Source organism: Pseudomonas faucium, from assembly GCF_021602585.1.
GTDB lineage: Bacteria > Pseudomonadota > Gammaproteobacteria > Pseudomonadales > Pseudomonadaceae > Aquipseudomonas > Aquipseudomonas faucium.
In genome coordinates this window covers 168898-395496 of record NZ_BQIP01000001.1, presented here as the reverse complement: position 1 = coordinate 395496, position 226599 = coordinate 168898, and the positions used below count along the sequence as shown (strand labels likewise).

214 protein-coding genes, 9 pseudogenes and 1 riboswitch (2 of these 224 cut by a window edge) are annotated in these 226599 nt (G+C 61.9%); of the genes and pseudogenes, 128 read left to right on the top strand and 95 right to left on the bottom strand.

Annotated elements, in window-relative coordinates; genetic code table 11:
- On the top strand, positions 1 to 555 hold the 3' portion of the coding sequence (locus L6D75_RS01880; protein WP_176511246.1) for a hypothetical protein. It extends 234 nt beyond the left edge of the window; 555 of the gene's 789 nt are visible here — the last part of the coding sequence; the start codon falls outside the window, past its left edge; its stop codon occupies positions 553 to 555.
- Here the strand turns inward: L6D75_RS01880 and L6D75_RS01875 are convergent.
- From L6D75_RS01875 to L6D75_RS01860, 4 genes are all read right to left on the bottom strand, one after another.
- Positions 545 to 961 carry a DNA-binding protein gene (locus L6D75_RS01875; protein WP_176511245.1) on the bottom strand — a complete coding sequence of 139 codons (417 nt, stop codon included), beginning with the start codon at positions 959 to 961 and terminating at the stop codon, positions 545 to 547. The two genes, L6D75_RS01880 and L6D75_RS01875, sit on opposite strands and share 11 nt — an antisense overlap.
- Before the next feature lie 367 nt (positions 962 to 1328).
- A complete protein-coding gene (locus tag L6D75_RS01870) occupies positions 1329 to 1826 on the bottom strand; it encodes an antitoxin Xre/MbcA/ParS toxin-binding domain-containing protein (protein WP_236193370.1) in 498 nt (165 codons plus the stop codon).
- Positions 1827 to 2424: 598 nt separating this feature from the next.
- Positions 2425 to 3300, bottom strand: a complete 876-nt coding sequence (locus tag L6D75_RS01865; protein WP_176511244.1) for a TIR domain-containing protein — start codon at positions 3298 to 3300, stop codon at positions 2425 to 2427.
- A gap of 208 nt (positions 3301 to 3508) precedes the next feature.
- Positions 3509 to 4612, bottom strand: coding sequence for a tyrosine-type recombinase/integrase (locus L6D75_RS01860; protein WP_371871920.1), 1104 nt, complete (start codon positions 4610 to 4612; stop codon positions 3509 to 3511).
- 235 nt (positions 4613 to 4847) lie between these two features.
- Between L6D75_RS01860 and L6D75_RS27400 the strand changes: the two are divergent.
- Positions 4848 to 5278 (top strand): annotated as a pseudogene (locus L6D75_RS27400) (hypothetical protein); the annotation flags it as partial.
- Between the two features lie 11 nt (positions 5279 to 5289).
- Here L6D75_RS27400 and mobH read toward each other — a convergent pair.
- The 4 genes and pseudogenes from mobH to L6D75_RS01835 all read right to left on the bottom strand — a co-directional run.
- Positions 5290 to 5992: pseudogene (mobH, locus tag L6D75_RS01850) on the bottom strand (MobH family relaxase); the annotation flags it as partial.
- Between the two features lie 102 nt (positions 5993 to 6094).
- Positions 6095 to 6166 (bottom strand): annotated as a pseudogene (locus L6D75_RS27680) (hypothetical protein); the annotation flags it as partial.
- Positions 6167 to 6554: 388 nt separating this feature from the next.
- Positions 6555 to 6788 (bottom strand): biotin/lipoyl-binding protein, encoded by a 234-nt coding sequence (locus L6D75_RS01840; RefSeq protein ID WP_236193369.1) that lies wholly within the window; start codon positions 6786 to 6788, stop codon positions 6555 to 6557.
- A gap of 212 nt (positions 6789 to 7000) precedes the next feature.
- Positions 7001 to 7477, bottom strand: a complete 477-nt coding sequence (locus tag L6D75_RS01835) for a MarR family winged helix-turn-helix transcriptional regulator (RefSeq protein ID WP_176511242.1) — start codon at positions 7475 to 7477, stop codon at positions 7001 to 7003.
- Between the two features lie 297 nt (positions 7478 to 7774).
- Between L6D75_RS01835 and L6D75_RS01830 the strand changes: the two genes are divergently transcribed.
- The 3 genes from L6D75_RS01830 to L6D75_RS01820 are packed head-to-tail and all read left to right on the top strand — an operon-like array spanning position 7775 to position 10564.
- Positions 7775 to 8716 carry a Rieske 2Fe-2S domain-containing protein gene (locus L6D75_RS01830; protein WP_176511241.1) on the top strand — a complete coding sequence of 314 codons (942 nt, stop codon included), beginning with the start codon at positions 7775 to 7777 and terminating at the stop codon, positions 8714 to 8716.
- A 17-nt stretch (positions 8717 to 8733) separates the two neighbouring features.
- Positions 8734 to 9762 (top strand): oxygenase, encoded by a 1029-nt coding sequence (locus L6D75_RS01825; RefSeq protein ID WP_176511240.1) that lies wholly within the window; start codon positions 8734 to 8736, stop codon positions 9760 to 9762.
- Positions 9763 to 9784: 22 nt separating this feature from the next.
- Positions 9785 to 10564 carry an SDR family oxidoreductase gene (locus tag L6D75_RS01820; RefSeq protein WP_176511239.1) on the top strand — a complete coding sequence of 260 codons (780 nt, stop codon included), beginning with the start codon at positions 9785 to 9787 and terminating at the stop codon, positions 10562 to 10564.
- Here L6D75_RS01820 and L6D75_RS01815 read toward each other — a convergent pair.
- Entirely contained in the window at positions 10546 to 10968 is a 423-nt protein-coding gene (locus tag L6D75_RS01815) for a VOC family protein (RefSeq protein ID WP_176511238.1), read from the bottom strand. The genes L6D75_RS01820 and L6D75_RS01815 overlap by 19 nt on opposite strands.
- Positions 10969 to 11160: 192 nt before the next feature.
- Here L6D75_RS01815 and L6D75_RS01810 point away from each other — a divergent pair, with 192 nt between their 5' ends.
- From L6D75_RS01810 to L6D75_RS01790, 5 genes are read left to right on the top strand one after another with little or no spacing between them, the layout of a single operon-like run.
- Entirely contained in the window at positions 11161 to 13398 is a 2238-nt protein-coding gene (locus L6D75_RS01810) for a CoA transferase (protein WP_176511237.1), read from the top strand.
- 50 nt (positions 13399 to 13448) lie between these two features.
- Complete coding sequence (locus tag L6D75_RS01805) at positions 13449 to 14186, top strand: SDR family NAD(P)-dependent oxidoreductase (RefSeq protein ID WP_176511236.1); 738 nt, start codon at positions 13449 to 13451, stop codon at positions 14184 to 14186.
- A 24-nt stretch (positions 14187 to 14210) separates the two neighbouring features.
- Positions 14211 to 15506, top strand: coding sequence for an acyl-CoA dehydrogenase family protein (locus tag L6D75_RS01800; RefSeq protein WP_176511235.1), 1296 nt, complete (start codon positions 14211 to 14213; stop codon positions 15504 to 15506).
- Positions 15503 to 16558, top strand: a complete 1056-nt coding sequence (locus L6D75_RS01795) for a phosphotransferase family protein (RefSeq protein ID WP_176511234.1) — start codon at positions 15503 to 15505, stop codon at positions 16556 to 16558. Before L6D75_RS01800 ends, L6D75_RS01795 begins: the two co-directional genes overlap by 4 nt.
- On the top strand, positions 16485 to 17336 hold the full coding sequence (locus L6D75_RS01790; protein ID WP_236193368.1) for an SDR family NAD(P)-dependent oxidoreductase: 852 nt from the start codon (positions 16485 to 16487) through the stop codon (positions 17334 to 17336). Before L6D75_RS01795 ends, L6D75_RS01790 begins: the two co-directional genes overlap by 74 nt.
- Before the next feature lie 32 nt (positions 17337 to 17368).
- On the opposite strand, the gene folE is transcribed toward L6D75_RS01790, so the two are convergent.
- The 3 genes from folE to L6D75_RS01775 form a co-directional block, all read right to left on the bottom strand.
- Positions 17369 to 17935 carry a GTP cyclohydrolase I FolE gene (gene folE, locus L6D75_RS01785; RefSeq protein WP_176511232.1) on the bottom strand — a complete coding sequence of 189 codons (567 nt, stop codon included), beginning with the start codon at positions 17933 to 17935 and terminating at the stop codon, positions 17369 to 17371.
- A gap of 60 nt (positions 17936 to 17995) precedes the next feature.
- Positions 17996 to 21556, bottom strand: coding sequence for an indolepyruvate ferredoxin oxidoreductase family protein (locus L6D75_RS01780; protein WP_176511231.1), 3561 nt, complete (start codon positions 21554 to 21556; stop codon positions 17996 to 17998).
- A gap of 197 nt (positions 21557 to 21753) precedes the next feature.
- On the bottom strand, positions 21754 to 22203 hold the full coding sequence (locus tag L6D75_RS01775) for a hypothetical protein (RefSeq protein ID WP_176511230.1): 450 nt from the start codon (positions 22201 to 22203) through the stop codon (positions 21754 to 21756).
- A gap of 239 nt (positions 22204 to 22442) precedes the next feature.
- On the opposite strand from L6D75_RS01775, the gene L6D75_RS01770 reads away from it, so the two are divergent.
- Together L6D75_RS01770 and L6D75_RS01765 are read left to right on the top strand one after the other, a co-directional pair.
- Positions 22443 to 23369, top strand: coding sequence for a quinone oxidoreductase family protein (locus tag L6D75_RS01770; protein WP_176511229.1), 927 nt, complete (start codon positions 22443 to 22445; stop codon positions 23367 to 23369).
- Between the two features lie 82 nt (positions 23370 to 23451).
- Positions 23452 to 24363 (top strand): LysR family transcriptional regulator, encoded by a 912-nt coding sequence (locus tag L6D75_RS01765; RefSeq protein WP_176511228.1) that lies wholly within the window; start codon positions 23452 to 23454, stop codon positions 24361 to 24363.
- A 5-nt stretch (positions 24364 to 24368) separates the two neighbouring features.
- Here the strand turns inward: L6D75_RS01765 and L6D75_RS01760 are convergent, their stop codons facing one another.
- Positions 24369 to 24602, bottom strand: coding sequence for a hypothetical protein (locus L6D75_RS01760; protein ID WP_236193366.1), 234 nt, complete (start codon positions 24600 to 24602; stop codon positions 24369 to 24371).
- Positions 24603 to 24820: 218 nt separating this feature from the next.
- Between L6D75_RS01760 and L6D75_RS01755 the strand changes: the two genes are divergently transcribed.
- The 3 genes from L6D75_RS01755 to L6D75_RS01745 are packed head-to-tail and all read left to right on the top strand — an operon-like array spanning position 24821 to position 27842.
- On the top strand, positions 24821 to 25858 hold the full coding sequence (locus L6D75_RS01755; protein WP_176511227.1) for an amidohydrolase family protein: 1038 nt from the start codon (positions 24821 to 24823) through the stop codon (positions 25856 to 25858).
- On the top strand, positions 25855 to 27054 hold the full coding sequence (locus L6D75_RS01750) for a phosphotransferase family protein (protein ID WP_176511226.1): 1200 nt from the start codon (positions 25855 to 25857) through the stop codon (positions 27052 to 27054). Before L6D75_RS01755 ends, L6D75_RS01750 begins: the two co-directional genes overlap by 4 nt.
- Positions 27055 to 27056: 2 nt before the next feature.
- The gene (locus L6D75_RS01745) at positions 27057 to 27842 is read left to right on the top strand and encodes a tyrosine-protein phosphatase (protein ID WP_176511225.1); all 786 of its coding nucleotides are present in this window, start codon (positions 27057 to 27059) and stop codon (positions 27840 to 27842) included.
- Here L6D75_RS01745 and L6D75_RS01740 read toward each other — a convergent pair.
- Positions 27809 to 28723, bottom strand: coding sequence for a DMT family transporter (locus L6D75_RS01740; protein WP_176511224.1), 915 nt, complete (start codon positions 28721 to 28723; stop codon positions 27809 to 27811). The genes L6D75_RS01745 and L6D75_RS01740 overlap by 34 nt on opposite strands.
- Positions 28724 to 28814: 91 nt before the next feature.
- Positions 28815 to 29660 carry an SDR family oxidoreductase gene (locus L6D75_RS01735; protein WP_176511223.1) on the bottom strand — a complete coding sequence of 282 codons (846 nt, stop codon included), beginning with the start codon at positions 29658 to 29660 and terminating at the stop codon, positions 28815 to 28817.
- 420 nt (positions 29661 to 30080) lie between these two features.
- Here L6D75_RS01735 and L6D75_RS01730 point away from each other — a divergent pair, with 420 nt between their 5' ends.
- From L6D75_RS01730 to L6D75_RS01695, 8 genes are all read left to right on the top strand, one after another.
- A complete protein-coding gene (locus tag L6D75_RS01730; RefSeq protein WP_176511222.1) occupies positions 30081 to 31742 on the top strand; it encodes a DUF1302 domain-containing protein in 1662 nt (553 codons plus the stop codon).
- Positions 31743 to 31772: 30 nt separating this feature from the next.
- Positions 31773 to 33131, top strand: a complete 1359-nt coding sequence (locus L6D75_RS01725) for a DUF1329 domain-containing protein (RefSeq protein WP_176511221.1) — start codon at positions 31773 to 31775, stop codon at positions 33129 to 33131.
- 94 nt (positions 33132 to 33225) lie between these two features.
- Positions 33226 to 34359 (top strand): YCF48-related protein, encoded by a 1134-nt coding sequence (locus tag L6D75_RS01720; RefSeq protein ID WP_176511220.1) that lies wholly within the window; start codon positions 33226 to 33228, stop codon positions 34357 to 34359.
- A gap of 35 nt (positions 34360 to 34394) precedes the next feature.
- Complete coding sequence (locus L6D75_RS01715; RefSeq protein ID WP_176511219.1) at positions 34395 to 36926, top strand: efflux RND transporter permease subunit; 2532 nt, start codon at positions 34395 to 34397, stop codon at positions 36924 to 36926.
- A 51-nt stretch (positions 36927 to 36977) separates the two neighbouring features.
- Positions 36978 to 37949 carry a VOC family protein gene (locus L6D75_RS01710; RefSeq protein WP_176511218.1) on the top strand — a complete coding sequence of 324 codons (972 nt, stop codon included), beginning with the start codon at positions 36978 to 36980 and terminating at the stop codon, positions 37947 to 37949.
- Positions 37946 to 38764 (top strand): enoyl-CoA hydratase/isomerase family protein, encoded by an 819-nt coding sequence (locus tag L6D75_RS01705; protein ID WP_176511217.1) that lies wholly within the window; start codon positions 37946 to 37948, stop codon positions 38762 to 38764. Before L6D75_RS01710 ends, L6D75_RS01705 begins: the two co-directional genes overlap by 4 nt.
- A gap of 30 nt (positions 38765 to 38794) precedes the next feature.
- Positions 38795 to 39616, top strand: a complete 822-nt coding sequence (locus tag L6D75_RS01700; protein WP_176511216.1) for an SDR family NAD(P)-dependent oxidoreductase — start codon at positions 38795 to 38797, stop codon at positions 39614 to 39616.
- A gap of 99 nt (positions 39617 to 39715) precedes the next feature.
- Complete coding sequence (locus L6D75_RS01695) at positions 39716 to 41320, top strand: phytoene desaturase family protein (protein ID WP_176511215.1); 1605 nt, start codon at positions 39716 to 39718, stop codon at positions 41318 to 41320.
- Between the two features lie 48 nt (positions 41321 to 41368).
- Here L6D75_RS01695 and L6D75_RS01690 read toward each other — a convergent pair whose 3' ends face one another.
- Entirely contained in the window at positions 41369 to 42034 is a 666-nt protein-coding gene (locus tag L6D75_RS01690) for a TetR/AcrR family transcriptional regulator (RefSeq protein WP_176511214.1), read from the bottom strand.
- A gap of 182 nt (positions 42035 to 42216) precedes the next feature.
- On the opposite strand from L6D75_RS01690, the gene L6D75_RS01685 reads away from it, so the two are divergent.
- From L6D75_RS01685 to L6D75_RS01665, 5 genes are all read left to right on the top strand, one after another.
- Positions 42217 to 43494 carry a cytochrome P450 gene (locus L6D75_RS01685; protein WP_176511213.1) on the top strand — a complete coding sequence of 426 codons (1278 nt, stop codon included), beginning with the start codon at positions 42217 to 42219 and terminating at the stop codon, positions 43492 to 43494.
- A 51-nt stretch (positions 43495 to 43545) separates the two neighbouring features.
- Complete coding sequence (locus tag L6D75_RS01680) at positions 43546 to 44577, top strand: hypothetical protein (RefSeq protein WP_176511212.1); 1032 nt, start codon at positions 43546 to 43548, stop codon at positions 44575 to 44577.
- Between the two features lie 167 nt (positions 44578 to 44744).
- The gene (locus L6D75_RS01675; protein WP_176511211.1) at positions 44745 to 45533 is read left to right on the top strand and encodes an SDR family NAD(P)-dependent oxidoreductase; all 789 of its coding nucleotides are present in this window, start codon (positions 44745 to 44747) and stop codon (positions 45531 to 45533) included.
- A gap of 45 nt (positions 45534 to 45578) precedes the next feature.
- On the top strand, positions 45579 to 46880 hold the full coding sequence (locus tag L6D75_RS01670) for an MFS transporter (RefSeq protein ID WP_176511210.1): 1302 nt from the start codon (positions 45579 to 45581) through the stop codon (positions 46878 to 46880).
- 24 nt (positions 46881 to 46904) lie between these two features.
- On the top strand, positions 46905 to 47255 hold the full coding sequence (locus L6D75_RS01665) for a nuclear transport factor 2 family protein (RefSeq protein ID WP_176511209.1): 351 nt from the start codon (positions 46905 to 46907) through the stop codon (positions 47253 to 47255).
- A 59-nt stretch (positions 47256 to 47314) separates the two neighbouring features.
- Here the strand turns inward: L6D75_RS01665 and L6D75_RS01660 are convergent, their stop codons facing one another.
- The 4 genes from L6D75_RS01660 to L6D75_RS01645 all read right to left on the bottom strand — a co-directional run bounded on the left by L6D75_RS01660 (position 47315) and on the right by L6D75_RS01645 (position 51091).
- Positions 47315 to 48148: an oxidoreductase gene (locus L6D75_RS01660; protein WP_176511208.1), complete on the bottom strand. Its 834-nt coding sequence runs from the start codon at positions 48146 to 48148 to the stop codon at positions 47315 to 47317.
- 77 nt (positions 48149 to 48225) lie between these two features.
- Positions 48226 to 49461, bottom strand: a complete 1236-nt coding sequence (locus L6D75_RS01655; RefSeq protein WP_176511207.1) for an NAD(P)/FAD-dependent oxidoreductase — start codon at positions 49459 to 49461, stop codon at positions 48226 to 48228.
- A 20-nt stretch (positions 49462 to 49481) separates the two neighbouring features.
- Positions 49482 to 49802, bottom strand: coding sequence for a 2Fe-2S iron-sulfur cluster-binding protein (locus L6D75_RS01650; protein WP_176511206.1), 321 nt, complete (start codon positions 49800 to 49802; stop codon positions 49482 to 49484).
- Positions 49803 to 49828: 26 nt separating this feature from the next.
- Complete coding sequence (locus L6D75_RS01645) at positions 49829 to 51091, bottom strand: MFS transporter (protein WP_176511289.1); 1263 nt, start codon at positions 51089 to 51091, stop codon at positions 49829 to 49831.
- A 338-nt stretch (positions 51092 to 51429) separates the two neighbouring features.
- Here L6D75_RS01645 and L6D75_RS01640 point away from each other — a divergent pair, with 338 nt between their 5' ends.
- The 6 genes from L6D75_RS01640 to L6D75_RS01615 all read left to right on the top strand — a co-directional run bounded on the left by L6D75_RS01640 (position 51430) and on the right by L6D75_RS01615 (position 56878).
- Positions 51430 to 51666, top strand: coding sequence for a ferredoxin (locus L6D75_RS01640; protein WP_176511205.1), 237 nt, complete (start codon positions 51430 to 51432; stop codon positions 51664 to 51666).
- A gap of 50 nt (positions 51667 to 51716) precedes the next feature.
- A complete protein-coding gene (locus L6D75_RS01635; protein ID WP_176511204.1) occupies positions 51717 to 52475 on the top strand; it encodes an SDR family NAD(P)-dependent oxidoreductase in 759 nt (252 codons plus the stop codon).
- 67 nt (positions 52476 to 52542) lie between these two features.
- Positions 52543 to 53493 (top strand): VOC family protein, encoded by a 951-nt coding sequence (locus L6D75_RS01630; RefSeq protein WP_176511203.1) that lies wholly within the window; start codon positions 52543 to 52545, stop codon positions 53491 to 53493.
- Between the two features lies 1 nt (position 53494).
- Positions 53495 to 54379 (top strand): fumarylacetoacetate hydrolase family protein, encoded by an 885-nt coding sequence (locus L6D75_RS01625; RefSeq protein WP_176511202.1) that lies wholly within the window; start codon positions 53495 to 53497, stop codon positions 54377 to 54379.
- A gap of 38 nt (positions 54380 to 54417) precedes the next feature.
- The gene (locus L6D75_RS01620; RefSeq protein ID WP_176511201.1) at positions 54418 to 56004 is read left to right on the top strand and encodes an MFS transporter; all 1587 of its coding nucleotides are present in this window, start codon (positions 54418 to 54420) and stop codon (positions 56002 to 56004) included.
- 88 nt (positions 56005 to 56092) lie between these two features.
- Complete coding sequence (locus L6D75_RS01615; RefSeq protein ID WP_176511200.1) at positions 56093 to 56878, top strand: IclR family transcriptional regulator; 786 nt, start codon at positions 56093 to 56095, stop codon at positions 56876 to 56878.
- Between the two features lie 9 nt (positions 56879 to 56887).
- Here the strand turns inward: L6D75_RS01615 and L6D75_RS01610 are convergent, their stop codons facing one another.
- Both L6D75_RS01610 and L6D75_RS01605 read right to left on the bottom strand, forming a co-directional pair.
- Positions 56888 to 58078 carry a thiolase family protein gene (locus tag L6D75_RS01610; protein ID WP_176511199.1) on the bottom strand — a complete coding sequence of 397 codons (1191 nt, stop codon included), beginning with the start codon at positions 58076 to 58078 and terminating at the stop codon, positions 56888 to 56890.
- On the bottom strand, positions 58078 to 58476 hold the full coding sequence (locus tag L6D75_RS01605; RefSeq protein ID WP_176511198.1) for a Zn-ribbon domain-containing OB-fold protein: 399 nt from the start codon (positions 58474 to 58476) through the stop codon (positions 58078 to 58080). Before L6D75_RS01605 ends, L6D75_RS01610 begins: the two co-directional genes overlap by 1 nt.
- A 136-nt stretch (positions 58477 to 58612) precedes the next feature.
- Here L6D75_RS01605 and L6D75_RS01600 point away from each other — a divergent pair, with 136 nt between their 5' ends.
- From L6D75_RS01600 to L6D75_RS01585, 4 genes are all read left to right on the top strand, one after another.
- Positions 58613 to 59314 (top strand): SDR family NAD(P)-dependent oxidoreductase, encoded by a 702-nt coding sequence (locus L6D75_RS01600; RefSeq protein ID WP_176511197.1) that lies wholly within the window; start codon positions 58613 to 58615, stop codon positions 59312 to 59314.
- Positions 59311 to 60309: a fumarylacetoacetate hydrolase family protein gene (locus L6D75_RS01595; protein WP_176511196.1), complete on the top strand. Its 999-nt coding sequence runs from the start codon at positions 59311 to 59313 to the stop codon at positions 60307 to 60309. The genes L6D75_RS01600 and L6D75_RS01595 overlap by 4 nt, the downstream gene beginning before the upstream one ends.
- 122 nt (positions 60310 to 60431) lie before the next feature.
- Entirely contained in the window at positions 60432 to 61832 is a 1401-nt protein-coding gene (locus tag L6D75_RS01590) for an aromatic ring-hydroxylating dioxygenase subunit alpha (RefSeq protein WP_176511195.1), read from the top strand.
- Between the two features lie 95 nt (positions 61833 to 61927).
- On the top strand, positions 61928 to 62503 hold the full coding sequence (locus tag L6D75_RS01585; protein ID WP_176511194.1) for an aromatic-ring-hydroxylating dioxygenase subunit beta: 576 nt from the start codon (positions 61928 to 61930) through the stop codon (positions 62501 to 62503).
- A gap of 84 nt (positions 62504 to 62587) precedes the next feature.
- On the opposite strand, the gene L6D75_RS01580 is transcribed toward L6D75_RS01585, so the two are convergent.
- Positions 62588 to 63328 (bottom strand): DUF2889 domain-containing protein, encoded by a 741-nt coding sequence (locus L6D75_RS01580; RefSeq protein ID WP_176511193.1) that lies wholly within the window; start codon positions 63326 to 63328, stop codon positions 62588 to 62590.
- Between the two features lie 101 nt (positions 63329 to 63429).
- On the opposite strand from L6D75_RS01580, the gene L6D75_RS01575 reads away from it, so the two are divergent.
- Complete coding sequence (locus tag L6D75_RS01575) at positions 63430 to 64230, top strand: SDR family NAD(P)-dependent oxidoreductase (RefSeq protein ID WP_176511192.1); 801 nt, start codon at positions 63430 to 63432, stop codon at positions 64228 to 64230.
- A 113-nt stretch (positions 64231 to 64343) separates the two neighbouring features.
- Here the strand turns inward: L6D75_RS01575 and L6D75_RS01570 are convergent, their stop codons facing one another.
- Entirely contained in the window at positions 64344 to 65975 is a 1632-nt protein-coding gene (locus L6D75_RS01570; protein WP_176511191.1) for an ATP-dependent acyl-CoA ligase, read from the bottom strand.
- A 183-nt stretch (positions 65976 to 66158) separates the two neighbouring features.
- Here L6D75_RS01570 and L6D75_RS01565 point away from each other — a divergent pair, with 183 nt between their 5' ends.
- From L6D75_RS01565 to L6D75_RS01485, 17 genes are all read left to right on the top strand, one after another.
- Positions 66159 to 66890 carry a TetR/AcrR family transcriptional regulator gene (locus L6D75_RS01565; RefSeq protein WP_176511190.1) on the top strand — a complete coding sequence of 244 codons (732 nt, stop codon included), beginning with the start codon at positions 66159 to 66161 and terminating at the stop codon, positions 66888 to 66890.
- A 345-nt stretch (positions 66891 to 67235) separates the two neighbouring features.
- Positions 67236 to 68300 (top strand): amidohydrolase family protein, encoded by a 1065-nt coding sequence (locus L6D75_RS01560; protein ID WP_176511189.1) that lies wholly within the window; start codon positions 67236 to 67238, stop codon positions 68298 to 68300.
- Entirely contained in the window at positions 68300 to 69151 is an 852-nt protein-coding gene (locus tag L6D75_RS01555) for a fumarylacetoacetate hydrolase family protein (protein WP_176511188.1), read from the top strand. Before L6D75_RS01560 ends, L6D75_RS01555 begins: the two co-directional genes overlap by 1 nt.
- A gap of 14 nt (positions 69152 to 69165) precedes the next feature.
- Positions 69166 to 70068 (top strand): 3-hydroxyacyl-CoA dehydrogenase, encoded by a 903-nt coding sequence (locus tag L6D75_RS01550; protein WP_176511187.1) that lies wholly within the window; start codon positions 69166 to 69168, stop codon positions 70066 to 70068.
- Positions 70065 to 71252 (top strand): thiolase family protein, encoded by a 1188-nt coding sequence (locus L6D75_RS01545; RefSeq protein WP_176511186.1) that lies wholly within the window; start codon positions 70065 to 70067, stop codon positions 71250 to 71252. The genes L6D75_RS01550 and L6D75_RS01545 overlap by 4 nt, the downstream gene beginning before the upstream one ends.
- 34 nt (positions 71253 to 71286) lie before the next feature.
- A complete protein-coding gene (locus L6D75_RS01540) occupies positions 71287 to 71757 on the top strand; it encodes a carboxymuconolactone decarboxylase family protein (protein WP_236193364.1) in 471 nt (156 codons plus the stop codon).
- 140 nt (positions 71758 to 71897) lie between these two features.
- On the top strand, positions 71898 to 73175 hold the full coding sequence (locus L6D75_RS01535; protein WP_176511184.1) for a cytochrome P450: 1278 nt from the start codon (positions 71898 to 71900) through the stop codon (positions 73173 to 73175).
- 201 nt (positions 73176 to 73376) lie between these two features.
- Positions 73377 to 74684, top strand: coding sequence for an amidohydrolase family protein (locus L6D75_RS01530; RefSeq protein WP_176511183.1), 1308 nt, complete (start codon positions 73377 to 73379; stop codon positions 74682 to 74684).
- Between the two features lie 113 nt (positions 74685 to 74797).
- Entirely contained in the window at positions 74798 to 75946 is a 1149-nt protein-coding gene (locus L6D75_RS01525) for an acyl-CoA dehydrogenase family protein (protein WP_176511182.1), read from the top strand.
- Complete coding sequence (locus L6D75_RS01520; protein ID WP_176511181.1) at positions 75946 to 77019, top strand: acyl-CoA dehydrogenase family protein; 1074 nt, start codon at positions 75946 to 75948, stop codon at positions 77017 to 77019. Before L6D75_RS01525 ends, L6D75_RS01520 begins: the two co-directional genes overlap by 1 nt.
- Positions 77016 to 77816 (top strand): crotonase/enoyl-CoA hydratase family protein, encoded by an 801-nt coding sequence (locus tag L6D75_RS01515; protein WP_176511180.1) that lies wholly within the window; start codon positions 77016 to 77018, stop codon positions 77814 to 77816. Before L6D75_RS01520 ends, L6D75_RS01515 begins: the two co-directional genes overlap by 4 nt.
- A 42-nt stretch (positions 77817 to 77858) precedes the next feature.
- Complete coding sequence (locus L6D75_RS01510) at positions 77859 to 78983, top strand: acyl-CoA dehydrogenase family protein (RefSeq protein WP_176511179.1); 1125 nt, start codon at positions 77859 to 77861, stop codon at positions 78981 to 78983.
- Between the two features lie 24 nt (positions 78984 to 79007).
- Positions 79008 to 79559: a glutathione peroxidase gene (locus L6D75_RS01505; RefSeq protein ID WP_176511178.1), complete on the top strand. Its 552-nt coding sequence runs from the start codon at positions 79008 to 79010 to the stop codon at positions 79557 to 79559.
- 4 nt (positions 79560 to 79563) lie between these two features.
- Complete coding sequence (panC, locus tag L6D75_RS01500; RefSeq protein WP_176511177.1) at positions 79564 to 80424, top strand: pantoate--beta-alanine ligase; 861 nt, start codon at positions 79564 to 79566, stop codon at positions 80422 to 80424.
- Between the two features lie 87 nt (positions 80425 to 80511).
- The gene (locus tag L6D75_RS01495) at positions 80512 to 81369 is read left to right on the top strand and encodes a cache domain-containing protein (RefSeq protein WP_176511176.1); all 858 of its coding nucleotides are present in this window, start codon (positions 80512 to 80514) and stop codon (positions 81367 to 81369) included.
- Positions 81370 to 81445: 76 nt separating this feature from the next.
- Positions 81446 to 81778: a hypothetical protein gene (locus tag L6D75_RS01490; protein ID WP_236193362.1), complete on the top strand. Its 333-nt coding sequence runs from the start codon at positions 81446 to 81448 to the stop codon at positions 81776 to 81778.
- Complete coding sequence (locus L6D75_RS01485) at positions 81778 to 82974, top strand: MFS transporter (RefSeq protein WP_176511175.1); 1197 nt, start codon at positions 81778 to 81780, stop codon at positions 82972 to 82974. The genes L6D75_RS01490 and L6D75_RS01485 overlap by 1 nt, the downstream gene beginning before the upstream one ends.
- A 149-nt stretch (positions 82975 to 83123) precedes the next feature.
- Here the strand turns inward: L6D75_RS01485 and L6D75_RS01480 are convergent.
- Both L6D75_RS01480 and L6D75_RS01475 read right to left on the bottom strand, forming a co-directional pair.
- Positions 83124 to 83306 (bottom strand): annotated as a pseudogene (locus L6D75_RS01480) (transposase); the annotation flags it as partial.
- Positions 83305 to 83412, bottom strand: a complete 108-nt coding sequence (locus tag L6D75_RS01475; protein WP_236193360.1) for a hypothetical protein — start codon at positions 83410 to 83412, stop codon at positions 83305 to 83307. The gene L6D75_RS01475 and the pseudogene L6D75_RS01480, both read right to left, overlap by 2 nt.
- Before the next feature lie 1145 nt (positions 83413 to 84557).
- Between L6D75_RS01475 and L6D75_RS01470 the strand changes: the two genes are divergently transcribed.
- Both L6D75_RS01470 and L6D75_RS01465 read left to right on the top strand, forming a co-directional pair.
- Positions 84558 to 85550, top strand: a complete 993-nt coding sequence (locus L6D75_RS01470) for a DNA-binding protein (RefSeq protein WP_176511174.1) — start codon at positions 84558 to 84560, stop codon at positions 85548 to 85550.
- A gap of 69 nt (positions 85551 to 85619) precedes the next feature.
- Positions 85620 to 87893 carry a KAP family P-loop NTPase fold protein gene (locus L6D75_RS01465; protein WP_176511173.1) on the top strand — a complete coding sequence of 758 codons (2274 nt, stop codon included), beginning with the start codon at positions 85620 to 85622 and terminating at the stop codon, positions 87891 to 87893.
- A gap of 188 nt (positions 87894 to 88081) precedes the next feature.
- Here the strand turns inward: L6D75_RS01465 and L6D75_RS01460 are convergent, their stop codons facing one another.
- The gene (locus tag L6D75_RS01460; RefSeq protein WP_176511172.1) at positions 88082 to 91597 is read right to left on the bottom strand and encodes an SIR2 family NAD-dependent protein deacylase; all 3516 of its coding nucleotides are present in this window, start codon (positions 91595 to 91597) and stop codon (positions 88082 to 88084) included.
- Between the two features lie 669 nt (positions 91598 to 92266).
- On the opposite strand from L6D75_RS01460, the gene L6D75_RS01455 reads away from it, so the two are divergent.
- The 3 genes from L6D75_RS01455 (at position 92267) to L6D75_RS01445 (ending at position 95942) form a co-directional block, all read left to right on the top strand.
- A complete protein-coding gene (locus L6D75_RS01455; protein WP_174369651.1) occupies positions 92267 to 92917 on the top strand; it encodes a hypothetical protein in 651 nt (216 codons plus the stop codon).
- Positions 92918 to 92925: 8 nt separating this feature from the next.
- Positions 92926 to 94065 (top strand): helix-turn-helix domain-containing protein, encoded by a 1140-nt coding sequence (locus L6D75_RS01450; protein WP_176511171.1) that lies wholly within the window; start codon positions 92926 to 92928, stop codon positions 94063 to 94065.
- 125 nt (positions 94066 to 94190) lie between these two features.
- The gene (locus L6D75_RS01445; protein WP_176511170.1) at positions 94191 to 95942 is read left to right on the top strand and encodes a hypothetical protein; all 1752 of its coding nucleotides are present in this window, start codon (positions 94191 to 94193) and stop codon (positions 95940 to 95942) included.
- Positions 95943 to 96076: 134 nt separating this feature from the next.
- Here the strand turns inward: L6D75_RS01445 and L6D75_RS01440 are convergent, their stop codons facing one another.
- Together L6D75_RS01440 and L6D75_RS01435 are read right to left on the bottom strand one after the other, a co-directional pair.
- Positions 96077 to 96679 carry a DUF6088 family protein gene (locus L6D75_RS01440; RefSeq protein ID WP_219824843.1) on the bottom strand — a complete coding sequence of 201 codons (603 nt, stop codon included), beginning with the start codon at positions 96677 to 96679 and terminating at the stop codon, positions 96077 to 96079.
- 419 nt (positions 96680 to 97098) lie between these two features.
- Positions 97099 to 97551: a hypothetical protein gene (locus L6D75_RS01435; RefSeq protein WP_176511169.1), complete on the bottom strand. Its 453-nt coding sequence runs from the start codon at positions 97549 to 97551 to the stop codon at positions 97099 to 97101.
- Between the two features lie 85 nt (positions 97552 to 97636).
- On the opposite strand from L6D75_RS01435, the gene L6D75_RS01430 reads away from it, so the two are divergent.
- Entirely contained in the window at positions 97637 to 97936 is a 300-nt protein-coding gene (locus L6D75_RS01430) for a helix-turn-helix domain-containing protein (RefSeq protein ID WP_174369656.1), read from the top strand.
- 525 nt (positions 97937 to 98461) lie between these two features.
- On the opposite strand, the gene L6D75_RS01425 is transcribed toward L6D75_RS01430, so the two are convergent.
- A complete protein-coding gene (locus L6D75_RS01425) occupies positions 98462 to 99775 on the bottom strand; it encodes a tyrosine-type recombinase/integrase (RefSeq protein ID WP_174369702.1) in 1314 nt (437 codons plus the stop codon).
- Between the two features lie 1829 nt (positions 99776 to 101604).
- Here L6D75_RS01425 and L6D75_RS01420 point away from each other — a divergent pair.
- A complete protein-coding gene (locus L6D75_RS01420; protein WP_176511168.1) occupies positions 101605 to 102216 on the top strand; it encodes a class I SAM-dependent DNA methyltransferase in 612 nt (203 codons plus the stop codon).
- A gap of 24 nt (positions 102217 to 102240) precedes the next feature.
- Here the strand turns inward: L6D75_RS01420 and L6D75_RS01415 are convergent, their stop codons facing one another.
- On the bottom strand, positions 102241 to 103269 hold the full coding sequence (locus L6D75_RS01415) for a transporter (RefSeq protein ID WP_176511288.1): 1029 nt from the start codon (positions 103267 to 103269) through the stop codon (positions 102241 to 102243).
- A 172-nt stretch (positions 103270 to 103441) separates the two neighbouring features.
- On the opposite strand from L6D75_RS01415, the gene rfaD reads away from it, so the two are divergent.
- On the top strand, positions 103442 to 104473 hold the full coding sequence (gene rfaD, locus L6D75_RS01410) for an ADP-glyceromanno-heptose 6-epimerase (protein WP_176511167.1): 1032 nt from the start codon (positions 103442 to 103444) through the stop codon (positions 104471 to 104473).
- A 7-nt stretch (positions 104474 to 104480) separates the two neighbouring features.
- On the opposite strand, the gene paaX is transcribed toward rfaD, so the two are convergent.
- Together paaX and paaY are read right to left on the bottom strand one after the other, a co-directional pair.
- Complete coding sequence (gene paaX, locus L6D75_RS01405; protein WP_176511166.1) at positions 104481 to 105404, bottom strand: phenylacetic acid degradation operon negative regulatory protein PaaX; 924 nt, start codon at positions 105402 to 105404, stop codon at positions 104481 to 104483.
- Between the two features lie 74 nt (positions 105405 to 105478).
- Positions 105479 to 106078 (bottom strand): phenylacetic acid degradation protein PaaY, encoded by a 600-nt coding sequence (gene paaY, locus L6D75_RS01400; RefSeq protein ID WP_176511165.1) that lies wholly within the window; start codon positions 106076 to 106078, stop codon positions 105479 to 105481.
- Positions 106079 to 106359: 281 nt separating this feature from the next.
- On the opposite strand from paaY, the gene paaF reads away from it, so the two are divergent.
- The 16 genes and pseudogenes from paaF to L6D75_RS01320 all read left to right on the top strand — a co-directional run bounded on the left by paaF (position 106360) and on the right by L6D75_RS01320 (position 122236).
- Positions 106360 to 107133, top strand: a complete 774-nt coding sequence (paaF, locus tag L6D75_RS01395; protein ID WP_176511164.1) for a 2,3-dehydroadipyl-CoA hydratase PaaF — start codon at positions 106360 to 106362, stop codon at positions 107131 to 107133.
- Between the two features lie 36 nt (positions 107134 to 107169).
- Positions 107170 to 107961, top strand: a complete 792-nt coding sequence (gene paaG / locus L6D75_RS01390) for a 2-(1,2-epoxy-1,2-dihydrophenyl)acetyl-CoA isomerase PaaG (protein WP_176511163.1) — start codon at positions 107170 to 107172, stop codon at positions 107959 to 107961.
- A gap of 2 nt (positions 107962 to 107963) precedes the next feature.
- Positions 107964 to 109481, top strand: coding sequence for a 3-hydroxyacyl-CoA dehydrogenase PaaH (gene paaH, locus L6D75_RS01385; RefSeq protein WP_176511162.1), 1518 nt, complete (start codon positions 107964 to 107966; stop codon positions 109479 to 109481).
- Positions 109474 to 109929: a hydroxyphenylacetyl-CoA thioesterase PaaI gene (gene paaI / locus L6D75_RS01380; protein ID WP_176511161.1), complete on the top strand. Its 456-nt coding sequence runs from the start codon at positions 109474 to 109476 to the stop codon at positions 109927 to 109929. Before paaH ends, paaI begins: the two co-directional genes overlap by 8 nt.
- Positions 109922 to 111142: a 3-oxoadipyl-CoA thiolase gene (gene pcaF, locus L6D75_RS01375; protein WP_176511160.1), complete on the top strand. Its 1221-nt coding sequence runs from the start codon at positions 109922 to 109924 to the stop codon at positions 111140 to 111142. The genes paaI and pcaF overlap by 8 nt, the downstream gene beginning before the upstream one ends.
- A gap of 112 nt (positions 111143 to 111254) precedes the next feature.
- The gene (paaK, locus tag L6D75_RS01370; RefSeq protein ID WP_176511287.1) at positions 111255 to 112574 is read left to right on the top strand and encodes a phenylacetate--CoA ligase PaaK; all 1320 of its coding nucleotides are present in this window, start codon (positions 111255 to 111257) and stop codon (positions 112572 to 112574) included.
- A 272-nt stretch (positions 112575 to 112846) separates the two neighbouring features.
- A complete protein-coding gene (gene paaA / locus L6D75_RS01365; protein WP_176511159.1) occupies positions 112847 to 113836 on the top strand; it encodes a 1,2-phenylacetyl-CoA epoxidase subunit PaaA in 990 nt (329 codons plus the stop codon).
- Positions 113837 to 113861: 25 nt separating this feature from the next.
- Positions 113862 to 114143: a 1,2-phenylacetyl-CoA epoxidase subunit PaaB gene (gene paaB, locus L6D75_RS01360; RefSeq protein WP_004374528.1), complete on the top strand. Its 282-nt coding sequence runs from the start codon at positions 113862 to 113864 to the stop codon at positions 114141 to 114143.
- Between the two features lie 8 nt (positions 114144 to 114151).
- Positions 114152 to 114910, top strand: a complete 759-nt coding sequence (gene paaC, locus L6D75_RS01355) for a 1,2-phenylacetyl-CoA epoxidase subunit PaaC (protein ID WP_176511158.1) — start codon at positions 114152 to 114154, stop codon at positions 114908 to 114910.
- Positions 114897 to 115430 (top strand): 1,2-phenylacetyl-CoA epoxidase subunit PaaD, encoded by a 534-nt coding sequence (gene paaD, locus L6D75_RS01350; RefSeq protein WP_176511157.1) that lies wholly within the window; start codon positions 114897 to 114899, stop codon positions 115428 to 115430. Before paaC ends, paaD begins: the two co-directional genes overlap by 14 nt.
- Positions 115431 to 115445: 15 nt before the next feature.
- On the top strand, positions 115446 to 116522 hold the full coding sequence (paaE, locus tag L6D75_RS01345; RefSeq protein ID WP_176511156.1) for a 1,2-phenylacetyl-CoA epoxidase subunit PaaE: 1077 nt from the start codon (positions 115446 to 115448) through the stop codon (positions 116520 to 116522).
- A gap of 150 nt (positions 116523 to 116672) precedes the next feature.
- Positions 116673 to 116981 carry a DUF485 domain-containing protein gene (locus L6D75_RS01340; RefSeq protein WP_176511155.1) on the top strand — a complete coding sequence of 103 codons (309 nt, stop codon included), beginning with the start codon at positions 116673 to 116675 and terminating at the stop codon, positions 116979 to 116981.
- Positions 116972 to 118540 (top strand): annotated as a pseudogene (locus tag L6D75_RS01335) (cation acetate symporter); the annotation flags it as partial. The gene L6D75_RS01340 and the pseudogene L6D75_RS01335, both read left to right, overlap by 10 nt.
- Before the next feature lie 27 nt (positions 118541 to 118567).
- On the top strand, positions 118568 to 119800 hold the full coding sequence (locus tag L6D75_RS01330; RefSeq protein ID WP_176511153.1) for an OprD family porin: 1233 nt from the start codon (positions 118568 to 118570) through the stop codon (positions 119798 to 119800).
- A 40-nt stretch (positions 119801 to 119840) separates the two neighbouring features.
- Entirely contained in the window at positions 119841 to 121895 is a 2055-nt protein-coding gene (paaZ, locus tag L6D75_RS01325; RefSeq protein WP_176511152.1) for a phenylacetic acid degradation bifunctional protein PaaZ, read from the top strand.
- A gap of 170 nt (positions 121896 to 122065) precedes the next feature.
- Positions 122066 to 122236 carry a hypothetical protein gene (locus tag L6D75_RS01320; RefSeq protein WP_176511151.1) on the top strand — a complete coding sequence of 57 codons (171 nt, stop codon included), beginning with the start codon at positions 122066 to 122068 and terminating at the stop codon, positions 122234 to 122236.
- On the opposite strand, the gene L6D75_RS01315 is transcribed toward L6D75_RS01320, so the two are convergent.
- From L6D75_RS01315 to L6D75_RS01300, 4 genes and pseudogenes are all read right to left on the bottom strand, one after another.
- Positions 122194 to 122481: a DUF6555 family protein gene (locus L6D75_RS01315; RefSeq protein ID WP_176511286.1), complete on the bottom strand. Its 288-nt coding sequence runs from the start codon at positions 122479 to 122481 to the stop codon at positions 122194 to 122196. The two genes, L6D75_RS01320 and L6D75_RS01315, sit on opposite strands and share 43 nt — an antisense overlap.
- A gap of 121 nt (positions 122482 to 122602) precedes the next feature.
- A pseudogene (locus L6D75_RS01310) lies at positions 122603 to 122812 on the bottom strand (con-10 family general stress protein); the annotation flags it as partial.
- Positions 122813 to 122973: 161 nt separating this feature from the next.
- Entirely contained in the window at positions 122974 to 123525 is a 552-nt protein-coding gene (locus tag L6D75_RS01305) for an ATP-dependent Clp protease proteolytic subunit (protein WP_176511149.1), read from the bottom strand.
- Between the two features lie 22 nt (positions 123526 to 123547).
- Positions 123548 to 123949: a low affinity iron permease family protein gene (locus L6D75_RS01300; protein WP_176511148.1), complete on the bottom strand. Its 402-nt coding sequence runs from the start codon at positions 123947 to 123949 to the stop codon at positions 123548 to 123550.
- 154 nt (positions 123950 to 124103) lie between these two features.
- Here L6D75_RS01300 and L6D75_RS01295 point away from each other — a divergent pair, with 154 nt between their 5' ends.
- The 5 genes from L6D75_RS01295 to L6D75_RS01275 are packed head-to-tail and all read left to right on the top strand — an operon-like array spanning position 124104 to position 128420.
- The gene (locus L6D75_RS01295) at positions 124104 to 125021 is read left to right on the top strand and encodes a DUF72 domain-containing protein (RefSeq protein ID WP_176511147.1); all 918 of its coding nucleotides are present in this window, start codon (positions 124104 to 124106) and stop codon (positions 125019 to 125021) included.
- Positions 125018 to 125803 (top strand): endonuclease/exonuclease/phosphatase family protein, encoded by a 786-nt coding sequence (locus L6D75_RS01290; RefSeq protein ID WP_176511146.1) that lies wholly within the window; start codon positions 125018 to 125020, stop codon positions 125801 to 125803. The genes L6D75_RS01295 and L6D75_RS01290 overlap by 4 nt, the downstream gene beginning before the upstream one ends.
- Entirely contained in the window at positions 125800 to 127002 is a 1203-nt protein-coding gene (clsB, locus tag L6D75_RS01285) for a cardiolipin synthase ClsB (protein ID WP_176511145.1), read from the top strand. The genes L6D75_RS01290 and clsB overlap by 4 nt, the downstream gene beginning before the upstream one ends.
- Positions 127002 to 127961 carry a lysylphosphatidylglycerol synthase domain-containing protein gene (locus L6D75_RS01280; RefSeq protein WP_176511144.1) on the top strand — a complete coding sequence of 320 codons (960 nt, stop codon included), beginning with the start codon at positions 127002 to 127004 and terminating at the stop codon, positions 127959 to 127961. The genes clsB and L6D75_RS01280 overlap by 1 nt, the downstream gene beginning before the upstream one ends.
- A gap of 30 nt (positions 127962 to 127991) precedes the next feature.
- A complete protein-coding gene (locus L6D75_RS01275; RefSeq protein ID WP_176511143.1) occupies positions 127992 to 128420 on the top strand; it encodes a hypothetical protein in 429 nt (142 codons plus the stop codon).
- A gap of 138 nt (positions 128421 to 128558) precedes the next feature.
- Here L6D75_RS01275 and L6D75_RS01270 read toward each other — a convergent pair whose 3' ends face one another.
- Positions 128559 to 128738, bottom strand: a complete 180-nt coding sequence (locus L6D75_RS01270; RefSeq protein ID WP_176511142.1) for a metallothionein — start codon at positions 128736 to 128738, stop codon at positions 128559 to 128561.
- Positions 128739 to 128740: 2 nt separating this feature from the next.
- Positions 128741 to 129202 carry a phosphotransferase system, HPr-related protein gene (locus L6D75_RS01265; protein ID WP_176511141.1) on the bottom strand — a complete coding sequence of 154 codons (462 nt, stop codon included), beginning with the start codon at positions 129200 to 129202 and terminating at the stop codon, positions 128741 to 128743.
- Between the two features lie 159 nt (positions 129203 to 129361).
- Here L6D75_RS01265 and ligD point away from each other — a divergent pair, with 159 nt between their 5' ends.
- From ligD to L6D75_RS01240, 5 genes are read left to right on the top strand one after another with little or no spacing between them, the layout of a single operon-like run.
- Complete coding sequence (ligD, locus tag L6D75_RS01260) at positions 129362 to 131830, top strand: DNA ligase D (protein ID WP_176511140.1); 2469 nt, start codon at positions 129362 to 129364, stop codon at positions 131828 to 131830.
- Complete coding sequence (locus L6D75_RS01255) at positions 131827 to 132870, top strand: acyl-CoA dehydrogenase family protein (protein ID WP_176511139.1); 1044 nt, start codon at positions 131827 to 131829, stop codon at positions 132868 to 132870. The genes ligD and L6D75_RS01255 overlap by 4 nt, the downstream gene beginning before the upstream one ends.
- On the top strand, positions 132867 to 133622 hold the full coding sequence (locus L6D75_RS01250; RefSeq protein ID WP_176511138.1) for a PIG-L deacetylase family protein: 756 nt from the start codon (positions 132867 to 132869) through the stop codon (positions 133620 to 133622). The genes L6D75_RS01255 and L6D75_RS01250 overlap by 4 nt, the downstream gene beginning before the upstream one ends.
- Before the next feature lie 13 nt (positions 133623 to 133635).
- On the top strand, positions 133636 to 134235 hold the full coding sequence (locus L6D75_RS01245) for a class I SAM-dependent methyltransferase (RefSeq protein WP_176511137.1): 600 nt from the start codon (positions 133636 to 133638) through the stop codon (positions 134233 to 134235).
- Entirely contained in the window at positions 134232 to 134894 is a 663-nt protein-coding gene (locus L6D75_RS01240) for a glycosyltransferase family 2 protein (protein ID WP_176511136.1), read from the top strand. The genes L6D75_RS01245 and L6D75_RS01240 overlap by 4 nt, the downstream gene beginning before the upstream one ends.
- 1 nt (position 134895) lies before the next feature.
- Here L6D75_RS01240 and ku read toward each other — a convergent pair whose 3' ends face one another.
- From ku to L6D75_RS01210, 7 genes are all read right to left on the bottom strand, one after another.
- Complete coding sequence (gene ku / locus L6D75_RS01235; protein WP_176511135.1) at positions 134896 to 135741, bottom strand: non-homologous end joining protein Ku; 846 nt, start codon at positions 135739 to 135741, stop codon at positions 134896 to 134898.
- A gap of 10 nt (positions 135742 to 135751) precedes the next feature.
- The gene (locus tag L6D75_RS27290; RefSeq protein ID WP_275094612.1) at positions 135752 to 135877 is read right to left on the bottom strand and encodes a PSPA7_2676 family Cys-rich small protein; all 126 of its coding nucleotides are present in this window, start codon (positions 135875 to 135877) and stop codon (positions 135752 to 135754) included.
- 66 nt (positions 135878 to 135943) lie between these two features.
- The gene (locus L6D75_RS01230; protein WP_176511134.1) at positions 135944 to 136543 is read right to left on the bottom strand and encodes a phosphorylase family protein; all 600 of its coding nucleotides are present in this window, start codon (positions 136541 to 136543) and stop codon (positions 135944 to 135946) included.
- Between the two features lie 124 nt (positions 136544 to 136667).
- Complete coding sequence (locus L6D75_RS01225; RefSeq protein ID WP_176511133.1) at positions 136668 to 136886, bottom strand: con-10 family general stress protein; 219 nt, start codon at positions 136884 to 136886, stop codon at positions 136668 to 136670.
- A 151-nt stretch (positions 136887 to 137037) separates the two neighbouring features.
- Positions 137038 to 138315 carry an NTP/NDP exchange transporter gene (locus L6D75_RS01220; RefSeq protein ID WP_176511132.1) on the bottom strand — a complete coding sequence of 426 codons (1278 nt, stop codon included), beginning with the start codon at positions 138313 to 138315 and terminating at the stop codon, positions 137038 to 137040.
- A gap of 3 nt (positions 138316 to 138318) precedes the next feature.
- Positions 138319 to 139227 carry an aldo/keto reductase gene (locus tag L6D75_RS01215; protein WP_176511131.1) on the bottom strand — a complete coding sequence of 303 codons (909 nt, stop codon included), beginning with the start codon at positions 139225 to 139227 and terminating at the stop codon, positions 138319 to 138321.
- Between the two features lie 89 nt (positions 139228 to 139316).
- Entirely contained in the window at positions 139317 to 140198 is an 882-nt protein-coding gene (locus tag L6D75_RS01210; protein ID WP_176511130.1) for a Dyp-type peroxidase, read from the bottom strand.
- A 153-nt stretch (positions 140199 to 140351) separates the two neighbouring features.
- Between L6D75_RS01210 and L6D75_RS01205 the strand changes: the two genes are divergently transcribed.
- The 3 genes from L6D75_RS01205 (at position 140352) to L6D75_RS01195 (ending at position 142693) form a co-directional block, all read left to right on the top strand.
- The gene (locus L6D75_RS01205) at positions 140352 to 141038 is read left to right on the top strand and encodes a hypothetical protein (RefSeq protein ID WP_176511129.1); all 687 of its coding nucleotides are present in this window, start codon (positions 140352 to 140354) and stop codon (positions 141036 to 141038) included.
- Entirely contained in the window at positions 141031 to 141687 is a 657-nt protein-coding gene (locus tag L6D75_RS01200) for an RES family NAD+ phosphorylase (protein ID WP_176511128.1), read from the top strand. Before L6D75_RS01205 ends, L6D75_RS01200 begins: the two co-directional genes overlap by 8 nt.
- Before the next feature lie 112 nt (positions 141688 to 141799).
- Positions 141800 to 142693 (top strand): bile acid:sodium symporter family protein, encoded by an 894-nt coding sequence (locus tag L6D75_RS01195; protein ID WP_176511127.1) that lies wholly within the window; start codon positions 141800 to 141802, stop codon positions 142691 to 142693.
- A gap of 3 nt (positions 142694 to 142696) precedes the next feature.
- Here the strand turns inward: L6D75_RS01195 and L6D75_RS01190 are convergent, their stop codons facing one another.
- Entirely contained in the window at positions 142697 to 143164 is a 468-nt protein-coding gene (locus L6D75_RS01190; protein ID WP_176511285.1) for a sterol desaturase family protein, read from the bottom strand.
- Positions 143165 to 143573: 409 nt separating this feature from the next.
- Between L6D75_RS01190 and L6D75_RS01185 the strand changes: the two genes are divergently transcribed.
- Together L6D75_RS01185 and L6D75_RS01180 are read left to right on the top strand one after the other, a co-directional pair.
- The gene (locus tag L6D75_RS01185) at positions 143574 to 144287 is read left to right on the top strand and encodes an MgtC/SapB family protein (RefSeq protein WP_176511126.1); all 714 of its coding nucleotides are present in this window, start codon (positions 143574 to 143576) and stop codon (positions 144285 to 144287) included.
- Positions 144288 to 144297: 10 nt separating this feature from the next.
- Positions 144298 to 144804 carry a GNAT family N-acetyltransferase gene (locus L6D75_RS01180; protein WP_176511125.1) on the top strand — a complete coding sequence of 169 codons (507 nt, stop codon included), beginning with the start codon at positions 144298 to 144300 and terminating at the stop codon, positions 144802 to 144804.
- A gap of 9 nt (positions 144805 to 144813) precedes the next feature.
- Here the strand turns inward: L6D75_RS01180 and xth are convergent, their stop codons facing one another.
- The 3 genes from xth to L6D75_RS01165 all read right to left on the bottom strand — a co-directional run bounded on the left by xth (position 144814) and on the right by L6D75_RS01165 (position 146923).
- Positions 144814 to 145608: an exodeoxyribonuclease III gene (gene xth / locus L6D75_RS01175; RefSeq protein ID WP_176511124.1), complete on the bottom strand. Its 795-nt coding sequence runs from the start codon at positions 145606 to 145608 to the stop codon at positions 144814 to 144816.
- Positions 145605 to 145847, bottom strand: coding sequence for a hypothetical protein (locus L6D75_RS01170; protein ID WP_176511123.1), 243 nt, complete (start codon positions 145845 to 145847; stop codon positions 145605 to 145607). The genes xth and L6D75_RS01170 overlap by 4 nt, the downstream gene beginning before the upstream one ends.
- A 74-nt stretch (positions 145848 to 145921) precedes the next feature.
- Positions 145922 to 146923: a DNA-binding protein gene (locus L6D75_RS01165; RefSeq protein WP_176511122.1), complete on the bottom strand. Its 1002-nt coding sequence runs from the start codon at positions 146921 to 146923 to the stop codon at positions 145922 to 145924.
- Positions 146924 to 147147: 224 nt separating this feature from the next.
- Here L6D75_RS01165 and L6D75_RS01160 point away from each other — a divergent pair, with 224 nt between their 5' ends.
- Positions 147148 to 148266, top strand: a complete 1119-nt coding sequence (locus L6D75_RS01160; protein WP_176511121.1) for an FUSC family protein — start codon at positions 147148 to 147150, stop codon at positions 148264 to 148266.
- A 4-nt stretch (positions 148267 to 148270) separates the two neighbouring features.
- Here L6D75_RS01160 and L6D75_RS01155 read toward each other — a convergent pair whose 3' ends face one another.
- The 4 genes and pseudogenes from L6D75_RS01155 to L6D75_RS01140 all read right to left on the bottom strand — a co-directional run bounded on the left by L6D75_RS01155 (position 148271) and on the right by L6D75_RS01140 (position 150102).
- Positions 148271 to 148429, bottom strand: coding sequence for a YadA C-terminal domain-containing protein (locus tag L6D75_RS01155; protein WP_276574722.1), 159 nt, complete (start codon positions 148427 to 148429; stop codon positions 148271 to 148273).
- A 65-nt stretch (positions 148430 to 148494) separates the two neighbouring features.
- Positions 148495 to 148734 (bottom strand): annotated as a pseudogene (locus tag L6D75_RS27285) (response regulator); the annotation flags it as partial.
- 61 nt (positions 148735 to 148795) lie between these two features.
- Entirely contained in the window at positions 148796 to 149452 is a 657-nt protein-coding gene (tenA, locus tag L6D75_RS01145) for a thiaminase II (protein ID WP_176511119.1), read from the bottom strand.
- A 2-nt stretch (positions 149453 to 149454) separates the two neighbouring features.
- On the bottom strand, positions 149455 to 150102 hold the full coding sequence (locus tag L6D75_RS01140; RefSeq protein WP_176511118.1) for a TenA family protein: 648 nt from the start codon (positions 150100 to 150102) through the stop codon (positions 149455 to 149457).
- A 79-nt stretch (positions 150103 to 150181) separates the two neighbouring features.
- A riboswitch (TPP riboswitch) is annotated at positions 150182 to 150291 on the bottom strand.
- A gap of 285 nt (positions 150292 to 150576) precedes the next feature.
- On the opposite strand from L6D75_RS01140, the gene L6D75_RS01135 reads away from it, so the two are divergent.
- The 5 genes from L6D75_RS01135 (at position 150577) to L6D75_RS01115 (ending at position 159463) form a co-directional block, all read left to right on the top strand.
- Positions 150577 to 153969 carry an Ig-like domain-containing protein gene (locus L6D75_RS01135; RefSeq protein ID WP_176511117.1) on the top strand — a complete coding sequence of 1131 codons (3393 nt, stop codon included), beginning with the start codon at positions 150577 to 150579 and terminating at the stop codon, positions 153967 to 153969.
- Between the two features lie 126 nt (positions 153970 to 154095).
- The gene (locus L6D75_RS01130) at positions 154096 to 155091 is read left to right on the top strand and encodes an SCO family protein (RefSeq protein ID WP_176511116.1); all 996 of its coding nucleotides are present in this window, start codon (positions 154096 to 154098) and stop codon (positions 155089 to 155091) included.
- Between the two features lie 81 nt (positions 155092 to 155172).
- The gene (locus tag L6D75_RS01125) at positions 155173 to 157500 is read left to right on the top strand and encodes a putative bifunctional diguanylate cyclase/phosphodiesterase (protein ID WP_176511115.1); all 2328 of its coding nucleotides are present in this window, start codon (positions 155173 to 155175) and stop codon (positions 157498 to 157500) included.
- Positions 157488 to 158360, top strand: a complete 873-nt coding sequence (locus L6D75_RS01120) for a phosphate/phosphite/phosphonate ABC transporter substrate-binding protein (protein WP_176511114.1) — start codon at positions 157488 to 157490, stop codon at positions 158358 to 158360. Before L6D75_RS01125 ends, L6D75_RS01120 begins: the two co-directional genes overlap by 13 nt.
- A 122-nt stretch (positions 158361 to 158482) precedes the next feature.
- On the top strand, positions 158483 to 159463 hold the full coding sequence (locus tag L6D75_RS01115) for a site-specific integrase (protein WP_176511113.1): 981 nt from the start codon (positions 158483 to 158485) through the stop codon (positions 159461 to 159463).
- On the opposite strand, the gene L6D75_RS01110 is transcribed toward L6D75_RS01115, so the two are convergent.
- On the bottom strand, positions 159453 to 160562 hold the full coding sequence (locus L6D75_RS01110) for an SMP-30/gluconolactonase/LRE family protein (RefSeq protein WP_371871919.1): 1110 nt from the start codon (positions 160560 to 160562) through the stop codon (positions 159453 to 159455). The two genes, L6D75_RS01115 and L6D75_RS01110, sit on opposite strands and share 11 nt — an antisense overlap.
- A gap of 9 nt (positions 160563 to 160571) precedes the next feature.
- A pseudogene (locus tag L6D75_RS01105) lies at positions 160572 to 161177 on the bottom strand (SDR family NAD(P)-dependent oxidoreductase); the annotation flags it as partial.
- A gap of 268 nt (positions 161178 to 161445) precedes the next feature.
- Between L6D75_RS01105 and L6D75_RS01100 the strand changes: the two are divergent.
- Positions 161446 to 162417 carry a LysR family transcriptional regulator gene (locus L6D75_RS01100; RefSeq protein WP_176511111.1) on the top strand — a complete coding sequence of 324 codons (972 nt, stop codon included), beginning with the start codon at positions 161446 to 161448 and terminating at the stop codon, positions 162415 to 162417.
- Here L6D75_RS01100 and asnB read toward each other — a convergent pair.
- From asnB to L6D75_RS01065, 7 genes are read right to left on the bottom strand one after another with little or no spacing between them, the layout of a single operon-like run.
- Entirely contained in the window at positions 162406 to 164241 is a 1836-nt protein-coding gene (gene asnB, locus L6D75_RS01095; protein ID WP_176511110.1) for an asparagine synthase (glutamine-hydrolyzing), read from the bottom strand. The genes L6D75_RS01100 and asnB overlap by 12 nt on opposite strands.
- Positions 164242 to 164251: 10 nt before the next feature.
- Positions 164252 to 165637 carry an amidase gene (locus tag L6D75_RS01090; RefSeq protein WP_176511109.1) on the bottom strand — a complete coding sequence of 462 codons (1386 nt, stop codon included), beginning with the start codon at positions 165635 to 165637 and terminating at the stop codon, positions 164252 to 164254.
- The gene (locus L6D75_RS01085) at positions 165624 to 166619 is read right to left on the bottom strand and encodes a class I adenylate-forming enzyme family protein (protein WP_176511108.1); all 996 of its coding nucleotides are present in this window, start codon (positions 166617 to 166619) and stop codon (positions 165624 to 165626) included. Before L6D75_RS01085 ends, L6D75_RS01090 begins: the two co-directional genes overlap by 14 nt.
- Entirely contained in the window at positions 166616 to 166900 is a 285-nt protein-coding gene (locus L6D75_RS01080; protein WP_176511107.1) for an acyl carrier protein, read from the bottom strand. The genes L6D75_RS01085 and L6D75_RS01080 overlap by 4 nt, the downstream gene beginning before the upstream one ends.
- Positions 166897 to 167304 carry a hypothetical protein gene (locus L6D75_RS01075; RefSeq protein ID WP_176511106.1) on the bottom strand — a complete coding sequence of 136 codons (408 nt, stop codon included), beginning with the start codon at positions 167302 to 167304 and terminating at the stop codon, positions 166897 to 166899. Before L6D75_RS01075 ends, L6D75_RS01080 begins: the two co-directional genes overlap by 4 nt.
- 9 nt (positions 167305 to 167313) lie before the next feature.
- Positions 167314 to 169029: a prenyltransferase/squalene oxidase repeat-containing protein gene (locus L6D75_RS01070; protein WP_176511105.1), complete on the bottom strand. Its 1716-nt coding sequence runs from the start codon at positions 169027 to 169029 to the stop codon at positions 167314 to 167316.
- Positions 169026 to 170342: a phenylacetate--CoA ligase family protein gene (locus L6D75_RS01065; protein WP_176511104.1), complete on the bottom strand. Its 1317-nt coding sequence runs from the start codon at positions 170340 to 170342 to the stop codon at positions 169026 to 169028. The genes L6D75_RS01070 and L6D75_RS01065 overlap by 4 nt, the downstream gene beginning before the upstream one ends.
- Positions 170343 to 170635: 293 nt before the next feature.
- Between L6D75_RS01065 and L6D75_RS01060 the strand changes: the two genes are divergently transcribed.
- A complete protein-coding gene (locus L6D75_RS01060; RefSeq protein WP_176511103.1) occupies positions 170636 to 172015 on the top strand; it encodes a 3-deoxy-7-phosphoheptulonate synthase class II in 1380 nt (459 codons plus the stop codon).
- A gap of 29 nt (positions 172016 to 172044) precedes the next feature.
- Positions 172045 to 173232, top strand: a complete 1188-nt coding sequence (locus L6D75_RS01055) for an MFS transporter (protein WP_176511102.1) — start codon at positions 172045 to 172047, stop codon at positions 173230 to 173232.
- A gap of 17 nt (positions 173233 to 173249) precedes the next feature.
- Here L6D75_RS01055 and L6D75_RS01050 read toward each other — a convergent pair whose 3' ends face one another.
- From L6D75_RS01050 to L6D75_RS01025, 6 genes are all read right to left on the bottom strand, one after another.
- A complete protein-coding gene (locus L6D75_RS01050) occupies positions 173250 to 173795 on the bottom strand; it encodes a Tli1a family immunity protein (RefSeq protein WP_176511284.1) in 546 nt (181 codons plus the stop codon).
- Between the two features lie 146 nt (positions 173796 to 173941).
- A complete protein-coding gene (locus tag L6D75_RS01045) occupies positions 173942 to 174466 on the bottom strand; it encodes a Tli1a family immunity protein (RefSeq protein ID WP_176511283.1) in 525 nt (174 codons plus the stop codon).
- Between the two features lie 58 nt (positions 174467 to 174524).
- Complete coding sequence (locus L6D75_RS01040; RefSeq protein ID WP_178128738.1) at positions 174525 to 175622, bottom strand: T6SS phospholipase effector Tle1-like catalytic domain-containing protein; 1098 nt, start codon at positions 175620 to 175622, stop codon at positions 174525 to 174527.
- Between the two features lie 260 nt (positions 175623 to 175882).
- A complete protein-coding gene (locus L6D75_RS01035; RefSeq protein ID WP_176511101.1) occupies positions 175883 to 176068 on the bottom strand; it encodes a hypothetical protein in 186 nt (61 codons plus the stop codon).
- 145 nt (positions 176069 to 176213) lie between these two features.
- Positions 176214 to 177353 (bottom strand): glycerate kinase, encoded by a 1140-nt coding sequence (locus tag L6D75_RS01030; RefSeq protein ID WP_176511100.1) that lies wholly within the window; start codon positions 177351 to 177353, stop codon positions 176214 to 176216.
- 112 nt (positions 177354 to 177465) lie between these two features.
- Positions 177466 to 178563, bottom strand: a complete 1098-nt coding sequence (locus L6D75_RS01025; protein ID WP_176511099.1) for a sugar diacid recognition domain-containing protein — start codon at positions 178561 to 178563, stop codon at positions 177466 to 177468.
- 163 nt (positions 178564 to 178726) lie between these two features.
- On the opposite strand from L6D75_RS01025, the gene L6D75_RS01020 reads away from it, so the two are divergent.
- The 3 genes from L6D75_RS01020 to L6D75_RS01010 all read left to right on the top strand — a co-directional run bounded on the left by L6D75_RS01020 (position 178727) and on the right by L6D75_RS01010 (position 182770).
- Positions 178727 to 180055 (top strand): MFS transporter, encoded by a 1329-nt coding sequence (locus L6D75_RS01020; protein WP_176511098.1) that lies wholly within the window; start codon positions 178727 to 178729, stop codon positions 180053 to 180055.
- 104 nt (positions 180056 to 180159) lie between these two features.
- Positions 180160 to 181680, top strand: coding sequence for an FAD-dependent oxidoreductase (locus L6D75_RS01015; protein WP_176511097.1), 1521 nt, complete (start codon positions 180160 to 180162; stop codon positions 181678 to 181680).
- A 79-nt stretch (positions 181681 to 181759) separates the two neighbouring features.
- Positions 181760 to 182770 (top strand): aldo/keto reductase, encoded by a 1011-nt coding sequence (locus tag L6D75_RS01010; RefSeq protein WP_176511096.1) that lies wholly within the window; start codon positions 181760 to 181762, stop codon positions 182768 to 182770.
- Positions 182771 to 182781: 11 nt separating this feature from the next.
- Here L6D75_RS01010 and L6D75_RS01005 read toward each other — a convergent pair whose 3' ends face one another.
- The 14 genes from L6D75_RS01005 to benA form a co-directional block, all read right to left on the bottom strand.
- Complete coding sequence (locus tag L6D75_RS01005) at positions 182782 to 183006, bottom strand: cold-shock protein (RefSeq protein WP_176511095.1); 225 nt, start codon at positions 183004 to 183006, stop codon at positions 182782 to 182784.
- Between the two features lie 176 nt (positions 183007 to 183182).
- Positions 183183 to 183395, bottom strand: coding sequence for a cold-shock protein (locus L6D75_RS01000; protein ID WP_176511094.1), 213 nt, complete (start codon positions 183393 to 183395; stop codon positions 183183 to 183185).
- Positions 183396 to 183536: 141 nt separating this feature from the next.
- Positions 183537 to 184238: a TraX family protein gene (locus L6D75_RS00995; RefSeq protein WP_176511093.1), complete on the bottom strand. Its 702-nt coding sequence runs from the start codon at positions 184236 to 184238 to the stop codon at positions 183537 to 183539.
- A gap of 3 nt (positions 184239 to 184241) precedes the next feature.
- Positions 184242 to 185327 (bottom strand): metal-dependent hydrolase, encoded by a 1086-nt coding sequence (locus L6D75_RS00990; RefSeq protein ID WP_176511092.1) that lies wholly within the window; start codon positions 185325 to 185327, stop codon positions 184242 to 184244.
- A gap of 159 nt (positions 185328 to 185486) precedes the next feature.
- Positions 185487 to 186737, bottom strand: a complete 1251-nt coding sequence (locus L6D75_RS00985; protein WP_176511091.1) for an OprD family porin — start codon at positions 186735 to 186737, stop codon at positions 185487 to 185489.
- Between the two features lie 54 nt (positions 186738 to 186791).
- On the bottom strand, positions 186792 to 187991 hold the full coding sequence (locus tag L6D75_RS00980) for a benzoate/H(+) symporter BenE family transporter (protein ID WP_176511090.1): 1200 nt from the start codon (positions 187989 to 187991) through the stop codon (positions 186792 to 186794).
- A gap of 115 nt (positions 187992 to 188106) precedes the next feature.
- A complete protein-coding gene (gene catA, locus L6D75_RS00975) occupies positions 188107 to 189021 on the bottom strand; it encodes a catechol 1,2-dioxygenase (RefSeq protein WP_176511089.1) in 915 nt (304 codons plus the stop codon).
- Positions 189022 to 189054: 33 nt separating this feature from the next.
- Positions 189055 to 189345, bottom strand: coding sequence for a muconolactone Delta-isomerase (gene catC / locus L6D75_RS00970; protein ID WP_042127247.1), 291 nt, complete (start codon positions 189343 to 189345; stop codon positions 189055 to 189057).
- 17 nt (positions 189346 to 189362) lie between these two features.
- Positions 189363 to 190484, bottom strand: coding sequence for a muconate cycloisomerase family protein (locus tag L6D75_RS00965; RefSeq protein WP_236193356.1), 1122 nt, complete (start codon positions 190482 to 190484; stop codon positions 189363 to 189365).
- Positions 190485 to 190513: 29 nt separating this feature from the next.
- Positions 190514 to 191857: an MFS transporter gene (locus L6D75_RS00960; RefSeq protein ID WP_176512084.1), complete on the bottom strand. Its 1344-nt coding sequence runs from the start codon at positions 191855 to 191857 to the stop codon at positions 190514 to 190516.
- 52 nt (positions 191858 to 191909) lie between these two features.
- Complete coding sequence (locus L6D75_RS00955) at positions 191910 to 192671, bottom strand: 1,6-dihydroxycyclohexa-2,4-diene-1-carboxylate dehydrogenase (protein ID WP_176512083.1); 762 nt, start codon at positions 192669 to 192671, stop codon at positions 191910 to 191912.
- A gap of 193 nt (positions 192672 to 192864) precedes the next feature.
- Positions 192865 to 193875, bottom strand: coding sequence for a benzoate 1,2-dioxygenase electron transfer component BenC (benC, locus tag L6D75_RS00950; protein ID WP_176512082.1), 1011 nt, complete (start codon positions 193873 to 193875; stop codon positions 192865 to 192867).
- A gap of 71 nt (positions 193876 to 193946) precedes the next feature.
- Positions 193947 to 194432, bottom strand: a complete 486-nt coding sequence (gene benB, locus L6D75_RS00945) for a benzoate 1,2-dioxygenase small subunit (protein ID WP_176512081.1) — start codon at positions 194430 to 194432, stop codon at positions 193947 to 193949.
- The gene (benA, locus tag L6D75_RS00940) at positions 194429 to 195787 is read right to left on the bottom strand and encodes a benzoate 1,2-dioxygenase large subunit (protein ID WP_176512080.1); all 1359 of its coding nucleotides are present in this window, start codon (positions 195785 to 195787) and stop codon (positions 194429 to 194431) included. The genes benB and benA overlap by 4 nt, the downstream gene beginning before the upstream one ends.
- A gap of 644 nt (positions 195788 to 196431) precedes the next feature.
- On the opposite strand from benA, the gene L6D75_RS00935 reads away from it, so the two are divergent.
- From L6D75_RS00935 to L6D75_RS00895, 9 genes are all read left to right on the top strand, one after another.
- Entirely contained in the window at positions 196432 to 197493 is a 1062-nt protein-coding gene (locus L6D75_RS00935) for a 3-deoxy-7-phosphoheptulonate synthase (RefSeq protein ID WP_176512079.1), read from the top strand.
- 80 nt (positions 197494 to 197573) lie between these two features.
- Positions 197574 to 197855 (top strand): peptidylprolyl isomerase, encoded by a 282-nt coding sequence (locus tag L6D75_RS00930; RefSeq protein ID WP_144173004.1) that lies wholly within the window; start codon positions 197574 to 197576, stop codon positions 197853 to 197855.
- Positions 197856 to 197871: 16 nt separating this feature from the next.
- Positions 197872 to 199797 carry an extracellular solute-binding protein gene (locus tag L6D75_RS00925; RefSeq protein WP_236193354.1) on the top strand — a complete coding sequence of 642 codons (1926 nt, stop codon included), beginning with the start codon at positions 197872 to 197874 and terminating at the stop codon, positions 199795 to 199797.
- Positions 199794 to 200852, top strand: a complete 1059-nt coding sequence (locus L6D75_RS00920; RefSeq protein WP_176512078.1) for a microcin C ABC transporter permease YejB — start codon at positions 199794 to 199796, stop codon at positions 200850 to 200852. The genes L6D75_RS00925 and L6D75_RS00920 overlap by 4 nt, the downstream gene beginning before the upstream one ends.
- Positions 200852 to 201868 (top strand): ABC transporter permease, encoded by a 1017-nt coding sequence (locus tag L6D75_RS00915; protein ID WP_176512077.1) that lies wholly within the window; start codon positions 200852 to 200854, stop codon positions 201866 to 201868. The genes L6D75_RS00920 and L6D75_RS00915 overlap by 1 nt, the downstream gene beginning before the upstream one ends.
- A 17-nt stretch (positions 201869 to 201885) precedes the next feature.
- Positions 201886 to 202656, top strand: coding sequence for a 3-hydroxybutyrate dehydrogenase (hbdH, locus tag L6D75_RS00910; RefSeq protein ID WP_176512076.1), 771 nt, complete (start codon positions 201886 to 201888; stop codon positions 202654 to 202656).
- A 55-nt stretch (positions 202657 to 202711) separates the two neighbouring features.
- Positions 202712 to 203191 (top strand): serine protease inhibitor ecotin, encoded by a 480-nt coding sequence (gene eco / locus L6D75_RS00905; RefSeq protein WP_176512075.1) that lies wholly within the window; start codon positions 202712 to 202714, stop codon positions 203189 to 203191.
- Positions 203192 to 203277: 86 nt separating this feature from the next.
- Positions 203278 to 203553, top strand: a complete 276-nt coding sequence (locus L6D75_RS00900) for a peptidylprolyl isomerase (RefSeq protein WP_008095636.1) — start codon at positions 203278 to 203280, stop codon at positions 203551 to 203553.
- Between the two features lie 137 nt (positions 203554 to 203690).
- Positions 203691 to 206015 (top strand): autotransporter family protein, encoded by a 2325-nt coding sequence (locus L6D75_RS00895; RefSeq protein WP_236193352.1) that lies wholly within the window; start codon positions 203691 to 203693, stop codon positions 206013 to 206015.
- Here the strand turns inward: L6D75_RS00895 and L6D75_RS00890 are convergent.
- Entirely contained in the window at positions 206012 to 206635 is a 624-nt protein-coding gene (locus L6D75_RS00890) for a LysE family translocator (protein ID WP_236193350.1), read from the bottom strand. The two genes, L6D75_RS00895 and L6D75_RS00890, sit on opposite strands and share 4 nt — an antisense overlap.
- Positions 206636 to 206789: 154 nt before the next feature.
- Between L6D75_RS00890 and L6D75_RS00885 the strand changes: the two genes are divergently transcribed.
- Both L6D75_RS00885 and L6D75_RS00880 read left to right on the top strand, forming a co-directional pair.
- Positions 206790 to 207605, top strand: coding sequence for an AraC family transcriptional regulator (locus L6D75_RS00885; protein ID WP_236193392.1), 816 nt, complete (start codon positions 206790 to 206792; stop codon positions 207603 to 207605).
- A gap of 81 nt (positions 207606 to 207686) precedes the next feature.
- Positions 207687 to 208301 carry a LysE family translocator gene (locus L6D75_RS00880; RefSeq protein WP_236193349.1) on the top strand — a complete coding sequence of 205 codons (615 nt, stop codon included), beginning with the start codon at positions 207687 to 207689 and terminating at the stop codon, positions 208299 to 208301.
- Here the strand turns inward: L6D75_RS00880 and L6D75_RS00875 are convergent.
- Positions 208279 to 208974 (bottom strand): metallophosphoesterase, encoded by a 696-nt coding sequence (locus L6D75_RS00875; RefSeq protein ID WP_236193347.1) that lies wholly within the window; start codon positions 208972 to 208974, stop codon positions 208279 to 208281. The genes L6D75_RS00880 and L6D75_RS00875 overlap by 23 nt on opposite strands.
- A 214-nt stretch (positions 208975 to 209188) precedes the next feature.
- Between L6D75_RS00875 and L6D75_RS00870 the strand changes: the two genes are divergently transcribed.
- Positions 209189 to 209431 (top strand): hypothetical protein, encoded by a 243-nt coding sequence (locus L6D75_RS00870; RefSeq protein ID WP_236193346.1) that lies wholly within the window; start codon positions 209189 to 209191, stop codon positions 209429 to 209431.
- Here L6D75_RS00870 and L6D75_RS00865 read toward each other — a convergent pair.
- Positions 209428 to 209928 (bottom strand): methylated-DNA--[protein]-cysteine S-methyltransferase, encoded by a 501-nt coding sequence (locus L6D75_RS00865; RefSeq protein ID WP_236193345.1) that lies wholly within the window; start codon positions 209926 to 209928, stop codon positions 209428 to 209430. The genes L6D75_RS00870 and L6D75_RS00865 overlap by 4 nt on opposite strands.
- 85 nt (positions 209929 to 210013) lie before the next feature.
- Positions 210014 to 210808, bottom strand: a complete 795-nt coding sequence (locus tag L6D75_RS00860; protein ID WP_176518201.1) for a lipopolysaccharide biosynthesis protein — start codon at positions 210806 to 210808, stop codon at positions 210014 to 210016.
- 216 nt (positions 210809 to 211024) lie between these two features.
- Between L6D75_RS00860 and L6D75_RS00855 the strand changes: the two genes are divergently transcribed.
- The gene (locus L6D75_RS00855; RefSeq protein ID WP_176518199.1) at positions 211025 to 211225 is read left to right on the top strand and encodes a hypothetical protein; all 201 of its coding nucleotides are present in this window, start codon (positions 211025 to 211027) and stop codon (positions 211223 to 211225) included.
- Positions 211226 to 211243: 18 nt separating this feature from the next.
- Here L6D75_RS00855 and L6D75_RS00850 read toward each other — a convergent pair whose 3' ends face one another.
- Complete coding sequence (locus L6D75_RS00850; protein ID WP_236193344.1) at positions 211244 to 211678, bottom strand: MerR family transcriptional regulator; 435 nt, start codon at positions 211676 to 211678, stop codon at positions 211244 to 211246.
- 110 nt (positions 211679 to 211788) lie between these two features.
- Between L6D75_RS00850 and L6D75_RS00845 the strand changes: the two genes are divergently transcribed.
- On the top strand, positions 211789 to 213027 hold the full coding sequence (locus L6D75_RS00845) for an NADH:flavin oxidoreductase/NADH oxidase family protein (RefSeq protein WP_176518316.1): 1239 nt from the start codon (positions 211789 to 211791) through the stop codon (positions 213025 to 213027).
- Positions 213028 to 213041: 14 nt separating this feature from the next.
- Here L6D75_RS00845 and L6D75_RS00840 read toward each other — a convergent pair whose 3' ends face one another.
- On the bottom strand, positions 213042 to 213371 hold the full coding sequence (locus L6D75_RS00840) for a hypothetical protein (protein ID WP_236193343.1): 330 nt from the start codon (positions 213369 to 213371) through the stop codon (positions 213042 to 213044).
- 218 nt (positions 213372 to 213589) lie between these two features.
- Positions 213590 to 213958 carry a hypothetical protein gene (locus tag L6D75_RS00835; protein WP_176518042.1) on the bottom strand — a complete coding sequence of 123 codons (369 nt, stop codon included), beginning with the start codon at positions 213956 to 213958 and terminating at the stop codon, positions 213590 to 213592.
- Positions 213959 to 214250: 292 nt separating this feature from the next.
- Here L6D75_RS00835 and L6D75_RS00830 point away from each other — a divergent pair, with 292 nt between their 5' ends.
- Genes L6D75_RS00830 through L6D75_RS00820 form a run of 3 tightly spaced genes read left to right on the top strand, consistent with a single transcriptional unit; the run spans position 214251 to position 219201 of the window.
- On the top strand, positions 214251 to 215333 hold the full coding sequence (locus L6D75_RS00830) for an HlyD family secretion protein (RefSeq protein ID WP_236193342.1): 1083 nt from the start codon (positions 214251 to 214253) through the stop codon (positions 215331 to 215333).
- A 3-nt stretch (positions 215334 to 215336) separates the two neighbouring features.
- Complete coding sequence (gene rbbA, locus L6D75_RS00825) at positions 215337 to 218075, top strand: ribosome-associated ATPase/putative transporter RbbA (RefSeq protein WP_236193341.1); 2739 nt, start codon at positions 215337 to 215339, stop codon at positions 218073 to 218075.
- Position 218076: 1 nt separating this feature from the next.
- Positions 218077 to 219201: an ABC transporter permease gene (locus L6D75_RS00820; RefSeq protein WP_236193340.1), complete on the top strand. Its 1125-nt coding sequence runs from the start codon at positions 218077 to 218079 to the stop codon at positions 219199 to 219201.
- A 7-nt stretch (positions 219202 to 219208) separates the two neighbouring features.
- Here the strand turns inward: L6D75_RS00820 and L6D75_RS00815 are convergent, their stop codons facing one another.
- The 3 genes from L6D75_RS00815 to L6D75_RS00805 all read right to left on the bottom strand — a co-directional run bounded on the left by L6D75_RS00815 (position 219209) and on the right by L6D75_RS00805 (position 220659).
- Positions 219209 to 219346 (bottom strand): hypothetical protein, encoded by a 138-nt coding sequence (locus tag L6D75_RS00815; protein WP_176518347.1) that lies wholly within the window; start codon positions 219344 to 219346, stop codon positions 219209 to 219211.
- 108 nt (positions 219347 to 219454) lie between these two features.
- Positions 219455 to 220159: a lipopolysaccharide kinase InaA family protein gene (locus L6D75_RS00810; protein ID WP_373876235.1), complete on the bottom strand. Its 705-nt coding sequence runs from the start codon at positions 220157 to 220159 to the stop codon at positions 219455 to 219457.
- A 137-nt stretch (positions 220160 to 220296) separates the two neighbouring features.
- On the bottom strand, positions 220297 to 220659 hold the full coding sequence (locus tag L6D75_RS00805) for a VOC family protein (RefSeq protein WP_176518381.1): 363 nt from the start codon (positions 220657 to 220659) through the stop codon (positions 220297 to 220299).
- A gap of 394 nt (positions 220660 to 221053) precedes the next feature.
- Here L6D75_RS00805 and L6D75_RS00800 point away from each other — a divergent pair.
- The 3 genes and pseudogenes from L6D75_RS00800 to L6D75_RS00790 all read left to right on the top strand — a co-directional run.
- Positions 221054 to 221248 (top strand): annotated as a pseudogene (locus L6D75_RS00800) (site-specific integrase); the annotation flags it as partial.
- Between the two features lie 50 nt (positions 221249 to 221298).
- Positions 221299 to 222885 carry an ABC-F family ATPase gene (locus L6D75_RS00795; protein WP_236193337.1) on the top strand — a complete coding sequence of 529 codons (1587 nt, stop codon included), beginning with the start codon at positions 221299 to 221301 and terminating at the stop codon, positions 222883 to 222885.
- Positions 222886 to 223088: 203 nt separating this feature from the next.
- Positions 223089 to 224282 (top strand): MFS transporter, encoded by a 1194-nt coding sequence (locus L6D75_RS00790; RefSeq protein WP_236193335.1) that lies wholly within the window; start codon positions 223089 to 223091, stop codon positions 224280 to 224282.
- Here L6D75_RS00790 and L6D75_RS00785 read toward each other — a convergent pair.
- Positions 224253 to 225302 (bottom strand): alpha/beta hydrolase family protein, encoded by a 1050-nt coding sequence (locus tag L6D75_RS00785; RefSeq protein ID WP_236193333.1) that lies wholly within the window; start codon positions 225300 to 225302, stop codon positions 224253 to 224255. The genes L6D75_RS00790 and L6D75_RS00785 overlap by 30 nt on opposite strands.
- Before the next feature lie 137 nt (positions 225303 to 225439).
- A complete protein-coding gene (locus L6D75_RS00780; RefSeq protein ID WP_236193331.1) occupies positions 225440 to 226051 on the bottom strand; it encodes an FMN-dependent NADH-azoreductase in 612 nt (203 codons plus the stop codon).
- A 131-nt stretch (positions 226052 to 226182) separates the two neighbouring features.
- Here L6D75_RS00780 and L6D75_RS00775 point away from each other — a divergent pair, with 131 nt between their 5' ends.
- On the top strand, positions 226183 to 226599 hold the start of the coding sequence (locus tag L6D75_RS00775) for a LysR substrate-binding domain-containing protein (RefSeq protein WP_236193329.1). It continues 486 nt past the right edge of the window; the window shows 417 of its 903 coding nt (coding positions 1-417); it begins with the start codon at positions 226183 to 226185; its stop codon lies beyond the right edge, outside the window.

Below are 226599 nucleotides of genomic sequence, written 5' to 3'. Positions count from 1 at the left end.
GACTACCCGACACGAATTGATGTGCTCAATCGCTACGGAGCGGCATCTCGGTCGAGTGGCTATTACTCGCTTAAGGAACTGCAAAAACATAAAAGCTTCGATAGGCTAGCGATAATTATTGCTAGCACTTGTACTGCGATTGACTTACAAGGTGGGCAAGTTTATCAGGATTTTTTAGATGTGTTTGCTCAACTACTGATTGAGCGAAAGTGGACTATCCTGCAGGAGGAGTTCTCAAGCGTGGTGTTCGGCGCTGTAGGGGGAGCAGGGGGTGTTTTTTTTGATTCCGCATGCTATGAAGTGCGTGGGGTAATCAAATTTTGGGAGGCTGTTTATGAAGGGTATTACAGTCCCGGTGGGAGAGATTATTCAGATGTATGGCTAACGTGGCGTTGCGTCATTAGAGAAATGAACTGGCTAGAGCGAATAAATCTGGCAAAGTATTTAAGGGCGAGAGCGGAGGAAGGGAGCGCCGAGAATATCGATGGGGAGAAACAGCTAAAACGTATACAGAGAAAGGTGTACAGATGTTGCCCGCGAACCATTACAGTTTAATGGATGCGCGCAGTGCCTCTAACGCTTGCTTTTGAGATGTGCGTAAAGCTTCGTTATTGGATTGACATATGGCCAGTTCGGTTTTTAAATGCTGTATAGTTAAGCACAGCTTGTTGACTATCAGTCGGGCCTCTCCCAGTGATTCTATACTTTCAACGATTGCAGAAGGCTCGTCTAATGAAAGGCTGGCAGTTGCTAATGAGCCATCAGTACCTGCAGGTAGAATATTTGAAAAATTGGCAGATTCATTTTGCTCGCTAAGTGTTCGCACCATCCGTAAGATGGTCGTCTTAGATCCTTGATTTCCCAGTTCGGCTCTAATGGAATTGAGGGTTGGTTTCATCCCTTTGGTCTTTAAACGCTGAATTGCTCGTGCGACATCCATTTCGGTTATTTTGCTTTTCATCACTTGAAGCTCCGAAGCCTGCGACCCAAAATATTATGCCCAAACGTCTTTTTTAAGTCAATGCCAGAAGATTTAATAAAGCTTCGTTACTTTATGAAGACGCAGTGCTTGTCAGTTACTCTAGCTAGTCACAAGTGCAAGTGCGGTTCGCTATAGTATTTCTTGATCAAAGCTTGCTCACATATTGATGTTAATGCAGGTGCTTTTTTTTGACTTCTTGTGGCGTCTTGCAGGGATCGCCCGAATTACTCATTTAAATGCTACGCATAATGCAACTTGTGCTGGCATTACACAGTTAGCACTCGGGATGTCTCATTAGAATATTTGCTTGGGCAGTACGCGAGATAGGATGTTTATGTCCAAAATGCTATTGGTAAACCCCGAACTTTACGCGCTGTAGATATGTTTCGATCAAGCGGTATGCATAGGGATTATGTATCACATCAAGTGGCACATCGCCGCCTAGGAAGCGGCACGGTAATCTCATCCATCGTTCAGCGAGTTCGCGCGTACCAAAAACATTAAGGGATAACTCAAAAATCTTGGCGTACATAAAGGCCACAGCACTCTGCTGGGAATTCAGACGTACTGGGAGACGTCCTGCGCGGAGCTTGGCAGAAGTAGGCTTGCCTAATATTCGGCGCAATGTTGAGCCGCACGAGCGTGGTGTAACGTCCAACAACATCTGTTGAACATCCAACAATGTGAATCCGGCGTTAATATGGTGATAAATCAGCACGGGGCTAAGTTCACCAATATTGGCATGGATCAAATATTCCGTTGCCCTGCGTGTGCCACTTTCACGAATCGGAACCATTGAATGTACTCCATTGGCATTCCACCAGCGTTTTGCGCTGTCGCTCAAGGGTACATCTTACACGTGGCCCTGAGGGTTGCCACCTGTTGACCATTGCCAACGTATGAAGACCGAGTCTGACGTTGCCGATACGCGTGATCGCCGGCGGATCGATCAGCATTTTGAGCGTCGTCTGCCGCCTGACGCTTTGCCACGTTACTTGAGGACCGCAACTGGCTAGTGCATAGCTCCAACGCAGATGGCAAAATGACGTCACCACCTACCTTGCTCTGCACAAAAAGCTGGAATTCATCTCGGGGGAGGCCGGGCGGTTATTAAAGAAATTTCGGCGTTCTCGAAAAAACTCGTGCGGCGTCGCGGTGTGTCGCTAGAAGCCCTGGAGGCCAAAATCGCTGAAAGCCTCAAAGAACGGCAGAGCTAGTTGAGGGTGACCGGGGGCAGAGCACACCTGGGCCGAAGACTGAGCTTGTGAGCGCCCGATCGGTGGAAATGCTGGCGGATACGAAAAAGCCCGCTTTTAGGGCGGGCTTTCAGGCGTCTCCAAGGGGAGGCGATTTGCCAACAAAGTCTCGGAGCCAATCTTCGTAGACTACACCCCATCGCAACCTTTGTCAGCTCGGTTGAGGGCAGGGCTTCAGACTTCTGCCTAGCTGCGCATTACTTTATTCCAATCAATTTCGTAGCCGGCGTCCTGTAGCTCCCGGCTCAAGGCTTGCTTCCAACCCTCGTCGCTCATCGAAGTCCAGACTACGCCTGCGAAGTCGCTGGGTATTTCCACCTGGTCACGCTTGAGTGCACAGACCCTGTCACGCCCCAGGTAGCCCAGGAAATAACCAAGTTCCAACAGGACGTTCTGTCTGGCGCGCGGCTCTAATTCTCCGCCCTTTACGCAGCCTTGGTCGTCAGGCGTGAGCAGCACCACCGCAAATCCTACGTCTCGGTGTCCTTCAATCTTCTCGATTACGGTCCGACCGCGATTGGCCTGTTCATGGAGAATGATGGGCTCGAGTCCAAGCTTTTCAAGGAATCGAGCCACCGACTCACGAGCTCCCTCGTCATGGCCGTGGACAACAAATACGCGATCTGAATGGACAACCTTATTCTCACGGCCCGAGGCGCTTTGCGTATCCTCCGCTGCTGGGAGATCAGCCAAATCCTCCTTCAAGCTTTTCTGTGCCTGTTCAAGCAGCGCGATGGAGTTCAGCACCCTGCGTTGAATTGGTCCGTGATAGTCGACCGTCTGCCCGGTGGTGAAAACCATCGGGTAATACGTGAGGTCGGTGGCGGCCGCATAGGTGCGGTAGGTACTGGTGTCCTCGCCGAAACAGCGGGTCAGACTGTCCTTGATGGCAACCTCCATAGCCTTTAGCTCGGGTGTATTGCCATTCCGGACGGTACCGAGGTCAAAGGCGTGAAGCTCTGCAATTCTTTCGGATAACCGGGCAATACCACGGTCGATCTCTTGCGACGTCAGTTTTAACTTCGGCTGTGGAGGCACAACAGGGGAGGATTTTCGGGCCATGGTCTGCGCGTTCTTTGGTGGCGGTAGGCCATTATTACTGATTTGAGATGCCGCTTCATCCACTGCTACTTACTTCGGGCGATCGCTCCGGACTGGCTTTGCCGAGCTGCACCTTGATGCTTAGGAGGCGATGTCTAAAGCGGTTGGTGGCGTGGTGTGGGCTGCACACCGTATTTGTTCACGTATCTAGCGGGCGCTTCCCTGCGCGCTAGGAGGGATTCGCTGTAGGCTGAAGGTCACTTGGCGCGTTCTCGTTGGACGATTCCATCGTATGGAGTTGGCTGGCACGACTGCCCAGTAAGGACCCCGCCTGGAAATAGCCCATTACGGTGCTGACGCTACGGTGCTCGGTCATCGCCATTACCTCGCCGAGAGGCACCCCCTGGCGTCCTGCCTCGGTGACGAAGCCCGAACGCAGGCTGTGCGCTGCCCAGTCGCCGTCGAGGCCGGCCAGTGCCGCACGGCGTTTGACTATGCGCGCGACCTGGTCACCGGACAGACCAACAGTCGCGACCCGCCCCCCTTTGTACAAGCGGCGAAACAGAGGGCCGTTGCTGGCCGGTGCTACAGCGAGCCAGGCGTTAAGTGCCTGTGCCGCCGGTCCCTGCAGCGGCTTTTCCCGCCGCACGCCGCTACTGTCGGTTTTGGTCGTCCCGAGTGCATACAGCCAGGTGTCGGCGTCCAGACGGCGCAGGTCTCCGATCTGCAAACCCACGATTTCCGAGCGGCGCCGGCCACCTCCGCTCCAGGCCAGCAACAGCAGGGCGCGATCGCGCGTGCCGCGCACGCCGTCAGTGCAGGTGGCGAGCATCGCCTGCAGAGGCTCCAACACCACTGCGGTTTTCTTCCGCACGGATACGCCTTGGCGCGCCTGGGCCTTACGTGCCTCTCGAAGAAGCGTCTTCACCGCAGGAGCCTCACTTGGGTTATCCCAGTTTCGCAGGCGATGCCATTTAGCCAAAACTGCCAAGCGATGGCTAACTGTGTTGAATGACAGTGGCCCGGGCTTACCCTTGATCTTGGCTCCCACCAACGCGGTATCGACGGCCGGCGGCAGCAAGTGTGTCCAGTTACCAGCAGTATCGGGCCTGGCCAAGTGGTCGACGATGAATTGCACGGCGACCTCGGGTGGCAACGCGCCGTCGCCGAGCGAGCGGCGATAACGCAACCGCAACCACGCGGACCAGTAGGTGAGGGCGCTCTGGTAGCTACGCACGGTATTGGCCGCAGTGCCTGCCGCGATGAATGCCTCAGCAGCGGCGCGGGTGCTGTCGGCCAACTCTGCTAGCACCAGCGGCTGGGAGGAGGGCATCTGTACCGGCTCTGTCAATTTCATCTCGGCTCAAGGCTGCAATAGGTTCGGATAACCTGTGCTTATCAGACCTAATATAATCCTGTACAGATTACGAAGGTAGGGGTTAGCAGTTTGTAAGCTTCGGAGTTTTGATGGAGATGATCAGGCTGTACGAGCAGGGGTACCGGTTGAGATTAGGCCGTCTTCTCCACCACCCATTCCAGGCAAACACTGCCAGCAAGCCACGGCTTTTCAGCTGCTTCGGCACCTTCTGGCCAGACGGACCAACGCCTCAGGGATGATGTTGGCCCATGCTCAGCTATCCCGGGCGCTCGAGTGCGTTCACCACGAACCTCAGCGCAACTGGGCCGTGACGGAACTCGCCGATCGTTTCGGCATGTCGCTCGGGTGAGCTTTACTACGCACTATCGCGAGACGGTCGATATCACGCCGGCAGATCACCTGGCGAACTGGCGCATCAGCCTGACCCAGAAGCGCCTGCGCGTAGGCCGCACGGTCGCAACCATCCATTCGGGATTCGCATGTATATCACGCTCCGCACTCCCAGGTTGCAAGCAATTCAGGCTTCCGATACCCGCAATTTCATTACAACCAGATCAGCAAGAGTGCAAGTACAAGCACCTGTTGTTCAAGATCGACGAACTCATGCTGGATGCCACATGACCGGGGGGCTATACCCGGTCCGCTTGCAGCACCAGCTCTCCGAGGGTACCGGCGTGCTCGTATTGATTGGCCAGCAGAAACAGTAGGTGGCCCCACAGGATTGGATGGTTGCTGAGCCAGTCAAGTTGACGGGATGTCGAAACTTGCGTGTACAGCAGCCCCGTAGCGGCGCCGTGCAGCTTGTAGTCGCGGTCGGCCACGTAGCGAAAGCGGTAGGGCACGGTCCAAAGGGCCGTGCCAGGGGGGCCACACCTCGCCATTCTGATACTCCACCTGCAGGTCGACGGCAATCTTGCCAATGTCATGGAGCAGGGCGCCATAGGCAATCGCCGCGCTCCATGCGTCGGCCTGCGCGGCCTGGTCTTCCGGCGCGGCGCCGCTGGGAACCAGGGACGACTGGCGCAACTTAAGACTGCAGGCCACCAGTTCTAGGCCATGGTCCAGCATCCCGCCTGCATAGGCATGGTGGTGGCTTTCGCTGGCGGGGAGTTGCTGTACATAGTCGGCGTAGCGTCGGATCGGATCAAGGTAGAGCTGATCGAACTGAGACTCGGAGAGCGCTGTGTATTGCCAGATGCGCTCCAGCAGCTTTTTCCTGTGGTCGGCACAGAGCAGGGATTCAGAGGGCTGCGGGAGCAGGAAGCCCTCGGGCGTTGGAGCGAGCGTGGGCGCCGCAGCATTGCCTTTTTGATGTTTGAACCACCAGCGCTTCATCGCGTTGCCCGTCGTGTTCTGTGCTGGCAGCAGCGAGAAGCTGGCGCTGGAAGCCGGGCTGATGCTGTCGACGGTGCCATGCCAAATCACACCGGGGTAAGTGTCCACCTCGATGGTGACACCTTGGCCAACTTGGATGTTGGTCAGTTCAGTCTCCTTGGGTGAGGCGGTCACCCACAAGCGCTCACTGGAGACCTGGCTGAAACCTGATTGTGGAGGTTGCAGATAGGCACCCACTTGCAGCGAGTCAACGTTGGTCACGATGCCGTCGAATGGCGCCGTAATCACAGAGTTGTGCAGATTGCGCTTGGCTTCATCCAGTGCCGCTAACGCTTGAAGATAGGAAGGGTGTTGTTCGCGAGGCCGGTCCAGTCGTCCGCCCAATTGGGCCAGGGCGGCGGCAGCCTGGGCCTTGGTTACGGAAATCTGCTGGCGGATATTGTCGAGGTCACGATGAGCGTCGTCGTAGAGGGTCTTAGAGACTGCAGCTACGCTGACCAGTTTTTCCAGTCGTTGAAAATTGGTTTGGAAATACGGCAGTCGGGCTTGCGCCTGTGCGATCTCAGCAAGCGACTGGTTGTAGCTGGCTTTTAGATACAGGCCCTGGTTGCGCGTTTTCCAGTTGTGTCTGGGCGCTGGCCAAGGCGATCTCGAAGGGCTCGGGTTTAAGTCGGAATAACACCTGGCCCTTGCTCACAGCTTGATTATCACCCACTTCAATCGACGAAATGATTCCCGACACGTCGGTGGAAACACCCACTCGGTCCGCCTGGATGTAAGCATTGTCGATGCTCACCGTTTGACCTCCAAATACGTACCAGGCGGCACAGGTCACAACGGTAATGGGTGCGATTAGAAACAAGCCGGTACGCCAGCGTTGGCGACCCAGTTCAGGCGATAGTTGAGCGTGACGATTACGGGCTGTGGATTCAGGATGCCAGCGATGGTTTTTCCAAATGCTCGAGCGCTCGGGACTCGATATGTACGTCAGGACGCTGGAGTGTGGGCTCAGCCATGTTTCACCTCACGTGCACAACCTGGAAGTTCATCCGCCGGCTGGTGACAGGCGATCAGCAAGTGTTCACGCATGCGTTCGAGGTAGTGCAGCAATTGGTCGTGCTCCTGGGGGGAGAAATCAGCCAGGGTTTCGCGCCGGGTCTGCTCACCGAGGGTGCGCATGAGTTTCAGCAGCGGATGCGCGGCCGGGGTGAGATACAACAAACAGCAATGGCGATCCGTGGGGTGGTTGCGACGTTCGACCAAGCCGCGCTCCTGCATTTTGTCCAGCAACCGCACCAGGGTGACCGACTCGATTTCCAGCAGGTCGGCCAAGCCTTTCTGATGTAGGCCTTCATGGATGGACAGCTTGGCCAGCACTTGCCATTGCGATCGCGTGAGCTCAGCTGCGCGTGCCCATTGATCGAAGCGTTTGCGCATCAAGCGAGCGACGTCATGGAGGACAAAGCCAAGTGTGGATTGGGACATTGTTCCGTTCGCCTTGAGGTCTATGAGCTAACTCATGGTAGTCAGGCTTATGGGTGGTTTGCTAGCAGCTTCAAAAAAGATAATCATAAAATCAATAAGTGTTCATTTTACGCCAGAAAAAGACAGATTTTCAGTAGGATTCTTGATTTTTCGCTTTTTTTATCTGGTTTTTATCAATTTATTTTATGTGAACACAAAATAAAAAAATGTCTATTTATGTTTGATCTATCACCCTCGAAGCGCTACCGTTGACTGGGTTCAACGCATTCCCAATAACAACAAAAATGAGGCTGCTCGATGATGACCCTTGGCTGGTGGGCCATGGCGCTTTCCGAGGCCGTGAATGATCAAACGCCTTTGGCCGTCGACTTCGCTGGCGAGGAACTGGTCCTGTTCAGAAATGCCGCTGGCCAGGCTTTTGCGTTGGAAGACCGTTGCCCGCACCGGCGCGTGCCGCTGGCCCTGGGGCGAGTGGTGGGTTCCGGTTTGCAATGTGGCTATCACGGGTGGACCTTCGACGGCGCCACCGGCAGTTGCACGCAGATTCCCAACCTGCACGCGGATGAGCGTGTACCTGCCCGCTATGGTGCGCGTGCTTATGCGGTCAGCGAGGCGAATGGTTTTGTCCACGTGTGGATGGGCGAGGGTACACCGCAAGGTGAATTGCCCAGCAGCGACTATCAACCGAGCGGGCGCGAATTTACCGGCGCCACCGTCGTCAGCATGAACCATGACCAGTACCTGGCGGCGATGCTCGACGGTCCGCAGTGTTTGCTGGGGTTTTCCCATGTGCGCATGACTGACTTCTTCCTGGGTGATCTGCGCCATGAGCAGGGGCGCATGGTGTTGGAACGCGGCGCGGTGTGGAGCACTCAGTTTCTGCCATCGCAGTTTGTGGTGGATTACCCCTTGATTGTGCGCACTGCGGTGGCGTTACAGGGCGGCATGATTCGGGTGGATCTGCTCAGCGAGGACGAGTTGCCGCTGATCACTTTGATGATCTCAACGGGCGCAAATCGTCGTGGTACCACCAGCGTCTGTTGGCGTGGATACGTGCATCAACAGGTACCAGCCACAGCACCCTTGCGCTGGCGTCTGGCACTTCTGCGCAAACGGCCACCGTTGAGCGTGAATAGCCTGATTGACGGTGCGGCCATTGCGGCCTTGCTTGAAGCGCCGTCTCACGAGCTGCGCACCTTGCGCCAGCCGCATTTGATTCCCGTCAGCGCCGTCGTCTGAGATCAGGAAAACCGACTATGCATGAGGTGCCTTCTACCAATGACACCGCACCAGGCAAAGTGCGCGGCGACTGGACGCCGATCAACTATGACCTTCGCGATACCTGGTTCCCAGTGGCCCATAGCCGTGACCTGAGTGCACGGCCAATCCGGCGCATTATTCACGCACAGCCCTACTACCTTTGGCGGGACAACGGGCAGCCGGTGGCCGCTGAGTTTCATCCTCATCGACCTGACAAGGCACCGCAATTGACCGCATTTACGGGAGGGCGGGGGTTTTATCCGTTAATCGAACGTTATGGCTACATCTGGGTCTGGTACGGCAACCCGGACGGGGCTGATGCGCTGTTGCTGCCACACATTCCTTTTCTGCCGCTGGATGGCAGTCTCCCTGGATACACCCAACGCACCGTGCGTTTTGATGCGACGTCGGCGCTGTCGGTAGAAAACCTGATTGACCTGACCCATGCCGATTTCCTCCACGCCAATACCATTGGCGACGGCATCAGCGAGTCGGATGTGGTGGAGGTGCAATGGACCTCCGAAACGGTCACTCGTACCCGTACCGTTGCACAAAAGTCCGTCGCGCCGATCATGCGCTGGGTCGGCGGTGTGCGCGCGAAGTACCAGGACTTTCGAGCCGTGCTGCACATTCATCTGCGCAGCAACGTGTGTATTTCTTATCCGCGCTTTCGCCCCGGCTATGACGTGCCAAACCTGCAACCTTTCCTGCCGGTGGGTAAACATCGCTCGCGCTGCGACGTTACGTTCAATACCACCGCTGCACCCGCACCCTTTCGTTATGTGATGCCGCGTATCAACTACATCATTCAGCCTCAGGACAACTCGGTTGTACGTCCGCAGAATCAACGTTACTTCGAGGCAGGCGAGCGCCGAGATCTGCATTCGCGTTTCGATACGCCAGGTACACGTTATCGTTACCAGATGGAGCAACTGGCCGAGCGCCAACGCGCGGGTCAGTTTGCCTACGGCAGCGATGCCGAACCGGGCCGCAATATCAGTGCTTTGTTGGGCATGGACGACTGACGCGCAATCTGAGGAGTAGCCAATGGATCTGGGGATCGGCGGACGTACGGCAGTGGTGTGCGCATCTTCCCGAGGGTTGGGCAAGGCGTGTGCGCTGGCATTGGCGCAGGAGGGCTGTGAAGTGCTGATCAATGGTCGCGATGGAGCGACCCTGGCGCAAACCGCTCAAGACATCCTGCGCAGCACCGGTCGACTGCCCCGCACAGTGGTAGCCGATCTGTCCACGTCCGTTGGCCGTGCGGCTCTGCTTGCCGCGTGCCCACAAGTCGACATTCTGGTGACCAACAACGGTGGGCCCGAACCTGGGCGCTTTGAAGATTGGGATCAAGAGGCCTGGCAGGCCGCGATCGAGGCCAACATGCTCTCCGGAATTCTGCTGATTCAGGCGGTAGTGGGCGGCATGCGTGCGCGAGGTTTTGGCCGCATCGTCAACATCACCTCGGCCATGGTTAAGTCGCCACGTTTGCCCTTGGGGCTGTCCACCGCTGCGCGTGCCGGCTTGACTGCTTTTAGCAAAGCCTTGTCCGTGGAGGTGGTGCGCGACAACGTGACCATCAACAATCTGCTGCCCGAGCGAATTGAAACCGATCGCCTGCGCTACATGACCGAACAGGTGGCCAGACACCGCCAGCTCAGCATGGAGCAGGCAAGAGCAGAAATGTTGAAGCCGATTGCGGCGCGACGATTCGGCCAGCCGAGTGAATTGGCCGCAGCGTGCGCTTTTCTCTGTTCGGTTCAGGCCAGCTATATCACCGGGCAGAATCTGCAGGTCGACGGTGGCAGTTACTCAGCCTTGATGTAACCGCCTGCTCGGTCCCTCCAAACGGTGGGCGGTACTTCGCTGGCGTCGAAATCCAGTTCGACTTCTACTCCGTTGGGGTCCTGCATGAACAACTGCCAGGTGCGCTGGGGGCCAGGTGCTCTGATCACCTTGAAGTGCACGCCATGGTGTTCAAGGTGTCGCCACATCGCCTGCAAGCCTTGGGCATGGAACGCCATGTGATCGAGCACGCCACGCCGTGGGTCCGGCATCTGAGTGACGCCCACCACATGCAGAACCGCTTGATCGCTTGCGTATAGCCAGAAACCGGGAACCGGAAACGGTGGGCGTGACCCTTCGATCAAACCCAGTACTCGGACATAAAAATCACGTGTTGCCTCCAATCGATCGGAGACGATTGTGAAGTGGTCCATGCGCAGAATCATCTCGAGGTCCTGGTTGGTGGAAGTGGATATGTGAACAGATGATTAATAAGTGTTCATTACTATTATGATTCTATATTCGGAATAGTAATCTAGCTATGGAATTGATCCGTGATGACTTAGGGTGACGCCATGGATGCGTTCTGCAGCTTTGCTGCAGAACGCGATGGGCAAACAGACACTCGAAGGTGCTGCATGAGCCAGGCAATCCTTGAAGGTATCCGCGTCATCAGTCTGTGTTCCGGCATTGCCGGTTCTGCAGCCGGGCTCCAACTGAGCGAAGCTGGCGCTGAAGTGGTGATGGTTGAGCCACAGAACAACCCAGCAAGGGATCAGCAGGCACTGTTTGCGGTGCTCAATCGCGGCAAGCGCAGTGTCACGCTCAACCTGGAGAACGCCACGGATCGCCAGCAGTTGCAGAGACTGCTGGGCAGTGCCGATGTGTTGCTGCACGATTTCACGCCTGCGCAGGCACGAGTCCATGGGCTGGCGGACGAACAGCTCGCTGCAGGCTTTCCTCGACTGATCATCTCCGCTATCGGCGGCTGGCCACAACGTCATGCGCTGGCCAATTCCGTACCCCACGAAACATTGATCCTGGCGCGCTTGGGCCTGCTGGACGAGCAACCGGCGCATCGTTCTGGTCCGGCATTCGTACGTATGCCTTTTGCAAATTGGCTAGCCTGTTGGCTGTGTGTGATTGGTGTGCTGGCGCGACTGCTGGCACGCCAGCGTGATGGCAGTGGTGGCATAGCTCATACGAGTCTGGCCCAAGCCGCCCTGGTTCCCATGACCATGCATTGGAACCGCGCCCAAGCACCGACACCGGCCTTCGCCAAGGGTCTGGATAAACACATTCCGATCCCGTTGCACCAATGTGCCGATGGGCGCTGGTTGCACGTGCACTATTCTCCGGACAAAACTCCCTGGATGGCCGCAGCGCTGAGTGAACTCGGAGAATCCGAAGTTACTCGTCTTAACGCCTTATGGCCTCCCAGTCATGTGGCGCCAAACTTCGGTGCCAATAAGGCGATCATTGCCACTCGGCCAGCAAAGGATTGGGTCGAGCATTTCTGGCAGCACGATGTTGCCGCACAAATAGCGGCGCCGTTTGGCGATATCTACTTTGACGAACAAGCTCGCGCGAATGGTTATGTGGTTGAAGTCGACGATGTGCAGTTGGGCAAGACCCTTCAACCGGGGGCGGCCTGGCGAGTACAACCACCTGCGCGAATTGGCGCCAGTGCGCCGCTGATGGGGGAAGGGAACGCTGGGCTGCTCGAAGCCGTTGTCGAGATTCAGGTTCCGCAGGTGGGTCCTGCCCTCGGGCCCCTGCCACCCTTGCACGGGCTGAAGGTGCTGGACCTGGGCGCCTACCTGGCTGGACCGTTTGCTTGCATGTTGCTCGCGGACCTCGGGGCTGAAGTCATCAAGGTCGAAGCGCCCAAAGGTGATGCGATGCGACGCCTTGAACGAATTTTCAGCGGCACCCAGCGCGGCAAGCTGGGCGTGGCGTTGCAGTTGGGTGATCGGCAAACCGAGCCCACTGTGGAAGCACTGGTGCGGTGGGCCGATGTGGTGCATCACAACATGCGTCTGCCGGCGGCGCGCAAGCTCAAGGTCGATTACGACAGCCTCAAAGCGCTTAACCCGAAATTGATTTATTGCCATGTCAGTGCTTATGGGCCGTCCGGCCCGCGTGCGGATTGGCCTGGCTTCGACCAACTGATGCAAGCCGCTTGTGGATGGGAGGTGGAGCAGGGGGGGGAGAGCCAGGCACCGATGTGGCTGCGCTTTGGTGTGGGTGATTTTTTTGCCGGTCTGTCTTCACTCTATGCCTTGCTGCTTGGATTGTACGAGCGCGACCGCAGTGGCATCGGGCAAATGGTCAGCTCGTCATTGTTGGGCGCCACATTGCTGTCGATGAGCGAAGCCGTAGTGCTGGAGGATGGCAGCCTCACGCCGGTCGCTCACATGAACGCTAATCAGACCGGGTTGAGTGATACCCACTGCATGTACCTGTGCAGCGATGCCTGGCTCGTGGTGGTCGCGCTGCAACTAGATGAAATCCAGCGATTCCAGGCGCTGACTGGCGATCAGCCTCATGCCTACTTTGCAGGTCTCACCCGGGAGGCGGCGCTCGCTGAATTAGCGGCGAGGCAAATTCCAGCACAGCCGGTGCTGGAAGCACAAATGGATGCCTTTCTCGACAGCCCTGAACATGCTGCCGCAGGCCTGCACGCTCATTACAGGCACGCAGTCTATGGCGACTTGCAGCAGATCGGCGCGTTCTGGGACTTCGGTAATTTGCCGTTATCGCTGCGCCGTCCACCGCCGGCCCTAGGCCAACATACAAAGCAAGTGCTGGAAAGCCTCGGCTTTGCCAGCAGTGAACTTGATCGCCTGGCTTCGGCAGGGCTGGTGGCGTTGTAGTCACAGAGATGTTGACCGCCAGCATTCATTGATACGCACAAGGAATACCTATGTACGAGTTAGATTTCAGTGGGAAAACCGTGCTGGTCATCGGCGGTTCCAGCGGTATCGGCAACGGCATTGCTCAGAACTTTCGCCAGCGTGGCGCCGAGGTACACGTGTGGGGCACTCGTACCACTGCAGCGGCGTATCAGGATTCGGCCGACTCCAACCTCGAAGGGTTGCATTACGCTCAGGTCGATGTAGCAGATGCGGCGCTGATCGAGGCTGTCAGTGTGCCTTTCAGGCGACTGGACGTCTTGGTGCAAGCACAAGGTACGGTGCTCTATGACCGGCAGGAGTTTCTCACTGACGGCTTCAAGCGCGTGCTCGACGTTAACCTCACCAGCGTGATGGTGTGTGCGCAGAAGTTTCATCCGCTGCTGATGGAGGCCAAGGGTTCGATGATCACGGTGAGCTCGGCAGCCGCGTTCCACTCAACCCGTGGCAATCCTGCCTATAACGCCTCGAAGACCGGAGCTTTCGGGCTTACTCGCACCCTGGCCGAGGCTTGGGCCCGCGACGGTATCCGGGTAAACGGCATTGCCCCGGGCCTGGTTGAAACCAAGCTGACGCGGGTGACCACGAGCAACCCCAAACGCTTGGAAGGGGCGCTTCGCGCCATCCCGCAAGGACGTCTCGGAACTCCCCAGGACATGGCCAACGTTGCCTTGTTTCTTGCTTCACCGTTGGCCAGCTACGTGCTCGGTCAAACCCTGTTGGTCGACGGCGGCATGCTGTTGGCCTGATCGTTATTTACTCGGAGAATCACTGTGGCCTGGGACTTTCAGACTGACCCTGAGTTTCAAGCGGAGCTAGATTGGATTGAGCGGTTCGTACGTACTGAAGTCGAGCCCCTCGATCATGTGCTGGGTAGCCCGTGGAATATCCACGATCCGCTGTTCAAGCAGTTGGTCAAACCACTTCAGGCGCAGGTTAAGGCGCGCAAACTGTGGGCGTGTCACTTGCGGCCGGAACTGGGGGGCACCGGTTATGGCCAGGTGCGCCTGGCATTGATCAATGAAATTCTTGGGCGCTCATTGTTCGGTCCGATTGTATTTGGCTGCCAGGCGCCGGACTCGGGAAACGCCGAAATCCTCGCGCACTATGGCACGCCCGCACAGAAGCAGCGTTACCTGCAACCTTTGCTCGATGGTGACATCGTTTCCTGCTTCGCCATGACTGAACCGCAGGGAGGAGCGGATCCCGCGGTATTGACCACCCAAGCGGTGCGTGAGGGGGATGACTGGTTGCTCAGCGGTGAAAAATGGTTTGCCTCCAATGCTCGGTATGCATCGTTCTTTATCGTCATGGCAGTGACGGATAAGACGGTCCCGGTATACGAAGGCATGTCGATGTTCATCGTTCCCGCCGACGCACCAGGTGTCCACATTATCCGAAACGTCGGTATCGCTGATGATCCGGCGGCCACCCACGGCTATCTGTCATTTGATAACGTGCGAATACCTGCAACAGATATGCTAGGTGCGCCGGGACAGGCATTCGTTGTGGCTCAGGTGCGTCTGGGAGGAGGTCGCGTACACCATGCCATGCGGGTGATCGGGCAAGCACAGAAAGCCCTGGATGCGTTGTGCGAGCGGTCCCTTTCGCGTAGTACAAAGGGTACCCGCTTGGCGGACAAGCAAATGGTCCAGGAAAAGATTGCTGACTCGTGGATCGAGCTGGAGCAGTTTCGTCTATTAGTGATGCGCACGGCCTGGCGAATCGACCACTATCAGGATTACAAGCAGGTGCGCAAAGACATCTCGGCGGTGAAGGCCGTCATGCCCAAGGTTCTGCATGACATTGCTGCACGCGCCCTGCATGTGCATGGCTCGCTCGGGGTTAGCGAAGAAATGCCATTTGCCGGCTACATCCTGCGCTCTTTCCAGATGGGCCTGGCCGACGGGCCGACCGAGGTGCATAAAGTCACGGTGGCGGACCAGTTACTGCGCAACTATCTGCCCTGCGACGAACTCTTCCCCGACTATCACCGACCTACAGCGGCGGCCCGTGCCCGGGAAAAGTATGCCGACGTAATGGCCAGCCTGAGTGAGCTGGAGCCATGAGTCGCTGTCAGGAACTGGTCGATTTTGAGCGTCTGGCCCATTGGATGGACACGATGGGCCTGGAAAGCGGGCCCATCGAGGCGCCACAACGCTTAACTGGAGGCACGCAAAATTTGCTGCTGCGCTTTCGCCGGGGTGAGCGTGACTTTGTATTGCGCCGGCCTTCCGCAGAGCTGCGTGAAGTCGGCAGCAAAACCATTGCCCGCGAAGCTCGTTTGCTCAAGGCTTTGGCCGGTTCCCAAGTGCCCCATGCTGGGCTGATTGCCGATTGTGCCGACCAGAGCGTTTTAGGGGCGAATTTCTATCTGATGGAGCCGGTGCAGGGCTTCAATCCCAATAATGCTGCTGGTCTTCCTGCACCACATGCCAATCAACCGGCACTGCGCCGCCGTATGGGGCTAGCCATGGTGGATGCGCTGTTGCGATTGGGTGAGGTTGATTTCGAGGCGGTTGGTTTGGCGGGCTTCGGGCGACCGGAGGGTTTTCATCAGCGTCAGGTGTCACGTTGGCTGGCTCAACTGAACAGCGTCAAGGACTACTCGGGTTGGCCTGGTGCGGCCGGTCTGCCAGGCCTCGAACGCTTGGCTAGCTGGTTGAACGAGCATTGCCCGCAACAGTTTCAGGCCGGTATCCAGCACGGCGATTTTCACCTGTCCAACGTGATGTTCCAACCCAACAGTGGAGAGCTTGCGGCCATCGTCGATTGGGAGCTGGCAACCATCGGCGACCCTTTACTCGACCTGGCCTGGCTGGTGGTCACCTGGCCCGGTGCCGATGGTCGAGGCGCCGGCACGATCGAAGTGCACCCATGGGATGGTTTTTGCAGCGGCGAAGAGCTAATCGCCCACTACCGCGGCGGAAGTTCGCGTTCGTTGGCGGACTTCAATTGGTACCTGGTATTAGCCGGCTTCAAGCTCGGAATCTTCCTTGAGGTCAGCTACGCGCGCGCTTGCGCCGGTAAAGCCTCGAAGATCACCGGTGAAAAGCATCATGCCTCCGCTCTGCGTCTTTTTGCTTCGGCGTTGCGCCGTATCGAACAACCTGGTTTTTAAAACAACCGAAGAGGGATCGTCCATGCAGCTGGTAGGTAAACGAATCATCGTCACGGGCGGCGCCCGTGGTATTGGCGCGGCTGTGGTCAATGCGTTTGTCGAGGAGGGCGCTCATGTCGTCAGTCTGGACCTTGGCGAAGCATCCCCAATGGTAGGCGTCGGAGGTGGCTGGGCCGAGACGAGAGTCTGCGATATTTCTGACCACCAATCAGTGGACGCGGCCTTTGCATGGGCCTTCGATCGGCTCAATGGTTTGGATGTCTTGGTGCACGCCGCCGGGATTGCACCCAATGCTACGGCCGATGCAATTACACTGGAAGAGTGGGAAAAGGTATTCGCGGTGAATACCCGTGGCACGTTCCTGACCAATCGTGCGGCCTATGAGCGGCTGAAAGGCAGTGGTGGGCGTATTATCAATTTCGCCTCCGCAGCCGGTGTGCTAGGGCAACCTGGCAAGGCGCACTACGCGGCCAGTAAGGGCGCAGTACTGGCCTGGACGCGCACCGTTGCCCGGGAATGGGGGCCTTTGGGCATTACCGTCAACGCCATCGCCCCGGCGATGTGGACGCCGATGTACGAGGCCACTCGCGCAAGTATGAGCCCCGAGCAATTACAGCAGCATGATGCGTACATGGCTGGACAAGTTCCTATTGGCGGACGTCTGGGTGAAGCCGCCCGCGATCTGGCGCCGGTGCTGGTGTTTCTTGCTGGAGACGGTTCGCGCTTTGTCACCGGACAAACCTTGATGATCGATGGCGGGATGTTGATGCTCAGCTGAATAGAATGCAGTATGCATCAAGCCCGCCAGGCTCACCGCCCTTGGCCGTTGCGGATAATCTGCAGGAACTCCTGGCGGGTGTTGTACGACTCACGGAACGCGCCCAGCATCACCGATGTGCTCATGACCGAGTTCTGTTTCTCCACCCCGCGCATCATCATGCACATGTGTTTTGCCTCGATCACCACAGCTACGCCGGCTGCGCCGGTTACTCGCGCAACTGCGTCGGCCACCTGTCGGGTCAGGTTTTCCTGAATCTGTAGGCGGCGGGCGAACATATCTACGATCCGCGCGATCTTTGAAAGCCCTAGCACTTTGCCGGTCGGTATGTAGGCAACGTGGGCCTTGCCAATAAACGGTAGCAAGTGATGCTCGCACAACGAGTAAAGCTCAATATCACGGACAATGACCATCTCATCGTTATCCGATTCAAAAAGCGCTCCGTTGACGATTTGCTCGAGACTTTCCTGGTAGCCGTGACACAGATACTGCATGGCTTTTGCAGCGCGTTTAGGCGTGTCCAGCAAGCCTTCACGTTCTGGATTCTCACCTACACCCTGGAGAATTTCGCGGTAATTTCTGATCAGTTCTTCGTTCATGGGTAACCTTGTTGGATTAACAACCATCCCGGGCGGCACACTGTACAGCCCAGGAAAGGTTTACAGTTGAGTGACCGCGATTTTACGGCTGCCCTGGTTGGCATCATGGAACTGGCCGGGGCCGTTTCGCCATTGCTCCAGCAACTGAGTCCGTCGTTGTTGCGCATGGGCGAGAAAACGCTCCTTGACCGGTCCGTACCCGCGAACGCTTTCGGGTAGCTCCACCAACTCCTGAGCCAGACCAAGGTTGTCGACATTCAAGCCGTTAAGTACTTCGTCGAGAATGCTTTCGTAGTCGGCTAACCAATTACGTTCCACTTTGCGTTCATAGGTGTGGCCGAATGGATCGAGCCAGGTGTTGCGCAGAAATTTGAGCTTCGCCAACAGCTTGAAGCCTTGCAGCATCCAAGGTCCGAAACTGCGCTTTCTCGGTTCACTACCCTGGTTGCTTGCGTTCAACACAGGCGGTGCCAGGTGGAAGCGCAAGCGGTAGTCGCCTTCGAAATTGGCCTGAATTTTTTCCAAGAACTGACCATCGGTAAACAGGCGGGCTACTTCGTATTCATCTTTGATGGCCAACACTTTGAAGTAGTAACGAGCAACGCTCGCTGACAGCTTTCCGGGTTGTCCCTGCAGTGCTTTTTCCGACTCGATGAATTGCTCGACACGTAACCGGTAGCGTTGGGCATAGGCGTAGTCGTGGTAAGCAGTGAGAAATTCCACGCGTCGTGCGAGTGTTTCTTCCAGATTTTGTGAAAGTTGGCGATCTGCGCTCTTCACATTGGCCGCTTCCAGTTTGCGCAGTACCCGTGGCAAGTCATGGGCGCTGCGCTGGCCCCAGGCAAAGGCCGAAAGGTTGAAGGGCACCGCAGTACCATTCAATTCTATGGCCTGTATCAGCGCCGCTTTACCCACCGGCAACCAACCTTTCTGGTAGGCATAGCCCAGCATGAAGGTATTGGTGGCAATGGAATCGCCCATCAAGGCCGTAGCGATTTTGCTCGCGTTGACAAAATCAGCTTGAGCCGAACCCGCCGCTTCGACGATTTGCGCCGACATGTTGCTGGTCTGGAATGTCGGGTCGGGGTGTTTCAGCAAATCACCACTTTCCGCCTGCTGGGCGAAGGTACGCACAAAGGCGCTGGTGATGGTTTCTTCACTGTTGATCAAGGCATGAGTCACGCCATGACGCAGCTTGGAGAGGGTTTCGGTATTGGCACTGACCACCAGGTCGCAACCCAGCAGCAACGCGGCTTCACCTTCAGCAATACGAGGTGCGAAGAGTTGCTCCTGGCACTCGGCAATACGGATATGCGACCACACCGCCCCCCCTTTTTGCGCCATGCCGGCCATGTCCAGGTTGAGTGTGCCTTTGCCTTCGATGAATGCCGCCATCCCTAACAAGGCGCCGATGGTCACTACACCTGTGCCACCCACACCGGTCACCAGAATGCTGTATGGCTCTTCAAGTGAAACCGTCGAAGGCGTTGGTAATTCCCACTCTTCCTCCGCCGAGGCTGCAAGGGCCTTGGGTTTGCGCAGAGAACCACCTTCGACCGTTACGAAACTGGGGCAAAAACCGTTGAGGCAGGTGAAATCCTTGTTGCAGGAGGACTGGTCGATTTCACGTTTGCGACCGTACTCGGTTTCCACTGCCACCACCGACATGCAGTTGGACTTGCTGCTGCAATCGCCGCAGCCTTCACACACAGCTTCGTTGATTACCACTCGGCGTGCCGGGTCCGGGAATTTTCCACGTTTACGCCGCCGGCGTTTCTCGGCGGCGCATGTCTGGTCATAGATGATTGCAGACACACCCTTGTACTGGCGTAACTCTTCCTGCACTTCCTCCATTTTGTCGCGGCGCAGTACCGGCACACCGTCGGCCAGATCATGGATATGCTGATATTTCTCGACGTCGTCACTGACCACCACCAGACGCTGCACGCCCTCGGCAGCAAGCTGTCGGCTGATTTGCGCCACGCTGAGACTGCCGTCTACCGGTTGTCCACCGGTCATGGCTACGGCATCGTTGTAGAGAATCTTGTAAGTGATTTGCACCTTCGCAGCGATGGCAGCACGGATCGCGAGAATGCCGGAATGAAAGTAAGTACCGTCACCTAGGTTGGCAAAAACATGTTCGGTCTTGGTGAACGGGGCCTGTCCGATCCATGCGACACCTTCGCCACCCATCTGGCTGAACGTCTGGGTCTGCGGATAGATCCATGCCGCCATGTAGTGGCAGCCAATGCCAGCCAACGCTCGGCTGCCCGCCGGCACTTTGGTCGAGGTGTTGTGTGGGCAGCCCGAGCAGTAGTGCGGCACGCGATCCATCAGATTACCGAACTGGTGCTTGCTGGCCAGTTGCGCATCCAGGACGGCCAGACGTACTTGCAGCGGACCATCCTGATGCAAGCGCAAAACGCGCTTGGCCAGCGCGCGGGCAATCATGGCCGGCGTCAGGTCGTTGACCGCGGGCAGCAGCCAGCCGGTGTGGGGCAGGCTCCACTCACCCTTGTCGTCAAACTTGCCGACGATGCGTGGGCGGACGTCTTCTCGCCAGTTGTAGAGTTCTTCCTTCAACTGGTACTCGATCATGTGGCGTTTTTCTTCCACCACCACAATCTCCTCCAGGCCTTCGGCGAATTGCCGAACACCTTCAGCCTCCAGCGGCCAGACCATACCGACCTTGTACACGCGCAGGCCGATTTGCTGTGCCAGGACTTCGTCGATGCCGAGAATTTTCAGCGCCTGACAGACGTCGAGGTAGGATTTTCCGGATGTGATAATGCCGATTCGCGCTTTCGGTGAATCCATCACGATACGGTCGAGGCGATTGGCGCGGGCGTAGGCGAGGGCGGCGTACAACTTGTGTTCCAGCAGCCTTTGCTCCTGTGCCAGGGGAGGGTCTGGCCAACGGATATTCAAGCCGCCTTCCGGCAGTGGGATATCCGGAATAACGGGCTGAACGCGGTGGATGTCGATATCGACAACGGCCGCGCTTTCTACGGTGTCCGCCACCGCCTTGAGTGCTACCCAACAGCCGGAGTAGCGCGACATGGCCCAGCCGTGCATGCCGTAGTCGAGGTATTCCTGCACGCCTGAGGGAGCGAGGACCGGCATCATCACCGCTTTGAAAATATGCTCTGTCTGATGCGGCAGCGAAGAAGAACGAGCACCGTGGTCATCACCGGCAATGGCCAGCACACCGCCAAACTGCGAGGTGCCCGCAGCGTTGGCGTGACGGAACACATCGCCGCAGCGATCGACGCCGGGGCCTTTGCCGTACCACATGCCGAATACACCGTCGTAGGTGGCGCCTTCAAAGATATTGACCTGTTGGGTGCCCCAGATCGATGTGGCGGCAAGATCCTCGTTCATGCCCGGATGGAACACCGTGTGGTGCTCCTTGAGATAGTCGCGGGCTTTCCACAATGCCTGGTCGAAACCACCCAGTGGCGAGCCACGATAGCCGGAAATGAATCCGGCGGTATTCAGACCATTGGCCAGATCGCGTTGGCGCTGCATCAGGGGCAGGCGCACCAGCGCCTGGATCCCAGTGAGCAAAACTTTTCCGCTGTGCTGGATGTATTTGTCATCCAGAGACGGGGACGCACTCATGTTCATCCTCCAGGCTTTATTGTCATGGCGGCGCCAGGAGAGCGGCGATGCCTAGTTATTGGCCGGAGTCTAGGGAGAGGGGAGGTGGATCGTAAAATCACAAAAACAGGCAGGTGGTATTGGATACTCAGATACCGGAACGCAGGGCGTTTTTTGGCGATTTTGTACAGGGTGTTACTTATGGTGAAACGTCAATTTCATTGTGCTGCCTTTTTGATATCCCCGCAGAAAATATCGACGCTGCCATCGGCCGGCGTGGTGGTGACGACCACGGAATAATCGCCGGTAAACAGCTCCGACATGGCGATGGGCGCGTTTCTTGAATAGGTCCAGCCGCGAGTCGAGGTAATGCGGTTGGTGTTGATCCGGTCATTCATTGCGTAGGTAACCGGGCCGGGCTGTTTGCAGGTGCCTTTATGAATGGACGTATAGAGGTTCAAGGGTCGAAGTGTCCCACTGGGGACGCCACTGATGACGAAGGTAAAGCCGGTCCCATTACCCTGGCTGACCAAGGTTGTATTGGCAATCTGGCCTAGGTTCTGTGGTGTGGCAAGCAGGGGAATAGTCACTGTCTGGCTTGATGAATGCGTACAACCGAAGATTACCAAAGTGGCCACCAGAGCCGCCGTTGGGGTTCTCACGTTCATGATCAACCTCCTGTGCTCAAAAAAGTGCAATGCGGAGATTTTGGGTATAGCTCATTGAGCGTTTACTTGTGGGAGAGGTGGACAGAGGGCGGTAGCACCTGGGGCGGGGTTTCAAGCCGCACGCGCGGGGTGGCAGGCAAAAACTCAGTTGAGCTCAGTAAATATATGGACAAATATCTTGAATATGTTCAATTATCTCTCCAGCGCAGACTGAAAACAAAACAGAAAAGGAGAACCCCATGCGTGCAGCAGTCATTTCCGAGCGCAACGCGCTGCCGGTAGTCGGTGAGTTTCGCGAGCCAGAACCGCAAGATGGTTCGGTGCTGATTGATGTCGATACCGCTGGCCTTGGCGGCTGGGATGTATTGGGAGCCTATCGTCTGGGCGTTGAGTATCCTTGTGTCATTCGGGGGGAGGGCGTGGGCCGTGCGCCGGATGGCCGCCGGGTGTACTTCGGTGAACGTTCGGTGTTGCCATTCGGCGCTTGGGCTGAACGCACGTTGGTGCCGCAGGCTGAAGTTTGGAATGTGCCTGACGATGTCGACGATAAAACTGCAATCAGCATGGGCATCGCCGCGACCGGCGCCATTGTGCCGCTGGAGAAAGCGGCAATTCAAAAGGGCGAGAAGGTCTTGATCCTCGGTGCCACCGGCACCTTGGGTCAGATTGCTTTGCAACTGGCGCGCGGCATGGGCGCGGGCAAAGTGGTTGGCGCGGCGCGCTCGGCTCAAGCATTGGGCCGCTTGAAGTCGCAAGGCATCGCAGACGAAGTGGTCACCCTGGGTGGCAGCGATGATGTGGGTGCGCTCAAAGAGGCAGCAGGTGGCGGCTTTGATGTGGTCCTCGACCTAGTATGCGGTCAGCCGATGCTGACATCCCTGAAAGCCACCAACTGGGGGGCTCGGATAATGACCATCGGCACTGGTGCCGGGCGTCAACTCAATCTGGATATCGCCGATCTGTTGTTCCGCAATTTGTCGTGCATCGGCACGGGCCAGCGTCCACCGGCTGACCGCGAGCAAATCTGGCTGCGTCTGCTGAAGATCGCCAAAGAGCAGCAGATCCAGGTGGATTATGTGGATTACACCCTCGACCAGGCAGCTGAAGCCTGGGCTGCACAGATCAGCGGACCGCACGCCAAGATCACGGCCACCGTTCGTCGCTGAGCTTCCACGGCGCCCCTGAGCGGGCGCTGGGCACACTCGTGTCTGTGGTGTCTTGCTTCATTGTCAGGTATCGGAAGTAGGGATGATCAAGGGCAAAGATATTTCGATGCGCCACCTGCGCTACTTCGTCGCGGCTGCCGACGCCGGGCAGTTCTCTCAGGCGGCGCTGAAAGTTCACGTCTCGCAGTCGGCAATCACCGCTGCAGTGCTGCATCTGGAAGAGTCCATGGGCGTCAGCCTGTTCGACCGTCTGCCTCATGGTGTGACGCTGACCGCTGAAGGCAACAAGTTCGCGCAACACGCGCGGCACATTCTCGACACGCTGCAGGATGCCCTCAGTGAGCCACTGTTTCTGGGGCACACCATGCGAGGCACTGTTCGTGTGGGTGCGTCCTATACGGTGCTGGGCTATTTCCTGCCTGCTTTGTTGGCACGCTTCAAACGCAGCTATCCGCAGGTGGAAATCGATCTGGTCGACATGGACCGCCACAGCATTGAAACGGCTGTGAACAATGGCGATCTCGACCTCGGGCTGGCCATTGTCTCCAATACACCCAGCCTGAGCGGTTTTGAGCATCAGGTACTGATTCGTTCCCGTCGGCAACTCTGGCTGGCCAGCCAGCACCCACTCATGGGGAAGACTTCCATCAACCTGGAAGACATTGCCGAACACGCCTACATCCTCGCCACGCTGGATGAAGGGGATGTGTCGACGTTGCGTTACTGGGAGTCCCGCGGGCTGGTACCCAAGGTGGCGTTTCGTACGTCCTCGATGGAGGCGCTACGAGGCTTGGTGGCCCATGGTTTTGGCGTGACTATTCTGTCGGACATGCTCTACCGCGCGTGGTCCCTGGAAGGTAAAAAGATTGAGGTTCGCCCACTGGCGGATGTCATTCCTCCCATGGAACTGGGGTTGATCTGGCTGCCGGATCACCGTTTGTCCGAACCGGCTCAAGCGTTCCGGCAGTTTCTGATCATGGCCTGCGCTTCATAACGCGGCTATTCCCGATCGCCGCAGGCCGGCGGCCAGGTCCCGTTGTTCATCAAGCTATCGAAGGTCTCGGTCATTTCCTGCACCAAGTTCGGGTAGTCATGGCGCACCCACCACAGCCACAGATCTATCAGCGCTCCGACAAAGCAGCGCACGGCGGCCTCACCACGCATGTGTTCGACCTGATAAAGGCTCTGCTTTCGATAGTGCTCACTTACCTGACGACGGCGTATCCACGGCATGTACATTTCCTAGCGCCCCACCAGCTTGCTTTTTGTTTGCCCATTTTTGCCAACCGCGTGGTTTTCACATCTTTGAAATTCCACTTTCCATTGCCAAATAAATGAACAGATATCAAAAATGTGTTTATATTGGTAGCGAGCAACTCAGACCTCAATTCGAGCCAATCATCTGCCCAACGGTGATTCGCTGCGCTGGCTAATACAACAAGGAGAACGCCATGCTGATCGATGTCCACGCCCATCTGCTGACGGAAGGCATGCTGAACCGCCACGAGTTCTGGGGGCCCTTCATGAAGGTGCAGGGGTTGACCGTGGGGCACTTTTCCCTCGGGACCAAACAACCGGCCAAGGCCGCGACGGATGCTGAAGCGCAGGCCAACATCCTGGCGCGCATGAGCCATGCCAGCCGGCGCAAACTGATGGCAGAGCGAGGCGTGGATAAACTGGTCATGTCCACGCCGTCGCACTGCTTCATGTATTGGGCAGGTGATTTCGCCAATGAATATGCACGCATCTGCAATGAGGAGTTGTCGGCGTTCTGCCGTGCTGATCCGGATCACTTCGACTTCTGGTGCCACGCCAACCTGGCGGACCCTCAGAATGCCGCCAGGGAAATCGAACGTGCCGTGACCCAACTTGGCGCCAAGGGTGTGTGTGTGGGTGGGGCAAACTTCAATGGTCTGGAAGCTCACGACGAGCGCTTGTTCCCTGTCTGGGAAACGCTCACGCAACTCGATGTGCCGATCATGGTGCACGGCTTCAACCAGTCGATTTACTGGGGTGAAAAACACACCGACGACAAGTTTGAAACCACCTCGATCGTGGGGGATTGCGTCGATGAAACCCTGTTCTTCTGGTACCTGATCTGCGGCGGCGCCCTGGACGTTTTCCCGACCCTGAAGACCTACATCACCCATGCCGGTGGCATGGCGGTTTTCCAACTGGGGCGTTTGAGTGAACTCAACCGGGCCATGGCACCGGACTCACGAAACAAACGACCACTGCTGGAATACATGCAGAACTTCTATTTCGACCTCGATGTGCATGCCCCTGGACTGCGCCGCGGTGTGGCGGAGGTGGTCGGGGCAGATCGCCTGCTGTACGGAACCAATTTCGGTGGGGCCTACGACCATGGAGATCTGACGGAAGGACTGGGCCTGTCCACCCATGACCGCGAGCGGATTCGCAGCGGCAACGCTATTGAGTTGCTCAAGTTGAGCGTGCCGGCCAGCGCCAATCGGGTGCTGACGCCGTGACGGGCGGCCTGCCGAACGTACCGGCCGGGCGGCCTTATCCGCAGCGTGACGGCCGTCTGCCTCGGAACCTTGACGAGGTCTCAGCAGCGTGGCTTACGCGGCTATTGCAGCCGCGCTACCCGGGCATAGAAGTGCTGACGCTGTCTGCGGTGGAGGTGCGTAATGGGCATACCACCAAATACCGCGTCAGACTCGAATTGAACGAAGTCGGACAGCGCGCGGGAATTCCCGAGCATGTTTGCCTGAAGTCGAATTGGTCCGAGGGGTTCGAAAGCGGTGATATCTGCGAGCTCGAATCACGTTTCTATTGTTTGGCGCACGGTTGGTCCGACGCCCCTTTGCCGGCCACTTATTTCACTGACTGGGACGCCGATGGGGGTGGCCGAGGTGTGGTGATGATGGAGGACCTTGGGCTGGCGGCCGGACAATTCGGTCACAGTACCGATCATCTGGGAGTGGACGGTGTCGCTCGAGGGCTGGAATCGCTGGCCTCCCTTCACGGCGCCTCCTGGGGTCATTCGAGTTTGCAGGCGCAGGACTGGTTACCGGTGTCGATGGCCAACGCGGTGGACTGTGACGGCTTGCTGCGCATGTACAACTACATCAAGGTCAATCTGCGCAAACCGGACTACCGGCGTGTGCTGCCGGCGTGGATGTACGAGACACCGGAACTGTTCAGCCATGCCTTCGATGAATTGGCGGCCTTTGAACGGGAGCAGACTTCGCCCGGTTGTGTCATCCATGGCGATTCGCATCAGGGCAACAGTTTTCTGCGCAGCAATGGTCAGCGTATCTGGCTGGACTGGCAGCTGGCTCGCCGCGGTCGGCCATGGCGGGATGTCGCCTATTTCATGATCGGCGCATTGACAGTGTCGGAACGCGAGGCTGACGCTCAGCGTCTGCTTCGGGTATACCGGGAGAAGTTGCTCAGTCTCGGGGCCGAGGGTGTGCTTGATCAAGATGCCGCTTGGGAGCAAATACGCCGATGGCCGGTCTGGGGCATGCAAACGTGGCTGTCGAACATGGATGATTGGGGGCAATCGGGTTTGCCAATGGTGGAGCGCTTTTTTGCCGCCGCCGAGGATTTCGACACCGTGCGTTTGCTGACTCATCGCCGCAAACCACGTCGAACGCCGATACTGGGGCAGGGCGCGCGGCCGTTGACGCCAGCCTATCAACATTTATTGGAGGATTGAGCTTGCTTCATCAGGAAACATTGCGATTACAGGGCGCGGACAATTTTCGCAGCCTCAAAGGCATGGTCGCCCGCTGCGGGCGACGCATTGGCAGCGATGCTCTATTGCGTGCAGACCAGTTGCACAGTTTGACTGATGAAGACTGGCAGACGCTTCAACGTCTGGGATTACGGACCGTCTGCGATTTACGCAGCGCCGGCGAGCGAGATCGTTACCCCAATCGAGTGCCTGACGCTGCAATCAAGCATCTTCACCTGGAGGTCCTCGGTGATGCACGTGCCAATCCGCGTGTTGCTGCGATGCTGACAGACACCCCTCAGGCACAAGACGCGCAGGACATGATGCTGGCGGTCTATCGGCAACTGCCGGGCTTGCTGGCGCCCCTGCTGCCGACATTGTTCAAACTTTTCACCGAAAACAAAGGCTCTGTGCTGATTCATTGCACGGCAGGCAAGGACCGCACGGGTGTAGTGGTCATGCTGCTGCTACATGCCCTTGGTGTGGCGCCTGAATGCATCATGGATGACTACTTGTGCTCGGCGCGGCGCTTCAGTCAGTTGAGTGCAGCACGCCAGGAAGCGATCAGCCACGCAGTGAGCCGGATGGCAGGTCGGTCGGTCAGTGAAGCGGCATTGGACGCAGTATTGGATGCCCGACCTGAGTATTTAAATGCTGCTTATAGGGTCATCGAATCCGAATATGGCGGCCTGGACCGCTACCTACAAAGCTTCAGCGGCTTGAGTACCGCCGATTTTCAGACATTGCGCGATGCTTTGCTGATCGCCTGAGTGACTGCGCGGGTTTTTTCCCGCGCGGGCTTCCACTGTGCCAATACGATCCCCAGCAGGATCAATCCACCTCCCACTGCGTGATACAGATGCAACGTTTCCCCAAGCAGGCTGATGGCTAGAATCGCGGTGAACAGGGGGACCAGATTCATCAACACTGCGGTTTTTTCTGCTCCCAGGTTTTGCAGGCCTCGCATCCACAGGCCAGGCGCAAGTGCCGAAGCGAACAGGCCGGCGAACAGTACCAGCGGGATGTTCTCGGCCGTCAGGGCTATCGAGGGCGCCAGCACAAAAGGTGGAATCAGTAACAGCGTGCCGCAGAGGATCTGCACATAGAGGCTTTCCCAGGTCGGCAGGGAGATTTGCCAGCGTTTCACCAGCACGCAGTACAGGGAGTAGGACAGCGACGCCAGCAGCATCATGAGTTCACCCTGGCCTACACCATGCTGCCAAAGCGACGGCAGGTTTCCGGCTGCCAGTAACCAGGCCAAACCGGCAAACGAAATCAGGGCGCCGATCAGCAATGACGCTGTCGGACGGGTATTGAGTACCGGAAAAGCCAGCAGCACGGTGAGCAGGGGCATGGTTGCCAGAATCAGTCCCATGGACGTAGCGGTAACGGTATGCGCGGCAAAATAGGCCAATGACTGGTAGAGCGACATGCCAAGCAGACCCAGCAACAGCAGCTTTGGTAGATGGGGACGAATCTGCCGGCGCAAGCGCCAAACCCTGGGCAATACCACCGGTGACAATACCAACAGGGCGGTCAACCAGCGATAAAAGGAAATCGCCGCCGGATCGATAACCCCCACCGACAGGCGATTGACCACCGTACTGGCAGCCCAGATCAGTGTGGCAAGAATAGGGAGCAACAAGTTCATTGCAGTGCGCCGACGTGAGAGATGCGCCGGGCGCACCGGGACCATCAGCCAGTTGCCTGGCTGTCCGAGAGTTTCAGAAAGGGCAATCGGGTTATTCGCTCGCCGAATTGCGTGCCGCAATGGCAGCGGCAAAATCGCGTTTGAGAGTCGGGAAATAGGCTATCTGCCCACCCATGCCGCCAGCGATATCGATCGAGGCCGCGCTGATGAAACAGGCGTATTCGCTGGCGAGGAAAAGCGCCATGCCGGCGACGTCTTCAGGTTTGCCATAGCGTCCCAGTGGTACGACCTTCATCACCATGGCGTCAAACTCCTCGCGGCTGACCCCTGGCCCCATTTCCTTGTAGTGGCGATCCCACTGACCGGTATCGATCCAGCCCATGTTCAGGCTGTTGACCAATATGTTGTCCTTGGGCAGAGACATACCTAACGAACGGGAGAGGGCGATGCAGGATGCACGGTTGATGACTGAAGGAATGCCATCAGGCGTAGGAATGGCCCCGGCCAGGGCATTGATTTCGATGATTCGCCCCCAGCGTTGTTCACGCATGTACGGCACCACGGCCTGAACGAAGCGGAAATGCCCCATCTGCAGGATGTTCGCGTGTTCGAGAATGGCTTCCGGGGTCAGGGTATCGATATTGCCGCTACGACCCTGGCCGGCGTTGTTCACCAGAACATCAACACCGCCCCAACTGCTGGCCACTTCTGCCACAAACGCCTTGACGCCTTCGGTGTCGGTTACGTCCACAACCCGGGCAATCACTGCCTGGGCGTGTTCTGCAAGCAACTCCCCGGCTTCGCGGACCGCTATCTCGCTGCGGGCGCAGATCGCTACCCGTGCTCCTTCAGCGGCGAACGCCTTGGCAATGGCTAAACCGATGCCCCGGGAAGCGCCCGTGACGATGACGCGTTTGGCGCTCAAATCAATGTTCATGATGGCTCCTTTTGTTTTTTTCCAGGGATTCGTAGCTCATGCCGGCTGCCGAACGCCACGTAATTCGGGGGTATGCCGGGGCTATTGAATGCCGAATGGAGAAAATCGTCAAAGTTTATTTGAACAATTATGGGTTATGTGTGCAGTATTGGGCCTGCCATTTCCTCTGATTGAACCTGAAGGGCACAATTCTGAGGATAAAATTCTGCATACAGAATGTGAATCTTTATGTGGAATTTTGCTTGATGATCCGCTAGGGTAGATTTCAGCTGAAGAGGAAGGTGGTCCTGGATGCGTGTCAGGCCTCATGAGCGGGGGTTTTGGAGGTTTTTGCGGCGATCTTGCGGGACGTTGCAGATTGCTGAATTGGATGTTTGTGTGCACTTAACGACTGAAAATAAAAATAAAAGGGTAGTGTGTATGAAAAAGAAGACCAATCAGGGTCGGCGGGTTCTGACTCAAGGTGCGCTCACACTGCTGATGGTTGGCAGTGCGCAAGGCTTGATGGCAGCCTCGTTCGACATGCCGAACCCCGACTACCGCGTGCGTTGGGACAATACGATCCGCTACAACCTGGGCATGCGGACGGATAGTCAAGACAGTCACATCATGAAAACGCCGAACTTCGACGAATCGGATGGGAAGTTCGATAAAAACGATATTGTGACAAATCGCCTCGATGTGTTAACAGAATTCGATTTTTCCTATCTGAACGACTGGGGGGCGCGACTCAGTGCGGCTGGCTGGTTTGACCAGGCATACGCTGACGACGACGTTCGCAGCAATGTCCCAGGCTTTGCGACCAGCTATCACAACAACAAATACAGCGATGAAGTGGACCGCTACATGCATGGCCCATCGGGCGAAATTCTCGATGCGTTTCTCTGGCGCAACTTCAACATCGGTGACGTGCCGGTCAACGTGAAGGCCGGTCGTCATACCAACTATTGGGGTGAGAGCCTGCTGTTCGGCGCACACGCCGTGTCCTACTCCCAGGCACCCAGTGATGGCGTGAAGGCCTCCACCAGCCCGGGCATCGAAACCAAGGAAGTGTTCCTGCCGGTCGGTCAACTGTCGGCCAAGGCCCAGGTCACTGACAACTTGTCCCTGGCTGCCCAGTACTTCTATGAATGGGAGCCGACCCGCATTCCTTACGGTGGCACCTATTTCGGTGCGGCGGACCCGCTGTTTGAAGGTCCTGACCAACTGCCGCTTGCTCCCAACGGCGCGACCCTGCAGCGTCAGGATTCCAAGTTCGGGCGTGATGGCAAGAACTGGGGGGTGATGGGCAAGCTCAATGTCGAAGAAATCGAGTCGACCTTCGGCGCCTACTACCGTCAGTTCGACGACTACCAGCCTTGGTTGGCGCCGCAGGTCAAAGCGGCATCGGGCTCTTATCGAGTGGTCTACCCACGCGGTGTGAAGCTGGCGGGCCTGAGCTTCTCTCGAATGTTCGGTACTGTGGCGGTGGGTTCGGAGGTGTCCTATCGCATGAACGGCGCCTTGAACGCTACAGGTGTGAGTGCCCTGGATGACGAGGGGCCTCGTGGCGACACGATCCACTTTATCGCCAACGCGGTGTACGGTGTGCCGCGTAACTTCATTTCGAACAACGCGACGCTGGTTGGTGAGTTCGCATACAGCCATCTGGAACGCGTAACCGAGCACGAAGAGCTTTACAAAGGCGTTGGGGAAAGCGGCTGCGTTAATGGCAGAACACCAACCATTCCCGGTTCTGGAGATGAGTCCGATAGTTGCTCGTCCAGAAACTACTACGCTGTCGCGGTCAACTACACCCCGCAGTACATTTCAATTCTCCCATCTTGGGATATGGACGTTCCGCTGACGGTCAATTACGGTCTGCACGGTAACGCACCGACGGCCGGTGGCGGTAACGAAGGTGCGCTGTCGTACTCTGTCGGCGTCAAACTCACCTATGCCCAACTGTATGAGTTCGGCCTGCGTTACGCAGATACAGATGCTCGTTCCAAACACCTGGCCAATGGTACCGTCGCCGGCAATGGCAACGTCGGCGGCACCGACCGTGGCTGGTTGGCATTTACCTTCAAGACCTCCTTCTGACAAATCCAATAAGAATCGGAGAATGTGTTCATGAAACGACAACTTGCCTTATCCATTGCCCTGATGAGCATGGCGACCTACACGCTGGCTGCGGGCGCTGATGTCTCCGACCTTGGTAAAACCCTGACCCCGTTCGGTGCGATCAAGGCGGGCAACGCCGATGGCAGCATCCCGGCCTATGACGGAGGCCTGACCAAAGCTCCGGCCGGTTTCGTGCCTGACAGCGGTTTTTGGGTTGACCCGTTCAAGGATGAAAAGCCGTTGTTTCGTATCGATGCCAAAAATGTCGATCAATATGCGGACAAGCTCAGTGAAGGGCAGAAAACCCTGATCAAGAAATACCCGACCTATTACATCGACATTTATCCAAGCCACCGTACTGCCGCCTATCCGCAGGCTGTACTCGACGCCACTGTACGCAATGCCACCAGTTGCCAGATCCAGAAAGACGGTCTCGCCGTCGATCCGTCTTGCCGTGGCGGCTTGCCGTTCCCTATTCCGAAGACCGGCAACGAAGTTATGTGGAACCAGCAGGTGCGTTACAAGATCGGCACCGGTTATTCCACCACCTCGTCTTCCAACAGTTGGGTGATCGATGCCAATGGCTCGATCACTAAAACTGCGGAGCAGGCGACGTTCGAAGAAACGCCATACTACCAGGTGGCCCAGCCCGATCGTGATGCATTGATGTATGCCCGAGTGTTCTCGCGCAACGACTATCCAGCGCGTCGTTCGGGAGAAGTGGTGGTGCTGACCGACTTCCTCGACCCACTGGCCAAGGCTCGTCGTTCCTTCAGCTACTCCCCGGGGCAGCGGCGGGTCAAGCTGGCGCCAGAGTTCGCCTTCGACACTCCGGTGGCCAGCCAGGGCGGTGTGACACTGTTCGATGAGCTGCAAATGTTCTCCGGCAGCCAGGACCGGTTCGACTACAAGCTAGTCGGCAAAAAAGAGATGTACATCCCGTACAACGCCTACAAGTTCTACTTCGGTACCAAGCAGGAAGATCAGTTCATGCCGCACCACGCCAACCCGGCGAACGAGCGTTGGGAACTGCATCGGGTTTGGGTCGTAGAGGCCACGTTGAAGCCTGGTATGCGTCACGTTTACAGCAAGCGCACGTACTACCTGGATGAAGACACCTTCGGTGTTGGCCTGTATGACGCCTGGGACAAGAGCGGCGCCCTGTATCGCTCGATCTTTCTCAGTGGCGTGCAGATCTACGACAAGAACATTCCGTACAACGTGAAGAACGTCGTTTACGACTTCAACAAAGGTATGTACGCATTGCTCAATGATGCACTCAAGGGTGGTTACAAGTTCATCGATAAGCCGCTCAGCGAGCGCGATATGAACCCTGAGGCCATCGTAGCCCGGGTCACCCAGCGCTGATGTTCTCCGCTTGTCCCGCCCGTTGGTTTGCGCATCAAGCCACACGGGTAGGACAGGGCGGCTCATGCCGCGCGATGGATAAGGAATAAAAATAATGATTAACCCTTGCCCTGATTCTGTTTTTTTCTCAGCGTCGCGTCTGCTGCTGTCGATCACGCTATCCATTGGTGTGAGTGCAGCGGTGATGACTTCACCTGCCTTTAGCGCGATCGCCGTGCCTGCGGACTCGCTGGATGTGTCCGCACCACGGGTTGACGAGCGTTTGCCAGCGCCATTGCTGTCTGTCGCCAGAGCGGGCGATGCCTTGGTCAGTGTCGGATTGCACGGCCTGATCCAGCGCTCCACCGACTCGGGTAAGACCTGGCAGCAAGTCGATAGTCCAGTGTCCAGCGACCTGGTGCAGGTTCGTTTTCGCGATGAGCGCAATGGCTGGATCGTCGGTCACGACGCTTTGATTTTGCACAGCAAAGACGGTGGCCTTAGCTGGCAAGCCCAGCTAGATGGGCGCCGGCTTCTGACGCTGCTCAATGGCTACTACGGTCCACGTGCTGAAAAAGGCGATGAGACTGCGGCCGCGTTAATCAAAGAAGTTGCAACAGCCGTAAGCACCTCGGCAACTCCCGGCGTGATGGCTGCCCCCTTTCTCGATGTGATGTTCGATGCCCAAGGCAATGGTTTTGCTGTCGGTGCCTTCGGCTTGCTGTTGCATAGTTCCGACGACGGCCAGCACTGGGAACCGTGGATCGAGCGCAGTGAAAACGAGCGCCGCATGCACCTGTACGGCCTGGCGGAACGCGCAGGCACTTTCTATATCAGCGGTGAACAGGGGCTGTTGTTGCGTCTCGACAGTCAACAACAGCGTTTTGTCAAAATCGACACGCCCTATACCGGTACTTACTTCGGTGTTCGAGCTTTCGATCACCTGCTGCTGGCCTACGGCTTGCGCGGCAATCTGCTTGCCAGTTGTGACGATGGCCAGCAATGGCAGCCTGTGGAAACACACCTCAACAGCAGTCTGGTCAGCATTGTCGAGCTGGGCGAGGCGTTGGTCATCGTGAGCCAGGGAGGGCAGTTGGCCAGTCTGGATCGACAGAGTTTGCAGGTTACTCCTCTGGCGGACGCGCGGGTGGGTGAGATCTACGCGGCCAGTGCCACCGAACAGGCTGGAAGCCTGGTTGTCACGCGCTTTACTGGCGCCAAGGTCATCGATATTGCCCAGGCCAAATAAGGCCGCCGGCACGATCCCTCTACGAGAAAGAAAAAATGGTCGAGCAAAAATTCAACAGCGGGATGCCAGTGATTGCCAACCTTGAGGATTTCGACAAGAACTCCGGAGGCTGGTTTGAACGGGTGATTTTCCGTCACCGCGTGTTGGTCGTCATTGCCTGCCTGCTCGCTACCGTGGTGTTGGGCTTTTTCGCGACGAAGCTGCAGGTGAATGCCAGTTTCGAAAAGATGATTCCCAGCTCCAGCCCCTACATCAAGAATTACCTGGCCTACAAAGACCAGCTTCCAGGTTTGGGAAACAGCATTCGCGTGGTGGTGGAGAACAAGACCGGTGATATCTACGATGCTGACTATCTGCTGGCGTTGCAGAAAGTCAACGACACGTTGTATCTGATCCCCGGTGTCGACCGTTCCTGGATGAAGTCGCTATGGATGCCCATCGTCCGCTGGAAAGAAGTGACGGAGGAGGGCATCGACGGCGGTGCGGTGATGCCATCGGATTACAACGGCAGTGAAAAATCGATCACGGCGCTGCGTCGCAACATCATGCGTGCCGGCATTGTCGGCAACCTGGTGGCGAACGACAGCAAGTCGAGCATGATTGTCGCGCCTTTGCTTGACACCAACCCACAAACCGGCAAGCCGCTGGACTACGGTGATTTTTCCCGGCAACTGGAGCAGCAGATCCGTTCGCTGGAGAGCGACAAGATCGGAATCCACATCGTCGGCTTCAGCAAGCTGGTCGGTGACCTGATCGACGGCCTGTATTCGGTCATGCTGTTCTTCGGCGCGTCGGTGGTCATTGCCGGACTGTTTGTCTACTTCTATACCCGTTGCCTGCGCAGCACGTTACTCCTGGTGAGCGTGGCGGTGGCTGGTGTCGTGTGGTTGCTGGGGTTGATGCAGATACTGGGTTACGACCTGGACCCTTATTCGATTCTGGTGCCGTTCCTGATCTTCGCCATCGGTATTTCCCATGGCACCCAGAAAATGAACGGCATCCTCCAGGACATAGGCCGCGGCACGCATAAGTACGTGGCGGCGCGTTATACCTTTCGCCGCCTGTTCCTCACTGGGCTGACTGCACTGCTGACCAATATCGTTGGTTTTGCGGTGCTGGTGATCATTGATATCCCGGTCATTCGCGATCTGGCCCTGACGACCAGCATTGGCGTGGCAGTCCTGATTTTCACCAAGCTCCTGCTGATTCCCGTGGCGCTCTCGTATCTCGGCGTCAGCAAAAAAGCCGCACGTATTGCCATTGCCAAAGATCAGGCCGGCGAGGCCAATCGCGGTGTGCTCGGGCGCATCTGGCACGGCCTGGACCGCTTCACCGAACGTCCGATGGCCACGGCTGTGATTGGTTTGTCGCTGCTGGTGACGCTGGCCGGCAGTGTGGTGATGATGCACCTCAAGGTGGGCGACCTCGACCCCGGAGCCCCCGAGCTGCGTGCGGATTCTCGCTACAACCGCGACAACGCCTACATCACCGCCAACTATGGGCTGTCCAGTGACCAGTTCGTGGTCATCATGAAGACCAACGAAGACAGCTGCCGCCTGTACCAGTCCCTGCAAAGCATGGACAAGCTGGCCTGGCGCCTGCGCCAGACGCCCGGCGTACAGACCACGCAATCGCTGGCCGAAACCGTGCGCATGATCAGTTCCGGCATGGCCGAAGGCAGCTCGAAATGGTTGAGCATCAGCCGCGACCAGGCCATTACCAACTCGGCGGTGGATGCCGCAATGATTTCCGCTCCGGGGATCACTAACCAGCAATGCTCAGTAACGCCGATCATTGCCTACTTAGCAGACCACAAGGCCGATACGTTGAGCCGGGTGCTGCAAGTCTCCGAAGACTTTGCCAAGGGCAACAGCACGGCCGCGAATGCCGAACAGCCCATCGAGTTCTTGCTGGCCGCAGGCAACGCCGGCATCGAGGCTGCGACCAACATCGAAGTGGAGAAGGGCATTATCACCATGTACCTGGCGGTGTATGGCGCCACGGCCTTGCTCTGTCTTCTGACATTCCGCAGCTGGCGTGCGACCGTGGTGGCACTGATTCCGCTGTTGATGACCACCATTATCTGCAAGGCGCTGATGGTCTGGCTGGGTATCGGCCTGAAAGTGGCCACCTTGCCGGTCATCGCTGTAGGTGTTGGTGTCGGCGTGGACTACGCGCTGTACCTGCTCAGTGTGCAACTGGCAGTGCAGGAACGCGGTGGCAGCCTGGCCGTCGCCTATCGTCGCTCGCTGGACTTCACCGGTCGCGTCGTCGCACTCGTCGGCCTGACCATGGCCGCTGGGGTAATTACCTGGGCCTGGTCGCCGATCAAGTTTCAGGCAGACATGGGCATTCTGCTGACCTTCATGTTCCTCTGGAACATGCTCGGTGCGCTCGTACTCATCCCGGCGTTGTCGCACTACCTGCTCAATCCTAAGGGCAACTCCAAAGAAGGGTTGACCCTCGATCTGGAAGACGCCCGCGCGCAGCAGGAATCGCGCAAGCCGGCAGCCGACACCCCCCATCACGCATTGACCGAGCTAGCCATGCCACGGCGTGCTCGCTGACTAACGCATAGCCGGGCACAGACCCGGGCTGACAACTGCAAGGAGAGGACGATGTTCGAGTTATTGATGAGTGCCGACATGATGGTTCCGGACCCGGACGGCATGACGGAAATGTTGGTCGACAAGCTCGGGATCTACAAACATGAACGCTGGCGCCAGGCGTTCGACAATCACCCGTACATTGCGCACTTTCTGCGCGTGCACAAATCGCTGGCAGTGTCGCCAACGCGCATTGAGCCGCAGTGGCACCTGGATCGTCCCAATCCCGGCGACCCGTTGTTTCATGACTTTCTGGAAAGCCTGAAAGCCTTCCAAGGCCATCACCGGCCGATGATCACCCACTCCATCGTGCTGGCACTGCACGGCGACAAGTTCGATGCACTGGTGGACAAATTGATGCGCCGGCGCTTGCCGTTCCGTATGGCGCAACGCACACCGGAGATGCCGTTTGATCGCCTGTGGTTGGGCGCGACACCTGAGAAACCGTACTACCAGCCTGACGTGGACGGCGGGTTGTGCATTGAAATCATGCCAACCGAACCGCTGCAGATGCCGCCAGAGACCTATCAGTTGCCGCCGATGCAACCGCGTGATCTCAAACCCGGCGACATGGTCCGAGTGACTGCGCGTGGCTTCCTGGTCCGCGATCTGGATGAAACGCTGCGCAAGGTGTCGACCAACCTCGACTGGGAGCCGAGCGGCCCGGTCGAAAACATCCGCAGCGAAGGTTACCGTCGTGCGCGTATGGGCTTCACCGTACCCAACAGCGCCACCCTTGATGTGATCGAAGCCACTTACTGGAACACTAACGCCGGTCATTACGTTAACAACTGGGGGCCGGGCCCATATTACATCCGTATCGGCGTTAACGACCTGGCCGCCAAGGCCGAGGATCTGCGCGCACGCGGCACTCGCTTCCAGTGGATCGAATCCTCGGAGGCTGTAGGTGGTCGCGCATTGATCAAGATCGACCCTCAAGAGCTGGATGGTCAGGTCTTCGAGTTCGAGGAGTGCCCTGCATGAGCACAGCGCAAAACCCGCAACTCCCGATCGTGATCAACGAGGCCGTGCGCCTGGAGCGCGACGCCATGGTGGGCTGGGTGGTACTGACCCGGCCCGGTCAGATCAACGCCATCAACGATGACATTCGCCTAGGCGTTCCCCAGGCCCTGGCTCTTCTGCAGAAAGACCCTGAGATCCGCGTGATCGTGATTCGCGGCGAGGGCGAGCGCGGTTTTTGCGCCGGTGCCGATATCAAGGAGCGCCGGGGCCCGGAGTCGAGCCTGCAGGTGCGCCAGCGCATGGAAAACGTACGCTGGATCGAATCCCTGGACCGCATTAGTAAACCGGTGATCGCCGCCATCCACGGCTATTGCATGGGCGGTGGTCTGGAGTTGGTGTTGGCATGTGATATTCGCTTCGCAACCCCTGACGCCGTCTTTGCCTTGCCGGAAACCGGCCTAGGGCTGATCCCCGGTGGCGGCGGCACCCAGCGCCTATCTCGGGTGGTGGCGCCGGGTCAGGCGTTGGACATGTTGCTCACTGGCGACCGGATGGGCGCAGAACAAGCGCAACGCATAGGTCTGGTCAGTCGGCTGGCCAGTGACAGCGCCAAGCTGCTGGAAGAAGTGCGGGCCTTTGCCCAGCGCATCGCCAGCAAACCACCGACCGCATCGGCGTATGTCAAACAGGCGGCTCGCGCGGCACTGGAAATGGATCTGAAAAGAGGCCTGGACCTGGAGCTTGATCTGTTCGCCTTGCTGGCCCCGACCAAGGACGCCCGTGAAGCGGCGCTGGCCTTCAGCGAGCGGCGCGAACCACGTTTTACCGGCGAGTGACACGTCCCCCCCAAAAAATAAGGAACGGACATGAGTTCAGGAAAACTGGCAGGACGGGTGGCCATTATTACCGGCTCGGGCGGTGGTCTGGGGGCTGAGTGCGCCCGGGTACTGGCGTCCCATGGCGCGAGTATTGCGGTAGTCGATATCAACTTCGAGGGAGCAACGGCTGTTGCCCAGTCGTTGATTTCCGAGGGCCATCAGGCCCTGGCAATTGCCACAGATATTTCTTCGGAAGACGCTGTGCAGAACATGGTTGTTCAAGTGAAGGAGCGCTTTGGCCGTATCGATATTCTGCACAACAACGCGGCGATTCTGAATGCCGAGCAACGTCAACTCGATCGTGATTTCGTCAACCTCGACATGCAGGCCTGGGACCGCGCCATCGCCGTCAACTTGCGCGGCGCCGTGCTCTGCAGCAAGCATGTCATTCCGGTCATGCTGGAGCAGGGCAAGGGCTCGATCATTTACGCTACTTCGGGCCTGGGCATGCAGGGCGATATGTCCCTCACCGGCTACGCAACGTCCAAAGCGGGCTTGATGATGTTGCCGCGCATGGTGGCCTCGCAGTATGGCAAGCAAGGTATTCGGGGCAACGCGGTACAAATCGGCCTGGCACCTTCAGAGCACGCCATGCCCGAACCTTTACTGGACATCCTGCGCGATAACCACTGTACCGCCGAGCTCGGTACACCCCGGCAAATCGCCGATGTGGTCGCCTTTTTGGCCAGCGATGAATCCTCGTTTGTCACCGGCACCACCCTGGTGGCCGACGGTGGCTTCAGCAGCCACACCCCCTCACTGGTCGCGATGCGCGCATTGTTCGCGCAGATGGGACGCACCGGCATGTAACGTTGCCCCCCGATGTGCCAAGGGTGCACCGGGGCGCCTCTTCGCCACCACAGCCGCGCTTCGTGCCGCCGTGGTTGAATGACGTCATGGAAGCAAGTGATGAATCAGAACCAAACAGCGGGAAACACTGATTTCGATGTGATCGTGGTCGGTGGTGGCACCAACGGCTTGTCGGCGGCCTGTTATCTGGGCATGGAAAGCAAGAAGGTCTTGGTCTTGGAGGCGCTGGACAAGGTCGGCGGCATGGCGTCTTCGGGGTACCTGATACCCGAAGCACCTCAGCATCTGGTTCATCCTTGTGCACTGGACATGATGTCGATGCGTGTACACGCCCATGTTCCGGCGGAACTGGGGCTTGAGCGCCACGGTTTTAAGTCGGTCGAGCTGGCCCCCGGCTACGTGTATCTGCACCCGGATGGGCAGTCGCTGATTTTCTGGCGTGATCGTGAGAAAACTGCCGCAGAAATTCGCCGCTTCAGCAGCAGGGACGCCGAGGCATTTCTGGCGTTCATGAAGGTCATCGACATGTTCCTCGACATTGCTCTGCCGATGATGCGTGTCGATCCGGCCAAGTCGAATCTGGGTGTCAAATTAAGGATGCTCGGTACCGCGATCAAGCACAAAGCCTTGAAGCCCGAGCTGATGGCGTTGATGACCGGCTCCGCCCTGCAGGCAGCACGCGAACGCTTCGAGCATCCCGTCACCATTTCTGCGATGTGCGCACTGACGGGGCTGGCCGGTGATATCAGCGTCGATGGTGGGGGGATCTATTACGCCTTGCTGGGGTTCCTGCATCGCTTTGGCGTTGGCCGTGTGATCGGGGGCATGCAGCAACTGAGCAATGCCATGCAGTCACGTCTGGAAGAGCTGGGTGGCAAAGTGCTGGTATCGGCCAGCGTCGGTGAAATCGTTGCGAAAAGCGGCCAGATCAAAGGCGTCAAATTGACCGATGGCCGCCAGTTTACTGCCCGGGCCGTGATTGCCGGATGCCATCCAAAACCGGCGCTGAATATGGTTACTCGGGGTGAGATTCCCCAACATTTACTGACACGCATCGCCATGGCTCCAGCTAATGGCAGGGGCTCGGGACCGCTCAAGATCGACGTTGCCTTGCGCGGGCAGATTTCCGTGCCACGCTATGCCGCAGCGCGTGGAGACGGTGTGGATCTACGTAAAACCGTACTGTTGATCGGAACCGAAGAGGCCGTGCTGGAAAACTTTGCCGCCTGTGCCCGTGGCGAAGTACCCAAGCTGCCTTACATCACCGTGGCTGCACCGAGCGCCGCCGACCCTTCACAAGCACCGGCGGGCCAGGATGTGTTGTACATCTATCCGCCGGTCATGCCGGTGAACCCCAACGAGGGTTGGGATGCACTGCGTGAGCGAGTGGCAGATCAGGTGCTGGCGCAGTTGTACGACTATATCGAGGGGATAGAGGGGCAGGTGATTGGCCGTCGCATTGAGGCCGCCCCAGATTTCACTGCTCGCTTGAACACCGTCAATGGCTGCGTGGTGCACATCGACACCACTTCGATGCGCTCAAGCACCATGCGTCCCGCTTATGGCTTGGGTGGTGATACTTTGCCGGTGGCAGGGTTGTACCTGGGCAGTGCGGGCATTCATCCGGGTGGCGGTGTGAACGGCATGGCCGGTCGACTGGCTGCCAAGCGAGTCAGCAAATACCTGAGTAAAAAGGGCAACTGAGCAGACCTGCCCCACACACCGATTTTGTTTAGCACCACGCCGATACCGCTAAGTGTTGTCGGCGTTTTTTTTTGCGCCCAATGAAATGCTGGCCAGGACAAAATCTGCCGAGTATTGGCGCCACGTGGCCATGCCTTCTGCGGAGTCGGTATCCAACCCTGCGAGCGCCGACATCGAGTAGCGGTTGGTGAACCATCCGGTAGTGACCAGCGAAGCGCTGGCCAGCAGTAGCCTCGGGTTGATATCCGCACGAAAGTCGCCGCTGGCTGCCCCGCGCAGCAGAATCCCATCGAGTTTGTTGATCAACGCGGGGGCCATTTCAAGAAAATGGTTGCGCGGCGTCTGGTGCGCGTCGTGATAACGGATGCCTTCCAGTGCGAGGCTGCCGAGGAAAGGATCGAAGCGGTACTGGTCGAAGAAATGATTGAGCACGGTCCGCATTGCTTGCGGTGGGGCCAGTTCTTCTACTTTGAGGTTGAGCAGTTCCGACATGATATTGCTCGAGGACTCATCCAGCACCGCCACGAACAAACCTTCCTTCGAGCCATAGTAGTGGTAGACCAGCTGCTTGGTGACGCCGGCCTCACGGGCGATTTCTTCCACTCGCGCACCGGCCAGTCCCTTCCTGGCGAACTCAACGCGCGCAGCCGCGAGCAAGCGATTCATGGTGTTGCGCTTGCCCTGCTCGCCACCTTCTCCGGCCTTTACCGCCACCTCGTACTCCTCATGCCTGATGGGTTCTGACAATTCACACTTTGAAGCATTTTACCGGTGGGCTTCGTTTGACCCCGAGTCAAACGAAGCGGGCCGCCCGTGCCGACACAACCGCATACCATAGATCGGCAGCCGGGCAATCTTGGTGTGCAAGTAGAAGAAAAACAAGACGGGAGATCCTGATGAGCAACGAAAGCGCAGCACTGGACCTGGCAACCGCCTATTCCGCGGTATCGGAAATGTATCGCGGCACTGACCTTGATATTCACGCGGTCTGCCGCGAACAGCGCTTGAAGTCGCCGATCTATGAGGGCGACTTCATCACTCAGTTCGGCGTCCCGACCAATGCCGGTACCCAGCAGGGCACTCGCCCGACCTACGCCTTGTTTAAGTATCAGGACGTGATGGCGGTACTGCGCGATGGCGCGACCTATACCAGTGGCTTTATTGCCGAAGGCCTGGGGGCATTTTTCGATGGCTTGATCATTCTGGCCATGGACGGAGACGAGCACCGTAAGGTGCGCGCCTTGCTGCAACCTGCGTTCATGCCCGACACCGTGAATAAATGGCGTCCACAGATCGACCAGGTCATTCGCCAGGAATACATCGAGCCGATGCTCCCAGCGAAGAAAGCCGACCTGATGAAGTTTGGTCTCGAATTGCCGATTCGCGTCATGTACGCCTTGATGGGATTCCCTTCGGATGACCCGTCCAAGTACAAGCAATACGCTGCCTGGGCCCTGGCAATTGTAGGCGGTAATCAGATTGACCCGGCCAAAATGGTCGAGGCGCGGCGGCAGGCCGGTATCGCCGTCAAAGGTTTGTACGACGCTCTGGAGGAAGTCGTAGTGCAACGACGCGCCGAAGGCAGCCAGGGTGACGATGTGATTGGCCGCTTGCTGCGCGCCGAATACGAAGGCCGCACGCTGGACGATCACGAAGTCATCACCTTCACCCGTTCGTTGCTGCCGGCCGCCGGCGAAACCACCACGCGCATGTTCGGTTCGGTCATGACTCTGCTGCTCACAACGCCCGGACTGCTGGATCGAGTGAAAGCTGATCGATCGCTGATCGGCAAGTTGATGGACGAAACCACGCGCTTTGAACCGGTGGCCACCTTCAAGGTGCGCGAGACCGCCAAGGAAGTGGAGTTTCATGGCGTGAAGATTCCCAAGGGTTCTTTCGTCCAATGCATGGTGGTCTCTGCCAACCGTGACGAAGACGCCTTCGAAAACCCGGATGTCTTTGACATTGACCGTAAACCAAAGCCGTCATTTGGTTTCGGTTTCGGCCCGCACATGTGCATCGGCCAGTTTGTCGCCAAGGTTGAAATCAGTTGCGCGGTCAACGCGATTCTCGACCTGTTCCCCAACTTGCGTCTCGACCCGAACGAACCTGTACCGCAGATCGCCGGAGCACAGCTGCGTGGGGTTTCCAAACTGCCAGTGATCTGGGACTGAGCCGGATTATAGCCCCGCTTCCAAGCCTCAACAAAAACAACAGAGGGCACTATGAGAACGTTCAAAACCATTCCAGAGCGCGGTGATTTCGGCTTTCAACAACTGGTCGGGCCGCACAACGTGACCGGCGCTTCGATGTCGGCCGAGCGCGGCTTCTTTGGCCTGCACCTGAGCAAGAGTTCGCCGTTCGGATCGGTGCGCGACGAGCAGGGCAACATTTATTCATTCGTCCGCTCGCTGATGGCGCCCAATGGCACGCCAAATCCGACCAAATTCTTTTACCTGAACAACCACGTCGACAACGTCAACCTGCGCATGGACCACGAAAAAATGGCCAGGCAAGCGCTGACTCCTTTGCCGGTGCACAGCCTGGAAGGTGATACCGCACGCTGGGCCAGTCAGCCGGGTGAAGCCGGAAACGCCTGGGAGATCACCGCCAGCAGCGAACGCGTGACCTGGAAGGAAGAAGGCCTGTTTCACCTTGAAGGCCGCCTGCTGGGCCCTGGACTTCAGTGGTACTTGCCGGGCGTGGAGTGGGGCACCTTTTACGTTTCGCAACTGTGGGACATCGCCGGTGTATGCGAAGGGCGCCCGGTAAAAGGTGCCATGGCCCTGGACCAGTTCTACATGGCTGAAGGTGGCGCCATCCACTTCAAGAAAGACCTGGTGGTGAACAACAACAAGCACGTGATCTGGTGGTCCTTTGTCACTGTATACAAGGACGGCACCTGGGATACCGGCTCCTTCATGGTTGGTCACGACCATCTGGGCTACGCCATTTTCAACAATGAAAAAGGCGAAGTGCGGGTCACCACCGATATCGAAGGGCAAACCGAGCACAAGGACGGCAGCTACTTCCTGAAGTCCGCGAAAATCGTGCTTGAAGGCAAGGAAGAGTGGGAATTCTTGCCGGACGAGAAGGGCGAAATGATCGACTTTGTCGGTGGCTTCCCGATCACCGCCCAGCAGGAAGGGCGCTGGCGCCGAGTGGGCGATACCCGCGAGCCGTCGCACTGGCTGGGTTGGGGCGAGTCGGACAGGCGTAACGGTTCGGCGCGGAATGTGCCGGGCAGTGACTTGTAAACCTGTGTCCCTCTGTAGGAGCGAGCCTGCTCGCGATGGGCGTGAACGATAACGCGCTAGGTCTGATACCCAACGGTGCTTTCGGGTTTTTCGCGAGCAGGCTCGCTCCTACAGAGGATTTGCGTTGCTTCAGTAGCCTCTACTAATAACAACAATGAGGATCCGCGATGAAATTCCGTGACAAAGTAGTGCTGGTCACCGGTGCCGGTCGAGGCATGGGACGTGCCATCGCTCTGGCCTATGCCCGAGAGGGCGCCAAGGTCGTGGTATCGGCACGCACCGCTCGATATGGCGAAGAAACCATCGAACAAATCAAGGCACTGGGCGCTCAAGCCTGTCTGGTCGGCGGCGACATCGCCGATCGCGATGCGATCAAGGCGATGGTACAGGGTGGTATGGAGCACTTTGGTGGCCTGGACATCGTGGTGCATTGCGCCGCTGACACCAACCATGGACTGATCGCGGAGATGGCCGACGACACATTCGACCATATCGTTCGCAGCAATATTCAATCGCTGTTCTGGTTGGCCAAGGACAGCGCCCCATACCTTTCAAAAGCCGCCGACAAAGGCCGGTTGATCTTCATTTCTTCCGGTGAAGCCAACCGCAAATACACACCACGCTTGATTGCCTATGGCTCCAGCAAAGCCTTCATGAATGCATTCGCTCGTGGGTTGGCGGTGGAATTTGGTGCGATGAATATCCTGGTCAATGTCGTGGAGCCCGGGCTTATCGGCACGGACCACATGTTGGAAACTCTGGGTAACGAACTGCCGCATAAACTTGCTGCGCACTTCCCGGTGGGGCGTTTGGGGGAGTCTGCGGACATTGCCAATGCCGTGTTGTTTCTGAGCTCCAACGAGGCTTCGTATATCACCGGTACTTCGCTGCTGGTGGACGGAGGCGCCACGATGATCGCGCTGCCAAAAGTCGAAGAAATCCTCAAGGGCGAATAAATCATGTCGCGTGGCCGTGAAGGCGGCTGCGTCAGGAGTCAGGTCATGACAACTGAACAATACAACGGCAATGCAAGGGCTCTTGAGGGCAATGACTTCTCCGAGTTCAAGCGTGGCTGGCACGTGGTTCTACTGGGGCTGTTCGGCATTTGCACCAGCATAACGGCTGCCCTGCTGTATGCCTTCGGAACCCTGGTCATTCCGCTGGAGCAGGCCTTTGGCTGGAGCCGGGGTGACTTGCAGGCCTCGATCACTTTTCTGTTTGCCGGCGTGGCGATTTCCACGCAACTGGTCGGGCCGCTCTATCGTCGTTACGGCTTGCGCCGCGTGGCGATTGTGTCGATCGTACTGCAGATCATCGGCTACTTCGCGATCACTCGAATTCAGGGTTCGATTGGCTGGTTGTACTTGGCGTTTTTTGCGATGCCGATAGTGTGTGCGGGGACCATTGCGATTACCTGGACACAGCTGGTCAATTTCTGGTTCGAGCGTAATCGTGGCCTGGCATTGGCGGTGATCCTATGTGGCACGGGGCTGATGGCGATGATTCTGCCGCCACTGTTGTCGCGACTGATTGCAGCCTACGGCTGGCAAGCCGGATTCATTGCCCTGGGCGCGATGCCGTTGCTGTTCACGCTACCGCTGTCATTAATGTGGTTACGCATGCCAGCGCAGCCCGTCAACACTGATTCGGCGGTGCAGGAGGCGCTTCCCGAGCTGAGCGGCATGTCTTTCAAACAGGCGTTGCGTTCAGGCACCTACTGGGGCTTTAACATCGCCTTGATTCTCTCGGTATCGTTGACCGTGGGCATGGTCACCAACATGGTGCCCATGCTGCAAAGCAAGGGCCTGAGTGCGCAGGAAGCCAGCCAGATCTTCAGTACGTTCGGCATTTCCATCATTTGCGGGCGCTTGTTGGTGGGCTATCTGTTGGACCGCTATTCACCTTCTGTGGTCGCGGCCGTGAGCCTGGCGCTACCTGCGTTGGGTTGTGCCATTTTTCTCTTCGGGGGAGCGCAGAACATCCCGTTGCTGGTGCTCGCCACCTTGTGCATTGGCGCCAGTGCCGGGGCCGAGTTCGATCTGGCGGCATTCCTGATGGCACGCTATTTCGGCCTGAAAGACTACGCGCGAATCTTCGGTTTGCACTTGTGCCTGATCACGGTGGTATCCGGGCTGGTGCCCATGCTGTTCGGTCATCTTTATGAAGTGTACGGCAGTTACTCGGCGGTGCTGGTGTGTTGTTTCTGCTGCGCCATCATCGGCCCGACCATTCTGCTGTGGCTGAAGATGGAGCCGGCCTTTCTGGCTCGACAACAATACCTGCAAACGCAGCAACACGTCTGACCCATATCCGAGGATGAATGTGAAATGAGCATGGACAAACACGCAATCGACCACTTCCTGCATGGTCAGATCGACTGCTGGAACCGGGGCGACAAAGAGGGATTTTTCGCTCACTACCGCAGCGTATCGAGCAATGGCTTGAGTATCGAATACGTCGGCAAACCACAGCACGACGCCTGGCAGGTTCTGGAGGGAATGTGGGCGCAGCAGCAACCGAATATTCGGGTCGAGGTGCGCCAATGCATCGTCAATGGCAATGAGGCGGCGTGTCATCACCTGAATGCTTTTCGCGAGCAGGAAGGCGGCATCGAAACGATTGAGTTGTATCGGTTCGAGGAAGGTAAGTTGTTTGTGAGGTACTTCATCAACCAATAAGCTTCAAAGCCGTTATGCGAACAGCACAGCCACTATGGCTGCGCTGTTCGCATGGGTTGCTACACACCATCGGCGGAGAAGGACAGGTGACGCCAGAGTTCGATTTGCGCGAGCATTTTGTTGAGCTTGTCACTGACCTGCTGGTAGGCGTCGGAACCTGCCAGATAGCGCAACGGTGGATGTTCACTATTGGCCAGGTGCACAAGCGCTTCGCCCAGTTTCGCCGGGCTGCCGGTTTGTTGGTGGTTGTAGGCGGCCGACGCGCTTCTGACCTTGGCAGTGAAGGTCGCGTAATCCTCCAGCCCACGTGTACCGAAGACCGCGGAGCTGGGATCAAGGAAGTCGGTACGGAATACACCGGGTTCCACCAGCGTCACCTTGATGTCGAACTGGGCCACTTCCTGAGCCAGTGACTCGGAAAAACCTTCCACAGCAAATTTCGAGGCGCAATACAGTGCGGCTCCACCCATCCCTACCACACCGCCCATCGACGACACGTTGAACACGTGACCGCTGCGCTGCCGGCGCATGACGGGCAGTACGGCGCGGCAGACGTTGAACACACCAAACACGTTGGTTGCAAATTGCTTGTCGGCTTCACTGGCGAGATTGTCTTCGAAGGGTGCCAGTTGGCCGTAGCCTGCGTTGTTGACCAGAATGTCTATTCGGCCAAAACGTGCCACCGCAGCCTCTACGGCACTGAGTGCCTGGGACTCGTCGGTCACGTCGAGCGCCACGGCCAGGACACGCTCGCCATAGTCGGCGAAGGCATTTTGAAGGGGTTCGATACGTCGTCCGCTGACCACGACCTTGTCCCCGGCTTCCAGGGCGGCTTTGGCAATGGCAGCGCCCAGGCCGCGGGTCGCGCCGGTGACAAACCAGACTTTATTCATTGCGTTGCTCCCGTCTTTGCAAGAAAAAGCCGCACTCAGAATCGGGTGCGGCCATGGGGTTGGGTCTTCGTGCAGGATCAGTCGCGGTTGGCTGCTTCCCAGGTTTTGAGATCGAAGCCTTCTGCAGAGGCTTCGGCTGCGGTCAGCCTGGGGGCGCGGGAGAGAATCTTGCGAGCCGCCATGTGATCGCCCATGCGATTACAGGATTCCACCGCCACCAATCGATCATTGCGGAAACACAGGACCGACAGTTGTTTGTCCTGAGCCGAACCCAGGACCACGGTGCTGTCGTATCCGTGGGAGAGTCCGGCGATCTGCAGCTTGAGGTCGCCCTGATCGGTCCAGAACCAGGGCAGGGCACCATACGGCGACGGTTTACCCATCAAGCGGGCCGCCACGGCGCGAGCCTGATCTACGGCGTTCTGCACCGACTCCAGGCGAGTATGTTTTTCATCGTTCTGCAGGCAAGGGAAATTCGCAACGTCGCCCAAGGCTGAAATCCTTGGGTCAGAGGTGAGCAGGTTGGCGTCGACCTTGATGCCGTTCTCGATCGCCAAACCCGCTTCGGTTGCCAGTTGTGCATTGGGAATCACGCCAATACCAAACACCACCAGATCGGCGGGCAGGGCGCGTCCGTCGGCGGTTTGCACGGCGCATACCTTGCCGTTGTCACCATCGATGCGGCTAAGTCCCTCGCGGAAGTCGAAGTGCACGCCCCATTGTTCATGCGCCTGGCGGAACAGCTCGGACATTTCCCGTGAAACCGCCCGTGCCATTGGTCGCTCGGCCAGTTCCAGCACGTGCACGTTAGCCCCCAGCGCCGCAGCCACCGCGGCGAACTCCAGGCCGATGAAACCGGCTCCAATCACCACTACATTACGCGCAGCCTTGGCCAGCGGCGCCAGTGCATCGGCATCGGCTTTGGTTTTTATGCCGAAGACTTGCGGTAAATCGGCTCCCGGCACTGGCAGAGGACGGTTATGCGCACCGGTGGCCAGGACCAGATGGTCATAATTGATAGCATCGCCCGAGGCCAGAACCACGCGACGGTTCTGGCGATCAATCGCAGTCACCTGGTCGTGCAACAAATCAATGCGCTGGGTGGCGTAAAAGTCGGCTGGACGGAACAACAGATTGGTGTCCTGGATTTTGCCGAGCAGATACGCTTTCGACAGCGGCGGGCGCTGGTAAGGCAGGCCGGGTTCATCACCGATCAGGGTGATGTGGCCTTCGTAACCTTCCTGGCGCAATGAGGTGGCGACCTGGAAGCCGGCCTGGCCAGCACCGACAATAACGACTGAGGCGAGGGTCATGACAACTCCTTGGGGCGTATTCAGAATTGCGAGGAAGGCAAGTGCAACACCATGCCGTCCATCTCTTCGCTGATGATCAATTGGCAGCTCAGTCGACTGTTGTCACGACGCTCGAAGGCGTACTCAAGCATGTCGTTCTCCATGCCTTCCGCTGCTTGCACTTTGTTCAGCCAGGCTTCGTCGACATAGGTGTGACAAGTGGCACAGCTACAGGCACCGCCGCAGTCGGCGGGAATGCCGGGTACCGAAGCGAAGGTCGCGGCTTGCATCACCGATTGGCCAATGTCGCCTTTGACCTGATGGGCGGTGCCGTTGTGTTCGATAAACGTCAGAGTGGGCATGTTCTGCTCCGGTTCTTGTTGGGGGCTCAGGATTGGCTGGGGAGCGTTTGTGCATTGAAGCGCGGCACTCGCCCAAGGGTCAGTAACAAAAGGGGGCCGATCAGGCAGCAGGCGGCGCTGTAGACCAGCATCGCCGTGTAGGAGCCGGTGCGTGCCAGCAGATAGGCAAAGAGCAGTGGGGCCAGCGCCGAGGCCACGGTGTTGAGGCCTTGATGGATGCCAAACAGGCGTCCGTACTCTCGCAAACCGAAGTAACGGGCAATCAGGAAAGCGGCGATATCGAATTCTGCTCCCGCGCCAAAACCGACCAGCACCGCTGCCAGCAACAGGGGTGCAAATTCAGTGGTCGGGCTCAGGTAGATGAAGCAACCGATGGCAGGCAGCACCAGGCTGAGTGCTGAAACCGCCGGTGGCCACAGGCGATCGAGCAGGTAGCCGATCAGCATCCGGCCGAAAATCAGCGAAATGCCAAAACCGCCAAAAATAGTCGCGGCCTCGGCAGCGGGTAAACCCCTGGCTTGCAGCATGGGCACGGTGCTGGTGACCATGCCTACAATCGAAGAGATCACCAGGCTGAGTGCCAGATTGCAGGTCCAGAATTTCAGCGACCCCATGCCTTCACGAAAACCCATGCCGGGCAATTGTTCCAACGGCCGACTGTTGTCACTGTGGACTGCTGCGCAGGGCAGCTTGAACCACAACAGAATCAGCGGCAGCAGCACTAGCAAATTCAGCAGCGCGAGAATCACGAAGGCCGCACGCCAGTCCCATTGCTCGATGCCCCAGGCCATCAGCCGTGGAATGGTGGCGGCGGTCACACCAGTACCGGACAACCCGATGGCCAGCGCAAGGCCGCGATTGCGGTCGAACCACAGGCTAATCAGTTGCGTCCAGGTAACAGCCAAGGCGCCCATGCCTACGATGGGCAGCAAGGCAAAGGCGATATACATCGACCAGATCGACTGAGTCAGTTGAGTGGTCGCCAGGTAGCCGAGCGACAACATCAACAAGGAAATGACGGACACGCGTTTGATGCCGTAGCGCAGGTTGAACCATCCCACGAGTTGTAGCGACACGACTGCTCCAGCAAACAGGAAGGTAATGCACGCCTGCAATTCACTTTTGCTCCAGCCAAACGCATCGCCCAAGGGCACGACCAAAGTGCCGAAGCCATAAAGCAGGGCGGCGTTGATGCTGATGGCAACTCCGGCGACCGCCAGAATGAGGATCCTCCAGCCTTGACGGAATTCGTGGAGATCAATGGCCGCTTTGATTTTTGAAGGATGCATGGGGTTGGCTTCCTTATAGGTTTTGTTGAGCCAAGCACTGCTGCAAGGGGGGGAGGACCACCGCCGGCAGATTCTTTGAACAGAATTCGATATTTTATTCAGAATAAAATCAGAATTTTCGCTTTGTCCAGCAGAGCTATCTGACTCATAGACAAACGAATTTCCTGCGTCGAACAGGTCTTTTGAATCAGTCTGTTCAACATCCAGTCGCTTCAAGCCCACCAAGGTGTTCCCAAGGCGCCGATGAGTATCAGCATATCCGCGATAAAAATTAATTGCACATAAAATAAATAAGTGTTCATAATTTGCCGTGACTGGACCTGATAAGGAGAAAAAAAGTGAGTTCAGAAAAAGCGCAATTCAAAGCCGTGGCAGACCGTAGCCGCTGCTGTGGTTACGGCTTGTGTGCCGCGATCTGCCCCAACCTGTACAAGCTTGATGCCGATGGTCTGGTGTACATCGACGATGCCCATGTAGCGCCCGAGCTGGAGGAGGAAGCCCGCGAAGGTGCCGCCGCCTGTCCGGCGGAGGCCATCTGGCTTGAGCCCATTACCCCGGAAGACGAATCCGTTTGATGGCGTGAGCACCAGTCGTCACTGATAACCACAGAGTTGAGGATGTGCGGATGGGACGTTTACACAACAAAGTTGCGCTGATCACCGGTACCGGTGGTGGCCAGGGCCGGGCCGCGGCGTTGCGTTTTGCCCGGGAAGGGGCAATCGTGGTCGGTTGCGACTTTAACGCCGAAGGCCATGAAGAGACGGCAGCCTTGATGCGAGACGAGGGGTTTACCCTCTACGGCTCGGCCCCCGTGGACCTGGGCGATCATGTACAGGCCAAGGCCTGGATCGATGCTGCTGTCGTTGAGCACGGCCGCATCGACATTCTGTACAACAATGCGTCCGCCGCACGTTTCGGACTGGTCAGCGAAATGTCGATCGAAGATTGGCAGTTCACCATGCGCAATGAAATCGACCTTCTGTTCTACACCACCAAATATGCCTGGAACCACTTGGCCGAGCAGCGCGGCGTGATTATCAACGTGTCCTCGACTGCCGCCTGGGGTGGTTCAAAAGTGGCGGGTATCTCAGCGCACTCGGCTGCCAAGGGCGCTGTGGTGTCCTTCACGCGGCAATTGGCCGTGGAAGGGGCGCCGTTCGGTATTCGGGCGGTCAGTTTGAGCCCCGGATTTGTCGCTACACCGGGTACTCGGCCGTTTCTGGAAGATCCCAAGATGCGCGCCATGTTGCTGGACGGTGTCTTGATGGACCGCCCGGGCGAGCCCGAAGAAGTCGTGGCGATGGCCGTTTTTGTAGCTTCTGACGAGGCGTCGTTCATTACCGGTTCGGACATCGTCATCGACGGCGGGTTGCTGGCGATCTAATACACGCGACGCCAGAGCAGGTGCCATTTGCACCTTTTCATCTCGAACAATAACAAGGTGAAATAACGTGGACATCATTGGTATCGGATACATGGGGTTCGAAACCCCCAACCTCGAAGCTTGGCGTGAGTATGGCCCGCAGGTGATGGGCTTCGGCATCGGCAAGAATCCTGATAATGACCCGGAGTCGCTGTACTTCAGAATCGACGATCGCCGCCATCGCTTCGCTTTTCATCCAGGCAAAGTGGATCGTATTGCCTATATTGGCTGGGAAGCGGTAGGGCGCATGGCCTTCGAGGACGGTATCAAGAAGCTGGCAGCAGCCAATGTGGAATACACCCGTGGCGACGCTCAATTGTGTGAAAAGCGTGGGGTGCGCGAACTCGTACGCTTCCGTGATCCGGTGGGCTATCAGCACGAATTGTTTTACGGGCAAAAGTGGCTTCCGCGTTCATTCCTGCCTGGCCGCCCACACAGCGGTTTCCTAGCTGATGAACGTGGCGCCGGCCATGTGGTCCTAATCACCCCGGACTACACCCCGGAACTGGAAGACTTCCTGCTCAACGTCATGGGTTTCAGTTGGTATGGCGCGGGCGCGGGCAAGGGACGCACCGGCTTCTTCCGCTCCAAACTCAACCACCACACCAGTCATGACATCGCCTACGGCCATGGACCGGGCCGCATGGGTGTGCAACATGTCGGGCTGTTTGTGCGCAATGTGCGAGATGTTGGCGAAACCTACGACATTGTGCGTCAGCGAGAACTGCCGATGATGATGACCCTGGGTCAACATGCCCAGGATCCCCATCTGTCCTTCTACCATTTCAACCCGTCCGGATTTGCCTTCGAGACCATTGCGGAAATTGAGCCTTGGCAAGGCGATCCCTACGAGTTGAACCCGGAGAAACTCAGCCTGTGGGGGCACGAAATGGTCGGTCCGATTCTCGGTACCAGTGTCAAGACGCCAGAAGAAGTGCTCGATCCTGAGTACTTGCCCATCTACTTGGCCAAACGCTGACATGCGCCTGGCGCGGGTCGAGGTGGCTGGGCAGGCGTTCTGGGCGTCTCTCGACGCGCATGGCAACCGCTTGCGTAGGATTAACGCGCCGTTCGCTGACTGGGCCGGGCTGGGTTCGGGGCTGGTTCCGGACGCGCTCGGTCTGGTTGGCGAGTGGTTGCCGCTGTCTGCCGCACGCTTGCTTGTGCCCCTGGAGCCGGGTGGCAGGGTGTTTGGCGTCGGACTCAATTACCTTAGCCACCTCGAGCGCCTGGGCAGCGCTGCGCCAGCGCATCCCCTGGCTTACATCAAGCCGGAGTCTGCGCTGGTCGGTGCGGAGGACCAGATCGAGTTTCCACCGTTGACCCGCCAACTTGATTACGAAGTGGAACTGGTCGCTGTAGTCGGACGACCACTGCTGGATGAGCCCAATGCCAGTAATTGCTTGCTGGGCTACACGGTAGGTAATGACATCAGTGCGCGCGACGCCGGTAAACAGATTGGCCGCCTTGACCTGTTGACCCAGAAAGCCATGGACCGTACGACCCCGGTGGGACCCTGGATCGTGACGGCGAATGAGTTGCAGATAACAGGACAGCCTGCACTGGATATGCGTCTGAGCGTCAACGATGAGCTACGCCAGCAGGACAATACCCGGCAAATGATTTTTGCTTTGGATGAGCTGCTCAATTATCTGGATGCACGCATCAGCCTGCGTCCGGGCGATCTGGTGTTTACCGGTTCAACCCACGGTGTGGGTCTGGAAAGTGGGCGCTTTTTACAACCGGGGGACCGGGTTGAGGCGCACATTCAAGGCATCGGTCGACTGCGCAATACCATTGCTCTGCCACGTCAGCTCAACCCGGCGCGTGCGGTAGGGCGGCTGGGCCATCCGCTGGAAAACTAATCCCTGATTTCGACAGGCTGAAACGCTGAGGAGTAATGATGAGCGAGGGCTCGGCGTGGGCGCCGTTTCGCAACAAGGCGTTCCGCGGCTTATGGCTGGCAGGCGCAGTGATTAACATGGCGATCTGGATGCAGACGGTCGCTGCAGCGTGGATCATGACCACGTTGACCACATCCGCGGCAATGGTTTCCCTGGTACAAACCGCCGTGACCTTGCCTGTATTTCTATTTGCCTTCCCTGGCGGAGTGATTGCCGATCGGGTGGAGCGTCGCCGTTGGCTGATCATTACGCAGTGCATGATGCTGTTCGCTGCACTGGTCCTGTGCGCACTGGCGTATAGCGCGCATCTGGAAACCTGGGGGCTGTTGGCGTTTACCTTTGTGCTGGGTACCGGCAGTGCCTTGGGAATGTCGGCGTGGATGGTGACGATGGTCAGCGTGATTTCACGGGACCAAGTGCCGGCGGCGGTGTCATTGAACGGTATCGCCATCAATGCTACCCGTGCCTTGGGGCCGGCTCTGGCGGGCGCCCTGATTGCCTACTGGAGCACCGCCTCAGTATTCCTGGTGATAGCGCTGTGCTTGTTCGCTGTGTTGCTTTTCCTATTCAGCCTTACGCCAAGCCCACCGACTGTTGGCTTGCCACCGGAAACCCTGACCGGGGGCATGCGCAGTGGTTTGCGTTATATCCGTCATTCGCCGGTGCTGTTCAATGCGCTGAAGCAGGTCTTGGTATTTACCAGCTGCGCCAGCGCGTTGTGGGCATTGATGCCATTGGTTGCCAAGCAGCAATTGGGCATGGAGGCGGGTGGCTACGGCTTGCTGATGGCGTTTCTAGGGGTGGGGGCTGTATTGGCTGCGTTAATCTTGCCGCGCTTGTATCGCTCGGTGAGCATGCGTCACTTGCTGATCTGCGGCACCGTCGCCTTTGCTGTTGCCACCCTGACCGCTGCGCTGTCGCGTAATCGCTATGGCGTCTGCGCGATGATGTTGCTGGCAGGGGTTGGCTGGATGGCGGTCAATGCGACCATTTCCACGGTTGTGCAGACGTATGCCGCCAACTGGGTGCGTGCACGGGTTGCGTCGGTCTACGTATTGATCCTGATGGGTGCAATGGCCGCCGGAGGAGCGTTATGGGGCGCGCTGGCGCAATCGTTGGGCGTCAGCGAAAGTCTGTTGTTGGCGACGCTATTGTTGTTGGTCGGCCTCCTGTTGACGCGTAGCGGCCGAATAGAACTGGGACATGAAGCGGATTTTGCCGAAGTGCAACTGGCCGACAATCCACAATTGGGTAGTCCGGTTTCCCATGGCGAAGGGCCGGTGTGGGTCGAGATCGTGTACCAGGTGGCTACGTCCGACCGTGATGATTTCCTGAAGGTGGTGTATACCGTAGGCAAGGCGCGGCGGCGCAACGGAGCGCAGAACTGGCGTCTGTATCGCGACATGGCTGACCCGCAGCTTTACAGCGAGCGATTCATTGTCGAGTCCTGGCTGGAATACTTGCGTCAGCAGGTGCGGGTGACCCAGGCAGACCAGACTCAGGAGCGTCTGCTTGAGCGTTTTCGTCGCGAAGACCTGCAAACCCGTCGATTGATCTACCAGCCACTGGAGAGGCAAACCCACTAATTCGTTCGGATAATTCCCAGTTAAAACTTTTACGTTGCCGTTCATTCTCAGGTTAGAATGCCGGCTTCTCAAAGTTACTGGATCGGGCATGGACTTAACTGACGTCAACGACAGCACCAAATCGGCCGGCGCAACCCTCGTCAAGCCCGTTTCCAACGCTATACGCATCCTGCGCTACCTCAGCCAGGCAGGGACACCGGAACGTTCGGTGGACATCGCTCGCCAGTTGAAAATCAATCCCAGCACCTGCTTCAACATCCTGCGTACGCTTGTCCAGGAGGACGTTGTCGACTTCAGTGCACTGTCCAAACGCTATTCGGTTGGCCTAGGGCTGGCGCGTCTTGTCGAACACGTCGTTACCCAGGGCCATCGCGTGCAGATGGCCAAGCCCCTGTTACAAAACCTGGCTGCGCGCCAGCGGGTGACCATCACCCTGTGGCGCAAAATGAGCCCCGACCGGATTGGCATTGTCGCCTCGGCTGCCAGCCCGACCGATGTGCGTATCGATATGGCTGAAGGGCAGCGCCTGCCGATTTTGATGGGCGCCAGTGGGCGCTTGTTCGCGACTCAGATCGACCTCGACGATCCAGAAGTTCAGAGCAGTTTCGACACGATTCGTTGGGCTCAGCCTTTATCGCTGGAGGTTTATCGCGAAGAGGTGAGACAAGCGGCTGAACGCGGTTGGGCCCTTGACGACGGACATTTTTCCGGAGGGATTCTGGCCATTGCCGCGCCGGTCTACTCGCCCAACCACAGCATCGACTTCACGGTTTCCGCAGTGATGTTCCGCGGACAACGGGATGAAGCAGGCCTTGCCGACCTGGGCAAGGCACTGATCGAGTTCTGTAACGAAGTGGCTGGCGTTCTCTACTGAGACGCTTCGTTACTCGCGTACCAACAGCAGGCTGCCACCCAGCGGGCCGCCACCCGCTGCCACCGTACTGACACTGTGTTCACGGGTTTGCCGACCTTCGGCGCGCCCCCACAGTTGCAGACAAGCCTCATGCACATAACCCAGCCCATGGGTTCGACCACCCGAGAGCTGACCGCCGTTAGTATTGAGCGGCAGGCTGCCATCCAATGCGATGCGGTTGCCGCCCTCAACGAAGGCGCCACTCTCTCCGGTAGGGCACAGGCCCAAGGCCTCTAGCCAGATCATCGTCAGTATCGAAAATCCGTCATACAACTGCGCGGAGCCCACATCCTGCGGGGTGTAGTCGGTGCGCGCCCACATCATCTGCCCGACGTCGAAAGCGGCCATTTTTGTCAGCGAGATCTGGTCCCACGACCACGGCTGATTCAACGCTGAGCCCATGGCCTCGATGCGAATGGGTTTGTTCGGTAGGTCCTGAGCGATATCGCGGCGCGACAGCACAATGGCGGTGGAGCCATCGCAATGCACGTCGCAGTCGAACATGCGCAACGGCGAGGAAATCATCCGCGAGGCCATGTAGTCGTCCATACTCATGGGCGTGCGATACAGCGCCTTGGGATTGCGCGTGGCGTTCTGCCGACACGTCAGGGCGATCTGTGCCAGTTGCTCGGGGCGGGTGCCGTACTCGTGGAAGTGACGCTGGGCATACAGCGCCATCAGGTTAATGCCCGATTGCACATTGAAGGGGGTGAACCATTGCCAGGCATAGCTGCTGTCGCGGCCCTGGGTTTTGTTGGTCAGGGCACCCGCCTGTTTATTGGTCATGCGGGCCGATGCTTCGGTGATGGTGCGAAACACCAGTACGTGATTGCACAGGCCGGCTGCAATCGCCATAGCCCCGTTGATCACCCCGGTGAGCGGGCCGGGTCCCTCATACCCACCGCCGAACCAGTTGACGTTGAGCCCCAGGGCACTTTTCAGTGCGCTGGGGCCGACCGGTGAGAACGGGTCGCCATTGTTGTTGTCACCAGGCCAGCAGGCCACACCGTCGATGTCGCTGCGCTGAAGGCCTGCGTCGGCAATGGCTTGCAGGCACGCATCCAGGGTCAGGCGCATGGCGGATTTGTTTGACGGTCGTCCGATTTCCGATTGGCCGATGCCGGTGATGGCGACGTCTTTTTCATAACGATGATCGAACATCACTGATCCTTCTCGAACAGAGGCAACCAGACATCCTCGACATTGAGGAAGCTGACCCGTACCGGCATGTCGATATGCACATCCGTGACCGGCAGGCCCACCACGTTGCTCACGAACTGCAAGCCGGGTTGTTCCGCCAGCTCAATGATCGCGACCACATAGGGCACCTCAAGGTCGGGGTTCCAGGCCTGATAGTTAATGGTGTAGCTGAGCACTTTGCCCTTGCCGGACACCGCTTTGGGCGCCACTTCGAAGCTGGCGCAGTGGGGGCACAACGGGGCGGGCGGATGGAAATAGCGGCTGCAGGCCGCGCAGTGATGAATGAGCAATTCGCCCTGTTCGCCGCCTTGCCAGAAGGCGCGGGTATCGGCGTTGAGTGCAGGAAGTTTTCTAGGCATCAGCGGTCCGCAGGTGAATGTTTGACTTGAGGTCATACGGTATCATTTGTACATATTTTAAAAAAGTGTCATATATTTACCCGAAAGAAGGCGAGGGCCGACTGTCCACGCCGTAAAACAACAAGAGGATTTCACGATGTCCCAGTCACTACTGGACAAGAGGGTAGTCGTCACCGGTGGCTTTGGTGCCCTCGGCAGCACGCTTGGTAAATTCCTGTTGGCACGCGGCGCCCGGGTTGCCTTGCTAGATCGTGCCGAGGTGCCGGCTGCCTTGCTCGATACGGAGAATCTGCTGTGTCTGGGCGGTGTCGACCTGACTTCGGCGGAATCTGCCAGCGCTGCGTTTGAACAGGTTGCGGCGCAGATGGGAGGCATTGATGGTCTGGTCAATGTAGCGGGCGGCTTCGCCTGGGAGACCATCGAAGGTGGCACCCTGGATACCTGGGATCGCCTTTATCAGATGAACGTGCGTACCGCCGTGGCCAGTTCGCAATCGGCGCTGCCGCAGTTGTTGGCCTCTGGGGCGGGGCGCATCGTCAATATCGGAGCACTGGCCTCTGTCAAAGCTGCAACAGGAATGGGAGCCTACGCGGCTTCCAAGGCCGGAGTAGCCCGCTTGACCGAGGCTTTGGCTGAAGAGCTGAAGGATCGTGGCGTAACGGTCAACGCCGTGTTGCCAAGCATTATTGACACCCCGGCCAACCGCGTCGACATGCCTGATGCGGACAGTAGCCGTTGGGTGACGCCGGAGAAACTGGCGGCAGTGGTTGCGTTTCTTCTGTCAGATGACGCCGCAGCCGTAACCGGTGCGCTGCTGCCTGTGAGTGGCCGTGTATGAGACTGGTGACCTACACCGACTCCGACGGTTTTGATCGCGCGGGTGCGTTGTTGAATAAGGATCAGCAAGTGCTGGACCTGCAGAGTGCGTATCGCTTGCTGGAAAGTCGTGACAGTGTGGCTTTGAGCAGCATTCTGGCCCTGGTGGAAGCAGGTGAACCGGCGCTGGAACTGGCGCGTTCTCTGGTGGCCAAGGCGCCATCGGCGGCAGTGCTGGAGCGTTCCAGTGTGAAACTGCGAGCGCCGATTCAGCCCCCGCCGCAAATGCGCGACTGCTCCTGCTTCGAACTTCACTTGCGCCAAAGCTTCGCGGCGGCCCGTCGTGCTCGTGCGTTGCGCACCGAAGATCCGGAAGCCACCTTGAAGGCGATGAACACTCGCGCCGACGACCGGGTGATCGAGACCTTCAACAAGCAGCCCATCTACTACAAGGGCAACCGTTTTGCCGTGATTGGCATCGACGATGAGTTCCAGTGGCCGAGTTTCAGTCGTGCGATGGACTTTGAACTGGAGTTCGGCTGCTACATCGGCAAGCGTGGCAAGGACATCAGCCGAGAAGCTGCCCGTGCGCATATCGTCGGTTACACCATCTTCAACGACATGAGTGCCCGCGACGCCCAGGCACTGGAAATGCCCGGCATGCTTGGCCCGGCCAAGAGCAAGGACTTCGATACGGCCAACATCATGGGCCCTTGCCTGGTCACCGCTGATGAGTTGGGTGATCCCTATGACCTGAACATGATTGCTCGGGTCAACGGTGAAGAGTGGGGGCGCGGTAATACCCGTGACATGCGCTGGAGCTTTGAAGACGTCATTGCCCATGTTTCCCGTTCGGAAACCTTGTATCCCGGTGAATTCCTGGGCTCAGGCACTGTGGGTAACGGCTGCGGACTGGAACAGCTGCGCTACTTGAAACCCGGCGATGTGGTTGAGCTGGAGATCGATGGCATCGGTGTACTGCGCACTCAAGTCGGCACGGCACCTGTTAAGGGCTGATGGCCGTGCGCATGTCCGAAGGATTTGCTTACATCTCGAAGTGAATTCTATGTACACAAATGGGAAAAGTGTCTTATATTTCGTCGCGACTACCGTTGTGACGCTCTGATCAGGAGGCAATCATGCTAACAAGAACAAGCCCCGTATTGTCTGATGGAACCAAAGTTTCAGATCTCATTTATACCTCCAGCCGTGAAGTGCAGATGCGCGTGTTGTCGGACCGCGAAATCTACGAACTAGAGATGGAAAAAATCTTCGGCAAGATCTGGGTGTTCCTGGGGCACGAGTCGGAAATCCCGAACTCCGGCGATTTCGTTGTTCGTGACATGGGCTCGGACTCGGTCATTGTTGCCCGTGGCAAGCAAGGTGAGGTTTTCGTCACCCTTAACGTGTGCCCGCACCGTGGCATGCGCATCAGCACCGCCGACTGCGGTAATACGCAAATCCACAAATGCATCTATCACGGCTGGGCTTTCCGCCCCAATGGCGACTTTATCGGCTCGCCCGTCGAACGCGAATGCATGCACGGCAAAATGCTGCCCAAAGAAGAGCTCGGCCTGAAAAAGGCGCGGGTGACGCTCTATGGCGGGCTTGTGTTTGCCACCTGGAACATTGAGGGGCCGTCGTTTGAGGAGTTCCTGGGTGATGCCAAGTGGTATTACGACATGCTGTTCTGTCGCTCCGACAAAGGCATGGAAGTGCTCGGCCCACCGCAACGCTTTATCGTCAATGCCAACTGGAAAACCGCTGGCGAGCAGTCGGCGGCCGACGGATTCCACACATTGACCTTGCACCGCTGGTTGGGCGAAGTGGGCAACTACGCCAAGAAAGGCGAGGGCGAAACGGCCGACCTCAGCCCGGAAATGATCGGCGTCGAAATCAGCTCACCCCACGGCCATGCGCTTCGCTGCATCGACCTGGCCCGTAAGATCAAGCGCCTGACAGGCCTCGACCCGGCAGAACTGACTGTTCAGCAGAAGCTTGAGGCGTTGCCGCCGGCGGGTATGACTGCTGACATGATTGATCAACTGGCGCGCAACCTGTCGGAAGATCAGTTGCAAGTACTGACCAGCATGCCGCCACAAGTCGGCGGGATGTTCCCGAACATTCTGTTTGGCTTTGTCTACATTCCGCAGCCAGACGGCAGCGTAGTCGGCTCGATGACCATGCACGCTTATGTGCCGCGGGGTCCAGACAAGCTGGAGTTCGTCAACTGGGTATTTGCCGAGAAAGACGCATCGCCAGAGTTGCGCGACAAGATGCTCAAGCAAACCATCCAGCTGTTCGGCACGTCGGGCATGGTGGAGCAGGATGACTCCGATACCTGGCCGCACATGACCTTGGCCGCCAAAGGTGCGATGGGTCGCAAGAGCACGCTCAAGTACCAGGCCTGTTTTGAAACCGGCGCACCTGAAGGCTGGCCTGGCCCCGGCATCGTCAATGAAGGCTTCACCAAGGACGATACCCAGTGGCACTGGTGGTTGTACTGGCATGAGCTGATGACCGCACCGGACGAAGAATAAGCGCCCGTTGGGCCTGGTTCGACTGCGATCCTCATAGGTCGCTGTCGCCGGTTACAGCGTTAACAAGTACAAGAATAAAAGTGAGGGAATGACTCATGGCTCAGGTTCAACAACGCGGTGTGGAGGATATCCAGCCGGGTTCCCCGGTCGGCATCAAGCGAGTGCCGGTGGGCTCACCGATTTACAACGATGTGGTCACCTTTCTCTACGAGGAGGCCACACTGCTCGACCAGATTCGCCTGCAAGAATGGGCCGAACGCCTGGACACCGATCTGGTGTACACCGTACCGCTGCGCCAGACTCGCCTGGCGTCCGAGCTGAGAACCACCATTGTGCGCAGTGTTCAGCACTACCACGATGACTACCGTTCGATCATGGGGCGCGTTTTGCGCTTGTCCGGCAAAAGCGCCTGGGCCGAAGATCCTCCCTCGCGCACCCGACGTCTGGTGACCAACGTGTTTGTCGAAGAGACAGACAAGAGTGATGAGTTTGTGGTGACCAGTTACCTGCTGCTGACCCGTAGCCGTTTCAACGATCACCATGTCGATATCATCAGCGGTGAGCGACGTGATGTGCTGCGCCTCGGTGAGGCCGGTTTCAAGTTGGCGCGACGCGAGGTCATCCTCGATCAGGCGGTACTCGGCACACCCAATCTGGCCGTCTTTCTCTAGGTTGCATCGGCGCTCTGGGGCCAACCCGGATCGCCGTGCGTTGCGGGCATTGGCCGCGCTGCTATTGAACAACCAGCAGCGCGACTAATGGCGCAGCCTTAGCCACTCCTGATCCTGGGCACACAGCTGCTGTTGCTTTTCGCTGAAGTCCAGGGTCGAACCTTTCATTCGAAGCGCCTGCTCGGCGCGTTCGGATTGTTGGCTGTAGCACAGACCCGTGTCCATCGCATGAACCTGCTCATCGAGATTAAAGGCGCGTCCCATCGAGATCAGCGTGCAACGGCGAAGTAGCAACGCCGCTTCGGCCATTTCTTCCGTGAGAGTACTCAACGCCCAGCGCGCCATGCCTTCGCGAAGGTTGATGCCGGTGTAGGGCAATGGCCCTTCGAGCATTGTGCCGTTTACCGCCCAGCTCAGTAGTTCTTCGTGATCGCGGATCAAGGTGGCACGTGTGCGATTGTGGATGCGCTGGCGCACTTCAATGTCATAGCGGCGCTGGCGGGTGTTGCGCTCGGCAGCAGCGATAGCGAGCCCCGCCAGGTCGAGCAAGTGAGTGCATTGATGACTGGCATCGGTTTGCCGGGTGACTGAATGGGCAACACGGTCCAGCTCCATGCCAAGCAACAGCTGTAATTGATCACAGGCCTGCGGACACAGGGAAAAAGGATAACGCAGCGCTTCACCGCCGATGGCACTCACCACGCCTGCGCGATGGCGAACCCATACACGGAAGTGGTGAAAGTCGTCTTCCAGAGCGGCGCGGACTTCACCCGCATCACTGGTACGGGTAGCAATGATCTCTACGCGACGGCGGAAAACACTCATCCTCAATATCCTTGTTCCAGTGCTGTTCAGACGGTAAGAATCGGGTATATTTGAACACTATATTAAATAATGTTCACTAAAAACAAGAAAAAGGGGTGGTTATGGCTCTGTTAAACGAACAGGTTGCGTTGATCACTGGCGCCGGAGGCGGCATTGGCCGCGGGATTGCGCTGAACTTTGCCAAGGAAGGTGCAGCCGTGGTGGTTGCCGAACTGGACGTGGTCAGCGGAGAAGCCGTTGTCGCTGAACTCAAAGCGCTGGGTGGCAAGGCTGTATTCATCAAGACCGACGTGTGCAACAAGGCGGACATCGAAGCGGCGGTGCAATTGGCCGTGGATCAATTTGGTGGCCTGGATATCCTGGTCAACAACGCCTTCGCCCCGACACCCAATGTGCTCCTGGAAGAAAAAACCGATGCAATGCTGGAGCAAACCCTCGGTTCCACTGTATGGGCCGCGTGGTGGGCGATGAAAGCAGCGCTGCCGCATATGAAGGCGCGTGGCGGTGGCAAGATCATCAACTTCTACTCCATCGATATCGAGATCGGCGCCTGGCTGCATGGCGACTACAACACGGCGAAATCAGCGATTGTCGGACTGACCCGTAGCGCTGCCTCTGAGTGGGGACGGTTCAACATCCGTACCAATGCCATTGCGCCGACCGCAATGGGGGCGACGTTCCACAAGCTTGCTGCAGAAAACCCAGGTTTCGCGGAAATGTCTGCTTCGATGCGTCCGTTGGGTCGCTGCGGTGAACCCGAAGCGGACATTGGGCCGGTGGTGGTGTTCCTGGCATCAGAGATGTCGCGTTTTATCACTGGCGAGACCATTCATGTTGACGGTGGCCTGCACTTGCCAGGTTACAACTCTCGTCCGAAAGGCATTCCCGTACGCGAGTATTGATTCACCCCGTTCAATGTAGGAGCGAGCTTGCTCGCGATGAACTCAAGGATAACGTGTTCCACCAGGAAATAAGAAAGCCCGCTTGCAGCGGGCTTGTTTCGTTGGCGGGCCGATTATTTTTTGGAGACTACGATTGAGGTTGTTTCCAGATCCCACGTAGTCCGGGTTTTACCCTCATCGCGCAGCAGATACTTCAAAACCCGACCCTGCGGGTTCTTCGGCAAACTGCTGCGAAACTCGATATAGCGGGGCAGGGCATAGTAGGGGACCGAGTCGGTGGCCCAGTGGAACAACTCCTCTGGCGCGAGTGTCGCTCCTTCATGTAGAACCGCCGTGACCTTCACATCGTCCTCGCCTTTGTCCGACGGCACGGCATGTACCGCAACTTCGGCCAGTGCCGGGTGAACAGCGAATGCGGCTTCCATTTCAAAGCTGGAAATGTTTTCACCACGGCGGCGTAAGTAATCCTTCTTGCGATCCACGAAATAGAAGAACCCGTCGTCATCGAACTTGCCAATATCTCCGGTGTGGAACCACATGTTGCGCATCAATTTCTGGGTATCTTCCGGCCGGCGCCAGTAGCCCTGGAACATGATGTCCGGGCGCAGCGGACGGACGACGATTTCGCCAGCGCTATTGGGCTCCACTTCTTGATCGAGGTCGTCGACAATGCGTACATCGAAGTCCGGGATACGTTTGCCCGATGAGCCCGGCGCCGCGTATTCACCGGCGGCCAGCGAGGTGATAACGCAGGCTTCGGTCAGGCCATAGCCGTTGCCGCCCACCAGCTTGGTGCCGAAACGCTCACGCCAGATCTTCTTGGTTTCTTCCGTGTAGGGATTGCCACGGGCAGTATGGATCTGCCCGACACAACGCAACATGGCGTCATTGTCCGGCGCCTGGGCAAGGAGGCCACCCATACCGCCAAGAATCGAGGCAATCGTGGCACCTGAGCGCTCTACTTCCTGCCAGAAGTTGGAAACCGAAAAACGCGGGAGAATCGCGGCGCGGGCTCCCACCAGAATGCTGGCGATAATCGACACGCAAAGTGCATTCATGTGGAACAACGGCAACGGCGTGATGGTGACGTCATTGGCGTTGGCCGGGCCGGCACGCAGTTGCAGGCGTGCGAGATTGCACATGAAGTTGTAGCTGATCATGCATCCCTTGGACGGACCCGTGGTGCCTGAGGTGTAAATCAGGCAGGCAAGATCCGATGGTTGCGGTTTGGTACGGAGCGGGGTGGTGTCATGGCCACGGAATTCATCCAGTGGTGCCACGCGAATCCGACAATCCGTCAAGGCTTCGGGAGTGCCCCGATAAAGGATATGGCGCACGTCCTGCAGCTGTTCAGCCAGGGAGGTAACGCGTGGCAGGTAAGCGGACTCGCAGATCACTACCGAAGTGCCGGTGTCGGCGATTTGGTGACGCAGGAATTCCCCTTTAAGGGCGGTATTGATCGGCACACTCACGGCGCAGAGCTTGTTGATCGCCAGCCAGGTGGTGACCGCATCGATATTGTTATCGAGCATGGTCAGCACGGTTTCACCCGCCTTGACGCCGAGGCAGGCAAGGGCGTTGGCCATTTTTGTAGAGAGTGAGTCAACCTGAGCGTATGTGTATAGATCTCCGCTAAAATCCAGCAAGATTTTGTCTGGATGCCTTGCTACCGCACGATCTAGCGCTTCGATGACCGTGTCTCGTTCTCCCACTGCCCAGGTGTCTGGATTGCCGCTGCTGCCCATGAATTTTCTCCGTTTTAGGTACCACTAGCCGTTGGTGTGCCTGATTTTATTTTGATAGGAGAATTGGATTCTAACTAGAAATTTTTTGAATGTCTTTAGCGATAAGTTGAACATGAAACGCTATTCGTGCACAAATTCCGTGCTAGTATTGATTATCTTTACTCTCAATGAGCCCATCAATCCATGCCAAAAGACGCATCCCAGAGAGCAGAAGCCCCCGCGCCAGCCCCTAAGACGAAAAAAAATGTGGCGTTGGACGCGGGTGCAGAAGCGGGTAAGTCGCTGGACCGACGCACCGGCCCTAAAGCAGTCGCAGCTGCCAAGGTCAAACCCAACAAGCGTTCCGAAGAAACCATTGCAAATATCTTGAAAGCCACCGAAGAGGTGGTGTTGATGTCGGGTGCAGACCGTATCTCGATCCTGGATGTGTGCCAGGTCGCCGGTGTTTCGCGAGGTACATTTTATCGCTACTTCGCCTCGCAAGAGGACCTTCTGGACACCTTTTCTCGGCATAAACGCGAAAGTTTCCATAGCTCACTGTCGCGGGAGCTGGGCCATATCAATGACCCAGAGGCGCGTCTTAATGCCTTGTTTGCCTATCTTGACAACTATCTCGAACAAAGCCGTGCGCGTCGCTTGCTAGTGGTCGCTCCTGACTACGCGCTGGGTTTTTTCCGCCGAATCTTCCACGATTCGATCGTGCGGTTTCAGGATGGTCTGGGAATCGTTTTCGACGATTGGGATGATCGCCTCGGGGTACGTCTGGATCGTGAACTGATCTGCGAAATGATCATTCGTTATGTGCTGAGCGAAATACTGGTGCCGGAGGCGGCGGGTCGTCGCTTGTTCCCGGTGCGGGTGAAAAAGCTCCTTGGTGCGCTGATCATGGGGTCCACCTCGCGTACTCGCCGCTAAATCTTAAAAACTCCCTTCTCTTGCATGAGAGCCCCCGATTTTCGGGGGCTTTTCGTTTCTGTATGCGTCCATTTTCATTCCTGCATTCTGCATTTCAGTCCTCGAACTGCATTTTTTGGCCGCTTCTCGATGTTCTCGACTTGGCTCGAAGGCTCTAGCGTGGGCCTTCTCGTACGGTATAAAAATAAATTGAACAGAATTTTGATTTCTGCTCAATTTAAATTTAATCTTTGGTCCTAGCAGCGAGCCTTTCGGCTTACCCTTTCCGTGACAGCTTGCGTCTGGTCACGGGGAGGCAGCGAGCTAACAAACCAACAAAAAGTGCCAACTTCGAGGTACCTAGACATGCTTATCGATCTCCATGCTCACGCTCCCCATCCGGGCTACTACAACCAACATCCTCACTGGGGACCGTTTTTTGAGCAACACGCTGACGGTGACATCAAGCTACGTGTAGGGGATTGGATTCTTGGTCTGGGATCGCCAGAACGTAAGGCCGCCGTACGCTCCGGCAACGGCCCCAAGCTGGAAGAATATTTTTCTCGCTGGGCTGATCCGAAAGTGCGCCTGGCGGGCATGAATGCCGCTGGGCAGAACCTGCAGGTGGTTTCTGTCCCTTCGCATTGCTACATGTACTGGACCGAAGCAGAGTTCGCCGTGCCGTTTGCCCGTACGGTCAACAGAACCCTGGCTGAATATTGCTCCGCAGCGCCAGATCGTCTGATGTTCTGGGCCCATGCGCCCCTCAATGTCCCGGAAGCGGCTGCTGCTGAAATTCGCTATGCCTGCACAGAGTTGGGTGCCAAAGGCCTGGTGGCGGGGGGCGCCAACTTCGGTGGCCTGGAATTCGATTCGCCGGAACTCGACGTGGTATGGCGCACCCTTTGCGACCTGGATTTGCCGATTTTCGTGCACGGCTACAACCAGTCGGTCACCTGGGGCAAGAACGCCAACGACGACCGCTACGAAACCACCGCGATCGTCGGCATGCAGTACGACGAAACCCGTTGCTTCTGGAACTTGATCTGCGGCGGTGTGCTGGACCGCTTCCCGGACCTCAAGGTCTACATCACCCACGGTGGTGGTTATGTGCCGTACCAGCTCGGTCGCCTGGCCAAGACCAACGAAAACCTCGACGTCAAATACAACAAGAAACCACTGCTCGAATACATGAAGAACTTCTACTTCGACGTGGAGCTGCATGAAGTACCCATGCGTCAGGCGTTGGTCGACATCATTGGTGCTGACCATGTTTTGTACGGCAGCAATTTTGGTGGCAGCGACGCGGTCCGCCACGACTTGACCCACGGACTGCAGTTGTCCGAGGCTGATATGCGCAAGATCCGTTATGAAAACGCATGCCGTTTGCTGCACCTGGACCCGGCCAAGTTGGGCAAGGTAGGTGCCTGATGAAGCTGGCGCGATGTGAATATTTTGGGACGGGTGTTTTTTGGGCTGTTGTCGATGTCGCCCAAGACCAGGTGACCCCTATTTCCGGTGAGTTCAATGACTGGGCGCCAGCAGTGGCGGCCGGTCGCGGAATCAGTTCGGTGCGTCTCTCGGGTTCTTCGCTTCCTTTATCGAAAGTGCGCCTGCTACCGCCGATTGAGCCCGTCAATCGGGTGGTGGTGGCGGGTGCCAATTACGCCAAACACTTGGTGGAATTCGGGTTGAATGCACCGGCTCAGCCCGTCGCTTTTCTCAAGGCCTATGGGGCGTTGATCGGTGCCAACGACCCCATTCGTTTCCCGCCATTGACGCAAGAACTTGATCACGAAGTGGAGCTGGTCGCAGTCATCGGCACCCCCGAGATTGACCTGGAGAACCCGCTGGCCTGCGTACTCGGATACACCGTCGGCAACGACGTCAGTGCCCGAGACTTGCAGCGCAGTGGCCCCGCAGGTATCGGCATGGACTTGTTCGCGGCTAAAAGCCAGGACCAGACCACGGGCCTTGGACCGTGGATCGTCACCAAGGACGAGTTTGCGCAAGGCTCGCCAAAGCTACGTCTGACTTTGAAAGTGAATGGTGAAGTGCGCCAAGACGGCTCCACCGGCGAAATGACCTGGGATGTGGGGCAACTGATCCGCTTTGTGCAGCAACGTTCGAGTTTTGCCGCTGGCGATGTGTTGTTCACAGGTTCCCCAGCAGGTGTGGGAATGGGGACCGGTCTGTTCCTCAAAGAGGGCGATGTGGTTGAAGCCAGCGTTGAAGGTATCGGCACGCTGCGCAACGTGGTCAGTAAAAAGAACCGAGCCTAAAAAGAGAGCCGAACATGAACGCCAATCAAGAAAAAGTAGTCGTCGTCGGTGCCGGTCTGATGGGAACCGGCATTGCACATGCGTTCGCCAGCTCCGGTTTTAGTACGTTGCTGGTGGATACCAACTCCGCGGCATTGGCACAGGCTCGTGCGAGTATCGAGAAGATCCTTGCCGATGGTGTCCGCCTGGGGAAAATCAGCGAGCAACAAGCACAGCAATCCCTGGCGAACCTGCTGACCTGTGGCGACTTGAGCGAAGCCGCAATCGACGCCAACGTGCTGGTAGAGACTGTTTCGGAACAGTTGGCCGTGAAGAAGGCAGTCATCGGTCAGGCGGCACCGTTGCTGGCGGATGACGCCATCATCGCCACCAACACCTCGGCCCTCAGTGTCACCGAGATTGCTGCATCGGTAGACTGTGCTGACCGCGTGGTCGGCATGCACTTCTTCAATCCGGTGCACAAGATGAAGCTGGTGGAGCTCGTACGTGGTCTCGCTACCAGTGACGAAGTGGTCGCCCGGACTCGCACTCTCTGCGAGCAAATCGGCAAGACCTCGATCGTCGTCAATGAGTCGCCTGGACTGACCACCAGTCGTATGTCGGCGTTGTTGGGTAACGAGGCGATGTGGATGCTGCAGGAAGGCACCGCGACGGCGGAAGACATCGACACGGCGTTGCGCCTGGGTTTCAACCACCCGATGGGGCCGTTGGAATTGGGTGACTTGACCGGTTGGGACACTCGGCTGTCGGTGCTGCGCTACCTGCACCAGACCTTGGGGGAAAAGTTTCGACCTTGCCCGCTGATCATCAAAATGGTTGCGGCCGGCCGGCTGGGGCGCAAATCCGGACATGGCGTTTACCGCTATGAAGAAGGCAAGCAAGTGCCGGGCTCGGGGCTCAAGGCCAGTGCGCTATGAAAAACGATAAGAAAGATATCGTCATTGTTGGTGCGGTGCGCACACCGGTGGGTAAGTTTCGCGGCAGCCTTGCCGGCGTGCGTGCGGACCATCTCGGGTCACTGGTGATCAGTCGTTTGCTGGAGCGAGTCGACGTATCACCGGCCTCTGTGGACGACGTGATCTTTGGCTGCGTAACGCAAATCGGTGAGCAGTCCGCCAACATTGCCCGTACGGCGTTGTTGGGGGCCGGTTGGCCGGTCACGGTTGCCGGGCTGACCATCGACCGTAAATGCGGCTCGGGTGAAGTCGCCGTGCACCTGGCCGCCGGCGCAATTGCTGCTGGCTCCGCCGACATCGTGGTGGCGGGCGGCGCAGAAAACATGAGCCGTGTGCCCATGGGCAGCAACCGTGAAATCCATGGGCAAGCGTTTGGCTGGATGGCCGCACAACGCTACGAGTTGACCAGTCAAGGTGAGGCCGCTGAGCGAATCGCCGATAAATGGGGGCTCAGCCGCGAGGCCATGGATGACTTCGCGTTCGCCAGTCACCAGCGCGCAGCGGCCGCTTGCGATGCGGGTTATTTTGAGAATGAAATCGTGCCGGTGGCGGTCGAGCGGCTGCGTGAACTGGAGTTGACGCAGCCTGCCAACACGCTGCTTCGCGATGAAACCATTCGTCGTGACACCTCGCGGGACAAGCTCTCGACACTGAAAACCAGCTTTCGTCCGGATATCGGGCGCATCACGGCCGGCAACTCGTCGCAGATCTCCGACGGGGCAGCGGCCTTGCTATTGATGAGTGGCGAAACCGCAAAAGACCTGGGGTTACGGGCGAGGGCGCGCGTCGTTGCCTTCACCACCGTGGGCTCCGACCCGACATTGATGCTGACCGGGCCGATTGAAGCGACCCGCAAAGTATTGGCCAAGGCCGGGCTGAGCATCGATGACATCGACTTGTTCGAAGTCAATGAAGCCTTTGCTTCGGTGCCGCTGGCCTGGATGGCGGAAACCGGCGTGCCGCACAGCAAATTGAACGTCAATGGTGGCGCCATTGCGCTTGGCCATCCATTGGGTGCGAGTGGTGCGCGGCTTATGACGACGTTGCTCAACGAGCTCGAGCGTCGCGGTGGGCGTTATGGCTTGCAAGCCATTTGCTGTGCTGGCGGTATGGGTACGGCGACGCTCATCGAGCGACTCGATTGAGATGGCGCGTCTACCTCTGATACCCCTGGAAGCCATGCCGGCTGCGTTGCAAGACGCGGTCGAGCGTGGCCAGCGCAACCGCATGCTCAGTTCCACCACGCCGGTGCAGGTCTGGGCACACCGTCCGCCAGTGGCGCTGGCCTGGCTCGGCTTGATGGAAAGCCTGCACACTGACAGTTTGCTCGATGAGCGTTTGCGCGAGTTGGTGCGGTTGAAGATCGCCAGCATCACCACCTGCCAGGCCTGCCAACTGGCGCGAAAATCCGACGCCGTGACCGAGCAGGACATCGCCTGCATGGCGACCGATAGTGAGCATTTCACGCCGGCCGAACGGGTAGCGCTGCACTATGCCGAAGCATTTGCGAGCGATTACCTGGCCATCGACGACGCGTATTTCTCCCGACTCGCGGCGTTTTTCTCTACTGAACAGGTGGTGGAACTGGGGCTGTACTGCGCGCTGATGCTCGCGGGCGGTCGTATGACGCTGGTGCAGCAAGCCTATTGAACCTGGCCTGTAGCAATAATAGTTGATCTGATTTCAAATAAGTGTCAAGTATTGAGCAGATCAAGCCTACTATCAGGCAATCATCCGGGCCTTTCGTCAGGCCTACACCAAAAATAATGACAATAAAGGCGGAGACGATCATGTCCACAGCGGAACAGAGCGACCTGGCCAAGGTTTTTACCGACGTCGCCAGCAATTATCGCGGCACCAGTGACATCGACCTGCACGCGATCTATCGCGAAATGCGCGCCAATTCTCCGGTGCTTGAAGACAATTTCATGACGCGCCTGGGCGTACCTTCGATTGCCGGGCTGGATGCCAACCGACCGACGTTTACGCTGTTCAAGTACGACGATGTCATGGCCGTGATGCGGGATGCCGGCACCTTCACCAGCGGCTTTATCGCCGAAGGCCTCGGGGCGTTTTTTGATGGCTTGATCCTTACGGCAATGGACGGTGACGCCCACAAGAACATCCGTGGTCTGCTGCAACCGGTGTTTATGCCCGAGACGGTCAATCGCTGGAAGGAGACCCGGATCGACCGGGTGATTCGCGAGGAATACATCAAGCCGTTGGTGCCGGCCAAGGGGGCCGATCTGATGGACTTTGCCTTGTATTTCCCTATTCGTGTGATCTATTCGCTGATTGGTTTCCCCGAAGACCGTCCCGAGCAGATCGAGCAATACGCGGCCTGGGCATTGGCGATCCTGGCGGGGCCGCAAGTCGATCCGGAGAAAGCCGCCGCTGCCCGTGGTGCAGCGATGCAGGCCGCGCAGGCCCTGTACGATGTGGTTAAAGATGTGGTGACTGAGCGACGGGCAGCGGGTGCCTCTGGGGATGACCTAATCAGTCGGTTGATTCGCGTCGAGTACCAAGGACGCTCCCTGGACGACCATGAGATAGCGACTTTTGTACGCTCGCTGTTGCCGGCCGCCAGTGAAACCACGACTCGAACCTTTGGCACCTTGATGTCGTTGCTGCTGCAGAACCCCGATGTGCTGGAGCGGGTGCGCAATGACCGAGGCCTGGTGAATAAGGCGATTGATGAGGCGGTGCGCTTTGAGCCCGTCGCGACTTTCAAGGTGCGCCAGACGGCCAAGGATCTGGAGATTCGCGGCGTGCCGATCCCGAAAGGGGCGATGGTGCAATGCATTGTGACGTCTGCCAACCGCGATGAAGAGGCGTTCGAAAACGCCGATAAATTCGACATTGACCGCAAGCCTAAACCGTCGTTTGGATTCGGCTTTGGCCCTCACATGTGTATCGGTCAGTTTGTTGCCAAAACCGAGATCAACTGCGCTCTGAATGCGATCCTCGACTTGATGCCCAATATTCGACTCGACCCGGGTAAGCCGGGGCCACAGATTGTCGGTGCACAGCTGCGCGGCCCGCACTATCTGCATGTGCTGTGGGATTGAGCAACGTCGTAACTCCCCCCTGAAATGCCCTGGTTGTTCCGTGACGGGTCTGTGACCTGTCGCGGTCAGGCGCCTTATCGTCCTGCCCCCCCCCTCAATGCTCGAATTAATATGAACACAATCAAAAAATGTGTTTAATAAGTCGGTGATGTGCTCTATGATTCAGGCACAACAACAAGCCCGAATGCGAAGGGGAAAACAATGAAAGTTGAAGATCTGATTCTCGTCAGTGTCGATGACCACGCGATCGAGCCGCCAAATGCCTTTGCTCGCCACATGCCTGCACGCTTCAAAGGGCGCGAGCCACATGTGGTCAAAAAAGGTGATCGTGATGTATGGGTCTTCGAGGAGCAGGCTACCGGTTACATGGGCCTGAACTCAGTCGTCGGTCGACCAAAAGAGGAATATGGCATGGAGCCGTTGGGCTACGACCAGATGCGTCGTGGCACCTGGAATATCAAGGATCGCGTCGACGACATGAACGCCAACGGCGTGCTCGGTTCATTGTGCTTTCCAACCTTTCCGGGCTTCGCCGGCCAGCGCTTCCAGGTGCATGGCGACCGCGAGGTGTCGATGGCCGCGATCCAGGCCTACAACGACTGGCATTTGCACGATTGGTGCAATGCGGCGCCTGGTCGCTTCATTCCGCTGATGATCGTGCCGTGGTGGGACATGAAAGCCGCAGCAGCCGAAGTCGAGCGTCTGGCCAAACAGGGTGTGCACGCACTTTCCCTATCGGACAACCCGGCCATTCACGGTTATCCATCGATCCATAGCGATTACTGGGATCCGTTGTGGAAAGCCTGCAGCGATAACAAGGTGGTGATTTGCTGCCATATCGGTACCGGTGTGAAAGCCAACCATGCTTCGGATATGTCTCCTATCGACGCCTGGATTACTTCCATGCCGATCTCCATCGCCAACTCCGCAGCCGATTGGATCTGGGCGCCGATGTGGAAGAAATTCCCGGATCTGCGCATGGCGCTTTCCGAGGGCGGCATTGGCTGGATTCCTTATCTGCTGGAACGCGCTGACTTCACTCACCGTCACCACAACGCCTGGACCAACTCCAACTTTGGCGGGAAGATGCCGAGTGACATCTTCAACAAGCACTTCATCACGTGCTTCATTGAGGACAATTTCGGGCTGAAGAACCTCGACTACCTGAACGCCGACATGGTGACCTGGGAAAGCGATTACCCGCACTCCGACTGCACCTGGCCGAACTCGCCAGAAACAGCATGGGAAGGGTTGCAGCACCTGCCAAAAGAAATGATCGACAAGGTCACTCACTTGAACGCAATGCGCGAGTTTTCCTTTGATCCGTTCTCCATCCACGGTCGGGAAAATTGCACAGTCGGCGCGCTGCGCGCTCAGGCGACACACGTCAGCACCGAACCGGCCTTGGGGCTGGGTGGCGCCGACCATGGTCGTCACGACAACAAACCAGTGACTTCCGGCGACATCAACGCGATGTTCGCTCAGGCTGACGCGCAAACCGCGTTGTAAGTTGCCGCTGTTCTCTGCAGTCGTCGGCCAACGACGACTGCAGGGGGCGGTTGCCGTCCTGTGGTCGCTTCATTCGAAGCGATTGCGCCTGTGTTCAGCGTTAGAGAGCGCATATGGCCATCAGCCAATTTTCCTACAGCAATATTCCCCCCGAGGCTGAAGCGCTTCGTGCAGAAGTGCGGGCGTTCATTCACGAAGCGCTTGCCGATTATCCACCGACCTTGAGTGCCCAATCCTGGATGGGATTCAGCGCCGAGTTCAGCAAGAAACTGGGTGCAAGGGGTTGGGTCGGCATGGCTCTGCCCAAAGCCTACGGCGGGACGGAGGCGGGGCCCTTTGCACGCTACGTGATTATTGAAGAATTGCTGGCTGCCGGCGCACCGGTGTCGGCCCACTGGATCGCGGATCGCCAAAGCGGGCCGCTGATCAATCGCTTCGGTACTGAGGCGCAAAAGCAGCATTATTTGCCGGCTATTTGCCGCGGTGAAAGTTACTTCTGCATCGGAATGAGCGAACCCAACTCCGGTTCGGATCTGGCCTCGATCAAAAGCAATGCCGTGCGTGAGGGCGATAGCTGGTTGCTCAATGGCCAGAAGGTCTGGACCACCAACGCGCACCATTCTCAGTACATGATTGCCTTGGTACGTACTGGGGAAAAACCGGCGTCCCGTCATGAGGGGATGTCGCAATTCATTGTCGACCTGAGCTTGCCCGGCATCACCATCCGCCCCATACGTGACCTGGCCGGTGGTGAGCATTTCAATGAAGTGTTTTTCGACAATGTACGGTTGCCCGCCGACGCCTTGATCGGCACCGAAGGCAAAGGTTGGGATCAGGTGACCGCCGAATTGGCTTTCGAACGTAGCGGTCCTGAGCGGTTTCTCAGCTGCATGGCATTGTTGAAAACCCTGATTGATGCGATTGGCAAGACCCCTGACGCGCTACAGGCACGGGAGATCGGACGTCTTTCTGCCAAACTGCTGACATTGCGCAATATGTCGTTGTCAGTCACGGCTCAATTGGCGGCGGGTGAGCATCCGGCCTGGGCTGCCTCCTGTGTGAAAGACCTCGGCAACGCCTTTGAACAGGAAATTCCCGAAGTTGCCCAGCTGTTGCTGGAAACCGAGCCACGGCAAGACGGCAGCAGCGAACATGCGCGCGTGCTGGCCCACCTGACCCAGATGGCACCCTCATTTTCACTGCGTGGGGGCACCCGCGAAATCTTGCGCGGCATCATTGCCCGCGGCATGGGGTTGCGATAATGCGCGAAATATTTGAAGCGACGATTGAACGCCTGTTTGCAGATCTGGCGACGCCAGCTTATGTGATGGGTTGTGACGGCGGCGAATGGCCGGCCGAGCTGTGGGCCGCGTTGGATGAGTCCGGCTTTACCCTGGCAGGTGTCACAGAGGCGCTGGGCGGCGCTGAAGCCAGTTGGGCGGATATGTATGTGCTGGTGCGTGCCGCCGGGCGCTTTTCGGTTCCCGCCCCGTTGGGCGAGGCCCTGCTCGCTAACTGGCTGCTGAGCGAGGCTGGGCTCGAGGGCAGGGCGGGTGCCTTGAGCATGGCTGCGAACGCCAATCTGGTGCTCGATGGTGACCGCGTTAATGGCACTGCCTGGTCGGTTCCTTGGGGACGTAATGTTGAAGCACTGGTCACTATCGCCAACGGCACTACCGGCACCCCACATGTGGTGCTGTTGTCGCGCAGTTCGGCCCGCGAACTGATCCTGAGTCTGAATGTGGCGGGTGAGCCGCGTGATGACCTGAGCTTTGCCAATGCTCAAGTATTGGCACAAGCACCGTTGCCCGAAGGGCTCGACGCCAATGTTCTGGAACTGGGGGGCGCGATGCTGCGCGCCGCGCAGATCGCCGGGGCTATGCACGCACTATTGGACATGACCGCCAACTACGCCGGTGAGCGGAAGCAATTCGGCAAGGCGATTGGTTCATTCCAGGCCATTCAACAGCAACTGGCCGTTTTTGCAGAACAGGCTGCGGCAGCGGGCATTGCTGCCGAAGCAGCTTTTGCAGAATCCCGTTCCGAACTCGCTGCCATGACCATTGCCGCGGCAAAGGTCAGCTCGGCAGAAGCCGCCAGCGTAGGTGCCGGTTTTGCGCATTCGGTGCATGGCGCCATTGGTTTTACCGAGGAATACCCACTGCATCTGCTCACTCGCCGGTTGTGGGCGTGGCGTTCCGAGTTCGGCTCGGCCAGCCTCTGGAGTCAACGCTTGGGTACCCTGGTCTGTCAGGGCGGAAGTGAAGGGTACTGGCCGTTACTGACCCATCATGGCCAACAATCATTAACCCGACTTGCGAGTAATCAGGCATGAGCCCGTTTCTTCAAATCGAGCGCGAGGGCGGTATCGTCACTGTGCGCATGAATCATCCCGAGACCCGCAACGCCCTGACGACACACGCGCAGATACAAGAGTTTGTCGACCTTTGTGCCGACGTCCGTCGAGACAAGTCGGTGCGGGTCATGGTGCTCACTGGCAATGGCAGCGCTTTCTGTGCCGGTGGCAACGTCAAGGATATGCACGAGCGCGGCGGAATCTTCGCCGGCTCGCCTTACGAACTGCGCAACACCTACCGCGATGGCATTCAGCGTATTCCCTTGGCGATCTACGAGTTGGACGTGCCGGTGATCGCCGCGGTTAACGGCCCGGCAATCGGTGCGGGCCTCGATCTGGCATGCATGTGTGATTTCCGTCTGGCGGCGCCTAAGGCGATCTTCGCCGAGAGTTTCGTGCGCCTGGGCATCGTTCCGGGTGACGGCGGCGCCTGGTTGCTGCCGCGCATTATAGGCATCCCGAAAGCCAGTCTGATGGCATTTTCCGGTGAGGCAATCGATGCGGCCAAAGCACTGGAGTGGGGTTTGGTGGAGCAGGTATGCACTCACGAGACGCTGCAGTCGGAGGCGCAAGCGCTGGCACGAAAGATCGCCAGCAACCCAGGACATGCTTTACGCCTGACCAAGCGTTTGTTGCGCGAAGGGCAGCACATGCGGCTGGACTCGTTGCTGGAGTTGTCTGCCGCCTACCAGGCGCTGGCACATCACACCGAAGACCATCAAGAAGCGGTGGCTGCTTTTGTCGACAAGCGTGATCCCAGTTACCAGGACCGCTGACTTTCCATTGTCAATAACAAGAATCGATCTGGAGTAAGCAAGATGCGCGGCGTATTTCGAGAAGACCACAACATGTTCCGTGATCAGGCCCGCCGTTTCGTCGAGCGCGAGATCGTGCCCTACCTGCATGAGTGGGAAAAAAGCGGCATCGTTCCCAAGGAAGTCTGGCTCAAGGCCGGTGAGAATGGCTTGTTATGCTCGACCGTACCGGAAGAATACGGTGGCCCGGGCGGTGACTTCGGCCACTCGGCCGTGATGATCGAAGAGCTGGCACGTGCCAACGCCACGGCGGTGGGGTTCACCACCCACTCGGAAATCGTCACACCTTACATCGTTGCGTATGGAACCGAAGAGCAGAAGAAGCAATGGCTGCCGCGCATGGTCAGTGGCGAATTGATTGGCGTGATCGCCATGAGCGAGCCCGGAATCGGCAGCGACCTGCGGTCCATGCGCACTTCGGCGCGCCGTGACGGTGATGATTACATTGTCAACGGTCAGAAGACTTTCATCACTAACGGTGGCAATGCCGGCCTGGTGGTGACCGCTACCAAGCTTGATCTTGCAGCCAAAGAGCTGACTTTGATCTGCGTCGAAGAAGACCGTGCGGGTTTTGCCAAGGGTCGCCTGCTGGAAAAGATCGGCCTGAAAGGGCAGGACACCGCCGAGCTGTTTTTTGACGAGGTGCGGGTGCCGGTTGGCAATCGACTGGGCGAGGAGGGCATGGGCTTCAAATACCTCACGCATCAATTGGCTTGGGAACGTTTGATCATTGCGATCCGCGCCGCTCAGTCGATTCACACGCTGCTGGAGGAAACCATCGAGTACACCCGTGAGCGCAAAGTCTTTGGCAAACCGGTGCTCGACTTCCAGAACACCCGTTTCAAGCTGGCTGAAGCCAAGGCCCAGGCCACCATGTTGCGGGTTTTCGTCGACGACTGCCTGGCCAAGGTGATGCGTGGCGAATTGACCCCGGAAATTGCGGCGATGGCCAAACTGCTGGGCTCGGAAATTCAGGGCAAGCTGCTCGACGAGTTCCTGCAACTGCACGGTGGCTACGGCTTCATGAGCGAATACAAGATCAGTCGTGCCTGGGTGGATGCCCGAGTCGCCCGCATTTATGGCGGTACCTCCGAAATCATGAAAGAGATTATCGGCCGTACCCTTTGAAAGATCACCGAGTGAGGCAGCCAGATGAGTAACGCCCTTTACGACATTCCTTTGAAACAGATTGACGGCAGCACCGCCAGCCTTGGCGATTACCGAGGCAAAGTCGTTCTGGTGGTCAACGTCGCTTCCAAGTGCGGCCTGACCCCACAATACGAAGGATTGGAAAAGCTGTACCAAGACAAAAAACACCAAGGACTGGAAGTACTGGGTTTTCCGGCGAACAACTTCAAGGAACAGGAACCGGGTAGCGACGCAGACATTGTTGAGTTCTGTTCGACGAACTATGACGTTCACTTTCCATTGTTCTCGAAGATTTCGGTGGTAGGTGCCGATCAGCACCCGCTGTACAGCGAGCTGACGACCTCGCGACCTCAAACAATCGGTGAAGGCCCGTTTCGCGAGCGTTTGAAGGGCTATGGCATCGAGTCTGCCAATGCATCGGACGTACTTTGGAACTTCGAAAAATTTCTGATTGATCGACAGGGCAACGTTGTCGCTCGATTTGCTCCGGACGTTACGGCTGACGATCCACGACTGCTGGCGGCTCTGGATATCCAGTTGGCCAAAGAGGCGTAAAGCGGTGCAGACAGTCGACACGGTGAATGCATTGCGCGCTCTGGTAAGCCGTGCGCGCAGTGAGAACAAAAAGGTCGCCCTGGTAGCGACCATGGGTAATTTGCATGACGGGCATATTGCCCTGGTCCATTGGGCGAAACAGCGTGCTGACTATGTGGTCGCCAGTATCTTCGTCAATCCCCTGCAGTTTGGCGCCAACGAGGACCTCGCCAGTTACCCTCGAACGCCGCAAGCGGATCGGGAGAAATTGGTCAGCGCGGGCTGTGATGTGCTGTTTGCACCAACGGTGGAGCAGATATATCCGCAGGGTATGCACACTCAGACGCTCGTCAGTGTGCCGAAGGTCTCCGAGGGACTTTGCGGTGCGGCAAGGCCCGGTCACTTTGATGGCATGGCAACGGTCGTTATCAAGCTGCTGAACATTGTGCAGCCACACGTGGCGGTTTTCGGGCAAAAGGATTATCAGCAACTGGCAGTCATTCGTACGATGGTCAGGGATCTCAACATGACGGTCGACATCGTCGCCGCACCAACGATCCGGGCTGCAGATGGCTTGGCATTGTCGTCGCGTAACGGCTACTTGACTGAACGCGAACGAGCAGTGGCACCGGTGCTTTATGCCTGCCTGCAGCAAGTGGCGGCGTCGATCCGGGAGGAAGGGCGTGTGGTTGAGCATCAGTTGATCGAGTGTCATCAACGTATCAGCGAAGCCGGTTTCCAATTGGAATACTTCGAAGTCAGAAATGCACAGAATCTGGAACCGGTGACGAGCATGGATGACCATTTTGTGATTCTGGTGGCGGCGCGCCTCGGGAAGACACGGCTCATCGATAACCTGACCCTGGATCTTCGCCAGAGTGAATGAATCAACCATCAACCGCCCATGCTGGCAGCGTCCCCTGTTGGCGCTGTTAATCGGGTCTGTGCAAAGATCCCCAGAGGAATGCCCCCCATGAGCCGTTATCGAGCTTTCGCTGCCCTTTGCTTGTGCTTTTTCTCCCTGGCCAGTATTGCCCAACAAGCGCCGGTGGATGCCTATGGTGTCGACACGGAGCATGCCAGGGCGTTGCTGATTAAGGCTGTTGCGCAGTACAAGGCCAAGGGCGATGCCGCGCTAGCCGAGTTCAGCCGGCAAGGCGCCTATGTTGATGGTGATAAGTACATTTACGTAGTGGATACCGCCGGTGTGATGTTAGCCAGCGGCGGTCCTTCCGTTTCATTGGTTGGTAAACCGGTGGCCAGCTTTCTGGACGAGGACCTCAAGGCGATGTTCCAGCAGGCCATTTCGCAACCAGACGACGGCATCGTGCGCAGCGCCGAATACCGCTGGTGGAACTGGCAGCACGCCAAGGTGGAGCGCAAGCGCGTGTTTTATCAGCGCGTGAATGATCGTATTATTTCGGTGGGTTACTACATGCCGCGGTCCAGTTCGGAACAGGCTAAACAGTTGCTGCGCCAGATTTCGGGACGAGTTGTCACTGACGCCAAAGCCACATTCGAGCTCATTAATCAGCACGATAAGCAGCTCACTTCGGATGATCTCTATGCCTTCGTGGTGGACTTGAAAACCCAACGGTTCGTCGCCCACGGTTTTTCGCCGCGGTTGATCGGTACCGACTTCAAGTCACTGCGTTCAGTCGATGGCAAGCCTATTGGCGAAGACATCCTCAAGCAAATGAACGCTCATGAAAGCGGGGAGATTGCTTACCATTGGCGCAACCCCATCACCGGGCAAACGGAATTCAAGAGGACTTTTTTGCAGCGAGTGAACGGTTACGTCGTCGCCGTAGGCTGCTATGCAAGCAAGTAATCAGGACAGAGGCCATCGGCAACCACCACAAGGGCACGGTGAAAGTCCCGACCACGTTGGCTGGCCGCTGGATCCCATGCGTGCAACCGCTCAAGAGATGGCCGTGGCCATGTTCGGCCAGGACCTGGGGTCGCAAACCCTGGATTGGTTGTTGAGCGAAATCAGTCAGGACACAACGCCACCTTGTATCGCAACTGAATCGATTAGCCGTGAGGGATACATTGGAGTGGTTCCTGCGAGCTACATCATCACCCTGCTCGACAACATCTTGCCCGTCCACTGGCAGCGCCGTTTTGCGCAGCGTGCCGTTGCAGGGACAGTTATCGAGATAGATACCGCCCACGAGTCTTTTGTATCGCATCCGCAGCTACTGGCGGAAGCTGTACAGGGTATTGAGCGGGATAGCTAATGGGCGACATCGGCGCGATTAGTCAGGGCAATGGTAGAGCTTTCGGCAGCCATTGGCTGATTTTGTCCATCGTCGGTTTCAACTTTATCTCGTACGTGTGTAGTGGTTTGCCATTGGCGGTGTTGCCCGGATTCGTCCTCAGTGATCTTGGGCTTACTTCGGTATTCGCAGGTGTGGTGATCAGTTCGCAGTACCTGGCAACGCTCTTGGCCCGTCCCTTGGCCGGCGCCGTGGCTGATCGCCGGGGTGCCAAATTTGCGGTTGTCTGTGGGTTCAGTGGCCTGGTGCTAACCGGCACACTGACGATGGTCGCTATTGTCCTGCACGCACAGCCTTGGGTGATCCTGACGTTATTACTGCTGGGCAGGCTGGTATTGGGGGCGTCCACGGCCATGATTTCCACACCCTGTTGCACTTGGGCCATCGGTTTGTGTGGTTCTTCCCGATCCGCACAGGTCATGTCTTGGAACGGCATAGCGGCTTACGGCGGGACAGCGGTTGGCGCGCCTTTGGGCGTGCTGTTGCGCAACTCGTTGAGTCTTTTCAGTGTGGGGCTATGCACCGTTTTACTTGGCTTGGTGTTTCTGCTTTTGGCACTGGGCAAGCGCCCAGCACCCATTGTTTCTGGTGCTAGGTTGGCATTTCATCGAGTGTTTTTCACTGTCATGCCTAACGGTTTGGTGTTGGTATGCAGTTCGGTGGGTTTTGGTGGGCTGACGGCATTCGTGGCGCTGTATTTCGATAGTCGGGGTTGGGACCACGCTGCTTACTGTCTAAGTGGTTTCGGAGTGGGGTTTATCATTGCCCGATTGACCTCGCCCGGCTTATTGCAGCGATTCAGGGGCTACAAGGTGGTGGGTGGCTGCCTGGTTGTGCAGACTCTGGGTATGTTGCTGATATGGTTGGCACAGTCGCCTGTCAGCGCGATTGCCGGCGGAGTGTTAACCGGGATTGGGGTGTCTTGGATTTATCCGGGGCTTGGAGTAGAGACTCTGGCCCGCACGCCAGCGGCGAACCGAAATTCGGCACTGAGTGCGCTTTCATTGTTCTTTGATATCGCCGTGGGTATGGCCGGGCCAATCATGGGCTTGATTGCTTCTAGATTCGGATATGCCGCTATTTTTTTGTGTGCTGCGATGATATCGATGATCGGAATTTTGATGGTGACCTATTTGTATAAGCGAGCACAAAGGTGAGCTAAAGCGCTTTTCGAGTGAGAGCAAAAGTCGGAGGAGCCGGGTTCAATTATTTCGAGAACTAAGTGAATGTGCTAGCGGGCTTCCGTTGCACATCACGATGGGCATTCGAAGGCGTCCAACTGCATGTAGCGTCGTTGCTGGGACTACTCGTCGTTCTGATCCAACAGCATCGCGCCTACCAGCCGTGTGATCGCCGGATTGTAGGGGAAGATGCCCACGACATCGGTGCGGCGCTTGATTTCGGCGTTTAGCCGTTCCAGTGGATTGGTGCTGTGCAGCTGCTGTCGGTGCGCTTTGGGAAACGCCATGTGTGCCATCACTTCATCCTCACAGGCGCTGCACGGCCTGCATGAGGTTGGCACTGCAAAAGGCAGCAAAAAGAGGCGGGTCGAAGACCTCGGCCGAAACGGTTTCCACGATGCGCAGCGGAAACATCGCATCATCCGCCTGTGACTCCAAGGCGCGCCAGAAACGGAAGTATTCATCGGTCAGCAGCCCGTAGCTCTCGCGGGAAAAGAGGTCTTATGGCAAGCCGGCTTTGCGCAATACATGCTCAGGCTGCAAGCCAAAGTCGTTCAGGAGCGTCCGCCAGCCAATGTCCAGGGAGAAGGTGAGATTGCGTGCCATCGGATCGTAACCGCCATATGAGTCGCTGATACGCCATGAAAGGCGTTTCAGGCCATTTTAGACATGGGGGCCGAATCGGATGATGCAAAATGCGCCACACTGGTTGCGGTCGGTGCCATTAATTGGCACATACGGTGAAACCCTGCAGTTCAGGCATATTGATCAAGTGCTGTTCAGGCAAAATGAGCGCCAAGCTCCGGTGTCGCACCTCTAATGCCGGTGCGGCCGATATGCCCGTGGTCAGCGTCCGTTGTCAGGGGGAAGACCCAACATGTTACTTATTAGCAGCATGACCACTTTTGACGTTAGCTGACCTGCATGAATGACCGAAATGGGTCGTTATCTGCCATCCATGAGTGGCGCTGCTCGCATCGGTTCGGCCAAAGATATGCTGAGCCGAGAACTCTGCCTGGCCGGTTCGTCACGTCTAGATGAAAACGAACGCCTCATTTTATCAATGGCAGCCTTACAACAATCCCCTCATTGCTTCCCAATCCTCATGGCACCGCCCCCGTCCTCGACGCCGTGTAACTTAGCCGAGTCGGCCGGGTGTTGACTGAGCGTGCTGATAGCAAGATACGGCAGAGACCAAGTGCAATCCACGTCTGTCGGTCCCAGAAGACTCCTAACAGTATTCCATCCTGGTGCACGCCAAGCGGGCGATGATGAACGATCCGGCAACCGGTGACACCACGCACAGGATGTGAACTAACGTCTACAAGAGAATGGAGCCAAGCAATTCAATAGGCGAAAGTGGCAGGAGCGGCAAAGACTATCGCCTATTCGGCTGCAAGGCTACGTGGGGCAAAGAAACCGGTAGCTTGGGTGACTTTCGCTACCATTATAACCAGATATGTATTATTTGTTACGTTGAACGTATTATAAAATGATATGTCCGCCGATAAGGTCGGATAAGATTTAATTATCAGACCTAAATGGTTGGAGGCTAGGGCATGGCAGTGGGCGTACCAGAAAACGACGTGTTTGCCGCCGCGGACGCGGTCCTCGCCCGCGGCGAGAGGCCGACGGTGGAGCGGGTACGCCTTGAGCTGGGGCGCGGCAGTCCGGCCCGGGTCGGTACCTTGCTGGATCAATGGTGGGAGCAACTGGCCGCCCGGCTGCGCGGCGAAGCGCGCCTGCCGGGCCTGCCGGCAGAAGTAGCGCAGGCCTTCAGGGCGATTTGGCAGCAAGCCACTACCCTGGCCCAGGGCGTGGCGGAGCAGGCACTATCCTCCCAACGGCAAGTGCTGAACGAAGAGCGCGAAGCGGTGGGGGCGCTGGAAGCCCGTGCCCGGCTGGACGTAGCGCAGGCGCGCCAGCAGGCATCTGAGGCCGTTAGCGCACGGCAAAGCGTGGAGAGCCGCCTGGCCGGCCTGGAGCAACTGTTAGCCGAGCGCCAGGCACAAATCGATGACCTGCGTGCGCAGCGCGACGAACTTCAGGCGCAGCGTGACGAATCTCACGCTGACGTGGCCAAGGTGCGTCAGCTACTGGACGAAAGCCGTGAACAGGCCGAGCAGGCTCGTGAGGCACAACAGCTCTACACCCGTGATGTCGAGGATCGAGCTTATCGTGAAATCGATCGGGCTCGCGAGGATAGTAAAGGGCTGGCCATCCAGCTCAAGGATGCCAATGCCCGCATGCTCACCTTGCAACAGTCGCTACAAGCTGAGCAGCGCCAGCTGGCTGAAGCGCGTGAGCAGCGTGCAACTGCGGAGGCACAGAATGAGGCGCTGAATCAGAATCTCAGTCAGATGCACCAAGCCGCTGCGAAAGCGGAGGCGCATAGCCACGCCCTGCAACACAGCCTCCAACAAATGCAGACTCTGCTCGCCGAGACTCAGTACAGCGCCGTGGCACAGCAGTCGCGTGCCGATACCCTGGAGGCACAACTCGAGCAACTTCAAGAGGCACTTAAGAAGAAGCCTCAACGCAGCCGCCCCTGATATGCCACGCGGCCCCCGCGCCTGACTACACCGAACTCTCCATAGCCTCGATTGCCGGAAAGCCGCCCCATGAACCATGATGACTTGAAGTTCGCCGATGACCGTCCAATTCTATTGAAGAAATATGACCTCCTCGATCGCGCCGGGTTTGTCCAGCGGCTGGCACTGGCGATTAGCTCGTGGAAAAATCAGGAAAGCTTGGTGATCAGCCTGACGGGGGGCTGGGGTAGTGGCAAGAGTTCGATCAAAAATATGACTCTGGAGCAGCTCGAAGCAGACCAGAGCTGCCAGGTGATCGAATTCAATCCTTGGCAGTGGGCTAGCCAAGAGAAATTGAGCAGCGCGTTCTTCGAAGAAATCTCCCGTGTCGTACAGCGCCAGGATGCCGGCGGTAACGACAAAAAGCTTGCCAAGCTGTTGCGTCATTATGGCCGGTACTTGAATGCCGGCGCCGGCGTACTCAGCACGACTGCTAAATGGACGCCGGTGTTGCTCGGTTCGGCGCTGGTGACTACCGCGCTGGCCAGTGTGGCCGAAGGCGACGCGGCAAAGGTGACAATATGGCTCCTCAGCGCCGCTAGCTGGCTCGGTACCCTTGCACCGCAGGTAAAAAAGCTCGCCGGGACGATGACCAATCACTCCAAACGTCTCGATCAGCAAGCAAAGGACAATGAACTAACCCTCGGAGAAATTCGCACTGAGCTGCAGAAACTCTTGAGCGCGCCTACTAAGCCGCTGTTGATCGTGCTGGATGATCTGGATCGGTTGTCGGCCGATCAAATGAAGGCGATGTTTCAGCTAATTAAGGCGCACATGGATTTCGCCAATGTCGTGTTCCTGCTGCTGTTCCAGCGCGATACGGTCGAGCAAGGACTGAACCAGGTCGGCTTCAAGGGGGCGGATTACCTGGAGAAGATCATCCAAGCCCCTCTCAGCGTACCGGCCATTGCAAACAGTCAGCTACAGACGATCTTGTTTAGCCGATTGGACGCTATCTTGACCGACGAACCGCAACTGCAGGAGCGCTTCGACAAAGAGTACTGGGAGCAGATGTTCGAGCGCGGGATGCGACCGTTCTTTCGCAATTTACGTCACGTTTACCGGTACACCTCGACCTTGGCTTTTCACTGTCGCCTGCTGCGCGGCACCGAAGTGGCAGAGGTCAATGCGGTCGATCTGTTTGCGTTGGAATGCCTACGAGTGTTTGCCCCGGAGACTTACGCTGAGCTACCACGGTACAAAGCGTTGTTGACTGACAGCGAGCCGTACGCCCGGAAGGATCAGCCACAACAAGCGCGCGTAAACCAAATAATCGATCAGCTGGTCAACCTGGCACCTTCTCCTCATCAATCTGCCATACGGCAATTGCTTCAAGCGATGTTCCCCACGCTGGAGTGGGCATTGACCAACACCTTCTACGATCAAACAGACCAACTGCGCTGGTTGGCCCGCTCACGGGTGTGCTGCGATGAGGTGTTCGACCGCTATTTCGAGCTCTCAATTCCTCTGGCGGACATCCCCAATTCGTTGCTACACGAACTTGGCAGACGCATTACCGATCCGGTGGCCTTTACCGCACTGCTGATCGGTCATGAAGAGGAGCGTCAGGCGGAAATCCTGCAGCGACTTCTCGGCCTAGTGGACGAGTTCCCCCTCGATCAGTCGCTCGCGGTGGTGCAGACTTTGCTGCGCGCCGGCGATCATGTTGGACGGCGCATGTCCTTCACCAACTGGTCGCCGCGTCTGCAGGTCACCCGTCTGCTGAGGCTGTTCCTTGAACGGCATCAACTGGAGCGCACCCGCAGTCAATTGGTCATCGAGGCCTTCGCCGCGGGACCAGGCCTGGTCGTCATGGATCAGTTGCTGGGAGGGGAGGTTGGACTGCGCCGCAAGGGTGATGTCGGCTATTTCGATGATGCCGGATTTGAGCAGTTAAAAACCCTCTATGTCGAAGCGCTGCAACAGTTAGCAGAACGTGACCCGGATGCGTTCCTGGCTGATGAGAACCTTGCCTCCTATCTCATCGACTTGAACCGTTACAGTGTCGGTGGTGATGGCGGACGTCGCTGGGTCAAGTCCCACGTCACCACGCAAGCCCGCTTCCTCCTCTTTGCACGAGGACACGTCAATTTCCGGACCTCACACAGTGGTGGTCGCTCAACCCGCACCGACTACATCTCATCAACCGCATTGGAACAGATGATGGGATTGGCGCGCTGCGCTGAGTGGCTTGATCACCTCGACGTCGGCGCAATGAATAATTGTGAGCTGGAGACGCTTAGGCTGCTTGAAGATGCTTTGGCCCGACACGCCCGGGGAGAGGCAGAGTCTTGGAGTGACTGATCCTCGCGGATCATCGCGTTAACCAACCGGGCCGTGCACTACATACGTGTCCGCGCTAATAGACAGCAGCTAACTACGTCACTGAAGTTAGCAGTCACATTGCGGGGTAAACGGCAGTAGACCGCCTAACGGACCAAAGGCGTACCGCGCCAGCAGCATCGTCCAGAGTATTCGGTTTGCGCTCTTGCCTAGGCGAACCGGACTTCAGGCAATGGATCCTCCTTGGCTTCGACCATGACGCGAGCGAGCTCTCCGCAGGGTTCGGTACGGTGTGCGCTGAGGCTGCGAGCCAGCTGCACACACTTGGTCCTGACAATCGAAATGGTAGCGGCCTCATGCCCGAGGTCGCCGGTCGCTTCATATCGGGTGCAATCAAACACCACTGGCAGTGTGTCGATCAATGACCCGGATTCCTCTGCGGAGAGCCGACCGCGCTCAAGCAACGTACGCAATGACTCGATGATCTCCGGCAGTGCGCTCAGGCGCTGCGGGCCAAAAAGCATGACAAGCAAGCTCACCAGCCGGCGGGTGATGGGGCTGTCGACTCGCGTGCGCCATTCGCGGATTGCATAAGCGGCATAGCTTACGAACTTGGCATCTTGGTGCTGCAGCGCATGTCGCAAAGTCTTCTCGACAAGGGAGGCAACAGGATCTGTGTCGGCGAAATAGATGTACGCGACCAATGCTCCGGGTGCTTGGACTTCTCGGTAAAATAGGTCGAGCTGGGCGAACATCGCTTCGCTGGACAGGCCTCCCAGGTGAGGCGCCACAACTAGGCCCAACGCTTTACTGATCAGTATGCCTTTCCTTTGCTCGCCACCGTGCGAGAACGCCATTTCCAGCTGGCTTTGCGCTTTCGGCCGCCAGCGTGTCATCAGCTCGAAGTAACGTCGGGCCTGCTCGGCGCTGGGCCTGATATCCGCGCTGACAGAGCCCACCGAGTTGATCAAATCTTCCAACAATTCCTCTTCGAACAGACCCTCAGCACCTGCCTCAAACAGCTTAACACTCAAGCTATCTTTGAGGTTCTCTGGCTGATGGCTCGGAAGTTTGAGCAAGGCATGAGCGAACAATCGGTTGGCGCCCTGCAGGAGGGGATTGGCGGGGTCACTGCCCCACACTTGCTGGAGCAAACTATCGCGTTCTGACGGCGTAAGGTAGTTCGCATCCAGCAACGGGATCAGTCTGATCAAGGCTGCGCCGGTGTCCTTACTATCGGCGTTCACCGACTGAATGATCTGTGCGATCCGCCGATCGATGACAGGGTTCGCCAGGCGCTCTCCGGGTTTTTCAATCACCGGATTCGGCCAGTCGTTGTTAGCACTGAGACCGATCTCGTGCGCCAATGGCACCTCGAGTGCGTACTGCACCAAGTCGGCCTGTTCATTCTCAGGGACACTCTCTAGCGAATACCGCAACAAGTGGCCCAGGGCGTCCTTCAGCCAAAGATGGTGCAGGGCGGGTTGCTTACTGAGTTCGGTCGCCAATATGAATAACTGTCGGGAGCGGTCAGGAGGCAGTCGGACGCTAATGCGCGCCAGGATTTCGATGAATACACGCAGGTTGGGTAGTGCAGCGTGCCGGCCTGGGCCAACTCGCTCGGCGGCTCTTGCTTTCCAGTAATTGATCGCACGCACGCACTGATCGGCGAGTTGCTCGACCTGCGAGTACGCAAAGCGCGCGACTCGCAGTCTGCTGAATGTTTTCTTGATGATTTCAGCGGTCTCTGTGCTCGCACCCCGCACAGCAAGCGAGAAGCTGTAGAGCCCGTCCACGCCGTCCAGGTCGACCAACTTTTCCGCCTGGCGACAAAACAAGTTTGTCTGTTGCCAGCGCAGTGGAATGCCTACCGTGTCCAACAGCCCTGTCATAACGATCAGGGGATGTAAACCGGAGGTGAAAGTCACGCTGCTGGATCCGTCGCGATAGCTGCCAGGGGCAAAGTTGGGTACTACTGCGTTGTCTTTGCGCTGCCGATCGAGTGCATTATCGATACTGACCCTCAGGTCATCGAGGATCGCCCAGGGATCGCAACGATGCTCTCGATAGAGGGAAGGGAAGGGCAACGCCTGTCCTGCGAGGTCCAGCACATGATAAAGCCAATGGGCCCAGGCGAGTCGAGAAAGCAGGGACAGTGATCGCCGGTTTTGGTGATGAAGTACGAGAAGCTCGCGATAGGCCTGCGCGACTAGCAGGCTTGCTTCATTGAGCGTGCCGAGTTCCACCAGCAGCGAGGCTTTGCGCAGCTTCCACCAGGGTTCGTCGATGGAAATCCGGTCACATTGCACCTGCAGTGCTTCATAGTCGAACGCATCCCGTGCTTGGATGGCCCGGTAGTAGGCGATCTCGTTCGCCGCGTCGGACCAGTGTTTGGTATTGGACTCAATGAAATGCTCCACGCGACTCCATGAGTCGGAAATAACATCGGCCCAGCGCTGATTTTTCAGCAGCAACACCGCGCCCTCCAGCCGCTCTCGTTTGGAAAGCGGGCTTTGCTCGTCGAGCACGGTGTCCAGCAGCAGTTGAGAAAACTCAGCATCGAGCGGATCGTGTGCCAGGTATCCGCGCCAGATACGCTCGTAGATCAGGCGGGCGCGCAGCTGCTCCGGCAGTTGCCGCAGATTACTGGCTGAGAAAGCATGGAAAGTGGCTTGTTCAAGGACGCGGTCTTGAAGATGGGACGGCAAGACTAACCACCCTGGGTAGCTGCTTCGGTCCGCTTGTAAGGTTGCAAGGCTGTCTTCGAACCACTTGTAATTCTGTTCCCGCAGGAACGCATCGATGTGCTTGTTCTGTTGGATTGGCTGGTTGAGATAAGTCGGTGACCAAGCGCTCTCGGCCTTCGGCTCGAGGCTAACAAGGGCCTGGAGAAATAGCTTGGTGGCCTCCCGATGAGCAAGTTCTGGATCATCATAATCGGCGACCAGCGGTGCCAAATCGATGGGAGCGATATTGATCGATTCGAGGTATTTCCGCTTGGCCGCGTTGAGCCCAAGTGCGCCCACCAGGTAGATACGACGCGCATGTCCAGCCAGGTGATCGCGGACCCAGCCCGCCCAGGCAAGGAAATTAGGATCTTCGCCGGAGAAACCCAATAAACACAGTTCGTTTTCAATGAACACTTGCCGGGCGTAGTTGACGAAAGCGGCATACCGAGCGGGATACCTCCGGTAATCTTCCTGGGTAAATACCAGATGGTTATCGAGCACGATGGTGCCGTGCAGTTTGACGATGCGCGGAGACCTGGCGCTTGCCAAGTCCTCCTGTTTGCGCACCACGTGGTAAACCCTCTCCGGTAACGCCGCTGCAGCGCGCTCCAACAGTGTGTCCCAATTGGTTGTCAACACTTCCGACCACGGCAGCCGCAATAAGTCGTCATGCAGGGCGCTAGGTTGAAATGCCTGGTCATTGACGGCCGTCTTCAGGCTGTCATGCATCGACTGAGGGCCAAAGAACGCTTGATACTCTTCCGCCAGGCGTAGCAGGTCGGAGCTCGAAGAGCCCAATTCCTCGCCCATTTGCTTGCAGAGCTCGAACCACAAGGGCATTTTTTGCGCTGGATTACCGCTGATGGCGGCGCTCCGGCTAAAGCCCGCTCCGACCATGATGGCAGCGCCGTGGAATGTCCCGTCTTGTTGCCACAAGGCCGCAGCCAGTTTCTTAAGCGCGGCGAAATCTGCCAATTGGTTTACATCCACGTTCATTGCACCTCGTGCCATTGTTCCCAGCGGGCCAAGTTTTCTGCCTGCTGCCGTGCCGGATATTGTGTGTGGCTACGTGAGACCATTCGGCAGCACGTCAACGTCATCAGCCACCGCAGCGCTCATGCTTGTGGCAGCCTCACCCTGCGGCGTCCGCAGGCATTGTGCCACCGTCGACCCTTGGATCCAATCCGCTCAGCAATAGCATTTATGCCTTGCCGAGAAAGTTCAGCTGCGGCGTTGGCAATGGGGCGGTTGGGAGCAAGGCATGCGGCGGTGCTCGAAATACGAGACCGCTATCGCTGCGCACGAACAGGTCAGTGAATGCTCGGCAGTTATAGGCTGAAGCGCAGGTCAAAGCCGCTCGACCCTTTACATTGACGTCACTTCTGGCAACGACGTTTCCCGTCGAAGCTCATGGTAGCGAGTGAGCTGCCACAATCGATGGGAGTAGCGTTGTGAACGCAGTGGGTGCTGCAACGGGAGGGGTGGCGTTAAGTGAGCTGGACGTACAGACCCTGGATTTGGTGAAGGCGGCGCTGGGGTGGTGGTACTGGCTTGCAGCGCTACTTCAGCAGTAAGCAGAACAGCTGCTTGCAGGTCAGGACTTCTTGTTTTTATCCCTCAAAAGAGGGAGGATAACCGGAAGCGCGTCCCCTGGAGGAAGTTGGCATGCATGTTTGTCAGGTTTACGAAGGTGTTGTCGAAGTGGCTGACCGTCTCGGCCAGTTGCGCATGCCAGCCGAGGCGATCGCCGAAGCTGTCTATCAAGGCCACTTGCACCGGGTCAGGCTGACCCCCAATCACCCCGGGATTTTCCCGGGTATGGAAATGTGGGGCTGGATAGTGAGCTCGCTGCGTGATCAGTTGCGCCCGTTCGGTTGGATGGCCCACGAAAATGCCAATTACCCGCTGACCGTGCACCCGGATCTTCTGCTTGCCCTCACCGTCGCCTCGGCTGACGCTGGGGTAGGGAATTCGTCGTGCACACCCACCAACCGTTCCAAAAAGGGCAAGAGCACCGTCGATGCGGTCCAGCAGAACCGCCAATTGGACATGTTTGCCGAGTTGCTCCCGCAATTGAGCAGCCCCCACGGGGCTGACGGACACGAAACCTGGATTCTGCTACATCACACGGACACGGTAAAAAATGAAATTCGCCTGGAGCTGTCCCGTCCAGCGAGTATTGGCCGTGGCGGGAAAATTACTGCCTGGTTTGAACGCATCCTATTGTCTCCCATTGACCTGAATGATGATTTCACTGCCCTCTCGACGCCGAGCGGTGCTGACATCGAAATTGACATCCGCCGTAAGAACGCCTGATTTTCTGTATGTTTAACTCCCTGCGGTTTGCGCTAGCCAGACGGCGGCGCGGTATGAAAAAACGGGAGCTCGCATCCCGTATCGGTGTGACCGAGCGCTCTGTATCGAGCTATGAAAGTGGCACACAAGAACCTGAAGCAGCCACGATGACGCGGATTGCCCAGGCACTGGGTTTCCCTGAAGCGTTCTTTTTCGGCGACGATCCTGAAATACCCACGCCTGACGTGGCCAGCTTTCGCTCGCTGTCAAAAATGTCAGCCGGCCTGCGTGACAGTGCGTTAGGCGCCGGTGCGATTGCGCTTCTTCTCAACGAATGGCTGGAATCACGCTTCGATCTTCCTCCGATAAATGTGCCTGACTTGGGCAGCGAACGTGCTGCACAGACTTCCGTGGATGGAGTGGCGGGTCCCGATCAAGCCCCGGAAGTCGCTGCTGAAATGTTGCGGGCACACTGGCAGATCGGTGAGCAACCAATTAAAAATCTCATTCTGTTACTGGAATCGAAAGGCGTTCGGGTCTACTCCCTGGCCATCGACGCCAAGGAAGTTGACGCATTCTCCATGTGGAGTGGGGGGCGCCCGTTCATGTTCCTCAACACCTATAAGTCAGCGGAACGATGCCGGTTTGATGCGGCGCATGAATTGGGCCATCTGGTTATGCACCAGCACGCCCATCCCCAGGGCCCCGATTTGGAGCGCGAAGCTAACGCATTCGCGTCGGCATTTCTGATGCCGCGCGCTAGCGTACTGGCAAGTGCACCGCGCTCGATCACCTTGAACAGCTTGATCAAGTTCAAGCGGGTCTGGGCCGTCTCGGTTGCCGCATTGAACTATCGCTTGCACAGCCTTGGCCTCAGCTCGGATTGGACCTATCGAACCTTGTGCATTCAGATTGCCCAGGAAGGCTACCGCACCAATGAGCCGCAGCCGATGCAACATGAGCGCTCGGTGGTTTTGGAAAAGATTTTCGCGGCGTTACGGGCCGAAGGGCTGAGCAAATCGGCGGTGGCCGCGCAGCTGGCCATTCCGCCTGAGGAGATCAACGAGTTGACCTTTGGCCTGATGCTGAATGTCTTGAAGGGGCAGGGCGGGGATGCCGACATCTCGCGCCCGACTTCCGCGGCTCACTTGCGTCTAGTCAAAGGATAAGCGCTCCGCTCGCTAGGCAATGCCCCCCTGGATCGAATACCCCGGCAGCGGTGGCTGCTGCTGGGTGTCCAGCCAGTAAGAAGAGCTGAGCCCCCGTTTGGCAACTATTAAAGGATTCAGTCGCAATGGATTATGTCGCCGCGTTCCCCCTCCCCGAACACCTGCTGCCTAAGCGTTTACACGAGCTTCTTCTGCCCATCGGCACCGACCCCGAACTGCGTGTCGAGGTCACCTGCTTCACGGAAAATGAAGGGCTTGGCATCTCCGACGAGGCGGTGTACATGGTCATGGCTGTAGTCCCGGACAGTGGCCAACCGGTGCCGAGCCTGCACACCGAACAGGGTCAGGTGGCGTTCTCGACCCCGGATCTGGGCGAGAAGGGTAGCGTGAGCCGGTATTTGCCCAGTGTGAGCGGGCACGACTACATCGTGGCCTCTTGGGGCAACAGCGCCTTTTACACCTACAACCTTGCGGAAAAGGTATGGATGGCACTCGGTCTGACCCCGCGCTGTTTCGGTAATGAACAGCAGCGAATAGCCTACGATGACTTGGGCGTACCTGAATTCAATGTGGCCGAAGGTGAGATTTCCGCCCAGTACTATTTCAAGGCCTCGCGCCATGTGCGATGGCACATGTCCAATGACTATCTGCGCCGTTACCTCTGGCTGCGCGGAGGGCGAGGTGTCCGTCAGTTCTATTACAAGGCGCGGCTTGAAGCGGGCGCGGAATTGCGCGCCTGGATGAATGGCCGAGCTTTTGTTGAGCTGGGCAGCGCAGGCACCTGGTTGGACGGCGATATTCGGGTGGACAATGGCGGGTTGCTGCTCCAGGTTTGGGCCACCGTGGAAGCGGTGTCGTGCGAGCTTTCGCCACAGCAGTCCGCGGAAGGCCTGCTCTGGCCTGGTGTCCAAGAGCCTGTTACACATGCCCGCGCCAATGACATCTTCAATGCAGTTACCCTCTATCTGGATGACCGATTCCTCGAACGGTATGAACAGAGCCATTTTTACGACACGACTCCAGTCAACCTCCATGGCTTCTGGCACTGTAGTCCGTCCTACCTTGGCCAGTGGGCTTTCAGCGGATGCGAACGCGTCGGCCGCAATTTGATCAAGGTGCAACTTCGAGAGCTGTACAAAGGACTGCCAGATCGAGAAATTTTGCATGCCCATGCTCATGTAGTGCCGCCGCATCAGATCGGTGATCATGACCTTGGGGCTGAGCACGTCGTCGCTAAGGTCGACCGGCTGTTGGTGCAGTTGCTGAACCTCGCCGATAACCTGTCCGCACTGGCTGGCCATCTGGGCATTGCTAAGCCTGCGGAAGAACTCATCGGTTTGCGGCGCAGCGATATCAAAGACAATGGCTGGCTGCATTACCCCCAGTTGGCCAAGCTCGCGCAGGTTGCCCCGTTGGCCTTGACGCAACAGGCGTTCCTAGCGCGTTGCAAATCCATCCACGAGCTGTGTCAACGGCTTCCCGATGGTGTTCTCAAGCAGCTTTTGCATGCGGCAGGTGTACCCCGCGCCAAGATCGTGCAGCGAGGCAGTTTGAAGCTGCTACAAACGCTGCTGAATATCCTGCAACGCCTCGATGCAGAAGAGGAGGCGATTGATGCGTTTTCTCGCGTTGAATGCCCCGAAGGCTGGGATAATCGCAACCCTGACCTCGCCATGCTCTTCGTCGCAAACGATCTGCGTATAGCAGATGCTCACGATGCGGTAGGCGCGTCGCTGCAGCGTCTTCAGGATCAAGGGTTCGACAATGCATCTTTGCATCAAGGTTACGGACGAGCCCTCGACTTCGTATTGGACGGCGTTATCAATTCCTTCGCTGCGCTCAACTTGCCCCTGGGTCGAATCCTTGCAAGGCGATGACGGCTCAGTCCTCGCTATTTGTCGCGCTACTTATGTGAGCTGAACCAATCATCAGGCTTCGCAAGCGGTTACCAGAGAAATCGTTGCTGTGGATTTCGCGGTTACCAGCTTGGTGGAGGGTGGAACGTACGATTTTAGCCTTCATTCTCGTAAGCGGAGCCGGCCCATACAGATCGCATCCACTTAGGCATTTTGCAGGCCATGAGCTTTTTGTGTTCCTCAGGGCTAAGCGAGTGTGCGATCTTCCTTACCGTTTGCTCAGTCAGCCCTGTTTTCCCAAGATAAAATGAAGCAGTCAGTACTATTCCTACTTTCGTGCCAGCTAGCTGGAGTCGTTGCCGTGACACATGATGTAACCGAACTACCGCGTTACCGACCTTAATTTCACGCGTCGATCCGCTGGTGTAATACGTCGGCAGAACCTGCATTTGAGTGCTCAGTCCAAGCCAGCGCACGGCCTCTGAGCCATGGATCTGGATAGTCTCGCCTCTAGCCCTTGCAACCGCTTTCATAACTGCAATCGGATTGGCTCGTACCTGTTTACCAGAGTATTCACTCTTCTTGGGGCGCATGTATACGCCGTGAACAACGCGCTCTAGGAAGCCACTTAGGACCATACGAGACAGCGCTTTGTTTACCGCAGAACGGGAGCCGGCTTGCGCGAAAACTGCACCAACAAAGGGCTTACCCTTGGGCATGTGCTTGATACGGTTCGAAATAGACTCTGCGACAGATATGACTGACGCCTCCATGTCATCTAGTAATTTTAAGCCTTGCTTCTTCAGATCTCCGAATGGCCAGCCTCTCTTCTATTTTGCAACACGTTTCCTGCAAGTTTCCCAAGGGGTTCAGCATCTCTCCCAGCAGCTTCCGCACGCGAGAGAAATCTTCCTCTTCGCTGGCTGAAAATGTCAGATTCCAAGATCGCTCTGGCATCTTGGGTGAACTGCGAAATTTGCTTCCACTTTGCCGACTTCGCTTTACGTCGCCCCTTCATCTGCTCCTCGCGTCAGTAACCTGGCCTGAAGAATTGATAGATCTGGAACTGATCACAGCTCCTCCCCACGCGGAAAACCCAATGCCCTGGGATATTTACCAAGTGGCCTCGAATGCCCGTGAATGCTGCTGTCAGTGGAGGAGAGGCCTCACAAGCATTTCACTTTTGACTGAGGAGATCATTAGTGGAGTCGAACAGGACATGACTTGTTGAAAAGCCTTGGGGGTCGTGGCTTCCGTTCAAAAAGTAGCTATGGCCGCCCTTGACCTCGTATTGCAGTTCAAAGTCATTGGTGCCCCCTGAGCTGAGCACACTCAATTTCTCAAGTTTCTCCATCATCCATCGAGCTTGCCGGTTGGTATGTGGTGGCGTTACCAGCATCACCTCATCAAGCCATGTGTGGCTGGATTGACAATCAACGAGATCTCGAAGCTCTTGGGCATGATGGACCATCATCATGGACGTTGAGACCTGACTCCCTGACTTGCGGCTCACCTGCAGATAGAACCATGGGTGAATCAGCTCCTGCTCAACGCATCGCCATAGCTGGCTGTGACCATGACCCTCAAGCCCTTCGATTACCATTTCAGTGTGGCGATAGGTAGTGAACATCGGCAAGCCCTCAAAATGAACACTATAGATTGTAGCCCTATAGGATTCGATAGCGCTTCATCGTTCCTTTTGTGGGAACGTAAAATTGGAACTCAGTATCGCGTTCGGCCTTGCGCTCAAAAAGGTTCGAAATAGTAGAAATCTCACGCAAGAAGATTTCTCTACCGTGAGCAGCCGCACGTATCTCAGCTCACTGGAACGAGGCCTGAAAAGCCCTACGCTGGAGAAAATCAATCAGCTAGCGGGTACGCTCGACGTTCACCCGCTCACCATCCTCGTAGCCACATACGTCGCGCGGGACGCCAACCTGGACATTGAGGGTCTTTTTCAGACAATCAAAGATGAATTGGCTGGGATGAGCTCTTTCCAGGACCTCTCTCAATGATGCGCTAGCGCCTCTCGCTGAACCTGTGATGAGTGAGCGCATGCTATCGCTGGGCATGGAGGTCTTTGAGGGTACGGCGTGAGCAAAAGGGGCAGGGCAGAGGTACATCGTTGGTTACCACCAGAGTGAGAGGCATAAGATCTGCCGGGTGCCTGGTGTGCCGGGATACACTGTTGACGCAGCCTTGCCTGTTCCACGTTCTTCGGCAAGCGGCAGACTGCCGAAAACCTTGGCTGCCTGCTCAAGAACCTTGGCGAATTGAAAGGCTATTGCGCTCTGCGCGTCGGCGCAAGTGATCAGCATAATTGAATGCCAGGCTTGGGATACGAGCAACGAAGACCGTACACAGCATGAACGGATGCTGGCCCAGCGTGACCTGTTATCCAACGATGCTACTCCTTGAGGTAAGCCAATACTTGGAAAAAGCAATCCTCACACAGGTGCAGTTCATAGCGCTCCCCATCCAGGACGGAGCGTAGGTTAGCCAAAGTGAAGAGGTAGACGACCACGGTAATCGCCATCTATTCAGAGATCACGATCTACAATGCTCAAATCTTTGTTAGACCGGTGACGTTGTTCGTCAATGCTGTGGTAGTAATTGTTCACCGTAGTGGACAAGCTTTCGTGACGCAAATCAGCCTGCAGGTCTTTATCATTACGAACTTTTGCATCGAAGGTTGCTGAGGTATGACGTAGCCAATGGGTCGAGGCAGAACGTAGGGCATCTATCTCGTCCTCAGTTCGATCTTCCTCCTTCATTCGGCTTAGGGCCTCATCAAAGACACTCTGCACCAAAACACGAATATGTCCTTCAGACAATCCTTCTCGTCCATGATGAGCGCGGAGGAGGGGTGTTGCATCATCCGAGGTGGGGGTAGCAGTTAAGCCTAGATAATGACGGTACCGACGCATCCAGACATCGATATATTCATTTTTAACGCTAATCTTGGCAATTTTGTTACCCTTGCCGATTACGTGAAACCACCAGGCGCCGGATGAGTCCTTCCGGAAATCACTCATCAAAGGTAGCCAGTTATCACGACCGGCTAAGTCAGAGATACGGAGGTACATCGAAAAGATCGTTGAGATGATGAATAAGGTGCGCTCATGCTTATCCGGATCAGAGCTCGCCATGCCCTCAGCCGTATCAAGAACGTAGCTCCATTGGAGTGGAGTCAAAGATTTAGCTTTTTGAGTCCCGGAAACACGCTGCTTATACTTGGATTTCTGCTTAATGGCTCGAATGGGGTTAACGCTTTCAGTCAGGCCTTCATCAGTACAGAATTGGAAGAAGCTACCGCATACCGCAAAGATTTGGGCGATCGAGTCTTGAGCCAGCTTGCGTGACTGCGGCTCAAGCTCGCGCAGTGTCTCTTTTGCAATTTTCGCGGATCTTTTACTGGTGGTAAAGAAAAAAGGACGCCATTGAGGATTGGCAATATACGTGTCTGTGTCTTTAGCCTTGCGGCCTCCGATGCGCTTGAATCGGGCCTTGACGATTGGACCGATCCACTCAGCCGGAGGCTTGATGCAAAACTCCATGAAACGTTCGCCATCCTGGCGTTTCATCTCCAGCAGCGGTTTTTTTGCCACGATGAGACACCACAGAAGCATTCGTTCCACATGGGTGCGGTAGGAATTGAAAGTCGCTTGGTTACCACCGTACGATCGGAGAAAACTGCGGACAGCTAGATATCCCTCAAATGGCTGAAGGGCTTCAGGGAATGACTTGAGAAACTCGAGGACCGGAGGCTGCTCAGCACTCAAATTGCTATGGTTTAACTCTTGAAACCGGTCGTGGGTTTCAAAAAGCGGAAATGGAGAAACTGCAGTAGCCATTGGAAATCCCGGGATGCTAGTGAATCGTACATCTGAACCTCCGGTGCTGCAATATTCGGTTCTGACAATTATCGAATATTGCAGTACTCAGAATGAGTTACCTCAACTACTCCGTTGAGGCGCCGGAGCGCAACGGACGGAAATCCGATCGGGACCATGCTTGATCTTCCGCTAGCGCGGCATCGCGCGCACCAGCCCCCTTCAGAATTGCAAAAGGGGCAGTCCTTAGCTGAAGGCATCGCTCTTTCGTGACACCACTGGCTTCCATCTTGTCAGCAATAAGTGCGAAGAAAACGTTAACAAGCTCTCGAACTTGTCGAGCGCTGAGACCAGGCCTCCCGTATGAGGTCTCTAACAGAGGGACGTCCTCTTTATCTGAAGGGAATGGAGGCAGTCCGCGGCTTAATCGATAACGCTTCAGGTACGGTAGGAGACCTAGCGGAACTCGAATCGGAATTATCTCGTGCACGCAACTATCTAACTTGAACCACCATACATCGCGACGCTTAAAAAAAGAGGTCATTAACGGGGCTTGCCGATTACTACCCCCTAAGTCCGAAATACGGACGCGTAAGTGGTATGCGCACATAACGATAAATAGTGCTCGCTCATGCCTCTGATCTTCATCAGCTAACTCAACTGCAAGCTGACTTGCAAACTGCCACAAATCAAAAGCTAATGCTGGTCTGGGTGCACGAAAGGGTTTCTCGCGCTTTGAGTGCACTGAATTTAGGACTGCAACCGGGTTGACGAAAGCGTTCCCGGTAGCCAGCAGGTAATTATAAAGAGAGCTGCATATTCGGAGTAGCTGTACTATAGAGCTGTTTGACATCGAGAGTGATCGCGCATTGTTGAAGGGTCGCCAATTTTCGTTGAATGAAATTCCGTCCTCCCCATTCACGAAGCGTTTTCGGGGGTACGCTGTTTGCCAGTTGTCAGGCGGCATCTTATTGAAAGCAATGAAGTCATTGATCTCCAGGGCCGACAGATCAAGAATTGACTTATTTGCTACTAGCCAGCTCCAGAGCAAAAGACGCTCAGCAGACTGCCTGTAAGATAAGAACGTGCTTTGCTCATCCGTATATTTAGCTAAGAAGCTGCGAACCAAAGTAAAGTCAGTAAAATATCTATCAGGGGCGAGCAGACTTTGAAGGAAATCCGAAACAGGCGCGTAGTGCTCCAGAAAATCCTGCAGAGGAATCTCTACGGACATACGATCATTAAATATTGGGCGAGGATGCATTCGGGCGTTCCGCATAACTGGGACTGATCTTTACGTTAAGTTGACATCTTCGGCGCGTCAAGAAAGCGTTTGCTCAAGCGGATGTAATCGGTAAATTCCATTCATTACCAGTAATGAGCGGAAAAAAATTTGGATGATTTTTTTGCTGCCTCTGTCATTCGAACCCCCGTGATACAGCGCCTCCAGCGCGACAGCGCCGGAAAGCTATCAATTAATAAGTGGACAAGATAGGGCGCGAACATGGTTCGTTTCGCCATTAATGGGTGGAAAATCTGTAGATGCAGGCGGGCCGAAGAGTGATTTCCACTCAATAATTACGTTTTCAAGTGGTACAGGTTATGAGGGCGAACGAAAAAACCATTGAAATCAGCTGGTTGCCTGAGAGCGCGCCATTCCATTCATTAAGTGACGGTCACAGTCCGATCATTAGGAAACGCTGACACATGAACATTCCTGACATAGCATCTGGTTTAACATAATATGCATTATGCGCACATTCACATATTCCACACGGGCCACACCCAAGCTACATTGCAGCACACACGACCCCCTGTAGAATGGCTTTTCCCGATTCAAGGACGTCAGCATGCCGCATCACCCATCCGCAGATCAGATCATCGATCTCTACGACCGCAACGCTTCCACCTGGAACGACCTGCGCGGCAATCGCCTCATCGAACGCAAATGGATCGAACGCTTCCACGGCTTGCTGCAGCCTGCGGCTACCGTCCTGGATCTAGGCTGTGGCTCTGGCCAACCCGTGGCGCGTTTTCTGATCGAATCTGGCCTGTCGGTCGTTGGCGTGGATTCCTCAACGCAGATGATCGCGCTGTGCACCGCACAATTTCCCAACCAGCACTGGCTGCAGGCCGACATGCGCACGCTGGACCTGGCGCGCCAGTTTGCCGGCATCCTGGCCTGGAACAGCTTTTTCCACCTCAAGCCGGATGACCAGCGCCAGATGTTCGCGGTTTTCCAACGCCATGCAGCGCCAGGTGCGTTGCTGATGTTCACCAGCGGCCCGTCACATGGCGAGGCCTTGGGTGAATTCCAGGGAGAAACGCTGTACCACGCCAGCCTGGACCCGCAGGAATACCGGGCCAGGCTGCACGAGCACGGCTTCGAGGTGCTGGACCATATCGCGCAAGACCCGGATTCTGGCGGCCTGACGGTGTGGTTGGCACGCCGCCTCCCCTGACTCATATATAAGCCAAAATTATAACTACACTAAATATTCATTTAGTGTAGTTATAATGAACGCCCAACGCCCTACCAGCACCGTAAAGGTCGCCACCAACGCCACCAGCACCCAGAACCCATGCGGGTCGTCGGCCAAGGGAATGCCGCCCACGTTCATGCCAAAGAAGCCGGCGATGATGTTGATCGGCAATGCCAGCACCGTCACTACCGTGAGGGTGAACAAGGTGCGGTTGTTCTGCTCGGTGAGCTTGGCCGCGATCTCCTCCTGCAGCAGCTTTATACGCTCCACCAGTGAAGTCAGGTCGCTGATGATCACCGCAAACTCTTCGGTGGCCGCTCGCAATTGCCGCAGGTCCTGCTCGCGCAACCAGTCCGGTGGGCGGTTGAGCAAGCGCAGCAAGGACCCCGGCTCCAACGCCAGCAGCCGCTGCAGGCGCACCAGCACGCGGCGCAGGCTGCTCAACTCGGCGCGGTTGTCGCTCAGGCGCAGCGACAGCAACTGGTCTTCGATGCCGTCCACTTTCATCGTGGTTTCCCGCACCACCTGGGTCAGCAGGTCGCCTTGGTCACCCAGCAGGTGCGCGAGCAGCTCGACCGTGGAGCCGAAGCATTCGCCCTGCTTCACCGAAAGCCGCAGCTTGTCCACCGAGTGCAGCGGCTGCAGCCGCACACTGACCAGCAGCCGGCGGCGTGCGCAGGCCCACAGGGTCGAGACGTCCGACGAGACCAGGCCGAAGTTGAAGACGATGTCGTTGACCACGGCCAGCAAGGCGCCGTCGGTATGTTCGATGCGGGTGGAGCGAGAACCTTCGCGCAGGGTCTCGAAAAAGCTCTCGGGCAGGTCCAGGTGGCTCCTCATCCAGCGCTCGCAGGCGGCATGGGCAAGGTTCAGGTGCAGCCACATGAACTCATCGTTGTCTGCCGGCTCCAGCAGGCGCTGCAAGGCCTCGGCCGAGTCGATTTCCCGCGCGGCCTGACCCGGGCAGAAGGCGAAACCATACAGCAGTCCATAGAGATCCGCTTCCGAATGCCCATGGACCGGGCCCAGCATCATGCGGTCTGCCATGTGGGTAGAAACCGAGTGTTAAGAAATTGAAATAATAAATTTCAATACATGACAGTGGGATGACGACGCGCCCGGCGCGAACATTGATCCAGATTAATACCGCTGCACCCCTCCTCCCCCAGACTGAGCACTTCGCACCCTCACTGGGGGACTAGGCATGACCATTATCGTGACCGGCGCCGCCGGTTTCATCGGCAGCAATCTGGTCAAGGCGCTCAACCAGCGCCACGAAACCCGGATCATCGCCGTCGATGACCTCACCGATGGCGACAAATTTCGCAACCTCGCCGACTGCGACATCGCCGACTACCTGGACAAGCACGACTTCATCGAGCGCCTGCGCCAAGGCCAGTTCGGCAAGGTACGCGCCGTGCTGCACCAGGGCGCCTGCTCCAGCACCGTCGAAGGCGACGGCCGCTTCATGATGGAAAACAACTACCGCTACAGCTGTGACCTGTTCAGCGCCGCCCAGGCCCAACAGGTGCCGATGCTGTACGCCTCCTCGGCAGCCGTGTACGGCGCAGGCCAGGTGTTTCGCGAGCAGCGCGAACATGAGCAGCCGCTGAACGTCTACGGCTACTCCAAGTTCCTCTTCGATCAATATGTGCGCCGGCACCTGCCCGCTGCCCGCAGCCAGGTCGTCGGGTTGCGCTACTTCAACGTCTACGGGCCACGCGAGCAGCACAAGGGCGCCATGGCCTCGGTCGCGCTGCACTGCTTCAACCAGTACCAGGCCCATGGCAAGGTCAGCCTGTTCGGCCAGTATGGCGACTACCCGAGCGGCGGCCACCTGCGCGATTTCGTGTCAGTGGACGATGTGGTCAAGGTCAACCTGTTCTTCCTCGATCACCCGCAGCTCAGCGGCATCTTCAACGTCGGCAGCGGCCGCGCCCAGGCTTTCAACGACGTTGCCCTGGCGGTCATCAACCGCCTGCGCGGGCAAGAAAGCCTGCCGCCGTTGACGCTGCAGGCGGCCTTGCGCGAAGGCGTGCTGGAATATTCGGCGTTTCCCGAGCACTTGCGCGGCAAGTACCAGTGCTACACCTGCGCCGACCTGCAGCGCCTGCGCAGCGTGGGCTTCGCGGCTGGCATGGCGACCGTCGAGCAAGGTGTTGCGCGCTATTGCGACTGGTTGCTGGGTGAGCAACGCCCGTTGCAGATGCCGTTCAGCCAGGCGGGCGTTGCTTGAGGGTGGCTCAGGCCAGGCCGCCAAAGCGCTTGTAGAAGCTCTCGTTCACATCCGGCAGCGGGCCGTCTGCGGTTTCCAGCGCGGAGTTCAGCAAGTCTTCGGCCTTGGCGAAGATCAGCCGATACAGGTTGCGGCACAGCTGGCGTGCGGCCCTGCCTTCCCAGTCGCCCGGCAACAATTCGTCGGGCAGCTGCGGGTCGCGCAGCAACAGCCTGCGGTATTCATGGATTAGCAAGGTGCGCGCCAGGAAGCAGTCCTGGGCATCGAGCTCGGGCTGCTCCTTCAGGCTCTGCCACAGCGGCCGGAACAGCTGGATGAACTCGCTGTACTGCTGCCCCAGTTCATCGATACGCCAACTCTCCCGCACCTGCGCACGCAGGGCCTTGGAGGCCAGCACTTCCTGGGTGTGGGTTTCGAAGACGATGCTGTCGTCGCCCGCCTCCAGCTCGCGCAAGGTTGCCGCCAGGTCGCTGCGGTCAGCCCGCGGGCAGCCCAGCACGTTGGGCGCCATCACGCCGAAACCCTGCCATTCCAGCTCTTCGCGCACGGCCTTGCGCTTGCCGGCTTCGAGCTGCGACAGCAGCACCAGGGTCCAGGCGCCATCCCAGGCCGGCTGGCTTGGGCTGTAGACCCGCTTGAAGGCTTTTTCGAAGCGCCGCCGGCCGGTGCCGGTGAGGCTGTAGTAGCTGCGCCGGCCGACTTTTTCGGCGGTCAGCCAGCCTTCCTTGGTCAGGCGGAAGATCGAGGTGCGGATCAGCCGTTCATTGATGCCGATCGGCTCCAGCAGGTTGATCAGGCTACCCAGCCAGACCGTGCCGCCATGGGGTTCGATGGCATCCCCGTAGAGGGTGATGATCAGCGAACTGGCGCGAATCGGGGTCTGCTCCTGGAAGCGGGTGATCAAGGTATTCAGCGGGGCGAGGTTGCTCATGGAGGAACTGTGCGCGGAGAAAGCACCGACTATACCTGTGCGGCGGCCTGCCTGGCCATGGCGCGCGGGCAGGTTCATGCGCCCGCCTCGCCTTTGGGGCGCAAACCATCGTCGCCCATGCGCGGGCGCTGGGCCTCGGCCTCGGTCAGCGGCGGGCACTCGACCAGGCTGGCCATGCAGCGCTGGGTCAGCCGCTGATACTCGGCGGTGCCGCGCTGTTTCCAGGCCAGTTCCTCGTCGCTCAGCGGGCGCTTGACCTGGGCCGGCGCGCCCATCACCAGGCTCTGTTCGGCGCAGCTGAAGCCGGCCTTGACGAATGCCGTGGCGGCGACGATGCAGCGCGGCGCGACATGGGCGCCGTCCATTACCACGGCGTTCATCCCGATCAGCGCGTCCTCGCCTACCCGGCAACCGTGCAGCACTGCGCCATGGCCGACGTGGCCGTTACGCTCGATCACGGTGTCGCCACCGGGGAAGCCATGCATCACGCAGGTGTCCTGCAGGTTGGCGCCCTCCTCCAGCACGATCCGGCCGAAATCACCCCGCAACGAGGCCAGCGGCCCCACGTAGCAGTGCGGGCCGACGATCACGTCGCCGATCAGCACGGCGCTGGGGTGGACATAGGCAGTGGGGTCGACCACTGGGGTCAGGCCATCGAGGCGGTAGCAAGGCATGGCGTTTATCCTGAAATGATTCGCAACGTTTGCTGATCTTGTATCGTAAATGTGTTTTTCGTCAAACCCTATCTAGCCTGCCAAATGCGGGGTATGCAGAGAAGGTGCGCCTATCAGGCAATCGCTTATAAGATACACGAACGATGTGTTGCTATTGCATTCATGTATCACATGGTGCTTATACTGGCTCCACCTGGGCACGGCCTGCCGTCGCCCCTGCAGACAATTCCAATAAACGCCGGCCACGCGATGCGCCGTGCGAGCAGCCCGAGGACCCCCACATGCCGCGTTATCTCCACGTGCAAGCGCCTGAACACGGCGTGCGCCTGGTCACCCTGCAACGGCCCGAAGCGCTCAATGCCTTGTGCACCGAACTGCTGGCGGAACTGGCCAGCGAGCTGGAGGCCGCCGACCGTGACGAGCAGACCCGCGCCGTGGTCATCACCGGCAGCCGCAAGGCCTTTGCCGCCGGCGCCGACATCGGCGAGATGGCCGAACGCGACCTGGTCGGCATCCTCAACGACCCCCGCGTCGGCCACTGGCAACGCATCGCAGGCTTCAGCAAACCCCTGGTCGCCGCCGTCAACGGCTACGCCCTGGGCGGTGGCTGCGAGCTGGTGATGTGCGCCGATATCGTCATCGCCGGCGTCGACGCCCGTTTCGGCCAGCCGGAAATCAACCTGGGCATCATCCCCGGTGCCGGCGGCACCCAGCGCCTGCTGCGCGCCGTGGGCAAGCCGCTGGCCATGCAGATGGTGCTGACCGGCGAAGCCATTACCGCCGGGCATGCCCTGCAGGCCGGCCTGGTCAGCGAACTCACCCAGCCCGAACTGACCGTGGAGCGCGCCATGCAAGTGGCCCGCAGCATCGCCGCCAAGGCGCCGCTGGCGGTACGCCTGGCCAAGGAAGCGCTGCTCAAGGCCGGCGACACCGACCTTGCCAGCGGCCTGCGCTTCGAGCGCCATGCCTTCACCCTGCTGGCCGGCACCGCCGACCGCAACGAGGGCATCCGCGCCTTCCAGGAAAAACGCACGGCCCAGTTCGAAGGCCGTTGACCTGCCCTTTCCCTTGCCTGACGGAGCGAGTCCGAGATGACTTTCCAGCACATTCTGTTTTCCATCGAGGATGGCGTCGCCCTCCTCTCGCTGAACCGGCCCGAGCAGCTGAACAGCTTCAACACCGCGATGCACCTGGAGGTGCGCGAAGCCCTCAAGCAAGTGCGCCAGAGCGGCCAGGCCCGGGTGCTGCTGCTGACCGGCGAAGGCCGCGGCTTCTGTGCAGGCCAGGACCTGTCCGACCGCAATGTGGCACCAGGGGCCGAAATGCCTGACTTGGGCGAGTCCATCGAGCGCTTCTACAACCCGCTGGTGCGCACCCTGCGCGAGCTGCCGCTGCCGGTCATCTGCGCCGTCAACGGCGTGGCCGCGGGCGCCGGGGCCAACCTGCCGCTGGCCTGCGACCTGGTGCTGGCAGCACGTTCGGCCAGCTTCATCCAGGCGTTCTGCAAGATCGGCCTGGTGCCGGATTCTGGCGGCACCTGGCTGCTGCCCCGCCTGGTGGGCATGGCCCGGGCCAAGGCGCTGGCCATGCTCGGCGAGCGCCTGAGCGCCGAGCAGGCCGAGCGTTGGGGGCTGATCCACCGCGTGGTCGACGATGCCGCCCTGCGCGACGAGGCCATGACCCTGGCGCGCCACCTGGCCAGCCAGCCAACCTACGGCCTGGCGCTGATCAAGCGCAGCCTCAATGCCAGCTTCGACAACAGCTTCGACCAGCAACTGGAGCTGGAGCGCGACCTGCAGCGCCTGGCCGGGCGCAGCGAGGACTACCGTGAAGGCGTCAGCGCCTTCATGACCAAGCGCACACCGGCATTCAAGGGGCGTTGAGCATGCACGCACTGCACACTGACGCCCTGCTGGCGGTCATCGGCGCCGGTGCCATGGGCGCCGGCATCGCCCAGGTCGCGGCCCAGGCCGGGCACCCGGTCAAGCTCTACGACAACCGCCCCGGCGCGGCGGCCCAGGCCGTGGCAGGCATCGACCAGCAACTCGGCCGCCTGGTGGAAAAAGGCAAGCTGCAGGCCGAGGCCCACCACGCCATCGTGGCCCGCCTGCAGCCGGTGGAGGCGATCGAGGCCCTGGCCGATGCGCGCCTGGTGATCGAAGCCATCGTCGAGAACCTGCAGGTCAAGCAAGGGCTGCTGCGTCAGCTCGAAGCGCTGTGCGCGCCGGACTGCATCCTCGCCAGCAACACCTCGTCGTTGTCCATCACCAGCCTCGCCGCTGGCCTGCAGCGGCCTGGGCAGGTGATCGGCATGCACTTCTTCAACCCGGCGCCATTGATGGCCCTGGTGGAAGTGGTCTGCGGCTTGGCCACCGAGCCCGCGATTGCCGCCACCGTGTATGAAACCGCCAAGGCCTGGGGCAAGCAGCCGGTGTACACCCGCTCCACCCCCGGCTTCATCGTCAACCGCGTGGCCCGCCCGTTCTACGCTGAAAGCCTGCGCCTGCTGCAGGAAGGCGCGGCGGACTGCGCCACCCTGGATGCGCTGCTGCGCGACGCCGGCGGTTTTCGCATGGGCGCGTTCGAGCTGACCGATCTGATCGGCCATGACGTCAACTACGCCGTTACCTGCTCGGTGTTCGATGCCTTTTATGGCGACTTCCGCTTCCAGCCCTCGCTGGTGCAAAAAGAGCTGGTCGACGCTGGCCGCCTCGGGCGCAAAAGTGGCCAGGGCTTCTACCGCTACGCCGAGGGCGCGCAGCGGCCGCAGCCGGCAGTGCTGCACAGCGCGCTGACTGTCGAGCACTGCGTGGTCGAAGGCGACCTGGGCGTCATGCAGCCGCTCATCGAGCGCTTGCGCGACAGCGGGCTTGGCGTCAGCCAGCGTGATGGCCATGGCCTGATCCAGGTCGGCGAAGCGACCCTGGCGCTGTCCGATGGCCGCCTGGCCAGCCAGCGCGCCCGTGAAGACGGCCTGCGCAACCTGGTGCTGGTCGACCTGGCCCTGGATTACCGCAGCGCCACGCGCATCGCCATCAGCTGGTCTGCCGATACCTGCGAGCAGGCCCGCGATCAGGCGGTGGCCTTGCTGCAGCGCGCCGGCCTGCAAGTATCGGCACTGGCCGACCTGCCTGGCCTGGTGGTGCTGCGCACCGTGGCCATGCTCGCCAACGAAGCGGCCGACGCCGTGCTGCAAGGCGTCGGCAGCGCCGCCGACATCGACCTGGCCATGCGCGCCGGGGTCAATTACCCGCGCGGCCCGCTGGCCTGGGCCGAGCAGATCGGCCTGGGCTACACCCTGCGCGTGCTCGACAACCTGCAACGCAGCTACGGCGAAAGCCGCTACCGCCCTTCCCTGCTGCTGCGCCGCCAAGCGGCCCAAGGAGCCCGCCTGCATGACTGACCTGCACCGCACCCCCGACCAACTGGCCCAGGCCTGCGCCGACGCCATGTTCTCCCGCGACCAGGCCTCCCAGGCGCTAGGCATCAGCCTCATCGATGCCGGTGCCGGCCGCGCGTGCCTGCGCATGCCGGTGCGCGCCGACATGATCCAGGGCCACGGCACCTGCCACGGCGGCTTTTTGTTCGCCCTGGCCGACTCGGCGTTCGCGTTTGCCTGCAACAGCTACGACGAAGCCACCGTCGCCCTGGGCTGCAGCATCGACTATGTCGCCCCGGCGCTGCGCGGCGACCTGCTGACGGCCACGGCCAGCGAGCAGGCGCGCAAGGGGCGTACCGGGCTGTATGACGTGCGCATCGAAAACCAGCGCGGCGAACTGGTCGCCCTGTTCCATGGCAAATCCTACAAAGTGCGCGGCACGGTGCTTGCGCAGGAGACCCAAGATGAGTGAACACACCCTGTCCGAGGCGCTGATCATCGACGCCGTGCGCACGCCCATCGGCCGCTACGGTGGCGCCCTGAGCCAGGTGCGCGCCGACGACCTGGCCGCGGTACCGATCAAGGCGTTGCTCGAGCGCCACCCGGAGCTGGACTGGCAAGCCATCGACGACGTGATCCTCGGCTGCGCCAACCAGGCCGGTGAAGACAACCGCAACGTCGCGCGCATGGCCGCGCTGCTGGCCGGGCTGCCGATCAGCGTGCCGGGCACCACGCTCAACCGCCTGTGCGGCTCGGGCATGGACGCCATCGGCAATGCCGCCCGCGCCCTGCGCTGTGGCGAGGCCGGGCTGATGCTGGCCGGCGGCGTCGAGTCGATGTCGCGGGCGCCGTTCGTCATGGGCAAGTCGGAACAGGCATTTGGGCGCAGCGCCGAGCTGTTCGACACCACCATCGGCTGGCGTTTCGTCAACCCCTTGATGCAGGCCGGGCATGGCATCGACTCGATGCCGGAAACGGCAGAAAACGTCGCCGCCCAGTTCGGCATTTCCCGCGCCGACCAGGATGCCTTCGCCCTGCGCAGCCAGCACAAGGCCGCCGCCGCCCAGGCGCGTGGCCGCCTGGCGCGGGAAATCGTGCCGGTGACCATTGCCCAGCGCAAAGGCCCGGCCTTGCAGGTGGAGCAGGATGAACACCCGCGCGCCGACACCACCCTCGAGCAACTGGCCAAGCTCGGCACGCCGTTCCGCCAGGGCGGCAGCGTCACCGCCGGCAATGCCTCGGGCGTCAACGACGGCGCCTGCGCCCTGCTGCTGGCCAGCAGTGAAGCAGCGCGCCGCCATGGCCTCAAGCCGCGTGGGCGGATCGTCGGCATGGCGGTGGCCGGGGTCCAGCCGCGCATCATGGGCATCGGCCCGGTGCCGGCGACCCGCAAGGTGCTGGCCCTGACCGGCCTGTCGCTGGCCGACATGGATGTGATCGAGCTCAACGAGGCATTTGCCGCCCAGGGCCTGGCGGTGCTGCGCGAACTGGGGCTGCAGGACCACGACCCACGGGTCAACCCCAACGGCGGCGCCATCGCCCTCGGCCACCCGCTGGGCATGAGCGGCGCGCGGCTGGTCACCACCGCCCTGCACGAGCTGGAAGAAACCGCCGGACGCTACGCCCTGTGCACCATGTGCATCGGCGTGGGCCAAGGCATCGCCATGGTCATCGAGCGTCTCTGACCAATGGCTTGTTACTGAACGCGACGCCGCCGGTTATGCTGCGTCCATGACACTCACGGCCCTGCTGCTTGCACGCCAGGCGCCGGTCTACAAGAACAATTCGAGTGATGCCATGAACATGTACCACGAAGCCGATCGTGCCCTGCTGGACCCGATGGAAACCGCCAGCGTGGATGCGCTGCGCCAGCACCAGCTGGAGCGCCTGCGCTGGAGCCTTGCGCACGCCTACGACAAGGTGCCGCTGTACCGCAAGCGTTTCGACGAATGCGGCGCCCACCCCGATGACCTGAAAACCCTCGACGACCTGGCGAAGTTCCCCTTCACCGGCAAGAACGATTTGCGCGACAACTACCCCTACGGCATGTTCGCCGTGCCCCAGCAGGAGGTGGTGCGCCTGCACGCCTCCAGCGGCACCACCGGCAAGCCGACCGTGGTCGGCTACACGCAGAACGACATCGACACCTGGGCCAACGTGGTCGCCCGCTCGATCCGCGCCGCCGGCGGGCGCAAGGGCGACAAGGTGCACGTGTCCTACGGCTACGGCCTGTTCACCGGCGGTCTGGGCGCCCACTACGGCGCCGAGCGCCTGGGTTGCACGGTGATCCCCATGTCGGGCGGCCAGACCGAGAAGCAGGTGCAGCTGATTCGCGACTTCCAGCCCGACATCATCATGGTCACCCCCTCGTACATGCTCAACCTGGCCGACGAGATCGAACGCCAGGGCATCGACCCCAATGACCTCAAGCTGCGCCTGGGCATCTTCGGCGCCGAGCCGTGGACCGACGAGTTGCGCCGCTCCATCGAACAGCGCCTGGGCATCAACGCCCTGGACATCTACGGCCTGTCGGAAATCATGGGCCCGGGCGTGGCCATGGAGTGCATCGAGACCAAGGACGGCCCGACCATCTGGGAAGACCACTTCTACCCCGAGATCATCGACCCGGTCAGCGGCGCGGTGCTGCCCGACGGCCAGCTCGGCGAGCTGGTGTTCACCTCGCTGAGCAAGGAGGCGCTGCCGATGGTGCGCTACCGCACCCGCGACCTGACCCGCCTGTTGCCGGGCACGGCGCGGCCGATGCGGCGCATCGGCAAGATCACCGGGCGCAGCGACGACATGCTGATCATTCGCGGTGTCAACGTGTTCCCCACGCAGATCGAAGAGCAGGTGCTTAAAATAAAACAGCTTTCAGAGCTTTATGAGATTCATCTGTATCGCAATGGCAATCTCGACAGCGTTGAGGTGCACGTGGAGTTGCGCGGTGAATGCCAAAGCCTGGATGAGGCGCAGCGCAAGCTCATTGCCGCTGAATTGACCAAGCAGATCAAGACCTACATCGGCATCAGCACCCAGGTGCGGCTGCAGCCCTGCGGGACGCTCAAGCGCTCCGAGGGCAAGGCGTGCCATGTGTTCGACAAACGGTTGGCCAGCTGACTCATCAGCTGCCTTTTGTGGCCCCGGCTTAGTCCGGGGCTTTTTTTTACCTGAAAAAGCCGGGGGCGCCTTGCGCCCCAATCGCTGGCAAGCCAGCTCCCACAGGACCAGGCGCCGCCCTCTGTGTAGGAGCTGGCTTGCCAGCGATTGGGCTGCACAGCAGCCCCTGCCCAGCAAAGCGATACACAAATTACATTCGATACACATAAAACAGTTTGACGTTATGTTTTGTATCGCTTACAAAGGACTCATGCCTTAGCAGGAGTCGGAACATGTACGCACAGCTAGTGGAAACCGGAGTCAAGCGCGTCAAGTCGCTGGAAGAGATGTCGCCCGAAGAGCGCCACTTCCAGGAAAAGATCGACGCTGAAATCAAGATCGAAGCCAAGAACTGGATGCCCGAGGCCTACCGCCAGACCCTGATCCGGCAGATCTCCCAGCACGCCCACTCGGAAATCGTCGGCATGCTCCCGGAAGGCAACTGGGTCACCCGCGCCCCGAGCCTCAAGCGCAAGCTGCAGCTGATGGCCAAGATCCAGGACGAAGCCGGCCACGGCCTGTACCTGTACAGCGCCATGGAAACCCTCGGCGCCGACCGCGACGAGGAGATCGCCAAGCTGCACAGCGGCAAGGCCAAGTACTCGAGCATCTTCAACTACCCGACCCTGAGCTGGGCCGACATGGGCGCGGTGGGCTGGCTGGTCGATGGCGCCGCCATCGTCAACCAGGTGGTGCTCCAGCGCACCTCCTACGGCCCCTACTCCCGCGCCATGATCCGCATCTGCAAGGAAGAGAGCTTCCACCAGCGCCAGGGCTACGAGCTGCTGCTGACCATGATGCGCGAGGGCACCCAGGCGCAGAAGGACATGGTCCAGGACGCCATCGACCGCCTCTGGTGGCCGGCGCTGATGATGTTCGGCCCAAGCGATGAGCATTCGCCCAACAGCGCCCAGTCCATGGCCTGGAAGATCAAGCGCCAGACCAACGACGAACTGCGCCAGCGCTTCATCGACCAGACCGTGCCGCAGCTCGAACTGCTCGGCTGCACCGCCCCCGACCCCCACCTGAAATGGAACGAAGCCCGCGGCCACTACGACTTCGGCGACATCCAGTGGGATGAGTTCTACGACGTGATCAAGGGCAACGGCCCGTGCAACCAGGAACGCGTCGCCACCCGCCGCAAGGCCATCGAGGATGGCGCCTGGGTGCGTGAAGCGGCCGTGGCCTACGCACGCAAGCAACAGAACAAGAACGCCGCCTGAGCGGCGATTGATGCGGAGATTGAAGATGTCTGTCTGGACCCTCTACGAAGTGTTCGTGCGCAGCAAGCACGGCCTGAACCACAAGCATGTCGGCAGCGTGCATGCCGCCGACGCCGCCATGGCCATCGAGAACGCCCGCGAGCTGTACACCCGGCGCAGCGAAGGCGTGAGCCTGTGGGTGGTGCCCTCGGCACTGATCACCGCCTCCTCGCCTGACGAGAAAGACCCGCTGTTCGCCCCTTCGGACGACAAGGTCTACCGCCACGCCAGCTTCTACGAACTGCCCGACGAAGTCGGGCACATGTGAGGTTGGCCATGCACAAGCAAGCTCTCATCCCCTACCTGCTGCTGCTCGGCGACAGCGCCCTGATCCAGGGCCAGCGCCTGTGCGAGTGGTGCGGCCACGCGCCGGCCCTGGAAGAAGAACTGGCCCTGATGAACGTCGGCCTGGACCTGGTCGGCCAGGCCCGCAACTGGCTGGACTACGCCGCCGAACTGCTCGACGACGGCCGCGACGCCGACGCCCTGGCGTTTCGCCGTGACGAGCGGGCGTTTCGCAACCTGTTGCTGGTCGAGCAGCCCAACGGCGATTTCGCCGTGACCATGGCCAAGCAGTTCTTCTACGACGCCTGGCACCATGCCGTGCTGCAACGCCTGGCCGACTCCAGCGATGAACGCATCGCCGGCATCGCCGCCAAGGCGCTCAAGGAAGTCACCTACCACCTGCGCCGCTCCGGCGAGTGGGTGCAGCGCCTGGCTGGCGGCACCGACGAAAGCCGCCGGCGCATGCTCGATGCGGTCCCGGCCCTGTGGCGCTTCACCGTGGAGCTGACTGCGGGCAGCGACAGCGAAATGGCCCTGGCCCAGGCCGGCATCGCTGCCGACCCGGCCGCCGTCGGCGCCGCCTGGCTGCAACAGGTGAGCAGCCTGTTCGCCACGGTCGAGCTGCCGCTGCCCAAGGCTGCCAGCCACTTCTACCTCAGTGGTCGGCAAGGCCTGCACACCGAGCACCTGGGCCTGTTGCTGGCCGAAATGCAGTTCCTGCCAAGGGCCTACCCCGATGCAACCTGGTGAGCTGATTGCCGGTGACCGCGGTGCCCGGGCGGCCCGTGGCGACGACCTGGCCCGCGCCTGGGCGGTACTGGGCGAGGTCATGGACCCGGAAGTGCCGGTGGTCAGCGTGGTCGACCTGGGCATCGTGCGCGACCTCGACTGGCGCGCCGGGCACCTGCACCTGGTGGTCACCCCGACCTACTCCGGTTGCCCCGCCACCGAGGTGATCGAGGGCGATATCCGCCAGGCGCTGGAGCAGGCCGGGTTCGCCGCGCCAGACCTGGAACGCCGGCTGACCCCGGCCTGGAGCACCGACTGGATCAGCGCGCTGGGCCGCGAACGCCTGCGCGCCTATGGCATCGCCCCGCCGCAAGGCAGCGCCAGCAAGCGCAGCCTGCTCGGCGAGGCGCCGCAGGTGTGCTGCCCGCAGTGCGCAAGCGCCAACACCGAACTGCTCAGCCAGTTCGGCTCCACGGCCTGCAAGGCGCTGTATCGCTGCCGCGAGTGCCTGGAGCCGTTCGACTATTTCAAATGCATTTGAGCCGTGGAGAACACCATGAGCCAGTTTCACAGCCTGACCATCAAGCAAGTGCGTCCCGAAACCCGTGACGCGGTATCGATTGCCTTCGAGGTGCCGGCGCACCTGGAGCAGGCGTTTCGCTTCACCCAGGGCCAGCACCTGGTGATGCGCACCCAGCTGGGCGATGAAGAAGTGCGCCGCTCCTACTCGATCTGCAGCGCCGTGCAGGACGGCGAGCTGCGCGTGGCGGTCAAGCGCGTGCCCGGTGGGCGCTTCTCGGCGTTCGCCAACGACGTGCTCAAGGCCGGCCAGCAGCTGGAGGTGATGCCACCGAGCGGCAGCTTCAACGTGCCGCTGGAGCCGGCGCGCCAGGGCAACTACCTGGGCGTGGCGGCCGGCAGCGGCATCACGCCGATCCTGTCGATCATCGCCACCACCTTGGCCAGCGAGCCGCACAGCCGCTTCACCTTGCTGTACGGCAACCGCTCAAGCTCCGGTGCGCTGTTCCGCGACACGCTCGAAGACCTGAAAAACCGCTACCTCGAGCGCTTGAACCTGATCTTCGTGTTCAGCCGCGAGCAGCAAGACGTCGACCTCTACAACGGCCGCATCGATGCCGACAAGTGCGGCCAGCTGTTCTCCCGCTGGATGGACGTGGCCAGCCTCGACGCGGCGTTCATCTGCGGCCCGCAGGCGATGACCGAAACCGTGCGCGACAGCCTGCAGGCCAACGGCATGGACAAGGCGCGCATCCACTTCGAGCTGTTCGCCGCCGCCGGCAGCGAAGCCCGCCGCGAGGCGCGCGAGGCAGCGCGCCAGGTGGACTCGGCGCTGAGCCAGGTCACCGTGATCAGCGATGGCCGGGCGCTGAGCTTCGATTTGCCGCGCAATACCCAGAACGTGCTGGACGCCGGCAATGCCATCGGTGCCGAGCTGCCCTATTCGTGCAAGGCCGGCGTGTGCTCGACCTGCAAGTGCCGGGTGATCGAAGGCGAGGTGGAGATGGACAGCAACCATGCACTGGAAGACTACGAAGTGGCGGCCGGGTATGTGCTGTCGTGCCAGACCTACCCGGTGAGCGACAAGGTCGTTCTCGATTTCGACCAGCTCTGAAACCGAGTCGCCTGCATCGCCGGCAAGCCGGCTCCCACAGATAGACCACCGCCCACTGTGGGAGCCGGCTTGCCGGCGATAGGGCCATCAGCAACACCGCAACATCCGCGTGACCTCAAAAAACAACTACAAAACCAGAGATCGCTTGCCATGACCCCCGAACACATCGAAAGCATCAGCAATCACCCCGACTTCCAGCACCTGGTGCGGCGCAAGCGCCGCCTCAACGGCGGCCTGACCCTGGCCATGCTGGCGATCTACTACGGCTTCGTCCTGCTGGTGGCCTTCTCGCCCAGCACCCTGGGCCAATCCCTGAGCGGCGGGGTGACCACCGTCGGCATGCTGGTCGGGGTGCTCATGGTGCTGGTGTCGTTCGCCCTCACCGGCATCTACGTCCATCGCGCCAACAATGTGCTCGACCCGCTCAATGACAAGGTCAAGCAGGAGTGCGCGCAATGAACTGGACTGCCATCTCGATGTTCATGGTGTTCGTCTGCTTCACCTTGCTGGTGACCCGCTGGGCAGCCCTGCGCACCCGCTCGGCCAGCGACTTCTACACCGCCGGCGGCGGCCTGACCGGCATGCAGAACGGCCTGGCGATCGCCGGCGACATGATCAGCGCGGCGTCGTTTTTGGGTATTTCCGCGATGATGTTCATGAACGGCTACGACGGCCTGCTGTATGCCCTGGGCGTGCTGGCCGGCTGGCCGATCATCCTGTTTCTGATCGCCGAGCGCCTGCGCAACCTGGGCAAGTACACCTTCGCCGACGTGGTCTCCTACCGCCTGGCGCAAACCCCGGTGCGCCTGAGCTCGGCATTCGGCACCCTGGCCGTGGCGCTGATGTACCTGGTGGCGCAGATGGTCGGCGCCGGCAAGCTGATCGAGCTGCTGTTCGGCATTAGCTACCTGTACGCGGTGATGCTGGTGGGCGTGCTGATGGTCGCCTACGTGACCTTCGGCGGCATGCTGGCCACCACCTGGGTGCAGATCATCAAGGCCGTGATGCTGCTCTCGGGCACCAGCTTCATGGCCTTCATGGTGCTCAAGCACTTTGGCTTCAGCACCGAGGCGATGTTCGCCAACGCCGTGGCCGTGCACGCCAAGGGCCAGGCGATCATGGCCCCGGGCGGCCTGCTGTCGAACCCGGTGGATGCGATTTCCCTGGGGCTGGGCATGATGTTCGGCACTGCCGGCCTGCCGCATATCCTGATGCGCTTCTTCACCGTCAGCGATGCCAAGGAAGCGCGCAAGAGCGTGTTCTATGCCACCGGCTTCATCGGCTACTTCTACCTGCTGCTGATCGTGATCGGCTTCGGCGCCATCGTCATGGTCGGCACCGAGCCTGCCTACCGCGACGCCAGCGGCGCGATCATCGGCGGCGGCAACATGGTTGCGGTGCACCTGGCGCAGGCCGTGGGCGGCAACCTGTTCCTGGGCTTCATCTCCGCCGTGGCGTTCGCCACCATCCTGGCCGTGGTCGCGGGCCTGGCGCTGTCCGGCGCTTCGGCGGTGTCCCACGACCTGTATGCCTGCGTGATCCGCAAGGGCCAGGCCAGCGAGCAGGAAGAAATGCGCGTGTCGCGCATCGCCACGTTGGTGATCGGCATGCTCGCGGTGGTGCTGGGCCTGGTGTTCGAGTCGCAGAACATCGCCTTCCTTTCCGGCCTGGTGCTGGCGGTGGCGGCCTCGGTCAACTTCCCGGTGCTGCTGCTCTCGATGTTCTGGAAGGGCCTGACCACCCGAGGCGCGGTGTGCGGCAGCATGGCCGGGCTTGCCTCGGCGATCGTGCTGGTGGTGCTGGGCCCGGCGGTGTGGGTCAACGTGCTGCACCACGAACAGGCGCTGTTCCCCTACAGCAACCCTGCCCTGTTCTCCATGAGCCTGGCGTTCCTCGGCGCCTGGGTGTTCTCGGTCACCGACGGTTCCGAGCGCGCCCATCAGGAGCGCGGCCGCTACCTCGCGCAGTTCATCCGCTCCATGACCGGTATCGGCGCTGCCGGCGCCAGCAAGCACTGAACATTGACCATGTCGGGTATAACAACAATGAACCGCATACAGCTCAAATCCGCTGCCTGGATGGCGACCTTGGCCCTGCCCCTGCCGGCGTCGGCCGACTTCATCGGCGACAGCCACGCACGCCTGGACCTGCGCAACCACTACATCAACCGCGACTTTCGCCAGAGCAACGCGCCCCAGGCCAAGGCCGAAGAATGGGCCCAGGGCTTTACCGCCCGCGTCGAGTCCGGTTTCACCGAGGGCCCGGTGGGCGTTGGCCTGGATGCCATGGGCCAGCTCGGCATCAAGCTCGATTCCAGCCGCGACCGGCGCAACACCGGCTTGCTGCCATTCGGCCCGAACAGCCATGAGCCGGTGGACGACTACAGCGAACTGGGCCTGACCGGCAAGCTGCGGGTGTCCAAGAGCACCCTGCGCCTGGGCACCTTGCAGCCGATGCTGCCGGTGGTGATGTACAACGACACGCGCCTGTTGGCCTCGACCTTCCAGGGCGGCCAGCTGACCAGCCAGGAGCTGGGCAACCTCACGGTCAACGCCGGGCGCCTGAGCAAGGTCAACCTGCGCGATTCGTCCGGGCGCGACGACATGGGCTACGGCGCCGCCAGCAGCGACCACCTGGACTTTGCCGGCGGCAGCTACGCGCTCACCCCGCAGACCAGCGTCAGCTACTACTACGCCAAGCTCGAAGACATCTACCGCCAGCAGTTCGTCGGCCTGGTCGACACCCGCCCCCTGGGTGAAGGCCTGAGCCTGCGCAGCGACCTGCGCTACTTCGACAGCCGCGACGACGGCGCCGAACGCGCCGGCAACATCGACAACCGCAACTTCAACGCCATGTTCACCCTCGGCGTGAAGGCCCACAAGTTCACCGCCACCTGGCAGCAGATGTCCGGTGACAGCGCCTTCCCGTTCGTCAATGGCGGCGACCCGTTCACCGTCAACCTGGTGACCTACAACACCTTCACCCGCGCCGGGCTCGACTCCTGGCAACTGCGCTACGACTACGACTTCGTGGCGCTGGGCATCCCCGGCCTGAGCTTCATGACCCGCTACACCGACGGGCGCCACGCCGAAACCGCCACGGTCAGCAACGGCCGCGAGCGCGAACGCGACACCGACCTGACCTACGTCATCCAGAGCGGCCCGTTCAAGGACGTGAGCCTGCGCTGGCGCAACGTCACCTTCCGTTCCGGCAATGGCCTGACCAATGCCGTGGACGAAAACCGCCTGATCATCGGCTACACCCTGGCGCTGTGGTAACAGCGCCCCACCCCTTTTGAGAACAGCACTGGAGAACAGCATGTCTGACGCCCCAACCCTGCAGAGCTTCATCGCCGGCCGCTGGATCGGCCAGCACGGCGCCCAGGCCCTGCGCAGCGCCTTGAATGGCGATGTCCTGGCCTACAGCCACGAAGAGCGCCCAGACTTCGCCGAAGCAGTGGCGTTCGCCCGCGTGCAAGGCCTCGCGGCATTGATGGCAATGGACTTCCAGCAGCGTGCCGCGCGCCTCAAGGCCCTGGCCCTGTACCTGGCCGAGCGCAAGGAGCAGCTCTACGCGCTGTCGCACCACAGCGGCGCCACCCGCGCCGACAGCTGGATCGACATCGAAGGCGGCAACGCCACCTTGTTCTCCTACGCCGGCATCGGCAGCCGCGAGCTGCCCTCGGGCAACCTGGTGCACGAAGGCCCGGCAATGCCGCTGGGCAAGCAAGGGCACTTCGCCGGCAGCCACATCCTGGTGCCGCGCGCCGGCGTGGCCGTGCACATCAATGCCTTCAACTTCCCGATCTGGGGCATGCTGGAGAAGTTCGCCCCGACCTTCCTGGCCGGCATGCCGTGCATCGTCAAGCCGGCGACCTCGACCAGCTACCTGACCGAAGCCGTGGTGCGCCTGATGAATGCCTCGGGCCTGCTGCCAGAGGGCAGCCTGCAGCTGGTGATCGGCAGCACCGGCGACCTGCTCGACCGCCTGCAGGGCCAGGACGTGGTGACCTTCACCGGTTCCGCCGACACCGCGGCCAAGCTGCGCGTCACGCCCAACCTGATTCGCAACTCGGTACCGTTCACCGCCGAAGCCGACTCGCTGAACTGCGCCATCCTCGGCCCGGACGTGACCCCGGACAGCGAAGAGTTCGAGCTGTACATCAAGGAAGTGGTGCGCGAAATGACCACCAAGGCCGGGCAGAAATGCACCGCCATCCGCCGCGCCATCGTCCCGGCCAAGCATCTGGATGCCGTTGCCACGCGCCTGCGTGAGCGCTTGAGCAAGGTGGTGGTGGGCGACCCGTCCGTCGAAGGCGTGCGCATGGGCGCCCTGGCCTCCCATGACCAGCAGCGCGACGTTGGCGAGCGCGTGCGCAGCCTGCTGCAGAGCTGCGAGCAGATTTTCGGCGCCAGCGACGGCTTTGCCCCACGTGGCGAGGGCGTGGCCGAAGGCGCGTTCTTCGCCCCGACCCTGCTGCAGGCCCGCGACCCGCATGCCGAGGGCGGTGCCCACGATATCGAAGCGTTCGGCCCGGTCAGCACGCTGATGGCCTATGACGACCTCGATGAAGCCCTGGCCCTGGCCGCACGCGGCAAAGGCAGCCTGGTGGCCTCGCTGGTCACCGCCGACCGCGCCGTTGCCGCCAAGGCCATCCCGGTGGCCGCGGCCTGGCACGGCCGCCTGCTGGTGCTGGACAGCGAAGCGGCCAAGGAGTCCACCGGCCACGGCTCGCCGCTGCCGCAGCTCAAGCACGGCGGCCCGGGCCGCGCGGGCGGTGGCGAAGAGCTGGGCGGCCTGCGCGCGGTGAAGCATTACCTGCAACGCGCCGCCGTGCAGGGCTCGCCGAGCATGCTCAGCGCCGTGACCGGCGAGTACGTGCGTGGCGCCGAGGTGATCGAGACCGAGGTGCACCCGTTCCGTCGCTACTTCGAGGAGTTGCGCATCGGCGAGTCGCTGCTGACTCACCGGCGCACAGTGACCGAAGCCGACCTGGTCAACTTCGGCTGCCTGTCGGGCGACCACTTCTACATGCACTTCGACGAAATCGCGGCCAAGGCGTCGCAGTTCGGCAAGCGCATCGCCCACGGTTACTTCGTGCTGTCGGCGGCGGCCGGGTTGTTCGTGTCGCCAGGTGAGGGGCCGGTGCTGGCCAACTATGGGCTCGACACCTTGCGATTCATCAACCCGGTGGGCATTGGCGACACCATTCAGGCGCGCCTGACCTGCAAGCGCAAGATCGACCAGGGCAAGACCAGCCCGCTGGGGCAACCGCAAGGGGTGGTGGCTTGGGATGTGGAGGTGACCAACCAGCTGGGTGAGCTGGTGGCCAGTTATGACATCCTGACCTTGGTGCTCAAGCGTCAGGGGTGAGGTAGCCGATGGCCTTATCGCCGGCAAGCCGGCTCCCACAGGGACCAGCGCAATACTTGTGGGAGCCGGCTTGCCGGCGATGAGGCCGCCGGTCGGTATCACCTGCAAAAAACCGATCGTCCATGGCCTCCCCGCACTCCAACGAGCATCAACCACCAAGGGAGACAGCCATGAACGCTCTATTCAGAATGGGCGGCGGCAACGCCCAGGATGACTGGCCCGAACTGGACCCGGAAAAACGCAACGACCGCGCCGACGACCCGGATGCCGACCCCAGTGTCGCCGACGACGACCCGCATCAGCCTGGCGTGCCGGCCAGCGACCCCGAATCCGGGGCTTGAGTGCTGGAAGCGGGCCTCTCCCCCGAGACCCGCCAACTCACGGCCGTGATGCCGTAGCGCTCGGCCATGGGCCGGCTGACCTTCTTGATCTTCTCCCGCCCGAACTTGGGAATGATGCCGATCCCCGCATCACAGCTCGCCCAATGCCAGGCCTCGGCATTGTCGAGGCGGTCCAGGCGAATGATGAAACTGCGCGGTTCGCCGTGCAGTTGGTAGTCGATGATGTACAGCGCGGGATTAGGCATCACGGGGCCCTCCTGTTCTCCATGGATGACTCTTCATTGAGTGACGCCCGTGGCGAAAGATTCAAAAAAATTGTCGAACAAAATCAGCAGGCGAGGCCCGCGGGCCTCGCCTGGGTGCCGGTCATTGCGGCTGACGCCCGCCACCGTGGCTGTTCTGGCCACCTTTGCGGCCAGCCTCGGCCGCCCGCTCGCGGTCGTTGGCGAAGTTGCCGCCCGACGCCTGGCCGCCCTTGTGGCCGGCACGCGCCGCCCGTTCGCGGTCATTGGCGAAGTTGCCGGGGTTGGTTTCCTTGGTACCGCCACGTTGTCCGGTTCGCTGTGGGTCACGAGCCATCGGGTATCTCCTTGCGCTGGATGGGGTGGGACGCATGAACCTTGGCCATGCCCTACTTGCGAGCCGCCCATGGCCCCCTCTGCTCAATCGGATTGGTGCCGACTGACCGGCGGCACCAAACGCCGCTTCGGCAATTGCTTGCGCGCAGGCTTTGCGCCTCACGCATGCACGCTCCACTGGGCCATCTCGGCCTCGATGGGCATTTCGTCGATGGCATGGATCATGCCGCTGGCCAGCGCCTCCTGCGGCCCGAGAATGCGCGGGTAGGCCATCAGGTAACGGGCCACGTCCAGCACCTCGCTGCTGCCCTGGGTGCGCTCGGCGACGATCTGCGCGTACAGGCGCAGGTCATAGTCCAGGCTCATGGCGTATTCAGCCATGCGCGCATGGTCCACCGAGCCGTGCAAGGTCCAGTGGAACGGGTGGAACAGGAACTTGCTGTAGGCACAGGCGGTACGGTGCTCGCCGGCCAGGAACAGGATGTTGCCCATCGACTCGACGGTGCCCAGGTTATGGGTGTGCAGCGGCACCGGCAGGGTGCGCAGGAAGTTGTACAGGGTGAAGCCGTAGCTGCACTCCCCGCCCATGGTGGCGATGTTCAGCTGCAACAGCTCGGCGCCCTGCTGCAACGCCTTGGCGCAGGTGTTGATCAGGTTGCCGCAGGTGGATGAGTTGATCGGGCCGGTGAAGTGAATGATGTGTCTGGCCATGCTTGCCTCCGGGTTGGGCGGGTCATTTCCTGGCCTCGCGTGGGTCGTCCTGTTCTTGCGCACCCTCATCGTCGTCGCCGCGCTCGCCCATCAGCTGGTACTGCTTGCGCAGGGCACGCAGCTGCGCCGGGTCCATGTCTTCGAGGTCGAGCAGCGCCTTGTGCGCGCGGCGGGTGGTGCGCAGCAGCTCGTCGATCTTGATGTGCAGCTCGTCGTTGTCGCGGTTCTGGGTGTTCTGGATGAGGAACACCATCAGGAAGGTGATGATCGTGGTCGAGGTATTGATCACCAGTTGCCAGGTGTCGTTGAAGTGGAACAGCGGCCCGCTCAGGCCCCACACCAGGATCAGCAACAAGGCGACAGCGAAGGACAGCGGGCGCCCTGTCCAGTTGGCCAGCCATTGGGCGAAACGGTCGAATTTCATGCCACCGGTCCTCACCAGTTCGTCCTTCGGTGGAGAGGCGCGCCGCAGCAAAGTTCCCTTGCCCTCGCCGCTGCGCCACTGGTCAACCGCGCTGAACCCTGGCCTTGCCCACCCGGTCGCAGTTCAAAGGACACCTGGCAGCGAGGACGGCAGTGTGAGCGAGATCCGCATCGGTATTTCCGGATGGCGTTATGGCCCCTGGCGCAACGATTTCTACCCCAAAGGGCTGCCCCAGCACAGCGAGCTGGCGTTCGCCTCGCGGGCGGTCAACAGCATCGAGATCAATGGCTCGTTCTACAGCCTGCAGACGCCAGAGCGCTACCAGCACTGGCGTGACGACACCCCGGACGGCTTCGTCTTCGCGGTCAAGGCGCCGCGTTACATCACCCATGTGCGCAGGCTCAAGGACATCGAAGAGCCGCTGGCCAACTTCTTCGCCTCGGGGCCGTTGCAGCTGGGCAAGAAGCTGGGGCCGATCCTCTGGCAGTTCCCACCGAACATGAAGTTCGATGAAGCCCGTTTCAGCCACTTCCTCGAACGCCTGCCCCAGGACCATGAAGCAGCACGCGCCTGTGCCCGGGCCTGTGCCGAGCGCCTGCGCGGCAATATCGGCAACCTGGGGCGCGGCAATGCGCGCCTGCGCCACGCCGTGGAAATCCGCCACGAGAGCTTCCTCTGCGAGGCCTTCATCAAGCTGCTGCGCAAGCACAAGGTGGCGCTGGTGGTGGCAGACAGCGCCGGCAAATGGCCCTATGTCGAAGACCTCACCGCCGATTTCGTCTACCTGCGCCTGCACGGCGACGTCGAGCTCTACAGCAGCGGCTACACCGCCCGTGCCCTGCGCCGCTGGCAGCAGCGCATCCAGCGCTGGAGCCACGGCGGCCAGCCGGACGATGCCCAGCTGGTACTGGCGCGCCCGCCACGGCGCCGCGCATCGCGTGACATCTACTGCTATTTCGACAACGACCAGAAGGTGCACGCGCCCTACGACGCCAGGCGCCTGCTGGACAAACTGTCGCTGGACGGCCCGCTGCTGACCGAACCGGGTGTCGAGCCGGAGGTGGCCCTGTGAACAACACCCTGCCCGCCCCCGACAGCCTGATCGACCGGCTGACCACGGTGCACCGCCTGAACGTGCTGACGATCAACGTGCACAAGGGTTTCACCCCGTTCAACCGGCGTTTCATCCTGCCGGAGCTGCGTGAAGCGGTGCGCGCCAGCGGCGCCGACCTGGTGTTCCTGCAGGAGGTGCATGGCAGCCACCAGCAGCATGCCCAGCGCCACCCCGAATGGCCGCAGACGCCGCAGTACGAGTTTCTCGCCGACAGCATGTGGCCGCAGTTCGCCTATGGCCGCAACGCGGTCTACCCCCATGGCGACCACGGCAACGCGCTGCTGTCGAAATTCCCCATCGTCGAGCACCGCAACCTCGATGTCTCGATCCACGGCAACGAGGAGCGTGGGCTGTTGCATTGCCGCCTGGAGGTGCCCGGCCACGACCAGGTGCATGCGGTGTGCGTGCACTTGGGGCTGCGCGAAGCGCACCGGCAACGCCAGGTGCAGCTGCTGCTCGACCTGCTCGACAGCCTGCCGGCCAAGGCGCCGGTGATCGTCGCGGGCGACTTCAACGACTGGCGCCTGAAAGCCGATGCCGTGCTCGGCCAGCGCCTGGTCGAAGCCTTTGGCGAGCGTTACGGCAGCCCCGCGCGCAGCTTCCCGGCGCGCCTGCCGCTGCTGCGCCTGGACCGCATCTACCTGCGCAATGCCCTGCCGAACAAGGCCCAGGTGCTGGCCAAATATCCCTGGTCGCACCTTTCCGACCACGCCCCCCTGGCCGCGGAGATCAGCCTGTGAACAGACCCTGGACACCAGGCAACAGCGTTGAGCTGCTGGTCAATGGCGAGGACTACTACCCCCGTGTGTTCGAGGCCATGGCCCAGGCACGCGAGGAAATCCTCCTGGAAACCTTCATCATCTTCGACGACAAGGTCGGCCAGCAGCTCAAGCAGGTGCTGATCGACGCGGCCCAGCGTGGCGTGCGGGTGGAAATGGCAGTCGATGGCTATGGCACGGCGGACTTGCCGGACGCCTTCGTCGCGGCCATGACCGAAGCCGGTGTGCGCTTTCACGCCTTCGACCCGCAACCGCGCCTGGCCGGCATGCGCACCAACCTGTTCCGCCGCCTGCACCGCAAGATCGTGGTCATCGACGGCGAGCTGGCGTTCATTGGCGGCATCAACTACAGCGCCGATCACCTGGGCGACTACGGGCCGATGGCCAAGCAGGACTATGCGGTGCAAGTGTGCGGGCCGGTGGTGGCCCAGGTGCATGCCTCCAGCCGCAGGCTGATGGCGCCGGTGCTCGACCCACCCAGCGAGGTGCGCCCGCAGGTGGCTGCCGCAGGGCCAGCCAGTGCCGTGCTGGTGGAGCGCGACAACGCCCGCCGGCGCACCGACATCGAAGCCTGCTACCTGCAGGCGCTGCGCGCTGCACGCCAGCGCATCGTCATCGCCAATGCCTACTTCTTCCCCGGCTACCGCCTGCTGCGTGAACTGCGCAACGCCGCCCGCCGCGGGGTGCAGGTGACGCTGATTTTGCAGGGCCAGCCAGACATGCGCTGGGTCCGCGCCCTGTCGCGGCTGTTGTACAACTACCTGCTGCGCGATGGCGTGCACATCCACGAGTACTGCCAACGGCCGCTGCACGGCAAGGTGGCGCTGGTGGACGATGAATGGTCGACCGTGGGTTCGAGCAACCTCGACCCGCTGAGCCTGTCGTTCAACCTGGAGGCCAACCTGCTGATCCGTGACCGGGCGTTCAACCAGCACCTGCACCAGCACCTCAGCGCCCTGGCCAGCGAGCAGTGCAAGGCCGTGACCCTGGAGCGCATGGTGCGCGGTTACTGGTGGCGGGCGCCGCTGATTTTCGTGTGCTTCCACGTCATCCGGCATTTCCCGCGTATCGCCGGCTGGTTCCCGGCGCACCGCCAGCGGCTGCGCTCGCTGCAGCCAGAGGTGCAGGCCCAGGGCGACCTTCACGAGGGCAATACCTGATGGCTGACAAACGCTGGCACCGCTGGGCCAAGCGCCTGCTGACCGTGCTGTTCATCGTGCTGATTCCCGTGCTGCTGTATACCCTGGCGCGCAACCTGGACTGGCACGAAGTGCGCCAGTCGCTGGTGGCGTACAAGCCGAGCACCTTGCTGATCGGGCTGGGCCTGGCGCTGTGCAGCTACCTGACCTTCGCCAGCTACGACCTGCTGGCACGCGCCTACACCGGGCACCAGTTGCCTGCGCGGCAGGTGCTGCCGGTGGCCTTCGTCTGCTATGCGTTCAACTTGAACTTCACCACCTGGGTCGGTGGCGTGGCCTTGCGCTACCGGCTGTATGGCCGGCTGGGCCTGGATAACGCGACCATTACCCGGATTCTCACCCTGGGCCTGCTGACCAACTGGATGGGCTACATGCTGCTGGCGGGCACGGTGTTCGCCCTGCGCCTGGTCAAGCTGCCGGAAAACTGGACGGTGGGCGTCACCGGGCTGCAGATCATCGGTTTCGCCTTGCTGGCGATCGCGCTGGGCTACCTGCTGGCCTGTGCCTTCGCCAGGAAACGTACCTGGCATATCCGCGAGCACGAGATCACCCTGCCCTCGCTGCGCCTGGCGCTGTGCCAGGTGGCGCTGGGCGCGAGCAACTGGGCGCTGATGGCGGCGCTGATCCATTGGCTGCTGCCGGGCGAGCTGTTCTACCCATCGATTCTCGGCATCTTGCTGATCAGTTGCGTGGCCGGGGTGGTTGCGCACATTCCTGCCGGGCTGGGCGTGCTCGAGGCGGTGTTCCTGGCGCTGCTGCATGGGCAGCTGGGTCAGGGCAGCCTGGTGGCGGCGTTGCTGGGCTATCGCACCCTGTACTACCTGATCCCGCTGCTGCTGGCGGTGGTCACGTACCTGGTGCTGGAGAAACGCGCACGGACCATGCGCCAACGCAGTAAAGCGACTTTACGCAAGACCTGAACACGGGCCGAAACGCCCGGGAGGTGGCACATGCGTTCATTTGTGTGGGTGGTGCTGGTGGGCAGCCTGGTCAGTACCCAGGTGCTGGCCGAGGCCTGTGACGTGACTACCCGCTCCTCGAGCAACGCCGTCAAGCCTGTGGAGGGGCATACCTGCTACAGCTTCAGCAACATGCCGGCCGAGGCCATCAACTGGTCGTGCAGCAATGAAAGCAAGGAGATGCTCAATAGCCAGAAGCACAAGGTGGCGCGTTGCGCCGATGGCAGCGTCGGCAGCTGCATCGCGCCGTTGACCCAGGAGGCGCTGGCCAATCCGAAAGCCGTGGGCGGCGCCGAGCCGTCGACGCGGCCAGCGTTGTCCAAGGATGCGCGGGTGATTACCTATTACTACGACACCCCGAGCCTGGGGCAGGCGCGCAGCGACTGCGAGCGCAATAACGGTATCTGGCAGACGCACTGAGCCTGGCACCGGCTTTGCCGGTGTTCGCGGGGCAAGCCCGCTCCCACAATAGCCAAAAGCACGGGCTGCGAGATTGTTGTGGGAGCGGGGTTGCCCAGCGAACCAGGGCGAAGCCCTGGCCATGCACCGCAGTGGTCGCTACTGGCTCTGGCCAGGCCGTGAAGCCTTGGCACACGTGCAATTACCCATGCGGCAAGGCTCACCGCCACGGTGCCCGGAGGCACAGGCTTCGCAGCAATAGGCCTTACCCTCGCGCATCACGGCATTCTCGCCCACCGTGCAGGAACAGTGCTCACAGGCGCAGCGTTGCTCGTTCATGGTCATTTCCTCGTGTCGTCGTCCACCACATCGTCGATCCATGGCTCGCCGTCCAAGGGGTCGGAGCGGGCCAGTTCAGCTTCGTCCAGGCCAATGCCGCCGCCGATCTCGCGCTCATCCACCCGGCGCAGCATCTGGTCGGCGGGGCCGTCGTCGCCCCCGGGCTCGTCGGCGTCGCGCGCGCCGCTTTCATCGATCAGGGTGTCCGGGCTCATGTCGTCCCAGGTGACGTTGTCCTCGTGGGCGCTGTCGCTCAGCGCCTCGCCACCGGTCATGCCGCTTTCGGCCACCCGGCGCGGCGGAAATTCCTCATCGACTTCCCGTGCCGGGCGCTCATCCCCTACGCGGCCTTGGCGTTCGTCGTTGCGCTCATCGAAGTCCAGCTCGTGGACACTGCCCATGCGGTCCTCGGTGTCGTCGATCTCGGGCGGGGTGTAAGGCTTGGGGTCGTCTGGTCGGGCCATGTCGGTTCTCCCTCAGGTGGATAAGTGCATTCGCTACATGCGGTCGACTGCGCCCGGCGGGCAATGATTCAGAGTTTTTCCAGCGGCGATATTTTGAACTCGCCCGCGCCCTGCTGCCTCCCAACTTCTAGAGACCCGCGTACCGTCCCGGAGCCCGCCATGGCCAAGCCCCTGCAGGAGTACCAGCGCAAGCGCGATTTCAACGCCACCCCCGAGCCCAGTGGCAAGCGCGGGCGGGGCAAGGCCCATGCCTTGCAGTTCTGCATCCAGAAGCACGACGCCAGCCACCTGCACTATGACTTTCGCCTGGAACTCGATGGCACGCTGAAAAGCTGGGCCATCCCCAAGGGCCCGTCGCTGGACCCCAAGGTGCGGCGCCTGGCCGTGCACGTGGAGGACCATCCGCTGGACTACGCAAGCTTCGAGGGCAACATCCCCGAAGGCCATTACGGCGCCGGCGATGTGATCGTCTGGGACCGCGGTATCTGGGAGCCAGAGGGCAATGCCCGGGACGCCTACGCCAGGGGCAAGCTGCGCTTTCGCCTGCAGGGCGAGAAGCTCAATGGCGTGTGGAACCTGTTCCGCACCCACCTGGGCGGCAAGAAAGAGCAGTGGATGCTGGTCAAGTCCAACGATGGCGAGGCCCGCAGCGAGCAGGAGTACAGCGTGGTCGAGGCCCAACCCGACAGCGTGCTCAGTGACCGCACCCTGGTGTCGCAACGCCCCGCCAAGAGCGCCAAGGCACCCGCCAGGCGCAAACGGGCCGCCCAGCCCGACACGTTGCAGCCGCAGCTCGCCACCCTGGTCGACTCACCGCCCAGTGGCGACTGGCGCTACGAGGTCAAGTTCGACGGTTACCGGATACTGGCCCGTATCGACGGCGACGATGTACGCCTGTTCACCCGCAACGGCCACGACTGGAGCGCCAAGATGCCCCGCCAGGTCGCCGCCTTGCGAACGCTGGGCCTGGATTCGGCGTGGCTGGATGGCGAAATGGTGGTCAACGGCGAGCACGGCGTTTCCGACTTCCAGGCCCTGCAGAACGCCTTCGACACCGACAACGACGAGCAGATCGTCTACTACCTGTTCGACCTGCTCTACCTGAGCGGCCAGGACCTGCGCCCACTGCCCCTGGAAGACCGCCGCGACACCCTGCGCCAGCTGCTCGAAGCCAGCACGGCCGATGAACTGCAGTTTTCCGCCGACTTCGACCAGCCGGTCGAATCGCTGCTCGACAGCGCCTGCCGCCTGCAGCTCGAAGGCTTGATCGGCAAGCGCCTGGGCAGCCCGTACCTGGGCAAGCGCAGCGCCGACTGGATCAAGCTCAAGTGCAAGCAGCGCCAGGAGTTCGTGATCGTCGGCTACACCGACCCCAAGGGCAGCCGCAGCGGCTTCGGCGCGCTATTGCTGGCACTGCATGACCCGGACAGCGGCACATTGCACTACGCCGGCAAGGTCGGCAGCGGTTTCAGCGCCGCGACCCTGGACAGCATCCACGCCCGCCTCAAGCCCCTGCAGGCGGCCAAGCCGGCCCTGGCCAACCCGCCGACCGGCGCCGAGGCGCGGGGCGTGCACTGGCTGAAACCGAAACTGCTGGCCGAAGTCGCCTATGCCCAGATGACCCGCGATGGCTCGGTGCGCCATGCGGTGTTCCATGGCCTGCGCGACGACAAGCCCGCCACTGCCATCGACCTGGAGCGCCCGATGCCCAGCAACAAGGTTGCCAAAAAAAACCAAGCGCACGAGGAGCCCCTGCCCACGCTGCGCCTGACCCACCCCGACCGGGTGATCGACGCCACCTCTGGCAGCACCAAGCGAGATGTGGCCGAGTACTACGCCCAGGTAGCGCCGTGGATCCTGCCGTACCTCAAGCACCGCCCGGTGGCCCTGGTGCGTGCGCCCGAGGGCCTGGCCGGCGAACTGTTCTTCCAGAAGAACGCCGGCCAGCTGCATATCCCCAACGTGCTCACCTACGACAAGGCCGAAGCCGGCCAGGCGGCGATGGTCATCAACCGCGCCGACACCCTGCTCGGCGCCGTGCAGATGAACATGCTCGAACTGCACACCTGGAACGCCACCGACAAGGACTTCGACAAGCCCGACCGTTTCGTCCTCGACCTCGACCCGGACCCGGCGCTGCCCTGGAAGGCCATGCTCGAAGCTACCCAACTGACCCTGACCCTGCTCGACGAGCTGGGCCTGAAGGTGTTTCTCAAGACCAGCGGCGGCAAGGGCATGCACCTGGTGGTGCCGCTGACCCGGCGCGACAGCTGGGACGCGGTCAAGGACTTCAGCCACGCCATCGTCGACTACCTGGCCAAGCTGTTCCCCGACCGCCTCAGCGCCGTTTCCGGCCCGAAAAACCGGGTCGGGCGGATCTTCATCGACTACCTGCGCAACGGCCAGGGCGCCACCACCGCGTGCGCCTATTCGTTGCGGGCCCGCGAGGGGCTGCCGGTGTCGGTGCCGATCTGGCGCGAGGAGCTGGCCCAGCTCAAGGGCGCCAACCAATGGCACATCGGCAACCTGGCCGAGCGCCTGGCCGACCTGGAGGACCCCTGGGCGGCCCTGGGCAAGACCCGCCAATCGATCACCGCGCGCATGCGCAAGCAGATGGGGATGGCATGAGCATCATTCAGGATTTCGACTTGAACACCCTCGACAGCCTGTTGCGCACCTTCAGCGAGCGCCCCCAGGCCCTGAACCTCGACACCCAGTTGGCCGCGCTGATGCAGGCGCTGCTGGCCGAACACCTGGACGTGCTGCCGCTGCCGGGCCAGGGCCATACCCTGCAGCGCTGGCAGACCCTGGCGCGGATCGCCGGCTGCGACCTGGCCCTGGCGAAACTGTACGAAGGCCACACCGATGCCCTGGCGATCCTCGCCGAATGCGGCGCCGCGCACCGGGTGGGCGATGGCGTGTGGGGCGTGTGGGCCGCCGAGCCGCCCGATGCCCGCGCCCGCATCGTCGCCCGCGACGGCAACCAGGTGCGCCTGGCCGGGCGCAAGGCCTGGTGTTCCGGCGCCCTGCAGATCGACCGGGCGCTGATCACCGCCTGGGCCGATGACGACCAGCCGCAACTGGTCGCCATCGAGCTGGCCCATGCCCGCCAGCACCTGCAGGTGGACCACTGGCAGGCGGTGGGCATGGCCACCACCACCAGCGTCGAGATCGCGTTCGACGACGCCCCCGGCATCGCCGTCGGCCAGCCCGGGCAATACCTGTCGCGCCCAGGCTTCTGGCATGGCGGCGCGGGCATTGCCGCCTGCTGGTATGGCGCCGCCGAAGCCCTGGCCGATTACCTGCGCGAGCAATGCCGCAAGCCGCGCCCCGACCCGCATGCCCAGGCCCACCTGGGCACAGTCGATGCGGCGCTGTGCGGCGCCCGCGCAGCGCTGCGCGAGTGCGCGGCGTGGATCGACCGCAACCCCAGCGCCGATGCCAGTTTCGCGGTGCGCCGCGTGCGTGCCCAGGTCGAACAGGCAGTCGAGCAGGTGATCCGCCATGTGGGCCGCGCCCTGGGCGCCACGCCGTTCTGCCGCAGCAGCCACTTCGCCCGGTTGAGCGCCGACTTACCGGTGTACCTGCGCCAGAGCCACGCCGAACGTGACCTGGCCGCCCTTGGACAACAGCTGGCCCAGGTGCCGGCAGGAGCCTGGCAGTTATGAGCGAGAACCTGATTCAAGCGAGCAGCGGCACGCCCTGGGCCGACTGGCAACAATCGGCGCACCTGGCCCGGGCCAGTTGGGTCAGCCCCGATCAGCTGTGCCCGCCGGGCCGGCGCCTGGTGCTGCTGGCGCCGCACCCGGACGACGAGATCCTCATGGCCGGCGGCCTCTTGGCCGGGTTGCAGGGCCGCGAGCAGGACTTGCTGCTGATTTCCGCCACCGACGGCGAAGGCAGCCACCCCGATTCGCCCACCTGGACCGAACACCGCCTGCGCCGCCAGCGGCCGCTGGAAAGCCGCCATGCCCTGCAGCAGCTGGACCTTGACCTCAACCAGCTGGACTGGCGGCGCCTGCACCTCAAAGACGGCGCCTTGCCGCGCGACGAAGCCTTCCTGGTCAACCACCTGAACCAGCTGCTGCGCCCCGATGACCTGCTGATGACCACCTGGCGTGGCGATGGCCATTGCGACCATGAAGCCCTTGGCCGCGCTGCAGCGCAGGCCGCCCAGGCGCGCAAGGTGCAGCTGGTCGAGGTGCCGGTCTGGGCCTGGCACTGGGCGCAGCCCGACGACCCGCGCCTGCCCTGGCCTCGCGCGCACCGCATCGCCCTCGACGAAGCGCGCCTGGCGCGCAAGCGCCAGGCCCTGGCCGCGCACCACAGCCAGCTCGAACCGGACCAAGGGCGCCCTGCGGTGCTGCCGGCCCACCTGCTGGAATGCCTGCTGCAGCCGTTCGAACTGGTCTTTCTCTAGGAGAACAAAGGTCATGAGCCTCGATGCGCACTATTTTGCCGACCTTTATGCCCACAACGAGGACCCCTGGGCCTTTCGCACGCGCTGGTACGAGCGGCGCAAGCGTGACCTGCTGCTGGCGTGCCTGCCGCGCCAGCAGTACCAACGGGTGTTCGAGCCGGCCTGCGCCAACGGTGAGCAGAGCGCCGTGCTCGCCGAGCGTTGCGCCGAGCTGCTGTGCCAGGACCTGGACCCCACCGCGGTGCGCCTAGCCCGCCAGCGGCTGGCCGAGCTGCCCCAGGCCTCGGTCAGCCAGGGGCGCCTGCCGGGCGACTGGCCGGGTGGGCAGTTCGACCTGATCGTGCTCAGCGAAGTCGGCTATTACCTGAACCCGACCGACTGGCTGCAGGTGATCGAGCAATCGGTAGCAAGCCTCACCCCCGACGGCGCCATCCTCGCCTGCCACTGGCGCCACCCCATCGAGGGCTGCCCGCAGGATGGCCGGGCGGTGCATCGCCTGCTGGCCAGGCACCTGCCGCTGTATCCGCTGTTGCGCCATGAAGAAGCGGACTTTCTGCTGGAGTACTGGTCGTGCCAGCCCAGCGTGGTCGATTTGCAAGAGACTTGCCCATGATTGCCGTGGTCATACCGGCGCACAACGAAGCCCGGCGCCTGGGCCGTTGCCTGAAGGCGATGGCAGCGGCCGTGGCTGTGGCCGAACAGGCCGGCCAGCGGGTCGAGGTGCTGGTAGTGCTGGACCGCTGCAGCGATGGCAGCGCCGCCGTCGCGCGCCAGCACGGGGTGCACACGCTGGCGGTGGAAGCCGGCTGCGTCGGCATGGCGCGCCGGCTAGGCGCGGCGCTGATGCTCGAGCGCGGGGCCAGCTGGCTGGCCTGTACCGATGCCGACAGCCAGGTGCCGCCGCACTGGTTGCTGTCACAGCTGGCCTGCACCGCCGAGGTGGTCTGCGGCACGGTGCATGTCGCCCGCTGGCAGCCCTGGCAACGGGCGGCGCTGCGCAAGCGTTACCTCAGCGGCTACCAGATGTGCGAGGGGCACCGGCATATCCATGGGGCCAACCTAGGCGTGTGCGCACGGGCCTACGAGCGTGTGGGAGGGTTTCGGCCGCTGGCCGCGCACGAGGATGTGCAACTGGTGCATGACCTGGAGGCCAGTGGCGCGCAGATCGTGTGGACGGCGCGCCACAGCGTGGCCACCAGCAGCCGGCGCGATAGCCGCGCGCGGGAGGGGTTCGGCGATTACCTGGCGAGCCTGGAAGCTACGTTGCAGTAATTCACGAAGCTTTACGCGGGCGCTTGGCCGGCTTTTTCTCTGCCGGCGCCTTCTTCGTGCCCTTGCCGCCGAGGCTGCGCTTGAGCAGCTCGGTGAGGTCGATGATGTCGGCGCTCTTCTCGCTCGCGCCCTCGCCTTTGTCGACCACGCTGATCTTGCCCTTGCTGGCCTTCTCTTCGACCAGGTCCATGATGGTCTGGCGGAACGCGTCGTGGTACTCGTCCGGCGCCCACGGCCCGCTCATGTCCTCGACCAGGCGCTTGGCCATGTCCAGTTCGCGCTTGTCGACCTTGGTGTCGGTCACGCTCTTGTCCAGCTCCAGCGACTCCACGCCGCGCACTTCCTCGGGCCAACGCAGGGTGATCATCACCAGCGCCTCGTCCAGCGGGCGCAGCAGCGCCAGGTGCTGGCGGGTGTGCAGCACCACCGTGGCCAGGGCCACCTTGCCGGTGCTTTCCAGGGTTTCGCGCAGCAGCGCATAGACCTTGCCGCCACGCCGGTCGGGGCTGAGGTAGTACGGGGTGTCGAAATGCTGCAGCGGGATTTCGCTGGCGGCGACGAAAGAGAAGATGTCGATGGTCTGCGTGGCCTCGGGCCGCGCCTTGCGGATCTCGTCTTCGCTGATGACCACGTAGCGGCCCTTCTCGAACTCGACGCCCTTGACCACGTTGTCCTTGTCGATGTCCTTGCCGGTGACCTTGTTGATGCGCTTGTAGCCCACCGGCTCCATGCTGCGCTTGTCGAGCCAGTCGAAATCGACCCGCTCGGTGCGCACGGCCGTGTTGAGCGAGACCGGGATATGCACCAGGCCGAAACTGATCGCGCCTTTCCAGATTGCCCTGGCCATGGCGAGCCTCCTAGGGTTGCAGGGGTTGGCTGTAGCGCATCGCGCCACAACGCTCGCAGAGCTGGCAATGCAGGTGGGTGTAGGGGCTGGCCAGGACACGCCAGTGGCAGCCACGCAGCAGGCAGACAAAGCTCATCAGCCACCTCCTCGGCCCGAAAAGTGCGGGCACTTACTGGAAGTGACTGCGTGGCGGCGGGAAGGTTTACTTCAATCCACGGGTGTCGGTGAACAGCACACGCTGGAAGGCTTCTGCTGCCAGGTGGACCTGCACCGACCAATCGTCGGCGGCGTCGCTGCCGGCGTCATCGGAGATGTATTTGAGGCACACGAACGGGATGGCTTCGCTGCGCGCGATCAGGGCCAGCACGTAGGCTTCCATGTCGACGATGTCGTAGGGCGCCTCGCCGTGGTTGACCTCGAAGCTGTCGCCGCTGCCGCAGGTGCCCAGTGGCAGGCCGGGGATCGCCTGGCCATGCTCCAGCAGCACCGGGGTGTCCGACAGTGGGGTTTGGTAGCGGGCAAAGCCCAGGGGCGTCACGTCCATGTCGCGCTGCACGAAACGCGTGCAGCACACCACCTCGCCCTTGCCGTAGCGCTGGCTGCCGGCGGAGCCGAGGTTGACGATCAGCTTGGGGCGCTGCTGCTGGATGGCCTTGGTCAGCGCGATGGCGGCATTGACCTTGCCGATGCCGGTGAACACCGTGTTGACGTCGGCGAACACGCTGCCGGCTTCGGCGTCGAGGGCGAAGACGAACAGGGTGTCGGCCAGGGAAATATGGGGGAATTGCTTGATCAGCATCATGGAGCGGGCGGTCCGAATGGCTAGCGAGGGCGCTGCCATTGTCGATGAACCCTGCCCGATTGCAAGCCTTGCACCGCGCCAGGCATTGCAGCGCCGGGTCGCCCCGGCACTGCGCTGGCCTCAATTACGAGCGGCCGCCCTTGTGGCCTGACTCGCGGTCCTTGTGCATGTCGGCATCCTTGCGGCCCGACTCGCGGTCCTGAGCCATGCCGCCGCCGGAGGATTGTCCGCCTTTGCGGCCGGCGTCGGATGCTTTCTGCCGGTCATTGGCGAAGTTGCCTGGGTTCTTGGTGCCACCCTGGCCGCCCTGGCTGCCGGTACGGCTGTTCTCTTTGTTAGCCATGGTCTGAAACCTCATGTGACTTCGAAAGTGCACGGCAAGATGCCGTACATAGGTTCGGAGTTCGGCGATAGCGAGGGATTCGTTTTATTGCCAAGCGTTCGGACCGGTGGCGTTAAATAAACGGCCTGGGTGTATTTGGTGCGCCGGGTTGTCAGCCGCCCTTGTCCAGCTGCCGCTGGCGCCTGCCCAGCCAGCCGCCGGTCACGCCCCAGGCCACGGCGAGCAGCGCACCGATCAGCATCGCCAACTGCGGGTGCTCGGCGAGCACGTCCAGGCCGCGCTTGAGCCAGCCACTCAAGGCGTCGCCGCCGCGGTACACCACGGTATCGATGAAGTTCTTGGCCTTGTACTTGTGCTCGGGCGGCAGCACGGTGAAGAGCATTTCCCGGCCGGGCCGCACCAGCGCGTATTCGCCCGCTCGCCTGGCCACCATGACCACTACGAAGGCTGCGAACACCGGCGCCAGCGCCAACCACAAAAAGCCTGCCGCCATCGCCAGCGGCACCGCCACCAGCAGCACGCCGACGCCCATGCGCCGGGCCAGGCGCCCGGTGATGAACACCTGGGTGAGGATCGCCAGGGCCTGTACCACGCTGTCGATCAGGCCGAACACCTGGGTCTGGCGGGTGCGGTCGGGGAAGGTCTGGCTGACGATGCGCGCCTGCTCGAAGTACAGGAAGGTGCTGACGCTGGCCAGCAGCACCACGAACAAGGCGATGCCCAGCAGGTACTTGGAGCGAAACACCGCCGTTGCCCCGGCAAAAGGGTTGCCACCCAGTGGCCGCGAAGCAGGCTGTGCGTTGTGGGCCGGCAGTGGCTGGCGGTCGCGCCAGCGCTGCAAATAGCCGGCGGCCGCCATGCTGCCCAACAGCAACACCCCGGCGAGCATCACCAGCCCGGCATGGCCCAGCGGCGCGACCAGCAAGGCCCCGAGTATCGGGCCGCTCAGGCCGCCGAGGCTCGCCCCTGCCGCCAGCAGGCCGAACAGGCGTTTGCCCTGCGCGTTGCTGAACAGGTCGGTGAGCACGCTCCAGGCCAGCGAAATGGTCAGCAGGTTGAACACCGACAGCCAGATATAGAAGGCCCGCGCCTGCCACACGTCATCCGGGCTGCGGGCAAACAGCGCGGCGAACAGCAGCAGGTTGCTGACGAAAAACCCGTAGGTCCAGGGCAGGATATGCCGGCGCTGCACCTTCGAGGCCAGCCAGCCGAACAGCGGCAGGCATGCCAGGGTGGCAATGAAGGTGCCGGTGAACAGCCACTGCAGGTTGTCCACGCCCCCGGCCACGCCCATGGTTTCGCGCACCGGGCGCAGCATGAAGTAGCCGGTGAACAGCAGGTAGAACAGCGCCAGGCCCGCGACCACGGCCGGGCCTTCGCCGGGCTGGATGTTCAGCCCCTGGTCCAGCCGCTCGCGCCAACTGGCCATGGCTCAGGCAAATTGCTGGATCAGCGCCTGTTGCTGCGCCTGGGTGAGCAAGGGTGGGTGCCCGGCCTTGAGCTGGTCGAGCTGGCGTTCGGGGCGGCCGGTGGCGGGAATCACCGTGGTCACCGCCGGGTGGCTGATGGCGAACTTGAGAAACAGCTGTGCCCAGCTGCCGATACCGGCCTCTGCGGCCCAGGCCGGCAACGCCTGGTCCTTGACCTTGGCGAACAGCCGGCCATCGTCGAACGCCCGGTTGATCAGCACCGCGACGCCCTTTTCCTGGCACAGCGGCAGCAATTCGCGCGCCGCGTGCGGGGCGTTGACCGAGTAGTTGATCTGGATGAAATCCAGCGGCTCGCGGCGCACGATGCTGGCGACTTCGTCGTGGGCACTGTTCAGGTAATGGGTGATGCCCACGTAGCGGGTCTTGCCCTGCTGCTTGAGTTCGCGGGCGTAGGGCAGTTGCGTCTGCCAGTCGCGCAGGTTGTGGATCTGCAGCAGGTCGACCTTGTCGGTGCGCAGGCTCTCGAGGCTGCCGGCCCACTGGCGCTCGGCGTCGGCACGGCTGTCGGCGGCGATTTTGGTGGCGATGAAGCATTGCCGGTGCCATCCGCCCTCCTCCAGCAACTGGCCAAGCACGGCGTCGGCGCCGCCATAGTTCGGCGAGGTGTCGATGACTTTGCCGCCGCCATCGAAAAACGCCTTGAGCACCACCTTGAGCTGCTGGTATTCGGGCGAGCCCGGCGCTACCTCGAAACTGCCGGAGGTGCCGGCGCCGATCACCGGCAAGGCCTCGCCGCTGGACGGGACCTTGCGGCTGAGCAACTCGGGGGATGTGGCGGCGTGCAACCAGGGGCTGGCGGCCAGCACGCCCAAGGCCGCACCGGCTCGTAGGACATCGCGACGACCGTACATGGCAAAGCTCCCGTCATGAGTCGGAAACTTCCAAGGCTAGCCGCTCCGGCCTACCCGGGCCGGTGTTTCTGTATCGGGATGTTTTTGGCTCAGCCCTGCAGCAGCAGGCTCAGGTCCAGGCCGGCCTCGGCCATGGGCGGGCACCAGTAGTAGCCGCCGGTCAGCGGGCGGCTGAAGCGGTACAGGCCATCGATGATGCCGTCTTCCAGGCCGCTCATGCGCCGCAGCTGCACCTCGAAGGCTTCCAGGCTGTGGCCCAGGGCGACGAACGCCAGGCCCGCACCACGGCTGTCGGCCCAGGCCACCGAGCGGCGCACCATGAACGCCTCGGGCTCGAAGCTTTCCTGGGCGGTGCGTTTGACGTGGGCCGATTCGGGGGCGTCATCGAGCTCTTCGTTGTCGCTCAGGCGCCGGCCGATGATGTTGTCCTGGTCGGCCTGGGGCAGCGACTTGAAGTACTCAAGGTCGTGCTTCCACAGCTGGAAGGCGGCGAAGCTGGAGCCCGCCAGGCCCGGCTGCGCGTCAGTGAGGATGGCGGCCTCGACGGCATCGGCGTCGACCGGGTTTTCGGTGCCGTCCTCGTAGCCGGTCAGGTCGTGGCCGCCGCGGTGCAGGAAGCCGTCAACGCTGTCGGCCAGGCGCAGGGCCGGGGCCAGCGCTTGTTCCAGGGCCTGGGCCTGCAGCAGCAGGTCGCCGCGCTCCTCGCCACGCAACCACAGCCACAGAGCGTGCTGGGTGCTCGGGTTCTCCACCGCGGCATCCAGCTGCGGGAATGCGCGCAGGCCCGGCACCTCGCGGCCCAGCGCCTTCACCAACGGTGCACCGATGCCGACGATCAGGCGCTGGCCATCCACGTGCGGCAGCAGTGCATCCAGCGCCGCAGGCAGCGCTTCTGGCGCCTGCAAGGTGAAGAACAGGTGGCGGGCGTGGGGCGGCACGGGGGTGGCAAGCAGACCTTGCTGGAACGGCATGACAGGCTAATCCTTTCGCTAAAAGCGCGAATGCTACTGCGCAAGCACCACTACCGCAACGCGGCCAATGCCGCAGGCTTGCGGCACGCCAGGCTTGCGGATAGCATGGTTAGCATCGAAATGTGGTAACCATGATTGCCACAAGGAGGAACCATGACCCAAGCAGCAGACGTCTTCAGCATCGGCCACCCCGCTGTCGGGAATGTGCGCGAGTTATTGGCGCGCCTGGAGAAAGCCAAAGGCAGGGCTCACGCCAAGACCGGCATCGTCATCGAAGTGAATGCCGACAGCGCCAAGCAACTGGATGTCTACGTCAGCGCCCTGGAAATGCTCGGGCAATACTTTTCCGAGCGCGTGGCAGGAGCGCCCGAGGAGGCCGTCAGGCTGATCGTGCAAGCCTTGGTTCCGGCCAAACCGGTCACTTCGACCCAGCTCAAGCAGGCTCAGATGCTGGCCAAAGCCAAGACCGCCGTGCTGCATAGCGGCGATTGGGTGACCGCCGGCGAAATCGCCAGCCTGGCCAACTTCAGTGCAGCCAACCCCAGCGCGCAACCGAGCAAGTGGAAGCGTGACAAGCGCCTGTTCGCCATCCGCCATGAAGGCGTCGACTACTTCCCGCTGTATGGGCTCGATGAAACGGCCAGCTACCGGCCATTGCCGGTGCTCAAGGAATTGATTGCGGTGCTGGCCCCCATGAAAGATGGCTGGGAAATGGCGTACTGGTTCATGTCGGTGAACGGCTGGCTTGGCGCCAAGCGCCCGCAAGACATGCTGCGCAGCGCGCCAGAACAGGTCCTGGCAGCAGCCAGGGAAGAGGTTGCCGGTATCACCCATGGCTAAACCACCCAGGCTACCGATAGCCGGCCAGGCGCTGAACCTTTCGTTCACCACCCTCCCGGCCGGCACCCTGCTCCATCGCATACACAGCAACCGCTACGGCCCTGCGCAATACAACCTCAGCGGCATGGGAAATGCCCGTTTCAGCCCGATCAGGGACGCCACTGGCCAGGTCATCCCTACGCTGTATGCAGGCACGACATTTCACTGTGCGGCCATGGAAACCCTCTTCCATGACATACCCTACGCACCCGGCTTCAAGGCCGTGCAACAGCGTCGATACGCCGGCAACCTGCATTCGCAGGTTGTGCCGGGCCGTGATCTGCAGCTGGTCGACTTGTCCAGCAAGGCCCTGCGGTTACTGGGCGTGCCTCGTTCACAGCTGATCGATACCGAGGCCGAACGCTACCCCTACACACGCCAATGGGCCGAAGCGATCCATGCATTCGCCCCGCAAGCGCATGGGTTGCGCTGGGTATCTCGGCAGGATGACGAGGCGCTGGCCATCGTGTTGTTCGGCGACCGATTGGCAGACGCTGACCTGCAATCGCTTGCGCCTAGCCGAGACGTGTTGAATGACCCTGCGGCCTTCGCCGATTTGCTTGACCTCGCCGAACGCATAGGGGTGTTGCTGCTGCCTGACGCGGACTAGCATGACGCGCCAGCATTCAGTAATAAAAAGTTACTAAGTACTGGCGCTTTGCAATTAGTTAACACAAAAGGCCCACCTAGACTCTGCGCATCCTTTATCCGAGAGCCTGCCCATGACCGCCTCGCCGCTGCTCACCGCCTTCCTGCCGCTGGCCCTGGGCATCATCATGCTGGGGCTGGGCCTGTCGCTGACCTTGGCCGACTTCGCCCGGGTGGTGAAGTACCCCAAGCCGGTGGTGGTCGGGCTGGTGTGCCAGATCCTGCTGCTGCCGTTGCTGTGCTTCCTGATCGCCAACGGCTTTGGCCTGGAAGCGGCCCTGGCGGTCGGCCTGATGCTGCTGGCCGCCTCGCCCGGCGGCACCACCGCCAACCTGTTCAGCCACCTGGCCCATGGCGATGTGGCGCTGAACATCACCCTGACGGCGGTGAATTCGCTGATCGCGATCCTCACCATGCCGCTGCTGGTTAACCTCTCGCTCAGCTGGTTCATGGCCTCGGATCAGGCCATCCCGCTGCAGTTCGCCAAGGTCATGCAGGTGTTCGCCATCGTGCTGCTGCCGGTGGCGCTGGGCATGCTGATCCGCCACCTGACGCCGGCCTTCGCCGCGCGCATGGAGAAACCGATGAAGCTGGTGGCGGCGCTGTTTCTGGCGTTCACCATCATCCTGGCACTGGCCAAGGACTGGCAGACTGTGGTCGAGTACGCGCCCGTGGTGGGCCTGGCGGCGCTGCTGTTCAACCTGGTGAGCCTGGCCGTGGGCTACTGGGTGCCGCGCTTGCTGAGCATCCCCAAGCGCCAGGCAATTGCCATCGGCATGGAAATCGGCATCCACAACGGCACCTTGGCGATCGCCCTGGCCTTGAGCCCGTCACTGCTGAACAACGCCACCATGGCGGTGCCGGCGGCGCTGTACAGCCTGATCATGTTCTTCACCGCCGGCGCGTTCGGCTGGTGGGTGAGCCGTGGCCACGCGGGTGTGCAGGCGCAGGGTGAAACCGCGAACTGAGGCTCAGCCGCGATCGCGCCGGGCCTGCAACTGGCGCTTGAGCACCTTGAGCGGCGGCGCGTAGAAAAAGCCGAACGACACACTGCCGGTGCGCCCCTTCACCGCATGGTGCAGCTGGTGGGCGCTGTGCAGGCGCTTGAGGTAGCGGTTCAGCGGCCGTGGCTGGCGCGGCCAGTGGCGGTGGAAGAAACCGTCGTGTGCCAGCACGTACAACAGGCCATAACCCGCAACGCCAGCGCCAACCCACTGCAGCGGCGCATGCCCGGCCTTGCCCAGCGCCACCAGCGCGGCGGCGATCAGGCCCAGGGCCACCAGGTACAGGTCGTTGGTCTCGAGCATGCCCAGCTGCGGCTCGTGGTGCGAGCGGTGCAGCCACCAGCCCCAGCCATGCATGATGTACTTGTGTGCCAGCGTGCCGACACCTTCCATGGCCACCAGGGTGCCGATCAGCACGAGGAAATTGAACAGCATGTAACGGTCCGGGGTGATGGCGAAGAGTGGCGCAAGGGTACCGATTGCCGGGGCTTTTTTCCATGCAGGCGTGACCGGTTGCAGGGCGCTTGCCGATGAAGCCATTGTCATCTTTTTACCCTTGACCCCTGCGGCCGCGGGGCGTATGGTCCGCGTCGCAATTTTGCATCCCTGAACAGGAGCCCTGCTTTGGACAGTAGCCCCAGTCGCTTGCGACAGGCCCACTCGGCGAGCTAGTCCGGCAGCGTTCTGCCACTGTCTCGCCTTCGGCCAGACGGTGGAATTCACCCCCAGCCCCTTGCAGCTGCATTCCCCCTCTTCCCTTCGTGGTCCTGCGCATTTCTGGTTTTTTGAACCGCGCCCTTGCTGTGGCGTTCGAGCGGGCATTTGCCCGCGCAAGAGGTTTGCTATGGATTGGAAAGTCTTTTTGCTGCGTGTCAGCATCGCCCTGCTGCTTGGTGCCCTGATCGGCGCCGAACGCCAACTGCGCCAGCGCCTCACGGGCCTGCGCACCAACGCGCTGGTCAGCACCGGCGCCTGCCTGTTCGTGCTGATGACCCAGGCCGTGCCGGGCATGGCCCCCACCGATGCCTCACGGGTGGCCGCCTATGTGGTATCGGGTATCGGCTTTCTCGGCGGCGGCGTGATCATGCGCGACGGCTTCAACGTGCGCGGCCTGAACACCGCCGCCACCCTCTGGTGCACCGCCGCGGTCGGCGTGCTGTGCAGCCTGGGCCTGCTGCTGGAGGCGAGCTTGGGTAGCCTGGTGGTGCTGTGCGCGAATATCCTGTTGCGCGATATCGCCCAGCGCCTGGATCGCCAGGAGGTCTTGCCTGCCAGCGAGGTGGAACAGCGCTTCGAGGTGCGCATCGTCTGCCGCGCCGAAGACGAGATCCAGGTGCGCAGCCTGATGCTGCACAGCCTGGGCGACCCGGACTTGCGCCTGCAGTCGCTGCTCAGCGAAGACCTGCCCAACCCGGCGCGCCTGGAAGTGCGCGCCGAGTTGCTGGGCAACCCGCAGGCGCCGGCGCTGCTGGAGCGCCTGGTGAGCCGGGTGAGCCTGGAGAAAGGCGTGAGTTCGGTGCGCTGGCAGTTGCAGCCGCTGGAAATGACCCCGGATTAAGGAAGCCGCAATGCATGTACGCCCTGCCCGCCACGACGAAATTGCCCAACTGATGGCCATCGAGCGCTCTGCCGCGCACGCCTTCGCCCAACGCCCGGAACTGGCCTGGCTGGCCGACGCCGAGGTGCTGGGCGAGGATGCCCACCAGAGGTTCATCGACAGCGGCTGCAGCTGGGTGGCGCAAGCTGCCCTGGGCCAGGCGCTGGGCTTTCTCTGCGCCAGCCAGCAGGGCCAGGCGCTGCATGTCGAAGAACTGTCCGTGCGCCTGCAGGCCCAGGGCCAAGGCATCGGCCGGCGTCTGCTGGATGAGGCGGTGGCGGCTGCCCGGCACCGAGGGCTGCGGGAACTGACCCTGACCACCTTCGCCGATGTGCCCTGGAATGCGCCTTTCTATAGCCGTTACGGCTTTGAAGTGATTGCCCACGACCAGCTTGGCGCCACCTTGCGCGCGCGCCTGGCCGACGAGCGCGCGCATGGCCTTAAGGGCCGCTGCGCAATGCGCCTGGTGCTGGGCTGAGCACCAGCTTCAGCGCTGCTTGCGCGTGCCCAGCTCGATCCACACCGGTGCATGGTCGCTGGCCTTGGCTTCATTGCGCACCCAGGCGTCCACCCCGGCAGCCTTGAGGTACGGCGCCAGTTGCGGATTGAGCAGCAGGTGGTCGATGCGCAGCCCGGCGTTGCGCGCCCAGTGGTTGCGAAAGTAATCCCAGAACGTATAGACACGCTCGTCCGGGTGCAGGTGGCGGATGGCGTCGACCCAGCCCTGCTCGAGCAATGCCTGGAACGCCTGGCGCGACTCGGGTTGCAGCAGCGCGTCCTTGAGCCAGGAGCGCGGGTTGTAGATGTCGAAATCGGTAGGCACCACATTGAAGTCACCGGCCAGCAGCGTCGGGTGCCCGTTGCCGTAGAGCGCGCGAGCATGGGCGATCAGGCATTCGAACCAGCGCAGCTTGTAGTCGAACTTGGGGCCGGGTTGCGGGTTGCCGTTGGGCAAATAGAGGCAGCCGACCAGTACGCCATGGGCGGCGGCTTCCAGGTAGCGGCTCTGGCTGTCTTCCTCGAGGCCCGGCAAGCCCCGGCGCACTTCCAGCGGCTGGGTGTCGCGCGCCAGGATGGCGACCCCGTTCCACGAGGGTTGGCCATGGTGCAGGCAACCATAGCCTGCGGCTTCGATCGCCTCGCGGGGGAATTGCGCGTCCGCCGCCTTGAGCTCCTGCAGGCAGGCGATGTCGGGCTTTTCCTTTTCAAGCCATGCCAACAACGCCGGTAGCCGGCTGCGGATGCCATTGATGTTGAAGGTGGCGATGCGCAGGGCTTTCATGCGTCGGGGTCGTCCACGTGGGCTTGCACGGCTTCCTCCAGCGCATGCCCATGGGCCTGGTCGGCCAGGGCCTTGAGCGCCAGCCAGTCGTCCCAGTCGATGGCGCCGTCGTCGCGCAAGGCTTCGGCGGTGCGCACCAGGTCGTGGTGGTAGGCATCCGGGGATTCACGCCGGTAACTGGCGTCATCGTACTGGGCATACCACGCCTCCAGCTCGGGGATGCTACGTTCGATGCTCATGGCCTTGCTCCTTCGGCAACCTTTGAAGGTGTGAGCGTTGCCGCGGCGCATCGTTCAACGGCAACGCCCAGCGTTCACTGCCCCTTGCCGGCCGCTTTGCCTTCGGCCAACTGGGCACGGCAGGCCTTGAGCGACTCATCGCGCTTGAGCAGCTCGTCCTGCAGGTATTGCAGCTGGCGCCCCTGTTCTGAACTCAGGCCACGCTGGTGCTCCAGGCTCTGCTCCTGGGTCTGCAACTGGCGGCGCATTTCTTCGCTGGCGCCCTGGGCCTGGGCCAGGATCGTGCGCAAGCCCTGGATCTGCGCATCGCGCTGCTCCAGCAACTGCTCCTGCACCTCGCGCTCGCTGCTGGCCTGGCGGTGTTCGCCAAGCAGGCGCTCGTTGTCGCGGTGCAGGCGCGTGAGTTCGTCCTGCTTGACGATCATGCCCTGCTGCAACTGGCGCAATTCGACCTGAAGCTGCTGCACCTGGGTTTCGTGGCGGCGTTGATCCTGCTCGCGCTGTTCGCGGCTGGCGCTGCGGTAGTGCTCCAGGGCATCGCGGGCGTGGCGGTGTTTTTCCTCCAGCGAGCGCACTTGCTCATCCTTGTCGGCCAGACGCACCTGCAACTCGCCCAGCGCCTGGTTGAGGCTGGCGCTGCGCAGTTGCTCGGCCTGCAGCGTGCTGTGGGTGGCGGCCAGGCGCTCCGATTCGGCAGCCAGGGCCTGGGCCTGGATCTGCTGTTGCTGGTTGGCCGCCGCCAACGCCTGCTGCGCCAGTTGCAGCTGCGCATCGAGCTGTTCGCGCTGCTGCTCGAACGCCGCCTCTGCCTGCTCGATGCGAGCGTCGCCCTCCTCCTGCAACTGCGCTGCCAGTTGCGCCACCAGCTTGGTCAACGGCTCGCTGAGCGCGTCTACGCCCTGCAGCGCAGCGGGCTTGAGCACCTCCAGCTCCTTGAGATAGCGGTGGATGGTGGTTTTCGAGCCTGTATTACCCAATTGGATACGCACCGCATCGATGCTTGGGTGTTCGCCGCGGGCGATCAGCACTTGCCGCGCCTGCTGCACTACCGCCTTGTTGATACCGCCCCGGGCCATGCCTTGCTCCTACGATTTCGTACCATGATACGTATTATGTAATTACAGGTGTATTTTGATCGTTTCCGAAGCGCCGATCAATGTATTTCTCACATTGAATAATCACGGCTTATCGCATGTTAATGGCTTAAGCGCTCGAAAGCCGGGCTGGAATGCAGCGACTCGGTACGACACCGCCTGCTAAGGTCATCCCTGCACGCTTGAGGATTGGCAGGATCAAACGCATGCTCGACCGGCCTTCACCCTGGCGCAGCCTGGTCCACTTCTGGCAAGGCATTCGCGCCGAGTTCGTCACCCCCGAACGCCTCCCCCAGCGCCTGCTGGACGAGATGGAGACGTTGATCTCGGTACTGCTGGCCATTGCCATGGCCCACTACCTGAACGTGGAGAACGTCGGCTGGGCGGCGTTCAGCGGCTACATGGTGATGCGCTCGAGCCTGCACGACAGCGTCTATCGCGGTGGCTTGAGAATCATCGGCACGGCCGCAGGCGCCATGGCGGCGGTGCTGGTGGTCACCCATGCCGGCCTGCCCGGCCACTGGCTGGGGCTGGTAATCGGCCTGGTCGGCGCTGGCACGCTGCTGTGCGCGATCCGTCAGGCGCATGGCTATGCCTGGCTGTTCACCGGGCTGACGTTCGCCATGGTCACCCTCTCGGCGTTCAACAGTGGCAACGCCGATGCGGTGCAGCACTTCGCCAGGACGCGTATCGAGGAAGTCGCCTGCGGCACGGTGGCCTGCTGGTTCGTCGCCTTGCTTTCAGGGCAGACCGTCCGGCGTGCATGGTCCGGCAAGCTGGCTGGCGTGAGCCCGGAGCCGGCCAAGGTCAGCGGCGGCATCGACCGCTACACCCTGCGCCATGTCGCCCAGGCTGGAGTGGCCTTGGCGCTGCTGCCGCTGCTGGGGCGCTGGCTTGGGGTCGATGGCCTGAGCCAGGCCGCGATCACCATCATGGCGGTGATGATGGTGCCACCTGCGGCCCTGCTGCCCGGCAGCCGCGTCGTCGCCACCCGCAACATCCACCGGCTGGTCGGCTGCGCGGCAGGCGCTGCTTGCGCAGGCCTGGCGCTGTGGCTGATCGGGACCAACTGGTTGGCGATGACCTTGATGATGTGCATCGGCGTGATGCTGGGCAGGCATATCGAAAACAGCAACCGCCCGTTTGCCTATGCAGGCACCCAGTTTTCCCTGGTGTACCTGGTGGTGATGGTGCCCGACGCTTACCTGCATGCCAGCCCGGAGCCCGGGCTGGTGCGCCTGGAAGGCATCATCGTGGGGTTCGTGCTGATTGCGCTGATGCGCCTGGCCAATGCATTCATTCGCCAGGACGCACCTGCGCGCTGACACCTCACCACTGGTAGCCGATGCCGACCGCCACGCCGGTGTCACCTTGGCTGGTGGTGCTGCCCTGCAGCTTGGTCACCCACTTGCCGCTGTCGGAGATCTTCGACACGCCGATCGCCACTGCACTCTGCCCGCGGTAGTTGCCAGCCCCGGCGGCCGCCATGCTCGCGCCCGGCGCGTGAGGCTGTGGCAGTGTGGCCATGGCCATGGCGCCGGGTTCTGCTGGCTGTAGACCAGCACCTTGTGGCTGGCATCGCGGGCGCGCAGGCGGCGCAGCAAATCCAGGCCGCCTGGCCCGGGCAAGGCGAGTTCCAGGATCACCAGGTGCGGGTTGCACTGGCGTGCCAGGGTCAGTGCCGTGGGCACGTCGGCCGCTTCCTGCACATCCCCATGCCCCATGTCCGCCAACAGGCTGCGCAACGCGCTGCGCACGATCGGCATGGCGTCGGCAATGAGCACTGTGGCCATCAGGTTTCTCCCTGGCTTGTCCATCGAGTGCTCAAAGCATAGGTGCAGCCCAGGCATTACATCAGCTGTGGTCCAGGCCCATCTGCCAGAAGTCCGCTTCCAGGCGCGATGCCTGGCCGAAAATCGCGGCCAGGTCGACGAAGCGCTGCTCGGTCATGCTCCGCGCTGCCAGCTCATCGAGGTGCTTGCGGGCTGCAGCGGCCACGCCCTGGTATGCCTCGCCGGCATACTCGCCAATCCATTCGCGGTAGGGGTGGTTGCCCAGGTCGCCGATCTGCTCGGTCAGGGCCTGGCCGATTTCTGCGTAGCCGATCACGCAGGGCGCCAGCGCCACGTGCAGTTCGAGCAGATCGCCCGCGGCGCCGCAGTCCAGCACGTAGCGGGTATAGGCGACGGTGGCCTGGTGCTCCGGCGCCGCTTGGATATCGGCCTGGGTCAGCCCCCAGCGGGCGCACAGGCGCAGGTGCAGTTCGGTTTCATCGAGGATGGCCGCAAGGCCGGCCTGGGCGGCGCGGATATCGGCGGGCAGGCGGCTTTTGTAGGCGGCCAGCGCCCAGGCCCGGGCGAACTGGATGAGGAACAGGTAATCCTGCACCAGGTAAGTACGGAACGCCGCTTCCGGCAAGGTGCCCTCGCCCATCTGGCGGACGAAATCGTGGTCGACGTAGCTGGCCCATTGCGGCGCGGCGGCCGCTTTCAGGCGTGCAAAGATATCCATGGTCAAGCGTGCTCCTCGTAGATGGCGTCGAAGAAGGCCAGTTCCAGCGCCACGCTGCGCGCGTAGAAATCGCGGCTCAGTTCAGCTTCCTGTGGGCCCACCCGGTCCAGTTCCGCTTGCAGGAAGGCGACGAAATCGGCAAACGCCGGGTTGTCGTGCAGGGTGATCCATTCGGCGTGGACGAAATTGGCCGGCAGCGGCTTGGGCGCCTTGAGTGCCCAGTCCAGGTACAGCCCTTCGGCGACGTTGAGCACAGCCAGAGCGGCGGCGTAGGAACGGGTGGCGGCCGCTTCGCGCATGATCGCCTTGAAGCCTGCGGTGGGCACAGTGTCTTGCGGCTCGGTGCGTTGCGCCGGGCTCACGTCCAGGGCCTCGAAGGCGCGCAGGAAGTAGGTGTTCTCGTCGCTGCAGATCATGCCGGCGAAGCGGCCCAGGCGCAGGCGTGCGTCGAAGGTGTCGGCCGTGGCGATGGCGGCGCCGAGCAGGGTCACGAAGCTGTCGATGAAGCGGTGGTCCTGGACCAGGTAGCGGACCATGATCGGGTCGGCCACGCTGCCGTCGCAAAGCTCGGTGACGAAGCGGTGGCCAACGGCGGCCGACCAGGTTGGCTGGTTCTGGCGACGCAGGGTTTCGCTGAAGCGTTCGGTCAAGATGCTGTCCTCCATGGGGGTGACAGCGAGACCGTTCGGGTTGGGCATGAAGCGGCCTCGCAGTGAGGCCGGCAAAAAGGCAGGTCGGCAGTCCCATCCCTTCGCCGGCATGATCCGGATCAGGTTCGAAGGGTCACCGCGCTTGTCAGCGGTTTCTCAGCCCTCTGCCGGGCTCCCCTTGGTGGCCAGCAGATATACAGCAGGTTGGCCAGCGCGCCAAGCATCATTTCCCTCTGCCCCTGTTTCAAAAATGGCTAAGGGCCCACCGAAACTGGGCCTCGCCCACCCCATTTGCGGGGGCCAATCCCCAATCGTTGACACCCCATTGTTTGGTGCGCCTGAGGTTTTGCCTGGTTTTTTATGACAAAGCATTACCGACATCGCAATTGGCACAGCCGTTGCTCAAGCCCTTGAAAAGGGGCAATACGCCATTGATGGCGCTTAGCCATTACGTTGCGAATGAGGCATCCGGCAATGAAAAGACATGCCACCTTCCACAGCACGCACCACGCCTTCAAATCGACTGCAGCCGCGGCACTGGTGATCAGCCTGGGCCTGGGTTGCGCCCGGGCCTCTTCGCTGGACGACGTGAGCGAGCCCGCGCCTACGGACCCTTCGCACTACGACGACCAACCCACCGCCCCCAACCCGGCCCTGCTCAAGCTCTTCACCCTGCCCGAGGCCAACGAGGGTTCGCTGGAACTCCAGAACGGCGCCTACGGCGACCGCGCCAGCAACCGTGTCGACAACGTGCTGCCACCCGCGCTGCAAACCTCCCGCAACTATCCCACCAACGGCAAGCCCAGCCCGCTGTTTGGCGCCCAGCCGTTCACCCAGCTACTGCTGCTGTTCGAAGAGTTCGGCCCGGAACGCCTCGACCCCGCCCTGCCGCCACCGAGTTTGACGTTCCCGGTGCCGACCCTGGGCGCGGCGCCCGCCCAGGACCCGGATGTAATCGCCCGCAGCAGCCCGAACGGTAACGCCTTGGAAGCCTTCCTCAAGCAACCGGGCCTGTACCCTTTCCCGAGCCAATACGCCAACGTGCTCGACCGCAACCCGTGGAAGGCGCAGATCGAGTTGTTTCTCAACCGTAACTCGGTGGGCTCGCCGGCCGAAGGCCGGCCACCCGGAAAAGGCTGGTCGCACCAACGCTGGAACGAGTTCTACCCCCAGGCGGCGTTCAAGACCGCTCAGGCCGGTGCCCGCATCAACCAGGGGCTGCGTGATCGCAAGCAGCTGCACAACTATGCCGTGGGCGAGTTCGGGCCGGGCGGGCTGTATTACCAAACCTCCGATATCCCCACCACAATCGGCACCACCAAGGGCATCGACCCACGCTTTCACCCCAACTTTCCGCAGCAGAACCACAAGTCGCTGTGGACCTTCGACGGCACCTTCCCACCCAAGCTGCTGATGGTGCGCTATGGCCAGCCGGTCCTCATGCGCCACTACAACGCGCTGCCGATCGACCCGGCGGCCAACGCAGGTTTCGGCCTGCACACCCTCTCCACCCACGAGCACAACGGCCATTCCCCGGCCGAGAGCGATGGGTTTGCCAACGCCTACTTCTTCCCCGGCCAGTATTACGACTACCGCTGGCCGGTGCAGCTGGCGGGCTACGACACCATCAACAGCCGCGCCCAGGACCCCCGCGCGGCCTTCCCTTGCGCGCCCGGCGAAACCCTGTATGTCAATGATGCCGCGCCCGGCATCAAGACGTGCGAAAACGGCAGCATCAAGATTCGTGGCGACTGGCGCGAAACCATGAGCACCCACTGGTTCCACGACCACATGCTGGATTTCACCGCACAGAACGTCTACAAGGGCAACGCGGCGATGATGAACTACTACAGTGCCCTGGACCGTGGCAACGAAGCCCTGCAGGACGGCGTCAACCTGCGCTTTCCCAGCGGCGCCGGCATGCCCTGGGGCAACCGCGACTACGACGTCAACCTGGTGGTGGCCGACAAGGCCTGGGATCAGAACGGCCAGCTGTGGTTCAACCCGTTCAACACCGATGGCTTTCTCGGCGACCAGATCCTGGTCAACTGGCAGTACCAGCCCAAACTCAAGGTGCGCGCGCGCAGCTACCGCTTTCGCATCCTCAACGGCTCGGTGTCGCGCTACTTCAAGTTTGCCGTGGTGCGTGAAATCGCCGGCAACAGTGGCGAATTCAAGGGGCCGCCTGGCGCCAACCTGTCCTATGCGCGGGTGCCGTTCCACCTGATCGCCAACGACGGCAACATCATGGAACACGCCATCCCGTTCGACGGCAGCATGGACCTCAACGGCGACGGCAACCTGCAGGACAACAACGCCATCCTGCCCCTGCAAGGCATCGCCGAGCGCTACGACATCATCATCAACTTCGCCAAGCACGGCATCCAACCGGGCGACAAGCTGTACTTCGTCAACCTGATGGAACACGACACCGGCAAAGGCCCGAAGCAGGTGATTTCGCTGGCCGATGTGCTCTCCGAGAAGTACAAGGCGGTGATCAAGCAGACCAGCAACGGGCCTGAATGGGACAAGGGCGACCCGGTGGTCGGCAAGTTCATGCAGTTGTGGGTACAGCCCTACAGCGGCCAGGACCTGGCCATGGACCCCAGTGCCTACGAGCCGGCCAAGCCGGGCAAGGCCGAGGGCCTGAAGATGATCCCGCTGACCATCGACCGCAACGCTGCTGCCGACAAGGACAGGCTCAAGGCCGCCCGCCACCGCGAGTTCATCTTCGGCCGCTCCGACGGCACCGACAGCGCGCCCTGGACCATCAAGACCGACGGCGGTTTTGGCTACAGCATGGACCCCCGGCGCATCACAGCCGCGGCGAAGCTCTCGAGCGAAGCCACCGATGGCGGCTTCAGCGGCGACGGCACCCTGGAAGTGTGGAAGATCAAGAACGGCGGCAATGGCTGGAGCCATCCGGTGCACGTGCACTTCGAGGAAGGGGTGATACTCAGCCGCGACGGCAAGGCGCCGCCGGAGTGGGAAAAATGGGCACGCAAGGACGTCTACCGCATCGGCCCGGACGCCGACTCATCCCAGGACGTGGAAATGGCCATCCGCTTTCGCGAGTTCGCCGGCACCTACATGGAGCACTGCCACAACACCCAGCATGAGGACTCCTCGATGCTGCTGCGCTGGGACATCGAGCACCCTGGCCAGTTCCAGGTGATGCCGACCCCGCTACCCGGTTGGGATGGCGTGCAATACATGGCCTCGGTGGGCCTGCCGACCTTCCGTAGCGCCGGCAGCAACAGCGGTGGCGACGATGCCAGCAACCAGCCGCCGGTGGCGGTGAACGACACGGCCGCGACCACGGCGGGCAAGCCGATCGTGCTGAATGTGCTGGCCAACGACAGCGACCCCGAGCGCAACCTGCCCTTGACCGTCAGTGGCCTCAGCCAGCCGGACTCCGGGCAAGGCTCGGTCAGCTCCGACGCCACCCTGGTGACCTATACCCCACCGGCCACGGTCGCCACGCCGTTCACCGCCAGCTTCAACTACTCGGCGCGCGACGCCAAGGGCGCCGAGTCGCGGGTACCGGCCACGGTGAACATCGCGGTTGGCCCGGCAGTGGCGAAGGATGATGTGCAGGTCAGCAGTGCCACGGTGCAGGTGCGTAGCAACAGCCGTTACACCTGGGACCTTTCCGGTACCACCTCGGTGGCCACCGGCAACAGCATCAGTGTCACGGCCAACACCAGCAGCGGGCCGTTGGCGCTGGGTACGGCGACCCTCACTGCAGCCACCAGCGGCGCACGCTGGCGGCTGTCGGCGACGACCAACGGCAATGCACCGGCTGCGACAGTGACCGTGAAGTCGGCGCTGGGCCAGAGCGTGACCGTACCCATCAGCGTGAAGTGACGGCGGGCCGCTTAGCGGCCCATCGCCGGCAAGCCGGCTCCCACAAGTAGCTGTGGGAGCTGGCTTGCCAGCGATAAGGCCCCCACAAACCCTGAAGACCCTGAAGACCCTGAAGAGGACTGCATCATGACCGGCGCATGGCGTGTTCTGCTCGCACTCTCCCTGTTTGCGGCCAGCACGCACTACTGGCCGCTGCAACCGGCCCTTTCCGCCCAGCCGCAGATCCCGCCCCAAGCCGCCACGCCCTGGGGCGGCAACTACTTCCCCAACACCCCGCTGGTGACCCAGGACGGCCAGCAGGTGCGTTTCTACGACGACCTGATAAAAGACAAGGTGGTGGCCATCAACTTCATCTTCACCGGTTGCGCCGATTCCTGCCCGGTGGAAACCGCGCGCCTGCGCCAGGTGCAGAAGATTCTCGGCGACCGCGTGGGCAAGGACATTTTCTTCTACTCGATCAGCATCGACCCTTACAACGACACACCGGCCACCCTCAAGCGTTATGCCGAGAAGTTCGCCATCGGCCCCGGCTGGACCCTGCTCACGGGCAAGCCCGAAGACATCGAACAGCTGCGCCGGCGCCTGGGCCTGTACATAGACGGCCTGGAAAACGGCCGCTCGAAAGACCACAACCTGAGCCTGATCATCGGCAACCAGGCCACCGGCCGCTGGATGAAGGCCTCACCCTTCGAAAGCCCGTACATCCTCGCCGACCGGCTGGGCAACAGCCTGCACAACTGGAAGCAGGCCAGCGCCACCCCCAACGACTACGCCGATGCCCCGCAAATCCGCCCACCCAGCAGCGGCGAACAGATTTTTCGCACCCGCTGCTCGTCCTGCCATACGGTGGGCAACAGCGAGCCCGGGCAACCCGTCCTTGGCCCCGACCTGCTGGGGGTGACGGCGCAACGTGAGCCCGGCTGGCTGGCGCGCTGGCTGAAGGAGCCAGACCGGATGCTGGCCGAAAAAGACCCGCTGGCAACGTTGCTCTATGAGCAGTACAAGCGCCTGGCCATGCCCAACATGCGCCTGGGCGACGCCGAGGTCAGCGCCCTGCTCAGCTACCTGCAGGAAGAAACCGCCCGGCTCCAGGCGCCGCTGGCAGACCGGGGAAAACCCTAGAGGCAAATCGCCACCAGTCATGAGCCTGTCATCTGCCTGTCGTATTTTTTCGGCCACTACCCAGGGTCGGGAATACCAGCAGTGATACGCCGTTCGCTCTCCTCTACTGGCCTTTTGCGCCTGTTGATCCTGATGCTGTGTGCCGCCACCCTGACCTTCCTCTGGGGGCTGTACTTCAGCCAGAAGGCGGCCGCGCGCCAGGATGCGCTGTCGGCCAAGGCCGCCGAGCACCTGAACCTGGCCAGCGTGGTTGCCGAGAACCTGCGCCAGCTGGTCGACCGCGCCCAGGCCGTGGGCCGCGTGACCCAGGAGGACATGAAGGTACTGCGCCAGGACAACCTGAGCCTGGCCCGCCTGCTCGCCGAAGACCCGGTGTTCAAGCGCATGAGCCTGTACGACCGCCAGGGCCGGCTGCTCTCGGCCAGCCACGGCGACGAGGCCACGCAGCTGCCGGCCGACTGGCTGCGGCAACTGAGCCTGCACGTTGCCCACTACGGCTTCAAACCCTTGCTGCCGCGCATCGCCGCCGACAACACCCCCGCCCCGCTGCCGAACTGGCGCCTGCCGTTCCTGCTGCCGCTGACCAACCTGCCGGGCCGCGAGGTCGACCACATCCTCGTGGTGCAGGTCGACATCGGCTACCTGGCGGTGCTGTTCCAACACATCGACCTGGGCAGCAGCGGGCTGATGCGCCTGCTGCAGGACGACGGCGAGGAGCGCCTGCGCATCGACAGCAGCGGCGTGGTGGTGGCCGACGACAGCTTCGAACCCGGCCTGCAGGGCAGCGACAACGCCTCCGGCCTGCTCACCCAGTACGCCGCCGGCAACGCCTACCAGAGCCTGTACCGGCGCGTTGCCGAGCGCGGTTTCAGCGTGGTCGTCAGCCAGCGCTACGACGAGATCCTCGGGCCGTCCGCGCTTGCCTACTCGCGCCAGTTCTGGCTGAACCTGAGCATGACCCTGATGATTCTCGCAAGCCTCGCCTGGACCTTGCGCCTGCTGCGCAAGCGCCAGGAGGCGTTCAGCGCCCTGGAGCATGCCCAGCAGGTCAACCAGCAACTGATCGGGCGCCTGGAGGACGAGCACCGGCGCAGCAGCCATGCCGCCGCCACCGACCACCTCAGTGGCCTGCACAACCGCCGCCAGTTCGTCGAAGTGGCAGGCCAGGCCCTGACCCGCCAGCGCGGCAAGCGCCAACTGATGGCGATCCTGTTCATCGACATGGACCGCTTCAAGTCGATCAACGACTCGCTCGGGCACAAGATCGGCGACCTGCTGCTGCAGGCCGTGGCCGGGCGCATCCAGCGTCTGCTCGAGCCCGGTGACGAGGCCTCGCGTTTCGGCGGCGACGAGTTCGTCGTGCTGCTGGCCGGCGAGCGCAGCGAAGAGCAGATAAACGCCTGGGTGCGCAGCCTGGTGCAAAAGCTCTCGGCCACTTATGCCCTCGACGGCCAGGAGGTCAACACCAGCCCCAGCGTCGGCGTCAGCATCTGCCCGCGCGATGGCCAGGAAATCGACAGCCTGATCCGCTTCGCCGATGCCGCCATGTATTCGGCCAAGCAGGCCGGGCGCGCCCAATACCGCTTCTTCGACCCGTCGCTGAATCTATCCGACATCCAGGCCTTTACCCTGGAGCAGGCGTTCGGCAGCGCCCTGGCCGGGCGCCAGTTCGTGCTCCACTACCAGCCGCAGATTCGCCTGGATACCCAGCGCGTGCTGGGCTACGAAGCGCTGGTGCGCTGGGACCACCCCGAGTTCGGCCTGCTCTACCCGGACCGTTTCATCGACCTGGCCGAGCGCAGCGGCTTCATCATCGAGCTGGGCTGGGAAGTGTTGCGCCTGGCCTGCGAAGAGTTGGCCCGCTGGGCCGCCCAGGGCCGCGACAGCCGCCTGGCGGTGAATGTGTCGGCGCTGCAGCTGCGCCAGGCGGATTTCAGCACGCGCCTGCTGGCCAAGCTGCAGTTGCACGGCATCGCCCCGCAGCGCCTGGAGCTGGAGATCACCGAAACCACCATCCTCGACCCGGAAGGCACCGCCGTCGATCACCTGCAGCGCCTGCGCGCGGCGGGCCTGGGCATCAGCCTGGACGATTTCGGCCGCGGCTATGCCGGCTTCGCCCACCTGCAGTCGCTGCCGTTGAGCAAGCTGAAGATCGACCGCTCGCTGATTGCGCCGCTGTCCAACAGCTACGACGACAGCCCGATCGTCTCCTCCACCATCATCCTGGCCAAGCGCCTGGGGCTGGAAGTGGTGGCCGAGGGCGTCGAGACCCGCGAGCAGGTGGTGTGCCTGAAGCTGGCCGGCTGCGACATCGCCCAGGGTTACCACTTCAGCCGGCCGCTGTCGCCGGCGCAGTTGCGCGACTACCCGCCCTTCAACGGCATCGAGGAAAAGTCATGCGTGTTGTGAAGGCCGTGGCCGGGCTGCTGCTGGCCAGCCTCCTGGCCGGCCCCGCGCTGGCCGACTGCACCCCGCGCAGCCTGCGCCTGGCGGTGATCCCGATCAAGGCCGCGCAGGACATGGTGCGCGAGCACCAACCGCTGCTGCGGCGCTTGAGCGAGGCGGCGGGGGTGCCGGTGGAGCTGGTGCTTGCCGCTTCTTATGAAAGCGTGGTCGATGCCATCGTTTCCGGCGGCGCCGACATCGCCCGGCTGGGCCCGGCCTCCTACGTCATGGCGCAGCGCCGAGCCCCCGGCATCGAGCCGTTCGCCACCTTTACCTTGAGCGCAGGCCCCTTCACGCCGGCGGGCAGCCACTACCAGGCGCTGCTGCTGACCCGCGCCGATGGGCCTGATGACGTGGAGCGCCTGCGCGGCAAGCGCGTGGCCTTGAGCGACCCGGCCAGCACCTCCGGCAGCCTGGTGCCGAACATGGAGTTCCCGCGGCAGGTGGGCGTGCCGCTGGCGCGATTCTTTGCTGCGCTGGTGTATGCCGGCAACCACGACAACGCGCTGCAGGCGCTGCTCGATGGCCGGGTGGATGCCGCCTTCGTGGCCAGTGAGCGGGCGGATGCATTCCTGGCACGGCAAGGGTTGGCAGGGACGGCGCTGAAGGTGCTATGGCGTTCGCAGCCGATCTATTACGACCCCTATGTGTTCAGCGCCGGCTTGTGCCCGGCGCTGAAGGCACGCATCCGCAAGGCGATGCTTGAAGAGCCCCAGGCATTGGCGGGGTTCGTCGCGTCCCAGGATGCCAGTGGCCTGGTGCCGGTGAGCAAGGCCGAATATGCGCCGCTGCAACAGATGATGGATGCCGCAGTGCCGCGTTGACAGGGTGATGCCTTATCGCCGGCAAGCCGGCTCCCACAGCGATCTCCAGTGCCCATGCGATCGGTGTGGGAGCCGGCTTGCCGGCGATAAGGCCCAGGACAGAAACGCCTGCAGGGTTTAAGGTGTCGCCACCACACACCGACACCAGCACCATGACCGACATCGAGCGCTACGTCCGCGCCGCCACCCGTGACAACACCCGGCGCAGCTACCAGGCCGCCATCGAGCATTTCGAGGCGCACTGGGGCGGCTTTCTGCCGGCCACCGCCGAGAGCATCGCCCGCTATTTGGCCGACCACGCCGAACAACACGCAGTCAGCACCTTGCGCCAACGCCTGGCGGCGATCAGCCAGTGGCACATCAGCCAAGGCTTCCCCGACCCGACCAAGGCTCCCTTGGTGCGCCAGGTCCTGCGGGGCATCCGCACCCTGCACCCAACCCCGCCCAAACAGGCCGCGCCACTGCTGTTGCAGCACCTGCAAAGCGCCGTGGCACGCTTCGAAGAAGAGGCGCGCCAGGCCCGCGAGCAGCACGACTTGCCCGCCCTGCGCCGCGCCCGGCGCGATGCGGCCTTGCTGCTGCTGGGCTTCTGGCGGGGTTTTCGGGGAGACGAACTGGCGCGCCTGCGCGTGGAGCACATCCAGGCCGAAGCGGGTGTCGGCATCACCCTGTTCCTGCCGCGCAGCAAGGGCGACCGCGAGGCGCTGGGCGTGCAGCACCGCACGCCGGCGCTCAAGGCTCTGTGCCCGGTCAGCGCCTACCTGCAGTGGATCGAAGTGGCCGGCATCGCCCACGGCCCGGTGTTTCGCAAGCTCGACCGCTGGGGCAACCTGGGTGACGCCGCGCTCAACAGCAACAGCCTGGTCGGCCTGCTGCGGCGCATGCTCGAACGCGCCGGGGTGCCGGCGGCGCTGTACACCGGCCATTCCCTGCGCCGCGGCTTTGCCACCTGGGCCACGGCCAACGGCTGGGAATTGAAGTCGCTGATGAGCTATGTGGGCTGGAAGGATGCCAAGTCGGCGCTGCGCTACATCGACTCGGCGCAACGCTTCGGCGAGCTGGCCGTGCTACCGGCCAGCCCCGCGCAACAGCTCATTCCTTGAAGGCAAAGCGCTCAATGCCGCCGATTTCCGGGCGAATGGCGTAGAGGTCGCCGGCATCCGGGTAGTGACGCAGCTCGGCCGGCGACATGCCGACGCGCGCGGTGGTGATGTACAGCGTGTCCAGGGCCGGGCCACCGAAGCAGCAGCTGGTCGGGCGCGGCACGGGCATCACCACCTGGTCGGTGAGGTGGCCGTTGCGGTCGTAACGCAGCAGGCAGCTGCCATTGAACTGGCACACCCACAAGCCCCCTTCACGGTCCAGCGCGATGCCATCAGGGCGGCCCAGTTCGGCCGGGGTCTCGGCGAACAGCGTGACCTGTTCCAGGCGGCCCTCTTCCAGGTACTCGGCGCGGTAGATCGAGCGGCTGACCGAATCGACGAAGAACACGGTCTTGCCATCCTCGGACCAGGTCAGGCCGTTGGGCAAGGCCAGGCCATCGTGGATCACCTCGTCGTGCAACTCGGCGTCGAAACGGAACAGCGCACCGGTCTTGCCGCTTGGCCCCTCGTCCATCAGGCCGGTGACGAAACGCCCCTGGGGGTCGCAGGCGCCATCGTTGAAGCGGTAGCTGGAGCGGTGATGCACCGAGGCCGAGTACTGGCGCACCTTGCCCGGCATCACATCGAGGATGGCGACGCTGGCGTCTTCGGTGAAGATCAGGTTGCCCTGGTCGGTCAGCGCCAGGGCGCCAATGCGCGCGGCAGACTCATACAGCACCTCGATTTCGCCTTCCGGCTGCAGGCGGTGGATGCGCCCGCCGGTGATGTCGACGAAATACAGGGCGCCGCTGCTGGCATCCCACACCGGGCTCTCGCCCAGGTCGGTGCGGGTGTTGGCGACCTTGTACGGCAGGTAATGGCATTCCTTGATGCTGCTCCAGCGCTCGGCCACCTCGGCCAGGCTCGAGGCTTCGACCCGCGCCAGGTCGCGCGGGTAGCTCACACCGCTGTTCTCGCTGAAACGGGTGGCGGTGAACTGGCCGTTGCTGGCACGCAGGATGTACCCGGTGTCGCGGCACAGTTCGCTGGCCAGGTACAGCACCCCCGGGGTGACCCACTCGGGCTTGAGCTCTTCAGGCGGCAGGGTCACGCCCCACATGCGGGTCTTGGCCACCGGCGAAATCGCGTTGACCAGGATGCCGTGGGCCAGGCCCTCCATGCTCAGGGCATTCATGATGCCCACCTGGGCCATCTTGCCCGCCGAATAGGCCACCAGCCCAGGCTGCGCGTAACGCTGGTACATGGCGCGGTCGGAGGTGGTGAGCACGATGCGCGGCGCCGCGGACGCCTTGAGGTGCTTCCAGGCATGCTTGGCCAGCCACACCGGGGCATGCACGCTGATGCCCAGGGCACGTTCGAGAAACGCCTGCTCCTGGGTTTCGATGCCCTGGTAGTCGACCCAGCCGGCGTTGTGGATGAGGATGTCCAGCGCGCCGAAGTGGCTGACGGCAAGCTCCACCAGTTGCTGGCACTCGTCTTCGTTTTCCAGGTGGCCGACGTGGGCGATCACTTCATGGCCCTTGGCCTGCAGGGTTTGCAGGGCCACGCTGACCGCCGCCGGATCCTGGCCTTCGCCGGAGCGATCGGTGCCTAGGTCACTGATGACCACCCGGGCACCGCGTGCGGCCAGGGCCGCCGCATAATCCAGGCCAAGGCCCTGGGCAGCACCGGTGACAATGGCAACTTTGTTCTTGAAAGGGTCTGTGCTTGGCATTGTGCTGCTCTTCCGATTCTCCTTTTTACGATAACAATAAAAAAATCAATGACTTAATATTAAAAGCATGCAACTTTGATATCTCCGGGATATCACGTCTGCCCTCGCCTGCCGCCGTACCCCGGCCAGTACCGTGATTGCCCTACAACCACCGTTTACCGCAGAGGCTTTGTCGCCGCGATGCCACGCACTATCATGGCCGCCTTGCAGGGTCGGCCGCAGGGGTTCGCCTTCCAGGCCCCCGTTCGACTCGATGAAGGAACGTAGAATGATCGAGACACGTTTGCTCAGGCAGTTCATTGCCGTGGCCGAGGAGCTGCACTTTCACAAGGCAGCCATTCGCCTGCACATGGCGCAGCCACCCCTGAGCCAGGCGATCAACCGACTCGAAGAGAAGCTGGGCTTCAGCCTGTTCCTGCGCAACAAACGTGGGGTCAAGCTGACCGCGGCCGGCATGGCGTTCCTGGAAACCGCCTACCGCACGCTCAAGGAGCTCGAGCAAGGCATCGAGTACGCGCGCAACGTCTCCGAGGGCATCTGCGGCAAGCTGACCATCACCGCCATTTCCATCGCCTACTACGAGTCGCTGCTCAACACCCTGAAGAAATTCCGCGAAATCTACCCGAACGTGCGGCTAACCATCCGCGAAATGCCGTCGGCGTCCCAAGCCAAGGCATTGATGGCCGGCGAGGCGGACATCGGCTTCATGCGCAAGCTGCCCATGCCGCCGGACACCATCGAATCGCGCCTGCTGCTCAACGAGCAGATCGTCATGGCCCTGCCCAGCAGCCATCCCAAGGCCAACCACAGCATGGTCGACCTGCGCGACTTCGCCGAAGAAGACTTCGTGTTCACCCCGCAGGCACTGGGCAGCGGCTACCACAGCCAGCTCATCGCCCTGTGCGAATCGGCCGGTTTCTACCCCAAGGTGGTCCAGGAAGCGGCGCAGATCCACACCCTCATCGGCCTGGTGGCTTGTGGCTTCGGGGTTGCCCTGGTGCCGGAGTCGATTGCCTACTCCACGCTGCGCGACCGCGTGCAGTTCCGCCCGATCCGGCCGATCAAGGACCAGCCCACGCCGACCATGGGCCTGTACATGAACTGGAACATCCAGAATGCCTCGCCGGCCCTGGGCAGCTTCATTTCCATGCTCGACCTGGGGGCGCCACGGCGCTTCGCCGACACCATCCAGAACCCGGTGATCCTGGATGGCAGCGAGCGGCCCGAGCTACACCGCTAGGCGGTAATCGCGCAACCAGGTGGCCAGGGCCAGCGCCGTCTCCAGGTTGTTGCGCCGCAGTTGCGAATTGAAATAGCCCTCTGGCTGCTGCAGTTCAGCCGCCAGGCGCGCCCGGTCGATGACCTGGAACACCGGGCTGCCCGCCTCCCCCAGCAATTGCCGCACTTGCCCGCGCAGGAACTGCTCGTAGGCCAGGTTGGCCGAGGTCGGGTACGGGCTCTTGCGCCGCTGCAGCACCGCCGGCGGCAGCAGGTCGGCGCAGGCCTGCTTGAGCAGCCACTTTTCTTCCCCGCCCTTGCCCTTGATCGCCCAGGGCACGTTGTAGACGTACTCCACCAGTTCATGGTCGGTGAACGGCACCCGCACTTCCAGGCTGGCCGCCATGCTCAGGCGATCCTTGCGGTCGAGCAAGATCGGCAGCCAGCGCTGCAGGTGCATGTGGCACAGCTCGCGCATGCGCCGCTCCTGCGGGCTGTCGCCGGCCAGGTGCTCGACACTGTCCAGCGCCTGGTGGTAGCAGCTGTCCTGGTACTGGGCGAAGTCGCACAGGCGGTTGAACTCGGGGTTGATCAGCTGCGGCTGCAGCAACTGCATGCGCGACAGCCACGGGAAACGCGGCGCCGCCACGGCCTGCGGGTCGCGGAACCAGGCATAGCCGCCGAACACCTCATCCGCCGCCTCGCCGGAGATGGCCACCGTGGAATGCTCGCGGATGGCCTTGAACAGCAGGTACAGCGAGGTGTCCACGTCGCCGAAGGTGGCCGCCGAGTCATTGGCCCGGTACACCGCCAGGCGGGCCGCCTCGGCCACCAGCTCGCGGTTGTCGATGAGGATGGTCTGGTGCTGGCTGCCGATGTGCTCGGCGGCGGCCAGGGCGTAGGGCTGGTCGCGCTCGGGGCGGAACGCATCGCCCTGGAACTGCTCGGCCTGGCCGACGAAATCCACCGAGAACGAATTGACCTTGCCGCCTTGCGTGGCCGCCAGGCGCTGTTGCGCCATGGCCGTCAGGGCGGTGGAGTCCAGCCCGCCAGAGAGCAGCGAACAGACCGGCACATCGGCATAAAGCTGCTCGCCCAGGGCCTTGCCCAGCAGTTCGCGGGTGCGCTGCACGGTGGTTTGCAGGTCATCCTGATGCTCGCGCCGCTGCAGCTGCCAGTAGCGGCTGAGCTTGGGCTGGCCATTGGGGCGCCAGGACAGGCGATGCCCCGGAGGCAGTTCGTCGACCCCGCGCAGCGCCGTGCGCACGCTGCCGCGCGACAGGCTCAAGGCATCCACCAGGCCCACCACGTCCAGGGCGCGGGTGAATTCCGGGTGAGCCAGGATCGCCTTGATTTCCGAGCCGAACAGCACGCCCTGCTGGTGCCGGGCGTAATACAGCGGCTTGACCCCCAGGCGGTCGCGCACCAGCAGGAAGTGCCCGTCGCGCCCGTCGAACACGGCGAAGGCGAACATCCCGGTCAAGTGCTCGCAGCACTGCTCGCCCCATTCCAGGTAGGCGTGCAGCACCACCTCGGTGTCGCTGCGGGTATGGAACTGGTGGCCCGCCTTGCGCAGCTGCTCACGCAGTTCATTGTGGTTATAGACCTCGCCGGTATAGACCAGAGTGACGTGCTCGCCACTGGTGCAGCGGTAAGTCATCGGCTGCACGCCACCGCTGAGGTCGATGATCGCCAGCCGCCGGTGGCCCAGCAAGGCGTGGCGGTGCTGCCAGGTGCCGCGGGCGTCAGGCCCGCGCAAAGCCAGGGTATCGGTCATGGCATCGAGCGCCTGGCCGGCCTGGGTCAGGTCGCGGGTGTAGTCCACCCAGCCTGTGATTCCGCACATGTGCTGCTCCTTACACCTGAAGACGACGGGTTGGCAGCAGGCCGGTGACGGCCTGCAGGCGTTTGGCGATGTCCACCAGCTGCCGCTCGCTGTCGCGCCGGCCCATGATCTGCACGGCCAGCGGTGCCTTGCCGTCGTCACTCAGGCAGATCGGCACGGTGATGGCCGGCAGGCCGCTGAAGCTGGCCAGCGGGGTGAAGCTGATCTTCTGCGAGTAGCCTTCATCGGCCGGCGACGGGATGGTCGAGTCGCCCGGCTGCGGGTTGCGTTTGTCGAACGGGCGGTTGGGGTCCATCGGGAACACCACGAAGTCCACTTGCGCGGCGTCGAACCAGGCATCGATGCCGGCGCGGATGCTGTCCATGCGCTGGTGGATGCGCTGGTAGTCGCTGTCGCTGACGCCCTCGCCCACCTTCAGCGCGCTGAGGGTCGACCAGTGCAGCTCGCAATCGAAGCGGCGCGCCCACGCCGCCGAGGCCAGCCAGGCATCGCGGGCGCAGAGCTGCCAGGCGTCGCCACGGCAGGCCCAGAGCTCGGGCATGGCGACTTCGCCGGGAGCCATGCCCAGGTCTGCCAGGGCACTGCGGGCCTGGCCGAGCATGGCCAGCATCGCCGGGCTGGTCAGTGCCGGGTCCAGGGCGTGTTCCAGCACGGCAACGCGGTAACGCTGCTTGAGCGGCTGCTGCTCACCCAGCAGCGGCTCCAGGCCCAGCAATGGCAGCAGCAGGTCGAGGTCATCGGCGCTGCGGGTGACCCAGCCCAGGGCGTCCATGCGCGGCGACAGCGGGAACACCCCGGCCAGGCTCGCGGCCTTCTGGGTCATGCGCAGGCCGACCATGCCGCAGTGCGACGCCGGCCAGCGCACCGAGCCCAGCACGTCGGTGCCCAGGGAGATGTCGCACAGCCCGGCCGCCACCGACACCGCGGAACCGGTGCTCGAGCCTGATGGATCGATGGTGGGGAAATGCGGGTTGCGACAGCCCGCGCCGAAGGCGATGTTCAGCTCGGTGGTGGCCACCTTGCTGGTCAAGGCAATGCGCGGGTCGAGGAAGGTCAGCGCCTCGGCGCTGCGCTGCGGGTAATGGCGGTAGCTGCGCAGGCCCAGGCGGGTCGGCAGGCCGGCGACGTCCACGGTGTCCTTGACGCCCAGGCGGAACCACGGCGCATCGACCGGGCGGGTGCTGGTCAGGCACCGGTAGTGGCTGTCGGCGTGCACCGACCATTGGGCGTACTGCGCCGCCCACTCGGCCGCCAGGGCCGGGGTGCGCTGCAACAGTTCATGGCGCTTGCGCAGGCTCAGCGCCAGGTATTCGGGCTGCTCGCGGCCGGCGCCGGGCTCGGCGCCGCAGTGGGCTAGGTAATGGGCAATGGTGGCTTGGGTGTCAGCGTGGGTCATGGGTGTATTCCTTGACAGCGGTTGAGGCCGCCCACGGCTGGGGTTTGCCGGTGGCGGATAAAGGCAGGTGGTCGACGCGGCGTACCGCGACCGGGTGCGGATGGCCTGCGGGCAATTGGCCGAAGGCCTGCAGCACTGCGCGCTCGCTCAGTGTGGCGGAGCTGAACAGCACCTCGAAGGCTTCGCCGCGCAAGGCATCGCGCACGGCAACGCAGGCCAGCGTCGGGCAGCCCAGGCGCTGGCCGAGCTCGCTGGCCAGGCGCCCCAGGTCCAGGCGCAGGCCGTTGACCTTGATCAGGCTGCTGGCCCGGCCCAGCCACTGGAAGCGGCGCGCGTCCAGCACCTGCACCTGGTCATCGCAGCGGTGGCTGGCCGGCGCGCTGGGCTGGCCTGCTTCACGGGCGATGCGCGGGCTTGCGACTTCCAGGGCGCAAGGCTGCCCTGGCGGGCTCAGCAGGCGGACATCGTCGAGCAAGGTCCAGGCTTGCTCGGCGCTGCTGTGGGCATCCAGCTCGCGGTAGGCCATGGCGCCGGTTTCCGTGGCGCCCAGCAGTTCGACGAAGCGCACCTGGGGACCGGCATGGCGCTGCACCGTGGCCAAGGCCCCAGGCGGCAGCAGCGAAGCGCTGTGCACCACCAGCACCGGGCGGCGCGGCGCCAGCCTTGCCAGCAACGCCGGCAACAGGCGCCAGGTGCTGGCAATGGCGAGGATCACGCAGGTGCCTTCGCCGTCGAGCTGGGGGAGCCGCTGCTGCTCCAGCGAGCAGCTTTGCAGCCGCGCGTTCATCACCCGCGCACCGACTTCGCCAAGGATCTTGCCGTAGCTGTGGCTGGCCGGCGCAAACGCCAGAATCTCCCGAGCATCGGGCGCAAAGCGCCCGAGTATCAGCGCCGCCTCACGCTCCATCTGCGCCACGCTGCGCAGCCACTGGCGCGGCGCGCCGGTGGAGCCGGAGGTGGTGAACAGCTGCTCGGCGCTCACGGGGCACCTTGCAGGGTCAGCTGGTCTTCGAGTTTCTGGGCGACGAACTGCTCCATCTTGGCCAGGGTTTCGAACCAGAAGCGCACGTCGTCGCTCAGGTAGTCCACTTCGATGTCGAAGGCCCCTTCGATGGCGGTGATCACTTCAACGGCCATGAGGCTGTCGAAGCGCTCGCCGAGAAAGTCGCGAAAGCTGTCGCGCGGGCCGATGGCCTGCACCTGCTCGCCAAGCAGCTGGCCGAGGGTGTGGCGAATACGCTGTGCAATGCTGAGGTCGTTCACGGGCCGGTGTTTCCTTGTTGTTGGGCAGCGTTGGTCAATTGCGCACCGGCACTGAAGAACACGTGCTCGGGCAGAATCGGGTCGAAATGCAGGTAGATGAAGGCGTTCGGGTAATGCGTGCGCAGGCAGCCGTGCAGGCCTTCGGCAAGCGCCTGGTGCGCCAGGCGGTCACGTGCGGCCGACAAGGTGATGCGCACATGGAACTGCGCAGGTGCGCCTTCGCGGTCGCTGATGGGCATCGGCATGCCCGCGCTGAACACGCAGTCCGCGGCCAAGGGGTGGAAAAACACCATGCAATGGGCGGTTTCGGCGCCCAGCTGCTTGAGCTGGCGGGTAAAGGCCAGGGCCAGGCGCTTGCGCTCCAGCGGTGGCAGCGGCGCGCAGGAAACACTGAGGGTGGGCATGGCGGCTCCTTACGATAACTGCAGGCTGGGCAAGTGTTGGCGCTGGCCTTCGGCGAAGGCCTCGAGCAGGCGGCCCAGGCAGCTGGACAGCGGATCGACCCCTTGCAGGAACAGCGGCGACCAGGCGTGGCCGGCGGCGCTGCGCACCTTGGCGAGGAAGAAACGCAGGTGCGGCAGGTCTGCCGGCAGGCCAAGGTCGGCAGCCAGCGCAACCGCCTGGTAAGTGCTGAGCAGGTCAGGGATGCGCTGCCCCTGGTTGGCGAAGCCGCCCTGGCGCACCTTGTGCGCGGCCAGCAGCTCGGTGGCCTGCCGGGCCACGTCGTGGCCGATGTAGGCCAGGCAGCTCAAGGCCTGCAGCCCGGCACGCAGCGACGTTTCACCGCGCGGGAACGAGGCGTGGCCCTGGGCCTGGCGGCAGCTGGCGACGTAGCGCTCGATGGCGGTTAGGCTCACGCCGCACTCGCCGCCCAACTGGCGCACGATCGACACGGCCGATGCGGTGGACACCATGTCCGAGCCGCGCCCTTCCCAGAAGCCGAAGCCGCCATCCGGGTTCTGCAACGCCGCCAGCCACTGCCCGATCGCCTGGCGTGGGCCTGGTTGGCCGCTGAAGGCACCGGCGGCCAAGGCCCAATTGGTGCAGCGCACTTCGGCGCCGCGCCCGGGCATGTACATCACGCCCGGTTCGTTGGGCATCTGGCAGCCTTCGATCCAGCGCAGTGCAGCTTGGCCCTGCGCCGGGGCAAGGCCAGCGCCGAGCAGCGCAGCGGCGGTGGTGAGTACATCGGCAGCGGAGCCGGCCTGGCGATAGGTGAAGCCACCCTGGGGCATGGCCAATGTGGCAATGAACGCGGCCACCTCGCCTGCCAGGTGCGCGACCGGCTCACCCAGGGCCTTGAGCGAACCCACGGCGCAAAAGGCGGCCCAGACATCTTCACCGTCATAGCCATCCCAGCGCACGAAGGCGCCGCCTGGCCCGCGCAGGCCTTCGATCCAGTCGCAGCAGTGCTGGCGGCGCAACGGCTGCGCCTGCAATGCCGCGAGGCTGGCCGTGGCGCGGTAGGTCGCCCACAGGCACGGCACATCCGCCGCTTCGCTGAAGCGGAAGCCGCCGCCGTCCATTTGCTGCGCCTGCAGCCAGCCGACCAGCCGCGGCACGTCCCAGCGAGGTGCCGGCAACCCCTGGCGTTCCAGGGCGCGCGCCGCCATCACGCCATAGAAGCAGGCGCGGGTATCGGCCAGGTTGCGCCGGGCGAAGTCGGCAGACCAGCTCAGGCCGCCATTGGCGCATTGCAGGCCTTCGAGCCAGGCGTACAGCGGCGCGCTGTCCTGCACCTGGCCCTGGCACACCTCGATCAAGGTGCGCAGCGCGTAGTGGCTGGCCCACACGTCGGCAGTCTGGCCGGGGCACATGGCGTAGGCGTCGCCGTCGAACAAGGTGTGCAGCCAGGCGGCGGTTTCGTCGCGCCGGTCGAGCGCGATGCCCAGGTCCTTGAGCGTTTCGGTGCAATAGAAGGTTGCCCAGGCATCCGAAGGCATGCCCTTGCTCCAGGCAAAACCACCATCGCGGTTGCGCCGGGACTGGATGTAAGCCTGCAGCGCCGGGGCATCGACCTGCTCCAGGCGCTCGACCCAGGCCAGGGTGCGGATCGCGGCATAAGTGCACCACAAGTCTGGCTGGCCATTGCCCAGGCCCTGCCCCTGGGGAAACTTCGGCGCGCTCACGGCTGGCCTCCGACAAAACGCAGGTTGGTCTTCTTCCAGCTCTTTTGCGAGGCGCCGCTCTTGTTCAGCGCCGAGAGGTTGTTGACGAACAACACCCGGCTCCAGCGCAGGCCCATGTGCCGTTCGCTGCGCTCGAGCAACTGCGCCTGCAGTTGCGCTTCCTGGGTACTGTCCCAGGTCACGTCGCGCTCCAGGATCAGCGCGGCACTGTCGCTCTGGCGGTCGATTTCGATGACGTAGCCGGTGGCATCGCAGGTGCCGTAGACCACCTCCTCGACCGCGCGGATCTCGAGGCCCACGCCGCCCACCACGACGCTGTCGCTGTCGCGGCCATTGATCAACACGCTCGGGCTGGCCCGGCCAGGTTCCCAAGGGGCGGTGATGGTCACGCTGTCGCCGGTGTCCAGGCGCAGCAGCGGGCGCGCGTACAGGTTCAAGGGCGTCACCACCAGGCGGCCGGTCAGGCCTTGCGCCGGGGTCACCAGCCTGCCATCGGGCAACAGCAGTTCGAAGTAGTTGGTGGCGGTGGCCAGGCGCATCTGCTGGTCATCGCCCACGGCCGCCAAGGTGCCGGTTTCGGTACTGCCGTAGCTGGCGTCGAACACCTCGCACTGCCACCAGCGGGCCAGCCGCTGGCGAAACGGCTGGGTGTTGACCTCGCCCAGCAGCATGATCGCGCGCACCGACTCGGCGAAGCTGTGCAGCAGCTCGCGCTGTTTCAGGTAGCGGGTCAGCTGCACCAGCACGCCGGGGGCGATGAACATCACGCTCGGCTTGTAGGTTGCAAAGGTGGTGCACACCCGCTCCCAGTCGGTGATACCCGTGGTGAACGGGTACAGCCGCACGTGCGACACATCCAGGTATTCGCAGACGTTGGCGATCAAGTCGCCCACCGGGACGATATCCGACGGCATCAGGTTGGCCACCCGTGCTCCCGGCCGCAGCACCGAGCGCCAGTGGCTGGCGACGCTGACCGCGTTCCAGATGATGTCTTCCTTGAGCCGTGGAGTCGGCGTCGGCTCGCCGGTGCTGCCGGTGGTGGCGTAATACTTGGCGGCCTCGCCAAGTTGCACCGTGCAGAAGTTGAGCGGTTGGGCCTTGAGCACCGCCTTGGCGGTGAGCGGCAATTGCTCGAATGCCGCGCTGCTGTAGTCACCGATATGTGCGTAGTGGGCGCTTTGTTGTGCCCGCGCCCAGGCTGCCTGCAACTTGCGCTGATAAAACGCGGCGTCGGGAATATGCCCCAGCTGCTGCTGGAGCTCGCCCTGCGCGGCCTTCAGCACGCCGTAATCCTGGTCGTTGTGAACTAACATCGACTCGCCCTCTCGAAAAAGTGGCGCTGAGAATTGGCGAGCGGCGGGGCCAAGTAAAATACTTATTTGCGGGTAGCGGTGATAGTTGCAAAGTATTATTCGATAGTTTCAGCCGTTTATTCTGACTACTAAGTAGGAAAAGCCTACCAATAGTTGTCGATTCACTCCGTGCCCACGGGCAGATATCAGACAAAGATATTTATTGTATTTCCAAAGCTGTGTCCGCCCTGCGCACTATCGCCGCCACCTGCTCCCCGGCAGGCCGAGTGACGACACTCTCAGGAGAGACACCCATGCTGACCCCCACTGCCGCTGCGCCTGACGCCCAGGGAACCTGGGCGCTTGATTCATGGCGCAGCTGCCCTGCCCTGCAACAGCCCACCTATGACGACCCGCAGGCCTTGCACCAGGCCCTCGCCGCGCTCGGCCAGCGCCCGGCACTGGTCACCGCCCAGCGCGTCCTGCAGCTCAAGGCCCTGCTCGGCGAAGCCCAGCAAGGGCGGCGCTTCGTGCTGCAACTGGGCGACTGCGCCGAGCGTTTCGACCACAACGACCTGGCCCAGACCACGCGCCAGGTCGCCTTGCTGCAGCAGATGAGCCAGGTGCTGATGCACGGGCTGCAACTGCCGGTGGTCCAGGTCGGACGCCTGGCCGGGCAATATGCCAAGCCCCGCTCCAGTGACTGGGAGCAGCGTGAGGGGGTGAGTCTTGCGGTGTATCGCGGTGATAGCGTCAACCAGCACGCCTTCGACGCCGCTGCCCGGCGCGCCGACCCGCAACGCCTGCTGCAGGCGCATGCCCACTCGGCCTTGACCCTCGAGCACCTGCACACCTTGCAACAGGTCGGTATCGACAACTTGTTGCACAGCGAGCGCTGGTCCCTCGGCTGGCTCGATCAAGCGCCCGATCACGCGCGCTTGCGCCCGTTCCTCGGCCAGGTGCACGACACCCTGCGCTTCATGCGCACCTTGGCCTGCTCGCAACCCGGCGAGTTCCTGCACCGCGAGATGTGGGTTTCCCATGAGGCATTGCTGCTGCAATACGAGCAGGCCCTGACCCGCCAGCACAGCGATGGCCGCTGGTTCAACCTGGCCACGCACTGGCCGTGGATCGGCATGCGCACGGCCCAGCCCAGTGGCGCCCATGTCGAGTACCTGCGCGGGCTGGCCAACCCCTTGGCGGTAAAAGTCGGCGTCGAGACCGACCCCGCCCAGCTGCGCCAGTTGCTCGAACGGCTCAACCCAGACAACGAACCCGGGCGCCTGACCCTGATCCACCGCATGGGTGCAGCGCAGCTGCAGGCGCGCCTGGGGCCGCTGATCGATGCGGTCAACGCCGACGGCGCCAAGGTGCTGTGGCTGTGCGACCCCATGCACGGCAACACCCGCAGCCTGCCCTGCGGCACCAAGACCCGCGCCTTCGACGACATCCTCGGGGAAATCGCCGCCGCCTTCGCCGTGCACGCCCGCCACGGCTCCACGCTCGGCGGCCTGCACCTGGAGGCCAGCGGCGATGACGTCAGCGAATGCCTGGGCGGCGCCGCAGGGCTGCAGCCGGCCGACCTGGGCCGGCGCTACCTGAGCCAGGTCGACCCGCGCCTGAACCGTGACCAGGCATTGGAGCTGGCGGTGCGCGTCAGCCTCGATGCAGCCGCCTGGCAGCAAGCCCTTTGACGCCAACCCGCTATAGAAGCCGTACCGCCATGCCAATCGTGATCTATGTGTTTTCCCTGTGTACCTTCGCCTTCGGCTTGTCGGAGTTCGTCGTCGCCGGCCTGGTGTCGGCCATGGCCGAAGACTTCGCCACCTCCAGCACCGCCGTGGGTTCTGCCATTGCCGCCTATGCGCTGGGCGCCGCCATCGGCGCGCCATTGCTGACGGCGCTGCTACTCGGCTGGCGCGAGCGCAACGTGCTGCTGCTGACCTTGGCCGTGCTGGCGCTGGGTAGCCTTGCCTTCGCCTGGGTCGAACAACTGCCCCTGGCCAACCTGATCCGCTTCGTGATCGGCCTGGCCCACGGGGTGTTCATGGCGGTCGCCGCCGATGTGGCGGTCAAGCGCGTCGATGCCTCACGGGCTGGCAAGGCGTTGTCGCTGGTGTGGCTGGGGTTGACGCTGGCACTGGCGCTGGGGGTGCCGCTGGGGACGTTGCTGGGCAGCTTGTGGTCGTGGCGGGCGATCTTCGTTGCCCTTGGACTACTGGGGCTGATCAGTCTGATCGGTTTGGCGTGCCTGATGCCTGGCCAGCCCTTGCCCCAACGCCCCGCTGACAGCCGCCTGGCAGAGTTGCTTACGCTGATGCAGCGGCCTTTGCTGTCGACGGCGGGCATTGCCATGCTGGTCAGCGTGGCGACCTTTTCATTCCTGACCTATGTGTCACCGTTCTTGCTGCAAGTCACGCTGGGTGATGTTCAGTTATTGAGCCTTGCGATGTTGGCATTTGGCGTGGCGACCATCCTCGGCAACCTGCTGGCTGGGCACCTCGCTGATCGTTTTGAGATCGTCAGCTGCCTAAAGGTGGCGCTGGCGGTGTTGGCGGGTAACCTGGGGTTGTTGTTCCTCTGGCGTGAATTGCCATGGGCGGTCGTGCTGCTGACTGGGCTGCTTGGAGCGTTGTTTTTCGCCATAGTCACCCTGTCGACTCTACGTTTGCTCGGCTTGGCCAAACAGTTGGCACCACAATCGACAGGGGTGGCTTCGGGACTGAGTATTGCTGCCTTCAATTCGGGAACGGCGCTGGGTGGCTGGATTGCAAGCGGGTTGATCGAACAGGTGGGGCTTGTGTATTTGCCGCTGGCAGGCGTCGCGGCGGCGCTGCTTGCTTTCGCAATGTTGATGATTCCCTCAACCCCACCAGCATCGATGGTGCGGCGATATGGCCCAAGGGCCTGATGCTTGCCTTGTGGGGGCTAACGTCGTGCTTGAGGGCATGATTGCGGTTCCGGCAAATGCAAAGGGATTTTGATCGGGTACTCGGGGCTGCCGTATGCGTGGCACGACGTGGTGACCTGAATGTCATCGCAAGGGAGGAAATGGACTGTGATCCCGCAAACATTTTGCCCTGTATAATTAGGCACAGAGGCCGTTTTGCTATGTTTCCTTTTCTGTGCATCTGCTTCGGCAGCCCATTTCAAATACTTCTCCCAGTCCGAAAAGCCAGGAAAGCCTTTAGAGCCAGACACTCCGGTTTCCCATTCCACTTGTACGTTCATTTCTGGATGCCATATTTCAGGAACAATAAAACAGCACCCACCCCCTCCACCTTGATAAGCACCAATGATGTCGATTCCCGAATGCCCATCCACACTAAAGTGATTGATCGCCCAGTGGGTATGATTGATGCCTTCGATAGTGCCTGCTTGAGCATCTGTGAGGAGCAAAAACGAAGTGAGTCCAGCAAACACAATCTTATCGGCTCTTAGCAGCCGGCTGACGACGCATTGCAGGCGACCCATGGCCTGTGGTTGAGCATCAGGCTTGAGTATCATCTCGTCCTATCTTTGCAACAATGATTGACCCGAAGGGTGGCAATTTCTTGAAGATTTCGCTGAAAGGCCGCAGCATCGATATTTTAGCGGGCTTAAAGCGTGCCCTATAGCGACTAACGTGACACTTGAGGGCATGACTGAGGCTCCGGTAAATGCAAAGGAATTTTGATCGGGTACTCGGCGCTGCCGTAGGCGTGGCACGACGTGGTGACTTGAATGTCGTCGCAGGGCAGGAAATGAACGGTGATTCCGCAAACATTTTGGCCGGTGTAGTCCGGAACAGGGACAATCTTACTGTGCGAGCGATTTTGAGCGTCTACTTTCTGAAGCCAATCCAGATACTTCGGCCAGTCTGAATATCCTGGATACTCATAAGCCAAGGCACTCACGGCACTTACCCCAGTTTGCCAGTCAATTTTCACAGACATATCATCATGCCATTGCTCGTCTACTATATAGCAACACCCTCCCCCGCCCCCTTGGTAGGCGCCGATAACATCTATTCCCGAGCGGCCGTCGACACTAAATCGATTAATCGTCCAGTGTGTATGATTGATGGCTTCGATAGTACTTGCGTGGGAAACCGTTAAACTCAATGCTGACGAAAATACAGCAAGCAAAATTTTCTTTGCGAGCATTATCAATCTGCCAAAAATGTATCGTCGGAAACTCATGACAGCCTCTAGAACGTTAGGCCTAGGCATTTTCCCGTCCTTGTAGCCCTGCATGATGTTTCTCCCATAGTGCTCTAATTTCCTGCTGCACCCGCAGACGACGTTCGGAATCCATTAAAGCGGAGCTCTCGGCTAGTTTTGCAACTGCATCCAATTTTTCAGAGGTTGGTATAATCGCAACGTCTCTACGGTTCGTCTCTCCAAAGAAGACCATTCGTTCAGTAAAGTAGCTGCCCCAGGGCTCTCGTCCTGCCGTAATCGACACGGCCATGTAATTACCATTGAGTAGCGCATGCACGAACCAAGCGCGAGCGTCGTGCACGTGATTATCAAACAGGGCGCGAAGAAGCCCTTCAGGTTTGTCACGATTGCGATTTTCATCCACGCTACCACGCGTGGTTTCGGATGTATGGTTCCGCTGATTCAGCGGCGGCGGGAACAGCTGGCTCACCTTCGTTTGGCCGCCTTCCTTCATGCGCAGGTGTTCGGCCATTTTGTCAGCGCTATTCCAATAAATAATAATGGCTGGCCCGTAGCGCCAGCGTGCGCGCCTGAAGAACATCAGGTATGGATCGCTGTTTAAGTCCCTATAGATCTTACCAAACTCTTCAGCCGCCTCGCGCAATTGGGTTTTTGAATTATCGGGATCAAAATTTTTCACCCCAGGTTCTAGTGGCTTTTTTGGCGCACCCCGGCGCTCTCGATCAAGTTGGAGTTCTCGTCGACTCTCGACTTGGGTCTGTCTCTTATTACGCTCGGCCTGTGCCCGCGAACGGGCTTCAACAGTCACATGTAAATTTGTAGCCGAGCGGAAGAAATCCGTACTCTCCAGGCTGCTAAAAGCATAGCGATCAATCCTCCAGGCGGTAATCCAATCCATCTGATTACGAAGCGCAGCTTCCAGAGAACTTCCGGACAACAAAGGTCTATACAGTTTTGATTGCAAGCCAGCCGGTATTTGAGAGACACAAGGTAGTGTCAGAGTAACTTCTCGCCAAGCATTAAAGCGCTCCACTAACTCTGGGGCAATAGCAAAATTGCTCTCAACGGCTGGATCTAACCCTCGCCATACATCGTTCGACCCTTGCGGGATTCCCGTTATCAGGATTTTCCTGCTCATGGCTTGCTACGATATGCAGGCAACGCTTAACCAGCGCCCCCTTGGGTATGCGCCACAGATAAATGCATCGCTATATAGGTCGTTCAAGGCAATCTGCGAAAGCAAAAAGCTATCCCCAGCGAGCAGAGAGTCACTAACAGCCTTACCCTGATCACCCGGCGGGTAACCTCCCCCCTGCAAATTGTGCTGAATCTGTCCGGCGCTGTGGGACAACCGACCCTCCAGCGGAAACTGAGGTGGATAGCACACAGGGGCTTTGTTCATCTTTGACATGCGTGCACCTGCGGCAGATGCAAAGAAAGCTCGATCAGGCGATCGGAGCTGGGGCAGGCAAAGTGAGCATTGCGGAGGGTGGTCGGGCGGGTCGGATAGGTTGGCCAGTTGTCGCGTTTAAACTGAATGCCGTCGACGTTCGGCCGGCAGCGATGAAAGGCATACTGCGGCATGCTTCGAAACTCCACTACAGTGAGGTTCCGAACCTTGGAGCACATTTCCCGGGCAGGCTACCCTGACCGGGAAATATAGACATTTCCTACATTAGGCCTGAATTTAGCCTACAAGAACGTCATCGAATGAGCTGCCCGTGCACAGTCAGCTGTTTCGCGCGCAGCGCCACAGCCGGGCGATATCGCTGGCCCGCGCCTTGAGCAACGGCCCGGCATCGGCGCACGCCTGCTCCAGGCTCATCGGCCCGCTGGCCAGGGCAAAAGCGGCATCGATGCCATGGGCATACAGCTGCTGGTAGCCCTCGCCCAAGGTCCCTGCCAGCACCACCACCGGCACGCCATGGCGCTTGGCGACCCGCGCCACACCCATGGGCGTCTTGCCGCGCAGGGTCTGGGCATCGAAGCGCCCTTCGCCGGTAATCACCAGGTCCGCGCCTTGCACCAGGGCATCGAGCCCGGCCAGTTCGGCCACCACTTCCACCCCCGGGCGGAACTGCGCGCCCATGAAGGCCTTGGCGGCAAAGCCCATGCCGCCTGCTGCGCCGCAGCCCGGGGCCTCGCGCACGTCCTCGCCCAGCAACTGCGCGCAATGGTCGGCGAAATGGCCCAGGGCCTGGTCCAGCGCCTGCACCTGTTCGGGGGTTGCGCCCTTCTGCGGGCCGAAGATTGCCGAGGCGCCGTTGGGGCCGCACAGGGGGTTGTCGACATCGGCAGCCACTTCTACCTGTACCTCGGCCAGGCGCGGGTCAAGGTCGCTGGCGTCGATGCGCGCCAGGCGCGCCAAGGCCAGGCCGCCCTCTTCCAGGGCTTGCCCGTCGGCATCCAGCAAGCGCAGGCCCAGGGCCCGCAGCATGCCGCTGCCGCCATCGTTGGTGGCGCTGCCGCCAATGGCCAAAACGATGCGCCGGGCGCCGGCCGCCAGGGCCGCGGCCATCAACTCGCCGGTGCCCCAGGTGCTGCTGCGGCAGGCATCGCGCTGCGCGCTCGGCACCAGCTGGATGCCGCTGGCCTGGGCCATTTCGATGATCGCCGTGCGGCTGTCCGGCAGCCAGCCCCAGCCGGCTTCCACGTGCTGGCCCAGCGGGCCACGCACGGTCTGCCGGCGCAATTGGCCATGGCTGGCGGCGAGGATGGCCTCCATGGTGCCTTCACCGCCATCGGCCATCGGGCACTCGACCAGTTCGGCCTCGGGCAGGGCCTCGGCCAGGCCAGTGGCGATGGCGTGGGCGACACCGGCGGCATCGAGGCTGTCCTTGAACGAGTCGGGGGCGATGACGATCTTCATGAAGCTTCTCCTGTACAGATAGCGGCATGCTGACAGCTACCCGCCGTGCCGGCCTCGGTCGAATGCACAAAATGCCCAGCCGGTTGTTTGAGCAAATGCCATTGCCTGCGCTTTAGCCCGCCGGCAGCAGCTGCAGGCCCAGGTACAGGCTCAACATGCCTTCCAGGCGCAGCGGGTCGACTTCGCCCACCTCGGCGATGCGCTCCAGGCGGTAGCGCAGGCTGTTGCGGTGGATGCCCAGGGCATCGGCGCAGGCCTGGCTCTGGCCATCGTGGGCGCACCAGGCGCGCAAGGTCGCGAGCAGCTGGCCGCTGGCGTCCTTGGCGCGAATGCGCTGCAGCGGCTCGAGCAGTTCGTCCAGCGCATCTTCGTTGCGATGGCGCCAGAGCAAGGCTGGCAGGCGGTAGCGCGCCAGGCTCAGCAACTGCTGGCCGGGCAGCACTTCGCGCCCGTAGGCCAGCAGGTCGCGCACGCGCCGATAGCCGCGGCGCAGTTGCTCCAGGCTCTGCGCCGGGCTGCCCATGGCCATGCGCTGCACTTCCCAGCCGCCGCGCAGCAGGCGTTCGACCAGCTTGTCTTCATCCAGCAGCGGCCCGGCCGGGCGGCACCACAGCAGCGAATCGCGCGCCGGGCTCACGCACCAGCTGTCCGGGTAGCGGTTCATGAGCCAGGCTGCCAGGGTTTCGCTGGGTGGCCCGCCGCGCAGCTCGAACAGGCACGGCACCCGTGGCAGTTGCGGCTTGAGCCCCAGTTGCTGGGCCTCGTCGAGCAGGCGTGGCGAATCACCGCTGCCGCCAAGCAGAAGGGCCAGCAGGTCATCGCAGCGCTGGCGCCGCCATTGCTGCTCCACCTGCAGGTGGCGCTGGGCCAGGAGCATTTCGGCAGTCATGCGCACCAGCTCGCCGTAGGTGCGCAGCTGCTGCGGGTCGCCGGTCAGGCCGAGCACACCGATCAGCCGGCCATCGAGCATCAATGGCAGGTTGACCCCAGGCTGCACGCCTTTGAGGCACTTGGCCGCCTCCACATCGAGCTCGACGATGCGCCCATTGGCCAACACCAGTTGCGCGCCTTCGTGGCGGGTGTTGATGCGCTCGGGCTCGCCACTGCCCAGGATCAGCCCCTGGCTGTCCATGACATTGACGTTGCACGGCAGGATGGCCATCGCCCGATTGACGATATCCTGCGCCAGGTCATGGTCCAGTTCGAACATTGCGCGATCCTTAGGGGTGTTAGGTTTTGTACTCAGGCACAGCGGCCCGCACGATACGCTGTGCAAAAGCACAAAGACAGGCGCGTCGCACTCCCCGAGACTCGTCAGGGCGAGCGCCGGCACAGGCGACGCGGCGACAACCATAACAACAGAGATCACGATCATGGCACACAGCCCTGCCCCTGACCAAGGCACCGAAAGCACCCGCAATGCGCTCTACCGGCGCATCACCCTGCGCTTGATTCCGTTCATTTTCATCTGCTACCTGTTCAACTACCTGGACCGCGTCAACGTCGGCTTCGCCAAGCTGCAGATGCTCGATGCTCTGAAGTTCAGCGAAACCGTCTACGGCCTTGGCGCCGGCATCTTCTTCATCGGCTACGTGCTCTGCGGCCTGCCCAGCAACCTGGCGCTCAACCGCTTCGGCCCGCGGCGCTGGATCGCGGCGATGATGATCGCCTGGGGCAGCTTGTCCACCTGCCTGCTGTTCGTCACCACGCCCACCGAGTTCTACACCCTGCGCCTGTTGACCGGCGCGGCCGAAGCCGGCTTCTTCCCAGGCGTGGTGCTGTACCTCTCGCGCTGGTTCCCGGCCGACCGCCGTGGCCGCATCATGGCCCTGTTCATGTCGGCGATCCCGGTGTCGGGCCTGCTCGGCGGGCCGTTCTCCGGCTGGATCCTCGAGCACTTCGCCGCAGGCCAGCACGGCCTGGCCGGCTGGCAGTGGATGTTCCTGATCCAGGGGCTGCCGACCGTGCTGCTGGGGGTGCTGGCCATCCGCTTGCTCAGTGACGGCTACCAGAAAGCCGCCTGGCTGAGCCCGGCCGAACGCCAGCTGATCGCCGCCGACCTCGAGGCCGATGCCGCCAGCAAGCCGAGCACCACCGGCGACAGCGTGCTGGCCGTGCTCACCAACCCACTGATCTGGACCTTCGGTTTCGTCTACTTCTGCATCCAGAGCGGTGTGTACGCGATCAACTTCTGGCTGCCCTCGATCATCAAGAACATGGGCTTCGACAACCCGCTGCTGATCGGCTGGCTGAGCGCCATCCCGTACCTGCTGGCCGGGGTGTTCATGATTCTCTGCGGGCGCTCGGCGGACCTGCGCAACGAGCGGCGCTGGCACCTGGTGGTGCCGATGCTGATGGGCGCGCTAGGCCTGCTGATCGCGGTTAACTTCGCGGCCAACCCGACCATCGCCATCCTCGGCCTGTCGATCGCCACCATGGGCGCCCTCACCGGCCTGCCGATGTTCTGGCCGATGCCGACGGCGCTGCTCAGCGCCAGTGCGGCGGTGGCGGGCCTGGCGATCATCAACTCGGTGGGCCAGATGGCGGGCTTCCTCAGCCCGTACCTGGTCGGGTTCATCAAGGACCAGACCGGCTCGACCGATGCCGCGCTGTATTCGCTGGCGGCCTTGATCGTGGTGGGTAGCCTGGTGGCCCTGCGGGTTACCCGGGCCGGCGCGTTGAAGGCCGCGCGTAGCCATTGAGGCAACACGGGGCCGCGCTGCGGCCCCATCGCCGATCGTCAGGTCGACGCACCTCCCCCATTGCCCCGGCGTCAAATGGTTCCAAAGCCCTTTGGAGAACCTCCATGACCCAGCACGCCGTGGCCCGCCTCGAACAGCTCGACCCCAAGCGCCCCCTGCGCGTGCAGGCCGGCAGCGAAGAACTGATCCTGATCCGCCAGGGCGACCAGGTGCATGCCTACCAGGCCGACTGCCCGCATGCCGGTGCCCCGCTGGAGGAAGGCGTGGTCTGCAATGGCCTGCTGGTGTGCCCTTGGCACAAAGCCGCGTTCGCCGTCGACGAAGGCGTCGTTTGCGAGCCGCCGGCGCTGGCCGACCTGCGCCGCTACAAGGCCTGGGTCAAGGATGGCCAGGTCTGGGTCGATGACCAGCCGTTGCCACGTGCCACGGCGCCACGCCACAGCGATGCCCGCTGTTTCGTCGTGATCGGCGGCGGGGCCGCCGGGGCCGCGGCAGTCGCCACGCTGCTGGCCCACGGCTTTGCCGGCAAGCTGATCTGGCTGGACAAGGAGCGCCAGCCCGCCTACGACCGCACCGCCTTGAGCAAATTCGTCATCGCCGGAGAAATGCCTGCCGATGAAGTGCCGGCGTTGCTGGAGGCCGACCAGCTGCGCCAGGGGCAGCTGCAGCGGCGCCTGGGCAAGGTGCGCACGCTGGATGTGAACAAACGCCAGATCACCCTGGCCGACGGCCAGCACCTGGACTACGACGCCGCGCTGCTGGCCACCGGCGGCAAGCCCACCCGCCCGGATGTGCCCGGCGCCGACCTGGCCGGGGTGATGACTTTGCGCTCGCGGGAGGACGCCGCGCGCCTGCTCGATGCCGCCGAGCCGGGCCAGCCGGTGGTGATCGTCGGCGATGGCTTCATTGGCCTGGAGGCGGCCTCGGCACTGCGCAAGTATGGCGCGCAGGTGCATGTGGTCAGCCGCCATCCGGTGCCGCTGGCCAAGCAGCTGGGCGAACGCATCGGCCGCGCGCTTCGCGAACTGCACGAGCGCAAGGGCGTGGTGTTCCATGGCCCGACCGAGGTCACCCGGTTCACAGGCTCGGGGCAGGTAGACGCGGTGGAGCTGGCCAACGGCGAAACGCTGCGCACGCGGCTGGTGCTGCTGGGCACCGGGGTCAAGCCGGCCACCGCCTTCGTGCAAGGCCTGGCGCTGCACCGCGATGGCGCCGTGCAGGTGGATGCCGAGCTGCGCGCCGCCGAGGGCCTGTGGGCGGCCGGCGACATCGCCCGCTTCCCGCTGGCCGGCCAGCCGGTGCGCATCGAGCACTGGCGCCTGGCGCAACAGCACGGGGTGATCGCCGCCGCCAACATGCTCGGCGAGCAGCGCCGCTACGCCGATGTGCCGTTCTTCTGGACCTACCAGCACGGGCGCACCTATGAAGTGCTGGGCCATGCCCGGCAGTGGGACGAGATGGTGTTCGTCGGGGAGCCGGAACACGGCGACTTCATTGCCCTGCAATGCGTGGGGGAGCACGTCGCAGCGGTGATCGCCAAAGGCTACTCGGACGCCATGGCGCTGTTGTCGCAACGGATGAAGCGGCCGCTGAGCCGCGCCGAGGCGCTGGAGCTGATCGGCTGAAGCACCTGGCCTGTGCTTTCAAAGGGGCGCGCTTGTGTGTAAAACACACCCTTCCCCTCCGTGCACAGGATGCTTCGACATGATCTACCGCCCCCTCGGCCACAGTGGCCTGCAAGTCTCCGCGCTCACCCTGGGCAGCATGATGTTCGGCGAGCAGACCAGCACCGAAGATGCGTTGCGGATCATCGACAAGGCCTGGGACCAGGGCATCAATTTCATCGACACGGCCGACGTGTACAACGCCGGCCGTTCCGAGGAAATCGTCGGCGAGGCCGTTGCCCGCCATCGCCAGGACTGGGTGGTGGCCTCCAAGGTCGGCATGGGCCCCACCGATGGCCTGCCCAACCGCAGCGGGCTGTCGCGCAAGCACATCTTCAATGGCATCGACGCCACCCTCACGCGCATGCACCTGGACTACCTGGACATCTATTACCTGCACCGCGAAGACCACAAGGTGCCGCTGGAAGAAACCGTGCGCGCCATCGGCGACCTGCTGCAGCAGGGCAAGATCCGCTACTGGGGCGTGTCCAACTACCGCGGCTGGCGCATCGCCGAGATCTGCAACGTCGCCGAGCGCCTGGGCGTGGCCAAGCCGGTGGTGAGCCAGCCGCTGTACAACATCGTCAACCGCCAGGCCGAACCCGAGCAGCTGACCGCTGCCGCCTACCATGGCCTGGGCGTGGTGCCGTTCAGCCCGCTGGCCCGCGGCGTGCTCAGCGGCAAGTATGCACCGGGCGCCGCGCCCGAAGCCGGCAGCCGCGCCGCGCGCCAGGACAAGCGCATCCTGGAGGTGGAATGGCGCCAGGAGTCGCTGGCCATCGCCCGCGACATCCAGGCGTATGTGCAGGCCAAGGGCGTGGGAATGGTCGAGTTCGCGATCGCCTGGGTGCTCAACAGCCAGCTGGTCAGCTCGGCCATCGTCGGGCCACGTACCGAGGCGCAGTGGGACACTTACGGGGGCGCGCTGGAGGTGAAGATCACGGCCGAGGATGAGGCCTTCATCGACTCGCTGGTGACGCCGGGGCATGCGTCCACGCCGGGGTTCAACGATGTGGCGCATTTTGTCAGTGGGCGCGTGGCGCGCAGCTGAGCGTAAACGTGCTAATTCAAGGGCGGCTCGTCTTCGATGACGATATTGACGGCGTACCAAAGGCCGTCCTGCCCTTGAACCAATTCGTAGCTGACATGCTGGCCTTCACGGATGACCGGTGTACCGTCACCCACCGCATCCTTTAGAAAAACCAGCTGTCCTTCATGCGGCGCCACGAAATCAGGGTCGACAAGTGCAACCGAAGGTGTGGCCGGATACTGCGTACGTTTTGACATGAACAGTCTCCGCTAGTGATTGTGTGGGTCAGGCCGTTCTAACCTCTGGAATCATTTCACCGTCAGTGCTGATCTTGTGGCTTTCAGGGCAAAGGGGCTACTGGCATTTCTACTAGTTCTCGAACGCCACCCACAAAAAAAGGGCCCACAAGGGGCCCTCTTCTGGAAGCCGTCGACTATACGACGCGTACTTGAGCGGCCTGCAGCCCCTTCTGCCCTTTCTCAGCAACGTAGCTGACAGTCTGGCCTTCTTTCAGGGACTTGAAGCCATCTGACTCGATGGCCTTGAAATGAACGAACAGGTCATCACCACCGTTTTGCGGGGTAATGAAGCCAAAGCCTTTTTCATCGTTGAACCATTTAACGGTTCCGGTCTCTCTGTTGGCCATGCGCTGAATCCTCGTTTGCTAGCTGCGTGTTGCCTTGGGTGTATCTCATCTTCTGACAAGTCCCGGCCCTATCAGGATCAGCCATACATGCAAAGTGCGCCACTATCATTTTTGTCAGGGCGACCAGGCGCCCACACCAGCCTATCCTCCAGCCGCAGTAGCCAGCACCATCATCAGCACCTTCAAAACCAGCAGATGCGCGGGGTAGAACAGATAACCCCAGCGCTTCACGGCAGGCACACGCCAGTGGTCCAGGCGCAGTAACAGGCATCCAACGGGGATGGCCGACAGCGCAGCGGCCATCGTCAAAAGCGTGACAGGCGCCAGCAGGTGGCCGCGCAACCAGCTGTTGGTCAGGTTGCCCGCCACCGCCAACAGGCAGGGCAACAACCAGGTGATCCCACCCAGGCTGCGCGCCATCAGCCACCCCGCTGGAAGCAACACGCCCGGCAGGCCGTACATCAGTTGCTGGCTGAACAGTGCTCCGGTCAGCACTGCGCCAAGCCCGGCCAAGCGAGCCCACCACTGGGGATGCCGCACGCCCCAAGCCACCAGGACGCCCAAGGCCAGCGTGGGGATCACGCTGAAGGTCTGGGTGTGCGGATCGAGCCAGCGATAAGGCCCTTCCGACACCACGGCAAAGGCCAGCATCCAGCCGAGGTAGCGCACGTGAATGTTGCTCGCCCGCGCCACATTGGCGGCGATGGCCAGGCAGAACAGTGGAAATGCCAGCCGGCCGACGATGAACAGGCCATCGGCGGCCGGCCACAGGAAACGCAGGTGATCGGCGACCATGGTCAGCATTGCCGTCCACTTGACCAGGTCCAGGCCGGCCGAGCGCACCGGTCAGCGCCCAGGCTCGGCGGCCTGGCCCAGGTACTGGGTGGTCCAGGCGGCCAACGGCAGCGGCGGTTGCTGGTCGAGGATGCGCCGCCAGATCAACGCCAGGTCGTGGCCATCGAACATCGAGCCCGGCCCCGCCCCCACGAAGCGGCTCGGCGTATCGGCCACCCAGTGCCCTTGGCTGTCGCGGTGGGCCATGTTGAAGCGGAAGGTGTAGTTGCCGGGGATGCCCATGCGCAGGTCGGTGACCACCAGCGCATCACCGACCTGGTCGTAGCGCAGCCAGTCATCGGTGAACCAGCGCAGACGTTGCAGCAAGGGCGCCGACGGGAGGCCGTCGGCGGCGGCGAGGTTCAGTGGCAAGCGCTGCATTTCCGGCGGCGCGCGGTCGAACAGGCTGCTGATGCCTTCGTAGTAGTCGCCATCCGGGGTCTTGGCCAGCACCCGCCAGACCAGGCTGTTGAAGGCCATCGGCACCGCACGCACCTGGGTCACGGCCACCCCTTGCTGGTCGAGGGCTGCCTGAAGGCGATGCTCGGCGACCATGCGCCCGGCCAGGCCGAAGCCCAGGTAGGCCGTGCTGAAGATCAACGCAAGGCTCAGCAGGCGCAGGGCCTTGTGGTTGATGCCCTTGATCGCGGTGTAGAGCACGGCGGCCAGCAGTGGCACGGTGTACAGCGGGTCGATGATGAACACCGCCGCCCAACTGAGCGGCGTGGTCTGCAGCGGCCAGAACAGCTGGGTGCCGTAGACCGTGAACGCATCCAGGAGCGGGTGGGTCACCAGCACCAGCCAGAAGGCCAGGAACAGGCGCCCCAGCGTGTAGCCCTGGGTTGGCCAGCGTGTTCGCCCCAGCCAGTTGACCAGCAAGGCCAGCAGCAGGGCGAGCCCAGTGAGCACGAAGAGCGAGTGGGAGAAGCCGCGGTGATAGGTCATCTGCGACACCGGGTCGGCGTAGCGGATGACCACGTCGAGGTCCGGCACGGTGGCCAGGGCGGCGCCGTAGATGAGTGAGCGGCGGCCCTGGATACGGCCGAGCACCGTACCCTGGAGGGCGGCGCCCAGAACGGCTTGGGTGATGGAGTCCAAGGGTAGGCTTCCTGAGGGGGAGATGTAGGAAACCTAACCTTGTTGATCCAGAGGGTGCAAATGCAGGTGTGTGACAACCGGTAGCAACCACGCTTGCCAGCGATGAGGCGCAACGCGGGTGCATGTCTTGAGTATTGCTGTGCGGCGCTCGATCTCATGTCAGAGCAGCTGCCAGGTGTACACCAGGATCAACCGGTTCTCATCGATATCCGTGCGGTAGTTGGACCGCGCCATGGCATTGCGCACACGGATGCCCAGGCCTTTGAGCACCCCGCTCTGCACCGCGTAGCCCAGGTCGATGTCGCGCTCGCGGTCCTTGCCCTCGTAGCCTTGGCCGGTGTCGACGTTGTTGCCGGTGATATAGCGCACCGTCGCCGTCAGCCCCGGCACGCCGAGGGCCGCGAAGTTGTAGTCGTAGCGCAGCTGGTAGGAACGCTCGTCGGTGTAGGCGAACTCATAGGTCGGCACTTCGTTGCCCAACGGCGAAATGTTGGCGAATACCCGTGGAAACGGGCTGTCGCCATAGATACCCTGGTAGCCCACGTGGAAGCTGTGGCCACCGCGCCTGGCGGTCAGCAGCGAAAACAACGCCTGGTTGTCGATGTTGCCGAGCAACGCGTCACCGTCCTTGCGGGCCGTGAAGTAGCCAAGGTTGGCGCTGAGCACCCAGTCCCCCACCGGCTTGCTGTGCTTGAAGCCGACAAAGCCCTGCGCGTAGATGTCCTCCAGTTGCCCGTACCACAGGCTCACGCTGCTCTGGTTGGCATTGAACGCGTAGTCGCCCCCGACATAGTTGAACCCATCGCTTTCGGCCTGGCGCTGGGGCACGTGGCCGAGCATCGCGTTCATCTTGCCGTCGCCGCCCTCGTTGCGCAGGTGCGTCGAGCGCAGGTGCCCGGCCTGCAGCGTCAGGCCCTCCAACTCCGCGGTGCTCAGGCTGACGCCCTGGTAGGTCGGTGGCAGCAGGCGGATATCGCTGAAGGTCAGCACCGGCAGGTTGGGTTGCAGCTCGCCGATGCGCAGCTCGGTGTTCGACAGCCTGGCCTTGAAGGTCGGCGCGAGGCGGCTGTACTCGTTGGCGGCGCGGCCATCGCCGTGCACTGGCAGCAGCCCGGTGTTGACGCGGTCCGGGCTGCTGTCGAGCTTGATCCCCAGCAGGCCCAGGGCGTCCACGCCAAACCCGACCGGGCCCGGCGTGTAGCCGGACTTGAAATCGAGGATGAAACCCTGGGCCCATTCCTCGGCCTTGGACTGCGGGTTGGCGCCGACGATGTCCGAGTAGTCGCGGCTGAAGTAGTAGTTGCGGGCGCTGAGGCTGGCCTTGGCCTCTTCGAAGAAGCCGCCTTGGGCAGCGAGTAACGGCTGGCTGAACAGGGTCAGCCCGATGGCAACGCAGGGGGTGTGGTTCATTCCAAAGCTCTCTTGATCTTGTTGTTATGGGTAAAGCGTTGGGAATACGACGGTTCAGCAATTGCGGCGCAGGGCCTGGATGGCGGGTGGGCGGCGCACATGCAGCAGCGCATGGGCCAGCAAGCCGAACAGCAAGCCCCAGAACGCGGCCGACAGGCCCAGGAACGACACCCCGGAAGCGGTGACCAGGAAGGTGAACAGGCCAGCATCGCGCTCTGCAGGTTGTGCCAGGCTGCGGGCCAGCGCCTCACTGATCGCGCCATACAGCGCAAGCCCGGCCAGGGCGGCGATCAGCGCAGCAGGAAAGGCGGCGAACAGTGACATCAGCGTCGCCCCGGCAATGCCCAGCAGCAGGTACAGCGCACTGCCCGCCACGGCTGCGACATAGCGCCGACGAGGGTCTTCGTGGGCCTCGTGGCCGGTACACAGGCTGGCGGTGACGGCGGCAAGGTTCAGGCCATGGCAGCCGAACGGGGCCAGCAACGCGCCACCGACCGCGCTGGCGCTGATCAGCGGGCTTGCCGGCGTGCCGTAGCCGGCGTTGCGCAGCACCGCCATGCCCGGCATGAACTGCCCGGTCAGGGCCACCAGCACCATCGGCAGCGCCAGGCTGAAGACCGCCGCCAGGCTGAACTGCGGGGTAATCCACTGGGGCGAGGCCAACGCCAGTACCAGCGCCTCGCTGCGAAACGCGCCACTGGCAAGCGTCACCACGGCGCCGGCAGCCAGCACCGCCGCCACCGCGTACCGCGGTTGCACCCTGCGCATCAGCACGTAGGTGGCGAACATCGTCAGCACCAGCCCCGGTTGTGCCGGCAGCGCACGGAACACCTCGGTGCCGAAGCTGAACAGGATGCCGGCCTGCATGCCGGCGGCGATCGACCCGGGCAGCCGCGCGATGATGCGGTCGAAGGCCCCGCTGATGCCAATCAGCAGCAGCACCAGGTTGGCGATCAGGTACGCCCCCACCGCTTGCTCGAGGCCCAGTTGCGGCAAGGCGGTAACCAGCAGCGCAGAGCCTGGGATCGACCAGGCGATCACCACCGGTACCCGGTAGTGCAGGCTGAGCACCGCGCCGAGCACGGCGCTGCCCATGGACACCGCCCAGACCCAGGACGACAGCAGGCCCTGGGACAGGCCAGCGGCCTCGGCGGCGTGGAAGATGATCACCAGCGGGCCGGCGTAGGAAATCATCGTCGCGATGCAGCCGGCGACGAGGGCGGACAGCGAGCTGTCCTTGATCAGGGTTTTCATGGGGGCTCTCGCTACAGGGTGGATGGCAAGGGCTTTGCCCTTGATCGCCGGCAAGCCGGCTCCCACAGAGGACGGTGGTGAACCTGTGGGAGCCGGCTTGCCGGCGATAGGGCCTTCAGCCTTCCTGCAACGCCCGAGGCCGCCCACTGCGCTGCTCATCGGCGCTTGCCTGCGCCTTCTGCAGCTGGAAGTCGAACTTCAGCTCGGCATACCGCCCCTCACCGCCCTCACGGAACACCACCTCCCCCACCAAGCCATCACGGGTCGCATAGGCGAAGTCGTCCCACAGGTACTTGTCCCCCGACAGGTTGATCTGCGTGGTCAGGTGCCGATGCCCCGGCGCCGAGATGAAGAAGTGCACGTGGGCCGGGCGTTGGCCGTGGCGGCCGAGCAGGTTGAGGCACTCCTGGGTCGGCCCCTGGGGGTCGCAGCCATAGCCCGAGGGCACGATGGAGCGCGCCCGGTAGCGGCCCTCGGCATCGGTGACGATGCGCCGGCGCAGGTTGTATTCGGATTGGCTCTGGTCGAAGAACGAGTAGGTGCCACGGGTGTTGGCATGCCACAGGTCGACGGTGGCGCCGGCCAGCGGTTTGCCGGCAGGGTCGAACACCTGGCCTTCGAGGAACATCGGCGTGGCCACGCCCGCTTCGCTGCCATCGTCCAAGCGCACTTCACCTTCGGCGATCGGCGCGCCGGCCACGTACAGCGGGCCTTCGATGGTACGCGGGGTGCCGCCGCCGAGGCCGACCTCGGCGTCCTTGGCGTCCTGCAGCAGGTCGAGGAAGTGCTCGATGCCCAGGCCTGCCACCAGCAGCCCGGCTTCGCCGCGCCCGCCCAGGCGGTTGAGGTAGTCGACGGCGTGCCAGAACTCGTTTTCGCTGACTTCCAGGTCCTCGATCAGGCGCGCGGTGTCCTGCAATACGCGCTGGATGATGCGCTTCAGGCGCGGGCTGCCCTGGTCATTGCCAAAGCCTGCAGCTTGCTGGAAGAAGGCTTGCACGTCGGCGGTCTGGGAAATCTTCACGGTCATGGTGGGTACCTCTTGTTCTTGTGCGAAAGGGAATCAGCGGTCGTCGGCATGGATCGACGAGGGATGGCGGCACAGGCCGTCGACCTCGATGTCCATGTACGGGAACAGCGGCAGTTGCATCAGCGTGTCGTGCAGCGCCTCGACGCTGGGCAGGTCGAACACGCTGTAGTTGGCGTAGTGCCCGGCGATGCGCCACAGGTGGCGCCAGCTGCCCTCGCGCTGCAGGCGCTGGGCCAGTTCCTTCTCGTCGGCCTTCAGTTGCGCGGCCTTGGCCGGGTCCATGTCGACCGGCAGTTTCACGGTCATCTTCACGTGGAACAGCATGGGGTTTCTCCTTGGGGTTAGCGGCGGGCAAACCGCGCCAGGCGGGCTTCGTCCAGGCTCAGGCCGAGGCCTGGGGTGCGCGGCACGTGCAGCTGGAAGTCGTGGTATTGCGGCGGTTCGTTGACGATGTCTTCGGTCAGCAGCAGCGGGCCGAACAGCTCGGTGCCCCAAGTCAGCTGGCGCAGGGTGAGGAAGGCGTGGGCCGAGGCCAGGGTGCCGATCGAACCTTCGAGCATGGTCCCGCCGTACAGGGCGATGCCGGCTGCCTCGGCGATTTGCGCGGTGCGCAGCACGGCGCGCGGGCCGCCGTTCTTGGCGATCTTCAGGGCGAAGATGCTGGCAGCGCCGTCGGCGGCCAGGCTGAAGGCGTCCTCGACGCATTCGATGGATTCGTCGGCCATGATCGGCGCCGGGCTGCGCTGGTTCAGGCGAACTTGCCCGCCGCGGTTGATGCGCGAAATCGGCTGCTCGATCAGGTCGATGCCGTTGTCGCCCAGCACCTGGCAGGCGCGGATCGCCTGGGACTCGTCCCAGTACTGGTTGACGTCGACGCGCACGCTGGCCCGCTCGCCCAGCTCGCGCTTGATCGCCACCACGTGCTTGAGGTCCTGCTCCAGCGGGTTGGCGCCGATCTTCAGCTTGAACAGCCGGTGGCGGCGGATGTCCAGCATGTGCTCGGCCTCGGCGATGTCGCGGGCGGTGTCGCCGCTGGCCAGGGTCCAGGCCACTTCCAGGCTGTCGCGCACGCGCCCGCCGAGCAACTCGCTGACCGGCAGGCCCAGGCGCTTGCCCTGGGCGTCGAGCAGCGCGCTTTCGATGCCGGACTTGGCGAAGGTGTTGCCCTTGGCCAGCTTGTCGAGCTTGAGCATGGCGGCGTTGATGTTGTCGGCCGGCAGGCCGATCAGCGCCGGCGCCAGGTGCGCGTCGATGTTGGCCTTGATGCCCTCGGGGCTCTCGTAGCCGTAGGCCAGGCCGCCGATGGTGGTGGCCTCGCCGAGGCCTTCGATGCCGTCGCTGCATTGGAGGCGCAGGACCACCAGGGTCTGCTGCTGCATGGTGTGCATGGCCAGCTTGTGCGGGCGGATGGTCGGCAGGTCGACGATGATCGCGTCGATACGCTCGAGGGTCGGGCTTGTCATGCCATAGGCTCCAGTTCAGTCAGTGAGGGTCAGGCCGTCGCCGCCAGGGCCTGACGCCGGCCGCTGGCCAGGTGCACGGCCATGGCCAGCGCGGCAATGGCGCCGGGGATGGCGAAGGCGATGAAGTTCAGTTGCAGCGGCAGGTTGATGCCCATCAGCGCCCCACCGAGCAGCGGCCCGACGATGGCGCCATTGCGGCCGATGCCCGAGGCCCAGCCAAGGCCGGTGGAACGCACCGACAGGCCATAGAGCTGGGCGGCGCCGGCATACAGCAGGATCTGCGTGCCGATGGTGGTGGCGCCGGCGATGAAGATCAGCAGGTACAGCACCGGCATCGGGCTGTTGACGCCCAGGAGGCTGATCGACAACGCCGCCGCCAGGAAGAACGCGACCTTGACCTTGACCAGGTTGTAGCGGTCGCCCAGCCAGCCGCCGAGGATCGCCCCGGCCATGCCGCCGAAGTTCAGCGCAAGCAGGAACGACAGGCTCGAACCCAGGCTGTAGCCGGCGTTGGCCATCAGTTTCGGCAGCCACGAGCTGAGGGCGTAGACCATCAGCAGGCAGCAGAAGAACGCCAGCCACAAGGCCAGGGTGCGGGTGGCCAGGCCGTTGCGGAACAGGTCTAGAACGGCGCTGAACTTGCCGGCCCTGTCGCGGGGCAAGCCCGCTCCCACAGTGAACTGCAGGGTGTCGCCGGGCTGGATGTCGCAGCTTGGGTCCAGGCGCTTGAGCAGCTTGCGCGCTTCGTCGCTGCGGCCCTGGCGCACCAGGAAGCCGATCGACTCGGGCAGGTAGTAGAGAATCACCGGCAACAGCAGCAGCGGGATGGCGGCGGCGAAGAACATCGACTCCCAGCCAAAGCGCGGCAGCATGAAGATGCCCACGCCGGCCGAGAGCATGCCGCCCAGCGAGTAGCCGCTGAACATGATCGCCACCAGCGTGCTGCGCAGGCGCTTGGGCGCGTATTCGTTCATCAGCGCCACGGCGTTGGGCATCAGGCCGCCGCAGCCCAGGCCTGCGATGAAGCGGTAGAGGCCGAACTCGCTGGGGCTGCTGGCGAAGCCGTTGAGGATGGTGGCCCCGGAGAACAGGGCGAAACAGAGGGCGATGCCTTTCTTGCGGCCGATGCGGTCGGCCAGGCTGCCGAAGGCCAGGGCGCCGAACATCATGCCGAACAGCGCGTAGCTGCCCAGGGCGCCGGCCTGCAGCGGGGTCAGGCCCCACTGTTTCATGATCACCGGCAGGACCACGCCGTAGATGAACAGGTCATAGCCGTCGAAGATCAGCAGCAGGCCGCACCAGGCCATGACCATCCAGTGGAAGGGGCTGAAGCGGGCATTGTCGATGATCGGGTGCACGTCGAGTGTTCGCATGGCATCGGTCTCTGTTGTTGTTTTTGTGGAGTAAAAGCGTGCCTGGGGGCGTTCAGCCGAGGTCGCCGCCCCCTACCGGCAGGGTTACGCCGGTGATGTAGGAGGCGTCGTCGGAGGCCAGGAAGAGGATTGCACCGACCTGTTCGTCGATGCTGCCGTAGCGGTGCATCAGGCTGCTGGCCAGGGTCTGGTCGACGATCTGCTGGTACCAGGCCTTGTCCTGTTCGCTCTGCTCGGCGGCGTTGCGCGGCACCCGCCGCGGCGGCGCCTCGGTGCCGCCGGGGGCGGTGGCGTTGACGCGGATGCCGCGCCCGGCGGTTTCGAAGGCAAGGCAGGCGGTGAGCGCGTTGACGCCACCCTTGGCCGCGCCGTAGGGCACGCGGTTGACGCTGCGGGTGGCGATGGACGAGACGTTGACGATGGCGCCACTGCCGCGCTCGAGCATGTAGGGCAGCGCCGCGTGGCAGCACCACAGGGTGGGGAACAGCGAGCGACGCACTTCGGCTTCGATCTGCTCGACTTCGTAGTGCTCGAACGGCTTGGCCCAAATGGTGCCGCCGACGTTGTTGACCAGGATGTCGAGGCGGCCGAAGGTGTGTACCGCGGTGGCCATGACCTGGGCGCAGTCGCTGTGTTGTTCGAGGTCGGCGGTGAGGGTCAGCATGCCCTCCCCGGCCAGTTCGTGGACCAGTTCGGAACGGTCCACGGCGACCACTTGCGCGCCTTCGGCCTTGAGCCGCCAGCACACGCCACGGCCGATGCCCTGGGCGGCGCCGGTGACCAGGGCGACCTTGCCTTGGAATCTGTTGTTCATTTCCATCTCCTGCTTGATCCGAAATTGCCGGGAGGGCTGCGCCCTCCTTCGCGACACAAGGCCGCTCCTACAAACACCGCGCATTCCTGTAGGAGCGGCCTTGTGTCGCGAAAGGGCCGCAGCGCGGCCCCAACCCTTGCCCAGACAAAAAAAGGCCACCCTCACCCGCACGATGCGAATGCCCCAAATAACCTCAAGCCGCTGCGGCGAACTTTTCGTAGTAGAAGTTGGCCGGCGTAATGCCCTGCTCGCGGATGTACTGGCTGACCGCCTCGACCATCGGCGGTGGCCCGCACAGGTACACGTCGACATCGCCGCCATTGAGGTGGCGCGGCTCGATGTGCTGGGTCACGTAACCCTTGCGCGGGTACTCGCTTTCAGGGTTGGCCACGCAGGCGCTGTAGGTGAAGTTGGGAATGCGCGCGGCCAGGGCCTGCAGGCGGTCCAGTTCGACCAGGTCGAAGTCGTTGGTGACCCCGTAGATCAGGTGCAGCGGATGCTCGCTGCCGTGCTCGGCAATCTTCTCGAGCATCGCCGTGAACGGCGCCAGGCCCGTGCCGCCGGCCAGCAGCAACAGCGGGCGCTGGATCGGGCGCAGGTAGAAGCTGCCCAGGGGCCCGGCCAGGCTCATGCTGTCGCCGGCCTTGGCCAGGCTGGTGAGAAAGCGGCTCATCAGCCCGCCAGGCACGTTGCGGATGAGGAAGCTGACCTCGCCGTCCTTCTGCAGCGAACTGAAGGAATAGGCCCGGCTCTGCTCGCTGCCCGGCACCTTGAGGTTGACGTACTGCCCCGGCAGGAACGCCAGCCGGCTCAGGGCCTCGCCCTTGATCGACAGGGCAATGGTGCTGGCCGACAGTTGGCGCACGTCGCTGATGGCCGCCTCGAAGCTGGCCTGTTCGGCCTTGCACAGCTGCGAGGACGCCGGAATGCGCAGCACGCAGTCGCTTTCGGCGCGCATCTGGCAGGTCAGCACGTAGCCGCCGGCGATTTCCTCCTCGCTCAGGGCGTCTTCGATGAAGTTGTCGCCCAGCGCATAGCGCCCGGATTCGGCCTTGCACTTGCAGGTGCCGCAGGCGCCGTCGCGGCAGTCCAGGGGGATGTTGATGCCTTGGCGGTAGGCGGCGTCGGCCACGGTTTCATGGCCGCTGGCCTCGATGAAGCGGGTGACCCCGTCTTCGAAATTAAGCGCGATCTGGAAGCTCATGTTGCACCTCGCGGGCGAAGCTGGCCGCGGCGCACCTTGGGGCACACCGAGCGGCTCGCGTCACCTCGGATTCAGATGTGGTAGATGTCGATGACCTGGCGCACGTAGTCGTTTTTCAGCACCACCTTCTTGGCCAGGATCAGCGGCTGCTCGCCGCGCAGGTCGAGGCTGTAGTAGCTGGTGCCGAAGTAGCTGTCGGTGGTCTTGTAGCGAAAGCTCAGGGTGTGCCAGTTGAAGCGCACCTGGCAGCGGCCCTCGCCCTGCTCGACGATCTCGATGTTGCTGATGTTGTGCGAGGTGCGGGTGTCCGGCACGGTGGCGCTGGAGCGCTCGGTCTTGATGCGGAACACGCGGTCCTCGAGGCCGCCGCGGTTGCCGTACCAGATCAGCGAGATCTCGCTTTGCGGGTCCTGGGTGAGGCGGTCGTCGTCGTCCCACGCCGGCATCCAGAACGTCGCGTCGCTGGCGTACAGCTCCAGCCACTGATCCCACTGGGCGTCGTCCAGGTAGCGCGCTTCGCGGTAGAGGAAGTCGCGCACGGTGTCATGCAGGCTCATTGCACGGCCTCCACGGGGATCAGCCGCTGCTCGTCCTTGAGCGCCTGGATCATGGTGTCCTGCCAGTACTTGTGCTGCAGCACGAACAAGCCCTCGTCCTCGGTGCGCACGCCCGAGAGCAGCGGCTTGAGTTCGATCTCCTGCGCGGCTTGATCGGCGCCCTCCACCCAGTGCAGGGCACCGCGTGACATGTCATTCCAGCCGGTACCGCCGCCATAGCCGGTCTGGCAGGAGCGGAACTCCTCCAGGTCGTCCGGGGTGGCCATGCCGCTGACATTGAAGAAGTCTTCGTACTGGCGGATGCGCTTGGCGCGGGCATCGGCGCTCTCGCCCCTGGGGGCGATACAGTAGATGGTGATTTCGGTCTTGTTCACCGAAATCGGCCGGGCGATGCGGATCTGCGAGCTGAACTGGTCCATCAGGTAGACGTTGGGGTACAGGCACAGGTTGCGCGAGTTCTCGATCATCCAGTCGGCGCGGGCCTGGCCGAAATTGGCGGCGAGCTGCTCGCGGCGCTCGTAGGCGGGGCGGTCCTCGGGGTTGGCCCAGCGGGTCCAGAGCAGCAGGTGGCCGTGGTCGAAGGAGTAGAAGCCACCGCCCTGCTTGGCCCAGGCGCCGGCGCTCATGGTCTTGATCTCATCGCCCGCCTCGCGCTGCTTGCGCTGGTTCTGGGTGGCGGCGTAGTTCCAGTGCACGGAGCTGACGTGGTAGCCGTCGGCACCGTTCTCGGCGGTGAGCTTCCAGTTGCCTTCGTAGATGTACGAACTGGCGCCGCGCAGCACCTCCAGGCCTTCAGGGGACTGGTCGACGATCATGTCGATGATCTTCGCCGACTCGCCCAGGTGTTCGACCAGGGGTTTGACGTCGGCGTTCAGGCTGCCGAACAGAAAGCCCCGGTACGACTCGAAACGGGCCACCTTGGTCAGGTCGTGGGAGCCGTCGCAGTTGAAGCTTTCGGGGTAGCCGGCGTTGCTTGGATCCTTGACCTTGAGCAGCTTGCCGCTGTTGTTGAAGGTCCAGCCATGGAATGGGCAGGTGTAGCTGGCACGGTTGCCGCGCTTGTGCCGGCAAAGCATGGCGCCGCGGTGGCTGCAGGCATTGAGGAAGGCATTGAGCTCACCGTCCTTGTTGCGCGCGATGAAGATCGGCTGGCGCCCCATGGTCAGGGTGAGGAAGTCGTTTTTCTCGGGGATCTGGCTTTCGTGGGCCAGGTAGATCCAGTTGCCCTCGAAGATGTGCTTCATCTCCAGGTCGAACAGGCGTGGGTCGGTGAACATCTCGCGCTTGCAGCGGTAGATGCCCTGTTCACGGTCGTCCTCGAGCATGGCATTGAGGTAGTCGAATCCCAGGGACATGGCCAGGGTCTCCATTGTTATTGTTCAGACCGGCTCAGGTTAGGGCGCAGGGCCGGGCGGCAATATCCAATGGCTGCACAGTGCTATCCGTTTTCTGCAGGCCAAGGCACAAATGATCGGCGCCATAGCAATTTTCCATTGAACGCGGCGCACTACCTGCAGTAAGCTCGGGCTCATTCACTGGAGAGCAACATGCCGAAACACACCCGCAACCACGCCAACCACACCGGCCGCAGCCTGCGCCCTGTGCTGGCCGTTGCTGGCTGCAAGGCTGCTGCCGGCTTCTATTTTGGGTATTGGTTTAGCCACTAGGCGCCGATACCCACACGGCGCCCACCTTCGAGGGGCCGCCGAACATGAGAATACTCAACCCCCGGTCGGCTCCCCGACCGGGGGTTTTGCTTTTCAGGCCTTTGAAAAATTACCGATTCATCTTGAGGACAGATTCATGAACTACGCCACTTATTACTACGCAAGCACCTACGCCTGGCGATTTAGCCAATCCCGTTCGGGCCAGCCTGCCGCCTCCGATCGGTCCATCTCCGGTGGCAATGCTGCAGACAATCAATCAACGACTAGTCGAACACCTCGATAGGGCCGACCACGCGGGCCAGAACCCGCCGTCCGCCCAGGGAACCTACGCCATGCACGCTTCGAACCTCGCTCTGCCCCTGACCCAACCGCAGGCTGCCAACACCACCGTCAGCCAGCGCCTGCCCAGCCCGCACCTGCTCAAGCAGCAGATGCCGCTTTCCGGCGAACTCGCCCAGCAAGTCCACAGCCAGCGCCAGGCCATCCGCGCCATCCTCGAAGGCCGCGACCCGCGCCTGTTGGTGATCGTCGGCCCGTGCTCGATCCACGACCCCCGCTCGGCCCTGGAATACGCCGACCGCCTGGCCGCCTTGAGCCGCGAAGTCGGCGACAAGCTGCTGCTGGTGATGCGCGCCTACGTGGAAAAACCGCGTACCACGGTGGGCTGGAAAGGCCTGGCCTACGACCCGCACCTCGATGGCAGCGACGACATGCATGCCGGCATCGCCCTGTCCCGCGGCTTGATGCTGAACATGCTCGAGCGCGGCCTGCCGATTGCCACCGAGCTGCTGCAGCCGATGGCTGCCGGCTACTTCGATGACCTGCTGGGCTGGGCCGCGATTGGCGCGCGCACCACCGAATCGCAGATCCACCGGGAAATGGTCAGCGGCCTGCAGTTGCCGGTCGGTTTCAAGAACGGCACCGACGGCGGCGTGGCCATCGCCTGCGACGCCATGCGCAGCGCCGCCGCACCGCACCGCCACTTCGGCATGGATGCCCAGGGCTACCCGGCCATCATCGAAACCCTGGGCAACCCGGACACCCATCTGGTGCTGCGCGGCGGCCACAAAGGCCCGAACTACGATGCCAACAGCCTTGCCCAGGCCCGCCAAGGGCTGGCCAAGGCCGGTTTGCAGGCGCGGATCATGGTCGACTGCAGCCACGCCAACAGCGGCAAGGACCCGGCGCGCCAACCGGCGGTGTTCGAGGACGTGCTGGCCCAGCGCCTGGCCGGCGACCGCTCGATTGTCGGGGTGATGCTCGAAGGCCACCTGTTCGATGGCTGCCAGGCACTGGGCAAGGGCCCGCTGAAGTACGGCGTGTCGATCACCGACGGTTGCCTGGGCTGGACGGCGACCGAAGCCATGCTGCGCGATGCAGCCGCCCGCCTGTAGGAAATACGCGGCAAGCCTAGCGAGACATTTCCCGAGCAAGTGCGCTAGGCTTGGCCTTTTCACCCAAGGAGTAGTACCCCATGGCACGCGCCACTGCCCGCCACATCCTCGTCAGCTCTGAAGACAAGTGCAACGAACTCAAGGCCCAGATCGAAGCCGGTGCCGACTTCGCCGAAATCGCCAAGGCCAACTCCACCTGCCCGTCCAGCCGCCAAGGCGGTGACCTGGGCGCGTTCGGCCCGGGCCAGATGGTCAAGGAGTTCGACACCGTGGTCTTCAGCGCGCCGATCAACACCGTGCAAGGCCCGGTGAAGACTCAGTTCGGCTACCACCTGCTGGAAGTGACCAGCCGTCAGGACTGATCGGCTGACAGCGCCGATGGCCCCATCGCCGGCAAGCCGGCTCCCACACCAAGCGCGCGGTGCTCAAGGCCTGCACCTGACCTGTGGGAGCCGGCTTGCCGGCGATAGGGCCGTCAGGCTGGCGTGCATCGCACTGTTGTGCGCAAGCTTCGCCGCCAACGGCGCCCCCACCCACGCCCTCACCGTCTACGGTGAAGCGCCCCGCTACAGCGAAAACTTCCGCCACTTCGACTACGTCAACCCCGACGCCCCCAAGGGCGGCCTGCTGCGCCGCTCGGCCATCGAGATTGGCCAGTTCGACCATATTCTGCCGTTCATCGACAAAGGCACCGGCGTCAGCGAGGTGGATGGCTGGCTGTACGCGCCGCTGGCCGTGCGTTCGTTCGATGAGCCCTACACCGTCTACGGCCTGATCGCCCGGCGCATGGAACGCGGCCCGCAAGATGCCTGGCTGCGCTTCGAGATCGACCCGCGCGCGACCTTCGCCGATGGCCAGCCGGTGCGCGCCGAAGACGTGCGCTTCACCTTCGACAAGCTGATGGCCCAGGGCAGCCTCAAGTACCGCACCCAGTTCGCCGATGTCGCCGGGGTGGCCGTGGAGGACAGCCGCCACGTACGCTTCGACCTGCGCCAACCCCATGGCCGCACCCTGGCCCTGGACCTGGCAAGCCTGCCGGTGCTGCCCGAACACGACTGGGCCGCGCGCGACTTCGCCAACGGCGCCGGCTTCAGCAAACCGGTGGGCAGTGGCCCGTACCGCATCGGGCGCATCGACAACGGCCGCAGCATCACCTTCGAGCGCGACCCGGCCTGGTGGGCCAGGGACCTGCCGGCCAGCCGCGGCCGTTTCAACTTCGAGCACATCCGCATCGAATACTTCGGCGACACCGAAGTGGCGCGCCAGGTGCTCAAGGGCGGCGGCTACGACTACAACCGCGAGTTCTCCGCCACCGCCTACACCCTTGGCTACAACGGCGCGCAGCTCGACGACGGGCGCCTGCAGCGCGCCCACCTGGGCCCGGCCAAGCCGCAGACCGCCCAGGGCTTCGTGTTCAACCTCGACCAGCCGCAGTTCAAGGACCGCCGGGTGCGCCAGGCGCTGGCCATGCTCTGGGACTTCGAGTGGAGCAACCGGCAGATGATGCGCAACCTGTACATCCGCCAGCAGAGCGTGTTCTCCAACACGCCGCTGGCAGCGCGCGCGCTGCCGGATAGCGAAGAGCTGAAACTGCTCGAACCGTTGCGCGGCCAGGTGCCCGACGAAGTGTTCGACCAGGTGTTCAGCGCCCCGGTGACCGACGGCTCCGGCATCATCCGCGCGCAACAGCTGCAGGCCCTGGCCCTGCTGCAGCAGGCAGGCTGGCACCCGGACGGCGACCGCCTGGTCAATGCCCAGGGCCAGCCGCTGGCATTCACCTTCCTCAATGGCCAGGCCGGCGTCGAGCGCCTGCTGCTGCCGTGGAAGCGCAACCTGGCGCAGATCGGCATCAGCCTGAACATCCGCAACGTCGACTCGGCCCAGTACATCAACCGGGTAATGGCCCGCGACTACGACATGATCGTCACCGGCTACCCGGTGACCCTGTCGCCCGGCGCGGAAATGTACAACTACTTCGGCTCCGCCGCCGCCCATGACCCGGGCTCGAACAACCTGATGGTGCTGCAGGACCCGGCCGTGGACCGCCTGGTCGATGGCCTGGTGCGGGCCAGCACCCAGGCCGACATGCTGCGCCACGCCCATGCCCTGGACCGGGTGCTGCAATGGAACTACTACTGGGTGCCCAACTACTACCCGCCCGGCAGCTCGACCGTATGGTGGAACCGCTTCGGCCTGCCCAAGGTGCAGGCCGCCTACGACGAAGGGCTCGACAGCTGGTGGGAAATCAGCCCTGAGGCGCTGACCAACGCGCAAATGGCCGAGCGCCAGAAGGCTAAGCCATGACCGCCTACATCCTGCGCCGCCTGCTGCTGATCATCCCCACCTTGCTGGCGATCCTGCTGGTCAACTTCGCCATCGTCCAGGCCGCACCCGGCGGCCCGGTGGAGCAGGCGGTGGCGCGCCTGCAGGGGCTCGGCGGCGCAGCCCCGGGCGCCCGCGCCGAGGTGGTGCACGGCGAATCCCGCGCCACCCGGGGCCTGGACCCAAAGCTGATCGACGAGATCAAGCGCCAATACGGCTTCGACAAGACCGCCAGCGAACGCCTGTGGCTGATGCTCGGCCAGTATGCGCGGCTGGATTTCGGCCAGAGCTTCTTTCGCGGCGCCAAGGTCACCGACCTGATCCTCGACAAGTTGCCGGTGACCCTGTCGCTGGGCTTCTGGGCCACGCTGATCACCTATCTGGTGTCGATCCCGCTGGGCATCCGCAAGGCCGTGCGCCACGGCAGCCGCTTCGATGCCTGGAGCAGCGCGCTGATCGTGGTCGGCTATGCCCTGCCCTCGTTCCTGTTCGCCCTGCTGCTGATCGTGCTGTTCGCCGGCGGCACCTCGCTGAACTGGTTCCCGGTGCGCGGGCTGGTGTCCGAAGACTTCGACCAACTGAGCCTGCTGGGCAAGCTCGCCGACTATTTCTGGCACCTGGTGCTGCCTGTCGGGGCGCTGGTGATCGGCGGCTTCGCCACCCTCACCCTGCTGACCAAGAACGCCTTCCTCGACGAGATTTCCCGCCAGTACGTGGTCACCGCACGGGCCAAGGGCCTGAGCGAGCGGCGGGTGCTGTATGGCCATGTGCTGCGCAATGCCATGCTGCTGGTGCTGGCCGGCTTGCCGCAGGCGCTGATCACCGTGTTCTTCGCCGGCTCGCTGCTGATCGAGGTGATCTTCTCGCTCGATGGCCTGGGCCGCCTGAGCTACGAGGCGGCGGTGTCGCGCGACTACCCGGTGGTGTTCGGCACGCTGTTCATCTTCACCCTGGCGGGCCTGCTGTTCCGCCTGATCGGTGACCTGGCCTTCACCGTGCTCGACCCACGCATCGACTTCGACGCGAGGGCGCACTGATGCTGTCGCCGGTTTCGCGCCGCCGCCTGCAACGCTTTCGCCGCAACCGCCGCGGCTGGGTGTCGTTGTGGCTGTTCGCCGCGCTGTTGCTGCTGAGCCTGGGCGCGGAGCTGGTGGCCAACGACAAGCCCTTGCTGCTGGGCTTCAAGGGCGAGCTGTACGTGCCGGCGCTCAAGCGCTACAGCGAACAGCAGTTCGGTGGCCAGCTGCCGTTTCAGCCGGACTACCGCAGTGCCTACGTGCGCCAGCTGATCGAGGGCCAGGGCGGCTGGATGCTGTTCGCGCCGATCCCCTTCAGCGCCGACACGCCCAACTACGACCTGCAGGTGCCCACGCCCAGCCCGCCCAGCGCCAGCAACTGGCTGGGCACCGACGACCAGGGCCGCGACGTGCTGGCGCGGGTGCTGTATGGCACCCGGGTGTCGCTGCTGTTCGCCTTTGCCCTGACCGTGGTCAGCGTGCTGGTCGGCCTGACCGCCGGCGCCTTGCAGGGCTACCACGGCGGCTGGGTCGACCTGCTCGGGCAGCGCCTGCTGGAGGTGTGGTCGGGGTTGCCGGTGCTGTACCTGCTGATCATCCTCAGCGGCTTCGTCGAGCCGGATTTCTGGTGGCTGCTGGGCATCATGGCGCTGTTCTCCTGGTTGACCCTGGTCGATGTGGTGCGCGCCGAGTTCCTCCGTGGGCGCAACCTGGAATACGTGAAGGCCGCCCGCGCCCTGGGCCTGCCCGACAGCCAGGTGATGCTGCGCCACATCCTGCCCAATGCGATGAATGCCACCTTCACCTATGTGCCCTTCATGCTCACCGGGGCCATCACCACCCTGACCGCACTGGACTTCCTCGGCTTCGGCATGCCAGCCGGCAGTGCGTCGCTGGGCGAGCTGGTGACCCAGGGCAAGCAGCACCTGGAGGCCCCGTGGCTGGGCTTTACCGCGTTCTTTGCGCTAGCGGTGATCCTGTCGCTGCTGGTGTTCATCGGCGACGCCCTGCGCGAGGCGTTCGACCCACGAAGCTAGTCCAAGGAGATGTTTGCATGACACTCAAAGGCAAGACTGCACTGGTTACCGGCTCCACCAGCGGCATCGGCCTGGGTATTGCCCAGGTCCTGGCGCGCGCCGGCGCGGACATTCTGCTCAATGGTTTCGGCGACCCCTCGGCGGCGTTGGCCGAGGTTGCCAGGCACGGGGTGAAGGTGGCGCACCACCCGGCCGACCTGTCCGACGTGGCGCAGATCGAGGCGCTGTTCGCCATGGCCGAACGTGAGTTCGGCGGCATCGACATCCTCGTCAACAATGCCGGCATCCAGCATGTGGCGCCGGTCGAGCAGTTCCCGGTAGAGAGCTGGGACAAGATCATCGCCCTGAACCTGTCGGCCGTGTTCCATGGCACCCGCCTGGTGCTGCCGGGCATGCGTGCGCGCAACTGGGGGCGGATCATCAACATTGCCTCGGTGCACGGGCTGGTGGGCTCTACCGGCAAGGCCGCCTACGTGGCCGCCAAGCATGGGGTGGTCGGCCTGACCAAGGTGGTGGGCCTGGAAACCGCCACCAGCAACGTCACCTGCAACGCCATCTGCCCAGGTTGGGTGCTGACCCCGCTGGTGCAGAAACAGATCGACGAACGCGCCGCCAAGGGCATAGACCCACATCAAGCAGAGGAGGATCTGCTGGCCGAGAAGCAGCCTTCATTGGCCTTCGTCACCCCCGAGCACCTGGGCGAGCTGGTACTATTCTTGTGCAGCGAGGCCGCAAGCCAGGTCCGCGGCGCCGCCTGGAACGTCGATGGCGGCTGGTTGGCCCAGTGACGGGCAGCCTGGGCCTGGCGCTGGTCTTGCACCTGTTCAACTGCAAGGAGGCCCTATGCGCCCAACCCACATGTCCGCGATGTTCGCCCTGGCCCTGGCGGCCGCTGCCCCGGTGATGGCGGCCAGCCTTAAAGATGTCGCGCCCTACCCCGAGGCGGAAAAAGGCTACACCCGGCAGGTAATTCACCTGCCGGCACAACCTGACGAGTCGGCCCACAAGCTGGAAATCCTGGCAGGCAAGACCCTGCAGGTCGACTGCAACCGCCAGCGCCTGGCCGGCAGCCTGGAGGAACGCACCCTGGAAGGCTGGGGCTACAGCTACTACCGCCTGGACAAGGTCGGTGGCCCGGCCACCACCTTGATGGCCTGCCCGGACGGCAAGAAGACCGAGGCCTTCGTGCCGGTGGTCGGTGAAGGCTTCATGCTGCGCTACAACAGCAAGCTGCCGGTGGTGGTCTACGTGCCGCAAGGCGTCGAGGTGCGCTACCGCGTGTGGTCGGCCTCCGAAGACGTGCAAAAGGCCAAGGTAGAGTAAGATCGGCCGCCATTGTGCCAACGCGCCGCCCGCGCGATCAGGCATAATGGCGGCCTTTTTTTTTTGCCCCGAAGCACAGGTGCCCCATGAAAGCTCAAGCCCGCCACATCCTGGTCAAGACCGCTGACGAAGCCGAAAAGCTCAAGCAGCGCATCGCCAACGGCGAGGCCTTCGACGTGCTGGCCAAGAAGTTCTCCACGTGCCCGTCGGGCAAGCGCGGTGGTGATCTGGGCGAAGTGCGGCCGGGGCAACTGGTGGGCGCCATCGACCAGGTGATCTTCAAGAAGCCCTTGCGCGTGGTGCACGGCCCGATCAAGTCGAAGTTCGGCTACCACCTGGTACAGACCTTCTACCGCGACTGATAGCCCATCGCCGCCTGGCATTTTTGTCAGTTGCGCTTACCCCGCTCTACTCCTACAACTCAGGCAGGGCCGGAACCTGCCCCCGCACGGCACGCTTCCAGACAGTGGTCCATCCCCATGGCCATGGAGACCTGCCGATGCGTTATGCCCGCCTGCTTGCACCTGCCGCACTGCCCTTGCTCACCCTGCCGCTACTGGCGCATGCCGAAGACCTGCGGGTAGCGGCCGGCGACAACCTCGGCGCCGTGGCACAGACCCCGGCCATCGACGACTTCAACATGACCGGTGGCACGGTCCAGTCGCTCAACCAAGGGCTGGGCTACGACACCTTCAGCATGTCCGGCGGGCGCATCATCGGCGCCTTCGAGGATGGCGACCGGGCCATCTTCAGCGGCGGGCGCATTGGCCGGGTCGATCTGAAGCTTGCCGACAACTACTTCGAAATGTCCCAGGACACAGCCGAGCCCACCCTCATCGATGGCAACCTGGTCAGCGGCTTCGGCAACGACACGATCATCCTGCGGGGCGGCGCCATCGGCGGCAACATCAGCACCAGCGGCGGCGCGGACAGCATCACCATCAGTGGTGGCAGCCTGGGCGGCAACGTGCTGGCCAGTGCCGGGAATGACCTTTTCAACTGGTCGGGCGGTACTATCGGCGGGCGCGTCGACATGGGCCTGGGGGATGACCAGGCGAACATCAGCAACCTCGATGGCAGTAGCGTTCCCCTCGACGGCGGCGCTGGCAACGACACGCTGAGCTTTGCCAACAGCGCCATCGTCGGCGGCGCCCTCTATCCCAACTGGGAAACCGTCAACGTCGGCGACAACAGCCGCCTCAGCCTGGATGACCGCTTTGTGCTGGGCGATGCCAACAGCGGCAGCGGCACCTTGAACCTCGATGCCAGCAGCACCTTGGTGTCCCGCCAGGGCACGGTCACAGCGTTCGGCGAGGGCCAGCGTGCAGTGCTGGTCAACGCCGGCACCCTGGACCTGGGCAGCGCCAATGACGCCCAGGGCCGCCTCACGATCAACGGCGACTACCAGGGCAACGACGGTACCTTGCGGGTGAACAGCGTACTGGCCGGCGACGGTGCGCCTTCCGACCGGCTGGTGGTCAGCCAGGGCAGCATCGACGGCAGCACGCGCTTGCTGGTCAACAACTTGGGCGGTGCCGGGGCTGCCACATCGCAGAACGGCATCCAGGTGGTCGAGGCGCGGGACGGCGCCACCAGCAGCAACAGCGCGTTCGTGCAAACCCAGACGCTGTCGGCCGGGGCCTACGACTATCGGCTGTTCAAGGGTGGCGTCACCGCCGGCTCGGAAAACAGCTGGTACCTGCGCTCCACCCTGGTGGCGCCGCCGGCCCCGGCAGAGCAAGCGCCTGGCACCCCACCCGAAACCCCCGAAACGCCGGCCGAGGAGCCCGCAGCCACCCCGCCCGTGGCCGCCCCCGCGCCAGGTCAGCCCGAACTGCCAACGGCCGTGGCCGGCACCAGCGTGCCGCTGTACCGCCCGGAAGTGGCGGTTTACGCCGCCGCGCCACGCGGCGCCGCGATCATCGCCCGCCAGGCGCTCGGCACCTTCCACCAGCGCCAGGGCGATCAGCAGCTACTCGGCGGCCAGGGCGCCGTGCCGGCCAGTTGGGGCCAGGCCTATGGCGGCAACTTGCGTCAGCAATGGAGTGGCACGGTCAGCCCGAGCCTGGACGTCGACCTGTACGGTTTCAAGGTCGGCCAGGACCTGTACGCCAACGTCGGCGATGACGGTTATCGCCAGCAGGTCGGCCTGTATGTCGGCCATGGCCGCCTGGACGGCGACGTCAAAGGCTTCGCCCTGGCCGAGCAACACCGCAGCGTCGGTGACCTGCGCCTCGACGGTGACAGCGTTGGCGGCTACTGGACCCTGGTCGGGCCGCAACGCGGGTACCTCGATGCGGTGCTGCAATACACCCGCCTGGATGGCCGCGCACGCTCCGACCGGGGCGACAAGCTGAACATCGACGGCCATGCCTGGACCGCCTCGCTGGAGTCTGGCTACCCGATCAGCCTGGGCGAGCGCTGGAGCCTGGAGCCGCAGGCCCAGCTGATCGCGCAGAAGGTCTCGCTGGACAGCGCCAACGACAGCGTTTCGCACATCAGCCATGACGCCCAGGTCGAGCTGACCGGCCGCCTGGGGCTGCGCCTGGAAGGCGCCTTCAGCAGCAGCGCTGCGCGATTGCTGCAGCCCTACGCCCAGCTCAACCTGTGGCACGGCGACGGTGGCCGCGACACATTGACCTTCGATGGGGTGGACAAGATCAAGACCGACTACCGCTACACCTCGGCGCAGCTCGAAGCCGGCCTGGTCGCCCAGCTGAACCCGGCGCTGAGCCTGCACGGCGGCGTGCAGTACAGCAGCAACCTCGACAGCCGCCAGCAGGAGGCCAGCGGCGCTAACCTGGGCGTGCGCTGGCAGTTCTAGCGGCGCGCCGCCAGCAGCCCGAGGCCGGCGCAACCGAGCAGCGAGGCGCTGACCCGGTTGAACAGCCGGCGCGGCCCGGGCTGGTTGAACCAGCGCTGCAGGTACGCGCCCAGCCCGGCATAGATGGCGATTGCCGCCCATTCCAGCAGCAGGAACAGCACACCCAGCCAGAGGAACTGCTCGCTGACCGGCGTGGCGCTGCCGACCGAAACGAACTGCGGCAGGAAGGCGGTAAAGATCAGGATCGCCTTTGGGTTGCCGGCCGCCACCCAGAATTCCTGGCGCGCCAGGCGCCAGGTGCCGCGCGGATGATCACTGGCCACCACGGCCTCGCCCACCGGGGCACGCCACAGTTGCCAGGCGATGTAGAACAGGTAGGCCGCGCCGACCACCTTGATTATCAGGAACAGGTACTCGCTGGTGTGCAGCACCACGGCCAGGCCCATCGCCGCCAGGGCGATCATGCCGCTGAAGGCGACGATGCGCCCGCCACCGGCCACGCAGGCCGTGCGCAGGCCATAGCGGCTGGCGTTGTGCAGCGACAGCAGGTTGTTCGGCCCCGGCGCCATGTTCAAGGCGAAGCAGGCAGGGATGAATAGCAGCAGGCTCGACAGTTCCATTGGATAGTCCTTGTTGTCAGGCCGCTATTCAGACGCCTGGCGGCAAGCGGGTCAAGGTACAGCCAGCAGGCAAAACTGTACGGCCCGCGCTTTGCCGCAGCGCACCTGGCGCTGTTAAGCTCCCGGCCCGACCGAGGAGTTTGCCGTGCCCGAAATGCATACCCTGCTCTGGCGTGACCCGACCCTGCCCTGGGTGGAAAGCCGCCGGGCCTGCCACAGCCGGGCCTGTTACAAGGCGCACAGCCACCCGACCTTTTCCATCGGCGCCGTGGATGCTGGCAGCAGCCTGTTCACCGGCGCCGGCGACGGCCAGGTACGCCTGACGCCCGGCACCCTGGTGCTGGTGCCGGCGCAACGGCTGCACGCCTGCAACCCCGAGCCCGGCCAGGCCTGGAGCTACCAGATGCTGCACATCGATGCCCCGTGGTTGAGCCAGTTGCGGCTGGAGTCGGGCATCCGTGGCGCCGAAGCCGGCGAGCCGGCGCGCATCAGCCGCAGCCCTGCGCTGTACCGCGCGTTCTGCAGCTTGAATGCCCTGCTGTTCAGCACCGCGGGCTGCGCGGAAAAGGAAGCGGCACTGATCACCTTCATGGGTGACCACGACTTTTCCGAGCATCCGCCGCTGCCCTCGGCCCCGGCACCTGCGCTGGGCACTGCGGTGCTAGGGGAGCTGATCGCGCACATCGAGGCGCTGGACCCTGCCCAATTGAGCCTTGGGACGCTGGCGCAACAAGCCGGCCTTGGCCGCTACCAACTGATCCGGGCCTTTCGAGCTGCCACGGGCTTCACCCCACATGCCTATCTGCTCAACGCCAGGGTCAACCGCGGCCGGCAATGGCTGCGCGATGGCCAGGCGCTGGCGGAGGTGGCGTATCGCCTGGGGTTTGCCGACCAGAGCCATTTCCAGCGGGTGTTCAAGGCGCACGTCGGGGTCACGCCGGGCCAGTATCGGCAGGGTTCGGCTGTGTAGGCAGCGCTGCAATAATCTTCAATACCTGGCGCGGGGTGGCCAGCACACTGCGGTTTTGCCAACCGGAGCAACCCCGCCGCCATGGAGCAATTCCTGATCGTCGCCCTCGCCCATTTCCTTGCCCTGCTCTCGCCTGGGCCAGACTTTTTCCTGGTCGCCCGCACCTCGCTCAAGGCTGGTTGGCGCGCCGCCAGCGGCGTGTGCCTGGGCATCGCGCTTGCCAATGGGCTGTTCATCGCGGTGGCATTCGCCGGCCTGGCCGTCCTGCGTGAAGGCAGCGCCGTGTTCATCGGTTTGCAACTGGCCGGTGCGCTCTATCTGCTGTACATCGGCGCGCTGTTCTGGCGCCACGCCGGGCAAGCCGAGCTCACCGCCGTCGGCGCTGAGCGGGCCGATAGCAGCGGGTGGCGCGGCCTGGGCCTGGGTTTTCTGTCGGGGTTTCTCAACCCCAAGAACGGGTTGTTCTATGCCAGCCTTGCCAGCATGGTCGCCAGCAGCAGCGTGGGCTGGAAGTGGCTGTATGGGGCTTGGATGTTCGGCATCGTGCTGGGCTGGGACTTGCTGGTGGCCATGGCCATCGGCAACCAGCGCCTGCTGCGGCGCTTCTCACGCGCCCTGCCCGGGTTGCAGCGCGCGTCGGGGCTCATGCTGGTGCTGTTGGGCGCGGCGCTGCTCATGCACCTGCTGCGGGGCTGAGCAGCGTCAGGCTGGCCATGTCCATCAGGCTGAAATGGCCGCTGGCCCAGCCGCCGGTGTCCAGGTGCCAGACATTGCCCAGGCGCTTGGCCTGCAACACCGGCGTATGCCCGACCAGTAATGCTCGCAAACCTGCGACGGGTTCGGTGCCGCCATCCTTGAGGCGTTTCCGGGACCACTGGCACACCTCGCGCACCTGGGCGTCGTCATCGAACAGCAGGCTGTCGCGCAATGCCGCCCAATCGTTGAAGGGGCTGTCGGCATGCAGCAGCCCGACCAGGCCGGCAGTGGTCTGCACTTCAAGGGCAATCGGCAATTGCAGGAACTGTTCGACGAACACCTCTTGCTCGTCCCTGTGCAGGTCGAGGAACCAGCCGCCGCCGGCAGCGCGGTACATGTCCAGATCCAGGCGCCCACCATGAAAGTGGGTGATCGCCAGCGACTCATGGTTGCCCTGCACCGCGTGGAACCACGGCTTGGCCAGCCACGCCAACGCTTGCGCGCTGTGCGGGCCGCGGTCGACCAGGTCGCCGACGCTGAACAGGCGGTCTACCGCTGGGTCGAACCCCACTTGGTCCAGGCACGCCTGCAGGCGTTGGAAGTGCCCGTGGATATCGCCCACGGCCAGGTCGCGTCCATTGCTGTTGGCGGCTACCCGCCGAAACCGGCTCATTGCAGTGTTCCTCGGCTACCGCGCCGGGGCAGGTGCACCTGCTCATGGCGCTGACAGTCAACAGCATGGCACATGGCCCTGCCCCGCGCAGGTCGAGGGGCACTTGCCCCATGGCTGGTAACCCGTTGTGTCGCAGTAGTATGCTCTGCGCCTTGATCTGAAGGTGCAAACGAATGCAAATGGAACGCTGTGCCCGGCTGGATGCCATGGCTGCATGAAGTATCTGTTCTTGACCCTGGGCAGTTTCGCTGCCACCTACTACCTGGTCGGGCTGTTGATCCAAGGCCAGTTGGCCGACATCGCCGAGGGCCTGCGCCACCGCCCCGATGCGCCGACACCTGGCCAGTACCTGCGCGAAGCACGGCCACTTGCCCGGCGGGCGCAGCGGCACTACACGCTGATGGCGGGCTCGTTGTTGGCGTTGCTGATCTGCCTGGTTGCCTATTGGCTCGGCTAGAGGTCCAGGGCCAGGCTCTGGCGCCCTTCGAGCGCCAGCAGGTATTGCTTGGCCGGTAGGCCGCCGGCAAAGCCGGTCAGGCTGCCGGAAGCGCCAATCACCCGGTGGCAAGGGGCAATGATCGAAATCGGGTTGCGCCCGTTGGCCGCGCCTACCGCACGCACCGCGCTGGGGTTGCCGATCTGCCGGGCGATATCGCTGTAACTGCGGGTTTCGCCGAACGGTATGGTCAGCAGCGCGGCCCACACCTGGCGCTGGAACTCGGTGCCGGCAAAATCCAGCGCCAGGTCGAAGCGCCGGCGCGTGCCGGCGAAGTATTCGCCCAGCTGGCGTGCAGCCTCGCGCAGTATCGGCAGCTGATCATCACGGTGCAGCTCACCCAGGCGCACGCGGTTTTCCCGTTCTTCCTCCCACAGCACGGCCGCCAGCCGCTCGCCGCGCGCGACCAGGGTCAAGGTGCCGACCGGGGATTGCAGGAACGTGAAGGCGCAGGACATGGGCAGGTTTCCACCGCAACAAAGGTTGCCCGCACTCTAGCGCTGCCGGGCAGCCTGCGCATCCGCTTTCTTGCGCAGGCAATCTTCAGGCCGCGATGCGCCGGGCTTCAGTGAGGCCGATCTTGGGGATCACCGCTTGCGGTATGCGCGAGGTGGGCGACAGGTTGTAGACGCGAAAATGCTCGTTCACCACTTCCCGGGCCATCAAGGTCAGCGAGGGCAGGATGCGGCTGTCCCAGTGCTGGTCCAGCCCGCACGGCGAGCGTTCGCCCTCTGCGCCTTCCTCTTCGTAGAAACGCCCCACCGACTGGTCGAGGTCCACGCCCACCAGCAGCACCTGCTCGAAGCCCAGGTGGTAAGCCAGTTGCAGGGCAACGTAGGCCACCGTGCGGGCATCGTAGAAGCCGGTCGACAAATCCTTGCTGAAGGCGATCGAACGGGCCCGTTTGCTCCACGACGCCCGGCTGCAGACATGGCTGGCGTCATGCCCGCGCAGGCTGGTGAGCAAGCCTGGGATTTCGGCCTTGCGCAGGGGGAAGCACTGAGTGGCGCTGGGGATGTCGGCATTGGCGAACTGCTCGGGCCACAGGGCCAGGCGCTCGCTGTCACGCATGGCCTGGGCGAACAATGCCGGCTGTTGCTTGCGAAAGCTCTTGTCGGTGCAGACATAGAAGAACGGTTTCACACCACTGGCTGCCGTGAGTGCGATGGAGCCGTTCATGGCTATCACCGGCAGGTGAGCGAACTCACCCATGGGGAAATGTTTTGCAGAAGCGCCGGAGGCAAGAATCACCACGGGGCCCTTCTGGGTATTGCGACACGCCTCAAAACTGGAGAACGCCCCGCGTTCAGCATCGAGCTGCGACGGAAGTGTGTTCATCAGGTACATCATCAAATCTGAATACCCCTACAGGGTACGCACGCCTTGAAGCCTGCGGAAAACACTTTTACAAAAACCTTACACGATCAGACCAACGGGTCTATTTCAGGCCAGGCATTCTTGCCGGCCATCACCGAAGCTTTAATTCATGAGCTGCCTTGATGCATACCAACCCAGAGACTAATACTTAAGTCTCTGCCTGGGGAGGCACGAAAGATGCAACCGAGATTCGTTATCGTTCCGGCTGTACCCATCGAAAAGGAGTCATTGCGCATCGGTAGCAGGTACTTCGCGGCGACCGTATGCGGCGGCTTCGACATCTACGACAACCACGCGAAGGAGCGCCTGAAACCCAGTTATCCCAGCAAGACCGCTGCAGAGCTGCAATGCCAGCGCTTGAACATGAACGCCGAATAACGCCGCGGGCGCATTGGTTCACGCACGGCTCTGGCCTGTTCCTGCCCCCTCGCCCGCCTGCCAGCCATCGATCAGCCGCTCGGCATTCTGCTCGCAATCCATGCCTTCGGGCTTGCCCTCGATACCGGCGATCACCGCCAGCAACTGCGCGCGGTTGTGCGCCAGGCGCTGCTGCATCGCTTCGATTTCCGCCACTTTGCGCTTGAGGCTCGCCAGCAGCAGGCCATGACGCTCGGCACCGACGGCCGATGCGCCGGTGAGCTTGCGCATTTCCTCCAGGCTGAAGCCGGCCTGCTGGCCACAGGCGATGATCTCCAGCGCGCGCACCGTCTGCTCCGGGTAATCGCGGTAGCCATTGCCCAGCCGGCGGGCTTCGATCAGCCCACTGGCTTCATAGAAACGAATGCGTGATGCAGTCAGGCCCGTGCGCCGGGCCAATTCACCGATTTTCATGAAGTGCAATCTCCCTCTTGACCTTAAGGTTTACTTTAACCTTAGCCTTCTGCAAAGCCCAGGCGATCGGCGTGTCGGCCGATACGCGGCGCCTTTTTTGGAGACTACCCATGACCCCATTCACCCCCCTGCTCTTGCCCAATGGCAGCACCCTGGCCAACCGCATCGCCAAGGCTGCCATGGAAGAGAACCTCGCCAACCTCGACCAGACCCCGTCCGATCAACTGCTGCGCCTGTACCAGGCCTGGGCCGAGGGCGGCGCCGGGTTGCTGCTGACCGGCAATGTCATGATCGACCCCAGCGCCATGACCGGCCCAGGCGGTGTGATGCTCAACGACAGCCAGCCACTGCAGCGCTTTCGCCAGTGGGCAAGCATCGGCCGGGCGCAGGGCGCGCAGTTCTGGATGCAGATCAACCACCCGGGGCGGCAGATGCAGGCCAACCTCGGCCAGCCGACCGTGGCGCCTTCGGCCGTTGGCCTGGAGATGGGCGGCTTGTCCAAGCTGTTTCCCTTGCCCCAGCCACTGGACGAAGCGCAAATCGGCGCATTGATCCAGCGCTTCGCCCGCACTGCAGCCCTGGCCGAAGCCTCGGGCTTCACTGGCGTGCAGATCCACGCCGCACATGGCTACCTGCTCAGCCAGTTCCTCTCGCCGTTGAGCAACCGGCGCCATGACCGCTGGGGCGGCAGCCTGGAAAACCGTGCGCGGCTGTTGCTGGAAGTGGTCAAGGCGGTACGTGCGGCGGTGTCGCCCGGCTTCTGCGTGGCCGTCAAACTCAACTCGGCCGACTTCCAGCGCGGTGGGTTCGAGCCGGCGGATGCTCGCCAGGTGGTGCTCTGGCTCAACGACCTGGCTGTGGACCTGGTGGAGCTTTCTGGTGGCAGCTACGAAGCGCCGGCGATGCAAGGCGATGCCCGTGATGGGCGAACCCTGGCGCGCGAAGCGTACTTCCTCGACTTTGCCCGCGATATCGCGGCAATCGCCAGGATGCCGGTGATGGTCACAGGCGGTATTCGCCGCCTGCCGGTGGTCGAAGAGGTACTTGCCAGTGGCGTGGCCATGGCCGGCATCGCCACGGCGCTGGCCGTCGACCCGGCCTTGCCCAAGCGCTGGCAGCTTGGCGATAGCAGCGCCAGCGCTGCACTGCAGCCTATCCGCTGGAAGCGCAAGGCATTCGCCGCACTGGCCTACATGGCGCTGGTCAAGCTGCAGATGCGCCGCCTGGCAGCGGGCAACCAACCTGACACACAGGCCTCGCCGCTGCGGGCGCTGCTGCAGGAGCAGTGGTGCACGCTACAACGCGTGCGTCAGTACAAACGCATGATGAAGCGCAGGCTGGCGCAATGAAGCACCTGCTGGCATCACTCCAGGCAATCCCTGGCGGCCTCGCGCAGTTTGTCGCCAGACAGGAAGCTGCCCTTGTAGAAGGTGGCACGGCTGCCCTCGCGGTAACTGACCACTTCCAGCACCTCGTCCGACCTCAAGGCGCTGGGCGCGGTCAGCCGGTAACCATGGGCGATGGACTTCTGCGTGGTGGCCGGGGCCACGGCTTGCCACTTTGGCAGCACACAGGCCGCATATTCACTGGGCGACTTTGGAGTCAGCTTGCTGGCGGTAGGTTTGCCAGGGTTGGCACAGCCGGCAAGGCCCAAAGCCAGAGCGGCACAGAAAAGAATGCGAAAGGTAGGCATTTGCAATTGACCGATAGGGACGAGCGCTATTTTAGCCAGGCTTGCGCAAAAGTACTAATCAACCAAGGTAGTGCCGCGTGCGACCTGCTCCGCGCCAGACTTCCGTCGCATTTCAATCGCCGGCAACTTGCGTAGAATTCGCGGCGCTGATGGATCAGCACCCATCGCAAAAAGCCCGCGCTCCAGGGTGCGGGCTTTTTGTTCTGTCTTACTTGCAATCAGGCTTTGGAACACATCAACGCGGCATCGAGCAACCTGCCATGGTCATACCAGGCATCGCGCTGATAGGCCGTGAAGTGACGCTGGGCGCCACTGCCCTGCACTTCCACCAGGCCATTGGCCTTGTTGGGGTCGGTGCTGTCCACATAGAGCTTGACCGAATCGCCGGTGCCCTCTTCGAAGGTGGCGGTATTGCTTTGCAGTTCTCCTTTTACACATCCCAAGTAGTCAGGTGCACTTCGGTGGGTGGTACCGGAGGTGTAATCGTGGCCGTCACGTACATCAGGGTTCTGTGCGCACCCCGCCATGAATACGGTGGCCAACGCCGATACCAGTATTGCGCCTGCGAATGAACTTGAACGCTTCACGCGACACACTCCTGCTGCCCCGTCGATCACGCTGTACAAACCCGCAACTGCATAAAGCCCCTGTTTTAATTCTCTATGCCGAACATAGTACGCCTGCTAACTATCGGGGCAATATGCTGGTTCGCTATATGGCTTTATCGCGGAACTGACTGAGTACTGCTCCCCACTCAAGCCTTGCCTCAAGTCAACATGCGCTTTGCGCAAACTGGCACGCTGTGCAGCATCGGGCGAAGTCGATACCGCCCCTCTCGCCCGTCACCGAACCCAACCTCGTAAACGCGTCGAGCTGCCCATGACCCTGCTATCCGCTTTGCCCAAGAATAAACTCCTCGTCGCCGCCATTGCCGCCGGCGCCCTGGCGCTGGGCTGGTGGGCCTGGCAGAACCTGGCGCACACCGGGCCCGGCGACGGCTTCGTCAGTGGCAACGGGCGTATCGAGGCCACCGAGATCGACGTGGCCACCAAGCTGCCCGGGCGTATCCAGGACATCCTGGTCAACGAAGGTGACTTCGTCAAAGCCGGCCAGGTGCTGGCCACCATGCAACTCGACACCCTCCAGGCGCAGCGCGACGAAGCCGAAGCCACTCTGCACCAGGCCGAGCACGCGGTGGCCGCCGCCGAAGCCCAGGTTGCCCTGCGCGAAAGCGATGCTGCCGCAGCCCAGGCTCTGGTCGGCCAGCGCGATGCCGAACTGGACGCCGCCCAGCGCCGCCACGGCCGCACGCAAACCCTGGCCAAAGAAGGCGCCACCTCGCAGCAACAACTGGACGATGACCGCGCCAACCTGCGCGGCGCCCAGGCTGCCCTGGCTGCCGCCAAGGCCCAGGTCAGGGCCGCCAAGGCGGCAATCAAGGCCGCCGAAGCCCAGCGCATCGGTGCCCAGTCTGCCGTCGGCGCCGCCAGGGCCTCGTTGCACCGGGTCGAGGCCGATATCCGCGACAGCGAACTCAAGACCCCACGCAGCGGCCGCGTGCAGTTCCGCGTGGCCCAGCCCGGCGAGGTGCTTGCCGCCGGTGGCCGGGTATTGAACGTGATCGATCTGGCGGACGTGTACATGACCTTCTTCCTGCCCAACGAAGTCGCCGGCCAGGTGGCCCTGGGCAGTGAGGTGCGCATCGTCCTCGACGCGGCGCCGGACACGCCGCTGCCTGCCACCGTGTCGTTCGTCGCCAGCGCCGCGCAGTTCACGCCCAAGACCGTGGAAACCGCCTCCGAGCGGCAGAAGCTGATGTTCCGGGTCAAGGCCCAGCTCCCGCCACACCTGCTGCAACGCTACCTGGAATACGTCAAGACCGGCCTGCCCGGCGTGGCCTGGGTCAAGCTCGACGCCGAGGCCCAGTGGCCGGCCTCGCTGAACTCGAAGCTCACGGAGTAAGCCATGCGCGTTTCGCCCCCTGGCCTGGTGGCTCAGGTCGAGCATGTCACCCTGCGCTATGGCGCTACCGTCGCCCTCGATGACCTGAGCCTGGACGTCCCCAGTGGGCGCATGATCGGCCTGATCGGCCCCGACGGCGTCGGCAAGTCGAGCCTGCTGTCGCTGCTGGCGGGCGCCCGGGTGATCCAGCAGGGCCACATCCAGGTGCTGCAAGGCGACATGGCCAGCAAACGCCACCGCGATGCCGTGTGCCCGCGCATCGCCTACATGCCCCAGGGCCTGGGCAAGAACCTCTACCCCACGCTTTCGGTGGAAGAGAACCTGCAGTTCTTCGCCCGCCTGTTCGGCCACGCGGCCGACGAACGCCGCCGGCGCATCGACGAGTTGACCCGCAGCACCGGCCTCTTGCCGTTTCTCGCGCGCCCCGCCGGCAAGCTGTCGGGCGGCATGAAACAGAAGCTGGGCCTGTGTTGCGCCTTGATCCACGACCCCGATTTCCTGCTGCTCGACGAACCCACCACAGGCGTCGACCCGTTGGCCCGTGCGCAGTTCTGGGAGCTGATCGCGCGCATCCGCCTGGAGCGCCCGGGCATGAGCGTGATCGTCGCCACCGCCTACATGGACGAAGCCCAGCGCTTCGACTGGCTGGTGGCCATGGACGACGGCCGCATCCTCGCCACCGGCACGCCCGAGGCGCTGCTGGCGCGCACCCGTTGCCCATCGCTTGAAGAAGCCTTCATCGCGCTTTTGCCCGACGACAAGAAACGCGGCCATCAACCCGTGCTGATCCCGCCGCTGCAGGCCGACGAAAACGATATCGCCATCGAGGCCCAGGGCCTGACCATGCGCTTTGGCGACTTCACGGCCGTCGACCAGGTGTCGTTTCGCATCCGCCGTGGCGAGATCTTCGGCTTCCTCGGCTCCAACGGCTGCGGCAAGTCCACCACCATGAAGATGCTCACCGGCCTGCTGCCGGCCAGCGAAGGCCGGGCCTGGCTGTTCGGCAAGGAGATCGACCCCAGGGACATCGACACCCGCAGCCGGGTGGGCTACATGTCCCAGGCGTTTTCCCTGTATGGCGAGCTGACCGTGCGCCAGAACCTGGTGCTGCATGCCCAGCTGTTCCACGTGCCGGACGCTGAGGTGCCGGGGCGCGTGGAGGAAATGGTCGAGCGCTTTGGCCTGGGCCAGGTGCTGGACCGCCTGCCGGCTGCCATCCCGCTGGGCATGCGCCAGCGCCTGTCGCTGGCCGTGGCCATGGTGCACAAGCCCGAACTGTTGATCCTCGACGAGCCCACCTCCGGCGTCGACCCGGTGGCCCGCGACAATTTCTGGAATTTGCTGGTGGCGCTGTCGCGGCGCGACAAGGTCACCATCTTCATCTCCACCCACTTCATGAACGAAGCCCAGCGCTGCGACCGCATGTCGATGATGCATGCTGGCAAGGTGCTGGACAGCGACACGCCCGCCAAGCTGGTGGAAAAGCGCGGCGCCAGCAGCCTTGAACAAGCCTTCATCGGCTACCTCATCGAAGCGAGCGGTGAAACTGCCGCCGAGCCACCCGGGCCTGCTGCCGACACCCCGGCCGAGCCTGCGCCGCAGCTCGCCAGGCAGCGCCGGTTCAGCCTGCAACGCCTGCTCAGCTACAGCTGGCGGGAAGCCCTGGAACTCAGGCGCGACCCCATCCGTGCCACCCTGGCCCTGGCCGGTTCGCTGCTGCTGATGTTCGTGATCGGCTTCGGCATCAACATGGAAGTGGAGAACCTCACTTACGCCGTGCTCGACCGCGACCAGACCACCTTCAGCCACAGCTACACCCTGAGCCTGGAAGGCTCGCGCTACTTCATCGAGCGCCCGCCCCTGACCAGCTACGAGGACCTGGACCAGCGCATGCGCCGCGGCGAGATCGCCCTGGCCATCGAGATCCCTTCAGGCTTCGGGCGCGACCTGGTGGCGGGGCGCAACGTGCAGATCGGCGCCTGGATCGATGGCTCGATGCCGCAACGCGCCGAAACCGTGCAGGGCTATGTGCAAGGCATCCACCAGCACTGGCTGCAGGAGCAGACGCGCCACCTGCGCGGGGCCGGCGCTGCGCGACTGGTCGATATCCAGAGCCGCTACCGCTACAACCCCGACATCGCCAGCCTGCCGGCCATGGTGCCGGCGGTCATCCCGCTGTTGCTGCTGATGCTGCCGGCCATGCTCACGGCGCTGTCGGTGGTGCGCGAGAAGGAGCTGGGCTCGATTCTCAACCTGTACGTCACGCCCATCACCCGTACCGAGTTTCTGCTGGGCAAGCAGTTGCCCTACGTGCTGCTGGCGATGGTCAACTTCTTGTGCATGAGCCTCCTGGCGGTCACCGCGTTCGGCGTGCCGGTCACCGGCAGCTACCTGACGCTGGTGGTGGCGATGTTCATCTTCTGCATCATCTCCACCGGCATGGGCCTGCTGGCGTCCACGGTCACCAGCAGCCAGATTGCAGCGATGTTCTTCGCCATGATCGGCACCATGCTGCCGGCCACCCAACTGGCCGGCCTGCTCAACCCGGTGTCGTCGATGGAGGGCATGGGCCGCCTTGTCGGCGAGGCGTACCCGGCCACGCACATGTTCAATATCAGCCGCGGCGTGTTCAGCAAGGGCTTGGGCTTCGAGGACCTGCGCGGCGCCATCGGCAACCTGCTGCTGGCGGTGCCGGTGATCCTCGGCGCCGCGGTGGCCTTGCTCAAGAAGCAGGAGCGATGACATGCGCAAACTGAAGAACATCCTGCGCCTGGGCCGCAAGGAGCTGTGGAGCCTGCTGCGCGACCCGGTGATGCTGATATTGGTGGTGTACGTGTTCAGCGTGTCGATCTACACCTCCGCCACCGCCGTGCCGGAAACCTTGCACAACGCCCCCATCGCCATCGTCGACGAAGACCACTCGCCGCTGTCCGCACGCATTGCCACGGCGTTCTACCCGCCGGAGTTCAACATCCCGCGCATGATCGCCCTGGACGAAGTGGACCCCGGCATGAACAACGGCGACTTCACCTTCGTCCTCAACATCCCGCCCAACTTCCAGCGCGACCTGCTGGCCGGCCGTGACCCGCAGATACAGCTGAACATCGACGCCACGCGCATGAGCCAGGCGTTTACCGGCAACGGCTACATCCAGCAGGTGGTGATGGGCGAAGTCAGCGAGTTCGCCAGCCGCCACCGGGTCAGCAGCGCGCTGCCGGTGGAGCTGGTGCTGCGTGCGCGCTTCAACCCCACGCTGGAGAAGGCCTGGTTCGGCAGCATCGCCGAGATCATCAACTCGGTGGCCATGCTGTCGATCATCCTCACGGGCGCGGCGCTGATTCGCGAGCGTGAACACGGCACCATCGAGCACATCCTGGTGATGCCGGTGACGCCCGGGGAAATCATGGCTTCGAAAGTGCTGGCGATGGGGCTGGTGGTGCTGGTGGCCACCGCGCTGTCGCTCAATATCGTGGTGCGCGGGTTGCTCCACGTGCCCATCCAGGGCTCGATCGGGCTGTTCTTGTGCGGGGTGGCGCTGTGCCTGTTCGCCATGACCTCAATGGGTATCTACATGGCCACGCTGGCGCGCAGCATGCCGCAGTTCGGCTTGCTGCTGATGCTGACGCTGATGCCGATGAACATGCTCTCGGGCGGGCAAACGCCCAGAGAAAGCATGCCGGAGCTGGTGCAGCATGTGATGCTGGCGGCCCCCACCACCCATTTCGTCAGCCTCGGCCAGGCCATCCTGTTCCGTGGCGCGGGGCTGGAAACGGTGTGGAAGCCATTTCTGGCATTGCTGGTGATCGGCACGCTGCTGTTCGTGGCCTCGCTACGCCGCTTCCGGCGCACCCTCAGCCAGATGGCCTGAGCCGCGATCAGTAGCGCCGGTACTCGTGGCCACCGCGGTCATCGTAGTAGTGCCGGTGATGATCGCCATCATGCCAATACGGCCAGCAACCGCTGAGTAACACAACGGCCGACAAAATGGCGGCCCACGCTGCTTTACGTTTCATCTGAGTGTCTCCAGCCAGGCGAAACCTGGCCCTGCATAGATTTGACCTCGTGCAATCCCGAGGTTCATGCAGCGACGCTCCACTCATCTGCAAGGCAATGCCAGGGCCTCAGCACGCGACCAGGAGCCGCTCTGCGTTCGGTCCAAACGCGTATCGATAGCCTCGGCAAAACGCTTCCCACTCTTGCCCTGACCATCCCGACCTGCGTTTGACTTGCCGCAAGTCATGGCGGGCGGCCCGTTTCGCGGTGAGTCGTTGCCTGGCCTTTTCAAGATCAAGCAATGCCACTTTCACGCTCGGCTCGCTGAAATCAACGAAGACATGTTTCAGATACAAGCAGCCATGTTGCCAACGGCCAACGTTCAACCTGGCGAGTGCTTGACCATACGCTTCCAGAATCTCATGGTGGCGCCTGGACCCAAGTGTTTGGTCCAGCTTGTTGCGGTAGAAGTCTTCCAGTGACAAATAACCGTCCAGCGCGGCCGTCACCATCACCGCATGCCACTCACCGCGCTGTTTACCGACATGGGCGTGCACAAGTGCTGGCGTCGATACGCCCAACAACGCAGCCGCACGAAGGGCCTTCGCTTCGCGGGCAACGGTTGGATAGCCCAACGGGTGCAGAAAACTTCGATAGACATGCCCAACTTGCTGCTTCTTGTAGAACGTCAGGCCCTCCAGCTCGACCCGGAGCACACCACTCTCCCCGCCTCGTCGAATGTTTGGGGGCTCCACCCACGCGCCAGGCGCATTCAGAATCGCCTCTACAGGCGGATGGCAGGAACTCAGACTTGTAGAATTATTATTAGTCATTGGCTACTCACTCATTTGCCAGCCTTGGCGTGGCGAGAGTTGGAATATAGCAGCCAATTCGCAAGAAAATCGCCATCTTTGACGACTATTTCTGGATCCCACCACCTATCACTTTGCCACTATGGTTTGTGCCAGCGCTAACGTTCAGGAGCCTCGGCACTCCAAACGGCCAACTCGTATCCATCCGGGTCGATGAAGTGGAACCTTTGTCCTCCAGGGAAGGAGAATGTCTCTCGGCTGATACTGGCACCCGCTGAAATAAGTTTACGCTGCGACGCTTCCAGATCATCCGAGTACAGAATCACCAACGGGCCTCCAGGGCGAACGGGCTCCCCGGTCGTAAAACCACCGGTAAGCCGCCCATCGCTGAATTCGGTGTAGCTGGGGCCATAATCCACAAAGTTCCAGCCGAACGCCTTGCCATAGAAAGCCTTGCTGCGCTCGATGTTCGCTACGTTGAACTCGATGTTATCGATCTTGTTGTCTTTGCTCTGGCTCATCAGAACCTCCTTGTTGATGACTGCTATCTAATACAACTGGCATGACGCCGTTCGACAAAACGCGAGACACCGCTCGCTTCAGCGTACCTTCGATGAACTTTCCGACAGTGCCCGAAAGCGCCTTAACGCTTTGCGCTCGACACAGGCATGAAACTGCTCACGAAGAAAACACAGGCTGGCCCCACCAGCCAACTGACGCTGGTTCCTGGGCTGATAGCCGGAACAACAAGCGTGACTGCGAACAGAGCTATGCCTGCCCAAAGGCGCCTGCGTGGTGTTAGCCATTCGCGCATTGCATCCAGCCTTTTTTTCATCGCCACTGTCCTTGCCGGGTAGGCGGCGAAGCATATCACCCCCCATCACCGCTCAGCGCGGTCTGCCGGTGCGGAGGGAATTGAGGATCAGGCGTCGGCCCCCATACAACTGCCGTCACACCTATGCGACAATAGGCGCAATGTCCGGCCTCAACCCCGCATTCATCACCCAACAGCTGGGTCACAGCGTTCAGATGCTGCTGTCGACGTATGCCTGTTGGCTCAACTCAAGCTCCCACTGGAGCGAGCTGGAAAGCCCGCAGACTGGTATCTAATCGCTATCAGCTGAAAATCCAGCGTCGTAAGTTACTGATAGGTAAGCCCTTTGATCTCCACCGCCAACATCACCATGCAGTTCGGCTCCAAGCCGCTGTTCGAAAACGTTTCGGTCAAATTCAACAACGGCAACCGCTACGGCCTGATCGGCGCCAACGGTTGTGGCAAGTCGACCTTCATGAAGATCCTCGGCGGCGACCTGGAGCCGTCCGGTGGCCAGGTCATGCTCGAGCCCAACACCCGCCTGGGCAAGCTGCGCCAGGACCAGTTCGCCTATGAGGAATTCACCGTGATCGACACGGTGATCATGGGCCACGGCCAGCTGTGGAAGGTCAAGGCCGAGCGCGACCGCATCTACTCGCTGCCGGAAATGACCGAAGAAGACGGCATGGCCGTCGCCGAGCTGGAAACCGAATTCGCCGAAATGGACGGCTACACCGCCGAATCGCGCGCCGGCGAGCTGCTGCTGGGCCTGGGTATTCCGCTGGAACAGCACTTCGGCCCGATGAGCGAAGTGGCGCCAGGCTGGAAACTGCGCGTGCTGCTGGCCCAGGCATTGTTCTCGGACCCGGACGTGCTGCTGCTCGACGAACCGACCAACCACCTGGATATCAACACCATCCGCTGGCTGGAAACGATCCTCACGGCGCGCAACAGCACCATGATCATCATTTCCCACGACCGCCACTTCCTCAACAGCGTCTGCACCCACATGGCCGACCTGGACTACGGCGAGCTGCGCCTGTTCCCGGGCAACTACGACGAGTACATGACCGCCGCGACCCAGTCGCGCGAGCAGCTGCTGTCGGACAACGCCAAGAAAAAAGCCCAGATCGCCGAGCTGCAGACCTTCGTCAGCCGCTTCTCGGCCAACGCCTCCAAGGCCAAGCAGGCCACCTCGCGCGCCAAGCAGATCGACAAGATCCAGCTGGCCGAGGTCAAGCCGTCGAGCCGCGTCAGCCCGTTCATCCGCTTCGAGCAGACCAAGAAGCTGCACCGCCAGGCCGTGGTGGTCGAGAAGATGGCCAAGGCCTTCGACGACAAGGTCCTGTTCAAGAACTTCGACATCACCGTCGAAGCCGGCGAGCGCGTGGCGATCATCGGCCCCAACGGTATCGGCAAGACCACCCTGCTGCGCACCCTGGTCGGCGAGATGACGCCGGATGCAGGCTCGGTGAAATGGACCGACAGCGCCGAGGTGGGCTACTACGCCCAGGACCACGCCCACGACTTCGAAGACGACATGAGCCTGTTCGACTGGATGGGCCAGTGGACCAGCGGTGAACAGGTGATCCGCGGCACCCTCGGGCGCATGCTGTTCTCCAACGACGAGATCCTCAAGTCGGTGAAGGTGATTTCCGGTGGTGAGCAAGGCCGCATGCTGTTCGGCAAGCTGATCCTGCAAAAGCCCAACGTGCTGGTGATGGACGAACCGACCAACCACCTGGACATGGAATCGATCGAAGCGCTGAACCTGGCGCTGGAGAACTACCCGGGCACCCTGCTGTTCGTCAGCCACGACCGTGAGTTCGTGTCGTCGCTGGCCACGCGCATCATCGAGCTGTCGCCCGATGGCGTGGTGGACTTCAGCGGTACCTATGACGATTACCTGCGCAGCCAGGGCGTCGTGGTCTGACACAGCTGAGGCTGTGATGGCCTCATCGCCGGCAAGCCGGCTCCCACAGGAACAGCAGTGTGCTGCACCCTACCTGTGGGAGCCGGCTTGCCGGCGATGGCTGCAGCACAAATGCCGATGAATAATTAGTTAGCCTGCTTTCATTTCCTTCGCGCAGCGGCCATGATGAGGCCACGCCCAACCGCCCGCCCGCGAACGAGCCCATGACCGCGCAACAACCCGCCCCCGCCGCCAGTACCGCCAGCATCACCCTGCAGATCCTGTCGATCGTCTTCTACACCTTCATTGCCTTCCTCTGCATCGGCCTGCCGATTGCCGTGCTGCCCGGCTACGTGCATGACCAGCTTGGCTTCGGCGCTGTGGTCGCCGGCATCACCATCGGCCTGCAATACCTCGCCACCCTGCTCAGCCGGCCCTTCGCCGGGCGTGTGGCGGACACCCTGGGCGGCAAGAAGGCGATTCGCTTCGGCCTGCTGGGCATCGCCGGCTGTGGCGTGTTGACGTTGTTTTCCGCCTGGACCTTGAGTACGCCGCTGCTGAGCCTGGCCCTGCTTTTAGGCGGGCGCCTGCTGCTGGGGCTGGCCCAGGGCCTGATCGGCGTCGCGACCTTGAGCTGGGGCATCAGCCAGGTGGGGCCGGAACACACCGCCCGGGTGATCTCCTGGAACGGCATCGCCTCCTACGGGGCCATCGCCATCGGCGCACCGGTGGGCGTGCTGGCCGTCGATGGCCTGGACTTCAGCGTGCTCGGCCCGGCGTTGCTGGTGCTGGCCGTGCTGGCGCTGGCGTTGCTGCGCAAGCGCCCGGATGTCGTGGTGGTGCGCGGTGAACGCTTGGCGTTCTGGTCGGCGTTCGGGCGCGTGGCCCCTTGCGGCCTGGGGCTGACCCTGGCGTCGATCGGCTACGGCACCCTGACCACCTTCGTCACCCTGTATTACCTGGAACGCGGCTGGGTCGGCGCGGCCTGGTGCCTGAGTGCCTTCGGCCTGTGCTTCATCATTTCGCGGCTGCTGTTCGTCAACGCCGTCAACCGTTTCGGCGGCTACAACGTGGCAGTCGTGTGCATGGCCACCGAAGTGCTGGGCCTGAGCCTGTTGTGGCTGGCGCCCGCACCGGCCTGGGCGTTGCTTGGCGCCGGGCTTACCGGTTTCGGGCTGTCGCTGGTGTACCCGGCGCTGGGCGTCGAGGCGATCAAGCAAGTGCCCAGCAGCAGCCGTGGCGCCGGGCTGGGCGCCTATGCGGTGTTCTTCGACATGGCACTCGCGGTGGCCGGGCCGGTGATGGGCGCGGTGGCCATGCACCTGGGCTACGCCTCGATCTTCTGCGTCGCGGCCTTGCTGGCCCTGGCCGGGGTTGGCCTGACGCTGCTACTGGCGCGCCGGGCTGGTGGCAGCTGAGCGCTCGGCATGCTCCGGGGCGCCCAGCGCCTGGCTGAAGAATGAGGCGGTTTCAAGCTTCAGGGAATGATGGATATGGCGCCGATCGACCCCTTCGGCGTCCTTGCACAAGACCGGCATGCGCGCATGCTGTTCTTCATCGCAGCGGGCCATGAACACGAAGTGCCCGGCCCCGGCGAGCAGGCGGTAGTCGGGGGTGACCGGCAACTTGCGCGCCAGCGCCTCGGCATTGCGGTCCACTGCCAGCAACTGGTCGCTATCGCCCGTATAGATCAGCGCCGGCACCTTGACGTTGGCCAGGGCATGGCGGCCGAACATCAGGCTCAACGGCGCCATCAGCATCACCGCGCCCACCCGCGGGTCGGCCTGGGGCTCCAGTTCGCTGCGGTCGGCAATCAGCACGCCGTGGGTCTTGCAGGCGTCGGCATCGTTGGGGCGCTCCAGGCAATACTGGCGCAGGCGGTCCAGGTCGGGCCGAGCACCAGACAGGATCAGCGCCGTTTCACCCCCTGCCGAGTAGCCGATCACCCCCACCTTGCCGTCGTTCAAATAGGGCGCCAACAGCGCGTCTTCACGGGCAGCCGTGATCGCGGCGCTGATCTGCAAGGGCCGGCCATACAGGTTGCTCAGGGTGCCTAGGCGGCTGTGGTCGCTGGCGTTGTCGCCAGGGTGCACCACCGCCACCACCACGAAACCCTGGCGCGCCAGAGACGTTGCCAGGTAGTGCAAGGCCAGGGGGCTGCCGGTGTTGCCATGGGAAAGCACCAGCAACGGGAACTGGCCAAGGGCAACTGGGGCTTCTTCGGCCACCTCGACGGGGTAACCATCGATGCGCAGGGTGCGCGGCGTGCCGTGGGCGGGGTAGAACGCCAACGCTTGCATCGGCTGTGCATCGACCGGGTCGGCCAGGGTCATGTGGTGCAGGCCGGCCACCCAGGGGGAGGCCAAGGGGGCACCCTGGGCATCGAGCAACAGGCCAGCGCACAGAAACAGTGCCAGCAAGCAACGGGGAATGTTCATCGGCCGGCCATCCGCGCAGGGCGAGGGGATTACCTGATGATAGGACGCGGTGACCGGGCGGCAGATGAAATCTGGATGAAACAAATAACAACACCCGCCTGCTCATCGAACAGGCGGGTGCGCTGTGGCTGGCCGGATCAGGCTGCGGCGAACAGCTCGTTGGCAATCTGCGCCTGGGCAGCATCGATCGCCTTGCTGCGGTGTTCCGGGCCATAGGCCAGGCCATGGGCGCGGACGATTTCCAGGTCGGTGATGCCGATGAAGCCGAGGAACACCTTGAGGAAGTCTTCGTGGCCGGCACCGGTCGGCTGGCCGGCGTGCAGGCCACCGGCAGTGGATACCAGCACCACTTTCTTGTCACCGCACAGCCCTTCTGGGCCAGCTTCGGTGTAGCGGAAGGTCTTGCCGGCAACCGCGACGCGGTCGATCCAGGCCTTGAGCTGGGTCGGCACGCTGAAGTTGTACATCGGCGCGCCAATCACCACGGCATCGGCAGCCAGGAACTCTTCCAGGGTTTCGGCGCTGAGCTTGGCCTCGAAGGCCTGGGCGGCGTCACGCACGTCTTCCGGGGTGCCGCCAGCGACCAGGGTGGCCGCCGAGAAGTGGGCGATGGCGTCGGCGGCCAGGTCGCGGTAGACCACTTCGATGCTCGGGTCAGCGGCTTTCCAGGCTTGAACCACTTCGCGGCTGAGCTGGCGGGAGGCGGAATTGTCGCCCAGGATGCTCGAATCGATATGCAACAGTTTCATGGGACTCTCCTGTGAATGAAGACCGCGGCGGTGGGCGATCACGATGGAGAGAATCCTACCCAAGCGACCAATAGCTGATAAGCCGGTAAAAATGCGTTAGTTTGTCCCCCAGGTAGAACAGTGAGACAGCCATGCAAGACCTCAACGACCTCTTCTATTTCGCCCGCGTGGTCGAAGCCGGCGGTTTCGCCGCTGCCGGGCGCCAGCTGGGGATCCCCAAATCGCGCTTGTCGCGGCGCATCGCCGAGCTGGAAGAACGCCTCGGCACGCGCCTTTTGCAACGCACCACGCGGCAGTTGAAGCTGACCACGGTCGGTGAACGCTACCTGCACCATTGCCAGGCGATGTTGATGGAAGCGGAGGCGGCCGACGAGGTGGTGGCCAGCCTGAGCAGCGAACCGCGCGGCCGCTTGCGGGTGTCGTGCCCGGTGGCGCTGGCGCATGCCTTCCTGCCCGATGTGATCAGCCGCTTCCTGCAGCAGTACCCGCAGGTGCAACTGGACATGGTGCTGCTCAACCGCCGCGTCGACCTGATTTCCGAAGGCATC

Bases quoted from the DNA above. Each gene is read 5' to 3' on its own strand.
- L6D75_RS00870 (WP_236193346.1), top strand. From the start codon at position 209,189: ATGAAGTATCTGTTCTTGACCCTGGGCAGTTTCGCTGCCACCTACTAC.
- L6D75_RS01485 (WP_176511175.1), top strand. From the start codon at position 81,778: ATGGGCGACATCGGCGCGATTAGTCAGGGCAATGGTAGAGCTTTCGGC.
- L6D75_RS01675 (WP_176511211.1), top strand. From the start codon at position 44,745: ATGAAATTCCGTGACAAAGTAGTGCTGGTCACCGGTGCCGGTCGAGGC.
- L6D75_RS01860 (WP_371871920.1), bottom strand. From the start codon at position 4,612: ATGCCCTCCTCCCAGCCGCTGGTGCTAGCAGAGTTGGCCGACAGCACC.
- L6D75_RS01565 (WP_176511190.1), top strand. From the start codon at position 66,159: ATGCCAAAAGACGCATCCCAGAGAGCAGAAGCCCCCGCGCCAGCCCCT.
- L6D75_RS01030 (WP_176511100.1), bottom strand. From the start codon at position 177,353: ATGAAGATCGTCATCGCCCCCGACTCGTTCAAGGACAGCCTCGATGCC.
- benA (WP_176512080.1), bottom strand. From the start codon at position 195,787: ATGTCCCTGGGATTCGACTACCTCAATGCCATGCTCGAGGACGACCGT.
- L6D75_RS00820 (WP_236193340.1), top strand. From the start codon at position 218,077: ATGCGCAAACTGAAGAACATCCTGCGCCTGGGCCGCAAGGAGCTGTGG.
- L6D75_RS00865 (WP_236193345.1), bottom strand. From the start codon at position 209,928: ATGTCCTGCGCCTTCACGTTCCTGCAATCCCCGGTCGGCACCTTGACC.
- L6D75_RS01505 (WP_176511178.1), top strand. From the start codon at position 79,008: ATGAGTAACGCCCTTTACGACATTCCTTTGAAACAGATTGACGGCAGC.
- L6D75_RS01455 (WP_174369651.1), top strand. From the start codon at position 92,267: ATGCATGTTTGTCAGGTTTACGAAGGTGTTGTCGAAGTGGCTGACCGT.
- L6D75_RS01135 (WP_176511117.1), top strand. From the start codon at position 150,577: ATGAAAAGACATGCCACCTTCCACAGCACGCACCACGCCTTCAAATCG.
- L6D75_RS01760 (WP_236193366.1), bottom strand. From the start codon at position 24,602: ATGCCGTGGATACGCCGTCGTCAGGTAAGTGAGCACTATCGAAAGCAG.
- L6D75_RS01265 (WP_176511141.1), bottom strand. From the start codon at position 129,202: ATGGCCCGACCAGACGACCCCAAGCCTTACACCCCGCCCGAGATCGAC.
- L6D75_RS01815 (WP_176511238.1), bottom strand. From the start codon at position 10,968: ATGATTCTGCGCATGGACCACTTCACAATCGTCTCCGATCGATTGGAG.
- L6D75_RS01180 (WP_176511125.1), top strand. From the start codon at position 144,298: ATGCATGTACGCCCTGCCCGCCACGACGAAATTGCCCAACTGATGGCC.
- L6D75_RS01595 (WP_176511196.1), top strand. From the start codon at position 59,311: ATGAGACTGGTGACCTACACCGACTCCGACGGTTTTGATCGCGCGGGT.
- L6D75_RS01225 (WP_176511133.1), bottom strand. From the start codon at position 136,886: ATGGCTAACAAAGAGAACAGCCGTACCGGCAGCCAGGGCGGCCAGGGT.
- L6D75_RS01865 (WP_176511244.1), bottom strand. From the start codon at position 3,300: ATGGCCCGAAAATCCTCCCCTGTTGTGCCTCCACAGCCGAAGTTAAAA.
- paaA (WP_176511159.1), top strand. From the start codon at position 112,847: ATGTACGCACAGCTAGTGGAAACCGGAGTCAAGCGCGTCAAGTCGCTG.
- catC (WP_042127247.1), bottom strand. From the start codon at position 189,345: ATGCTGTTCCACGTGAAGATGACCGTGAAACTGCCGGTCGACATGGAC.
- L6D75_RS01805 (WP_176511236.1), top strand. From the start codon at position 13,449: ATGTACGAGTTAGATTTCAGTGGGAAAACCGTGCTGGTCATCGGCGGT.
- L6D75_RS01615 (WP_176511200.1), top strand. From the start codon at position 56,093: ATGGACTTAACTGACGTCAACGACAGCACCAAATCGGCCGGCGCAACC.
- ku (WP_176511135.1), bottom strand. From the start codon at position 135,741: ATGGCCAGGGCAATCTGGAAAGGCGCGATCAGTTTCGGCCTGGTGCAT.
- L6D75_RS01795 (WP_176511234.1), top strand. From the start codon at position 15,503: ATGAGTCGCTGTCAGGAACTGGTCGATTTTGAGCGTCTGGCCCATTGG.
- paaG (WP_176511163.1), top strand. From the start codon at position 107,170: ATGACTTTCCAGCACATTCTGTTTTCCATCGAGGATGGCGTCGCCCTC.
- L6D75_RS00805 (WP_176518381.1), bottom strand. From the start codon at position 220,659: ATGAGCCAGAGCAAAGACAACAAGATCGATAACATCGAGTTCAACGTA.
- L6D75_RS01475 (WP_236193360.1), bottom strand. From the start codon at position 83,412: ATGTTTCCGCTGCGCATCGTGGAAACCGTTTCGGCCGAGGTCTTCGAC.
- L6D75_RS00860 (WP_176518201.1), bottom strand. From the start codon at position 210,808: ATGAACACACTTCCGTCGCAGCTCGATGCTGAACGCGGGGCGTTCTCC.
- L6D75_RS01670 (WP_176511210.1), top strand. From the start codon at position 45,579: ATGACAACTGAACAATACAACGGCAATGCAAGGGCTCTTGAGGGCAAT.
- L6D75_RS01600 (WP_176511197.1), top strand. From the start codon at position 58,613: ATGTCCCAGTCACTACTGGACAAGAGGGTAGTCGTCACCGGTGGCTTT.
- L6D75_RS01535 (WP_176511184.1), top strand. From the start codon at position 71,898: ATGTCCACAGCGGAACAGAGCGACCTGGCCAAGGTTTTTACCGACGTC.
- L6D75_RS01300 (WP_176511148.1), bottom strand. From the start codon at position 123,949: ATGAAATTCGACCGTTTCGCCCAATGGCTGGCCAACTGGACAGGGCGC.
- L6D75_RS01810 (WP_176511237.1), top strand. From the start codon at position 11,161: ATGAGCCAGGCAATCCTTGAAGGTATCCGCGTCATCAGTCTGTGTTCC.
- L6D75_RS01015 (WP_176511097.1), top strand. From the start codon at position 180,160: ATGACCCAGCACGCCGTGGCCCGCCTCGAACAGCTCGACCCCAAGCGC.
- L6D75_RS00925 (WP_236193354.1), top strand. From the start codon at position 197,872: ATGGCCCCATCGCCGGCAAGCCGGCTCCCACACCAAGCGCGCGGTGCT.
- L6D75_RS01040 (WP_178128738.1), bottom strand. From the start codon at position 175,622: ATGAGCAGGAAAATCCTGATAACGGGAATCCCGCAAGGGTCGAACGAT.
- paaB (WP_004374528.1), top strand. From the start codon at position 113,862: ATGTCTGTCTGGACCCTCTACGAAGTGTTCGTGCGCAGCAAGCACGGC.
- hbdH (WP_176512076.1), top strand. From the start codon at position 201,886: ATGACACTCAAAGGCAAGACTGCACTGGTTACCGGCTCCACCAGCGGC.
- L6D75_RS01100 (WP_176511111.1), top strand. From the start codon at position 161,446: ATGATCGAGACACGTTTGCTCAGGCAGTTCATTGCCGTGGCCGAGGAG.
- paaF (WP_176511164.1), top strand. From the start codon at position 106,360: ATGCCGCGTTATCTCCACGTGCAAGCGCCTGAACACGGCGTGCGCCTG.
- asnB (WP_176511110.1), bottom strand. From the start codon at position 164,241: ATGTGCGGAATCACAGGCTGGGTGGACTACACCCGCGACCTGACCCAG.
- L6D75_RS00985 (WP_176511091.1), bottom strand. From the start codon at position 186,737: ATGAACCACACCCCCTGCGTTGCCATCGGGCTGACCCTGTTCAGCCAG.
- L6D75_RS00935 (WP_176512079.1), top strand. From the start codon at position 196,432: ATGCACGCTTCGAACCTCGCTCTGCCCCTGACCCAACCGCAGGCTGCC.
- pcaF (WP_176511160.1), top strand. From the start codon at position 109,922: ATGAGTGAACACACCCTGTCCGAGGCGCTGATCATCGACGCCGTGCGC.
- L6D75_RS01240 (WP_176511136.1), top strand. From the start codon at position 134,232: ATGATTGCCGTGGTCATACCGGCGCACAACGAAGCCCGGCGCCTGGGC.
- L6D75_RS01165 (WP_176511122.1), bottom strand. From the start codon at position 146,923: ATGGCCCGGGGCGGTATCAACAAGGCGGTAGTGCAGCAGGCGCGGCAA.
- L6D75_RS00955 (WP_176512083.1), bottom strand. From the start codon at position 192,671: ATGAACAACAGATTCCAAGGCAAGGTCGCCCTGGTCACCGGCGCCGCC.
- L6D75_RS01680 (WP_176511212.1), top strand. From the start codon at position 43,546: ATGAGAACGTTCAAAACCATTCCAGAGCGCGGTGATTTCGGCTTTCAA.
- L6D75_RS00890 (WP_236193350.1), bottom strand. From the start codon at position 206,635: ATGGAACTGTCGAGCCTGCTGCTATTCATCCCTGCCTGCTTCGCCTTG.
- L6D75_RS01245 (WP_176511137.1), top strand. From the start codon at position 133,636: ATGAGCCTCGATGCGCACTATTTTGCCGACCTTTATGCCCACAACGAG.
- L6D75_RS01520 (WP_176511181.1), top strand. From the start codon at position 75,946: ATGCGCGAAATATTTGAAGCGACGATTGAACGCCTGTTTGCAGATCTG.
- L6D75_RS01550 (WP_176511187.1), top strand. From the start codon at position 69,166: ATGAACGCCAATCAAGAAAAAGTAGTCGTCGTCGGTGCCGGTCTGATG.
- L6D75_RS01660 (WP_176511208.1), bottom strand. From the start codon at position 48,148: ATGAATAAAGTCTGGTTTGTCACCGGCGCGACCCGCGGCCTGGGCGCT.
- L6D75_RS01160 (WP_176511121.1), top strand. From the start codon at position 147,148: ATGCTCGACCGGCCTTCACCCTGGCGCAGCCTGGTCCACTTCTGGCAA.
- L6D75_RS01725 (WP_176511221.1), top strand. From the start codon at position 31,773: ATGAAACGACAACTTGCCTTATCCATTGCCCTGATGAGCATGGCGACC.
- xth (WP_176511124.1), bottom strand. From the start codon at position 145,608: ATGAAAGCCCTGCGCATCGCCACCTTCAACATCAATGGCATCCGCAGC.
- L6D75_RS00965 (WP_236193356.1), bottom strand. From the start codon at position 190,484: ATGACAAGCCCGACCCTCGAGCGTATCGACGCGATCATCGTCGACCTG.
- L6D75_RS01280 (WP_176511144.1), top strand. From the start codon at position 127,002: ATGGCTGACAAACGCTGGCACCGCTGGGCCAAGCGCCTGCTGACCGTG.
- L6D75_RS01830 (WP_176511241.1), top strand. From the start codon at position 7,775: ATGATGACCCTTGGCTGGTGGGCCATGGCGCTTTCCGAGGCCGTGAAT.
- paaX (WP_176511166.1), bottom strand. From the start codon at position 105,404: ATGAGCAACCTCGCCCCGCTGAATACCTTGATCACCCGCTTCCAGGAG.
- L6D75_RS01820 (WP_176511239.1), top strand. From the start codon at position 9,785: ATGGATCTGGGGATCGGCGGACGTACGGCAGTGGTGTGCGCATCTTCC.
- L6D75_RS01775 (WP_176511230.1), bottom strand. From the start codon at position 22,203: ATGAACGTGAGAACCCCAACGGCGGCTCTGGTGGCCACTTTGGTAATC.
- L6D75_RS01255 (WP_176511139.1), top strand. From the start codon at position 131,827: ATGAGCATCATTCAGGATTTCGACTTGAACACCCTCGACAGCCTGTTG.
- L6D75_RS01700 (WP_176511216.1), top strand. From the start codon at position 38,795: ATGAGTTCAGGAAAACTGGCAGGACGGGTGGCCATTATTACCGGCTCG.
- L6D75_RS01050 (WP_176511284.1), bottom strand. From the start codon at position 173,795: ATGGGTCGCCTGCAATGCGTCGTCAGCCGGCTGCTAAGAGCCGATAAG.
- L6D75_RS01045 (WP_176511283.1), bottom strand. From the start codon at position 174,466: ATGCTCGCAAAGAAAATTTTGCTTGCTGTATTTTCGTCAGCATTGAGT.
- paaK (WP_176511287.1), top strand. From the start codon at position 111,255: ATGAACATGTACCACGAAGCCGATCGTGCCCTGCTGGACCCGATGGAA.
- paaZ (WP_176511152.1), top strand. From the start codon at position 119,841: ATGTCTGACGCCCCAACCCTGCAGAGCTTCATCGCCGGCCGCTGGATC.
- L6D75_RS01545 (WP_176511186.1), top strand. From the start codon at position 70,065: ATGAAAAACGATAAGAAAGATATCGTCATTGTTGGTGCGGTGCGCACA.
- L6D75_RS01740 (WP_176511224.1), bottom strand. From the start codon at position 28,723: ATGAACTTGTTGCTCCCTATTCTTGCCACACTGATCTGGGCTGCCAGT.
- L6D75_RS01645 (WP_176511289.1), bottom strand. From the start codon at position 51,091: ATGCATCCTTCAAAAATCAAAGCGGCCATTGATCTCCACGAATTCCGT.
- paaD (WP_176511157.1), top strand. From the start codon at position 114,897: ATGCAACCTGGTGAGCTGATTGCCGGTGACCGCGGTGCCCGGGCGGCC.
- L6D75_RS27290 (WP_275094612.1), bottom strand. From the start codon at position 135,877: ATGAGCTTTGTCTGCCTGCTGCGTGGCTGCCACTGGCGTGTCCTGGCC.
- L6D75_RS00895 (WP_236193352.1), top strand. From the start codon at position 203,691: ATGCGTTATGCCCGCCTGCTTGCACCTGCCGCACTGCCCTTGCTCACC.
- L6D75_RS01825 (WP_176511240.1), top strand. From the start codon at position 8,734: ATGCATGAGGTGCCTTCTACCAATGACACCGCACCAGGCAAAGTGCGC.
- L6D75_RS01525 (WP_176511182.1), top strand. From the start codon at position 74,798: ATGGCCATCAGCCAATTTTCCTACAGCAATATTCCCCCCGAGGCTGAA.
- L6D75_RS01470 (WP_176511174.1), top strand. From the start codon at position 84,558: ATGGCAGTGGGCGTACCAGAAAACGACGTGTTTGCCGCCGCGGACGCG.
- L6D75_RS01570 (WP_176511191.1), bottom strand. From the start codon at position 65,975: ATGGGCAGCAGCGGCAATCCAGACACCTGGGCAGTGGGAGAACGAGAC.
- L6D75_RS00900 (WP_008095636.1), top strand. From the start codon at position 203,278: ATGAAAGCTCAAGCCCGCCACATCCTGGTCAAGACCGCTGACGAAGCC.
- L6D75_RS01875 (WP_176511245.1), bottom strand. From the start codon at position 961: ATGAAAAGCAAAATAACCGAAATGGATGTCGCACGAGCAATTCAGCGT.
- L6D75_RS01110 (WP_371871919.1), bottom strand. From the start codon at position 160,562: ATGTGGGGCGTGACCCTGCCGCCTGAAGAGCTCAAGCCCGAGTGGGTC.
- L6D75_RS00790 (WP_236193335.1), top strand. From the start codon at position 223,089: ATGACCGCGCAACAACCCGCCCCCGCCGCCAGTACCGCCAGCATCACC.
- L6D75_RS00880 (WP_236193349.1), top strand. From the start codon at position 207,687: ATGGAGCAATTCCTGATCGTCGCCCTCGCCCATTTCCTTGCCCTGCTC.
- L6D75_RS00845 (WP_176518316.1), top strand. From the start codon at position 211,789: ATGACCCCATTCACCCCCCTGCTCTTGCCCAATGGCAGCACCCTGGCC.
- L6D75_RS01340 (WP_176511155.1), top strand. From the start codon at position 116,673: ATGACCCCCGAACACATCGAAAGCATCAGCAATCACCCCGACTTCCAG.
- L6D75_RS01305 (WP_176511149.1), bottom strand. From the start codon at position 123,525: ATGGCCAGACACATCATTCACTTCACCGGCCCGATCAACTCATCCACC.
- paaC (WP_176511158.1), top strand. From the start codon at position 114,152: ATGCACAAGCAAGCTCTCATCCCCTACCTGCTGCTGCTCGGCGACAGC.
- L6D75_RS01445 (WP_176511170.1), top strand. From the start codon at position 94,191: ATGGATTATGTCGCCGCGTTCCCCCTCCCCGAACACCTGCTGCCTAAG.
- L6D75_RS01580 (WP_176511193.1), bottom strand. From the start codon at position 63,328: ATGAGTGTTTTCCGCCGTCGCGTAGAGATCATTGCTACCCGTACCAGT.
- folE (WP_176511232.1), bottom strand. From the start codon at position 17,935: ATGAACGAAGAACTGATCAGAAATTACCGCGAAATTCTCCAGGGTGTA.
- L6D75_RS01765 (WP_176511228.1), top strand. From the start codon at position 23,452: ATGATCAAGGGCAAAGATATTTCGATGCGCCACCTGCGCTACTTCGTC.
- L6D75_RS01000 (WP_176511094.1), bottom strand. From the start codon at position 183,395: ATGGCCAACAGAGAGACCGGAACCGTTAAATGGTTCAACGATGAAAAA.
- L6D75_RS01610 (WP_176511199.1), bottom strand. From the start codon at position 58,078: ATGTTCGATCATCGTTATGAAAAAGACGTCGCCATCACCGGCATCGGC.
- L6D75_RS00980 (WP_176511090.1), bottom strand. From the start codon at position 187,991: ATGAAAACCCTGATCAAGGACAGCTCGCTGTCCGCCCTCGTCGCCGGC.
- L6D75_RS01510 (WP_176511179.1), top strand. From the start codon at position 77,859: ATGCGCGGCGTATTTCGAGAAGACCACAACATGTTCCGTGATCAGGCC.
- L6D75_RS01205 (WP_176511129.1), top strand. From the start codon at position 140,352: ATGACCCAAGCAGCAGACGTCTTCAGCATCGGCCACCCCGCTGTCGGG.
- L6D75_RS01770 (WP_176511229.1), top strand. From the start codon at position 22,443: ATGCGTGCAGCAGTCATTTCCGAGCGCAACGCGCTGCCGGTAGTCGGT.
- L6D75_RS01490 (WP_236193362.1), top strand. From the start codon at position 81,446: ATGCGTGCAACCGCTCAAGAGATGGCCGTGGCCATGTTCGGCCAGGAC.
- L6D75_RS01035 (WP_176511101.1), bottom strand. From the start codon at position 176,068: ATGCCGCAGTATGCCTTTCATCGCTGCCGGCCGAACGTCGACGGCATT.
- L6D75_RS01060 (WP_176511103.1), top strand. From the start codon at position 170,636: ATGCTGACCCCCACTGCCGCTGCGCCTGACGCCCAGGGAACCTGGGCG.
- benC (WP_176512082.1), bottom strand. From the start codon at position 193,875: ATGAGCTTCCAGATCGCGCTTAATTTCGAAGACGGGGTCACCCGCTTC.
- L6D75_RS01025 (WP_176511099.1), bottom strand. From the start codon at position 178,563: ATGTTCGAACTGGACCATGACCTGGCGCAGGATATCGTCAATCGGGCG.
- L6D75_RS01415 (WP_176511288.1), bottom strand. From the start codon at position 103,269: ATGCTGGGCCCGGTCCATGGGCATTCGGAAGCGGATCTCTATGGACTG.
- paaE (WP_176511156.1), top strand. From the start codon at position 115,446: ATGAGCCAGTTTCACAGCCTGACCATCAAGCAAGTGCGTCCCGAAACC.
- L6D75_RS01075 (WP_176511106.1), bottom strand. From the start codon at position 167,304: ATGCCCACCCTCAGTGTTTCCTGCGCGCCGCTGCCACCGCTGGAGCGC.
- L6D75_RS01515 (WP_176511180.1), top strand. From the start codon at position 77,016: ATGAGCCCGTTTCTTCAAATCGAGCGCGAGGGCGGTATCGTCACTGTG.
- L6D75_RS01575 (WP_176511192.1), top strand. From the start codon at position 63,430: ATGGCTCTGTTAAACGAACAGGTTGCGTTGATCACTGGCGCCGGAGGC.
- L6D75_RS01555 (WP_176511188.1), top strand. From the start codon at position 68,300: ATGAAGCTGGCGCGATGTGAATATTTTGGGACGGGTGTTTTTTGGGCT.
- L6D75_RS01190 (WP_176511285.1), bottom strand. From the start codon at position 143,164: ATGCTGTTCAATTTCCTCGTGCTGATCGGCACCCTGGTGGCCATGGAA.
- L6D75_RS01250 (WP_176511138.1), top strand. From the start codon at position 132,867: ATGAGCGAGAACCTGATTCAAGCGAGCAGCGGCACGCCCTGGGCCGAC.
- L6D75_RS01435 (WP_176511169.1), bottom strand. From the start codon at position 97,551: ATGTTCACTACCTATCGCCACACTGAAATGGTAATCGAAGGGCTTGAG.
- L6D75_RS01495 (WP_176511176.1), top strand. From the start codon at position 80,512: ATGAGCCGTTATCGAGCTTTCGCTGCCCTTTGCTTGTGCTTTTTCTCC.
- L6D75_RS01560 (WP_176511189.1), top strand. From the start codon at position 67,236: ATGCTTATCGATCTCCATGCTCACGCTCCCCATCCGGGCTACTACAAC.
- L6D75_RS01650 (WP_176511206.1), bottom strand. From the start codon at position 49,802: ATGCCCACTCTGACGTTTATCGAACACAACGGCACCGCCCATCAGGTC.
- L6D75_RS01620 (WP_176511201.1), top strand. From the start codon at position 54,418: ATGAGCGAGGGCTCGGCGTGGGCGCCGTTTCGCAACAAGGCGTTCCGC.
- L6D75_RS01665 (WP_176511209.1), top strand. From the start codon at position 46,905: ATGAGCATGGACAAACACGCAATCGACCACTTCCTGCATGGTCAGATC.
- catA (WP_176511089.1), bottom strand. From the start codon at position 189,021: ATGACCGTGAAGATTTCCCAGACCGCCGACGTGCAAGCCTTCTTCCAG.
- L6D75_RS00850 (WP_236193344.1), bottom strand. From the start codon at position 211,678: ATGAAAATCGGTGAATTGGCCCGGCGCACGGGCCTGACTGCATCACGC.
- L6D75_RS00920 (WP_176512078.1), top strand. From the start codon at position 199,794: ATGACCGCCTACATCCTGCGCCGCCTGCTGCTGATCATCCCCACCTTG.
- L6D75_RS01155 (WP_276574722.1), bottom strand. From the start codon at position 148,429: ATGGCGGCCGCCGGGGCTGGCAACTACCGCGGGCAGAGTGCAGTGGCG.
- L6D75_RS01735 (WP_176511223.1), bottom strand. From the start codon at position 29,660: ATGAACATTGATTTGAGCGCCAAACGCGTCATCGTCACGGGCGCTTCC.
- L6D75_RS01005 (WP_176511095.1), bottom strand. From the start codon at position 183,006: ATGTCAAAACGTACGCAGTATCCGGCCACACCTTCGGTTGCACTTGTC.
- L6D75_RS01020 (WP_176511098.1), top strand. From the start codon at position 178,727: ATGGCACACAGCCCTGCCCCTGACCAAGGCACCGAAAGCACCCGCAAT.
- L6D75_RS01425 (WP_174369702.1), bottom strand. From the start codon at position 99,775: ATGGCTACTGCAGTTTCTCCATTTCCGCTTTTTGAAACCCACGACCGG.
- L6D75_RS01780 (WP_176511231.1), bottom strand. From the start codon at position 21,556: ATGAGTGCGTCCCCGTCTCTGGATGACAAATACATCCAGCACAGCGGA.
- L6D75_RS01695 (WP_176511215.1), top strand. From the start codon at position 39,716: ATGAATCAGAACCAAACAGCGGGAAACACTGATTTCGATGTGATCGTG.
- L6D75_RS01010 (WP_176511096.1), top strand. From the start codon at position 181,760: ATGATCTACCGCCCCCTCGGCCACAGTGGCCTGCAAGTCTCCGCGCTC.
- rfaD (WP_176511167.1), top strand. From the start codon at position 103,442: ATGACCATTATCGTGACCGGCGCCGCCGGTTTCATCGGCAGCAATCTG.
- benB (WP_176512081.1), bottom strand. From the start codon at position 194,432: ATGAGCCTGCATGACACCGTGCGCGACTTCCTCTACCGCGAAGCGCGC.
- L6D75_RS01605 (WP_176511198.1), bottom strand. From the start codon at position 58,476: ATGCCTAGAAAACTTCCTGCACTCAACGCCGATACCCGCGCCTTCTGG.
- L6D75_RS01635 (WP_176511204.1), top strand. From the start codon at position 51,717: ATGGGACGTTTACACAACAAAGTTGCGCTGATCACCGGTACCGGTGGT.
- L6D75_RS00915 (WP_176512077.1), top strand. From the start codon at position 200,852: ATGCTGTCGCCGGTTTCGCGCCGCCGCCTGCAACGCTTTCGCCGCAAC.
- L6D75_RS00930 (WP_144173004.1), top strand. From the start codon at position 197,574: ATGGCACGCGCCACTGCCCGCCACATCCTCGTCAGCTCTGAAGACAAG.
- L6D75_RS01200 (WP_176511128.1), top strand. From the start codon at position 141,031: ATGGCTAAACCACCCAGGCTACCGATAGCCGGCCAGGCGCTGAACCTT.
- paaY (WP_176511165.1), bottom strand. From the start codon at position 106,078: ATGCCTTGCTACCGCCTCGATGGCCTGACCCCAGTGGTCGACCCCACT.
- L6D75_RS01090 (WP_176511109.1), bottom strand. From the start codon at position 165,637: ATGACCCACGCTGACACCCAAGCCACCATTGCCCATTACCTAGCCCAC.
- L6D75_RS01450 (WP_176511171.1), top strand. From the start codon at position 92,926: ATGTTTAACTCCCTGCGGTTTGCGCTAGCCAGACGGCGGCGCGGTATG.
- L6D75_RS01655 (WP_176511207.1), bottom strand. From the start codon at position 49,461: ATGACCCTCGCCTCAGTCGTTATTGTCGGTGCTGGCCAGGCCGGCTTC.
- L6D75_RS01720 (WP_176511220.1), top strand. From the start codon at position 33,226: ATGATTAACCCTTGCCCTGATTCTGTTTTTTTCTCAGCGTCGCGTCTG.
- L6D75_RS00885 (WP_236193392.1), top strand. From the start codon at position 206,790: ATGCATACCCTGCTCTGGCGTGACCCGACCCTGCCCTGGGTGGAAAGC.
- L6D75_RS00815 (WP_176518347.1), bottom strand. From the start codon at position 219,346: ATGAAACGTAAAGCAGCGTGGGCCGCCATTTTGTCGGCCGTTGTGTTA.
- eco (WP_176512075.1), top strand. From the start codon at position 202,712: ATGCGCCCAACCCACATGTCCGCGATGTTCGCCCTGGCCCTGGCGGCC.
- L6D75_RS01215 (WP_176511131.1), bottom strand. From the start codon at position 139,227: ATGTACGGTCGTCGCGATGTCCTACGAGCCGGTGCGGCCTTGGGCGTG.
- tenA (WP_176511119.1), bottom strand. From the start codon at position 149,452: ATGGATATCTTTGCACGCCTGAAAGCGGCCGCCGCGCCGCAATGGGCC.
- L6D75_RS00960 (WP_176512084.1), bottom strand. From the start codon at position 191,857: ATGCGAACACTCGACGTGCACCCGATCATCGACAATGCCCGCTTCAGC.
- L6D75_RS01590 (WP_176511195.1), top strand. From the start codon at position 60,432: ATGCTAACAAGAACAAGCCCCGTATTGTCTGATGGAACCAAAGTTTCA.
- L6D75_RS01220 (WP_176511132.1), bottom strand. From the start codon at position 138,315: ATGGCCAGTTGGCGCGAGCGGCTGGACCAGGGGCTGAACATCCAGCCC.
- L6D75_RS01835 (WP_176511242.1), bottom strand. From the start codon at position 7,477: ATGTCCCAATCCACACTTGGCTTTGTCCTCCATGACGTCGCTCGCTTG.
- L6D75_RS01315 (WP_176511286.1), bottom strand. From the start codon at position 122,481: ATGCCTAATCCCGCGCTGTACATCATCGACTACCAACTGCACGGCGAA.
- L6D75_RS01275 (WP_176511143.1), top strand. From the start codon at position 127,992: ATGCGTTCATTTGTGTGGGTGGTGCTGGTGGGCAGCCTGGTCAGTACC.
- L6D75_RS01055 (WP_176511102.1), top strand. From the start codon at position 172,045: ATGCCAATCGTGATCTATGTGTTTTCCCTGTGTACCTTCGCCTTCGGC.
- L6D75_RS01065 (WP_176511104.1), bottom strand. From the start codon at position 170,342: ATGTTAGTTCACAACGACCAGGATTACGGCGTGCTGAAGGCCGCGCAG.
- L6D75_RS01170 (WP_176511123.1), bottom strand. From the start codon at position 145,847: ATGAGCATCGAACGTAGCATCCCCGAGCTGGAGGCGTGGTATGCCCAG.
- paaH (WP_176511162.1), top strand. From the start codon at position 107,964: ATGCACGCACTGCACACTGACGCCCTGCTGGCGGTCATCGGCGCCGGT.
- L6D75_RS00830 (WP_236193342.1), top strand. From the start codon at position 214,251: ATGACCCTGCTATCCGCTTTGCCCAAGAATAAACTCCTCGTCGCCGCC.
- L6D75_RS01465 (WP_176511173.1), top strand. From the start codon at position 85,620: ATGAACCATGATGACTTGAAGTTCGCCGATGACCGTCCAATTCTATTG.
- L6D75_RS00840 (WP_236193343.1), bottom strand. From the start codon at position 213,371: ATGCCTACCTTTCGCATTCTTTTCTGTGCCGCTCTGGCTTTGGGCCTT.
- L6D75_RS01195 (WP_176511127.1), top strand. From the start codon at position 141,800: ATGACCGCCTCGCCGCTGCTCACCGCCTTCCTGCCGCTGGCCCTGGGC.
- L6D75_RS01270 (WP_176511142.1), bottom strand. From the start codon at position 128,738: ATGAACGAGCAACGCTGCGCCTGTGAGCACTGTTCCTGCACGGTGGGC.
- L6D75_RS00810 (WP_373876235.1), bottom strand. From the start codon at position 220,159: ATGACTAATAATAATTCTACAAGTCTGAGTTCCTGCCATCCGCCTGTA.
- L6D75_RS01330 (WP_176511153.1), top strand. From the start codon at position 118,568: ATGAACCGCATACAGCTCAAATCCGCTGCCTGGATGGCGACCTTGGCC.
- L6D75_RS00785 (WP_236193333.1), bottom strand. From the start codon at position 225,302: ATGAACATTCCCCGTTGCTTGCTGGCACTGTTTCTGTGCGCTGGCCTG.
- rbbA (WP_236193341.1), top strand. From the start codon at position 215,337: ATGCGCGTTTCGCCCCCTGGCCTGGTGGCTCAGGTCGAGCATGTCACC.
- L6D75_RS01120 (WP_176511114.1), top strand. From the start codon at position 157,488: ATGCGTGTTGTGAAGGCCGTGGCCGGGCTGCTGCTGGCCAGCCTCCTG.
- L6D75_RS01705 (WP_176511217.1), top strand. From the start codon at position 37,946: ATGAGCACAGCGCAAAACCCGCAACTCCCGATCGTGATCAACGAGGCC.
- L6D75_RS01210 (WP_176511130.1), bottom strand. From the start codon at position 140,198: ATGCCGTTCCAGCAAGGTCTGCTTGCCACCCCCGTGCCGCCCCACGCC.
- L6D75_RS01755 (WP_176511227.1), top strand. From the start codon at position 24,821: ATGCTGATCGATGTCCACGCCCATCTGCTGACGGAAGGCATGCTGAAC.
- L6D75_RS01130 (WP_176511116.1), top strand. From the start codon at position 154,096: ATGACCGGCGCATGGCGTGTTCTGCTCGCACTCTCCCTGTTTGCGGCC.
- L6D75_RS01685 (WP_176511213.1), top strand. From the start codon at position 42,217: ATGAGCAACGAAAGCGCAGCACTGGACCTGGCAACCGCCTATTCCGCG.
- L6D75_RS01625 (WP_176511202.1), top strand. From the start codon at position 53,495: ATGCGCCTGGCGCGGGTCGAGGTGGCTGGGCAGGCGTTCTGGGCGTCT.
- L6D75_RS01530 (WP_176511183.1), top strand. From the start codon at position 73,377: ATGAAAGTTGAAGATCTGATTCTCGTCAGTGTCGATGACCACGCGATC.
- L6D75_RS01710 (WP_176511218.1), top strand. From the start codon at position 36,978: ATGTTCGAGTTATTGATGAGTGCCGACATGATGGTTCCGGACCCGGAC.
- L6D75_RS01185 (WP_176511126.1), top strand. From the start codon at position 143,574: ATGGATTGGAAAGTCTTTTTGCTGCGTGTCAGCATCGCCCTGCTGCTT.
- L6D75_RS01420 (WP_176511168.1), top strand. From the start codon at position 101,605: ATGCCGCATCACCCATCCGCAGATCAGATCATCGATCTCTACGACCGC.
- L6D75_RS01730 (WP_176511222.1), top strand. From the start codon at position 30,081: ATGAAAAAGAAGACCAATCAGGGTCGGCGGGTTCTGACTCAAGGTGCG.
- L6D75_RS01585 (WP_176511194.1), top strand. From the start codon at position 61,928: ATGGCTCAGGTTCAACAACGCGGTGTGGAGGATATCCAGCCGGGTTCC.
- L6D75_RS01715 (WP_176511219.1), top strand. From the start codon at position 34,395: ATGGTCGAGCAAAAATTCAACAGCGGGATGCCAGTGATTGCCAACCTT.
- L6D75_RS01540 (WP_236193364.1), top strand. From the start codon at position 71,287: ATGCCGGCTGCGTTGCAAGACGCGGTCGAGCGTGGCCAGCGCAACCGC.
- L6D75_RS00855 (WP_176518199.1), top strand. From the start codon at position 211,025: ATGCAACCGAGATTCGTTATCGTTCCGGCTGTACCCATCGAAAAGGAG.
- L6D75_RS00875 (WP_236193347.1), bottom strand. From the start codon at position 208,974: ATGAGCCGGTTTCGGCGGGTAGCCGCCAACAGCAATGGACGCGACCTG.
- paaI (WP_176511161.1), top strand. From the start codon at position 109,474: ATGACTGACCTGCACCGCACCCCCGACCAACTGGCCCAGGCCTGCGCC.
- L6D75_RS01460 (WP_176511172.1), bottom strand. From the start codon at position 91,597: ATGAACGTGGATGTAAACCAATTGGCAGATTTCGCCGCGCTTAAGAAA.
- L6D75_RS00780 (WP_236193331.1), bottom strand. From the start codon at position 226,051: ATGAAACTGTTGCATATCGATTCGAGCATCCTGGGCGACAATTCCGCC.
- ligD (WP_176511140.1), top strand. From the start codon at position 129,362: ATGGCCAAGCCCCTGCAGGAGTACCAGCGCAAGCGCGATTTCAACGCC.
- L6D75_RS01320 (WP_176511151.1), top strand. From the start codon at position 122,066: ATGAACGCTCTATTCAGAATGGGCGGCGGCAACGCCCAGGATGACTGG.
- L6D75_RS01230 (WP_176511134.1), bottom strand. From the start codon at position 136,543: ATGATGCTGATCAAGCAATTCCCCCATATTTCCCTGGCCGACACCCTG.